Origin of the sequence: Micromonospora sp. R77, assembly GCF_022747945.1 — a bacterium.
In the GTDB taxonomy this organism is placed as follows: Bacteria; Actinomycetota; Actinomycetes; order Mycobacteriales; family Micromonosporaceae; genus Micromonospora.
Window position 1 is genome coordinate 4,331,385 of record NZ_JALDST010000001.1, and the last position, 229,457, is coordinate 4,560,841.

At 74.1% G+C, this 229,457-nt stretch carries 193 protein-coding genes, 17 pseudogenes and 1 riboswitch (1 of these 211 only partly in view); of the genes and pseudogenes, 130 read left to right on the forward strand and 80 right to left on the reverse strand.

All coding sequences use genetic code 11. The features are described 5' to 3' along the window. Positions 1-293: 293 nt before the first annotated feature. The 5 genes and pseudogenes from MRQ36_RS20490 to MRQ36_RS20510 form a co-directional block, all read right to left on the reverse strand. Entirely contained in the window at positions 294-1,595 is a 1,302-nt protein-coding gene (locus MRQ36_RS20490; RefSeq protein WP_242797772.1) for an FtsX-like permease family protein, read from the reverse strand. Beyond that, positions 1,592-2,311, reverse strand: coding sequence for an ABC transporter ATP-binding protein (locus MRQ36_RS20495; protein ID WP_242797774.1), 720 nt, complete (start codon positions 2,309-2,311; stop codon positions 1,592-1,594). Before MRQ36_RS20495 ends, MRQ36_RS20490 begins: the two co-directional genes overlap by 4 nt. A gap of 36 nt (positions 2,312-2,347) precedes the next feature. After that, positions 2,348-2,935 carry a PadR family transcriptional regulator gene (locus tag MRQ36_RS20500; RefSeq protein ID WP_242797776.1) on the reverse strand — a complete coding sequence of 196 codons (588 nt, stop codon included), beginning with the start codon at positions 2,933-2,935 and terminating at the stop codon, positions 2,348-2,350. A gap of 93 nt (positions 2,936-3,028) precedes the next feature. Next, positions 3,029-3,406, reverse strand: a complete 378-nt coding sequence (locus tag MRQ36_RS20505; protein ID WP_374251163.1) for a ferritin-like domain-containing protein — start codon at positions 3,404-3,406, stop codon at positions 3,029-3,031. Between the two features lie 67 nt (positions 3,407-3,473). Continuing rightward, positions 3,474-3,924 (reverse strand): annotated as a pseudogene (locus MRQ36_RS20510) (hypothetical protein). Between the two features lie 294 nt (positions 3,925-4,218). Here MRQ36_RS20510 and rimP point away from each other — a divergent pair. From rimP to MRQ36_RS20555, 9 genes and pseudogenes are all read left to right on the forward strand, one after another. Continuing rightward, positions 4,219-4,905 (forward strand): ribosome maturation factor RimP, encoded by a 687-nt coding sequence (gene rimP / locus MRQ36_RS20515; protein ID WP_242797780.1) that lies wholly within the window; start codon positions 4,219-4,221, stop codon positions 4,903-4,905. Next, the gene (nusA, locus tag MRQ36_RS20520) at positions 4,902-5,945 is read left to right on the forward strand and encodes a transcription termination factor NusA (RefSeq protein WP_242797782.1); all 1,044 of its coding nucleotides are present in this window, start codon (positions 4,902-4,904) and stop codon (positions 5,943-5,945) included. Before rimP ends, nusA begins: the two co-directional genes overlap by 4 nt. A 16-nt stretch (positions 5,946-5,961) precedes the next feature. After that, positions 5,962-6,294 carry a YlxR family protein gene (locus MRQ36_RS20525; RefSeq protein WP_242797784.1) on the forward strand — a complete coding sequence of 111 codons (333 nt, stop codon included), beginning with the start codon at positions 5,962-5,964 and terminating at the stop codon, positions 6,292-6,294. 93 nt (positions 6,295-6,387) lie between these two features. After that, positions 6,388-9,384: pseudogene (infB, locus tag MRQ36_RS20530) on the forward strand (translation initiation factor IF-2). Between the two features lie 88 nt (positions 9,385-9,472). Beyond that, a complete protein-coding gene (locus tag MRQ36_RS20535; RefSeq protein WP_242797786.1) occupies positions 9,473-9,766 on the forward strand; it encodes a DUF503 domain-containing protein in 294 nt (97 codons plus the stop codon). A 228-nt stretch (positions 9,767-9,994) separates the two neighbouring features. Further along, the gene (gene rbfA / locus MRQ36_RS20540; RefSeq protein ID WP_242797788.1) at positions 9,995-10,483 is read left to right on the forward strand and encodes a 30S ribosome-binding factor RbfA; all 489 of its coding nucleotides are present in this window, start codon (positions 9,995-9,997) and stop codon (positions 10,481-10,483) included. Next, positions 10,480-11,508 (forward strand): bifunctional oligoribonuclease/PAP phosphatase NrnA, encoded by a 1,029-nt coding sequence (locus MRQ36_RS20545; RefSeq protein WP_242797790.1) that lies wholly within the window; start codon positions 10,480-10,482, stop codon positions 11,506-11,508. Before rbfA ends, MRQ36_RS20545 begins: the two co-directional genes overlap by 4 nt. Before the next feature lie 103 nt (positions 11,509-11,611). Next, positions 11,612-12,019, forward strand: a complete 408-nt coding sequence (locus MRQ36_RS20550; RefSeq protein ID WP_242797792.1) for a hypothetical protein — start codon at positions 11,612-11,614, stop codon at positions 12,017-12,019. Then, positions 12,019-12,228 carry a DUF6186 family protein gene (locus MRQ36_RS20555; RefSeq protein WP_242801244.1) on the forward strand — a complete coding sequence of 70 codons (210 nt, stop codon included), beginning with the start codon at positions 12,019-12,021 and terminating at the stop codon, positions 12,226-12,228. Before MRQ36_RS20550 ends, MRQ36_RS20555 begins: the two co-directional genes overlap by 1 nt. A 475-nt stretch (positions 12,229-12,703) precedes the next feature. On the opposite strand, the gene MRQ36_RS20560 is transcribed toward MRQ36_RS20555, so the two are convergent. Then, the gene (locus MRQ36_RS20560; protein WP_242797794.1) at positions 12,704-13,468 is read right to left on the reverse strand and encodes an MIP/aquaporin family protein; all 765 of its coding nucleotides are present in this window, start codon (positions 13,466-13,468) and stop codon (positions 12,704-12,706) included. 114 nt (positions 13,469-13,582) lie between these two features. Here MRQ36_RS20560 and MRQ36_RS20565 point away from each other — a divergent pair. The 8 genes and pseudogenes from MRQ36_RS20565 (at position 13,583) to MRQ36_RS20600 (ending at position 22,854) form a co-directional block, all read left to right on the forward strand. After that, a pseudogene (locus tag MRQ36_RS20565) lies at positions 13,583-14,910 on the forward strand (MATE family efflux transporter). A 57-nt stretch (positions 14,911-14,967) separates the two neighbouring features. Beyond that, positions 14,968-15,852 carry a tRNA pseudouridine(55) synthase TruB gene (truB, locus tag MRQ36_RS20570; RefSeq protein WP_308194891.1) on the forward strand — a complete coding sequence of 295 codons (885 nt, stop codon included), beginning with the start codon at positions 14,968-14,970 and terminating at the stop codon, positions 15,850-15,852. A 45-nt stretch (positions 15,853-15,897) separates the two neighbouring features. Then, on the forward strand, positions 15,898-16,827 hold the full coding sequence (locus MRQ36_RS20575; RefSeq protein WP_242797796.1) for a bifunctional riboflavin kinase/FAD synthetase: 930 nt from the start codon (positions 15,898-15,900) through the stop codon (positions 16,825-16,827). Positions 16,828-17,032: 205 nt separating this feature from the next. Further along, complete coding sequence (gene rpsO, locus MRQ36_RS20580; protein ID WP_067302624.1) at positions 17,033-17,302, forward strand: 30S ribosomal protein S15; 270 nt, start codon at positions 17,033-17,035, stop codon at positions 17,300-17,302. 226 nt (positions 17,303-17,528) lie between these two features. Then, a complete protein-coding gene (locus MRQ36_RS20585; RefSeq protein WP_242797798.1) occupies positions 17,529-19,910 on the forward strand; it encodes a polyribonucleotide nucleotidyltransferase in 2,382 nt (793 codons plus the stop codon). 171 nt (positions 19,911-20,081) lie between these two features. Further along, a complete protein-coding gene (locus MRQ36_RS20590; RefSeq protein WP_374250483.1) occupies positions 20,082-21,458 on the forward strand; it encodes a M16 family metallopeptidase in 1,377 nt (458 codons plus the stop codon). A 59-nt stretch (positions 21,459-21,517) separates the two neighbouring features. After that, positions 21,518-22,291 carry a 4-hydroxy-tetrahydrodipicolinate reductase gene (dapB, locus tag MRQ36_RS20595; protein ID WP_242797800.1) on the forward strand — a complete coding sequence of 258 codons (774 nt, stop codon included), beginning with the start codon at positions 21,518-21,520 and terminating at the stop codon, positions 22,289-22,291. 80 nt (positions 22,292-22,371) lie between these two features. Next, entirely contained in the window at positions 22,372-22,854 is a 483-nt protein-coding gene (locus MRQ36_RS20600) for a GNAT family N-acetyltransferase (protein ID WP_242797802.1), read from the forward strand. A gap of 71 nt (positions 22,855-22,925) precedes the next feature. On the opposite strand, the gene MRQ36_RS20605 is transcribed toward MRQ36_RS20600, so the two are convergent. Next, positions 22,926-25,049 carry a glycogen debranching N-terminal domain-containing protein gene (locus MRQ36_RS20605; RefSeq protein WP_242797804.1) on the reverse strand — a complete coding sequence of 708 codons (2,124 nt, stop codon included), beginning with the start codon at positions 25,047-25,049 and terminating at the stop codon, positions 22,926-22,928. Between the two features lie 159 nt (positions 25,050-25,208). Between MRQ36_RS20605 and MRQ36_RS20610 the strand changes: the two genes are divergently transcribed. The 4 genes from MRQ36_RS20610 to MRQ36_RS20625 all read left to right on the forward strand — a co-directional run bounded on the left by MRQ36_RS20610 (position 25,209) and on the right by MRQ36_RS20625 (position 29,546). Beyond that, positions 25,209-26,186, forward strand: a complete 978-nt coding sequence (locus MRQ36_RS20610) for a LacI family DNA-binding transcriptional regulator (RefSeq protein ID WP_242797806.1) — start codon at positions 25,209-25,211, stop codon at positions 26,184-26,186. Positions 26,187-26,215: 29 nt separating this feature from the next. Continuing rightward, entirely contained in the window at positions 26,216-27,463 is a 1,248-nt protein-coding gene (locus MRQ36_RS20615) for an extracellular solute-binding protein (protein WP_242797808.1), read from the forward strand. Positions 27,464-27,534: 71 nt separating this feature from the next. Beyond that, positions 27,535-28,662: a carbohydrate ABC transporter permease gene (locus MRQ36_RS20620; protein ID WP_242797810.1), complete on the forward strand. Its 1,128-nt coding sequence runs from the start codon at positions 27,535-27,537 to the stop codon at positions 28,660-28,662. Continuing rightward, positions 28,659-29,546 (forward strand): carbohydrate ABC transporter permease, encoded by an 888-nt coding sequence (locus MRQ36_RS20625; RefSeq protein ID WP_242797812.1) that lies wholly within the window; start codon positions 28,659-28,661, stop codon positions 29,544-29,546. The genes MRQ36_RS20620 and MRQ36_RS20625 overlap by 4 nt, the downstream gene beginning before the upstream one ends. A 40-nt stretch (positions 29,547-29,586) precedes the next feature. On the opposite strand, the gene MRQ36_RS20630 is transcribed toward MRQ36_RS20625, so the two are convergent. Continuing rightward, positions 29,587-30,168: a GNAT family N-acetyltransferase gene (locus MRQ36_RS20630; RefSeq protein WP_242797814.1), complete on the reverse strand. Its 582-nt coding sequence runs from the start codon at positions 30,166-30,168 to the stop codon at positions 29,587-29,589. A 35-nt stretch (positions 30,169-30,203) separates the two neighbouring features. Between MRQ36_RS20630 and MRQ36_RS20635 the strand changes: the two genes are divergently transcribed. After that, a complete protein-coding gene (locus MRQ36_RS20635; RefSeq protein ID WP_242797817.1) occupies positions 30,204-31,559 on the forward strand; it encodes a glycosyltransferase family 87 protein in 1,356 nt (451 codons plus the stop codon). On the opposite strand, the gene MRQ36_RS20640 is transcribed toward MRQ36_RS20635, so the two are convergent. Beyond that, on the reverse strand, positions 31,458-32,009 hold the full coding sequence (locus MRQ36_RS20640) for a GNAT family N-acetyltransferase (protein WP_242797819.1): 552 nt from the start codon (positions 32,007-32,009) through the stop codon (positions 31,458-31,460). The genes MRQ36_RS20635 and MRQ36_RS20640 overlap by 102 nt on opposite strands. Positions 32,010-32,104: 95 nt before the next feature. On the opposite strand from MRQ36_RS20640, the gene MRQ36_RS20645 reads away from it, so the two are divergent. The 7 genes from MRQ36_RS20645 (at position 32,105) to MRQ36_RS20675 (ending at position 41,482) form a co-directional block, all read left to right on the forward strand. Further along, positions 32,105-33,334 carry a winged helix-turn-helix domain-containing protein gene (locus MRQ36_RS20645; RefSeq protein ID WP_242797821.1) on the forward strand — a complete coding sequence of 410 codons (1,230 nt, stop codon included), beginning with the start codon at positions 32,105-32,107 and terminating at the stop codon, positions 33,332-33,334. 4 nt (positions 33,335-33,338) lie between these two features. Continuing rightward, positions 33,339-33,860: a DUF2752 domain-containing protein gene (locus MRQ36_RS20650; protein WP_374250488.1), complete on the forward strand. Its 522-nt coding sequence runs from the start codon at positions 33,339-33,341 to the stop codon at positions 33,858-33,860. A gap of 93 nt (positions 33,861-33,953) precedes the next feature. After that, on the forward strand, positions 33,954-34,691 hold the full coding sequence (gene thyX / locus MRQ36_RS20655; protein ID WP_242801252.1) for an FAD-dependent thymidylate synthase: 738 nt from the start codon (positions 33,954-33,956) through the stop codon (positions 34,689-34,691). 56 nt (positions 34,692-34,747) lie between these two features. Continuing rightward, entirely contained in the window at positions 34,748-35,674 is a 927-nt protein-coding gene (gene dapA / locus MRQ36_RS20660) for a 4-hydroxy-tetrahydrodipicolinate synthase (protein WP_242797823.1), read from the forward strand. Positions 35,675-35,726: 52 nt separating this feature from the next. Next, positions 35,727-37,415, forward strand: a complete 1,689-nt coding sequence (locus MRQ36_RS20665) for a ribonuclease J (RefSeq protein ID WP_242797825.1) — start codon at positions 35,727-35,729, stop codon at positions 37,413-37,415. 471 nt (positions 37,416-37,886) lie between these two features. Beyond that, positions 37,887-40,583, forward strand: a complete 2,697-nt coding sequence (locus MRQ36_RS20670; RefSeq protein ID WP_242797827.1) for a putative Ig domain-containing protein — start codon at positions 37,887-37,889, stop codon at positions 40,581-40,583. Positions 40,584-40,651: 68 nt separating this feature from the next. Continuing rightward, positions 40,652-41,482, forward strand: coding sequence for a hypothetical protein (locus tag MRQ36_RS20675; RefSeq protein WP_242797829.1), 831 nt, complete (start codon positions 40,652-40,654; stop codon positions 41,480-41,482). On the opposite strand, the gene MRQ36_RS20680 is transcribed toward MRQ36_RS20675, so the two are convergent. Both MRQ36_RS20680 and MRQ36_RS20685 read right to left on the reverse strand, forming a co-directional pair. Next, a complete protein-coding gene (locus MRQ36_RS20680; RefSeq protein ID WP_242797831.1) occupies positions 41,394-42,662 on the reverse strand; it encodes an asparagine synthase-related protein in 1,269 nt (422 codons plus the stop codon). The genes MRQ36_RS20675 and MRQ36_RS20680 overlap by 89 nt on opposite strands. Before the next feature lie 139 nt (positions 42,663-42,801). Continuing rightward, a complete protein-coding gene (locus MRQ36_RS20685; RefSeq protein WP_242797833.1) occupies positions 42,802-42,960 on the reverse strand; it encodes a lasso RiPP family leader peptide-containing protein in 159 nt (52 codons plus the stop codon). A 248-nt stretch (positions 42,961-43,208) separates the two neighbouring features. On the opposite strand from MRQ36_RS20685, the gene MRQ36_RS20690 reads away from it, so the two are divergent. Continuing rightward, positions 43,209-44,771, forward strand: coding sequence for a S1 family peptidase (locus tag MRQ36_RS20690; RefSeq protein WP_242797835.1), 1,563 nt, complete (start codon positions 43,209-43,211; stop codon positions 44,769-44,771). 91 nt (positions 44,772-44,862) lie between these two features. On the opposite strand, the gene MRQ36_RS20695 is transcribed toward MRQ36_RS20690, so the two are convergent. Then, positions 44,863-45,327, reverse strand: a complete 465-nt coding sequence (locus MRQ36_RS20695) for a YbjN domain-containing protein (RefSeq protein WP_242797837.1) — start codon at positions 45,325-45,327, stop codon at positions 44,863-44,865. Between the two features lie 114 nt (positions 45,328-45,441). On the opposite strand from MRQ36_RS20695, the gene MRQ36_RS20700 reads away from it, so the two are divergent. Beyond that, positions 45,442-47,904: a DNA translocase FtsK gene (locus tag MRQ36_RS20700; protein ID WP_242797839.1), complete on the forward strand. Its 2,463-nt coding sequence runs from the start codon at positions 45,442-45,444 to the stop codon at positions 47,902-47,904. A gap of 60 nt (positions 47,905-47,964) precedes the next feature. Here the strand turns inward: MRQ36_RS20700 and MRQ36_RS20705 are convergent, their stop codons facing one another. Together MRQ36_RS20705 and MRQ36_RS20710 are read right to left on the reverse strand one after the other, a co-directional pair. Next, positions 47,965-48,210, reverse strand: coding sequence for a hypothetical protein (locus tag MRQ36_RS20705; RefSeq protein ID WP_242797841.1), 246 nt, complete (start codon positions 48,208-48,210; stop codon positions 47,965-47,967). A 93-nt stretch (positions 48,211-48,303) separates the two neighbouring features. Next, positions 48,304-48,618 (reverse strand): multidrug efflux SMR transporter, encoded by a 315-nt coding sequence (locus MRQ36_RS20710; protein WP_242797843.1) that lies wholly within the window; start codon positions 48,616-48,618, stop codon positions 48,304-48,306. 55 nt (positions 48,619-48,673) lie between these two features. Further along, positions 48,674-48,738, reverse strand: a riboswitch (guanidine-III (ykkC-III) riboswitch). Positions 48,739-48,884: 146 nt separating this feature from the next. On the opposite strand from MRQ36_RS20710, the gene MRQ36_RS20715 reads away from it, so the two are divergent. From MRQ36_RS20715 to MRQ36_RS34000, 7 genes and pseudogenes are all read left to right on the forward strand, one after another. Further along, positions 48,885-49,814: an ornithine cyclodeaminase family protein gene (locus MRQ36_RS20715; RefSeq protein WP_242797845.1), complete on the forward strand. Its 930-nt coding sequence runs from the start codon at positions 48,885-48,887 to the stop codon at positions 49,812-49,814. A gap of 69 nt (positions 49,815-49,883) precedes the next feature. After that, the gene (rimO, locus tag MRQ36_RS20720) at positions 49,884-51,398 is read left to right on the forward strand and encodes a 30S ribosomal protein S12 methylthiotransferase RimO (RefSeq protein WP_242797847.1); all 1,515 of its coding nucleotides are present in this window, start codon (positions 49,884-49,886) and stop codon (positions 51,396-51,398) included. A gap of 64 nt (positions 51,399-51,462) precedes the next feature. Further along, positions 51,463-52,053 carry a CDP-diacylglycerol--glycerol-3-phosphate 3-phosphatidyltransferase gene (gene pgsA / locus MRQ36_RS20725; protein ID WP_242797849.1) on the forward strand — a complete coding sequence of 197 codons (591 nt, stop codon included), beginning with the start codon at positions 51,463-51,465 and terminating at the stop codon, positions 52,051-52,053. Between the two features lie 166 nt (positions 52,054-52,219). Then, positions 52,220-52,771 (forward strand): CinA family protein, encoded by a 552-nt coding sequence (locus MRQ36_RS20730; RefSeq protein ID WP_242797851.1) that lies wholly within the window; start codon positions 52,220-52,222, stop codon positions 52,769-52,771. A gap of 164 nt (positions 52,772-52,935) precedes the next feature. Further along, the gene (locus MRQ36_RS20735) at positions 52,936-53,373 is read left to right on the forward strand and encodes a helix-turn-helix domain-containing protein (RefSeq protein WP_242797853.1); all 438 of its coding nucleotides are present in this window, start codon (positions 52,936-52,938) and stop codon (positions 53,371-53,373) included. 186 nt (positions 53,374-53,559) lie between these two features. Next, positions 53,560-54,423 carry a PspA/IM30 family protein gene (locus MRQ36_RS20740; RefSeq protein WP_242797855.1) on the forward strand — a complete coding sequence of 288 codons (864 nt, stop codon included), beginning with the start codon at positions 53,560-53,562 and terminating at the stop codon, positions 54,421-54,423. Positions 54,424-54,439: 16 nt separating this feature from the next. Beyond that, positions 54,440-55,205 (forward strand): annotated as a pseudogene (locus tag MRQ36_RS34000) (hypothetical protein). A 103-nt stretch (positions 55,206-55,308) separates the two neighbouring features. Here the strand turns inward: MRQ36_RS34000 and MRQ36_RS20755 are convergent. The 6 genes and pseudogenes from MRQ36_RS20755 to MRQ36_RS34005 form a co-directional block, all read right to left on the reverse strand. Then, positions 55,309-58,938 carry a fibronectin type III domain-containing protein gene (locus MRQ36_RS20755; RefSeq protein ID WP_242797859.1) on the reverse strand — a complete coding sequence of 1,210 codons (3,630 nt, stop codon included), beginning with the start codon at positions 58,936-58,938 and terminating at the stop codon, positions 55,309-55,311. 181 nt (positions 58,939-59,119) lie between these two features. Further along, positions 59,120-59,926, reverse strand: coding sequence for a DNA-formamidopyrimidine glycosylase family protein (locus MRQ36_RS20760; protein ID WP_242797860.1), 807 nt, complete (start codon positions 59,924-59,926; stop codon positions 59,120-59,122). 284 nt (positions 59,927-60,210) lie between these two features. Continuing rightward, positions 60,211-60,456: a CPCC family cysteine-rich protein gene (locus MRQ36_RS20765; protein ID WP_242797861.1), complete on the reverse strand. Its 246-nt coding sequence runs from the start codon at positions 60,454-60,456 to the stop codon at positions 60,211-60,213. A gap of 44 nt (positions 60,457-60,500) precedes the next feature. Then, complete coding sequence (locus tag MRQ36_RS20770) at positions 60,501-61,286, reverse strand: S-adenosyl-l-methionine hydroxide adenosyltransferase family protein (protein ID WP_242797862.1); 786 nt, start codon at positions 61,284-61,286, stop codon at positions 60,501-60,503. Positions 61,287-61,609: 323 nt separating this feature from the next. After that, positions 61,610-65,229 (reverse strand): annotated as a pseudogene (locus MRQ36_RS20775) (helicase-related protein); the annotation flags it as partial. A 328-nt stretch (positions 65,230-65,557) separates the two neighbouring features. Beyond that, positions 65,558-66,514, reverse strand: a pseudogene (locus MRQ36_RS34005) (DEAD/DEAH box helicase); the annotation flags it as partial. 177 nt (positions 66,515-66,691) lie between these two features. On the opposite strand from MRQ36_RS34005, the gene MRQ36_RS20780 reads away from it, so the two are divergent. The 10 genes from MRQ36_RS20780 (at position 66,692) to MRQ36_RS20825 (ending at position 77,146) form a co-directional block, all read left to right on the forward strand. Next, positions 66,692-67,078: a hypothetical protein gene (locus MRQ36_RS20780; protein WP_242797863.1), complete on the forward strand. Its 387-nt coding sequence runs from the start codon at positions 66,692-66,694 to the stop codon at positions 67,076-67,078. A 255-nt stretch (positions 67,079-67,333) separates the two neighbouring features. Continuing rightward, positions 67,334-70,168 carry a Na+/H+ antiporter subunit A gene (locus MRQ36_RS20785; RefSeq protein ID WP_242797865.1) on the forward strand — a complete coding sequence of 945 codons (2,835 nt, stop codon included), beginning with the start codon at positions 67,334-67,336 and terminating at the stop codon, positions 70,166-70,168. A gap of 118 nt (positions 70,169-70,286) precedes the next feature. Further along, positions 70,287-70,781, forward strand: coding sequence for a Na(+)/H(+) antiporter subunit C (locus tag MRQ36_RS20790; protein ID WP_242797867.1), 495 nt, complete (start codon positions 70,287-70,289; stop codon positions 70,779-70,781). Next, positions 70,781-72,286 carry a Na+/H+ antiporter subunit D gene (locus tag MRQ36_RS20795; protein WP_308194978.1) on the forward strand — a complete coding sequence of 502 codons (1,506 nt, stop codon included), beginning with the start codon at positions 70,781-70,783 and terminating at the stop codon, positions 72,284-72,286. The genes MRQ36_RS20790 and MRQ36_RS20795 overlap by 1 nt, the downstream gene beginning before the upstream one ends. Then, positions 72,283-72,900 carry a Na+/H+ antiporter subunit E gene (locus tag MRQ36_RS20800; RefSeq protein WP_308194892.1) on the forward strand — a complete coding sequence of 206 codons (618 nt, stop codon included), beginning with the start codon at positions 72,283-72,285 and terminating at the stop codon, positions 72,898-72,900. The genes MRQ36_RS20795 and MRQ36_RS20800 overlap by 4 nt, the downstream gene beginning before the upstream one ends. Continuing rightward, positions 72,897-73,160, forward strand: coding sequence for a monovalent cation/H+ antiporter complex subunit F (locus tag MRQ36_RS20805; RefSeq protein ID WP_242797871.1), 264 nt, complete (start codon positions 72,897-72,899; stop codon positions 73,158-73,160). The genes MRQ36_RS20800 and MRQ36_RS20805 overlap by 4 nt, the downstream gene beginning before the upstream one ends. Then, positions 73,160-73,489, forward strand: coding sequence for a monovalent cation/H(+) antiporter subunit G (mnhG, locus tag MRQ36_RS20810; RefSeq protein WP_242797873.1), 330 nt, complete (start codon positions 73,160-73,162; stop codon positions 73,487-73,489). Before MRQ36_RS20805 ends, mnhG begins: the two co-directional genes overlap by 1 nt. Positions 73,490-73,624: 135 nt before the next feature. Then, positions 73,625-74,977, forward strand: a complete 1,353-nt coding sequence (locus MRQ36_RS20815; protein WP_242797874.1) for a hemolysin family protein — start codon at positions 73,625-73,627, stop codon at positions 74,975-74,977. Then, positions 74,974-76,038 carry a hemolysin family protein gene (locus MRQ36_RS20820; protein WP_242797876.1) on the forward strand — a complete coding sequence of 355 codons (1,065 nt, stop codon included), beginning with the start codon at positions 74,974-74,976 and terminating at the stop codon, positions 76,036-76,038. The genes MRQ36_RS20815 and MRQ36_RS20820 overlap by 4 nt, the downstream gene beginning before the upstream one ends. 181 nt (positions 76,039-76,219) lie before the next feature. After that, positions 76,220-77,146, forward strand: coding sequence for a sporulation protein (locus tag MRQ36_RS20825; RefSeq protein WP_242797878.1), 927 nt, complete (start codon positions 76,220-76,222; stop codon positions 77,144-77,146). 52 nt (positions 77,147-77,198) lie between these two features. Here the strand turns inward: MRQ36_RS20825 and leuE are convergent, their stop codons facing one another. Continuing rightward, on the reverse strand, positions 77,199-77,867 hold the full coding sequence (gene leuE / locus MRQ36_RS20830; protein ID WP_242797879.1) for a leucine efflux protein LeuE: 669 nt from the start codon (positions 77,865-77,867) through the stop codon (positions 77,199-77,201). Beyond that, positions 77,864-79,111, reverse strand: coding sequence for a bifunctional pyridoxamine 5'-phosphate oxidase family protein/GNAT family N-acetyltransferase (locus tag MRQ36_RS20835; protein ID WP_242797880.1), 1,248 nt, complete (start codon positions 79,109-79,111; stop codon positions 77,864-77,866). Before MRQ36_RS20835 ends, leuE begins: the two co-directional genes overlap by 4 nt. Positions 79,112-79,203: 92 nt before the next feature. Between MRQ36_RS20835 and MRQ36_RS20840 the strand changes: the two are divergent. The 8 genes and pseudogenes from MRQ36_RS20840 to rny all read left to right on the forward strand — a co-directional run. After that, a pseudogene (locus MRQ36_RS20840) lies at positions 79,204-80,244 on the forward strand (aminotransferase class I/II-fold pyridoxal phosphate-dependent enzyme); the annotation flags it as partial. Positions 80,245-80,580: 336 nt separating this feature from the next. After that, positions 80,581-81,285: a UdgX family uracil-DNA binding protein gene (locus tag MRQ36_RS20845; RefSeq protein WP_242797881.1), complete on the forward strand. Its 705-nt coding sequence runs from the start codon at positions 80,581-80,583 to the stop codon at positions 81,283-81,285. A 53-nt stretch (positions 81,286-81,338) separates the two neighbouring features. Further along, positions 81,339-82,481 carry an acyl-CoA dehydrogenase family protein gene (locus tag MRQ36_RS20850; RefSeq protein ID WP_242797882.1) on the forward strand — a complete coding sequence of 381 codons (1,143 nt, stop codon included), beginning with the start codon at positions 81,339-81,341 and terminating at the stop codon, positions 82,479-82,481. A 66-nt stretch (positions 82,482-82,547) separates the two neighbouring features. Continuing rightward, complete coding sequence (locus MRQ36_RS20855; RefSeq protein ID WP_242797883.1) at positions 82,548-83,846, forward strand: MFS transporter; 1,299 nt, start codon at positions 82,548-82,550, stop codon at positions 83,844-83,846. Positions 83,847-83,850: 4 nt separating this feature from the next. Next, positions 83,851-84,051 (forward strand): DUF3046 domain-containing protein, encoded by a 201-nt coding sequence (locus tag MRQ36_RS20860; RefSeq protein WP_242797884.1) that lies wholly within the window; start codon positions 83,851-83,853, stop codon positions 84,049-84,051. Between the two features lie 185 nt (positions 84,052-84,236). Continuing rightward, positions 84,237-85,283 (forward strand): recombinase RecA, encoded by a 1,047-nt coding sequence (gene recA, locus MRQ36_RS20865; protein WP_242797885.1) that lies wholly within the window; start codon positions 84,237-84,239, stop codon positions 85,281-85,283. A 16-nt stretch (positions 85,284-85,299) separates the two neighbouring features. Further along, positions 85,300-85,986, forward strand: coding sequence for a regulatory protein RecX (locus MRQ36_RS20870; protein ID WP_242797886.1), 687 nt, complete (start codon positions 85,300-85,302; stop codon positions 85,984-85,986). An 808-nt stretch (positions 85,987-86,794) separates the two neighbouring features. Next, entirely contained in the window at positions 86,795-88,561 is a 1,767-nt protein-coding gene (rny, locus tag MRQ36_RS20875) for a ribonuclease Y (RefSeq protein WP_242797887.1), read from the forward strand. A gap of 76 nt (positions 88,562-88,637) precedes the next feature. Here rny and MRQ36_RS20880 read toward each other — a convergent pair whose 3' ends face one another. From MRQ36_RS20880 to MRQ36_RS20895, 4 genes are all read right to left on the reverse strand, one after another. Beyond that, positions 88,638-89,522: an amino acid ABC transporter permease gene (locus tag MRQ36_RS20880; RefSeq protein WP_242797890.1), complete on the reverse strand. Its 885-nt coding sequence runs from the start codon at positions 89,520-89,522 to the stop codon at positions 88,638-88,640. Next, positions 89,522-90,196, reverse strand: a complete 675-nt coding sequence (locus tag MRQ36_RS20885) for an amino acid ABC transporter permease (RefSeq protein ID WP_242797892.1) — start codon at positions 90,194-90,196, stop codon at positions 89,522-89,524. The genes MRQ36_RS20880 and MRQ36_RS20885 overlap by 1 nt, the downstream gene beginning before the upstream one ends. A 78-nt stretch (positions 90,197-90,274) precedes the next feature. Continuing rightward, positions 90,275-91,141 (reverse strand): glutamate ABC transporter substrate-binding protein, encoded by an 867-nt coding sequence (locus MRQ36_RS20890; RefSeq protein WP_242797894.1) that lies wholly within the window; start codon positions 91,139-91,141, stop codon positions 90,275-90,277. A gap of 57 nt (positions 91,142-91,198) precedes the next feature. Then, on the reverse strand, positions 91,199-91,969 hold the full coding sequence (locus MRQ36_RS20895; RefSeq protein WP_242797896.1) for an amino acid ABC transporter ATP-binding protein: 771 nt from the start codon (positions 91,967-91,969) through the stop codon (positions 91,199-91,201). 187 nt (positions 91,970-92,156) lie between these two features. Between MRQ36_RS20895 and selD the strand changes: the two genes are divergently transcribed. The 3 genes from selD to miaB all read left to right on the forward strand — a co-directional run bounded on the left by selD (position 92,157) and on the right by miaB (position 95,523). Continuing rightward, on the forward strand, positions 92,157-93,146 hold the full coding sequence (selD, locus tag MRQ36_RS20900) for a selenide, water dikinase SelD (protein WP_242797898.1): 990 nt from the start codon (positions 92,157-92,159) through the stop codon (positions 93,144-93,146). Positions 93,147-93,394: 248 nt separating this feature from the next. Next, positions 93,395-93,874 carry a hypothetical protein gene (locus tag MRQ36_RS20905; RefSeq protein ID WP_242797900.1) on the forward strand — a complete coding sequence of 160 codons (480 nt, stop codon included), beginning with the start codon at positions 93,395-93,397 and terminating at the stop codon, positions 93,872-93,874. A 149-nt stretch (positions 93,875-94,023) separates the two neighbouring features. Beyond that, complete coding sequence (gene miaB, locus MRQ36_RS20910; protein WP_242797902.1) at positions 94,024-95,523, forward strand: tRNA (N6-isopentenyl adenosine(37)-C2)-methylthiotransferase MiaB; 1,500 nt, start codon at positions 94,024-94,026, stop codon at positions 95,521-95,523. Between the two features lie 48 nt (positions 95,524-95,571). Here miaB and MRQ36_RS20915 read toward each other — a convergent pair whose 3' ends face one another. Next, positions 95,572-97,218, reverse strand: coding sequence for a cellulase family glycosylhydrolase (locus MRQ36_RS20915; protein WP_242797905.1), 1,647 nt, complete (start codon positions 97,216-97,218; stop codon positions 95,572-95,574). A 463-nt stretch (positions 97,219-97,681) separates the two neighbouring features. Beyond that, positions 97,682-98,890 (reverse strand): DUF349 domain-containing protein, encoded by a 1,209-nt coding sequence (locus MRQ36_RS20920; RefSeq protein ID WP_242797907.1) that lies wholly within the window; start codon positions 98,888-98,890, stop codon positions 97,682-97,684. A gap of 151 nt (positions 98,891-99,041) precedes the next feature. Between MRQ36_RS20920 and MRQ36_RS20925 the strand changes: the two genes are divergently transcribed. The 3 genes from MRQ36_RS20925 to dapF are packed head-to-tail and all read left to right on the forward strand — an operon-like array spanning position 99,042 to position 101,627. Then, positions 99,042-99,872 (forward strand): class III extradiol dioxygenase subunit B-like domain-containing protein, encoded by an 831-nt coding sequence (locus MRQ36_RS20925; protein ID WP_242797909.1) that lies wholly within the window; start codon positions 99,042-99,044, stop codon positions 99,870-99,872. Then, positions 99,869-100,774: a tRNA (adenosine(37)-N6)-dimethylallyltransferase MiaA gene (gene miaA, locus MRQ36_RS20930; protein WP_242797911.1), complete on the forward strand. Its 906-nt coding sequence runs from the start codon at positions 99,869-99,871 to the stop codon at positions 100,772-100,774. The genes MRQ36_RS20925 and miaA overlap by 4 nt, the downstream gene beginning before the upstream one ends. Positions 100,775-100,781: 7 nt before the next feature. Next, complete coding sequence (dapF, locus tag MRQ36_RS20935) at positions 100,782-101,627, forward strand: diaminopimelate epimerase (protein WP_242797913.1); 846 nt, start codon at positions 100,782-100,784, stop codon at positions 101,625-101,627. On the opposite strand, the gene MRQ36_RS20940 is transcribed toward dapF, so the two are convergent. After that, the gene (locus MRQ36_RS20940) at positions 101,602-102,216 is read right to left on the reverse strand and encodes a TetR/AcrR family transcriptional regulator (protein WP_242797915.1); all 615 of its coding nucleotides are present in this window, start codon (positions 102,214-102,216) and stop codon (positions 101,602-101,604) included. The genes dapF and MRQ36_RS20940 overlap by 26 nt on opposite strands. Before the next feature lie 58 nt (positions 102,217-102,274). Here MRQ36_RS20940 and MRQ36_RS20945 point away from each other — a divergent pair, with 58 nt between their 5' ends. Next, positions 102,275-103,156 (forward strand): alpha/beta fold hydrolase, encoded by an 882-nt coding sequence (locus MRQ36_RS20945; RefSeq protein ID WP_242797918.1) that lies wholly within the window; start codon positions 102,275-102,277, stop codon positions 103,154-103,156. Between the two features lie 218 nt (positions 103,157-103,374). Here the strand turns inward: MRQ36_RS20945 and MRQ36_RS20950 are convergent, their stop codons facing one another. Next, positions 103,375-104,847: an NAD-dependent malic enzyme gene (locus MRQ36_RS20950; protein ID WP_242797921.1), complete on the reverse strand. Its 1,473-nt coding sequence runs from the start codon at positions 104,845-104,847 to the stop codon at positions 103,375-103,377. A gap of 199 nt (positions 104,848-105,046) precedes the next feature. Between MRQ36_RS20950 and hflX the strand changes: the two genes are divergently transcribed. Together hflX and MRQ36_RS20960 are read left to right on the forward strand one after the other, a co-directional pair. Further along, entirely contained in the window at positions 105,047-106,510 is a 1,464-nt protein-coding gene (gene hflX / locus MRQ36_RS20955; protein ID WP_374250504.1) for a GTPase HflX, read from the forward strand. A 50-nt stretch (positions 106,511-106,560) separates the two neighbouring features. After that, positions 106,561-108,122: pseudogene (locus MRQ36_RS20960) on the forward strand (hypothetical protein). Positions 108,123-108,174: 52 nt separating this feature from the next. Here the strand turns inward: MRQ36_RS20960 and lexA are convergent. Continuing rightward, a complete protein-coding gene (lexA, locus tag MRQ36_RS20965) occupies positions 108,175-108,960 on the reverse strand; it encodes a transcriptional repressor LexA (RefSeq protein WP_242797925.1) in 786 nt (261 codons plus the stop codon). A gap of 546 nt (positions 108,961-109,506) precedes the next feature. Between lexA and nrdR the strand changes: the two genes are divergently transcribed. The 5 genes from nrdR to MRQ36_RS20990 all read left to right on the forward strand — a co-directional run bounded on the left by nrdR (position 109,507) and on the right by MRQ36_RS20990 (position 114,421). Next, a complete protein-coding gene (nrdR, locus tag MRQ36_RS20970) occupies positions 109,507-110,007 on the forward strand; it encodes a transcriptional regulator NrdR (RefSeq protein WP_242797927.1) in 501 nt (166 codons plus the stop codon). A gap of 66 nt (positions 110,008-110,073) precedes the next feature. Further along, positions 110,074-112,953, forward strand: a complete 2,880-nt coding sequence (locus MRQ36_RS20975; RefSeq protein ID WP_242801256.1) for a vitamin B12-dependent ribonucleotide reductase — start codon at positions 110,074-110,076, stop codon at positions 112,951-112,953. Between the two features lie 289 nt (positions 112,954-113,242). Further along, the gene (locus MRQ36_RS20980; RefSeq protein WP_242797929.1) at positions 113,243-113,452 is read left to right on the forward strand and encodes a hypothetical protein; all 210 of its coding nucleotides are present in this window, start codon (positions 113,243-113,245) and stop codon (positions 113,450-113,452) included. Further along, complete coding sequence (locus MRQ36_RS20985; RefSeq protein WP_242797931.1) at positions 113,449-113,634, forward strand: hypothetical protein; 186 nt, start codon at positions 113,449-113,451, stop codon at positions 113,632-113,634. The genes MRQ36_RS20980 and MRQ36_RS20985 overlap by 4 nt, the downstream gene beginning before the upstream one ends. A gap of 166 nt (positions 113,635-113,800) precedes the next feature. Next, positions 113,801-114,421 carry a class I SAM-dependent methyltransferase gene (locus tag MRQ36_RS20990; protein ID WP_242797933.1) on the forward strand — a complete coding sequence of 207 codons (621 nt, stop codon included), beginning with the start codon at positions 113,801-113,803 and terminating at the stop codon, positions 114,419-114,421. 48 nt (positions 114,422-114,469) lie between these two features. On the opposite strand, the gene MRQ36_RS20995 is transcribed toward MRQ36_RS20990, so the two are convergent. Together MRQ36_RS20995 and MRQ36_RS21000 are read right to left on the reverse strand one after the other, a co-directional pair. Beyond that, a complete protein-coding gene (locus MRQ36_RS20995) occupies positions 114,470-115,432 on the reverse strand; it encodes a hypothetical protein (RefSeq protein WP_242797935.1) in 963 nt (320 codons plus the stop codon). Beyond that, positions 115,429-116,049, reverse strand: a complete 621-nt coding sequence (locus MRQ36_RS21000; RefSeq protein WP_242797937.1) for an RNA polymerase sigma factor — start codon at positions 116,047-116,049, stop codon at positions 115,429-115,431. The genes MRQ36_RS20995 and MRQ36_RS21000 overlap by 4 nt, the downstream gene beginning before the upstream one ends. 106 nt (positions 116,050-116,155) lie before the next feature. On the opposite strand from MRQ36_RS21000, the gene MRQ36_RS21005 reads away from it, so the two are divergent. The 3 genes from MRQ36_RS21005 (at position 116,156) to MRQ36_RS21015 (ending at position 118,075) form a co-directional block, all read left to right on the forward strand. Further along, the gene (locus MRQ36_RS21005; protein ID WP_308194893.1) at positions 116,156-117,130 is read left to right on the forward strand and encodes an asparaginase; all 975 of its coding nucleotides are present in this window, start codon (positions 116,156-116,158) and stop codon (positions 117,128-117,130) included. Between the two features lie 71 nt (positions 117,131-117,201). Beyond that, positions 117,202-117,444, forward strand: coding sequence for a DUF5522 domain-containing protein (locus MRQ36_RS21010; RefSeq protein WP_242797939.1), 243 nt, complete (start codon positions 117,202-117,204; stop codon positions 117,442-117,444). A gap of 31 nt (positions 117,445-117,475) precedes the next feature. After that, positions 117,476-118,075, forward strand: coding sequence for a hypothetical protein (locus MRQ36_RS21015; RefSeq protein WP_242797940.1), 600 nt, complete (start codon positions 117,476-117,478; stop codon positions 118,073-118,075). Positions 118,076-118,113: 38 nt separating this feature from the next. Here MRQ36_RS21015 and MRQ36_RS21020 read toward each other — a convergent pair whose 3' ends face one another. Next, on the reverse strand, positions 118,114-118,800 hold the full coding sequence (locus MRQ36_RS21020) for a metal-dependent transcriptional regulator (RefSeq protein WP_308194894.1): 687 nt from the start codon (positions 118,798-118,800) through the stop codon (positions 118,114-118,116). A 98-nt stretch (positions 118,801-118,898) separates the two neighbouring features. On the opposite strand from MRQ36_RS21020, the pseudogene MRQ36_RS21025 reads away from it, so the two are divergent. The 4 genes and pseudogenes from MRQ36_RS21025 to MRQ36_RS34505 form a co-directional block, all read left to right on the forward strand. Beyond that, positions 118,899-119,755, forward strand: a pseudogene (locus tag MRQ36_RS21025) (sulfurtransferase). A 49-nt stretch (positions 119,756-119,804) separates the two neighbouring features. Continuing rightward, on the forward strand, positions 119,805-120,986 hold the full coding sequence (locus MRQ36_RS21030; RefSeq protein WP_242797941.1) for an acetoin utilization protein AcuC: 1,182 nt from the start codon (positions 119,805-119,807) through the stop codon (positions 120,984-120,986). A 25-nt stretch (positions 120,987-121,011) separates the two neighbouring features. Continuing rightward, on the forward strand, positions 121,012-123,039 hold the full coding sequence (locus MRQ36_RS21035) for a GNAT family N-acetyltransferase (RefSeq protein WP_374250509.1): 2,028 nt from the start codon (positions 121,012-121,014) through the stop codon (positions 123,037-123,039). Then, a pseudogene (locus MRQ36_RS34505) lies at positions 122,963-123,313 on the forward strand (hypothetical protein); the annotation flags it as partial. The gene MRQ36_RS21035 and the pseudogene MRQ36_RS34505, both read left to right, overlap by 77 nt. A gap of 277 nt (positions 123,314-123,590) precedes the next feature. Here the strand turns inward: MRQ36_RS34505 and MRQ36_RS21040 are convergent. Next, complete coding sequence (locus tag MRQ36_RS21040) at positions 123,591-125,762, reverse strand: UvrD-helicase domain-containing protein (RefSeq protein WP_242797942.1); 2,172 nt, start codon at positions 125,760-125,762, stop codon at positions 123,591-123,593. A 224-nt stretch (positions 125,763-125,986) separates the two neighbouring features. After that, a complete protein-coding gene (gene sigB, locus MRQ36_RS21045; RefSeq protein ID WP_242797943.1) occupies positions 125,987-127,024 on the reverse strand; it encodes an RNA polymerase sigma factor SigB in 1,038 nt (345 codons plus the stop codon). 224 nt (positions 127,025-127,248) lie between these two features. Here sigB and MRQ36_RS21050 point away from each other — a divergent pair, with 224 nt between their 5' ends. Then, positions 127,249-128,037: a sporulation protein gene (locus MRQ36_RS21050; RefSeq protein ID WP_242801262.1), complete on the forward strand. Its 789-nt coding sequence runs from the start codon at positions 127,249-127,251 to the stop codon at positions 128,035-128,037. A 120-nt stretch (positions 128,038-128,157) separates the two neighbouring features. Here MRQ36_RS21050 and dtd read toward each other — a convergent pair whose 3' ends face one another. From dtd to MRQ36_RS21060, 3 genes are read right to left on the reverse strand one after another with little or no spacing between them, the layout of a single operon-like run. Then, positions 128,158-128,580: a D-aminoacyl-tRNA deacylase gene (dtd, locus tag MRQ36_RS21055; RefSeq protein WP_242797944.1), complete on the reverse strand. Its 423-nt coding sequence runs from the start codon at positions 128,578-128,580 to the stop codon at positions 128,158-128,160. Beyond that, on the reverse strand, positions 128,580-128,708 hold the full coding sequence (locus MRQ36_RS33385; RefSeq protein ID WP_278187563.1) for a hypothetical protein: 129 nt from the start codon (positions 128,706-128,708) through the stop codon (positions 128,580-128,582). Before MRQ36_RS33385 ends, dtd begins: the two co-directional genes overlap by 1 nt. Next, a complete protein-coding gene (locus MRQ36_RS21060) occupies positions 128,708-130,177 on the reverse strand; it encodes a methyltransferase (protein WP_242801264.1) in 1,470 nt (489 codons plus the stop codon). Before MRQ36_RS21060 ends, MRQ36_RS33385 begins: the two co-directional genes overlap by 1 nt. Positions 130,178-130,379: 202 nt before the next feature. On the opposite strand from MRQ36_RS21060, the gene MRQ36_RS21065 reads away from it, so the two are divergent. The 3 genes from MRQ36_RS21065 (at position 130,380) to MRQ36_RS21075 (ending at position 133,601) form a co-directional block, all read left to right on the forward strand. Beyond that, the gene (locus tag MRQ36_RS21065) at positions 130,380-131,597 is read left to right on the forward strand and encodes a S8 family peptidase (RefSeq protein WP_242797945.1); all 1,218 of its coding nucleotides are present in this window, start codon (positions 130,380-130,382) and stop codon (positions 131,595-131,597) included. A gap of 171 nt (positions 131,598-131,768) precedes the next feature. After that, positions 131,769-132,344 (forward strand): HhH-GPD-type base excision DNA repair protein, encoded by a 576-nt coding sequence (locus tag MRQ36_RS21070; protein ID WP_242797947.1) that lies wholly within the window; start codon positions 131,769-131,771, stop codon positions 132,342-132,344. Positions 132,345-132,407: 63 nt separating this feature from the next. Further along, complete coding sequence (locus MRQ36_RS21075; protein ID WP_242797949.1) at positions 132,408-133,601, forward strand: low temperature requirement protein A; 1,194 nt, start codon at positions 132,408-132,410, stop codon at positions 133,599-133,601. A 3-nt stretch (positions 133,602-133,604) separates the two neighbouring features. Here MRQ36_RS21075 and MRQ36_RS21080 read toward each other — a convergent pair whose 3' ends face one another. Beyond that, entirely contained in the window at positions 133,605-133,913 is a 309-nt protein-coding gene (locus tag MRQ36_RS21080) for a BrnA antitoxin family protein (RefSeq protein ID WP_242797951.1), read from the reverse strand. A 13-nt stretch (positions 133,914-133,926) separates the two neighbouring features. After that, complete coding sequence (locus tag MRQ36_RS21085; protein ID WP_242797953.1) at positions 133,927-134,214, reverse strand: hypothetical protein; 288 nt, start codon at positions 134,212-134,214, stop codon at positions 133,927-133,929. A gap of 107 nt (positions 134,215-134,321) precedes the next feature. Between MRQ36_RS21085 and MRQ36_RS21090 the strand changes: the two genes are divergently transcribed. Then, entirely contained in the window at positions 134,322-134,678 is a 357-nt protein-coding gene (locus MRQ36_RS21090; RefSeq protein ID WP_242801266.1) for a DUF3099 domain-containing protein, read from the forward strand. On the opposite strand, the gene MRQ36_RS21095 is transcribed toward MRQ36_RS21090, so the two are convergent. Beyond that, positions 134,675-135,523 (reverse strand): helix-turn-helix transcriptional regulator, encoded by an 849-nt coding sequence (locus MRQ36_RS21095; RefSeq protein WP_242797955.1) that lies wholly within the window; start codon positions 135,521-135,523, stop codon positions 134,675-134,677. The genes MRQ36_RS21090 and MRQ36_RS21095 overlap by 4 nt on opposite strands. Positions 135,524-135,626: 103 nt before the next feature. Between MRQ36_RS21095 and MRQ36_RS21100 the strand changes: the two genes are divergently transcribed. Then, a complete protein-coding gene (locus MRQ36_RS21100) occupies positions 135,627-136,058 on the forward strand; it encodes a VOC family protein (RefSeq protein ID WP_242797957.1) in 432 nt (143 codons plus the stop codon). A gap of 84 nt (positions 136,059-136,142) precedes the next feature. Here MRQ36_RS21100 and MRQ36_RS21105 read toward each other — a convergent pair. Together MRQ36_RS21105 and MRQ36_RS21110 are read right to left on the reverse strand one after the other, a co-directional pair. Then, positions 136,143-137,037: pseudogene (locus tag MRQ36_RS21105) on the reverse strand (carbohydrate kinase family protein). Then, positions 137,034-137,963, reverse strand: a complete 930-nt coding sequence (locus MRQ36_RS21110; RefSeq protein WP_242797959.1) for a pseudouridine-5'-phosphate glycosidase — start codon at positions 137,961-137,963, stop codon at positions 137,034-137,036. The pseudogene MRQ36_RS21105 and the gene MRQ36_RS21110 overlap by 4 nt, the downstream one beginning before the upstream one ends. Positions 137,964-138,050: 87 nt before the next feature. Here MRQ36_RS21110 and MRQ36_RS21115 point away from each other — a divergent pair, with 87 nt between their 5' ends. The 3 genes from MRQ36_RS21115 to MRQ36_RS21125 all read left to right on the forward strand — a co-directional run bounded on the left by MRQ36_RS21115 (position 138,051) and on the right by MRQ36_RS21125 (position 140,923). Further along, complete coding sequence (locus MRQ36_RS21115; RefSeq protein WP_210834337.1) at positions 138,051-138,269, forward strand: DUF3039 domain-containing protein; 219 nt, start codon at positions 138,051-138,053, stop codon at positions 138,267-138,269. A 40-nt stretch (positions 138,270-138,309) separates the two neighbouring features. Next, positions 138,310-138,960, forward strand: coding sequence for a trimeric intracellular cation channel family protein (locus MRQ36_RS21120; RefSeq protein WP_242797961.1), 651 nt, complete (start codon positions 138,310-138,312; stop codon positions 138,958-138,960). A 229-nt stretch (positions 138,961-139,189) separates the two neighbouring features. Then, complete coding sequence (locus MRQ36_RS21125) at positions 139,190-140,923, forward strand: DEAD/DEAH box helicase (RefSeq protein WP_242797963.1); 1,734 nt, start codon at positions 139,190-139,192, stop codon at positions 140,921-140,923. Positions 140,924-141,098: 175 nt separating this feature from the next. Here MRQ36_RS21125 and MRQ36_RS21130 read toward each other — a convergent pair whose 3' ends face one another. Further along, positions 141,099-141,332 (reverse strand): hypothetical protein, encoded by a 234-nt coding sequence (locus MRQ36_RS21130; RefSeq protein ID WP_242797965.1) that lies wholly within the window; start codon positions 141,330-141,332, stop codon positions 141,099-141,101. A gap of 247 nt (positions 141,333-141,579) precedes the next feature. Then, the gene (locus MRQ36_RS21135; RefSeq protein ID WP_242797967.1) at positions 141,580-143,172 is read right to left on the reverse strand and encodes an RNA polymerase sigma factor; all 1,593 of its coding nucleotides are present in this window, start codon (positions 143,170-143,172) and stop codon (positions 141,580-141,582) included. Between the two features lie 287 nt (positions 143,173-143,459). Here MRQ36_RS21135 and MRQ36_RS21140 point away from each other — a divergent pair, with 287 nt between their 5' ends. Then, complete coding sequence (locus MRQ36_RS21140) at positions 143,460-144,281, forward strand: inositol monophosphatase family protein (RefSeq protein ID WP_242797969.1); 822 nt, start codon at positions 143,460-143,462, stop codon at positions 144,279-144,281. 24 nt (positions 144,282-144,305) lie between these two features. Here the strand turns inward: MRQ36_RS21140 and MRQ36_RS21145 are convergent, their stop codons facing one another. After that, positions 144,306-144,821 carry a LytR C-terminal domain-containing protein gene (locus MRQ36_RS21145; protein ID WP_242801268.1) on the reverse strand — a complete coding sequence of 172 codons (516 nt, stop codon included), beginning with the start codon at positions 144,819-144,821 and terminating at the stop codon, positions 144,306-144,308. A 434-nt stretch (positions 144,822-145,255) separates the two neighbouring features. On the opposite strand from MRQ36_RS21145, the gene MRQ36_RS21150 reads away from it, so the two are divergent. Both MRQ36_RS21150 and MRQ36_RS21155 read left to right on the forward strand, forming a co-directional pair. After that, positions 145,256-145,552: a DUF4193 domain-containing protein gene (locus MRQ36_RS21150; RefSeq protein ID WP_007075406.1), complete on the forward strand. Its 297-nt coding sequence runs from the start codon at positions 145,256-145,258 to the stop codon at positions 145,550-145,552. A gap of 127 nt (positions 145,553-145,679) precedes the next feature. Then, positions 145,680-146,540 carry a hypothetical protein gene (locus tag MRQ36_RS21155; protein WP_242797971.1) on the forward strand — a complete coding sequence of 287 codons (861 nt, stop codon included), beginning with the start codon at positions 145,680-145,682 and terminating at the stop codon, positions 146,538-146,540. 12 nt (positions 146,541-146,552) lie between these two features. Here the strand turns inward: MRQ36_RS21155 and MRQ36_RS21160 are convergent, their stop codons facing one another. After that, positions 146,553-147,050 carry a DUF3093 domain-containing protein gene (locus tag MRQ36_RS21160; RefSeq protein ID WP_242797973.1) on the reverse strand — a complete coding sequence of 166 codons (498 nt, stop codon included), beginning with the start codon at positions 147,048-147,050 and terminating at the stop codon, positions 146,553-146,555. 85 nt (positions 147,051-147,135) lie between these two features. Here MRQ36_RS21160 and dut point away from each other — a divergent pair, with 85 nt between their 5' ends. From dut to MRQ36_RS21180, 4 genes are all read left to right on the forward strand, one after another. Continuing rightward, on the forward strand, positions 147,136-147,684 hold the full coding sequence (gene dut / locus MRQ36_RS21165; RefSeq protein ID WP_242797976.1) for a dUTP diphosphatase: 549 nt from the start codon (positions 147,136-147,138) through the stop codon (positions 147,682-147,684). 25 nt (positions 147,685-147,709) lie between these two features. Beyond that, positions 147,710-148,363, forward strand: coding sequence for a DUF3710 domain-containing protein (locus MRQ36_RS21170; RefSeq protein ID WP_242797978.1), 654 nt, complete (start codon positions 147,710-147,712; stop codon positions 148,361-148,363). A 204-nt stretch (positions 148,364-148,567) separates the two neighbouring features. Continuing rightward, complete coding sequence (locus MRQ36_RS21175) at positions 148,568-148,948, forward strand: OB-fold nucleic acid binding domain-containing protein (RefSeq protein WP_242797980.1); 381 nt, start codon at positions 148,568-148,570, stop codon at positions 148,946-148,948. Continuing rightward, positions 148,945-149,628 carry a DUF3159 domain-containing protein gene (locus MRQ36_RS21180; protein ID WP_242797982.1) on the forward strand — a complete coding sequence of 228 codons (684 nt, stop codon included), beginning with the start codon at positions 148,945-148,947 and terminating at the stop codon, positions 149,626-149,628. The genes MRQ36_RS21175 and MRQ36_RS21180 overlap by 4 nt, the downstream gene beginning before the upstream one ends. 46 nt (positions 149,629-149,674) lie before the next feature. Here MRQ36_RS21180 and MRQ36_RS21185 read toward each other — a convergent pair whose 3' ends face one another. Beyond that, positions 149,675-150,364: a TrkA family potassium uptake protein gene (locus MRQ36_RS21185; protein WP_242797984.1), complete on the reverse strand. Its 690-nt coding sequence runs from the start codon at positions 150,362-150,364 to the stop codon at positions 149,675-149,677. 2 nt (positions 150,365-150,366) lie between these two features. Further along, on the reverse strand, positions 150,367-151,032 hold the full coding sequence (locus tag MRQ36_RS21190; RefSeq protein WP_242797986.1) for a TrkA family potassium uptake protein: 666 nt from the start codon (positions 151,030-151,032) through the stop codon (positions 150,367-150,369). Positions 151,033-151,192: 160 nt separating this feature from the next. Here MRQ36_RS21190 and MRQ36_RS21195 point away from each other — a divergent pair, with 160 nt between their 5' ends. The 4 genes from MRQ36_RS21195 to dxs all read left to right on the forward strand — a co-directional run bounded on the left by MRQ36_RS21195 (position 151,193) and on the right by dxs (position 157,708). Next, positions 151,193-153,262: an APC family permease gene (locus tag MRQ36_RS21195; protein ID WP_242797988.1), complete on the forward strand. Its 2,070-nt coding sequence runs from the start codon at positions 151,193-151,195 to the stop codon at positions 153,260-153,262. Beyond that, positions 153,259-154,509: a class I SAM-dependent RNA methyltransferase gene (locus MRQ36_RS21200; protein ID WP_242797990.1), complete on the forward strand. Its 1,251-nt coding sequence runs from the start codon at positions 153,259-153,261 to the stop codon at positions 154,507-154,509. Before MRQ36_RS21195 ends, MRQ36_RS21200 begins: the two co-directional genes overlap by 4 nt. Positions 154,510-154,518: 9 nt before the next feature. Then, positions 154,519-155,688 (forward strand): anhydro-N-acetylmuramic acid kinase, encoded by a 1,170-nt coding sequence (locus MRQ36_RS21205; RefSeq protein WP_242797992.1) that lies wholly within the window; start codon positions 154,519-154,521, stop codon positions 155,686-155,688. Positions 155,689-155,758: 70 nt separating this feature from the next. Beyond that, entirely contained in the window at positions 155,759-157,708 is a 1,950-nt protein-coding gene (gene dxs, locus MRQ36_RS21210) for a 1-deoxy-D-xylulose-5-phosphate synthase (RefSeq protein WP_242797994.1), read from the forward strand. A gap of 61 nt (positions 157,709-157,769) precedes the next feature. Here dxs and MRQ36_RS21215 read toward each other — a convergent pair whose 3' ends face one another. Next, complete coding sequence (locus MRQ36_RS21215; RefSeq protein ID WP_242797996.1) at positions 157,770-158,963, reverse strand: hypothetical protein; 1,194 nt, start codon at positions 158,961-158,963, stop codon at positions 157,770-157,772. A gap of 240 nt (positions 158,964-159,203) precedes the next feature. On the opposite strand from MRQ36_RS21215, the gene MRQ36_RS21220 reads away from it, so the two are divergent. Beyond that, positions 159,204-160,991: a hypothetical protein gene (locus MRQ36_RS21220; RefSeq protein ID WP_374251167.1), complete on the forward strand. Its 1,788-nt coding sequence runs from the start codon at positions 159,204-159,206 to the stop codon at positions 160,989-160,991. Then, the gene (locus MRQ36_RS21225; protein WP_242798000.1) at positions 160,955-162,751 is read left to right on the forward strand and encodes a hypothetical protein; all 1,797 of its coding nucleotides are present in this window, start codon (positions 160,955-160,957) and stop codon (positions 162,749-162,751) included. The genes MRQ36_RS21220 and MRQ36_RS21225 overlap by 37 nt, the downstream gene beginning before the upstream one ends. A 66-nt stretch (positions 162,752-162,817) precedes the next feature. Here MRQ36_RS21225 and MRQ36_RS21230 read toward each other — a convergent pair whose 3' ends face one another. Then, positions 162,818-164,674, reverse strand: a complete 1,857-nt coding sequence (locus MRQ36_RS21230; protein WP_242801270.1) for a hypothetical protein — start codon at positions 164,672-164,674, stop codon at positions 162,818-162,820. Positions 164,675-164,792: 118 nt separating this feature from the next. On the opposite strand from MRQ36_RS21230, the gene MRQ36_RS21235 reads away from it, so the two are divergent. Continuing rightward, positions 164,793-166,082, forward strand: coding sequence for a PQQ-binding-like beta-propeller repeat protein (locus tag MRQ36_RS21235; protein WP_242798002.1), 1,290 nt, complete (start codon positions 164,793-164,795; stop codon positions 166,080-166,082). Between the two features lie 323 nt (positions 166,083-166,405). Next, positions 166,406-166,954, forward strand: a pseudogene (locus MRQ36_RS21240) (PQQ-binding-like beta-propeller repeat protein); the annotation flags it as partial. A 399-nt stretch (positions 166,955-167,353) separates the two neighbouring features. Here the strand turns inward: MRQ36_RS21240 and MRQ36_RS21245 are convergent. Further along, positions 167,354-168,547, reverse strand: coding sequence for a C39 family peptidase (locus MRQ36_RS21245; RefSeq protein ID WP_242798004.1), 1,194 nt, complete (start codon positions 168,545-168,547; stop codon positions 167,354-167,356). A gap of 166 nt (positions 168,548-168,713) precedes the next feature. Between MRQ36_RS21245 and MRQ36_RS21250 the strand changes: the two genes are divergently transcribed. From MRQ36_RS21250 to MRQ36_RS21270, 5 genes are all read left to right on the forward strand, one after another. Beyond that, positions 168,714-169,376 (forward strand): response regulator transcription factor, encoded by a 663-nt coding sequence (locus MRQ36_RS21250; RefSeq protein WP_242798005.1) that lies wholly within the window; start codon positions 168,714-168,716, stop codon positions 169,374-169,376. Further along, complete coding sequence (locus tag MRQ36_RS21255) at positions 169,373-170,527, forward strand: cell wall metabolism sensor histidine kinase WalK (RefSeq protein ID WP_242798006.1); 1,155 nt, start codon at positions 169,373-169,375, stop codon at positions 170,525-170,527. Before MRQ36_RS21250 ends, MRQ36_RS21255 begins: the two co-directional genes overlap by 4 nt. A gap of 289 nt (positions 170,528-170,816) precedes the next feature. Continuing rightward, a complete protein-coding gene (locus MRQ36_RS21260) occupies positions 170,817-173,357 on the forward strand; it encodes a malectin domain-containing carbohydrate-binding protein (RefSeq protein ID WP_242798007.1) in 2,541 nt (846 codons plus the stop codon). Between the two features lie 73 nt (positions 173,358-173,430). Continuing rightward, positions 173,431-174,330, forward strand: a complete 900-nt coding sequence (locus MRQ36_RS34010) for an AEC family transporter (RefSeq protein WP_242798008.1) — start codon at positions 173,431-173,433, stop codon at positions 174,328-174,330. A 162-nt stretch (positions 174,331-174,492) separates the two neighbouring features. Continuing rightward, on the forward strand, positions 174,493-174,873 hold the full coding sequence (locus MRQ36_RS21270) for a VOC family protein (protein WP_242798009.1): 381 nt from the start codon (positions 174,493-174,495) through the stop codon (positions 174,871-174,873). A gap of 56 nt (positions 174,874-174,929) precedes the next feature. Here MRQ36_RS21270 and MRQ36_RS21275 read toward each other — a convergent pair whose 3' ends face one another. The 4 genes and pseudogenes from MRQ36_RS21275 to MRQ36_RS21290 all read right to left on the reverse strand — a co-directional run bounded on the left by MRQ36_RS21275 (position 174,930) and on the right by MRQ36_RS21290 (position 180,804). Beyond that, on the reverse strand, positions 174,930-175,751 hold the full coding sequence (locus MRQ36_RS21275) for a hypothetical protein (protein WP_242801546.1): 822 nt from the start codon (positions 175,749-175,751) through the stop codon (positions 174,930-174,932). A 265-nt stretch (positions 175,752-176,016) separates the two neighbouring features. Then, positions 176,017-178,083, reverse strand: coding sequence for a 3-hydroxyacyl-CoA dehydrogenase NAD-binding domain-containing protein (locus tag MRQ36_RS21280; protein WP_242798010.1), 2,067 nt, complete (start codon positions 178,081-178,083; stop codon positions 176,017-176,019). Next, entirely contained in the window at positions 178,080-179,273 is a 1,194-nt protein-coding gene (locus tag MRQ36_RS21285) for an acetyl-CoA C-acyltransferase (RefSeq protein ID WP_242798012.1), read from the reverse strand. Before MRQ36_RS21285 ends, MRQ36_RS21280 begins: the two co-directional genes overlap by 4 nt. Before the next feature lie 212 nt (positions 179,274-179,485). Beyond that, a pseudogene (locus MRQ36_RS21290) lies at positions 179,486-180,804 on the reverse strand (ribonuclease D). Positions 180,805-181,829: 1,025 nt separating this feature from the next. Here MRQ36_RS21290 and MRQ36_RS34510 point away from each other — a divergent pair. Both MRQ36_RS34510 and MRQ36_RS21300 read left to right on the forward strand, forming a co-directional pair. Further along, on the forward strand, positions 181,830-182,564 hold the full coding sequence (locus tag MRQ36_RS34510) for a S1C family serine protease (protein ID WP_374250521.1): 735 nt from the start codon (positions 181,830-181,832) through the stop codon (positions 182,562-182,564). 118 nt (positions 182,565-182,682) lie between these two features. After that, the gene (locus MRQ36_RS21300; RefSeq protein WP_242798014.1) at positions 182,683-183,462 is read left to right on the forward strand and encodes a hypothetical protein; all 780 of its coding nucleotides are present in this window, start codon (positions 182,683-182,685) and stop codon (positions 183,460-183,462) included. 84 nt (positions 183,463-183,546) lie between these two features. On the opposite strand, the gene MRQ36_RS21305 is transcribed toward MRQ36_RS21300, so the two are convergent. Continuing rightward, entirely contained in the window at positions 183,547-184,119 is a 573-nt protein-coding gene (locus tag MRQ36_RS21305) for a DUF3000 domain-containing protein (protein ID WP_242798016.1), read from the reverse strand. 105 nt (positions 184,120-184,224) lie between these two features. Here MRQ36_RS21305 and hemE point away from each other — a divergent pair, with 105 nt between their 5' ends. The 3 genes from hemE to hemQ are packed head-to-tail and all read left to right on the forward strand — an operon-like array spanning position 184,225 to position 187,446. After that, positions 184,225-185,325: a uroporphyrinogen decarboxylase gene (gene hemE / locus MRQ36_RS21310; RefSeq protein WP_374250524.1), complete on the forward strand. Its 1,101-nt coding sequence runs from the start codon at positions 184,225-184,227 to the stop codon at positions 185,323-185,325. Positions 185,326-185,335: 10 nt separating this feature from the next. Beyond that, positions 185,336-186,748 (forward strand): protoporphyrinogen oxidase, encoded by a 1,413-nt coding sequence (gene hemG / locus MRQ36_RS21315; RefSeq protein ID WP_242798020.1) that lies wholly within the window; start codon positions 185,336-185,338, stop codon positions 186,746-186,748. Further along, positions 186,745-187,446, forward strand: a complete 702-nt coding sequence (gene hemQ / locus MRQ36_RS21320) for a hydrogen peroxide-dependent heme synthase (protein WP_242798022.1) — start codon at positions 186,745-186,747, stop codon at positions 187,444-187,446. Before hemG ends, hemQ begins: the two co-directional genes overlap by 4 nt. Before the next feature lie 148 nt (positions 187,447-187,594). On the opposite strand, the gene MRQ36_RS21325 is transcribed toward hemQ, so the two are convergent. From MRQ36_RS21325 to MRQ36_RS21335, 3 genes are all read right to left on the reverse strand, one after another. Next, positions 187,595-188,731, reverse strand: coding sequence for a lytic polysaccharide monooxygenase (locus tag MRQ36_RS21325; protein ID WP_242798025.1), 1,137 nt, complete (start codon positions 188,729-188,731; stop codon positions 187,595-187,597). Positions 188,732-188,865: 134 nt separating this feature from the next. After that, a complete protein-coding gene (locus MRQ36_RS21330) occupies positions 188,866-189,309 on the reverse strand; it encodes a GNAT family N-acetyltransferase (RefSeq protein ID WP_242798027.1) in 444 nt (147 codons plus the stop codon). A 30-nt stretch (positions 189,310-189,339) separates the two neighbouring features. Beyond that, entirely contained in the window at positions 189,340-189,600 is a 261-nt protein-coding gene (locus MRQ36_RS21335) for a Prokaryotic metallothionein (RefSeq protein WP_242798029.1), read from the reverse strand. A 153-nt stretch (positions 189,601-189,753) separates the two neighbouring features. On the opposite strand from MRQ36_RS21335, the gene MRQ36_RS21340 reads away from it, so the two are divergent. After that, a complete protein-coding gene (locus MRQ36_RS21340) occupies positions 189,754-190,029 on the forward strand; it encodes an isoamylase early set domain-containing protein (protein ID WP_242801272.1) in 276 nt (91 codons plus the stop codon). A 43-nt stretch (positions 190,030-190,072) separates the two neighbouring features. Here MRQ36_RS21340 and msrB read toward each other — a convergent pair whose 3' ends face one another. Beyond that, on the reverse strand, positions 190,073-190,483 hold the full coding sequence (gene msrB, locus MRQ36_RS21345; RefSeq protein WP_242798031.1) for a peptide-methionine (R)-S-oxide reductase MsrB: 411 nt from the start codon (positions 190,481-190,483) through the stop codon (positions 190,073-190,075). 47 nt (positions 190,484-190,530) lie between these two features. Here msrB and ligD point away from each other — a divergent pair, with 47 nt between their 5' ends. After that, complete coding sequence (gene ligD, locus MRQ36_RS21350; protein ID WP_242798033.1) at positions 190,531-191,556, forward strand: non-homologous end-joining DNA ligase; 1,026 nt, start codon at positions 190,531-190,533, stop codon at positions 191,554-191,556. A gap of 234 nt (positions 191,557-191,790) precedes the next feature. On the opposite strand, the gene MRQ36_RS21355 is transcribed toward ligD, so the two are convergent. Continuing rightward, on the reverse strand, positions 191,791-192,078 hold the full coding sequence (locus MRQ36_RS21355) for a hypothetical protein (RefSeq protein WP_242798035.1): 288 nt from the start codon (positions 192,076-192,078) through the stop codon (positions 191,791-191,793). Between the two features lie 128 nt (positions 192,079-192,206). On the opposite strand from MRQ36_RS21355, the gene MRQ36_RS21360 reads away from it, so the two are divergent. Genes MRQ36_RS21360 through MRQ36_RS21385 form a run of 6 tightly spaced genes read left to right on the forward strand, consistent with a single transcriptional unit; the run spans position 192,207 to position 199,817 of the window. Next, positions 192,207-194,375 (forward strand): hypothetical protein, encoded by a 2,169-nt coding sequence (locus MRQ36_RS21360; RefSeq protein WP_242798037.1) that lies wholly within the window; start codon positions 192,207-192,209, stop codon positions 194,373-194,375. After that, positions 194,261-195,346 (forward strand): FtsX-like permease family protein, encoded by a 1,086-nt coding sequence (locus MRQ36_RS21365; RefSeq protein WP_242798039.1) that lies wholly within the window; start codon positions 194,261-194,263, stop codon positions 195,344-195,346. The genes MRQ36_RS21360 and MRQ36_RS21365 overlap by 115 nt, the downstream gene beginning before the upstream one ends. Then, positions 195,343-197,451, forward strand: coding sequence for a hypothetical protein (locus MRQ36_RS21370; RefSeq protein WP_242798041.1), 2,109 nt, complete (start codon positions 195,343-195,345; stop codon positions 197,449-197,451). The genes MRQ36_RS21365 and MRQ36_RS21370 overlap by 4 nt, the downstream gene beginning before the upstream one ends. Next, positions 197,349-198,062, forward strand: coding sequence for an FtsX-like permease family protein (locus MRQ36_RS34015; RefSeq protein WP_242798043.1), 714 nt, complete (start codon positions 197,349-197,351; stop codon positions 198,060-198,062). The genes MRQ36_RS21370 and MRQ36_RS34015 overlap by 103 nt, the downstream gene beginning before the upstream one ends. 1 nt (position 198,063) lies before the next feature. Further along, positions 198,064-199,056, forward strand: coding sequence for an ABC transporter ATP-binding protein (locus tag MRQ36_RS21380; protein WP_242798045.1), 993 nt, complete (start codon positions 198,064-198,066; stop codon positions 199,054-199,056). Then, a complete protein-coding gene (locus MRQ36_RS21385) occupies positions 199,053-199,817 on the forward strand; it encodes an ABC transporter ATP-binding protein (protein ID WP_242798047.1) in 765 nt (254 codons plus the stop codon). The genes MRQ36_RS21380 and MRQ36_RS21385 overlap by 4 nt, the downstream gene beginning before the upstream one ends. A 684-nt stretch (positions 199,818-200,501) precedes the next feature. On the opposite strand, the gene MRQ36_RS21390 is transcribed toward MRQ36_RS21385, so the two are convergent. After that, positions 200,502-201,041, reverse strand: a complete 540-nt coding sequence (locus MRQ36_RS21390; RefSeq protein WP_242798050.1) for a hypothetical protein — start codon at positions 201,039-201,041, stop codon at positions 200,502-200,504. Positions 201,042-201,157: 116 nt separating this feature from the next. Then, entirely contained in the window at positions 201,158-201,610 is a 453-nt protein-coding gene (locus tag MRQ36_RS21395; RefSeq protein ID WP_242798052.1) for a GNAT family N-acetyltransferase, read from the reverse strand. Positions 201,611-201,682: 72 nt separating this feature from the next. Between MRQ36_RS21395 and MRQ36_RS21400 the strand changes: the two genes are divergently transcribed. Continuing rightward, complete coding sequence (locus MRQ36_RS21400; RefSeq protein ID WP_242798054.1) at positions 201,683-202,195, forward strand: potassium channel family protein; 513 nt, start codon at positions 201,683-201,685, stop codon at positions 202,193-202,195. Here MRQ36_RS21400 and MRQ36_RS21405 read toward each other — a convergent pair. Both MRQ36_RS21405 and MRQ36_RS21410 read right to left on the reverse strand, forming a co-directional pair. Next, positions 202,122-203,669, reverse strand: coding sequence for an alpha/beta hydrolase (locus tag MRQ36_RS21405; protein WP_242801274.1), 1,548 nt, complete (start codon positions 203,667-203,669; stop codon positions 202,122-202,124). The two genes, MRQ36_RS21400 and MRQ36_RS21405, sit on opposite strands and share 74 nt — an antisense overlap. Before the next feature lie 75 nt (positions 203,670-203,744). Continuing rightward, positions 203,745-204,857: an ATP-dependent DNA ligase gene (locus tag MRQ36_RS21410; protein ID WP_242798056.1), complete on the reverse strand. Its 1,113-nt coding sequence runs from the start codon at positions 204,855-204,857 to the stop codon at positions 203,745-203,747. A gap of 136 nt (positions 204,858-204,993) precedes the next feature. On the opposite strand from MRQ36_RS21410, the gene MRQ36_RS21415 reads away from it, so the two are divergent. Together MRQ36_RS21415 and MRQ36_RS21420 are read left to right on the forward strand one after the other, a co-directional pair. Continuing rightward, a complete protein-coding gene (locus MRQ36_RS21415; protein WP_242798058.1) occupies positions 204,994-205,206 on the forward strand; it encodes a hypothetical protein in 213 nt (70 codons plus the stop codon). A 79-nt stretch (positions 205,207-205,285) separates the two neighbouring features. Then, positions 205,286-205,708, forward strand: a complete 423-nt coding sequence (locus MRQ36_RS21420) for an SRPBCC family protein (RefSeq protein ID WP_242798060.1) — start codon at positions 205,286-205,288, stop codon at positions 205,706-205,708. On the opposite strand, the gene MRQ36_RS21425 is transcribed toward MRQ36_RS21420, so the two are convergent. Next, positions 205,683-206,225 (reverse strand): GNAT family N-acetyltransferase, encoded by a 543-nt coding sequence (locus MRQ36_RS21425; RefSeq protein WP_278187567.1) that lies wholly within the window; start codon positions 206,223-206,225, stop codon positions 205,683-205,685. The genes MRQ36_RS21420 and MRQ36_RS21425 overlap by 26 nt on opposite strands. Positions 206,226-206,370: 145 nt before the next feature. On the opposite strand from MRQ36_RS21425, the pseudogene MRQ36_RS21430 reads away from it, so the two are divergent. Continuing rightward, positions 206,371-206,804: pseudogene (locus tag MRQ36_RS21430) on the forward strand (DUF1990 family protein). On the opposite strand, the pseudogene MRQ36_RS21435 reads toward MRQ36_RS21430, so the two are convergent. From MRQ36_RS21435 to MRQ36_RS21475, 9 genes and pseudogenes are all read right to left on the reverse strand, one after another. Then, positions 206,798-207,726 (reverse strand): annotated as a pseudogene (locus MRQ36_RS21435) (DNA-3-methyladenine glycosylase). The pseudogenes MRQ36_RS21430 and MRQ36_RS21435 overlap by 7 nt on opposite strands. A gap of 150 nt (positions 207,727-207,876) precedes the next feature. After that, entirely contained in the window at positions 207,877-208,542 is a 666-nt protein-coding gene (locus MRQ36_RS21440) for a hypothetical protein (RefSeq protein WP_242798064.1), read from the reverse strand. Positions 208,543-208,748: 206 nt separating this feature from the next. After that, the gene (locus tag MRQ36_RS21445; protein ID WP_242798066.1) at positions 208,749-209,534 is read right to left on the reverse strand and encodes an anti-sigma factor; all 786 of its coding nucleotides are present in this window, start codon (positions 209,532-209,534) and stop codon (positions 208,749-208,751) included. Then, positions 209,531-210,226, reverse strand: a complete 696-nt coding sequence (locus tag MRQ36_RS21450) for a sigma-70 family RNA polymerase sigma factor (protein WP_278187568.1) — start codon at positions 210,224-210,226, stop codon at positions 209,531-209,533. The genes MRQ36_RS21445 and MRQ36_RS21450 overlap by 4 nt, the downstream gene beginning before the upstream one ends. A gap of 83 nt (positions 210,227-210,309) precedes the next feature. Beyond that, the gene (locus tag MRQ36_RS21455) at positions 210,310-211,167 is read right to left on the reverse strand and encodes a spermidine synthase (RefSeq protein WP_242798068.1); all 858 of its coding nucleotides are present in this window, start codon (positions 211,165-211,167) and stop codon (positions 210,310-210,312) included. Then, on the reverse strand, positions 211,167-212,159 hold the full coding sequence (locus MRQ36_RS21460; protein ID WP_242798070.1) for a hypothetical protein: 993 nt from the start codon (positions 212,157-212,159) through the stop codon (positions 211,167-211,169). The genes MRQ36_RS21455 and MRQ36_RS21460 overlap by 1 nt, the downstream gene beginning before the upstream one ends. Then, a pseudogene (locus MRQ36_RS21465) lies at positions 212,156-214,629 on the reverse strand (AAA family ATPase). The gene MRQ36_RS21460 and the pseudogene MRQ36_RS21465 overlap by 4 nt, the downstream one beginning before the upstream one ends. Further along, a complete protein-coding gene (locus MRQ36_RS21470; protein ID WP_242798072.1) occupies positions 214,629-215,777 on the reverse strand; it encodes an exonuclease SbcCD subunit D in 1,149 nt (382 codons plus the stop codon). Before MRQ36_RS21470 ends, MRQ36_RS21465 begins: the two are co-directional and overlap by 1 nt. Positions 215,778-215,790: 13 nt before the next feature. Then, complete coding sequence (locus tag MRQ36_RS21475) at positions 215,791-217,539, reverse strand: ATP-binding protein (protein WP_242798076.1); 1,749 nt, start codon at positions 217,537-217,539, stop codon at positions 215,791-215,793. 363 nt (positions 217,540-217,902) lie between these two features. Here MRQ36_RS21475 and MRQ36_RS21480 point away from each other — a divergent pair, with 363 nt between their 5' ends. Both MRQ36_RS21480 and MRQ36_RS21485 read left to right on the forward strand, forming a co-directional pair. After that, on the forward strand, positions 217,903-219,435 hold the full coding sequence (locus MRQ36_RS21480; protein WP_242798078.1) for a M4 family metallopeptidase: 1,533 nt from the start codon (positions 217,903-217,905) through the stop codon (positions 219,433-219,435). Positions 219,436-219,663: 228 nt separating this feature from the next. Then, a complete protein-coding gene (locus MRQ36_RS21485) occupies positions 219,664-221,298 on the forward strand; it encodes a hypothetical protein (RefSeq protein WP_242798080.1) in 1,635 nt (544 codons plus the stop codon). On the opposite strand, the gene MRQ36_RS21490 is transcribed toward MRQ36_RS21485, so the two are convergent. The 3 genes and pseudogenes from MRQ36_RS21490 to MRQ36_RS21500 form a co-directional block, all read right to left on the reverse strand. Continuing rightward, the gene (locus MRQ36_RS21490) at positions 221,270-221,728 is read right to left on the reverse strand and encodes a hypothetical protein (RefSeq protein WP_242798082.1); all 459 of its coding nucleotides are present in this window, start codon (positions 221,726-221,728) and stop codon (positions 221,270-221,272) included. The genes MRQ36_RS21485 and MRQ36_RS21490 overlap by 29 nt on opposite strands. A gap of 307 nt (positions 221,729-222,035) precedes the next feature. Continuing rightward, a complete protein-coding gene (locus MRQ36_RS21495; RefSeq protein ID WP_242798084.1) occupies positions 222,036-222,917 on the reverse strand; it encodes an alpha/beta fold hydrolase in 882 nt (293 codons plus the stop codon). 196 nt (positions 222,918-223,113) lie between these two features. Beyond that, positions 223,114-223,896: pseudogene (locus tag MRQ36_RS21500) on the reverse strand (pyrimidine reductase family protein). A 150-nt stretch (positions 223,897-224,046) separates the two neighbouring features. Between MRQ36_RS21500 and MRQ36_RS21505 the strand changes: the two are divergent. The 5 genes from MRQ36_RS21505 to MRQ36_RS21525 all read left to right on the forward strand — a co-directional run. Next, positions 224,047-224,592: a plasmid pRiA4b ORF-3 family protein gene (locus MRQ36_RS21505; protein ID WP_242798086.1), complete on the forward strand. Its 546-nt coding sequence runs from the start codon at positions 224,047-224,049 to the stop codon at positions 224,590-224,592. A gap of 246 nt (positions 224,593-224,838) precedes the next feature. Beyond that, the gene (locus tag MRQ36_RS21510; protein WP_242798088.1) at positions 224,839-226,155 is read left to right on the forward strand and encodes an ABC transporter substrate-binding protein; all 1,317 of its coding nucleotides are present in this window, start codon (positions 224,839-224,841) and stop codon (positions 226,153-226,155) included. 115 nt (positions 226,156-226,270) lie between these two features. After that, positions 226,271-227,251: a carbohydrate ABC transporter permease gene (locus MRQ36_RS21515; protein WP_242798090.1), complete on the forward strand. Its 981-nt coding sequence runs from the start codon at positions 226,271-226,273 to the stop codon at positions 227,249-227,251. A gap of 9 nt (positions 227,252-227,260) precedes the next feature. Then, positions 227,261-228,160, forward strand: coding sequence for a carbohydrate ABC transporter permease (locus MRQ36_RS21520; RefSeq protein WP_242798092.1), 900 nt, complete (start codon positions 227,261-227,263; stop codon positions 228,158-228,160). Then, a protein-coding gene (locus tag MRQ36_RS21525; RefSeq protein WP_242798094.1) for a GH1 family beta-glucosidase crosses the window boundary here: on the forward strand, positions 228,157-229,457 show its 5' portion. The gene runs 133 nt beyond the window's last position; the window shows 1,301 of its 1,434 coding nt (coding positions 1-1,301); it begins with the start codon at positions 228,157-228,159; the stop codon falls past the right edge of the window. Before MRQ36_RS21520 ends, MRQ36_RS21525 begins: the two co-directional genes overlap by 4 nt.

The window sequence follows — 229,457 nt, forward strand, 5'->3', positions numbered from 1 at the left end:
GGCGGGATCCCGGGCTGCCACTGGGCCCGGGTGCGGGCCTCGTCGCTGGCCAGCCAGATGCCGACGGCCACACTGCCGGCGACCGCGGCCATCACGGCGGAGATGGCCGGCGCGGCGGAGGACCGGTTCCGGCTGGCCTCCCGCAGCGCCAGCCGGGGCGCCAGCGGCAGCAGCCGACCGGTCCGGGCCAGCAGGCCGATCAGTGCCGGCGTGCCGAACACCAGGCCCAGCTCGCCGAGAATCAGCCCGATCAGGATCACCGTCGCGTCGGTCCGGGGCGCCGACCGCGGCGGTCAGGCTGCCACCGACGGCGAGCAGCACGCCGAGGACCAGCCAACGCCGCCGGTGGCGGGGGCCTCGCGCCGGCCCGCCAGCCCCGCCACCGGGTCCTGCCGGGCGGCGGACCAGGCGGGCGCCAGGGCGGCGAGCACCCCGGCCAGCACCGCGACCGTGGCGATGGCCGCCAGCGCCGCCGGGAAGACGCGGTACCCGCCGAGCCGGGCGTGCGTCACGTACTGCTCCACCAGCGGCCGGCCGGCGAACGCGGCGGCGACGCCGAGCAGCAGCCCGAGCACCGCCCCGCCCGCCCCGAGCACCACCCCGTCGGCCAGCACCACGCGGCGCAGGTGCACGTGGTCGCCGCCGGCGACCGCGACCAGCGCGAGGTCGCGCCGCCGTCGGCGTACGCCGACCGCGAAGGCGGGCCCGACCAGCAGCACCACCTCCAACAGGCCGAGACCGCCGACCAGCACGGCGTTGCCGGCCTCGGCGGGGTCCGGCAGCGCGGTGGCCCCGGTGCCCATGTCGTCCCGCCCCGGCGCCGGGGTACGCGCGGTGACCACCACCCCCCGCGCGTTGAGCCGGTAGACGAACGTCCCGTCCGGCCGGCCCGGCAGGTCGACCAGCCAGCTCGGTACGGCCTGCCCCGGTCCGGTCGGTGTCGTGGACGGTAGCGCCACCACCTCGCCCAGGTTGTCCGGGAATTCCACCACCCCGACCACCGTGTACGTCCGGGCCCCGTCCGCCGTGGTCACCCGGTCGCCGACGCGTACCCCGAGGCGGCGCAGGGCCGGCGGGCTCATCGCGATCTCGCCGGGCCCGGTCGGCGGCCGGCCCGCGCGGAGCCGGGCCAGCGGCCGGGCCAGCGGATCGGTCAGGTCGAGCGCCAATGCCTCGAAGCCCACCAGCCGGCCGTCCAGGCGGACCTCGAACGGCATCCACCAGCGGACCGGGGTGACCCGGCTGCCCGCCGGGAGCAGCGCGGTCACCTCGGCCGCGGTGGCCGGGCGGGCCGGTGGCACCACCTCGGTGCGCTCGCCCCACCAGTCCTCGCCCCACGCGGTCTGGGTGATCGCGTTCCGGGCCACCCAGCGCAGCTCCACGTCGGCGGCGCCGAGCCGCCGGTCCATCCGTTCCGCCCGGCTCAGCTCGGACATGTCGAAGGTGACCGCGGTGAAGGTCAGCGCCAGCACCGGCAGCATGATCAGCGCCAGCACCAGGGCGGTCCGTCCGCGCGCCCGGCGGGTCTCCCGGCGCGCGATCCGCAGCGCGGTACGCCAGGAGCCGACGGTCCCGGCGAGCCGGCCCCGGCTCACCGACCGCTGCCGGTGAGCAACTGCTCGACGCCGGGCAGCGGCGCCGTCGAGTCGACCAGCACGCCGTCGCGGAGGAAGACCACCCGGTCGGCCCAGCCGGCGTGCCGCGCCTCGTGGGTGACCAGCACCCCGGCCGCGCCAGCGTCCACCCGACGGCGCAGCAGGTGCAGCACCGCCTCCCCGGCCTGCGAGTCCAGCGCGCCGGTCGGCTCGTCGGCGAGGACCAGCCGGCGCTCACCGACCAGCGCCCGGGCGATCGCCACCCGCTGCTGCTGGCCGCCGGAGAGCTGGTCCGGGAAGCGCCCGCCCAGCCCGGCGAGATCCACCTCGGCGAGCGCCGCCAGGGCCAGCCGGCGGGCCTGCCGGACACCGATGCCGTCGAGTTCGAGGGGGAGGGCGACGTTCTCCGCGGCGGTGAGGCTGCCGAGCAGGTTGAGGTGCTGGAAGACGTAGCCGATCCGGCGGCGGCGCAGGCGGGCCAGCGCCCGCGGGGCCAGCCCGCCGAGCGGTTCGCCCGCCACCAGCACCTCGCCGGCCGTGGGTCGGTCCAGTCCGCCGGCGAGCGCCAGCAGGGTCGACTTCCCGGAGCCGGAGGGACCCATCACGGCGACCAGTTCGCCCGGCCGGACCGTCAGGCTCACCCCGCGCAGCGCGGCCACGGCAGCCTCGCCGACGCCGTGCGTCCGGTGTACGCCCCGCAGCTCCAACACACTCACCGGGCGGTCTCCGTTCTCGATGTCACCGGCGCGACGTCACCGGCGGGACTGCTGGTCGGTGCGGTCCACCACCTCGGGGTGGTCGTGGCCGGTCGGTCGGGCGGGCGCGGGCCGGTGCCGCACCAGGCTGGTCTCGCAGTGGTCCAGCCAGCGGATCTCCGCCTCGGCCTGGAAGACCATCGCGTCCAGCACCAGCCGCCACGGCAGGTCCTCCGGCTTGTCGCTGGCGTACTTCAGCCGGGTCAACTCCTGCAACGCCCGCATGGTCGCGCTGCGCTGGGTCTGCACCACGGCCCGCACGTCCACGCCCGGGGTGGTCAGCGCCAGGGCCAGCTTGATCGCCAGCTCGTCCCGGGGACGGTCGGTGCGGCTGATCGGCGTGGCGAACCAGAGCGTCAGGTCCGCGCGCCCGGCGTCGGTGATCTCGTACGGCCGCTGCCCGCCCTCGTTCTCCGGCAGCGGGCGGACCAGGCCGTCCCGTTCCAGCCGGGCGAGCGTGGTGTAGACCTGCCCGATGTTCAGCGGCCACGTCGCGCCGGTCGACTCCTCGAAGGCGGCGCGCAGCTGGTAGCCGTACATCTGGCCGCGTTCCAGGAGGGCGAGCAGCCCGTGACGGATGGACATGGCACCGGAGTATGCATACCTGGTATGCCGTCCGCAACCGGAACGACGACCGCCGTAACCAGGCACGCGGTCGCCGCCAGCGGTCCGCCCGGGTCAGGCGGGCCGGCCCGGGAAGGCGACCGTGAGCGGAGTCACCCCGGCGGTGCGCCGCCAGCGGGTGGCCCGCAGCGCGCAGTCGGTCAGCGCGGCCAGGGCCCGGTCGCGGTCGGCGCCGGTGGTGTGCGGCAGCGCGGCCCGCCAGAACCCCGCCGTCCGCTCCTCGACCTCGACCGCGAGCCGCAGCGCGCTCGCCCGGTCGGTCACCGGATAGGGCAGGGCATAGCCGGCGTGGTCGGCGGGGACCTGCTCGCCACCGGAACTGAGCTGCAGGATCAGCGCGTCCCGACGAGCTCGGTGGGCCGCCTCGGCGGCGCGGGCGGCGCTGCGCGCGGCGTCGGCGAGGTGCACCCCGATCACGCCGTACGCCCAGATGGCCGCGTACTCGGCGGTGAGCGCGGCGGAGAGCGCCCCGGCGGCCCGGTGGGTGTGGTACGCGGGATCACTTCAACGCCTCCACGTGGGTCGCCCGGGCGGCGGCGATCGAGCCGAGCAGCGCGGCCTGCTCGGCCGGCGCGGCCGCACACGCCTTCGCCGCGCTCTCCCGGCCGGCCTGTTCCGCCTGTCGCAGCCCGGCCAGCAGACCGGCGGGGTCCGGCGCGGCCGACGCCGTCGGGCTGCCCGTCGGCCCGCCGGAGGGCCGGGCGGCCGATCACCCGGCGCAGTTCGTCGGCGTGCGCCCGGTGCGCGTCGGCGATCGGGGTGAGCCGGTCGGCCAGGCTCGGGTCGGCGGCGATCGCGGCCCGGTACCGGGCCTCCAGCGCGCCGGACTCGGCCGCCAGGGGTTCCAGCGGGTCGGGGGTCGGTTTCCTGTCGTTGCGGTCGAAAAGATCACAGCCGGTCAGCGGCCCGGTGGCACCGCCGAGCGCCACCAGCGCGCCCACGCGCAGCAGGTTCCGCCGGGAATGTCCGGGTGCTCCGTCGCGCTGTGTCGTTCTGCCCGTCGCCACCGGACAAGTCAACACCATCCGCGCCGCCGGGTGGGGCACCGGCGTCGGTGCGCCGCCGGCTCCGCCGACCGGCCCGCGCGTTACGCTCTGCGCAACCACCGGACGCGACCGCCCCGGTGGCGTACCGGCATGGCGAGCCGACGGCCCGTGTCCACCAGGACCGTGGGGCCCGCCGACCCCGGGTGGGCAGCCAGCACGGGCCGAACGCCCGGTCGATCAGGAGAAGGGTGCGCCGACATGACGCAGCGTGGCCGAGCCACCAGGCCGACGGGGCCGTCGGGGCGACCCCGGCGGACCGAGGGCCCGCGTGGCGGCGAGCGGGTCGGCGCCCCGCGCGGCGGTGACCTCGGTGCCCGCCGGGCGCGGCTGCGCGAGGTGATCGAGCCGGTGGTCACGGCGGCCGGCTACGACCTCGAAGACCTCTCCGTCTCCCGGGCCGGCCGGCGGCACGTCGTACGCGTGATCGTGGACGCCGACGGCGGGATCAACCTGGACGGCGTCGCGGACGTCTCCCGGGCGGTCTCCGCGGCGCTGGACGCCGCCGAGGAGTCCGGTGCCGACCTGGTCGCGGGGGAGTACCAGCTGGAGGTCAGCTCCCCGGGCGTGGACCGACCGCTCACCCTGCCCCGGCACTGGCGGCGCAACGTCGGCCGGCTGGTCAAGGTGACCGTGCGCGGCGCGGCGGCCCTGCCCGAGCAGCGGGCCGCCGGGGACCGGCAGCTCACCGGCCGGGTGGTCGAGGCCGACGACGAGCGCGTGGTGCTGGAGACCGACGCCGGCCGTGCGGAACACGGTTACGCCGAGCTGGGCCCCGGCCGGGTCCAGGTCGAGTTCCACCGCCTCGACGAGATCGACGAGGCGGACGAGGCCGACGACATTGACGACATCGACGACGAAGATGATGTGGAGGACGAGGAGAGGTGAACATCGACCTCGCGGCGCTGCGCGCACTCGAGCGCGAGCGGGAGATCCCGTTCGACACGATCCTCGCGGCGATCGAGACCGCGTTGCTGACCGCCTACCGGCACACCGACGGCGCGGAGCCGCACGCCCGGGTAGAGATCGACCGCAGGACGGGTGCGGCCCTGGTCTACGCCCAGGAGTTGGACGACGACGGCACCGTGGTGCGGGAGTGGGACGACACCCCGCACGACTTCGGCCGGATCGCGGCGATGACCGCCAAGCAGGTGATCCTCCAGCGGCTGCGGGAGGCCACCGACGAGGTGCACTTCGGCGAGTACGTGGGCCGCGACGGTGACCTGGTCACCGGTGTGGTGCAGGCGCACGAGACCCGTCGGGAGAAGGGCATCGTCAGCGTCGACCTGGGCAAGCTGGAGGGCGTGCTGCCGCAGTCCGAGCAGGTCCCCGGCGAGCGGTACGAGCACGGTGAGCGGATCCGCTGCGTGGTGGTGCACGTGGCCAAGGGCATGCGCGGCCCGCAGATCACCCTCTCCCGCTCCCACCCGGCGCTGGTGAAGAAGCTCTTCGCCCTCGAGGTGCCGGAGATCGCCGACGGCACGGTCGAGATCGGCGCGATCGCCCGTGAGGCCGGTCACCGGACGAAGATCGCGGTGCGGTCCACCGCCTCCGGCGTGAACGCCAAGGGCGCCTGCATCGGCCCGATGGGTCAGCGGGTCCGGGCGGTGATGAGCGAGCTGCACGGCGAGAAGATCGACATCATCGACTGGTCGGACGACCCGGCGACCTTCGTCGGCAACGCCCTCTCGCCGGCCAAGGCGCTGCGGGTCGAGGTGGTCGACCTGGCCACCCGGACGGCCCGGGTGACCGTGCCGGACTTCCAGCTCTCCCTGGCGATCGGGCGGGAAGGGCAGAACGCCCGCCTGGCCGCCCGGTTGACCGGTTGGCGGATCGACATCCGGTCCGACGCCGAGCAGGCCGGTACGCCCGCCCGGGGCGGTGCTGATCACGTACGGGAACCGGGCGGCGCGATCTCGAGCAGCTAGGGGTAGACTTCTTCCAGTGGTACGACGCGCGCAACCGGAGCGCACCTGTGTGGGCTGCCGGAAACGAGCGCCGGCCAGCGAATTGTTGCGGATCGTCGCGATCGGCGACGGGGCGGGACATCGCCTTCGACCCGATCCGACCCGCACGTTGCCGGGTCGGGGAGCGAACATGCACCCGGATCCGGCCTGCTTCGCGCAGGCGGTGCGGCGCCGAGCCTTCGGGCGGGCGCTGCGCGTCACCGGGATCGTCGATCACGGTGAGCTGGCGGAGCACGTCGACGCGCCAACCACTACGACCGGTCAACCCGATCGGTCGAGGGTCGCTAGCAAGGTAGGACGACCGACATGAGCACACGATGAAGTCCCTGAAATGACCAGGCTTCAAGTGCACGATTGAGGTCGCTGCGGGTGCTGCCCGCACGACCTCGAAGTGAGGAGTGCAGTGGCAGGAAAGGCCCGCGTACACGAGCTCGCCAAGGAGCTCGGGGTCGAGAGCAAGACCGTTCTCGCCAAGCTCAAGGAGATGGGCGAGTTCGTCAAGTCCGCGTCGAGCACCGTCGAGGCGCCCGTCGCCCGTCGGCTGCGGGGCGCTTTCGTCGCGTCCGCCGGTGGTTCCGCGGCACCGTCCGCTCCGGCGGCGGCCGCCCCGAGCCCGGCACCGACCCCGACGCCGACCCCGACCCCGGGTGCCCCCGGGTCTCGGCCAAGCCGATGCCGCCCCGGCGGCCGGCCGCGCCGACCCTGGACCGAAGCCCAAGGGCCCGGTCCCCGGCCCGCCGCAGCCGGCGACCCCGGTCGCCAAGCCGGCGAGCGCGCACGACATCGAAGTGGCGGCCGCCGAGGCGCGTGCCGCCGCCCTCAAGGCTGAGCAGGAGGCCGCGGTCAAGGCCGCGCAGGCCGCCCGCCAGCAGCAGCGCGAGAACGTCCGACGGGAGCCCCCGACCGAGGGTGGTCCCCGTCCGGGCCCGCGTCCCGCCCGAACGCCGTGCCGCCGCGTCCGGGTACCCCGGCCGCCGGTCGTCCCGGCGCGCCGACCCCGGGTGCCCCGGTGCCCGTCCGGGCGGTCGTCCGCCGGCGCGCGCGCCGGTAACAACCCGTTCGGTATCCAGGGCGGTCAGCAGCAGCGGCCCCCGGCCGCCGGTGGTCCGCGGCCCAGCCCGGCGGGCATGCCGCCGCGGCCGAGCCCGGCCTCCATGCCGCCCCGGCCCAGCCCGGCCTCCATGCCGAGCCAGCGGCCGACCACGGGTCGCCCCGGCGGTCCCGGTGGCGGGCGTGGTGGCCCCGGTGGCGGCGCGGGTCGTCCCGGTGGCGGCGGCGGTTTCCGTGGCGGCCCCGGTGGCGGTGGCGGCGGCGGTTTCCGTGGCGGTCCCGGTGGCGGTGGCGGCCCGGCGGCGGTGGCTACCGCGGTGGCCCCGGCGGCGGCGGTGGTGCTCCGGGCGGCGGTTTCCGTCCGGGTGCTCCGGCCGGTGGCGGTGGTCGTCCCGGTGGTGGCGGTCGTGGCCGTGGCGGCGGCGCCGCGGGTGCCTTCGGGCGTCCGGGTGGTCGGCCGACGCGTGGTCGCAAGTCCAAGAAGCAGCGCAGACAGGAGTTCGACAACCTGTCGGCCCCGACCATGAGCTCGGGTGCTCCCCGGGGTCAGGGTCAGGTCGTCCGGCTCTCCCGTGGCGCCTCGCTGTCGGACTTCGCCGACAAGATCAACGCCAACCCGGGTTCGCTGGTCCAGGAGATGTTCAACCTGGGCGAGATGGTCACCGCGACCCAGTCCTGCTCCGACGAGACCCTGCTGCTGCTGGGTGAGCACCTCGGTTTCGACGTGCAGATCGTCAGCCCGGAGGACGAGGACCGCGAGCTGCTCGCGCAGTTCAACATCGACCTCGACGCCGAGGTCGCGGAGGACCGCCTGGTCAGCCGTGCGCCGGTGGTGACCGTCATGGGTCACGTCGACCACGGTAAGACCAAGCTGCTCGACGCGATCCGCAAGGCGAACGTGGTGGCCGGCGAGGCGGGTGGCATCACCCAGCACATCGGCGCCTACCAGGTCCACGTCCCGCACGAGGGCGAGGACCGGGCGGTCACCTTCATCGACACCCCGGGTCACGAGGCGTTCACCGCCATGCGTGCCCGTGGTGCCCAGGTCACGGACATCGTGATCCTGGTGGTGGCGGCCGACGACGGTGTGATGCCGCAGACCATCGAGGCGCTCAACCACGCCAAGGCGGCCGACGTGCCGATCGTGGTCGCGGTCAACAAGGTCGACAAGCCGGACGCCAACCCGGACAAGGTCCGCCAGCAGCTGACCGAGTACGGGCTGGTCGCCGAGGAGTACGGCGGCGACACCATGTTCGTCAACGTGGCCGCGAAGCCGGGCATCGGTATCGAGGAACTGCTCGAGGCCGTCCTGCTGACCGCCGACGCGTCGCTGGAGCTGACCGCTCCGATCGACGGGCCGGCGCAGGGTGTCGCGATCGAGGCGCACCTGGACAAGGGTCGCGGCGCGGTGGCGACGGTGCTGGTGCAGAAGGGCACCCTGCGGGCGGGCGACTCGATCGTCGCCGGCGGGGCCCACGGCCGGGTCCGGGCCATGCTCGACGAGAACGGCAAGCCGGTGGACGAGGCCGGGCCGGCGCGTCCGGTCATGGTGCTCGGTCTGACCGCGGTCCCGGGTGCGGGTGACACCTTCCTGGCGGCCGAGGACGACCGCACGGTGCGTCAGATCGCCGAGCAGCGGCAGGCACGGCGGCGGGCGGCGTCCTTCGCCAACTCCCGCGGCCGGGCGACCCTCGAGACGCTCATGGAGCAGCTCAAGGAGGGCGAGAAGACCTCGCTCAACCTGGTGCTCAAGGGCGACGTCTCCGGTTCCGTGGAGGCGCTCGAGGACGCGCTGTTCAACCTGGACATCCCGGAGGAGGTCCAGCTGCGGATCATCCACCGGGGCGTGGGTGCGATCACCGAGAGCGACGTCATGCTCGCGAGCGCCTCGTCCGAGGCGGTCACGATCATCGGCTTCAACGTGCGGGCCGCCAACAAGGTCCGCGAGATCGCCGACCGCGAGGGCGTGGAGATCCGGTACTACACCGTGATCTACCAGGCCATCGAGGAGATCGACGCCGCGCTCAAGGGGCTGCTCAAGCCGGAGTACGAGGAGGTCGAGCTGGGCTCCGCGGAGATCCGCGACGTGTTCCGCTCGTCCAAGGTCGGCAACATCTCCGGCTGTATCGTCCGGTCCGGCATCATCCGCCGCAACGCCAAGGCGCGGCTGCTGCGGGACGGGTCGGTCGTGGCGGACAACCTCACGATCAGCTCCCTCAAGCGGTTCAAGGACGACGCGACGGAGGTCCGCGAGGGCTTCGAGTGTGGTCTGACGCTGGGCGGTTACAACAACGTCCAGGTCGGCGACATCATCGAGACCTTCGAGATGCGGGAGAAGCCGCGCGCCTGATCCGGTGCTGACACAGTGATCAAGGGGTTTACGCCGTCCGGCGTAAACCCCTTGATCATGTCAGGGGGTGACCGTAATGTCCGGGGCGATGTTCACGGGAACCGCGGTCTTCGACCTGCTGCTGCCGGGTGACTCCCGGTCGCTCAAGACCAAGAGATCATATGTACGGCCCATCGTGGCGGCGCTGCGCCGCTTCGAGGTGTCGGCCGCCGAGGTGGGTGCGCTCGACCTGCACGGTCGGGCCGAGATCGGGGTGGCCGTGGTGGCCGCCGAGGCGGCGCACGTCCGCGAGGTGCTGGACTCGTGCGAGCGGCTGGTGGCCGGCCGCCCCGAGGTCGAGTTGCTGTCGGTCCGCCGCCGACTGCACGGCACGGACGACTGACCCCCGGCCGTGCCGCTCACCGGAGGGACCGGTGCGCCGGGCGTGTCCCGCGCGGACCGCCGGCCGGGCGGGGCGGAGTCGGTGGGTCGGCGGGCGTGTCCTGCGCCACCGGCGGCGACGCGCGGCGGAAACCGCCGCACGGGTAGTGTTCGAGATGTTGGGCGGTCGGACCCGGCGCCCCGCGCCCCGGGTTCCGGCCGGGAGCAGGAAGCCCTGGAGGTGGGGGACATGTCGGATCCGGCCAAGGTACGCCGGCACGCGGAGCGCATCCGCGAACTGGTCGCGTCGGTGGTGCGGAGCCAGATCAAGGACCCCCGGCTCGGGATGATCACCATCACCGATGCCCGGATCACCGCCGACCTGCGCGACGCCACGGTGTTCTACACCGTGCTCGGTGACGCGGCGGCCCAGTCCAGCACCGCCGCCGCGCTGGAGAGCGCCAAGGGGCTGCTGCGCAGCACCGTCGGCAAGGCGCTCGGGCTGCGGCACTCGCCGACCCTGACCTTCGTCCTCGACGACGTGCAGGACCAGGTCAAGCACATCGACGACCTGCTGACGGCGGCCCGTAACGCCGACGCCGAGGTGCAGCGCCTCGCCGCCCAGGCGAAGTACGCGGGCGAGGCCCAGCCGTACCGGCTGGACGAGGACGACGACGCCGAGGTCGACGCGGCGGAGACCGCGGACGCGGTGGAGCCACGCGGCGGCGACCAGCGGTGACCGAGCCGGCCGCCGGGGCGCCCACCGGCGAGGAGTGGGCCGCCGCGGTCGCCGCGGTACGCGGACTGCCCGCCGACGCGCGGGTGCTGCTGATCTGCCACGTCAACCCGGACGGGGACGCGCTGGGCAGCATGCTCGGCTTCGGGCTGGGACTGCGCCGGCTGGGCGTACGGCACCTGCAGGCGACCTTCCCCGGGCCGCCGGAGGTGCCGGAGCCGTTCCGCTGGCTGCCCGGACTCGACCTGCTGGTGCCGCAGGACGAGGCGTACCCCGATCCGGAGCTGGTGATCTGCTTCGACGCGGCGAGCGAGTCCCGGCTGGGTGACCTGGTCGACCGGCTGGACTCGGCCGGCACGGCGCTGGTGCTGGACCACCACGCCTCGAACACCCGCTTCGGTGGCCTGCACCTGGTCGACCCGCACGCCGCGGCGACCTCGGTGGTCGTCCTGGGGCTGCTCGACCGGCTCGGGGTGTCGCTGGACGCCGACATCGCGGCCTGCCTCTACGTGGCGTTGAGCACGGACACCGGCTCGTTCCGGTTCGAGGCGACCACGCCGGCGGTGCACGAGCTGGCGGCCCGGCTGCTGGCCACCGGGATCCGACCGGGGGACATCTCCCGGCGGATCTTCGACACCCGCCCGTTCGGGGCGGTACGACTCTTCGGCGAGGTGCTGGGCCGGGCCCGCCTGGAGCCGGCGGCGGCGGCCGGCCGGGGCCTGGTGTGGACGTACGCCACCCTGGACGACCTGGCCCGGCACGAGCAGCCGCCGTACGTGCTGGAAGCCCTGATCGACTCCGTACGCTGCACCGCCGAGGCGGACGTGAGCCTGGTGGTCAAGCAGGTCACGCCCGGCGAGTGGGCGGTCTCGATGCGCAGCAAGGGCGCGGTGGACGTGAGCCGGGTGGCGGTGGCCCTGGGCGGTGGCGGGCACCGCTTCGCGGCCGGCTTCACCGGGCGGGGCACCGCCGACGAGGTGGTGGACCGGATCCGCGCCGAGCTGGCCGGGGCGCTGCTGCCGGGCTGAGGCCGGGTGCAGCCGGCCGGGCTCTGCCGGCCGGCTGAGACCGGGATCGACTCCGGGGCGTGCCGGACTTCCCGCGCTCCGTGACGGTGCGGACAATCGGGTGATGGAGCATCCCCGTGACCACGCCGCCGAGGCGCCGCGCGGGTGGGACCGGCGGGCCGTCTCCGTGCCGGTGCTGCTCTGCCTCTCGCTGGTCGGTGGGCAGCTGCCGTCCTTCTCCACGGGTGCGAACCTGTGGACCGTCGGCACCGGGGCGCTGCTGCTCTGTCTCGGGCTGAGCCGTCGCGTACCGCGCCGTCCCGGCCCGCGCCGGCTGCCGCCCGGGGCGCTCTGGTGGTTGCTGCCGATCACCGTCTTCCTCGGGTTCGAGGCGGTGACCTTCGCGTTCGAGCGGGGGCAGGACTTCCCGACCTTCTCCCGGCTGGCCGATCCGCTGCTGGAGGCCCGCCTGTTCCGGTCCGCCGCGTGGTTCGCCTGGCTGGCGGGGTTCTGGGCGCTGGTGCGGCGATGATGCGCGCGCTGGCGATCGGCGGGTTCCTGACCGCGCTGCTGCTCTTCGCCGCCGTCGGGTGGGCCGCCCGGCGGGACGGCGCCCGTATACCGCCGCTCGGTGACGTCTGCGCCGTCCTGATGCGCGCCGAGATCGGTCCCGTGCCGGTGGGGCGGATCGTGCTGCTCGGGTTCTGGTGGTGGCTCGGCTGGCACTTCCTGGCCCGCTGACCGTGCTGTCCAGATGGCGGGAAACGTGGACAGCATGTGGAAAGTAAACGTTAACTTGGGTGCAGGGCCGGTGCTTCGGCGCAGGTCCTGGGCGGTGGCGCACCACCCCGCGCCGCCTCCCTCCAGGGTCGATCGACCCGGGCTCACGCCGCCAGGCGGGCCGCTCCGGCAACCCCGGACCGCTCCCCGGCGTTCAGCACGACCGCCCGTAGGGCCACCGTGCGGTGGTCCCACCCTGGAAGGGAACTCTCATGGCGACCAAGACCAAGACCGAGACCAAGGCCTCCGACGAGGCGCGCGAGCAGATGCGCCGCGCGCTGCAGACCTCGATGGACACCCGTCAGTGACGCACCCGGCCCGGCGGTGATGCTGCCGCTCCGCCGCCAGCATCACCGCCCGACCGCGTCGCCGCCCACCCCGGCCGGGTGCGGGCCGGCGACCACCCACCCGGCAGCCCGCCGTCCGGACCACGGGTTCAGCGCCACCGGCGCCCGCGGCGCCCGGCACTGCCCTGCGCGACGCGCCGGCTGACCGGCCCGCCGCCGGGTCCGCGTAACAGCAGCGCGATCCCGACCGCCACGGGCACCGCCAGCAGCGGGCCGAGCAGGTACGCCCACCAGCCCCGGGGCTGCCCGTACACCAGGGCGGGGCCGAGCGAGCGGAACACGTTCATTGACGCGCCGGTGAGCGGGGACGCCCAGAGGCCGGCGAGAGCCAGATAGCCGCCGACCGCGACGGCGGCGAGCGGTCCCACGCTCTGCGCGCCGGAGGCGGTGCCCAGGATGGTGCTCAGCAGGCCGACGGTGAGCACCAGCTCCCAGACCAGGGCGAGCGGCGTGCCGACGGTCGGGCCGGGAACGGTCAGGCCGGCGGTCCCGTGCCCGCCGAGCAGCCCGGCGAGCAGTCCGGCCGCCGCGACCGCCCCGACGAACTGCGCGGCGAGATAGCCCGGCACGCGCCGCCACGGGAAGTCCGCCCGCAGGGCGAAGGCGAGCGTCACCGAGGGGTTCAGGTGGGCGCCGGAGACCGCCCCCATGAACAGGATGATCGACGACACCATCAGCCCGGGGGCGACCACCGCGGCGGTCCGGCTGACCGGTTCACCGCCGACGCGCTGGTTCACCACGCCCGGGCCGACCGACACCAGCACCAGCAGGAAGGTGCCGAGCAGTTCGCCGAAGAGCCGGCGCCACCAGATCGGGTCGGCGCCGTCGAGGAGCGGGTCGCCGTTGACCGCCATGACGTCACGGTACGGCGCTCGGTGGCCCCGCCGGCCCGGGTCGGGGGAACCGCCCGGAGGTAAGTGACGCGCGGGGTTGTGTCCCTTACCGGGGTCGTGCCAGGATCGGCGGCGATGAGTCAGACCGCCCGCACCCCGCCCGCGTCCACCGTCGCCTCGCCGCGGCGGATCGCCGGGCTCGCCCTGCCGGCGCTGGTCGTGCTCGCCGCCGAACCGCTCTACGTCCTGGTCGACACCGCCGTCGTCGGGCACCTGGGCCGGGTCCCGCTCGCCGCGCTGGCCGTCGGCGGCACGGTGATGACGCTGACCGCCTGGCTCGGCACCGTCGTCGCGTACGGCACCACGGGGCGGTCGGCTCGGCGGTTCGGGTCGAGCGACCGGGCCGCGGCGGTGGCCGAGGGCGTCCAGGCGTCCTGGCTCGCCCTGGCGGTCGGCGTGCTGGTGGCGGTCGGCATGCAGCTCGGCGGCGGGGCGCTGGCGCGTACCCTCGTCGGCGCGAGCGGCGCGTGGCCGACGCCGCCGCGCAGTGGCTGCGGATCGCGGCGCTCGGCGCCCCTGGCCTGCTGCCGCCGCCGCCGGCAACGGCCGGCTGCGCGGCATCCAGGACACCCGGCGCCCGCTGCTGTTCGTGCTCGCCCCCAACCTGCTCTCCGCGCTGCTCTGCCCGCTGCTGGTCTATCCCGCCGGGCTCGGCCTGGTCGGCTCGGCCGTGGCGAACGCGGTCGCGCAGGCCCTCTCCGGCGGCCTCTTCGCGGCGGCGCTGGTGCGCGAGCGGGTCCCGCTGCGGCCCCGGCCCCGACTGATCCGCCAGCAGCTCGTGCTCAGCCGGGACCTGCTGATCCGCGGGGTCGCCTTCCAGGCGAGTTTCCTCTCCGCCACCGCGGTCGCCGCCCGGTTCGGGGCCGCCGCCGTGGGCGCCCACCAGATCGCCCTGCAACTCTGGTTCTTCACCGCCCTGGTGCTGGACGCCCTGGCCATCGCCGCCCAGTCGCTGGTGGGCGCGGCGCTCGCGCTGGCGACGCCGCCGGCGCCGCGCGCTCGCCCGCCGGCTCGCGCTGGTCGGCGGCGTCTGCGGGGTGGCGTTCGCGGTGCTGATCGCCGCCGGGGCCGGCGTCGTCCCCGGCTGGTTCAGCGCCGATCCCCAGGTACGCGAGCAGGCGATGGTGGCCTGGCCGTGGTTCGTGGCGTTGCAGCCGATCGGCGGGGTCGTCTTCGCCCTCGACGGGGTGCTGATCGGCGCGGGCGACGTCCGCTACCTGCGCAACCTGACCATCGTGGCGGCGCTCGGCGGGTTCCTCCCGGCGATCTGGCTCGCCCACGGGCTCGACCTCGGGCTGGGTGGCATCTGGGCCGGGCTGCTGCTCTTCGTGGTGCTGCGGCTGGCCGCCCTGCTGCTGCGCCTGCGCTCCGGCGGCTGGGCGGTGGTCGGCGCGGTCCGCTGAGCGGCCGACCGGGGTCCCCTCCGGGCCGGTGACCCGTTTCTGGCAGGCTTGGCGGTCGTGAGCACAGACGGCCTGATCGTGGTGGACAAGCCCGCCTGCATGACGTCGCACGACGTGGTGGCGCGGATCCGGCGGTTGGCGCGTACCCGGCGGGTGGGGCACGGTGGCACGCTCGACCCGATGGCCACCGGGGTGCTGGTGATCGGGGTGGGCCGGGCGACCCGGCTGCTCACCTACGTGATCGGCGCCGGCAAGAGCTACCTCGCGACGATCCGGCTCGGGCAGGCCACCGTCACCGACGACGCCGAGGGCGACGTGATCGCCACCACCCCGGCCGGCGCGGTGACCGACGAGGCGGTGCACGCCGCGCTCGCCGCGCTGACCGGTGAGATCGACCAGGTGCCCAGCGCGGTCAGCGCGATCAAAGTCAACGGGGAGCGGGCGTACAAGCGGGTCCGCGAGGGGGAGACCGTCGAGCTGCCGGCCCGCCGTGTCACCATCTCCCGCCTCGACGTCCTCGCGATCCGCCGGGACGGCCCCGACGTGGTGGACGTGGACGTGGACGTGACCTGCTCGTCCGGGACGTACATCCGGGCGATCGCGCGCGACGCGGGCCTGGCCCTCGGGGTCGGTGGCCACCTGACCGCGCTGCGCCGGACCGCCGTCGGCGGGTTCGCCCTGGCCGAGGCGGCCACCCTCGACGAGCTGGAACAACGCGCGCCCGAGGTGGTCAACCTGCCGCTGGACGCCGCCGCCGACCGGTTCTTCCCGCGCCGGGACGCCACGCCGGACGAGGCGAAGGTGCTCTCCCACGGCGGGCCGCTGGACCCGGCCGGCATCACCGGGCCGTACGCCGTCTTCGGTCCGGACGGCGGCCTGATCGCTATCGTCAGCGAGCGGGACGGTCGGGCCCGCGCGGAGATCGTGCTCGCCCCCGCCTGACGGCGGGGCTCGGACGGACCGGCGGGACAGCAGGGGAGGAGCGGCATGCAGCGGTGGCGGGGGTACGAGGCGGCACCCGGTGGCTGGGGGCGCTCGGTGGTCACCATCGGCGTCTTCGACGGCGTGCACAAGGGGCACCAGGCCACCATCGGCCACACCGTGGCGCGCGCCCGTGAGCTGGGGGTCCGGTCGGTGGTGGTGACCTTCGACCCGCACCCGGCCGAGGTGGTCCGCCCCGGCTCGCACCCCGCCGTGCTCACCGAGCCGGCCCGCAAGGCGGAGCTGATCGAGGCGCTCGGCGTGGATGTGCTCTGCGTGGTGCCGTTCACCCCGGAGTTCTCCCGGCTGACCGCCGAGGAGTTCGTGCACGACATCCTGGTCGCGCACCTGCACGCCGCGCTGGTGGTGGTGGGCGACAACTTCCGCTTCGGGCACCGGGCGGCGGGCGACGTGGCGCTGCTGGAGCGGCTCGGCCGCACCTTCGGCTTCGGGGTGGAGGACGCCCCGCTGGTCGCCGAGGCCGGCACCGTCTTCTCCTCCACCTACATCCGGTCCTGCGTCGACGCCGGCGACGTGACGGCGGCGACCGCCGCGCTGGGCCGCCCGCACCGGGTCGAGGGGGTGGTGGTCCGCGGCGACCAGCGCGGGCGGGAGCTGGGCTTTCCCACCGCCAACCTGCTCACCCACCGGTACGCGGCGGTCCCCGCCGACGGCGTGTACGCCGCCCGGCTGGTGCGCCGGGGACACCGGGAACCGCTGGCCGCGGCTGTGTCGATCGGCACCAACCCGACCTTCTCCGGCCGGGAGCGGCGGGTGGAGGCGTACGCGCTGGACTTCACCGGTGACCTGTACGGCGAACGGCTGGCCCTGGACTTCGTCGCGCACCTGCGGGAGCAGATCCGGTACGACGCGATCGAGCCGCTGGTCGCCCAGATCGCCGAGGACGTCGAGCGGACCCGGCGGGCGGTCGGCTGACCGGGGCCGACGCGGCGCCGGACCCGGCTCGCGGCCCTTCACCGGGCGCCACCGGCGTGGGCTGGTAGGCTGGCGGGGACGTCGGCTGACCGACGTGGGGCCTCGCGTGCCTGCACGACGCCGCGGGTGCGAGGTTCGTCCGTCTCCGGTCCCTCCGGACCCCGACGACGGACATCAGTGATCAACCCATCGAAACAGGGAGAACATGGCGCTCGACCAGGAAGCCAAGGCCAAGATCCGCTCGGAGTACGCGACCGCCGAGGGCGACACCGGTTCGCCGGAGGTCCAGGTCGCGGTCCTCACCAAGCGGATCGCCGAGCTCACCGAGCACCTGAAGGTGCACAAGCACGACCACCACAGCCGCCGTGGGCTGCTGCTGCTGGTCGGCCGTCGCCGTCGGCTGCTCAACTACGTCCAGAAGAAGGACATCAACCGCTACCGGTCGCTCATCGAGCGGCTCGGCCTGCGCCGATGACGTGACGGGGGAGTGGCCGCACCGGCCGCTCCCCCGCTCCGGTACCACCAGAAGAACCGGGCCGCGCGACCACCCGAGCGGGAGCCGGTCAGCGTACCGGTCTCCGGTAGTGGCCTCCGGGCACGCCGGCTTTCCGCCGGCCACCCGGGCGCTTCGATCGAAGACCGGCCGTCTGAGCAGCTCCGGCATGTCGTGGGCCCCACGACGCGAAGGAGCACCGCCGCACATGACCGAGACCAACCTCGGCACCGAATCCCGTACCGCCGTGATCGACAACGGGTCCTTCGGCACCCGTGAGATCACCTTCTCCACCGGTCGGCTGGCCCGCCAGGCCGCCGGTTCCGTCGTCGCCCAGCTGGGCGAGACGGTCGTCCTCTCCGCCACCACCGCCGGCAAGCAGCCGAAGGAGCAGTTCGACTTCTTCCCGCTGACCGTCGACGTCGAGGAGCGGATGTACGCCGCGGGCCGGATCCCCGGCTCGTTCTTCCGCCGCGAGGGCCGGCCCAGCGAGGACGCCATCCTCACCTGCCGGCTGATCGACCGGCCGCTGCGCCCGTCCTTCGTCAAGGGCCTGCGCAACGAGGTCCAGGTCGTCGAGACCGTCCTCGCGCTCGACCCGCAGCACCCGTACGACGTGGTGGCGATCAACGCCGCCTCGATGTCGACCAAGCTCTCCGGCCTGCCGTTCTCCGGCCCGATCGGGGCCACCCGGGTCGCGCACGTCGACGGCCAGTGGGTCGCCTTCCCGACCCTGGAGGAGCTGGCCCGGGCCACCTTCGACATGGTCGTGGCCGGCCGTACCCTCCCGGACGGCGACGTCGCGATCATGATGGTCGAGGCCGAGGCCACGCCGAACGCCGTCGCCCTGATCGCCGGTGGCGCGACCGCGCCGACCGAGGAGATCGTGGCCAGCGGCCTGGAGGCCGCCAAGCCGGCGATCCGCGAGCTGTGCCGCGCGCAGAGCGAGCTGGCGGAGGTGGCCGCCAAGCCGGTCACCGAGTTCCCGGTCTTCCTGGACTACCAGGACGACGTCTACCAGGCGGTGTCCGACCTGGCCCGCGGCGAGGTCGCCGAGGCGCTCCAGATCGCCGGCAAGGCGGACCGCGAGGAGGCCCTGGACCGGGTCAAGGCGAAGGTCGCCGAGGAGCTCGGCGGTCGCTTCGAGGGCCGGGAGAAGGAGCTCTCCGCTGCCTTCCGGTCGCTGACCAAGTCCGAGGTGCGCAACCGGGTGCTGCGCGAGCAGGTCCGCATCGACGGCCGCGGCCCGCGCGACATCCGCCCGCTGACCGCCGAGGTCGGCGTGCTGCCGCGGGTGCACGGCTCGGCGCTGTTCGAGCGGGGCGAGACCCAGATCCTGGGCGTCACCACGCTGAACATGCTCCGCATGGAGCAGATGGTGGACACCCTGTCCCCGGAGAACCGCAAGCGCTACATGCACAACTACAACTTCCCGCCGTACTCGACCGGTGAGACCGGCCGGGTCGGTTCGCCGAAGCGGCGCGAGATCGGCCACGGCGCGCTCGCCGAGCGGGCGCTGATCCCGGTGCTGCCGTCGCGCGAGGAGTTCCCGTACGCCATCCGGCAGGTCTCCGAGGCGCTCGGCTCCAACGGCTCCACCTCGATGGGCTCGGTCTGCGCCTCGACGCTGGGCCTGCTCTCGGCCGGTGTGCCGCTGAAGGCGCCGGTCGCCGGCATCGCGATGGGCCTCATCTCCGACGAGGTCGACGGCAAGACCCAGTACGTGACGCTGACCGACATCCTCGGTGCCGAGGACGCGTTCGGTGACATGGACTTCAAGGTCGCCGGCACGCCGGAGTTCGTCACCGCGCTGCAGCTCGACACCAAGCTCAACGGCATCCCGTCGGACGTGCTGGCCGCCGCGCTGCAGCAGGCGAACGAGGCCCGCCAGACCATCCTGGGCGTGATGCAGGCCGCGATCGAGGGGCCGGCCGAGATGTCGGACCACGCGCCTCGGGTCACCACCGTGAAGATCCCGGTCGACAAGATCGGCATGGTGATCGGCCCGAAGGGCCAGACCATCAACGCGATCCAGGACGAGACCGGCGCCGAGATCTCCATCGAGGACGACGGCACGATCTACGTCGGCGCGACCAACGGCCCGTCGGCCCAGGCCGCGGTCGAGCGGATCAACGCGATCGCCAACCCGACGCTGCCGAAGGTCGGCGACCGGTTCCTCGGCACCGTGGTGAAGACCGCCGCGTTCGGCGCCTTCGTCTCGCTGCTGCCGGGCCGCGACGGCCTGCTGCACATCTCGAAGGTCGGCGACGGCAAGCGGGTCGAGAAGGTCGAGGACTTCCTCAACGTCGGCGACCGGGTCGAGGTGGAGATCGCGGACATCGACGCCCGCGGCAAGATCTACCTGGACAAGGTCCGCCCGGAGGGCGCCGAGGCGCCGGCCGCCGGTGAGGCCGCCGAGGGCGGCGAGCGTCCGGCCGGCCGGGGCGGCGACCGGGGCCCGCGGGACCGGGGTGACCGGGACCGTGAGCGCGGCAGCCGGGGCCCGGAGCGTGGCGAGCGCGGTCAGGGCGGCGGCGAGGGTGGTGGCGAGGGCGGCGAGCGCCCGCGTCGGCGGACCCGCCACAGCTGAGCAGTGACGGCCGGGCGGGGGACGACGTTCCCCGCCCGGCCCTTCCGACGGCTCCGGCTCGCGCCCGCGTGACCTGGAGCCGTCGCCGTGACACCCCACCCCTCGTCGAAGTGAGAGCAGGTTTCCGTGCGCCGGAGCGAGCGTTCGTCCGTCCCTGCAGGTCGACGGGGGGTGGCGCCGTCCGGGAACGTCCGGCACGCCGCGGGGTCGGAGCCGGCCCGGGGCGGTGCGCCGGCCCGGGCGGTGACCCGCACGCTGAGTGACGACCCGCTGGGCGGCACGGTGCGCCGTACCGTCCTGCCGAGCGGCCTGCGGGTGCTCACCGAGGCGATCCCGGCGATGCGCAGCGTCTCGTTCGGCATCTGGGTGGCGGTCGGCTCGCGGGACGAGACGGGTCCGCAGGCGGGTGCCGCGCACTTCCTGGAGCACCTGCTGTTCAAGGGCACCAAGAAGCGCAGCGCGCTGGACATCTCCGCCGAGATCGAGGCGGTGGGCGGCGAGACCAACGCGTTCACCACCAAGGAATACACCTGCTACTACGCCCGCGTGCTGGACGAGGACCTGCCGCTGGCCATCGACGTGATGTGCGACGCGGTCGCCGACTCGGTGCTGGAACCGGCCGACGTGGAGACCGAGCGGGGCGTCATCCTCGAAGAGATCGCCATGCACGACGACGAGCCCGGCGACGAGGTGCACGACCTCTTCGCCCGCGCCGTCTACGGCGACCACCCGCTCGGCCGGCTGATCTCCGGCACCGAGGAGACGGTCACCCCGATGAGCCGTCGGCAGATCCAGAGCTTCTACCGGCGGCGCTACACACCGCCGCAGATCGTCATCGCCGCGGCCGGCAACCTCGACCACGCCGTCGTGGTGAAGCTGGTCCGGCAGGCGCTGCGCGGCACCCCGCTGGACGCCGACCCGGCCGCGCCGGCTCCGCACCGGGCGGCCACCCCGGCGGTACGCACCAAGCCGGCCGCCACCGTGGTCGAGCCGAAGGAGACCGAGCAGGCGCACGTCATCCTCGGCTGCCCCGGCATCGACCGCACCGACGAGCGGCGGTTCGCCCTCGGGGTGCTGAACAACGTGCTCGGCGGTGGCATGTCCAGCCGTTTGTTCCAGGAGATCCGGGAGCGGCGCGGCCTGGCCTACTCGGTCTACTCCTACGCCAGCCAGTACGCCGACAGCGGCCTGTTCGCCGTCTACGCGGGCTGCGCGCCGGGCAAGGTGGACGAGGTGCTGGAGCTGACCCGCGCCGAGCTGGCCCGGGTGGCCGCCGAGGGGATCACCGAGGCGGAGCTGGCCCGGGGCAAGGGGATGAGCAAGGGCTCGTTCGTGCTGGGCCTGGAGGACACCGGGTCGCGGATGAGCCGGCTGGCCAAGGGCGAGCTGCTCTACGGCGACCTGATGCCGGTCGACGAGTTGCTCACCCGGGTCGACGCGGTCACCCTGGACGACGTCAACGCGCTCGCCGCCGAGCTGCTCGGCCGGCCGATGTCCCTCGCCGTGGTCGGTCCGTTCGACGAAGGCGCCTTCTCCGTCTCCCGCTGAGCGGACGGTCCTCGAGTCCCGGCAGGGACGCGCGTCCCGATTGGGATAGGTTGTGCCCCGTGACTGACGCGCAGGAGAAGAGCACGGTCGAGCCGATCCGGGTCGGTGTGCTGGGTGCCCGGGGGCGGATGGGCGCCGAGGTGTGCCGGGCGGTCGACGCCGCCGGCGACATGGAGCTGGTGGCCATGGTCGACCAGGGCGACTGGCTGTTCAACGCCGCCGACGCGGGTGCCGAGGTGGTGGTGGACTTCACCACGCCCGACGTCGTCATGGACAACCTGCACTGGTGCATCGACCAGGGCATCAGCGTGGTGGTGGGCACCACCGGCTTCACCGAGCAACGGCTGGACCGGGTCCGCGGCTGGCTGGAGCGCAAGCCCGGCGTCGGGGTGGTGATCGCGCCGAACTTCGGCATCGGCGCGGTGCTGATGATGCAGTTCGCCGCCCGCGCGGCCCGGCACTTCGAGTCGGTCGAGATCATCGAGCAGCACCACCCGCGCAAGCTGGACGCCCCGAGCGGCACCGCCACGCACACCGCCCGGCTGATCGCGGCGGCCCGGGCCGAGGCCGGTCTCGGCCCCACGCCGGACGCCACCAAGGACGAGGTGGCGGGCGCGCGGGGCGCCGACATCGACGGGGTACGCGTGCACGCCGTCCGTGCCACCGGACTGGTCGCCCATCAGGAGGTGCTCTTCGGCACCCTCGGGGAGACGCTGACCATCCGGCACGACTCGTACGACCGGGCCTCGTTCATGCCCGGCGTGCTGCTGGCCGTCCGCGCGGTGCGCAACCGCCCCGGTCTGACCCTCGGCCTGGACCCCCTCCTCGACTGACCCGCGGCACCGCCCGGCCGACCCGCGGACCGGGCGGAACCCGGTCGTCGCCGGGTGGGTCGCCGCCTAGGCTCGCTCCCATGATCGATTCAGGGCTGCGCGACCGGGCGGGCCGTCACGTGACACTGCGCCCGGTGGACGACGACAACTGGCGGGCGGTGGCCGACGTGGCTCCCCGCGACGACCAGCGGGTCTGGGTAGCCGCCCTGGCGGCCCGTTACCTGCTGCTCTCGATGCGTTCCGACGTCTGGACGTCGCTCGCCGTGTACGCGGACGACGTGGTGGTCGGGCACGTCATGTGGGGCGTGGACGACGACGGTTCGCGCTGGCTGGGCGGCATGGTGGTCGACGCCGCCGAGCAGGGCCGGGGGGTCGGCCGCGCCGCCGTCCGTACCCTCACGGGCTGGCTGGCCACCCAGCACGGCGACCACCCGATCCGTCTCTCCTACCACCCGGACAACGTCTCCGCCGCCGCCCTCTACCGCTCTCTCGGCTTCACCCCCACCGGTGCCCTCGAGGACGACGAGCTGATAGCCGAACTCACCCGCCCCACCTCGCCGTGATCATGGAGTTGGCGGCGGTGTGGATCTCCGTTACTGCCGCCAACTCCATGATCGACGCTGCCGGGAGTGGGTCAGCGGGGTGCGGGCGCGGGGTGGGGGGTGCGGGGGAGGGGGAGGTGAGGGTGAGGGTGGGGGTGGGGGTTTGGGGGCGGGGTGACGGTTAGGGGGGTGGGGAGGCCGGTGATGGTGGGGTGGCCGGTGGCGTCGACGGTGACGCCGACCGGGGTGCCGGCGATCCGCAGGCCGTCCACGGCCAGGGCGCCGAGGCGCGGGCCGGCCAGCGGGCGCAGCTCGACGCGGCCGGCCGGGACGTCGGGATAGAGGCCGACGCCGGCCTGGAGCAGCAGCACCGCCGCCGCGGCCGACCATGCCTGCGGATGGCAGGCCGCCGGGTACGGCACCGGCCGGCCGAGCAGGGCGCGGTCGTCGCCGCCGTACAGCTCCGGCAGCCGGTAGGCGAACGCCTCGGCGGCACCCAGCAGGCCGTCGGCGAGCTGCAGTGCGGCGTCGGTGAACCCGGCGCGGGCCAGCCCGCCGAGCACGATCGCGGTGTCGTGCGTCCACACCGACCCGCAGTGGTAGGACAGCGGGCTGAACCCGGCGTCGTCGGTGGACATGGTGCGCAGCCCGAAGCCGCCGGCCAGCGTCTCGGTGCCGAGCAGGGCCGCCACCTGGGCGGACTCGTCGTCCGAGAGCAGGCCGGTGCCGAGCAGGTGGCCGATGTTGCTGGTCAGCGAGTCCACCGGGCGCTTGTCCCGGTCGAGGGCGAGCGCGGGCTGGGGGCCGTACCGGCCGTCGACCCAGAACGCGGCGCGGAACCGGTGGGCCAGCCGGTCGGCGTACCCGCGCCAGCGGTCGGCGCCCGGCCGGTCGAACGCGTCGAGCAGGTCGGCGCCGTGCCTCGCCGCCTGGTACGCGTACCCCTGCACCTCGGCCAGCACGATGGGCGGCTGGGCCAGCCGGCCGTCGCGGAAGCGGACCGCGTCGCCGGAGTCCTTCCAGCCCTGGTTGGCCAGGCCGTGGCCGGTGGTGTCGACGTACTCGACGAGGCCGTCGCCGTCGGCGTCGGCGTGCTCGCCGAGCCAGCCCAGCGCGGCCTCGAGGTGCGGCAGCAGCGGTTCGACCTGGTCGGCGGGCAGCCCCCAGCGCCACGCGTCGTGCAGCAGGCCGATCCAGAGCATGGTGGCGTCGACGGTGCCGAAGTAGGCGGGTGGCAGGCTCAGCCCGCCGCCGGGGGCGAACTCGTGCCGGCGCAGCTCGTGCAGGATCTTGCCGGGTGCCTCGCCGGTCGCCGGGTCGACCCGGGTGCCCTGCCGGCGGGCGAGCACCCGCAGCGTGCCGGCGGCCAGCTCGGTGCCGAGCGGCAGCATCATCCGGGCGGCCCAGAGGCTGTCCCGGCCGAACAGGGTGAGGAACCAGGGCACGCCGGCGCCGAGGAAGACGTCCGCCGGGTGGGCGGGGTCGGCGAGCCGCAGCCCGCGCAGGTCGGCCAGGGACCGGTCGAGCAGCCGGACGATGCGGCGGTCGTCGGCCCGGACCTCGGGCTGCGACCAGGTCGGTGCGGCGGGCGGGGCGACCACCACGGCCTGCGGGTCGGTCACCGTGAGGGTCCAGCGCAGTGTCACCTCGCTGCGGGGTGCGAGGTCGACCGGCCAGCTGACCCGGGGCGTGGTGGCGTCGACGGCGGCGGTCGGCGCGGTCACCGTCACGGTGATGCCGTCCCCGGTCCAGCTCAGCCGGCCGGGCCCGGCGGTGCGGGCCGCCAGCGGCGTGCCCATCGCACCGGACTTGACCAGCTCGATCGGGGCGAGGTCGCAGCCGAGCTCGACGCTGACGGTGGCCCGGACCGGCGCCGCCGCGGTGGAGACGACCCGCAGTTCCTCGGTGAGGCCGTGCGCGGTGGCGTGCCGGGTCCGTTCGATCCGGACGGTCGGGTCGGGGCCGGGGTCACCGAGCCAGCGGGCGAGCGCGACGAACCGGGTGCCGTGGGGGCCGACCGCGCCCCGGGTGAGCGCCTCCGGTTCCCGCTCGTCGACGCGCAGCTCGGCCCGGGACAGCACCCGGGCGTCGGCGTGGAAGACGCCCTGGACGCCGGCCGGGCGGATCTGCCCGGCCGCGTCACCCAGCGCGCTGGTGGGGGCGTGGACCACGCCGACCAGGTCGTGCAGCAGGGGTTGCAGGTGGCGTTCGGACACGGGGGACTCCAGGGGGTGTTCGACGTCGGCCGGCTCTCTTGACAGATCGATCCGGCGGGTGCAAAGTGCGAAACATTCCAGAAACTTTGAACGATCCAATCCTGCCTCATCCGAGTTGGATCGTTCAAGGCGTTGAGAGGGTACAAGTTGTCAGAAAAGGTGACCATCGCGACGGTGGCCCGGCACGCCCAGGTGAGCCGGCAGACGGTCTCCAACGTGCTCAACGCGCCGCACATCGTCCGCGAGGACACCCGGCGCCGGGTGCAGGAGGCGATCAACGCCCTCGGCTACCGCGCCAACCAGGCCGCCCGGCAGATGCGGACCGGCCGCAGCCGGCTGATCGCCGTCCGGATCGAGCCCACCCGGGACGGGATCAACGGCTCGGTGCTGGACCGCTTCCTGCACGGGCTCACCGAGACCGCCGACGCCGCGGGCTACCGGGTCATGCTCTACACCGCCGCCGACGACGAGCGGGAGATCGCCACCTACGACGACCTGCTCGGCGCGTACGACCTGGACGCCTTCGTGCTCACCGGCACCAAGCACGGCGACCCCCGGACGGCATGGCTGACCGGGCGGGACGTGCCCTTCGTGACCTTCGGTCGGCCCTGGGACGCCCCGGACTCCCACCCCTGGGTCGACGTGGACAACGCCGACGGGACGGCCCAGGCCACCCGTCGACTGCTCGACACCGGCCACCGCCGGATCGCCTTCATCGGCTGGCCGGCCGGCTCCGGCGTCGGCGACGACCGGCACGCCGGCTGGCACACCACGATGGCGGCGGCCGGCCTCGACGGGGCCGACCTGCGTCGTTCCACCGAGGACGGCATCGCCGCGGGCGAGCGCGAGATGCGCGACCTGCTCGCCACGGCCGAGCCGCCGACCGCGGTGGTCTGCGCCAGCGACTCGCTCGCCCTCGGTGCCCTCCAGGCCGTCCGGGACACCGCGTCCCGGGTGGCGGTCATCGGCTTCGACGACACCCCGGTCGCCGCGGCCGTCGGGCTGACCAGCGTCAGCCAGCCGCTCGCGGCGGCCGCCGCCCGCTGCGTCGACCTGCTCACCGGCGTGCTCGACGGCCAACCCACCAACCCCCAGGTGCTGCTCCAGCCCGCGCTGGTGCTGCGGCACACCGCGTGATCCCCCGTTTCCCCCACCAGGAGAATCAGATGGCACCTCGATCCCTCACCCGGGTGGCGGTGGCCGGCCTCGCCGCCGTCGCCCTGCTCGGCTCCGCCGCCTGCGGCAACGGCTTCGACGACTCGTCCGGCGACGCCAAGCAGTCCAGCGGCCCGGCCAACCTCCAGATCCTGATCGGCTCCTCCGGCGACGCGGAGACCAAGGCCGTCCAGGACGCCGCCGCCAAGTGGGCCGCTTCCTCCGGCAACCAGGCCACCGTCACGCCGGCCCAGGACCTCACCCAGCAGCTCGGTCAGGCGCTCGCCGGCGGCACCCCGCCGGACGTGTTCTACGTCGACGCGAGCCGCTTCGCCGACTATGCCAGCGTGGGCGCGCTGGAGCCGTACGGCGACAAGATCAGCAAGCCGGACGACTTCTACGAGAGCCTGCGCACCGCCTTCACCTACGACGGCAAGCTCTACTGCGCGCCGAAGGACTTCTCCACCCTCGCCCTGCAGATCAACACGGACCTGTGGACGAAGGCCGGGCTGACCGACGCGGACGTGCCGACCACCTGGGACCAGCTGACCGCCACCGCCCGGAAGATCAAGGCCAAGGGTCAGGTGCCGCTGGCGCTCGGCGACACCCGGGACCGGATCGGCGCGTTCCTGGTACAGAACGGCGGCTGGCTGATCAGCAAGGACGGTAAGCAGCCGACCGGGGACACCCCGGAGAACGAGGCCGCGCTGGCGTACGTCAAGACGCTGCTCACCGAGGGGCTGGCCCGTTACCCCAAGCAGCTCGACGCCGGCTGGTCCGGTGAGGCGTTCGGCAAGGGGAAGGCCGTCATGACCATCGAGGGCAACTGGATCAAGGGTGCCCTGCAGAACGACTTCCCGAACGTGAAGTACAAGGTCGTCGAGCTGCCGGCCGGGCCGAAGGGCAAGGGCACGCTCTCCTTCACCCAGTGCTGGGGCGTCGCCGCCAAGTCCAAGTTCAAGGACCAGGCGATCAAGTTCGTCGAGGCGATGACCGCCGGCGACCAGCAGATGACCTTCGCCAAGGCGTTCGGCGTGATGCCGTCCCGGCAGTCCGTCCGCGACCAGTACAGCCAGCAGTTCCCGGCGGACAAGCCGTTCATCGACGGCGCCGAGTACGCCCAGGGCCCGGTGAACGCCCCCAAGATGGACAGCGTCCTCGCCGACCTGGACACCGGCCTGCAGAAGCTGAGCACCGGCAACCCGAAGACCATCCTCGGTGACTTCGACAAGAACGCCAAGGCCGCGCTCGGCGGCTGACCCGGTCCACGGGGCGTCGCCGGCACCGGCGGCGCCCCGCACCGGCTCCGCGCGAGTCGAAGGAGAGGGAGATGGCAACCGACGCACTGACGGCACCGGCCACCGAGACAGGTGGTCCCCGGCGCCGCCCCGGACGCGGCATCCGGAGCAACGAGAACATCGCCGGCTGGCTCTTCGTGGCCCCGGTGATCGTGATCCTCGGGCTGTTCCTGCTGCTGCCGATCCTGATGGCGCTCTGGGTGAGCCTCACCGACTGGAACGGCCAGGGCAGCCCGTTCACCGGCAAGGTGCCGTTCGTCGGCGCCGACAACTACACCCGGCTGTTCACCGAGGACGGGCTCGCCCGCCGCGACTTCATGACCAGCATCCGCAATAACATCTACTACGTGGCGCTCGTGGTGCCGGCGCAGACCGTCCTGGCACTCGGCCTCGCCCTGGTGGTCAACAACCGGATGCTGAAGGGTAAGAGCTTCTTCCGCAGCGCCTTCTACTTCCCCTCGGTCACCAGCTCGGTGGCGATCAGCGTGGTCTTCCTCTTCCTGTTCGCCAACACCGGCGCGGTCAACCAGCTGCTCGGCTTCTTCGGTGTCGACGGGCCCCAGTGGTTCGCCGACTCCCGAGGGGTGCTGCACCTGCTGCTCGGCGCCGTCGGGGTGGACGATCCGCCGGCCGCGCTCGCCGACGGCGGCCCGTTCGGGCTGAGCTGGTGGGACTGGCTCTCCGGACCGAGCGTCGCGATGATCTCGATCATCACACTGGTCGTCTGGACCACGTCCGGCACCTTCATGCTGATGTACCTCGCCGCGCTGCAGAACGTCCCGGAGGCGTTGGACGAGGCGAGCATCCTGGACGGCGCGAGCCGCTGGCAGCGGTTCCGGTACGTCACCCTGCCGATGATCAAGCCGACCACCTTCCTGGTGCTCACCCTGGGCCTGATCGGTTCCTGGCAGGTCTTCGACCAGGTGTACGTGATGAGCCAGGGTCAGCCTGCCAAGACCACTCTTACCCCCGCCTACCTGTCGTACCGGACCGCGTTCCGGGAGTTCGACTACGGCTCCGGGGCGGCCATCTCGTTCGTGTTGTTCCTCATCATCATCGTGCTCACGCTGGTGCAACGGCGGGTGATGGCCGACCGGGACAGCGCGGCACCCGGACGCCGCCGGTGGCGTCGGCGCGTACCGGAAGGGTCGAAGCCATGACCACGCTCACCGGCCGCCCGGCGGCGGCGCCCGCCCGCCGCGACCGCCGCCCCACCCGCACCCTGGTCAACCGCTTCCTCGGGTACGCCATCCTGATCTTCTTCGGGCTGGTGTTCCTCTACCCGTTCGTCATCCAGCTGACCAACTCGCTCAAGACCGAGCCGGGCGCGGCGGCGAACCCGCTGTCGCCGTTCCCCGACCCGATCAGCACCGCAGGCTTCGAGCGGATCTTCGCCGGTACCAACTTCCCGCTCTGGCTCGGCAACTCGCTGCTGGTCACCGTGCTGGTCACGCTCGGCCGGGTGTTCTTCGACTCGCTCGCCGGGTACGCGCTGGCCCGCTTGCGGTTCAAGGGGCGGGCCGGGCTCTTCGCCGCGGTCATCGCGGTGATGGCCGTCCCCGGCGTGGTGCTGCTGATCCCGAAGTTCCTGGTGCTCAACCAGCTCGGCATCTACAACAGCTACGCCGGGCTGGTGGTACCGCTGCTCGCCGACGCTGCCGGGGTCTTCATCATGAAGCAGTTCTTCGAGTCCATCCCGGTGAGCGTGGAGGAGGCGGCCCGGATCGACGGTGCCGGCGTCTTCCGCACCTTCTGGTCGGTGGTGCTGCCGATGGCCCGGCCGGCGCTGATCACCCTGACCATCCTGTCGTTCCAGGGTTCCTGGAACGAGTTCCCGCACAGCCTGGTCGCGGTGCAGGACCCGGGGTTGTTCACCCTGCCGCGAGGCCTGGCCGACCTGGTGAGCGGCTCGCTCGGCTCGGGCACCCAGTATCCGCTGAAGCTCGGCGCGGCGCTGCTGGCCACCATCCCGGTGGCGCTGCTGTTCGTGGTCTTCCAGCGGTACTTCGTCCGGGGCGCCAACGAGGGCGCCGACAAGGGCTGACCGGTCGTCGTCGGTGCCCCGCCGGGCACCGACGACGACCTCAGTCGCTCGGGTCCGCTTCGGTGGGGACCGCGACGTGCAGGCGGAGCTGGGGGACGAGCAGGTCGTCCACGTCCAGCGCCCGGGCCGCGCCGTCCGGCTCCCAGCCGGTGCTGGTGAGGAACTTCCGGGTCGCCTCGTCGCCGTCGAACGTCCAGGCCACCGCCCGGGCGAAACCGTCTTCCCGCCAGCGGTCGACGGCGGCGGAGAGCAGCCGGCTGCCGTGCCCGCGCCGGCCCCAGCGCGGCTCGACCAGCAGGTCGGTCACCGCCACCACGCCGTCGGCGAGCGCGTCGGCCGGCTCGCCCGGGGCGAGCGCCTCGGCGTCGGCCGGACCGGCCGCGACGAACCCCACCAGATAGGATTGCTCGGCCTGTTCGACGGCGACCAGCACCTGGTGCGCGGCCGACGGCGGCTCCTGCACCGCCGCGCTCCACCGCCGGGCGAGGTACGCCTCGTCCAGGTTGTCCAGCACGTGCCGGGGCAGGATCCGGCGATAGGCGACCCGCCAGGTCGCGAGCTGGATGCGGGCGATCTCGGCGGCGTCCTCGGGACGCGCCGGGCGGACGTACCCCAGGGCCATGGCACAGGAGCCTACGCAGGGCGAGGGAGACGACGGTGGCGCAGGGTGCCAGGCGCACGTTCGGACAGGTCGTCGTCGTGGTGGTGCTCGCCGCCGCCACGGCCGCCTTCCTCTCGGTCGCGGCCGTGCGGCACGGCTTCTTCGACCTGAAGGTCTACTACGGCGCGTTGACCTGGTGGACGCACGACGGCGGGGAGATCTACGACTTCCTCAAGCCGGGCACCCAGTACGGCTTCACCTACCCGCCGTTCGCCGCCCTGGTGATGCTGCCGATGGCGTACCTGCCGTGGTCGGCGGCGATCACGGTGAGCGTGGTCGCCACCGTCGTGGTCAGCGCGGTGCTGATCTGGTGGCTGCTCGACCCCGTCGCCCGCCGGGTCGGCTGGACCCGCTGGTTCGCGCTGGCCGTGGCGCTCTGCCTGGCCGCCGCGTACGAGCCGATGCGCGAGACGGTCAACTTCGGCCAGGTCAACATGCTGCTGCTCTTCCTGGTGGCGGTCGACCTGCTGCGGCTGCTGCCGGCCGGCAACCGGTGGGCCGGAGTGGGCATCGGGCTGGCCACCGCGATCAAGCTGACCCCCGGCGTCTTCATCGTCTATATGCTGGTCACCGGCCGGTGGCGGGCCGCGGTCACCGCGCTGGGCGCGACGGCCGGGGCCAGCCTGCTCGCCGCCGCGCTCTTCCCGGACGCCTCCCGGGAGTTCTGGACCGCGGCGCTGTGGAACACCGACCGGGTCGGTGAGCTGGCCTTCGTCTCCAACCAGTCGCTGCGCGGGGTGGTCGCGCGGCTGCACCCGGAACACCCGAGCACGCTGGCCTGGCTGGCGCTGGTGCTGGTCACCCTGGTGGTCTGGGGGTGGCGCTCCCGGGCGGCGGTGGCCGCCGGCGACGAGGCCACCGGGCTGGCGCTGACCGGCGCGATGATGTGCCTGGTCAGCCCGGTCACCTGGGTGCACCACCTGGTCTGGCTGATCCCGGCGCTGATCCTGCTGGTCGACAACGGCCTGGCGGCGCCCGCCGGCAGCCGCCGGCGCCGCGTCCTGCTCGGCGCCGCGATCGTCGGGTACGGCCTGCTCATCAGCCGGATCGTCTGGGCCTGGGAGAAGGACTTCACCGGCGTGGGCGGCTTCCTGGGCAGCAACACCTACGTCTGGATCAGCCTGGCGCTCCTGCTCGGCCTGCCGATCCGCCGCTGGGCCACGCCGCAGCCGGCCGGGCCGGGACCGGAGCCGACGCCGACCGGAACGGACGGTGTGGAGCCGACGGCCGGGCGGCCGGCGCCGGTCGGGTCAGCCGTCGAGCCGGGCGGTGTAGCGCAGCTCGACCAGCCCGACCGGGTCCCGCCCGCCGTGCAGCGGCACCCGGTAGACGGACTCCACGCCGTCGGGTGACAGGCCGGCCCGCTCGTAGAAGTGGCGGGCCCGGACGTTGTCGGCCAGCACCCAGAGCCGGTACTCGGTCCAGCCCCGCCCGGCCAGCCCGTCCCGGGCCGCCGCCAGCAGCGCCCGGCCGAGGCCGGTGCCCCAGCGGGCCGGCTCCACGTACATGGTGACGATCTCGCCGCAGGTCGGGTCGAGGTCGGCCCGGTCCTGGTCGTTGCGGTACGGCCCGAAGGTGGCGAAGCCGGCGACCGCCCCGTCGACCTCGCCGACCAGGGTGGTGAACGGGTGCTCCGGGTCGGCGGTGCCGACGTCCCGGCGGCGTTGCGCCCAGGCCACCGGGTTGAGCCGGGTCAGCACCTCGCCGGGCATGATCCCCGCGTAGCCGGCCTGCCAGCCGCGTACGTGCACCCGGGCGATCGCGTCGGCGTCGTCCGGCTCCTCCCGACGGATGGTCACCATCCGTCCGTTCTATGCCCCGACGGGCGATCGGTCCAGTCTCCGCTCCGTACGACGGTGCAGCCCGCCGTCGTACCCGTGGATTAGGGTGCCCGACGATGGCCGCACCGGAATCGCTCTCGCTCGCCCAGGCCCGCCGCGTCGCCCTCGCCGCGCAGGGCTTCGCCGACCCGGCGCCCACCGGCGTGCCCACCCGCCGGCACCTGCGCCGGGTGCTCGACCGGGTCGGGCTGATCCAGATGGACTCGGTCAACGTCCTGCAACGCGCCCACTACCTGCCGCTCTACAGCCGGCTCGGGCCCTACCCGACGGCCCTGCTCGACTCGGCCGCCTACCGCCGGCCCCGGGAGCTCTTCGAGTACTGGGGCCACGAGGCGTCGCTGGTGCCGGTCGGGCTGCACGCCGCGCTGCGCTGGCGGATGGCGAAGGCCCACGACGACGCCTGGGGCAACATGCGGCGGATCGCCCGCGAGCAGCCGGAGCTGGTCGCCTGGGTGCGCGACGAGGTGGCTGCCCGAGGGCCGCTGACCGCCGCCGAGATCGAGCACGACGCGCCCCGGCAGACCGGCAACTGGGGGTGGAACTGGTCGGCGGTCAAACAGGCCCTGGAGTTCCTCTTCTGGGCCGGCGAGGTGACCGCCGCCGAGCGGACCACCTCCTTCGCCCGCCGCTACGACCTGCCCGAGCGGGTCCTGCCGCCCGCCGTGCTGGACACCCCCACGCCCACCGACGCCGACGCGTTCCGCGCGCTGGTCGCGGTCGCCGCCCGCAGTCTCGGGGTGGCCGCCGAGCCGGAGCTGCGGGACTACTTCCGGCTGCCGCTGGCCGGCGCCCGACAGGCGATCGCCGAGCTGGTCGAGGCGGGGGAGCTGCGGCCGGTGGCCGTGCAGGGCTGGCGGCAGCCGGCCTGGCTGCACGCCGACGCCCGGTTGCCCCGCTGGGTCCGGGGCAACAGCCTGGTCAGCCCCTTCGACCCGCTGGTCTGGGAGCGGGCCCGCACCGAGCGGCTCTTCGACCTCAGCTACCGCATCGAGATCTACGTGCCCGCGCCGCAACGGGTGTACGGCTACTATGTGCTGCCGTTCCGACAGGGGGAGCGGTTCACCGCCCGGGTCGACCTGAAGGCCGACCGGAAGGCCGGCGTGCTCCTCGTCCCGGCGGCCTGGGTGGAGCCGGGCGCCGACCCGGGGGAGACCGCGGTGGCGCTCGCCGCCGAGCTGTACCGGCTCGCCGGTTGGCTCGGGCTGGACGCGGTGGCCCCGCCGGTCGCCGGTGACCTCGCGGTTCCGTTGGCCGCCGCGCTGGCGGGTGTGGCCGGTGTACGGTGAGGCCGTGACGAGCGTCGACCAGTCGGCCACCCCGCCGGGCCAGCAGGAGTGGCCGCCGTACCAGTACCAGCCCGTCGAGCCGGACCGGTTCACCCGGTTCGTGATCCGGCTGCACGCCCGCGCCCCGCGCTGGGCCGCCCCGCTGGCCGCCCTCGGCTGCGTCGGCATGGGCATGGCGTACGCGCTGGTCAGTGACCCGACGCAGAGCGAGCCGGACGCCCGGCCGACCTGCCTGCTGAAGCTCACCACCGGCCTGGACTGTCCGGGCTGCGGCGGCACCCGCGCCCTGTGGTACGTGCTGCACGCCGACCTGCCGGCGGCTGCCCGGCACCACTTCCTCTTCGTCTTCTCGCTGCCGTTCCTGGCCTATCTCTTCGTCGCCTGGGCGGGCAACCAGGCGTTCGGCTGGCGGCTGCCGCAGCTGCGGATCAGCTCCAAGGTGCTCGGCGGTTTCCTGGCGGCCTGGCTGGCGTTCTCGGTGCTGCGCAACCTGCCCTGGGCCCCCTTCACCTCGCTCTACGTCTGACCGCCGCCGCGCCCTGAGTGACCGTGGTTGCACCGGGCGAGCCTGGCTTGGGCCCCGGCCCCACCGGCCACTACAGTCCCAGGCATGCCGGAGATGGTGCAGCCCCAGGTCAAGCTGATCGCGTGGACCCAGTTCCAGGCCCCGGACGACGTGCCGTGGTCGACCGACGCCGACGGCGGTCAGGCCCTGGCGGAGTTCGCCGGCCGGGCCTGCTACCAGAGCTGGAAGAAGCCGAACCCGGCCACCGCCACCAACGCCGGCTATCTGGCGCACATCCTGGAGGTGGGTCACCTCTCCGTGCTGGAGCACGGCTCGGTGAGCTTCTACTTCACCGGGGTGTCCCGCTCCTTCACCCACGAGCTGATCCGGCACCGGCACTTCTCGTACTCCCAGCTCTCCCAGCGGTACGTCCCGGAGCGGGACGCCGCCATGGTGGAGCCCTCGGTGATCGCCGACGACCCGGAGCTGCACAAGAAGTTCGTCGAGGCGGCCGAGGCGAGCGTCCGGGCGTACACCGAGCTGCTGGAGGGGCTGGAGCAGCGCTTCTCCGACGAGCCCAACCCGACGCTGCGCCGCAAGCAGGCCCGGCAGGCCGCCCGCGCGGTGCTGCCGAACGCCACCGAGACCCGGATCGTGGTCACCGGCAACTACCGGGCGTGGCGGCACTTCATCGGGATGCGCGCCACCGAGCACGCCGACGTGGAGATCCGCGAGCTGGCGGTGGAGTGCCTGCGTCAGCTCCAGCGGGTCGCGCCGAACGTCTTCGCCGACTTCGTGATCTCGACGCTGCCCGACGGCTCCGAGGTGGCGGCCACCCCGCACGCCGAGTGAGAGCCCGTGCACCCTTCCCCGCCGGAGCGCCGGTGGTCGTCCGCTAGGTTGTGAACATGACGCACGACCACCCTGCCGCCCCCGACCGGGGCGGGTCCCGCCCGTTCGGGCGACTGCTCACGGCCATGGTGACCCCGTTCACCCCGGCCGGCGACCTCGACCTGGCCGGCGCCGTACGCCTCGCCCAGCACCTCGTGGACGAGCAGGGCAACGACGCGCTGGTGCTCAACGGCACCACCGGTGAGTCGCCGACCACCACGGAGGCGGAGAAGGAGACCCTGATCCGGGCCGTCGTGGAGGCGGTCGGCGACCGGGCCCGGATCGTCGCCGGGGTCGGCACCAACGACACCCGGCACACCATCGAGCTGGCCGCGTCGGCCGAGAAGGCCGGCGCGCACGGCCTGCTGGTGGTCACCCCGTACTACAACAAGCCGCCGCAGAGCGGGCTGCTGCGGCACTTCACCATGGTCGCCGACGCCACCGGGCTGCCGATCATGCTCTATGACATCCCGCACCGCTCAGGGGTACCGATCGCCACCGACACCCTGGTCCGGCTCGCCGAGCACGACCGGATCGTCGCGGTCAAGGACGCCAAGGGCGACCTGACCGCCACCTCCTGGGTGCTCAGCCGCAGCGACCTGGCCTTCTACAGCGGCGAGGACGCGCTGACGCTGCCCGCGCTCGCGGTCGGCTGCGTCGGCGTGGTCGGCACCTCGACCCACTTCACCGGCGTGCAGACCAAGCAGCTGATCGAGGCGTACGAGGCCGGCGACGTCGGCACCGCGCTGAGCCTGCACCGGCGGCTGCTGCCGCTGTTCACCGGCATCTTCCGTACCCAGGGCACCATCCTGGTGAAGGCGGGCCTGGCGGCCAAGGGGCTGCCCGCCGGCCCGGTACGCCCCCCGCTGGTGGACGCCACCGACGACGAGATCGCCCAGCTGCGCGCCGACTGCGCCGCAGCGGGCCTGGAGCTGCCCGAATGAACGAACGACACGATGGACGCCGAGTGACGGCGTCGCAGAATGAGGTGGACGCGTGACCGAGGCGCACTTCGAGGGTGAAGCCCCCCCGCCGCTGCCGGAGGGTGGCCTGCGGATCATCCCGCTCGGCGGACTCGGTGCCATCGGCCGGAACATGACCGTCTTCGAGTACGGCGGCAAGCTGCTGATCGTCGACTGCGGGGTGCTCTTCCCCGACGTGGAACAGCCGGGCGTGGACCTGATCCTGCCCGACTTCGCCCCGATCCTGGACCGGCTGGCCGACGTGCAGGCGATCGTGCTGACCCACGGTCACGAGGACCACATCGGCGCGGTGCCGTACCTGCTCGCCCACAAGCCGGACATCCCGCTGGTCGGCTCCCAGTTCACCCTGGCCCTGGTCGAGGCGAAGCTGGCCGAGCGGCGGATCCAGCCGTACACGTTGACCGTGCGGGAGGGCGGCCGGGAGCGGCTCGGTCCGTTCGAGTGCGAGTTCTTCGCGGTCAACCACTCCATCCCGGACGCCCTCGCGGTGGCCATCCGCACGCCGGCCGGGCTGGTCCTGCACACCGGCGACTTCAAGATGGACCAGCTCCCGCTGGACGGCCGGATCACCGACCTGGCCGGCTTCGCCCGGCTCGGCGCCGAGGGCGTCGACCTGCTGCTGTCGGACTCCACGAACGCGGAGATCCCCGGCTTCGTCACCCCGGAGCGGGAGATCGGGCCGGTCCTCGACTCGATCTTCGCGAAGGCCAAGGGGCGGATCATCGTCGCCTCGTTCGCCTCGCACGTGCACCGGGTGCAGCAGGTCTTCGACTCGGCGGTCGAGCACGGCCGCAAGGTCGCGCTGATCGGCCGCTCGATGGTCCGCAACATGGGCATCGCCCGCGACCTGGGCCTGCTCAACATCCCGGCCGGTCTGGTCATCGGGATCGAGGAGGCGACCACCCTTCCGCCCGAGCAGATCGTGCTGATGTCCACCGGCTCCCAGGGCGAGCCGATGAGCGCCCTGGGCCGGATGGCCAGCGGCGACCACCGGCACATCACCATCGCCCCCGGCGACACGGTGGTGCTGGCCTCCTCGCTGGTGCCCGGCAACGAGACCTCGGTCTACCGGGTGATCAACCGGCTGGCCCGGGCCGGCGCGGTGGTGGTGCACAAGGACGTCGCGAAGGTGCACGTCTCCGGCCACGCCCCCGCCGGTGAGCTGCTCTATCTGCTCAACGTCACCCGGCCGAGCAACCTGATGCCGGTGCACGGCGAGTGGCGGCACCTGCGGGCGCACGCCCGGCTCGGCATCGAGTCCGGGGTCGCCCCGGACCGGGTGGTGCTCTGCGAGGACGGCGACGTCGTCGACCTGGTCGAGGGCCGCGCCAGCCTGGTCGGCCACGTCAAGAGCCGGTACGTCTACGTCGACGGTCTCGCCGTCGGCGACGTCAGCGAGTCGCTGCTCACCGAGCGGCGGATCCTCGGCGACGGCGGCTTCATCGCCACCACCGTGGTGGTCGACTCGGTCACCGGCAAGGTGGTCGCCGGTCCGACCCTCTCGGCGAAGGGCTTCTCCGAGGACCCGGAGGCGTTCAACCCGGTGATCCCGCTGGTCACCGAGGCGCTGAACCGGGCCGCCGCGGACGGTATCACCGACCCGCACCAGCTCCAGCAGATCGTCCGGCGCACCGTCGGGCGCTGGGTGAACGACGCGTACCGGCGGCGGCCGATGATCGTCCCGACGGTGGTCGAGGTCTGACCCGCTGACGCTCCGGACGCCGGCCCGCTCCCGAGTGCGGGCCGGCGTCGTCGTATCCGGATACGGATGCCGACCCCGAGCGGTTCAACGGTTTCCCCGAGGGTCCCGCAGCGCCGGAGGGTGCCGCGCGGGACCCTTCGGCGTACGACCGGCGGACCGGATCCGGCGGTCGGGCGGAGAGCTGGAATTCTTTCACCGTTTCGGTGCGGGGCTTTTGGGTCGATGGCGGGGCGGAATTTGCTGCTCCGAGAGGCGGGGAAGAACTGTTCAGGTGATGCCGTCACGGTCTCGTCAAAGGCTGTTGAGCTGCGGAAACGTCGGCAATTGTGCTGTCGCCGGAGGGTGTGTGCGTGATAAGAAGAAACAGCGCAGTCGATTTACGATGGCGAATGTTTATCTTCTTCGCGTACCAGCCCGCTCCCGGTGCGCTTCCGGCGTGCCTGTCGATCCCCGCAGAAAGGTAGGGGTCCGATGTCCTCATCGTCCCGCCTGCGCACCTGGGCGGCACCTGCCGTCGCCGGCGCGCTCGTCCTGTCGGTGCTGTCACCGCCCGCATCCGCCTCGGCGACGCCGGCCGCCGCCGCGGCGAAGCCGGCATCCGCCGCGGCGAAACCGGCCGCCCAGACCACCTCCGCGTCGTCGCGGCCCACCGCACGGACGGCCAAGCCCGCCGCGCCGGCCGCGCCGAAGCAGCCGCGCGCCGGCCACCGCGGCACCCTGGCCGTCGTCACCTGGCAGGCACCGGCCGACCACGGCAGCGCCATCACCGGCTACGTGGTGACCCCGTACCGGGGCAAGAAGGCGGCCAAGCCGGTGTCGTTCGACGCCGAGGCCACCACGCAGACCCTGCGGCTGGCCTCCGCCAGCGGGTCGTGGACGTTCACCGTGGCCGCCCGGAACGCCGTCGGCACCGGCCCGGCCAGCCCGAGGTCCGCGCCCGCCCGACTGCTCGCGCTGCCGGCCGCGCCGACCATCATCGCGGTCAGCGCGACCAGCACCACCGCGCTGCTGAGCTGGACCCCCGGCTCCGACGGCGGCTCGCCGGTGACCAACTGGGTGATCACCCCGTACGTCGGGGGAGTGCGGCAGGCGAGTCAGACGGTCGGACCCGCCACCACGGCGGAGATCACCGGTCTGATCTCCGGCACCACCTACCGGTTCACCGTGGCCGCCCGGACCGCGGCCGGCACCGGACCCGAGTCACCGCTGTCGTTCGCGGTGACCGCGAACGTGTCGCCGACCCTGGCGTTCGCCACCCCGCCGGCGGGTGCGGTGGGGGTGGCGTACTCGGTGGGCCTCGACGCCACCCGCGGTGTGCCACCGTTCGTCTGGTCGATCGCCTCCGGGACGCTGCCGCCGGGGATCACGTTGAACCCCAACACCGGCGCCCTGAGCGGGCTGCCCACCACCGCCGGCGTGTACCCGTTCGTGGTGCGGGTGGTGGATGCTGCCGCGCAGCAGGGCAGCCGGCTGGTCACCCTGGAGATCCGCCAGGCGCCCAGGCTGGAGAACGCCGCCCCGCCGCTCGCCGAGGTGGGGGCGATCTATTCCGACCAGCTCACGGTGATCGGCGGCACCGCCCCGTTCAGCTGGTCGATCGCCGCCGGGACACTGCCGCCGGGACTCACGCTCGACCCGGCGACCGGGCTGCTCTCCGGACGTCCCACCGCAGCCGGGGCCTACCCGTTCACGGTGCGGGTCACCGACGCGTTCGGCCTCACCGACACCCAGCAGTTCCGGCTGATCGTCCAGGCGGCCAGCGTGGTCACCCTGACCGTCGACAGCGCCCTGACCAACTTCGGCACGCCGAGCTCCTTCCACGTGCGGATCGGGCCCGGGGTCGCCGAAGGTAACGTCACCGCGATCGACGTGCTGCCCAACGGCACCGACCGGCCGCTCGGCACGTTCCCGGTGACGTTCAACGCCGCCGACTTCCAGATCATCCTGCCGGCGTACGGGCTCAACCGGTTCCGGGTGCAGTTCGACGCGTCCAACACCAACGCGGTGGCCAACTCCAACACGGTCACCGTGGACATCCGGGCCGTCCCCGGCCAGGTCATCATCGGCCAGTTCGCCCAGTCCGGCACCGCGGGCGACAAGGACCAGTTCGTGGGCCTGCGCAGCAACCTGGCGATCGACGTGCCGATCGCCGGCTTCCGAATCGAGGCCCCGGGCGGGTTCAGCCTCACCATCCCGGCCAGCGCCCGCCCGCTGCCGGCCCGGCGGGGCTACCTCGTCGCCGGCTCCGACTATTCGCTGGTCAACATCCTGCCCGACCTGGTGGTGGACGATCTCGGCCCGCCCGGTGGTGGATTCCGCCTGGTGGCACCGGACGTGCCCGGCACCGTGACGGACGCCGCCGGCTCCGCGCCCGGCTTCTACGAAGGCACCCCGTTGCCGGGGTTCAACAACCCACCACACGTCGCGCACGCCTGGGGCCGGATCCGGGAGAACGGCCAACTGGTCGACACCGGCAACACCCGCAACGACTTCCGGCTGGTCAGCGTGCTGCTCGGCCCGACCGAGGGGGTGCCGTCCGCGCTCGGCAGCCCGAGCCCTCGCAACACGCTCGGCGTCTACCAGCAGAACGACATCGCGCAGTCCACCCGGCTTGACCCGAACGTGTCCAGCGCGGCTGCGCCGAACCGGGTGGTGAGTGGCAACACCATCATCCTCCGGTTCACCGTCACCAACCGGTCGTCCACCACCCCGCTGACCCAGGCGCGGCTGCAGATCACCGCGCTGAGCCAGCTCAACGGCGCACCGAAACCCAACGGCCCCACCCCGTCGCCACACGGCAACCTGCACGTGGTCAACCCGCCCACCACGACCAGCCCGGTCACGTTGAGCAACGGGGACGTGGTCACCGTGAACAACCTCCGGATGGACGCGCCGGCCACCGACCCACCCGGTGGTGGCCTGTTCACCACGCTGACCGTCCCGCTCGACCTCGGCGGTCTCGGCCCGGGCGTCTCCGTCCGGCTGGCCCTCTGGCTGCACATCGACACGCCGGGACCGTTCTGGGTCGGCTGGGACGTCGACGCCCTCGGCCCCCAGGCACCCGCGCTCGCAGTGGCGATGTCCGCCAACGGCAAGGGGCACCGGCTGAAGAAGGTCAAGCCGGCGAAGCTGCCGCCGTCCTACGTGGTCAGCGGCACCGTCCGCTGACCGGACCGTCCAGTGCGGGTGACGCCTCGGCGTCACCCGCACCGGCACGCCCGCGACAGGAGGAGCAGATGACCGGACGGTTCGCCTACGGGCTGCGCGTCCACGGGCTCGACCGGGTCACCGACCTCATGCCGGCTCCACCCGGCGACGACCTGCCCGAGGTGACGATCCGCCAGCACACCGGCCCCCGCCCCGTCCCCGAGCCGCTGGACCGGTGGCGGCAGGTGCGGCTGCTCGCCGACGGACGGCACCTCGCCGTCGACCGGCGCAGCGGCACGGCGACCTTCCACGGGCCGCCGTTGACGCCCGACCTGCTCGCCCACCCCTACCTGGCGGCGCCGGCCGTCGTGGTCAACCGCTGGACGGGCCGGGAGACGTTCCACGCCGGCACCTTCGTCCGGCACGGGCGCGCCTTCGCGGTGCTCGGCTCGCGTACCGCCGGGAAGAGCAGCCTGCTCGCGGCGCTCGCCGCCCGCGACGTGCCGGTGCTCGCCGACGACGTGGCGGTGGTGCACGACGGGGGAGTCTTCGCCGGGCCGCGCTGCATCGACCTGCGCCAGCCGGTTCCCGGGTTGGCCCTGCCGGGGCGGACCGCCCGGGAGGGCAGCCGGACCCGGGTGTCTCTGCCGCCGGTCGCCACCCACGTGCCGCTGGCCGGCTGGATCTTCCTGAGCTGGGGTCCCGGGCCGGCGCTGGCCCGACTCCCCGCGGCCGACGCGTTGGGCCGGCTCGCCGCCGAGCGGTCCTGGCCGCAGTTGCCCTCCGACCCGGCGGTGCTGCTCACCCTGGCCGCGCTGCCGGCCTGGGAGCTCACCCGGCCCCGCGAGTGGGGTGCCCTCGAGGCGACCTGCCGGTTGGTGGAATCCGCCGCCGAGGCCGCCGCCGGGCAGCCGGCCTGATCACCGGCCGCGGCACGTCCCGGTGGCGGTAGTCGCGCGGCGTCGACCCGTGCTGCCGCAACCACAGGTGCTGCACCAGGCCCGCGGTGCACTCCGGGATCGGCCACCGCGCCCAGGCGGCGCGCAGGGCGGCCGGATCCACCACCGACTCGTCGACGCCGCCGCCGTCCCAGCCCCGGACGAACTCGCGGGTCGGGGCGCGCAGGAAGACGTCCAGGAAGTGTGCCTTGCCCTGCCGCTGGAACAGCAGCGGCGGCAGGTGGCCGTCCGCCAGCTCGGCGAGCAGCTCACGACGGCTCACCCCACGGCGGCCACCGGCGGTGGCGGCGAGCGTCGCCACGAACCCCGGGTCGAGGAACGGATGCCGGACCAGCACGGCGTGATCCGCGCCCATCCGGTCGAACGAGGCCACGGTGAGCCGCAGGTCGCGGCGGCGCAGGTGCCAGGCCATCCGCCGGTCCAGCCGGTCCGGTTCGGCGCGCCGCTCGGCCCGGTGCCGGCGCAGCACGTCCCGCGCCGCCGCCGGCCGGAGCCAGGGGAACAGGTCGATGCCGGACGGCGCCCGGCGCAGCCGGGCCCGGAGCCGGGACGCCCGAAGACGCAGTCGACGGTACGGCGAGGCCGGCGGCGGCGGTCGCCACCCGGCGAGGATCTGGTCACCACCGACACCGGTCAGCAGCGACCCGCCGGCCGCGAGTTCGACGATCGGCAGGTGCAGGTGCGTGTTCAGCGGGTGGCACACGCCGTACCGGCGCAGGAACCGTTGCGCCACCGGTCCCACCAGGTCCAGATCGTCGGCCGCGGGCAGGATCTGCCAGCGGTCCCGCAACCGGAGCTCGTCGACGACGCGGTCCTGCCAGTCCGACTCGTCGGCCGCCGGCGCGTCGGTGAACCGCCAGGTCACCGGCACCGGAGCGGGCAGTCCGTGGCGGGCGGCGACCCGGGCCGCCACGGCGAGCACCATCGACGAGTCGAGTCCGCCGGAGAAGCTGACCAGGCACGGCGGGCGGCGCAGCGCCGGCAGCACCGCCGCTTCCAGCGCCGCCAGTGGGGACGCGGCGACCGGAGCCGGCGGCCCGGTGCGGTCCGCCGGCTCGACACCGGTCACCAGGCCGGTGGCCAACTCGTACGGCGACGGCCACGGCGCGGCGACCCGCGTGTCGACGGTCGGGTCGGTCATGTCAGCTCCCGGTGAGCCCGCGGCGGGGGACGGACGCCGACGCCGCGCGCCCGGCCGGCGCTACGCGGTCGGTGACCGCAGCACCCGCGCCGGTCCGAGCCCCCGGCGGCCCGGGCCGGCGCGGACCGTGGTCGTCGGTTCAGATGGACGCGCCGGTGCCACCCGTCCCGTCACCGATGGGCAGGTCGCCGCCCTGCGTCAGTTCGGCCAGGGTGCCGAGCCGGTTCAGCCGTGGCGGCTGGTAGCCCCGGGGCGGAGTCGGCTGCTCGTCGGCCCGGCGTGTTTCCTGCGTGGTCATGTCTCAGTCCTTCGTGCAGATCACGGTCACGGTGGAGTCACTCTGCACTGCCTATCGACCGCGGGTCCGCCGGGATACGGGCGCGCTCGGAAGATCCTCGAAGGCGTGACGCGATCCCGGTCGCCGTCGCGGTCCGGGTACGCCCCGACACGCTCCGCCGAAACCCGACCGTCGCCCTCAACCGATCGGCGTCCGTCTCCGTACCTCATCCGTCGGCGCACCGGCGCCGGCCGGGAGGAGCGTGGCGGATGGATCGCAGACGGATGACAGCCATCGGCGTACTGGTGGCGGCGGCGGGAGCGGCGGCGGCGGTGACCCTGCCGTCGTTCGCGGGGGAGAACGCGGCGCCGCGCACCGGTTCCCCCGCCGCGCGCGGTGGCGTCGCCCCGGAGCTGGTCGGTGCGCTGGCCCGGGACCTGTCGCTGACCCCCGACCAGGCGGTCGCGCGACTGAGGACGGAACGCCGGGCCGCCGGCACGGTCGCGAAGCTCCGCACCGAACTGGGGGAGGACTACGGCGGCAGCTGGCTGAGCGCCGACGGCGCGACGCTGACCGTGGCGGTCGCCGACCCGGCCGGGGCCGCCCGGGTGACCGCCGCCGGCGCGGTGCCGAAGCAGGTGGACCGGGGCGTCCGGGAGCTGGACGCCGTCAAGAGCCGGCTCGACTCCGCCGGCCGGCAGGCCACCCCGGACATCGCCGGCTGGTACGTCGACGTCACCACCAACAGCGTGGTGGTGCTCGCCCAGCCGGGCGCGGAGCCGGCCGGCCGCCGGTTCGCCGAGGCCAGCGGGGTGCCCGCCGGGTCGGTCCGGGTGAAGACCGCCAGCGAGGCGCCCCGCCCGCTCTTCGACGTCCGGGGCGGGGACGCGTTCTTCATCAACAACGCCGGCCGCTGCTCGGTCGGCTTCCCGGTGGTCGGCGGCTTCGTCACCGCCGGGCACTGCGGCCGGCCGGGGGACCGGACCACCGGGTCGAACCGGGTCGCCCAGGGCACCTTCAAAGCCTCGTCCTTCCCGGGCGACGACTGGGCGGTCGTCGAGGTCAACGGCGACTGGACGCCGCAGGGCGTGGTGAACGACTTCAACGGCGGCACGGTGCCGGTGAACGGCGCCACCGAGGCCCCGGTCGGTGCGTCGGTCTGCCGCTCCGGCTCCACCACCGGCACCCACTGCGGGGTCATCCAGGCCAAGAACGCCACGGTGAACTATCCGGAGGGGACGGTCACCGGGCTCACCCGGACGAACGTCTGCGCCGAGCCGGGCGACTCCGGCGGCGCGTGGCTCTCCGGCGACCAGGCGCAGGGCGTCACCTCCGGCGGATCCGGCGACTGCACGCAGGGTGGGGTGACCTTCTTCCAGCCGGTCACCGAGATCCTCCAGCGCAACAACCTGACCCTGGTGACCGCGAACGGCCAGTCGGCCCCCTCCGCGCCGCCCGCGGATGCCACCGCACCGCCCGCCACCGCCGCGCCGAGCGGTGAACCCAGCGCCCCGCCCGCCGGTGAGGCGTGCGCCGGCCAGGTGAGCCGGACCGGTCAGGTCGCCGCCGGGCGGGCGCAGAACCAGCCGGACGGCCGCTGGTTCCGGGCGGACGCCGGCACCCAGGAGGCCTGCCTCCAGGCGTCCGACGGGGTGCGGGCGACGCTGGAGCTCCAGCGCTTCACCGGGGCCGGGTTCCACACCGTGGCCGGCGCCGACACCGCCGACGGGATGGCCCGGCTGACCGCCGACACCCCGGCCGGCGTCTACCGCTACCGGGTGGTCGGCCGGGCCGGCTCCGGTGACTACACGCTGGCGTTCTCCGCCCGCTGACCGACGCCGGCCCGTCCGGCGTCCACCGACCGCGGCCCCCGTCCACCACCGCCCGGTGGTCGGGGGCCGCGCCACGCCACGGGTACGCCGCTCAGGGCAGCGCCGCCACCGCCTCGGCGTACGCGACGCCGGTGCTGACGGTCGCGGTGAGCAGCACCACGAGCTGGGCCGGGGCCACCCCGAGCGCCAGGTCGGTGGTGACGTCCCCGGCCAGCACCAGCGTGCCGTCCCCCGGTTCGTGCACGTACGCCTTGGGCAGCAGCCGGTCGTGGTTCCAGGCGTTGCAGAAGGCGTAGAGGGCGGGGACCTGCTCGATGCCGAAGCGCGGCCCGGTGACCACCCGGACCTGGAGCAGCTCACCGGCGGCGCCCCGCCGGTAGAACCAGATGAGGCTGTCCTCCCACCGGCCCACCAGGTCACCGTCGTCGTCCACGGCGATCGCGTACCCCCGGTTGGCCAGCACCGCGGCGATCAGCTGGTGGGTCAGCGGACGCAACGCCTGCGGGTGTCCGGCCAGGGGGCCGTCCGGACCGTCCGCGATCTCCGGCGACGCCATCGGGGCATCCCTTCTGAGGCGAATAACACACCGACGGCGCGGTCCGCTGGTGCGACGCGCGGACACGACCCGGAAAAGCGGCGTTCTGCCGGGTGACGCCGTTACGGTGACTCTATGGCGGGCCGTACCTCTCAGGCGAGCCGGCGGCGCGGCGCGTCGCCGCGCGGCACCACGAACAGTCGTGCCCGCCAACCGGCGAAGAAGACCACCCGGGCCCCGGCCCGGCGGCGACCCGCGGCCCGACCCGGCCCCGCCGTCTACGTCGGACGCGCGGTCGGCGCGGTCTGGATGGGCCTGGCCCACGGCGTCGGCTGGGCGGTACGCGGTGCCGGCCGGCAGGTCGCCTCGGCCCGTGGCCTCGACCCGGAGCACCGCCGCGACGGCGGCGGGCTGCTCCTGTTCGGCCTCGCCATCCTCAGCGCGGTGGCGATCTGGTTCGGCGGCGCCGGCCCGGTCGGCGCCCGGCTGGCCGACACCGTCCGGCTCTTCCTCGGCGCGATCGCGATCGTGGTCCCGGTGCTGCTGATGATCGGCGCCTGGCGGCTGATGCGGACCCCGGCCGATCCCGAGCACCGCGGCCGTGGCCTGGTCGGCTGGGGGTCCATGCTGGTCGCCACCGCGGCGATGCTGCACATCGGACAGGATCCGGTCGACTCGGTCCAGCGCGACTACGCCGGCGGTCTGATCGGCGCGGGCCTCGGCGACCTGCTGGAGGCGGGGTTGACCGCCTGGGTGGCCGTGCCGCTGCTGATCCTGCTGCTGGTCTTCGGCCTGCTGGTGGTGACCGCCACCCCGATCAACAAGATCCCCGAGCGGCTGGGGTTGCTCGCCGGCACGCTGGTCGCGCCGCCTGAGGTCGCCGACGACGAGACCGAGATCGTGGTGGTGGAGAAGCCGGCCCGCAAGCGGCCGGCCAAACGGCTGCCGCCACCGCTGGACCCGGACGACCCGGACGCCGACCTGGACGGCGTCGACCTCCAGGACACCCTGGTCATCCCGCGCAAGCCGCCGTCGAAGGTGCCCGCCAGCCGCAAGCCGGTCGAGCCGCCGGAGCACTCGCCGCTGCCCACCCGGGCCGAGCAGCTCGAACTCAACGGGCTGGCCGGCGACTACACCCTGCCGCCGGCCAACATGCTCAGCGGCGGCGCCGCGCCGAAGACCCGGAGCAAGGCCAACGACGAGGTGATCGCCGCGCTGACCGGGGTCTTCGACCAGTTCGGGGTGGACGCTGCGGTCACCGGCTTCACCCGGGGCCCGACGGTCACCCGCTACGAGGTCGAGCTCGGCCCGGCCGTCAAGGTCGAGCGGATCACCCAGCTCTCCCGCAACATCGCGTACGCGGTGAAGTCGCCGGACGTGCGGATCCTCAGCCCGATCCCGGGCAAGAGCGCGGTCGGCGTGGAGATCCCGAACACCGACCCGGAGAACGTGGCGCTCGGCGACGTGCTGCGCTCCCGGGCGGCCACCAGCGATCACCACCCGATGGTGGTGGCGCTCGGCAAGGACATCGAGGGCGGCTTCGTGGTGGCCAACCTCGCGAAGATGCCGCACATCCTGATCGCCGGCGCGACCGGCGCCGGCAAGTCGTCCTGCCTGAACTCGCTGCTGGTGTCGATCCTCACCCGGGCCACCCCGGACGAGGTGCGGCTGCTGCTGATCGACCCGAAGCGGGTCGAGATGACCGGCTACGAGGGCATCCCGCACCTGGTCACCCCGATCGTGACCAACGCGAAGAAGGCGGCCGACTCGCTGGACTGGGTGGTCCGCGAGATGGACATGCGCTATGACGACCTCGCCGCCAACGGGGTCCGGCACATCGACGACTTCAACCGCAAGGTGCGCAACGGCGAGATCAAGGCCCCGCCGGGCAGCGAGCGGGAGATGCGCCCCTATCCCTATCTGCTGGTGATCGTGGACGAGCTGGCCGACCTGATGATGGTCGCCCCGCGCGACGTGGAGGACTCGGTCGTCCGGATCACCCAGCTCGCCCGGGCCGCCGGCATCCACCTGGTGCTGGCCACCCAGCGGCCGTCGGTCGACGTGGTCACCGGCCTGATCAAGGCGAACGTGCCGTCCCGGCTGGCGTTCGCCACCTCCAGCCTCGCCGACTCGCGGGTCATCCTCGACCAGCCCGGCGCGGAGAAGCTGCTCGGCCGCGGTGACGGGCTCTTCCTGCCGATGGGCGCGTCCAAGCCGGTCCGGATCCAGGGCGCCTGGGTGACCGAGCGCGAGATCGCCGACGTGGTGAAGTTCTGCAAGGACCAGCGCGAGCCGGAGTTCCGCCCGGACGTGCTCGCCCCGGCGCAGGAGAACAAGAAGAAGATCGACGAGGACATCGGCGACGACCTGGACCTGCTGGTGCAGGCGGTGGAGCTGGTGGTCACCTCCCAGTTCGGCTCCACCTCGATGCTCCAGCGCAAGCTGCGGGTCGGCTTCGCCAAGGCCGGCCGGCTGATGGACCTGATGGAGACCCGGGGCGTGGTCGGCCCCTCCGAGGGCTCCAAGGCGCGCGACGTGCTGGTCAAGCCCGACGAGCTGGAAGAGGTGCTGGTCGGGCTGCGCGGCGCCGAGGACTAGGACCACGACGCACGACAGGGCCCGCCGGACGATCCGGCGGGCCCTGTCGGCGTACGGGGGTCAGGAGTTCAGCAGGGCGGCGGCGAGCACCATGCCGAGGAGCGCACCGACCACGCTCGCCGCGGCGGCGTACCAGCCCAGCGGCTTGTCACCGAGCACCGCGCCGACGATGCCGAGGACCAGACCGGCGAGGCCGAACAGCGGCGGCAGGAAGAGGACCGCGATGACGGCGAAGACGAAACCCAGGATGGTGCAGATCCGCGCGGCGTTGCTGCGCGGGCGGGCGGTGGCGTGGATGTCGGCCATGGTGTCCTCCGTGAGTGGGCCCGTGGGTGGGTGGCCCGCTCTCTACCCAGACGGCGCGTGCGGTACGCATCGATGCGATCGGGGCGATACCGGTCAGTGGAAGACCTTCAGCCCGACCACGCCCGCGACGACCAGGAACAGGCAGCCGATCCGGGGCAGGCTGGTCGACTCCCCGAGCGCCAGCATGCCGACCAGCGCGGTGCCCACCGCGCCGATGCCCACCCAGACGGCGTAGCCGGTGCCGACCGGGATGTCGCGCAGCGCGTACGCCAGGCCGGCCATGCTCAGCACCAGCGAGACGGCGAAGACGGCGGAGGGGAGGGGGCGGCTGAAGCCGGCGCTGCGGTCGAGGGCGATCGCCCACGCCGTCTCCAGCAGTCCGGAGAGCACCAGCACGATCCAGGCCATGGGGTCACCTCGGGGCGCGGGCCCGGCCGCCGGGGCCGGGACGAGTCGGTCGTGGTCCGGGGCGTCTTGGCCTGACCGGGTACGCCCACGACTCGTCCGGGACGGCGGCCGGTCGGATGCCGGCGGGTGCCGCCACGCTCGACGCTAGCACCGGTGCCGTGGCTTCCCGCGCGTGCGACGGCCTGACCGGGGGAGCGACCGCCGGTGCGGTGACCTTCCCCACCGACGGTGGAGATGAACCTCACTTCAGGTTGCAGGATGGATCCATGAGCCTGCTCCTCACCGACGATGACGTCGCCGCGCTGGACGCCCCCACCACGGTCGCCGCGATGCGGGACGCGCTGCTCGCCGCCCATGCCGGCCGACTGGTCGCCCCGCCCCGGGCGTCCGCGTCGCTCGACGGCGGCCGGCTGGTGCTCACCGCCGGCCACCTCACCGGCGAGTGGTACGGCTTCCGCTCCTACGACACGTTCGGGCACCCGGAGAGCGAGCAGCTGGTGGTGCTGCACGACGCGGTGACCGGGGCGGTGCGGGCCATCGCCGTCGGCGAGGAGCTGGGCTCCCGACGGACCGGGGGACTCGGCGGGGTCGCGGTGGACGCCCTCGCCCGCCCCGACGCGGCCACCGTCGGCGTGATCGGCTCCGGCCGGCAGGCCTGGACCCAGCTCTGGGCCACCGCCGCGGTACGCCCGCTGCGCGAGGTGACCGTGCACAGCCGGTCGGCCGCCCGACGGGAGGCGTTCGCCGCCCGGGTCCGGGCCGAGCTGGGCGTACCGGCCCGGGCCGTCGGGACCGCCCGCGAGGCGGTGGCCGACCGGGACGTCGTGGTGCTCGCCACCACCAGCACCACGCCGGTGCTCGACGCGGCCGACCTGGCCCCGGGCACCCACGTCAACGCCGTCGGCTTCAAGCAGGCCGACCGGCGGGAGTTCGGCACCGACCTGCTGGACGTCGCCGAGGTGCTGGTCACCGACTCACCGGCGCAGGCCGCCGCGTACGCCCCGCCGATGCTCGCCGCCGTCGAGCCGTACGCCGGAAGGCTGCGTGACCTGGGCGCGGTGCTGGCGGGGGCGGTCCCGGGCCGGACCGGCGCGGACCAGATCTCGGTCTTCTGCTCCACCGGCCTGGCCGGCACCGAGGTCTTCCTGCTCGACCGCCTCACCCGCACCCGCGCCGCGCTGCACCCCCTCCGGTGAGCTGCACCGCACCGGACCCGGCACCCGGGCGGGCGGCGCGGGGGTCGCCGCGCGGCCCGGTACCCTCGGATGGTGTCTGCCAACCCCAACCCCCCTGCTCCCGCCGAGAGCCGTCGCGTCGCCCTGCTGACCCTGGGCTGCGCCCGTAACGAGGTCGACTCGGAGGAGCTGGCTGCCCGGCTGCACGCCGACGGCTGGCAGGTGACCACCGACGGCGAGGGCGCCGACGTGGTGGTCGTCAACACCTGCGGTTTCGTGGAGAAGGCCAAGCAGGACTCCATCCAGACGCTGCTCGCCGCCGCCGACACCGGCGCCAAGGTGGTCGCGGCCGGCTGCATGGCCGAGCGGTACGGCCGCGAGCTGGCCGACAGCCTGCCCGAGGCGCAGGCGGTGCTGAGCTTCGACGACTACCCGGACATCGCCGCCCGGCTGGACGCGGTGGTGGCCGGCGAGTCGTTCGCCGCGCACACCCCGCGCGACCGGCGCGAGCTGCTGCCGCTCACCCCGGTCCAGCGCCAGTCGTCGGCGGTGTCGCTGCCCGGCCACGGCACCCCGACCCGGGTCGCCCCGCAGACCGACGAGCACACCCCGGCCCACCTGCGGCAGGTGCTGCGGCACCGGCTCGACACCGGTCCGGTCGCCTCGCTCAAGCTGGCCAGCGGGTGCGACCGACGCTGCGCGTTCTGCGCCATCCCCGCCTTCCGCGGCGCCTTCGTCTCGCGTACGCCGGACGAGCTGCTCGCCGAGGCGGAGTGGCTGGCCGGCACGGGCGTCCGGGAGCTGGTGCTGGTCAGCGAGAACTCGACGTCGTACGGCAAGGACCTGGGCGACCCGCGGGCGCTGGAGAAGCTGCTGCCGCAGCTCGCCGCGATCGACGGCATCGTCCGGGTGCGGGCCAGCTATCTCCAGCCCGCCGAGACCCGGCCCGGCCTGGTCGAGGTGATCGCCACCACGCCCGGCGTCGCGCCCTACTTCGACCTGTCGTTCCAGCACTCCAGCGAGCCGGTGCTGCGCCGGATGCGCCGCTTCGGCTCCACCGACCGGTTCCTGGAGCTGTTGGCCTCCGCCCGCGCCCTCGCCCCGACGGCCGGCGCGCGGAGCAACTTCATCGTCGGTTTCCCCGGCGAGACCCGGGCCGACGTCGACGAGCTGGTCCGGTTCCTGACCGAGGCGCGGCTCGACGCGATCGGCATGTTCGACTACAGCGACGAGGACGGCACGGAGGCCGCCGGGCTGTCCGGCAAGGTCTCCGCCGCCACCGTCAAGCGCCGCTACGACCGGCTCAGCGCGCTCGCCGACGAGCTCTGCTCGCAGCGGGCCGAGGAGCGGCTCGGTTCGACCGTCGAGGTGCTGGTGGACTCGGTCGACGACGGCGTGGTCGAGGGGCGGGCGGCCCACCAGGCCCCTGAGGTCGACGGCTCGACCACCCTGGTCGCGCCCGCCGCCGGTGGGGTCGACCTGGCCGCGCTGCGCCCCGGCGACCTGGTCCGGGCCACGGTCACCGCGACCGAGGGCGTCGACCTGGTGGCCGTACCGGATGAGATGATCTCGGCAGCGTCCCGCGCGGCACACGTCGGGTCCTGACGGAGTGGGGGAGCCACGTGGTGGGGTGCCGGGAACGCCACGGCGGCCGGAGCGGGGTGCGGAGATGACCGGAGCGGAGTCGGCGGCGACCCCGGTGGTCGCCCGGGTGCCCGTGCTCAACGCGGCGAATGCGCTGACCGCGCTGCGGCTGATGCTGGTGCCGGTCTTCGGCGCGTCGGTGATCCTGTCGGGGATGACCCACGCCGGCTGGCGGATCGCCGCCTGTCTGATCTTCGCGGTGGCCTCGGCGACCGACCTGGTGGACGGCTGGATCGCCCGCCGCTTCGGGCTGGTCACCTCGGTCGGCAAGGTGGCCGACCCGATCGCCGACAAGGCGCTCACCGGCGCGGCCCTGCTGCTGCTCTCCTGGTACGACCACCTGCCCTGGTGGGTGACCGTGGTGATCCTGACCCGTGAGCTGGGCATCACCGCGCTGCGCTTCTGGGTGATCCGGCACGGCGTGATCGCGGCCAGCCGCGGCGGCAAGATCAAGACTGCGCTGCAGATCCTCGCCATCGCCTGGTACCTCTGGCCGATGCCCGCCGCCCTGGCCGCCGTCGGCCCCTGGATCATGGGCGCCGCCGTGCTCGTCACGGTCCTCACCGGCTTCGACTACATCGCCCAGGCCCTCCGCCTCCGCCGCCCCACCCCCTGACCCCCGCCTCGCCCCCGCCCCCGCCCCCGCCCCGTTGATCATGGGGTTGGCGGCGGTTACGGAGATCCACCACGCCGCCAACCCATGATCGACGGGGAACGGGCGGGTGTGGGGGGTTCGGCTGGGAGGATGAGTAGGGGTGGTCGGTGAGGGAAGGAGTTCCGGCATGGGGACGGATGCGAACCACGAACGGCCCGCCGGGAGTCCGGCGGCGGCCGTCGTGCACAGCCTGCACGAGCGCCACGAGACCCTCGCGACCGTCGAGTCACTCACCGGCGGGCTGCTGTCCGCCTCGATCGTCGAGATCGCCGGGGTGAGCGGCATCTACCGGGGCGGCCTGGTGGTCTACGCCACCGAGCTGAAGTCGGAGCTGGCCGGCGTACCGGAGGACCTGCTCGCCGCGCGCGGACCGGTCGACCCGGACGTGGCGGTCGCGCTGGCCGAGGGCGGGCGGCGCCGGTGCGGGGCCGACTGGGGCCTCGCCACCACCGGCGTGGCCGGCCCGGAACCGCAGGACGGCAAGCCGGTCGGCCTGGTCTACGTGGCGGTGGCCGGTCCGACCGGCACCGACGTGCGGCGGCTCGACCTGGACGGCGGGCGCGACCACATCCGCTCGGCGGCGGTGATCGAGGCGCTGCGGCTGCTGGCCGAGCGGATCCAGTCCGACACGCCCGACGACGTGGTCGGTGCCGAGCAGGCCGGGGCCGGTTCCCGGTGACCGCCGGACCAATTCCAGGGGCGGGGTGGGATGTCGCCGGGCCGGCCAACGGGTACGGTTGCGGGAAGGCTCCGACGGTTCGGCGTCGGCGCCGGGGGCGGTCCACCGCGCCCGGCGCGTCGCGGCCGACCGCGGAGCGGGTGGTCCCGTCAGGGGGAGGTGCGATGGTCCTGCTACGCCGGGTGATCGGTGACGCGCTGCGGGCGCGCCGACAGGGTCAGCACCGCACGCTGCGGGAGGTCTCCTCCGCCGCCAACGTCAGCCTCGGCTATCTCTCCGAGATCGAGCGCGGTCAGAAGGAGCCCTCCAGCGAGCTGCTGGCCGCCATCTGCGACGCCCTCGGTGCCCGCCTCTCCGAGTTGCTGCGCGAGGTCAGCGACACCGTCGCCCTGGCCGAGCAGCTGCCCGGGGTGCTCGTCCCGGTCGCCGACGAGCCGACGCCGGTCACCACGACCGCCGTCCGCAAGCCCACCAACCGCGGTGTCCGCCACGTCACCTCCGACGGTGCGGTGGCCGTCCAGGTCCGCCAGGACTCGCCGCTGAAGGCCACCCTGCGCAGCACCCGGGTCCGCCCCGAGCGGGACGTGGTCTGCGCCGCCTGACCCGGCCACCGCGCTCCGTGGCCGGGCTGGCGTCCGCCGCGTAGGGTTGATCAGGGTCGCGCCGCACGTCTCGACCGGCGGTACGGATGCCGGGCTGGCGTCCGGCTGGGACGATGGAGACGCGCCGCGGGGCCCGCCGGTCGGCCCCCGCCCGGCACGCGACGCTACTGAGGGGACAAGGCGGAGATGGCGAACCCGTTCGTCAAGGGTTGGAAGTACCTGATGGCGCTTTTCGGCGCGAAGCTCGACGAGCACGCCGACCCGAAGGTGCAGATCCAGCAGGCCATCGAGGAGGCCCAGCGGCAGCACCAGGCCCTGGTCCAGCAGGCAGCCGCGGTGATCGGCAACCAGCGTCAGCTGGAGATGAAGCTGTCCCGGCAGATGTCCGAGGTCGAGACGCTCCAGGCGAACGCCCGGCAGGCGCTGGCGCTGGCCGACCAGGCCCGGGCCCGGGGCGACGAGACCGAGGCCGGCCGCTACGAACAGTCCGCCCAGCTGCTGGCCACCCAGCTGGTCTCCGCCGAGCAGGCCACCGAGGACCTGAAGACCCTGCACGACCAGGCGCTCGGTGCCGCCGCGCAGGCCCGCAAGGCGGTCGAGAACAACTCGATGATCCTCCAGCAGAAGCTGGCCGAGCGCACCAAGCTGCTCAGCCAGCTGGAGCAGGCCAAGATGCAGGAGAGCGTGGCCCGCTCGCTGGAGTCGATGTCCTCGATGACCGCGCCCGGCACCACCCCGTCGCTGGACGAGGTGCGGGACCGCATCGAGCGCCGCTACGCCACCGCGATGGGCCGCGCCGAGCTGGCCGGCAACTCCGTCGAGGGCCGGATGCTGGAGATCCAGAAGGCCACCCTCGACTCCGCCGGATCGGCGAGACTGGAGCAGATCCGGTCGAGCATGGCCGGCGAGCAGCTCGCCGGCCGGCCGGAACGGCCCGCGGTGTCGCAGGCCGGCCCCGCCGCCGACCCGGCGGCTGCCGCCCGCCTCGACGAGATCCGGGCCAGCATGAGCCGGGAACGCGGCACCGGAGACAGCACCGCCACGGGCTGAACGCGAGGAGACACCGATGGCCGACGAGCGGGCCCGACACTTCCGACGACTGCGCCGGCTGCGGCGCTCCGCCCGACGGTGGAGCGTCCTGGCCGGTGGACTCGGCGGGGCCGCCGCCGTGCTGACCCCGTACGCCGGGATCGGCCTGCCGGACGCCGTCTGGGCCGGAGCCGCCGGCAGCGCGATCGCCGTCACCGCGTGGCGCTGGCTCGACCTGCGCGCGCTGGCCGCCGTGCCCGCGCCGCCCGCCCTCGAACCCGCCGAGGCCGCGGCCCGCCCCGGGCCCGGCTGGTCGCCGCCGTCGAGCGGCTGCTCGTCGGCCCCGGCGTCCTCGCCGAGGTACGCCGGGTCCGCGCCCGGCTCGCCCTGCGCGGCACCACCGCCGCCGACGCGTGGGCCCGGCTGGACCGGGCCGCGCTCACCCTGGCCGGGATGGCCGGCCGGCTGACCGGGCTGGCCGAGCCGGCGGTCCGGGAGGCCGCCGACGCCGACCGCTCGCTGCGGGACCTGGCCGGCCGGGGGCCAGTGCGGAACGCGCCTCGCGCCGCCCTCGCCGAGGCCCGACCCCGCTGGTCGAGGCGCACGGCACCGGTCGCCCAGCGCCGGACGCCGGGGTGGCGGCGTACGAGCGGCTGGTGGTCGCGGCGGCCGGCTACGTCGCCGAGGACGCCCGGCCGGCCGGCCCGCACCCGGCCGCCTCCCGCCTCACCGAGGCCACCGACCTGCTGCACGGCGTCGCCGCCGCCCTCGCCGAACTCCGCACCCCCCTCCGCACCCCCTGACCCCTCACCCCTCCGCGCCGCGACCGTCGCGCACTTTCTCTGAATGAGGGCTTGTTCGGCGCCGAATGAACCCTCATTCAGAGAAAGTGCGGTCCGGGATGGGTCAGGGCGGGGTGGTGACGGCGGCGGGGGTGGTCCAGGGGGACGTGCCGACGACGTTGAAGGCGCGGACCCGGTAGTGGTAGGTGACGCCCCGGGCCAGGCCGGTGTTGGTGAAGCCCCGGCCGGTGACGGTGAAGGCGGCCAACTCCCGGCGGAACGTCGAATCGGTCGCGCGTTCCACCACGAAGCCCGCGCCCGGACCCGATGCCGAACCGGCCGACCAGCTCAGGATCACCGTGGCGGTGTCCGGGCCGGGCACCGCCACGACGGTCCCCAGACCGCTCGGCGCCGCCGGCCGGGGCGGCGTGGTCACCGTGGCGACCGTCGACCAGGGGGACGCCGCGCCGAGGTACGTGGTCCGGACCCGGTAGTAGTACGTGGTGTCCGGGGCGACCGCCGGATCCACATGGGCCTCCCCGACGCCGATCGCGGTGGTGCCCGGCCCGCTGGTGAACGTCGGGTTCGTCGCCCGTTGCACGTCGACGCCGGTGGCGAAGGAGCGGTTCGCCCAGCGCAGCGCCACCCGCAGCGGCGCGGCCGGCGGGACCGCGGCGGTGACCTTCGCGGGCGCGGTGAGCCGTACCGACGCCGGGACGCTGTTCGACCAGGCCGAGCAGCTCACCGCGTTCTCGGCGCGGATCCGGTAGTGGTAGGTCACCCCCGGCGTCACCGTCGCGTCGGTGTACCGGGTCGCGCCGGCGGCCACGGTGAGGGCGGTCACCCCGGCGGTGAAACCCGCATCGGTGGCCCGTTGCAGCAGGTGACAGCTCGCCGGGGGAGCGCCGCCGTTGCCGGTCCAGGCCAGCGCGATCGCCGGCAGCGCGGTCGCCGAGCCGGGCGCCGGGGTGGCGGTCAGCCCGGTCGGCGCCCGGGGCGAGACGCGCAGCACCAACGGACGGCTCATGCCCTGGTCCCGCCGCCCGGCCGCCTGGCTCTGCCAACGATATTCCCAACCCAGGTTGACCAGGTGGTTCACCACCGTCGCCGGTTGCCCGTCGATCGGGCTGACCGGGGTGGCGTCCAGCCGTACGCCGGCCGGGCGGGTCGGGTCCAGCAGTCGTACGCTGTCGCCGATCTTGAACGGCAGCGGGGGCGGGACGGGGCGCAGCGCCACGATCACGTCCTCCCGGGGGTTCACCCGGAACGTCTCCTTCCAGCCCAGTTCGCCGCCGTCCGGCGGGCGGACCGCGCCGTCCCAGCCCACCCGGTTGACCAGCTGCACGTCGCAGCCGCTCACGTGCACCACCTGGGTCTGCGGGGCGTCGCCGACGATCCGCCAGAGCTGGGTGCCATCGCCCGGGGCACCCACCGGCGTGGTGGGATCGGTGACCGACAGCACCTCGGTGGGCGGATCGGCCGGCCCGAGCGGCAGGGTGGCCGAGGTGAGCGGGCCGGCCTGCGGATGCCCGACGCCCAGCCGGCCGACCGCCCGGCCGTGCCGGGGCTCGAAGACCTGCCCGACCGTCTTCACCACGACCGGCAGGGTCACCGGGGCGACCGCGCCGGTGGGCGTGAAGCTGACCGTGGTGGCGTGCACCGGCACCACCGTCTCCCGGGGCGTCCGGGTGCCGAAGGCCCGGTCGTAGGCGGGCTGCGGCACGATCGGCGGCCGCTGGCTGGCCGCGTACGCGCCGGGGAGGCGGTCGGCGAGCCGGGTCAGGTCGTACCGGTCCGCCGGGGTGCCGGCCACCCGGAACTGGAGCAGGGTACGGGTGTTCGGGCCGTACCCGGGGCGGGTCGGCGGGAGCCCGCCGGAGGCGGTGCGGTCCGGGGCGTCGGTGTGGTGGTCGTACCGGGGGTCGAAGCGGGGCAACGGGGCCGGGCAGTCGTTGTAGAGGATCAGCGTCGCGCCCGGCGGCACGGCGGAGAAGTCCACCACCACGTCGGCCCGCTCGCCGGGGGCGAGCAGCAGGGTGTGCCCGTCCACGTTGAGCACCGCCGGGTCCTGCCGGTCCACCCGGAACCCGACCGGACGGTTCGGCAGCACCACCGGGGCGGGGAGCAGACCGCACTCGTTGCCGAGCCGGACGAACTCCGGGCCGGCCGCCTGGGGGTCGGGCACCCCGCCGTCGCGCCCGTCCGTCGGCCAGTACGGCGGCCGGTCCGCCGCCCGTACCGCCGCCACCATCGGGACCTCGCCCGCGTCCGGGTCGGCCGGACCGTCGCCCGCGTCCGCGCGGGCCCGGTAGAGCTGGAGGTTGAGGCTGCGGTCCGCGCAGGCGTTGAGGACCCGGAACCGGTACGCCTTCGGCTCGACCACCAGGTACGGGTAGGCGACCCCGTTGACCAGCGGAGTGTCCCCGTACGCCTCGGGCACCGCCGACGGGTGCGGCACGCCCGGGGCCAGCGGCGGCTCGTCGGGTGCGGCGACTGGGTCGTGGTGCGGGTTCGGCACCGGGGCGACCCACGGACTGCCGCCGCCGTCCGGGTCGTGCGTCCACGGCCCGTAGTCCCACCGCCCGGTCGGGTTCGCCCCGTCCACCCGGTACGGATTCTGCCGGGGCTGGTAGACGTGCGGGTTCCAGAGACTGCCCCGGGCCCCCCACCGGTCCCGGTCCCAGGTCGGGTCCTGGGCGGCGAGCTGGGCGTCGTCCGGCACGAAGGTCTTGTCCTGGATCACCAGCGGCACCTCCTCGGCGGGGAGCACGCCGTCGGCGACGAGGCGCTCCTCGGCCGGGTCGGTGAGCACGTAGAGCGCGAGCTGTCCGGAATAGACGGTGAGCCGGGACAGCCCGAGGGTGTTGTCGTGCAGCCACATCAGCCGGCCGCTCTGCTCGTTCGGGAAATAGAGCGTGGTGGCGCCCGCGCCGGGCGGCGGCATGTCCGGCACCGGGGTCGTCCCCACCCCGGTCGGGTACGGGGTGATCTCGCCGGCCGGAGTGATCCACTGTCCCGGGTTGCCGGCGCTGATCCAGCCCGTCTGCGCGCCGGCCAGGTGCGGCACCGCCCGGTTCTGCGGGTACGGCGCCGGCCCGTCCAGCGGACCGGTGCCCGCCCCGTCCACGGTCTCGTCCACCGGGAGGAAGAGCTCGCCGGCCCGGCCGGTGGGCAACTGGTTGATGAACTTGATCCGGACCGGGCGGCCCCGCCGCGCCCGGATCAGCGGCCCGAGGTGCCAGGGCCGGTCCGGCGGCCGGACCGTGTTGTGCCCGGTCGGGTCGGTACCCAGGTTGAGCTGACGGTAGCCGCGCAGCCGGGTGGCCGGCAGGTCCCGGTGCAGGCGTTGGGCGTACTCCTGCAGGCCGATCTCGTAGTAGTCGCAGCCCGGCCAGCTGATGGTGTCCGGCACCGCCACCGGCAGCCGCGCGCCACCGGCACGTTCGCCGCTCCCGTCGCCGACGGGAATGGCCGCCGCGCCCGGCCCGTCGGGCAGCGGTAGCGGGTCGACGAACTTGCGGATGCCGGTGCCCGGCACCACCCGCCCGTCCGGACCCGGCACCGGCAGCGGGCTGGCGGCGAAGTTCGGCACCGGACCGAAGCAGCGCGGTACGGCGGCCGGGTCCAGGCTGGCCGGAGCGGGCCCGGTCTCCTCCTCGGCGACGCGGGCGGCCGGTACGGTCGGCGGAAGGTCCTCGGTCGTCCGGGCGGTACGGTCCACCCGGCCCGGCCGGAGTCTGCGGAACAGGGCCATGGCTCTCCCCGGGGCCGGGGCGCGTCGGCCGCCACCACGACGTGGCGAGCCGCGCGCTGCTGACATTCGGTGAGCAGTCCACCGCAGCATGCGACGCCGGACGTGGGGGAGGGAAGTACCCAATCGTCCGTATCTTGGGGGATCTTGCCGATTCGTGGAACTTCCACGCCCTGCCGGCGGGTCAGCCGCGTTCCGGCTGGCAGACCGGGCACCAGTAGGTGACCCGCTCGCCCAGCTCCTCCTTGCGGATCGCGGTGCCGCAGCGGCGGCACGGCTGCGCCCGGCGGCCGTACACATAGCTGGTCTGCCCGCGGTGCAGCGACCCGGTGGTGCTCTGCGTCCACCGGCCCCGGTTCGCGGCGAGCAACCGCTGCGCGAGCGTGACCGTGCCGGTCAGGTCGGGCACCGCGCCGACCGGTGTCCACGGCGAGACGCCGCGCAGGAAGAGCACCTCACACTTGTAGAGGTTGCCGACGCCGGCCAGGTTGCGCTGATCCAGCAGCGCCTCGCCGATGGTGGCGTCCGGATGCGCGGCGAGCCGGCGGACCGCCTCGGCCGGATCCCAGTCCGCGCCCAGCAGGTCCGGCCCCAGGTGACCGACCAGCGACCCCTCCTCGGCCGTCGGGACCAGGGCCAGCTCGTGCAGGTGGTAGCCGACCGCGACCGCGCCCGCCGAGCGGAGCACCACCCGGATCAGGTGCGCCGGCCGGGCCGCCCACCGCTCACCCGGCGCGTACGCCCGCCACGCGCCGTCCATCCGCAGGTGCGAGTGCAGCGTCCAGTCGCGCGGGCGTTCGGTGGCGTCGGCCGGGGCGGTCAGGCGGAGCAGCAGGTGCTTGCCCCGGCTGGCCGACTCGCGCACGGTCCAGCCGGTCAGGTCGGTGGCGGCCAGCTGCGGCACCCGGAAGTCGGAGCCGGTCAGCCGCGCACCGGCCAACGCCCGCTGCAGGACGCGGGCGGTGTTCCAGACGGTGTCGCCTTCGGGCACCCCTTCATCCTCCCCCGCCCGAGCCGCCGACGCCCGCGCTGGGCAGGGAATCCCGGCCACGGCTACGAGTTCGATGACGAATATGAATCAGGGGTGTCGAGGGTGGCCCGATCCGGTCGTGCTGCCTGGTCCGGTCGTGCTGACCCGGCCTGGGGGCGCTGACCCGGCCTGGCGGCGCTGACCCGGCCGGCGGCGCCGGCCTGGGCAGGTCGCGCGGCCCGGGCCGGCCACCGGCCCGGACAGGGGGCTCGGCCGGCAGGGCCGGTCCGGCCGGGGCGGGGTGGTCAGGGGCGCTCGTCCGGCCGGGCCGGGCGGACCGGCGCGTCCTGGTAGCGCGGGTGGCTGGCGCCGTAGACGGCGAAGTTGAGCCGGGCGTGGGAGAGGCTCAGGTCACCGTTCGGGCCGCCCCGCACCACGTCGGCGTCCGCATCGGACTGCCCGTCGTCCGTCCAGAAACAGACCGGACAGGTGCCGCCACCGGTCCGGGCGGCGCAGCAGGGACAGGCGGCAGCAACACTGTGATCACCCACCGGAGCAGCATTCCACAGTCAACGCTCCCCGGGGACGGCCGATCTCAGGTGCCGGTCACCGCCACCAGCTCACCGGGACGCACCCCGAGCAGGTCGGCCGCGCGGCCGGTGTTCACCGCGACCGCCACCAATCCGGCCGAGTCGACGTACACCACCAGGTCACCGGCGGGGGCGTCGCCGAAGGTACGGCCGTGGGCCGCCGCCCGTCCCGCCACCCGCACGCGGGGAGGCAGCGGCGCCAGCAGGGCACCCGGCGCGGCGAGCTGCACGTTGCCGAAGTGGTCCACGGTCAGCACCTCGGCCTCGAACCCACCGGCGGTCGGCCGTACCACCGGGTCGGGCAGCCGGACCAGTGTCGCCGGCTCGACCGCCGGACCCGCCCCGGCCAGCGGCGCGCCGAGCGCCAGCCGGGCCGCTACCGGGGCGAACACGTCCCGGCCGTGGAAGGTGCGGGACACCACCGGCCCCAGCCACTCCGGATTGGTCAGCTCGACCGCCGCGGTGACCCCGCCGAGCGCCGTGGCGGCGTCGGGCAGCAGCCCGTTGTCCGGCCCGACCAGCAGCCCGCCGGGCGTCGCCAGGGCCACCCCGCGCCGGTTCGTCCCGACACCCGGGTCCACCACCGCCACGTGCACCCCGACCGGCAGGTACGGCACCGTCTGAGCGAGGACCGCCGCGCCCCGGCGGACGTCGGCCGGGGGAATCAGGTGGGTCACGTCGAGCACCCGGGCCGCCGGAGCGAGCCGGGCGATCACCCCGTGGCAGGCCGCCACGAACCCGTCGGCGAGGCCGTAGTCGGTGGTCAGCGAGATCCACGGTACGTCGGTCACGTGCGGCTCCCGGTCGGCGGGCGCCCGGGCTCGGCGTACGCCACGGGGGTGCCGTTGCCGCCGTCCGGGCCGCCCCGCCCACCTGTGTGCGGGGCCGTCACCTCGTCGCGGTCGCGCGCCGGCCCGGGTCGGACTTCGATCGTGCCCATCACACCGTCCCGTGCTCCATGTCCGGCTGCGGCCACCCTACCCGCCCGCCTCGCCCCGTCCGCCGCTCACCCGCCGCGGCTGCCGCTGCCGCAGGATCGCGCTCGATCCTGGATGTCGTGGCCTCCGGCGCCATCCGACACCACTCGGTCCAGGATTGAGCGCGGGGTGCGGGGTCAGCTGCGGAGGCGTAGCCCGCGGGGGGTGGCCCGGAAGCCGGCGGCGGTCAGCGCGTCCCGCAGCGGCGAGGAGTGCACCGCCTCGCCGTCGGCCCGTTCGACGGACATCGCCCCGAGCGCCCCGGAGTGCACCGCGTCGGCGAGGGCCTTGCCCGCCGCGGCGAGCGCGTCGGTGTCGTCGGTGAACGAGAGGATCGTCCGCCCGCCCCGTTCGACGTAGAGCACCAGGTCGCCGTCGACCAGCACGACCAGCGCGCCGGCCTTCCGCCCGGCCCGGTGGCCGGTGGTCGGGGCGGTGCCGTCGCCGGAGTCGACCACCCGCTCCGGCCAGGGCAGTGCCGCGCCGTACGGGTTGGCCGGGTCGGTCGCGGCGAGCACCAGGGTGGGGCCGCCACGACTCCGACCTCCGTCGGCCGGGTCGGCGAGGGCGCGGATCCGGTCCACCGCCCCGGGCACGGCGAACTGCGCGGCGCCCAGCCCTTCGACGAAGTAGCCGCGCCGGGCGGCCCCTCGTTCCTCCAGTGCCGACAGCACCGGGTAGACCGCGGCGAAGCCGCCGACCACCTGCTCGGCCATGACAGCGCCCCGAGTGACCACGCCGTGCCGTTCCAGCAGCAGGTCGGCGAGGGCGGCGGCGCGGCGGGTGGCCGAGGTCCCGCTCGGGCAGTCGGGACCAGCGACCGGCCATGGTGGGCGGCCGCTACGGCTGGGCAGGGCCACCCGGCCCGGCCGGCGGTAGCGGGTACGCGGCGCGGACGGGCGGGACCGGGGGCGCCCCGCCGCCGAGCGCCGCCCGCAGCGGGGCGAGGGTGTCGTTGGTGAGGTGTCCGGCCCAGACCAGGTCCCAGACGGCGGCGCTCAGCGCGGCGTCGTCGGTGGCGCCGGCCCGGTCGGACAGCGAGCGGAAGAAGAGCGCCTGCCCGTCGGCGAGCGCGTCGAGCACCGCCTCGTGCAACGGGGTCAGGGTCAGCGCCTCGTCCGGTGGGGGAAGCAGCAGCGGCGCGGCGTCCGCGTACGCGAGGGTGACCCAGCCGTCGCCCCCGGAGATCGCGCCGGAGCCGGCCCACAGCACCTCACCGCTGGCGCAGAGCTCGTCGAGTTGGGCGGGGGAGTAGTCGGCGACCCGGGCGGGCAGGACCAGCCGTTCCAGCGCGGACGCGGGCACCGTCGCGCCCTGGAGCTGTTCGACGGTGGCGGCGAGGGCCTCCACGCCCCGGGCCGACGAGCCGACCTGCTGCCAGCGGGGCAGGAACGCGGCCAGCGCCCGGGGCGGCACCGGTTCGATCTCCCGGCGCAGCGCGGCCAGGGAGCGGCGGCGCAGCAGGCGCAGCACCTCGGCGTCGCACCACTGGGTGCCGACGCTGTCCGGGGCGAACTCGCCGGAGACGACCCGCCCGGTGGCGGCGAGCCGGCGCAGCGCCTGCTCCACCACGAAGACGCCCAGCCCGAACCGGGCGGCGCAGCTGGCGGCGGCGAACGGGCCGTGGGTGCGGGCGTACCGGGCGACCAGGTCGCCGAGCGGGTCGGCCACCGGTGCGAGGTACGCCTCGGCGACCCCGACCGGCAGCGCCACGCCGAGCGCGTCGCGCAGCCGGGCCGCGTCCTCCACGCCGACCCAGCGCTCCTCGCCGGCGATCCGCACCCGCAGCACCCGGCGGGCGGACTCCAGCTCGGTGAGCCACCCGACGGGTGCGCCCCGCTCGACCAGCTCGGCCTCGGACAGGTCACCGACCACCCGGAGCAGCTCCACCACGTCCTCGGCGTCGCGGGGGCGCCGCTGCTCGGTCAGCCAGCGCAGCTGCCGCTCGGTCTCGGCGAGCACCGCCGGGTCGAGCAGTTCCCGCAGGTCGACCCGGCCGAGCAGCTCACCGAGGAGCCCGGAGTCGAGGGCGAGCGCGGCGGCCCGCCGCTCGGCCAGCGGCGCGTCGCCCTCGTAGAGGAAGGCGCCGACGTACCCGAAGAGCAGCGAGCGGGCGAACGGCGACGGCCGTTCGGACTCCACCTCGACCAGCCGCACCTTGCGGGCCGCGAGGTCGCGCATCAGCCCGGCCAGGGCGGGCTGGTCGAAGACGTCCTGGAGGCATTCCCGGGCGGCTTCCAGGGTGACCGGGAAGTCGGCGTACTCCCGGGCGACGTCGAGGAGTTGGGCGGCGCGTTGGCGCTGTTGCCAGAGCGGCTGGCGGCGGCGCGGGTCGCGGCGGGGCAGCAGCAGCGAGCGGGCCGCGCACTCGCGGAACCGGGACGCGAAGAGCGCGGACGTGCCGACGGACTCCTCGACGAGCTGGGCGATCTCGTCGGGCTCGAAGACCACCACGTCGGCGCCGGGCGGCTCGTCGGCGGTGTCCGGCAGCCGGACCACGATCCCGTCGTCGGAGGGCATCACCTGGGCGTCCACGCCGTAGCGCTCGGCGAGCCGGCGGCCGATGGCGAGCGCCCACGGCCCGTTGACCCGGGCGCCGAGCACCGAGTGCACGGCGAGCCGCCAGTCGCCCAACTCGTCACGGAACCGTTCGACCACCACCGTCCGATCGTCGGGCAGCGAGCGGGTGGCCTCCTTCTGCTCCCGCAGGTAGGCCAGCAGGTTGCCGGCGGCCCAGTCGTCCAGCCCACCGGCGCGCAGCGCGGCGGTCGCGTCGGTGTCGCCCTGCCGCAGCAGGGCCCGGACCCGGGCGCCGATGGCACGGCCCAGCTCGACCGGGCGGCCGAGCTGGTCGCCCTTCCAGAACGGCATCCGGGCGGCCTGGCCGGGGGCGGGGGAGACCAGCACCCGGTCGGGGGTGATCTCCTCGATCCGCCAGGACGAGGAGCCGAGCAGGAACACGTCACCGACCCGGGACTCGTAGACCATCTCCTCGTCCAGCTCGCCGACCCGGGCGGCGCGTTCCGCGCCGGCCAGGAAGACGCCGAAGAGCCCCCGGTCGGGGATGGTGCCGCCGCTGGTCACCGCGAGCCGCTGCGCGCCGGGCCGCCCGGTGAGCACGTCGGCGGCCCGGTCCCAGACCAGCCGCGGTCGCAGCTCGGCGAAGGCGGTCGACGGGTAGCGCCCGGAGAGCATGTCGAGCACCGCGTGCAGCGCCGAGTCGGGCAGCTCGGCGAAGGGCGCCGCCCGGCGGACCAGCACGGCCAGGTCGCCGAGCCGCCACGGTTCCAGGGCCACCATCGCCACGATCTGCTGGGCGAGCACGTCGAGCGGGTTGCGCGGGTAGTGCAGCTCCTCGATCGCCCCCTCGGTCATCCGCTCGGCGACCACCGTGCAGGAGAGCAGGTCACCGCGGTGCTTCGGGAAGACCACGCCGCGGGAGACCGCGCCGACCTGGTGCCCGGCCCGGCCGACCCGTTGCAGGCCGGCGGCGACGCTCGGCGGCGCCCGATCTGCCCCACCAGGTCGACCGCGCCCATGTCGATGCCCAGCTCCAGGCTGGAGGTGGCGACCACGGCCGGGAGCTGCCCGGACTTGAGCGCCTCCTTCGATGTGCTTGCGCTCCTCCCGGGAGACGCTGCCGTGGTGCGCCCGGGCGATCACGGGCGGCGCCGGCCGCCCCGCCGGCCTGCGCCATCACCTCGGCCTGGCGCGGCGCCCGCACCGGTCCCACCGGCCCACCCCAGGCGTCCGCACCCCGCCGGGGAACCCCTCGCCCGCCGTCCGGCCGCTCCGGTGCGCGTCGTCCGGTGGCCCGGCCTCCGCCCTGCCGGTCCGATGTCCACCCGTCGTCCGTCGGACCGGCCGCGGACGGGACATCCGTCGGCCCGGACGCGCCCTCGGCCGTCCGCCGTCCGTCCACCGCCTGCCCGCCGCTCGCTGCCCGTCGTCCGTCCGCCGGCCGGGCCGTCCCCGGGGAGGCCGTTGCCGGCCGCCGGCCTGTCGTCCCACGCCGACCCTTCGGATACGACCACCCGGTCGCCCCCGTCGGCGGTGCGGCTGTCGCCCGGGGTGCCGGCCGCCTCCAACTCCTCGGCGGCCAGTTCGTTAAGGCGGGCGCAGAGCCGTTCCGCGCTGCGCCGCGAGTTGGTGAAGACGATGGTCGACCGGTGCGACCGGATCAGCGCGAGGACCCGTTCTTCCACGGCGGGCCAGATCGACGCCCGACGCGGGCCGCCGGGGCCGCCCAGGTCGTCCACCGGCTGCTCCTGCTCGTCGAGGCGGGTCATGTCCTCCACCGGGACCTGGACGCTGACCTCGATGGTCTTGGCGGTGGGCGGCTGGACCACGTCGACCGGGCGGGCCCCGCCGAGGAACCGCGCGGTGGTGTCGATCGGCCGGACGGTGGCGGAGAGACCGATCCGCTGGGCGGGCTGCTCCAGCAGGGCGTCGAGGCGTTCCAGGGAGAGCGCCAGGTGGGCGCCGCGCTTGGTGCCGGCCACCGCGTGCACCTCGTCGACGATCACCGTCTCGACGCCGCGCAGGGAGTCCCGGGCGGCGGAGGTGAGCAGGAGGAACAGCGACTCGGGCGTGGTGATGAGGATGTCCGGCGGGGTACGGGCGAAGGCCCGCCGCTCGTCGGCGGGGGTGTCGCCGGTCCGCATGCCGACCGTGATGTCGGGCGGGGCGACGCCGAGCCGGGTGGCGGCCTGCCGGATCCCGGCGAGCGGGGCGCGCAGGTTGCGCTCCACGTCGACGGCGAGGGCCTTGAGCGGGCTGACGTAGAGCACCCGGCAGCGCCGTCGCGGGTCGGCCGGCGGGGTTTCCTTGGCGAGCCGGTCGAGCGACCAGAGGAATGCCGCGAGGGTCTTGCCCGAGCCGGTGGGGGCGACCACGAGGGCGTTGCGGCCGGCGGCCACGGACCGCCACGCCCCGGCCTGGGCGGCGGTCGGCGCGGCGAAGGCCGCGGTGAACCACTCCCGGGTCGCCGCGCCGAAATCCGCCAGCACCGCCGCGTGCCCGCCGGCCGCCTCGTCCGTCACGCCACCATCCTGCCCCGCGGGTCCGACATCCAGTCCCGTCCGGTTGCTGTTCTGTCCGGGTCGGAGCCATACGCGACGGATGCGACGTTGAAGCGTTAAGTCTTACTTAACTGCTTGCTTGTGCAGCGCAACATAAAGTAACTTCACTCGCAATGTAGCGTGGGTGGAGGACCTTGGATGATCGTCGAGGAGCGAGGCTCCGGACCCGGCAGCGACGTGCTCATCCGCAAGGTCGACAGTCACCTCGCCACGCTCCGCACCGGTCTGCACGGCCCCGAGCTGGAGCTCGCCGAGCAACTCGCCCGCTGCCTGCGTGAGCTGGTGGTGGCGACCGCCCAGGCCAGTGCCGCCGACCGGGCGCTGGTCCGCGCCGCGGTGCACTACTTCGTGCTCCGCCGGGAGAGCCGGGGCCGGCTGCTCTCCGTACGCTCGCTCGCCGCCGCCCAGCGGGTGGTCAACAAGGCCGTCCGCCAGCTCGGCCGCCCCGACCTCCTGGTGGAGACCCGCCGCGAGCGCGCCACCCGTGAGCCCACCATCCCCACCCCCGACCCCGCCCTCCGCTGACCCTCCCCACCCCCTCCGCCCCGCCCACCTTCGTTGGGTTGATCAAGAGCTTTGCATCGGCCTGCTCCCGGATTCCCGACCAGAACCTCTTGATCAACTTCGGCGGGCGCAGGCGTAGGCGCAGGGGTGGGTGGGAATGGGTGGCTGTGGGTGGGTTTGGGGAAAGTGGCCCGGCGGGGTGGGGATCTGGCGTGTGATCGGTCGTGTTCGGGGTGTGCCGGCGGCGGCGTGCGCCCCACTCGACCGGGAGCGCGCGTGCTCGTACTGCTGATCCTGCACCTGGTGGCGGCCCTGTTGGCGCCGCTGCTGGTCCGCTGGTGGGGTCCGCGCGCCTGCTACCCGCTCGCCCTCGCCCCGGCCGCCGCGTTCGGTTGGGCGGTGAGCCGGACCGGGGCGGTCCGCGACGGCGGCGCGGTCGTCGAGACGTACCCGTGGATCGCCCAGCTGAAGTTGGACCTGGCGCTGCGGCTGACCACCCTGTCCTGGCTGATGGTGCTGCTCATCGGTGGCGTCGGGGCGCTGGTGCTGGTCTACAGCGCTCGCTACTTCGCCGCCGGGTCGGTCGGGCTGGCCCGGTTCGCGGGCGTGCTGGTCGCCTTCGCCGGCGCGATGCTCGGCCTGGTGGTCTCCGACGACCTGCTGCTGCTCTACGTCTTCTGGGAGCTGACCACCGTCTTCTCCTACCTGCTCATCGGGCACAGCACCGAACGCCGGTCCAGCCGCTGGGCGGCGGCCCAGGCGCTGACCGTCACCACCCTCGGCGGGCTGGCCATGCTGGTCGGCTTCCTGCTGCTGGGCCGGCACGCCGGTGGCTACCGCTGGTCGGCGATCGCCGCCGCGCCGCTGCCCGGCGGGCGCTACCTGGCCGTCGCGGTGCTGCTGATCCTGACCGGGGCGCTGGCGAAGTCGGCCGTGCTGCCGTTCAGCTCCTGGCTGCCGGTGGCGATGGCGGCGCCCACCCCGGTCAGCGCCTACCTGCACGCGGCGGCGATGGTGAAGGCCGGGGTCTATCTGGTCGGGCTGCTCGCCCCGGCGCTCGCCGTCGCCGGCCCGTGGCGGCCGGTCACCGTGGTCGCCGGGCTGGCCACCATGGTCGCCGGGGGCTGGGCGGCGCTGCGGCAGACCGACCTCAAGCTGCTGCTGGCGTACGGCACGGTCAGCCAGCTCGGGCTGCTGACCGTGGTGATCGGCGCGGGCACCTCGAAGGCCGCGCTGGCCGGCACCGCGATGCTGCTGGCGCACGCGTTGTTCAAGGCCGCGCTCTTCCTGGTCGTCGGCATCATCGACCACATCGCCGGCGGTCGGGACCTGCGCGAACTCTCCGGCATCGGGCGTACGACACCGCTGCTGGCGGGCGTCGCCACGCTGGCCGCCGCCTCGATGGCCGGGCTGCCGCCGCTGCTCGGGTTCGTCGCCAAGGAGGCGGTCCTCACCGCCTTCACCGACCGGCCGCTGGTGCTCGCGACGCTGGTCGGCGGCACCGCGCTCACCGTGGCGTACAGCATCCGGTTCCTGTGGGGCGCGTTCGCCGGCCGGCCCGGCGTGCCGGACACCGACGCCGGACCGGTCCCGGCCGCGATGCTCGCGCCACCGGCCTTGCTCGCGGTCGCCGGGCTGGCCGCCGGTCCCGCCGCCGGCTGGCTGGGCGGCCTGCTCCGCCCGTACGCCGAGCTGTTCGGCCCGGCGCCGGAGCCGCTCGCGCTCTGGCACGGACCCAACCTGGCGCTGGGGCTCTCCGCGGTCGCGATCGCCGGCGGCGTCGCGCTGCACCTGCTGCGCGGCCCGCTGGCGCCCGCGCTGGCCCGGCTCCGCTTCCCGGTCGGCGGCAACCAGGGGTACGAGTGGGTCACCCACGGGTTCGACCGGGTCGCCATCGAGGTCACCAGCGTCACCCAGCGGGGCTCCCTGCCGCAGTACCTGGGCGCCGTCCTGCTCACCCTGGTGCTGGTGCCCGGCACGGCGATGCTCGCCGCCCGACCGTGGCGGACCGGGGTGGTGCTCTGGGACAACCCCGCCCAACCGACGATCTGCGTGGTGATCGCCGTGGCGGCGGTGCTCGCCGTGCGCGCCCGCCGTCGGCTCACCGCGATGCTGCTGGTCGGGGTGACCGGCTACGGCACCGCGATGCTGTTCGTCCTCTACGGCGCACCGGACCTGGCGCTCACCCAGTTCCTGGTGGAGACCGCCACCATCGTGCTCTTCGTGCTGGTGCTGCGCCGGCTGCCGGAACGCTTCTCGGCCCGCCCGCTGCGCCGCAGCCGCTGGGTGCGGCGGGGGATCGGGGTGGCCGCCGGGCTGGTGCTCGCCGGTCTCGCCCTCGACGCGGCCGGTGCCCGCCGCGTGCCGTCGATCTCCCGGGACTTCCCGGCGCTGGCGGTGGCCCAGGGGTACGGCCGCAACGTGGTCAACGTGACCCTGGTCGACATCCGGGCCTGGGACACCATGGGCGAGATCGCGGTGCTGGTGGTGGCGGCGACCGGGGTGGCCAGCCTGATCTTCGAGCGCTCCCGCACCGGGCCCCGGCCGCGCCGGCCCCGCGCCACCCCGTCCGGCCCGGACCGGCGTACGGTCTGGCTGCGCGGCGGGGCGACGCTGCACGAGCGACGTCGGTCGATCGTGTTCGAGGTGGTCACCCGGCTGATCTTCCACACCGTGCTGCTCTTCTCGATCTTCCTGCTCTTCTCCGGTCACAACGCCCCCGGTGGCGGCTTCTCCGGCGGCCTCGTCGCCGGCCTCGCCCTCGCCGTCCGCTACCTGGCCGGCGGCCGGTACGAGCTGGCCGAGGCCGCCCCCGTCGGGGCCGGGACGGTGCTCGGCACCGGGCTCGCCGTCTCGGTGGGCAGTGGCGTGGTCGGGCTGATCTTCACCGGGTCGGTGCTGCAGAGCGTCAAGGTCGACCTCTGGCTGCCCCTGCTCGGGCACTGCTACGTGGTGACGTCGATCTTCTTCGACATCGGCGTCTATCTGATCGTGGTCGGGCTGGTCCTGGACATCCTGCGCAGCCTCGGCGCCGAGGTGGACCGGCACATCGAGGCGACCGGCGAGTCCGAACGGGGCCTCGTCGTCGACCGCGAGGGGGACCGGACGTGAGCGCGAGGAGTGAGCCGGGTCTGCGAGCCCCGCAGTCGCGAACAGAGGTCGGTCGGGTGAGCGCGAGGAGTGAGCCGGGTCTGCGAGCCCCGCAGTCGCGAACAGCGGGGGATCGGACGTGAGCGCGGGGCCGGCGCTGGTCGTGGTGGTCGCCGTCGGGGTGCTCGTGGCGACCGGCGTCACCCTGCTGCTGGAGCGGAGCCTGAGCCGGATCCTGCTCGGCGTGATCCTGCTCGGCAACGGGGTGAACCTGCTGATCCTGCTCGGCGGGCGGGCCGGCAGCGCCCCGCTGGTGGGTACCGCGCCGACGGACCGGATGAGCGACGCGCTGCCGCAGGCGATGGTGCTCACCGCCATCGTGATCACCTTCGGGCTGACCGCGTTCCTGCTCGCCGTGGCGTACCGGAGCTGGTATCTCAGCGGCGACGACGAGGTGCAGGACGACCTGGAGGACCGGCAGGTCGTCCGGCTCGCCGAGCGCAACGAGGTGTCCGCCGCGGACCTCGGCGGGGAGGGCCCGGACGGCGACCCGGAGCAGGTCGACCCGGGCCCGGCGCTGCGCCGGCTGCGCCGCCGGGGTGACCAGCAACCGGGAACGGGGGCGGGCGGGTGATCCACGGGCTCGTGCCGCTGCCGGTGGTGGTGCCGCTGCTGGGGGCGGCGCTGACGCTGATCCTGGCGAACCGGCCCCGGCTGCAACGGTCGGTCAGCGTGGTCGGGCTCGCCACCACGCTGGTCGTCGCCGTGCTGCTGTTGGTCGAGGCGTACCGGCACGGGCCGGTGGTGGTGCAGGTGGGCGGGTGGCCGGCGCCGGTCGGCATCGTGCTCGTGGCGGACCAGCTCGCCGCGCTGATGCTGGTGGTCTCGTCGGCGGTGACGCTCTGCGTGCTGCTCTACTCGATCGGCCAGGGGCGCGGGGAGACCAGCGAGACCGCGCCGGTGAGCATCTACCACCCCACCTATCTGGTGTTGACCGCCGGCGTGACGAACGCCTTCCTGGCCGGGGACCTGTTCAACCTCTTCGTGGGCTTCGAGATCCTGCTCGCCGCGAGCTTCGTGCTGATCACCCTCGGCGGCACGGAGACCCGGATCCGGACCGGCTCCACGTACGTGATGGTCAGCATCCTCTCCTCGATGATCTTCCTGACCGCGGTGGGACTCGTGTACGCGGCCACCGGCACCCTGAACATGGCGCAGCTCGCCGGGCGGCTGGACGACCTGCCGGACGGCGTACGCCTGGGTCTGCAGTTGATGCTGCTGCTGGCCTTCGGCATCAAGGCGGCGGTCTTCCCGGTCTCCGCCTGGCTGCCGGACAGCTATCCGACGGCCCCGGCCCCGGTGACCGCGGTCTTCGCCGGCCTGCTCACCAAGGTCGGCGTGTACGCGATCATCCGCACCGAGACGCTGCTCTTCCCCGGCCCGCAGGTCGACCGGCTGCTCATGGTGGTGGCCGGGGCGACCATGCTGGTCGGCATCCTCGGCGCGGTGGCCCAGTCCGACATGAAGCGGCTCTTCTCGTTCACCCTGGTCAGCCACATCGGTTACATGATCTTCGGGGTGGCGCTGGGCAGCGTCGCCGGCCTCTCCGGGGCGATCTTCTACGTGGTGCACCACATCACCATCCAGACCACCCTCTTCCTGGTCGCCGGCCTGGTCGAGGAGCGGGCCGGCAGCACCGACCTGCGCCGGCTCGGCGGGCTGGCCCGGGTCGCCCCGCTGCTCGCGGTGCTCTTCTTCGTCCCGGCGATGAACCTCGCCGGCATCCCGCCCTTCTCCGGCTTCCTCGGCAAGGTCGGCCTGCTCCAGGCCGGCGTGGCGGCCGGCGGGGTGCTGCCCGCCGTGCTCGTCGCGGCGGGGACGGTGACCAGCCTGCTCACCCTCTACGCCGCCTCCCGGGTGTGGAACATCGCCTTCTGGCGGGCGCCCCGGCTGGCCACCGCCGAGCCGACGGTCCGGCTGCCGAGGCTGATGATCGGTGCCACCGCCGCCCTGGTGGTGCTGGGGGTGGCGTTGACCGTCGTCGCCGGACCGCTGTTCCGGGTCACCGCCGACGCCGCCACCGACCTGCGCCAGCGCACCCCGTACGTCCGGGCCGTCCTGCCGGGCGGCGTGCGGTGACCGCCGGCGGACCTCCGGGCCGGGCCGCGGCGAGCCCGGGCCGCCCCGGCGCGGAGCCGCCGCCCCGGGGACGGCGCCGGGACCAGGCGATCGCGCTCGGCTGGCTGGTCACCATCTGGGTGCTGCTCTGGGGTGACCTGTCCTGGGGCAACCTGCTCGGCGGCCTGGTCGTCGGCGGTGCCGTGCTGCTGTTCTTTCCGCTCCCACCGGTCACCTTCGGCGGCCGGCTCCGGCCCGGGCCGCTGCTCGTCCTGCTGGTCACCTTCCTCGCGGATCTGGTCAGCGCCAGCGCGCACGTCGCCGCGATCGCCGTCCGGCCCGGCTACCGGCCGCGCGGCGCGATCGTCGCCGTCCCGCTGCGGATCCGGACCGACCTCAACCTGGCGCTCACCGCCGAAGTGATCTCCCTGGTGCCGGGCACCCTGATCCTGGAGGTGGACCGCGACGCCGGCGTGCTCTACGTGCACGTGCTCGACGTCCGCGGCCCCGAGGACATGACCGGGGCCCGCGACCGCATCCGCGCCGTCGAACAGCGCGTCGTCCGTGCCATCGGCTCGCCCGCCGAGGTACGCCGACTCTCCGCACCGGACCCGACCGGAGGTAGCCGCCCGTGACCACGTTCCTCGCCGTCGTGCTGACCGTGCTGCTCTCGGTCACCGCCCTGCTCGCCCTGGCCCGGATCTACCGGGGGCCGTCCCTGCTGGACCGGGTCGTCGCCGCCGACCTGCTGCTGTCGACCATGCTGGGGGCGGTCGGCGCGGAGGCCGCCGTCCACCGGCACGCCACCACGCTGCCCGTCCTGGTGGTGCTCTCCCTGCTCGGGTTCGTCGGCTCGGTGGCGCTGGTCCGCTTCGCCGTCCGGCAGGAGGCGTGATGGGGGTCGTGGCGGACTGGCTGGGCGCGGCCTGCCTGATCGCCGGTGCGCTGCTCAGCCTCGCCGCCGCCATCGGGGTGCTGCGCTTCCCGGACGTGCTGGACCGGATGCACGCCGCCACCAAACCGCAGGTGCTCGGCGTGCTCTTCCTGCTCGCCGGGGTGGCCCTGCGCCTGCGTACCCCGGCGGACCTGGGGATGATCGGGCTGGTGGCGGTCTTCCAGCTGGCCACCGCGCCGGTCGCCGCCCAGATGATCGGTCGGGCCGCGTACCGCTCCGGGCGGGTCGACCGCAGTCTCCTCGACCGCGACGACCTCACGTCCCGCTGACCTTCAGCGGGCGTCCAGCCAGCGCCGATAAAATGGCCGCATGATCGACTCTTCTGCCCAGGAGGGCAGCAGTAGCCAGCCGGGTCGTGCCCGGCAGTCCCTCGCCCCGACGGCCCCGGGAGCCCTGAGCGTCCCGTGTTGATCGTCGTCGGTCTCGTCCTCATCATCGTGCTCACCGCCGCCACCGGTTACTTCGTGGCCCAGGAGTTCGGTTACGTCGCCGTGGACCGGGGCAGGCTCAAGCAGCTCGCCGACGGTGGCGACCAGGCCGCCGCCCGCGCCCTGGCGGTCACCGGCCGGCTGTCCTTCATGCTCTCCGGCGCCCAGCTCGGCATCACCGTGACCGCCCTGCTGGTCGGTTACGCCGCCGAGCCCTACCTGGGCGCGGGGCTCGCCGAGCTGCTCGGCGTCGCCGGGGTCTCCAGCGGTGTCGCGCTGCCGCTCTCCGTACTGCTCGCCCTGATCATCGCCACCGTGGTGCAGATGGTGCTCGGTGAGCTCGCCCCGAAGAACCTGGCCATCGCCCGCGCCGTGCCGCTGGCCCGGGCGCTGAGCCGGTCCACCCTGATCTACCTGAAGATCGCCGGCCCGGTGATCACCCTCTTCGACCGGGCCGCCGTGCGGTTGCTGCGCCGGGTCGGCATCGAGCCGATCGAGGAGCTGCCCAGCGGCGCCACCCCGGAGGACCTGGAGCAGATCATCGCCGAGTCCCGGGAGGAAGGTCACCTCGATGCCGAGATGTCCGACCTGCTCGACCGGGGACTGGACTTCCGGGAGCTGACCGCCGGTGAGGCGATGGTGCCCCGGGTCGACGTGCACACCGTACGGGCCGACGAGCCGGTCAGCCGGGTCGTCGAACTGCTCGACACCGGCCACTCCCGGTTCCCCGTCCGGGGCGCCGAGGGCGTCGACGACCTGATCGGCGTGGTCGGCATCGCCGACGTGCTCGGGGTGCCGCCGGCCGAGCGGGCCACCACCCGGGTCGCGGCGGTGGCCGTACCCCCGTTGCTGGTGCCGGAGACGCTGCCGCTGCCCACGGTCCTGGACCGGCTGCGGGTCGGCCACCGGCAGCTGGCCTGCGTGGTCGACGAGTACGGCGGCTTCGCCGGCGTGGTCACCCTGGAGGACATCGCCGAGGAGCTGGTCGGCCCGATCCGCGACGAGGACGACCCGCCGGAACGCGCGGCGGCCCGCCAGGAGGACGGCTCCTGGGTGGTGCCGGCCCGCTGGCGGATCGACGAGGTCGCCGACAGCACCGGCATCGCGCTGCCCGAGCGGCCCGAGTACGACACCCTCTCCGGTTTGGTCATGCGGGAACTGGGCCGGGTGCCGGAGGTGGGCGACCGGCTGGAGATCAGCCTGGCCGGTGACGGCGAGGAGACCGACACCGAGCCGCGCGCCCAGGTCGAGGTGCTGGCCGTGGACCGGCACGTCGCGGACTCCGTCCGGCTGCGGATGACCGGTGAGCGTGGGGAGCGGGCGGCATGAGCCCCGGCTTCGCGCTCTTCTTCTCCGTGCTGCTGCTCGCGCTCAACGGGTTCTTCGTGGCCGCCGAGTTCGCCCTGGTGGCCGCCAAGAGCTATCGCCTGGAGCAGGCGGCGGCGGGCGGCGGCCGGGCCGCCCGGGCCGCGCTGGCCGGCGTACGCGAGCTGTCCCTGATGCTGGCCGGCGCGCAGCTCGGCATCACGCTCTGCACGCTGGGCCTCGGTGCGCTCGCCGAGCCGGCGCTGGAGCGGCTGCTCAGCCCGCTGCTGCACGCGGTCGGCCTGCCCGACGCGGTCAGTCACCTGGTGGCGCTGCTGATCGCGCTCGGCCTGGTGACCTTCCTGCACCTGGTGGTCGGCGAGATGGCGCCGAAGTCGTGGGCGATCACCGACGCGGAGCGCTCGGCGATGCTGCTGGCCCTGCCGTTCCGGGCCTTCGCCCGGGTGGCCCGGCCGGTGCTGTCGGCGCTCAACGCGCTGGCCAACGGCGTGCTGCGGCTGTTCGGCGTGCAGCAGCAGGACCAGCTCGCCCAGGTGCACGGCCCGGACGAGCTGCGCATCCTGCTGGAGCAGTCCCGCGAGCACGGCCTGCTCGGCGCGGAGCAGCACCAGATGCTGACCAGCATGCTGGAGCTCCAGGGCACCACCGTGGCGCAGGTGATGGAGCCGTTCGACCGGATCGTCACGGTCCGCCGGGACGACACCGCCGAGCGGATCGAACACGTGTCCCGGGACAGCGGCCGGTCCCGGCTGGCCGTGCTCGACCCCGGCGGCGAGGTCTGCGGCCTGGTCCACGTACGCGAGGCGGTCCGCGCGGTCACCACCGGTCGCCCGGCCACCGCCGGCGAGCTGATGACCCCCGCGTTCACCCTGCCCGGGGAGGCGTCGGTGACCGAGGCCGTGGCGGCGATGCGGGGCCGGCAGGCGCAGCTCGCGCTGGTCCGCAACGGCGGCGGCCCGACCCGGCCGATCGGTTTCGTCGCGCTGGAGGACCTCCTCGAGGAGGTCATCGGCGAGTTCGACGACGAGACCGACCCCGTCCCCCGGGGTCGCCGGCTGCGCTGACGACCGTCGTACCCCTGACCGGCCGCCGGGTCCCACGACCCGGCGGCCGGCCTCTTCCCCGGTCCGCGTGCGGGTGCGTCCGTGGTCGTTCCGGCGACCACGGACGCACCCGGACGCCGGGTGGCAGGCGTGGCCCCGCCGCGGCGGGGAATGCGGGCGGGTCGAGGGGAGGGAGCGCGGGATGCGGCTGACCGGGGTGTCGGCGGAGTCGGTCTGGACCGGGCTCTCGGTGACCACCACGCTGACCAATCCGAGCACCCGGCCGGGCCTGCGGCTGCCGGGGCGGGTGACGCTGGCCGCCGGGGGCGGGGACGTGCCGGTGCGGCACATCCGGCTGGGCCTGGTCGCCCAGGTGGAGCCGGCGGACCCGGGCGGCCCGCGCCGGCTGGTGCAGTACCACCAGGTGCCGATCGCCGGCCGGTTCGTGGTGCCGGCCGGGCGGCGGCGGGCGGTGGACTTCGCGGTGCCGCTGCCCTGGGAGACCCCGGTGACGATCTTCGGCGGGGTGCCGTTGCTGAGCCTGCGTACCGGCCTGCGGACCGAGGTGTCGGTGGACCCGGACCTGGACCAGGGCGCGATGGTGCCGGTCTTCGTCCACCCGCTCCCCACCCAGCAGCACGTGCTCGCCGCGCTGGAGACCCTGGGTTTCGTGATGCGCCAGGCCGGGCTGCAACAGGGCCGGTTGCCCGGGGTGGAGCAGAGCCTGCCGTTCCACGAGCGGCTCGGTTACTGGGTGGCGCCGCTCTACGCCGGCCCGATCACCGAACTGGAGGTGATCTTCGTGACGAACCCGGCGGGGCTGGAGGTGCTGCTCTGGATGGACCGCCGGTTGTCGCTGGCCGGGGTCACCCACCAGAGCATCAGCCGGTTCCGGGTCTGGCATGCCGACGCCGACCGGCGGGACTGGATCGCCACGGTCGACGGGTGGCTCCGGCACGCCATCAACCGGCACGCGGCGGCCGCCGCGCACGCCGACTGGTCCGCGACGATCAACGAGTCCGCCCACGTGAGCCGCCACCCCGACGTGCCGGTCGCGCCCGGCTACGGCCTCGGCGGCACGGCCGGCGGCGGTGGCATCGGCGGCGGTGGTGGGGGCGACGGCACGTGAGGTGTGAGAGGGGGCCCCTTCTCTACCGGAGGCGTTAAGAAGGGGCCCCTCCTTACACCGAGGCGGTGGCGAGCTTGATGCTGAAGCCGAGGAAGAGCGCGGCGATCGCGGTGGTGCCGCCCACGGCGAGTCGCCGCCGGCGGTGGAACTGCGCCGCCAGGAACGTCCCCGCGAGGATCAACGCACTGAGGTAGAGCGCGCTGGTCACCTGGGCGATCAGGCCGAGCAGCAGGAACGACAGCGCCGGCCAGGCGTACCCGGGGTCGACGAACTGGATGAAGAACGAGATGAAGAAGAGGATCGCCTTCGGGTTGAGCAGGCTGATCACCAGCGCCTTGCGGAACGGGCTGCGCACCGCCGCCGGCTCCGCCGCGTCGATCAGCCGCGGCGCGGCGGGGTCGTTGCGGTCGCGCCAGCGCCGCCACGCGCCGCGCAGCATCATCAACCCCACATACCCGAGGTACGCCGCGCCGGCGTACTTGATCACCAGGAAGAGCGGGGGGTACGCCTTCAGCAGCGACGCCACCCCGGCGGCGGAGAGGATCATCAGCACCGAGTCGCCGACGAAGACCCCGCTCGCGGCCCGGTAGCCGGCCCCCACCCCGCGCCGGGCGGCGGTGGAGAGCACGAAGAGCGAGTTGGGCCCGGGCAGCAGGATGATCGCCAAGGTTCCCAGCAGGTACGTCCAGATGTCGGTGATGCCCAGCACGCCGGTCATCATGACGCCGCCGGTGCCGTCGGGCGAAGCCTTTCCCGCAGTCTCTTCTGTGCTTCCGGCCACTCGTCGACCAGCATCGAATAGAGCGCCGAGTCCCGCCAGCCGCCGTCCGCGCGGCGGCGGTTGGCCCGCAGGGTGCCCTCCCGGGTGGCGCCGAGCCGTTCGATGGCCCGCTGGGAGCGTTCGTTGCGGGTGCTGGTCTGCCAGGTGACCCGGAGCGCGTCGAGTTCGGTGAAGGCCCGGGTGAGCAGCAGCAGCTTCGCCTCGGTGTTGATCCCGGTACGCCACCAGGCCCGGCCGAGCTGGGTGTAGCCGATCTCCAGCGTCCGCAGGTCCTCGTCCGGCTGGTAGTACGAGGTGGTGCCCACCACCGCCCCCGTAACCGCGCAGCGTTGTGCCCAGGGCACCCGTGCGCCGCGGTGGTGGGCCGCCAGGGCGGACCGGATGTAACCGGCCATCTCGTCCGCCGACCGGGGGCGGGGACTGCCGACGTACCGCCAGACCTCCTCGTCGTCGAGGGCGGCGTACAACTCCTCGGTGTGGGCGAGGTCGAGGGGTTCCAGCACGACGTGCTCGCCGCGCAGCACCACCGGCTCCAGCCAGGCCGACCCGACCGGCCGCAGGTACGCCGGCACCGGCCCGGCCACCCCGGCGTCCGGTTCCGGCGTACCCGCTGTCAGCCGCAGCGGCAGCACCCCGGCCCAGTACGGCAGGGCCAGGTCGGTGGGTTCGTCGATCACCCCGGCGGCGCGGATCCGGACCGACACCTCGCGCAGCGGGAGGGCCAGCACCGCCGTCTCGGCCAGTTCCCGCCGGGTCGGCGGCCGGCTGTCGGCGCTGCGGCCGGTGGCGAGCTTCTCCACCAGGGCGGTGAGCACCCGGGCCTTCTCCGCCTCGTCGGCGACCAGCCGGGCGGTGCCGTGGGCGACCACCGAGCGGTAGTTGGCGCTGTGGTGGAACTGGGACCGGCCGAAGACCAGACCGTCGAGGTGGGTCACCGCCACGCTGACCGGCAGCCCGGCGTCGCCCCGGGCGGCGAGCAGCGGCCGGCTGCCGGTGGAACCGTGCACGTAGAGGGTGTCGTCGACGCGGACGTGCAGGGTGGGCAGCACCCGTGGCTCGTCGTCGACGAGGAACGCCAGCGCGCAGTGGTATCCCTCGTCGAGCAGGGCGTGCACGGTGGCCCGGTCGTAGTGCATCCGGTCGCGGGTGCGGGTGGCGGTGGTCCGTTCGGTGCGGGGGTACATGCGACATCCCACCTTTGTTCTAGTACAATCTTCGAACTGTGGCAGAACAATATCAGGTCGAGGGCGCGACGTCCGCCGCCATTTCGGCCAGCGTGGAGAGCGGCATCCGCACCGGCGCGCTCGCCCCGGGGGCGACCCTGCCCGCCGTCCGCGCCCTCGCCGCCGAGCTGGCCGTCAGCCCGGCCACCGTCGCGAAGGCGTACCAGGAACTGCGGCAACGCGGCCTGGTGGTGACCGCCGGCCGGCACGGCACCCGGGTCCGGCCCCGCCCGCCGGTCGCCGGCCGCCGCGCCGGGCTGCTGCCGCCGCCGCTCCCCGGCGCCCGCGACCTCTCCGCCGGGCAGCCCGACCACCGGCTGCTGCCGCCGCTCGGCCCGCACCTGGCCGCGCTCGCCGCCGAGATCGGCCCACCCACCGGGTACGCGACCACCGCCGTCGTCCCCGCGCTCGCCGCCGCCGCCCGGGAACGGCTCGCCGCCGACGGCGTGCCGGCCACCGACCTCACCGTCACCGGCGGCGCGCTCGACGGCATCGAGCGCCTGCTCGCCGCCCACCTGCGGCCCGGTGACGCGGTGGCCGTCGAGGACCCCGGCTGGGCCAACCTGTTCGACCTGGTCGCCGCCCTCGGGCTGCGCGCGATCGGCGTACCCGTCGACGACGACGGTCCCACCGGGCCGGGCGTCCGGGCCGCCCTCGCCGCCGGGGCACGGGCGCTGATCGTCACCAGCCGGGCCCAGAACCCCACCGGGGCGGCACTCTCCGCCGACCGCGCCGCCGACCTGCGTACGCTGCTGGCCGGCCGGCGCGACCTGCTGCTCATCGAGGACGACCACGCCGCCGAACTGGCCCGCGTACCCCTGCAGCCGCTGGCCGGGGCGACCCCGACCTGGGCCTTCGTCCGGTCGGTGAGCAAGCCCTACGGTCCGGACCTGCGGCTCGCGGTCCTCGCCGGCGACGAGGCGACCGTGGCCCGGGTGGCCGGCCGGGCCCGGGTCGGCGCCGGCTGGGTCTCCACCGTGCTGCAACGCCTCGTGCTGGCGCTCTGGCGCGACCCGGCCACCGCCGACCTGGTCGACCGGGCCGGGGAGAGCTACGAGCGACGGCGGAACGGGCTGGCGACCGCCCTGCGCGAACGCGGCGTGACCGCGCACGGGCGGACCGGGATCAACGTCTGGGTGCCGGTGCCCGACGAGACGGTCGCGGTCACCGCGCTGCGCGACGCCGGCTGGTCGGTCGCCCCGGCGCGTCGCACCGGATCGCCGGCCCACCGGGCGTCCGGATCACGGTCAGCCCCCTCGACGAGGCCGACCTCGCCCGCTCGCCGGCGCGGTGGCCGGCGCGGTCCGCCCCACCGCCCACCGCTTCACCGCCTGACCCCCGGCCCGCCGCCCTCGCCCGACGCCGGTGAGCGCGGCGCGTCGGGCGGGTCGGGCCGCGTGGGCGTCGCCGCGCGGGGTAGAACGGTCGGCATGGCCGAGCAGAGCGAGGGCGCCCCCGGCGCCCAGGAGTTCATCCCGCCGCAGGCGGACACCATCGACCAGTTGCGGGCCGCGGCGGCCGGCTGCCAGGGCTGCGAGCTCTATCGGGACGCCTCGCAGACCGTCTTCGGCCGGGGCGACGAGAGCGCCCGGGTGGTCCTCGTCGGCGAGCAGCCCGGCGACATGGAGGACCAGAAGGGACTGCCCTTCGTCGGCCCCGCCGGCCGGCTGCTCCGCAAGGCGGTGGACGACGCCGGCCTCGACCCCGGTCACATCTATCTGACCAACGCGGTGAAGCACTTCCGCTTCGAGCTGCGCGGCAAGCGGCGCATCCACCAGACCCCCGACCGGGTGCACATCACCGCGTGCCGCCCCTGGCTGGTCGCCGAGTTCGCCCGGCTGCACCCCGAGATCGTGGTGGTGCTCGGCGCCACCGCCGCCAAGGCGCTGCTCGGCCCGACCTTCCGGGTGACGAAGCAGCGCGGCGAGCTGCTGCCCTGGCCCGCCGCCGCGCAGCACCCGGAGGACTTCGTCCGGGTGCCGGTGGACAACACCGGCAAGGTCGCCGACGCCCCGGCGGCCCGGCTGCTGGCCACCATCCACCCGTCGGCGGTGCTCCGCGCCGACAACCAGGACGTCGCGTACGAGGGACTGGTCAAGGACCTCACCGTCGCCGCCCGCGCTCTCGCCTCCTGACCCGTCCCGCTCGGCTCTGGGCAGGGCGGGTGAGCGGTGCCACACTGGCCGGCATGGAGCAGCATCTCTACGAGCCCGTCCACGAAGAGTTCCGCGACCTGTGCCGGGAGTTCCTGGCCCGGGAGGCCGTCCCGCACCACGAGCGCTGGGAGGCCGACGGGATCGTCGACCGCGAGGTGTGGCGCAAGGCGGGCGCGGCGGGACTGCTCGGCATGGACGTCGACGGCGAGTACGGCGGCGGCGGGCAGCCGGACTTCCGGTTCAACGCGGTGCTGGACGAGGAGATCGTCGCGTCCGGCTGCTCCGGCCTCGGCTTCGGCCTGCACAACGACGTGGTCGCCCCGTACCTCACCGAGTTGACCACGGACGACCAGCGCAAGCGCTGGCTGCCGGGCTTCTGCTCCGGCGACCTGGTGACCGCGATCGCGATGAGCGAGCCGGGCGCGGGCAGCGACCTGGCCGGCATCCGCACGAGCGCGGTCCGCGACGGCGACTCGTTCGTGCTCAACGGGCAGAAGACGTTCATCACCAACGGGGAGATGGCCGACCTGGTGGTGGTGGTCGTACGGACCGCGCCGGACCAGGGGGCGCACGGGGTGAGCCTGGTCGCGGTGGAGACCGGCACCCCCGGCTTCACCCGGGGGCGGCGGCTGGCCAAGGTGGGCCTGAAGGCCAACGACACCGCGGAGCTCTTCTTCGACGACTGCCGGGTGCCGGCGGAGAACCTGATCGGCACCGAGAACCACGGCTTCTACCACCTGATGGGCAACCTGCCCCGGGAGCGGCTGAGCATCGCGGTGGCCGCCGTGGCGGCGTGCGAGAAGCTGCTCGCGCTCACCCTCGACCACGCCCGGTCGCGGGAGGCGTTCGGCCGGCCGATCGGGGCGTTCCAGCACAACCGGTTCCTCCTGGCGGAGCTGGACACCGAGGTCACCATCGCCCGGACCTTCGTCAACCACTGCGTGGCGGAGTTCAACGCCGGCCGGTTGTCGGTGACCGACGCGGCGAAGGCGAAGTGGTGGACCACCGAGCTGCAGAACAAGGTGGCCGACCGCTGCCTGCAGCTGCACGGCGGCTACGGCTTCATGCTGGAGTACCCGGTGGCGAAGGCCTGGCTGGACGGGCGGGTGCAGACCATCTACGGCGGCACCACCGAGATCATGAAGGAGATCATCGGCCGGGGCCTCGGCCTGTAGCGAAACCGGGTGCCGGCGGTCCGGTCGGGTGCGGGAGGATGGGTCACCCCTTACCGAGGAGCTCCGATGGCCACCGACCTCACCGCGCCGGCCCCGCCCCGGCCCGACGTCGCCCCGATCCAGCGCCGGACGGTGCGGCTGCTCTTCGCGACGCAGACCATCGGCGGCATCGGGGTGACCATCGGCATCTCGGTGGGCGCGCTGCTCGCCGCCCGGATCGCGGGCACCGCCGTGGCGGGGCTGGCGCAGAGCGCGGGAGTGGTCGGCGGGGCGCTGCTCGCGGTGCCGGTCACCCGGCTCATGATCGCCCGGGGGCGGCGGCCCGGTCTGGTGCTGGCGTACCTGGTCGGCGCGGTCGGTGGGGTGCTGGTGGTGCTCGCGGCGGCCCACCGGTCGGTGCCGCTGCTCTTCCTCGGCATGCTGCTCTTCGGCGGCGGCACGGCGGCCAACCTGCAGGCCCGCTACACCGCCGTGGACCTGGCCGAGCCGGCCCGGCGCGGGCGGCAGCTCTCGCTGATCGTCTGGGCCACCACGATCGGCGCGGTGGCCGCGCCGAACTTCGCCGCGCTCGCCGACCGGACCACCCGGGGTTGGGGGCTGCCCACCCTGGCCGGCCCGTTCGCCTTCAGCGCGGTCGCGTTCAGCACGGCCGCGGTCGTACTCTTCGCCCTGCTGCGGCCCGACCCGCTGCTCACCGCCCGCCGGCTGGCGGCGGCCGGGCCGGTCGCCGCGCCGGCCGGGACTGCCCGGCGCGCCGCCGGGATGCGCGCGGCCTGGCAGGTGGTACGCGCCCGGCCGGCGGCCTGCCTCGGCATCGCCGCGGTGGCGATGGGCCACCTGGTGATGGTGGCGGTGATGTCGATGACCCCGGTACGCCTCGGCGAGTCGCACTCCGACGCGGACGTGCTGCGGGTGGTCGGCCTGGTGCTGAGCCTGCACATCGCCGGCATGTACGCGCTCTCCCCGGTGGTCGGGTGGCTCACCGACCGGCTGGGCCGGCGCGCGGTGATCCTGGGCGGCCTGGCGCTGCTGCTGGCCGCCTGCGCGGTCGCCGGTACCGCGGGGCACCACACGCCGCTGCTCTCGGTCGGCCTGGTCCTGCTGGGGCTGGGCTGGTCGGGGACCATGGTGGCCGGCTCGACGCTGCTGTCCGAGTCGGTCCCCACCGCCGAGCGGCCCGGCGTGCAGGGCCTCTCCGACCTGGTCATGGGTCTGGCCGGTGCCGGTGCGGGCGCGTTGGCCGGGGTGGTGATGCAGCTCGCCGGCTATCCGACGCTGACTCTGCTCGCGGCGATCGCCACCGTGCCCCTGGTGGCGCTAGCGTTGCGTCCGGTGCCCGGACGGGGGCCCGACGAGGAGGACTGATCACGTGCGGCTGACCGACTTCTGGGCACGGCTGGAGGAGGCGTTCGGGCCGGGGTACGCGGCCAGCATCGCCAGCGACCAGGTGCTGTCCCAGCTCGGCGGGCGGACCGTCGAGCAGGCGCTGCGGGCGGGTGAGCAGACCCACGTCGTCTGGCGTGCGGTCTGCGCCGCCTACCCCGACCGGGTCCCGGCCCGGCTGCGCTGAGCAGCCCTTTCGCTGCTTCCGCGTGTCGGTTGCCGAGTCGTACACCTGTTCGGCTATTGTCCACAGCGGGGTGCTCGTCCACAGCTCACGGCCCGTCGGCTGGTTTTCTGTCGGACCCAGCGCCTAGCGTGTCCCGCGTGACGCGAAGCTCAGGAAAGACGCCGGCGAAGGCAGGGGTGGCAAACATGGCCGCAGGGCCCGACCGGGAGAAGGCACTCGACCTTGCTCTCGCTCAGATCGACAAGCAGTTCGGCAAGGGTTCGGTGATGCGGCTGGGGGAGCGTCCGGTCGTCCAGACCTCCGTCATCCCCACCGGCTCCATCGCCCTCGACGTGGCGCTCGGCGTGGGCGGTCTGCCCCGGGGCCGGGTCGTCGAGGTCTACGGTCCCGAGTCCAGCGGTAAGACCACGGTCGCCCTCCACGCGGTGGCCAACGCCCAGCGGGCCGGCGGCATCGCCGCCTTCGTCGACGCCGAGCACGCGCTCGACCCGGAGTACGCCAAGGCTCTCGGCGTCGACACCGACGCCCTGCTGGTCTCCCAGCCGGACACCGGCGAGCAGGCGCTGGAGATCGTCGACATGCTGGTCCGCTCCGGCGCGCTCGACATCATCGTGATCGACTCGGTCGCCGCGCTGGTGCCGCGCGCCGAGATCGAGGGCGAGATGGGCGACAGCCACGTGGGTCTCCAGGCCCGGCTGATGAGCCAGGCGCTGCGGAAGATCACCGGTGTGCTCAACAACACCGGCACCACGGCGATCTTCATCAACCAGCTCCGCGAGAAGATCGGCGTGATGTTCGGCAGCCCGGAGACCACCACCGGTGGTCGGGCCCTGAAGTTCTACGCCTCGGTCCGGCTCGACGTGCGTCGCATCGAGAGCCTCAAGGACGGCACCGACGTGGTCGGTAACCGCACCCGGGTCAAGGTCGTGAAGAACAAGGTCGCCGCGCCGTTCAAGCAGGCCGAGTTCGACATCATGTACGGCAAGGGCATCTCCCGCGAGGGCTCGCTGATCGACGTCGGTGTGGAGCAGGCGATCATCCGCAAGTCCGGTGCCTGGTACACGTACGACGGCGACCAGCTCGGCCAGGGCAAGGAGAAGGCCCGGGAGTTCCTCAAGGAGAATCCGGACGTGGCCGCCGAGATCGAGAAGAAGATCCTGGAGAAGCTCGGCGTCGGCACCGGCGCGGGCGACGCCGCCGGTGGCCCGGAGCTGCCGCCGGTCGACTTCTGACCGGTCCGGCTGATCAGTGGCAGGACGACGCGCCCGCACGGGGCGGGGCTGGGACGCCAGTCCGCCCCGGGCGGGTGACGACAACACCACCCCCCGCCCCCGTCGTGGGCGCCGGGGGCGGTCCGACGAGCCCGACGCGCAGGCGCCACCGGCACCGCCCCGGGACGAGGGCGAGCTGGCCCGGGAGATCTGCCTGCGGCAGCTCGCGGTCCGGCCGCGTACCCGGGCCGAACTGGCCGGCGCGCTCGCCAAGCGGGGCATCTCCGACGAGGTCTCGGCCGAGGTGCTCGACCGCTACGACGAGGTCGGCATCATCGACGACGCCGCCTTCGCCCGCGCCTGGGTCGCCAGCCGGCACTCCGGCCGTGGGCTGGCCCGGCGGGCGCTCGCCAACGAGCTGCGCCAGCGCGGCGTGGACGGCGAGGTGGCCAGCGAGGCCCTCGACGAGTTGGACGAGGAGACCGAGGCGGAGACCGCCCGCGCCCTGGTGGAGCGGAAGCTGCGCTCGGCCCGGGGTGAACCCGACGCGGTGTTCCGCCGGCTGGTCGCCATGCTCGCCCGCAAGGGCTACCCGCCGGGCGTGGCGATCCGTGCGGTGAAGGACGTCCTGGCCGCGCAGAGCGCCGAGGCGGCCGAGTTCGCCGAGCAGATCGACGCCGACGCCCTCGCCGACGCCGAAACCGACCCCCACCCCCGCCCCTGACCCACCCCCTCCCGCGCCGCCCGCCCGCCTGCGGCGCTCCGCGCCGCCCCGCTCCCACAGTGATCGTCTGCAGGGGAGTGCATCGACACGCCGGTGAGAAGTGCGGTGGTGTGCAGAGGATCATGGCGGCGGTTCGGGCCGGCCCGCTCGAACGGGAGCGGGGGAGACGAGGGGCACGCCGGAGGGGACTGACCAGGTCGGGGAGTCGATCCGGTGACGGAGGTGCGGCCCCTTTGTCTACTGGTGTCCGGCATGCCATCACCTACGGGTGACGACTCAACTTCTCTCCGTCCGGGTGGTTTGATCATGAGTCCTTGACCGAACCGCCTCCGGCGACCTAGCCTCGCCATACAGGCTCACATTGCCCGACCAACGCAGGCTAAGCGCACAACATAGATCGCGTAACAGAACAGCATCACTTTGGCCAGCTGCACCGGCCCTTGACGGCAGCTCCGGACCGGCCGGTCCGGGGTCGGCCGACAACTGCACCCGGTCGTCGACGATGCCCGCAACGGCACCGTCGGTGAAAAGCTGTCCACGGCCACCGCTCCGGTCGGGCGACCAGAGCCGCAGGTGCCTGCCGCTCGGCGGTGCTCCTGCGGCGTCGACGTTCAGGGGAGGCGGCCATGGCGGGGCGGCACAGGTTCACCGGCGGTCTTCCACCCGCGGCCGGCCGGTCGTCGCCGCCCCGGTCCGCTGGCATGACCAGCCCCGTCGTCGGCAGCGCGAGCAGCCTCGCTGCGGCTGGCGCGAGCAGGCTCGCCCACCGCCTCGGGCTGCCGGTGCGTACCGCTGTCGGAGCGGCGGCATGAACGCCTTCGACGTGCTGATCCTCGTGGTGGTGCTGATCCTGGCCGTGGTGGTGGTCGGCGCCGTCCTGGTGGGCGTCCGGACGCTGCGCCGGATCAGCGTCGCGCCGGCCCCCGAGGATCCAGCCTTCATCGCCGAGAAGGACCGGCAGGAGCAGTCCCTGGCCGCCCTGCGCAGTGCGGCCGACGAGGCGAACAGCACCATCGACGTGGCGAAGTCGGCCGCCGCGGCGGCGCGTACCGAGGCGGCTGCCGCCAAGGCGGAGGCGAAGGCGGCCCGGGCGGAGGCCCGGCGGGTCCTCGACGACGCGCGCGCCGAGGCCGACACCATCCTGGAACGGGCCCACAAGCAGGCCGAGGCCGACGCCGAGCAGCTGCGTACCACCGCCCGGCGCAGCGGCGAGCGGGAGGTGGCCGTGCTGGCGGCGACGACCCGCGAGCAGGCCGCGGAGGTGGAGCGGCGGGCCGCCAGGATGGACGAGCGGGAGCGGCTGCACACCGAGGAGGTCGAGCGGTTCGCCGAGCGGGAACGGCAGCTCACCGCCGCCCGCGCCGCGCTGGCCGCCCGGGAGAGTGCCCTCGCCCAGCGGGAGCGGGAGCTGTCCGAGGCCGAGGAGCAGCGCCGGCGCGAGCTGGAGCGGGTGGCCGGGCTGACCGCCGAGGCGGCCCGGTCCGAGCTGATCGAGGCGATCGAGGGCCAGGCCAAGCGGGAGGCCGCGCTGCTGGTGCGGGACATCGAGTCCGACGCCCGCAGCACCGCCGAGCAGCGGGCCCGGCACATCGTGGTCGACGCCATCCAGCGGGTGGCCAGCGAGCAGACCGCGGAGAGCGTGGTCAGCGTCCTGCACCTGCCGGGCGACGAGATGAAGGGGCGGATCATCGGCCGGGAGGGGCGCAACATCCGCGCCTTCGAGTCGGTCACCGGGGTCAACCTGATCATCGACGACACGCCCGAGGCGGTGCTGCTGTCCTGCTTCGACCCGGTCCGCCGCGAGGTCGGCCGGCTCACCCTGGAGAAGCTGGTCCTCGACGGGCGGATCCACCCGCACCGGATCGAGGAGGTCTATGACCTGGCGCGGCACGAGGTGGACCAGCTGTGCCACCGGGCCGCCGAGGACGCACTGGTCGAGGTGGGCATCACCGAGATCCACCCCGAGCTGGTCACCCTGCTCGGTCGGCTGCGCTACCGGACGTCGTACGGGCAGAACGTGCTCAAGCACCTGGTGGAGACCGCGCACATCGCGGGCACCATGGCCGCCGAGCTGCGGCTGGACGTGGCAACGATCAAGCGGTGCGCGTTCCTGCACGACATCGGCAAGGCGCTCACCCACGAGGTGGAGGGGAGCCACGCCATCATCGGCGCCGACCTCGCCCGCAAGTACGGCGAGAGCGAGGACGTCGTGCACGCCATCGAGGCGCACCACAACGAGGTGCCGCCGCAGACCGTCGAGGCGGTCCTCACCCAGGCGTCCGACGCCTGTTCCGGCGGGCGGCCGGGGGCGCGGCGGGAGAGCCTCGAGGCGTACGTGAAGCGCCTGGAGCGGATCGAGGAGATCGCCGCCGGCAAGCTCGGGGTGGAGAAGGTCTTCGCCATGCAGGCGGGCCGCGAGATCCGGGTGATGGTCAAGCCGGACGACGTCGACGACATCGGCGCGGCGGTCCTGGCCCGGGACGTGGCCAAGCAGATCGAGGAGGAGCTGACCTATCCCGGTCAGATCCGGGTCACCGTGGTCCGCGAGTCCCGCGTCACCGAGATCGCCCGCTGAGCCCCACCCCCGCCACTACGCCGACATGGCGGTATCCCGGTGACCGGGGTACCGCCATGTCGCGTAACGGGGTGGGTCAGCCCTGCGGCTCGGCGACGGTGGACCCGCCGGCCGGGGTCGAGTCCGGGGCGGTCTGCCGGGGGATCCGGAACGCCCGCCGGCGGGTACGCCCGTCGAGCCAGTTCGCCAGGGCGGTGAGCAGCGAGTTCAGCAGGATGTAGATCAGCGCCACCACGATCGCGGCGGCCACCACGTTGCCGTAGTTCGCGGAGAGGTCGTTGACGCCGCGGGCGAGCAACTCGGGGAAGGCCACGATGTAGCCGAGCGCGGTGTCCTTGAGCAGTACGACGAGCTGGCTGACGATCACCGGGAGCATCGCCCGGGCGGCCTGCGGCACCAGGATCAGCCGCATCACCTGGCTCTTGCGCATGCCCACCGCGTAGGCGGCCTCGGACTGGCCGCGCGGGATCGACCGGATGCCGGCGCGGAACGCCTCGGCCAGCACCGACCCGTTGTAGAGGGTCAGGCCGGCGACCACGGCGGTGAACGCGGTCACCGGTCCCTGGATGAGGAACGGCACGCCGTAGAAGATGAAGAAGATCATCAGCAGGAGCGGCACGGCCCGGAAGAACTCCACCACCACGCCGGCCGGTACCCGGATCCACCAGTGGTCGGAGAGCCGTCCGACGGCGAAGACGATGCCGAAGGCGAGCGACAGCACCATGCCGGTGCCCGCAGCCAACAGGGTCTGCCAGAGGGCGGGCAGGATGAACTCGGTCCAGGTGGTGACGCGGGTGAAGGGCTCCCAGAGCCGGCCCTCCCACTGGCCGGCCTGGTCGAACTTGGTGTAGACCCACCACAGCAGCGCGACCAGGCCGAGGCCGAAGAGGACGCTGAGCACCGCGTTGCGGACGCGGGCGCGCGGCCCCGGGTGGTCGTAGAGGACGTTGCTGGTGCTCATCAGCGCTTCACCGCCAGACGGTTGGCCAGCCAGCCGAAGAAGTAGCCGGTGGGGATGAGGATCGCGGCGAAGGTGCCGGCGAAGACCGCGAAGATCGGGATGACCGCGTCACCGTTGCTGTTGAGCAGGTCCTTCATCACGCTGGACGCCTCGATCAGCCCGATCGTGCCGACGATCGTGGCGTTCTTGCAGAGCGCGATGAGCACGCTGCCCAGCGGCGCCACCACGGCACGGCCGGCCTGCGGCAGGATCACGATGCGCAGGGTCTGGAAGAAGGTCAGTCCGATCGCCCGGGCCGCCTCGGCCTGGCCGGCGGGGACGGTGTTGACGCCGGAGCGGACCGCCTCGCAGACGAACGCGGCGGTGTACACGGACAGACCGATGACGCCGAGCCAGTAGTTGTTCCGGTCCAGGTCGTCGGAGAGTCGCAGCCCCAGCGTGGAGTAGAGGCCGAAGAAGCAGAAGAAGACGATCAGCGTCAGCGGGGTGTTACGGAAGATGTTCACCCAGGCGGCACCGAAGCCGCGCAGCACCGGCACCGGGGAGACCCGGAACGCGGCGAGTAGCACGCCGAGCACCAGCGCGAAAACCGCCGACGCACCGGTCAGCTTGAGGATCCAGAGAAAACCCGACACGTACGCGTCGAAGTTGGTCGGATCAGCGAATACGTGCATGCGTCGACTCCCGGGGCGCGTCGTCGGCGTCGTGACAGACCGGGGCCGGCACCCGGACGGGTGCCGGCCCCGGAACGGTCAGACGCTGCCGCAGTTGGTCAGCTTGGTGGTGTCCAGCTCGGGCGCGGCCTTGCCGCTCTTGCCCAGGGTGGTGTCCCAGGCGGTCTTGTAGGAGCCGTCCGACGCGGCGGCCTTGAGGATCTCGTTGACCTTCTCGCAGCCGGCCTTGTCGTCCTTCTTCAGGCCGATGCCGTACGGCTCGGTGGAGAAGGGCTTGCCGACCACCTTGAACTTGCCGGCGTACTGGGACTGCGCGGCGTAGCCGGCAAGGATGATGTCGTCGGTGGTGACCGCGTCGACCTGGCCGTTCTCCAGCAGCGGCAGGCACTTGGAGTACGAGTCGAACTGCTGGAGCTTGGCCTTCGGGTGCTCGGTCTGGATCCGCTTGGCGGGGGTGGAGCCGGTCACCGAGCAGACCGTCTTGCCGTCGAGCGCCTCCGGACCGGCCAGCGTGGAGTCCGCCTTGACCAGCAGGTCCTGGCCGGCGATGAAGTACGGACCGGCAAAGTTGATCTTCTGCTTGCGCTCGTCGTTGATCGTGTACGTCGCCACGACCAGGTCGACGGTGCCCTGCTGGATGAAGGGCTCACGGTTGGCGGAGACGGTCGTCTTCCACTCGATGTTGTTCGCGTCGACGCCCAGGCCCTTGGCCACGATCTTGGCGATCTCGACGTCGAAGCCCTCGTAGTTGCTGCCGGTCTGCAGACCCAGACCCGGCTGGTCGGCCTTGACGCCGATGACGAGCTTCTTCTGGCTCTGCGCCTTACCGACGATGCCCTTGCCGCCCCCGCTGCCGGAACCGCTGTCCCCGTCGCCCCCGCAGGCGCTCATGCCGAGGGCCAGGGTGGCCGCCGCGGCAACCGCCGCCACGCGCTTCATACGCATACTCTTCTCCTTCTTCGACGGAGTCCGTCGGGGGACGACGGTCTCCACTACGGACGACTAGTGCGTCAGGATCTTCGAGAGGAAGTCGCGGGCCCGCTCGCTGCGCGGGTTGGCGAAGAACTCCTCCGGCGCCGCGTCCTCGACGAGCTTCCCGTCGGCCATGAAGATGACCCGGTTGGCGGCGTGCCGGGCGAAGCCCATCTCGTGGGTGACCACGACCATGGTCATGCCCTCGCGGGCCAGTGAGGTCATCACGTCGAGCACCTCGCCGACCATCTCCGGGTCCAGCGCGCTGGTCGGCTCGTCGAAGAGCATCGCCTTGGGCTGCATGGCCAGCGCGCGGGCGATCGCGGCCCGCTGCTGCTGGCCGCCGGAGAGCTGCGCCGGGTACTTGTCGGCCTGGTTGGCGATGCCGACCCGGTCCAGCAGGGCCAGGCCGCGCTCGCGGGCGGCGGCCGGCTTCTCCTTGCGGACCTTGATCGGGCCGATGGTGACGTTCTCCAGGATGGTCTTGTGCGCGAAGAGGTTGAACGACTGGAAGACCATGCCGACCTCGCTGCGCAGCGCGGCGAGGCGCTTCCCCTCGGCCGGCAGCGGGGTGCCGTCGAAGGTGATCGTGCCGGAGTCGATCGGCTCCAGCCGGTTGATCGCCCGGCAGAGCGTCGACTTGCCGGAGCCGGACGGGCCGATCACCACGACCACCTCACCCCGGCCCACGGACAGCGAGACGTCCTGGAGCACGTGCAGCGGCCCGAAGTGCTTGTTCACCGAGTCCAGCACGATGAGCGGTTCGCCCGTCGTCACGTCGTACACCGTCCCTGTCGTCATCTGCGCCGGTGGGGAGCCGCCGTGACGGCCCCCGGTTCGGCAACTGTAGGCGGGGCCACGTGCCCGGACGCAACCGAGACGGTCACGGTGCGGTAACACCGGCGACGATCGTCGCCGGTAGTCCGGATTCGACAGCGTGCCGGCCGCCCGAGTGGCACTGACCACGTCCGCCGGAGATCATGAGGGGATGACGGACCCGGTTCGGCTGACCGATCACGCCCGCGGTGGCGGCTGCGCCTGCAAGATCCCGCCCGGGGAGCTCGAGGCGATGGTGGCCGGTCTGGGCCCCGCCACCGGCACCGCCGACCTGCTGGTCGGGCTGGACCACGGCGACGACGCCGCGGTGGTCCGGCTGGACGAGCGGACCGGGCTGGTCACCACCGCCGACTTCTTCACCCCGGTCGTCGACGACGCGTACGACTGGGGCCGGATCGCCGCGGCCAACGCGCTCTCCGACGTGTACGCGATGGGCGGCACCCCGCTGGTCGCGCTGAACCTGCTCTGCTGGCCGCGCGAGAAGCTGCCGCTGGAGCTGGCCCGGGAGGTGCTGCGCGGCGGCCAGGACGTGGCCCGGGAGGCCGGCTGCCACCTGGCCGGCGGGCACAGCGTCGACGACGACGGACCCAAGTACGGCCTGGCCGTCACCGGCATCGTCCGCCCCGAGGAGCTGATCACCCTGGACGCCGGCCGGGCCGGTCTGCCGCTCTCGCTGACCAAGCCGCTCGGCGTCGGGGTGCTGAACACCCGGCACAAGGCGACCGGGGAGCGGTTCGCCGAGGCGGTCGCCTCGATGGCCGCGCTGAACCGGGACGCCGCCCGGGCGGCGGTGGCGGCGGGCATCCGCTGCGGCACCGACGTCACCGGCTTCGGCCTGCTGGGGCACGCCTCGAAGCTGGCCCGGGCGAGCCGGCTCACGGTCGCGATCGACGCGGCCCGGGTGCCCTACCTGCCGGGCGCGCGGGAGGCGCTGCGGGACGGGTACGTCAGCGGCGGCACCCGCCGCAACCTGGAGTGGGTGACCCCGTGGACCGACTTCGGCGGCGTGGACGAGGCGGAGCGGCTGCTGCTGGCCGACGCGCAGACCTCCGGTGGGCTGCTGGTCGCCGGTGAGGTGCCCGGCGGGACGGTGATCGGCGAGCTGCTGCCCGCGAGCGACCGGCTGATCCGGGTCCGCTGACCCCCGCGATCCGTGCCGCTGCCCCCCAACGATCCGTGCCGCTGACCCCCGCGATCCGTGCCGCGGATTCGGCACCATACCCGATAAACTGTCATCTTCCCGCTACTCGGAGCAACGGCGCTCTGGGAAATTTTGCCCGGAATGGTCACAGACCGGTAACTTGCCCCCGGCTGAGGTCATATGCCCCCCACCATCGTGAGTAAGGCCCGATCCGGAGGCCGGTGGGACGAGCACAGCGAGGAGGCGGCATGACCGAGCTGTGGAACTGGAGAATCGACGGGGCGGCACCGGTGGAGGTGTACCCCGCGCTGGCCGAGGCGCTCGGCCGGGTGGTGATGCCCCTCGCCGTCGCCGATCCGGCCCGGCTGCCCACGTACGCGGTGATCTGCGACGTGTGGGAGACGCCGGGCGAGTTCGGCACGGTGGTCGACTGCTACGGGGTGCCCGAGCGGCTGCCCGAACTGCCCGGCATCGCGGCGCTGGCCCGGCTGCTGGACCGCAACTGCCTGATGCGGGACGACACCCTCGACGCCGGCCGGCACCTGCTGGTGGCCCCGGACGGCACGATCCGCCCGGTGCACTTCGACGTCACCGAGACCGACGACGGTGAGGTGCTCACCGGCCAGCGGCTGTGCAGCGTGGCGCAGCCCGGCTGCCGGGGCTGGTCGCAGTGCCACCGCTCGCGATGGGCGCCCGACTCGGTCCGGCCCGCGCTCGCTGCGGCCTGACCCGTCCGGGCCCGGCCGACCCGCTCCCGCCGGCCGGCCGCCCGGACCGACCCGCCGCGCGGACGGCTCGTCCGCCGTCCGCCGGCCGGGGTCGACCCGCTCATCCTCGTGCGGTCCGACCGGTCCGGCCCGGATACGCTGTGCACGTCATGACTACCGCAGCCGCGGGCAGCCCGCGCACCTACCAGGTGCGCACGTACGGCTGCCAGATGAACGTGCACGACTCCGAGCGCATCTCCGGCCTGCTCGAACAGGCCGGTTACGTGCGCGCCGCCGAGGTCGACGAGAACCCCGACGTGGTGGTGTTCAACACCTGCGCCGTCCGGGAGAACGCCGACAACCGGCTCTACGGCAACCTGGGTCACCTGCGTCCCGTCAAGGACAAGCACCCCGGGATGCAGATCGCGGTCGGCGGCTGCCTGGCCCAGAAGGACCGCGGCGACATCGTCCGCAAGGCCCCCTGGGTGGACGTGGTCTTCGGCACCCACAACATCGGCTCGCTGCCGGTGCTGCTGGAACGGGCCCGGCACAACACCGCCGCCGAGGTGGAGATCCTCGAATCCCTCGACGTCTTCCCCTCCACGCTGCCCACCCGCCGCGAGTCCACCTACGCCGGCTGGGTGTCGATCTCCGTCGGCTGCAACAACACCTGCACGTTCTGCATCGTGCCGTCGCTGCGCGGCAAGGAGAAGGACCGCCGCCCCGGCGACATCCTCTCCGAGGTGCGCGCCCTGGTCGACGAGGGCGTGCTGGAGGTGACCCTGCTCGGGCAGAACGTCAACTCCTACGGCGTCGAGTTCGGTGACCGGTACGCCTTCGGCAAGCTGTTGCGCGCCTGCGGCGACATCGACGGGCTGGAGCGGGTCCGGTTCACCAGCCCGCACCCGAAGGACTTCACCGACGACGTGATCGCGGCGATGGCCGAGACGCCGAACGTCTGCCACTCGTTGCACATGCCGTTGCAGTCCGGCTCGGACGACGTGCTGAAGGCGATGCGCCGGTCGTACCGGTCGGAGAAGTATCTGGGGATCATCGAGAAGGTGCGGGCGGCGATGCCCGACGCGGCGATCACCACCGACATCATCGTCGGCTTCCCCGGCGAGACCGACGCCGACTTCGAGAAGACCCTCGACGTGGTCCGGGCGGCCCGCTTCTCGTCGGCGTTCACCTTCCAGTACTCCAAGCGCCCCGGCACGCCCGCCGCCACCATGGACGGCCAGCTGCCCAAGCAGGTCGTGCAGGAACGCTACGAGCGGCTGATCGCCTGCGTCGAGGAGATCACCTGGGCGGAGAACAGGAAGCTGGTGGGGGAGACCGTCGAGGTGCTGGTCGCCGTCGGCGAGGGCCGCAAGGACGAGCGCACCGGCCGGATGTCCGGCCGCGCCCGCGACGGCCGCCTCGTCCACTTCGACGCGGGTTCCCTGGCGGGGACGATCCGCCCCGGCGACATCGTGCACACCGTCGTCACCTACGCCGCCCCGCACCACCTCAACGCCGACGGCGAGCCGCTGTCGCACCGGCGTACCCGGGCCGGCGACGCGGCCGAGGCGGGACGCTCCCCGCGTACCCCCGGGGTGTTGCTCGGGTTGCCGACGGTCGGTGCGCCGGCCGCGGCACCCGCGCCGACCACCGGCTGCGCCGCGCACTGACCGGCCGGCGACGGCCGGGACCCCGTGGGGCCCCGGCCGTCGTCGTGCTCAGCAGGAGGTGCCGTTGAGCTTCACCGTGGCGGGTGCCGAGGCGGCGCCGTTGGCGGTGAAGCCGATGGTCACCGAGGCGCCCGCGGCCAGGGACTTCGCCCAGTCGGGAGCGGCGGCGGTGACCGTGCTGCCGGACTGCGTCACGGTGGCGTTCCAGCCACTGGCCAGGGTCACCCCGGACGGCCAGGCCCAGGTCACCGACCACGGGTTGACCGCGCCGGTGCCGGTGTTCTTCACGGTCAGCTCGCCCTGGAAGCCACCGGCCCAGGCGTTGACCTGCTTGTAGCTGGCGGTGCAGGCGCCGGACGGAACCGGCGGGGTCGGCGTCGGCGAGGACGAGCCGGTCGGCGTCGGGGTCGGCGTCGGCGAGCCGGTCGGGCCGGTCGTCGGCGACGGGTTGGTGCCGCCACCGACCGGCGGGATCAGGTACGGCGAGATGATGTCCTGCTTCGCCTGGTTGATCGTGGTCCAGTCGTCGTTGGCGATGCCACCGGTGTCACCCGAGTTCGGGTTCCACGACCAGTAGGTGAAGGACATCCCGTTCACCCCGCTGCCGGTGTACGCCAGCAGGTTCTGCAGCCAGACCTTGTCCTTCGGGTCCTGGAGCGTGGTGCCGAACTCGCCCATCATGATCGGCGCGATGTTCTGCTTGTAGAGGTAGCCCCAGTACCTGTCCCAGATCGCCGGCATGTTCGCCGGGTAGGTCGGGTCGTCGAACCAGGCCTGGTGGTAGACCGAGGTGGCGTACTCGTGCGGGGAGTAGACCAGCCGGTTCGCCACGTTCAGCCGGACCGGGAACTGGCCCGCCTTCGACAGGTTGCCGCCCCACCAGCCGCAGTCCTCGTCGTTGCTGGTGTCGCCGTCCCAGACGTTCGACAGGCCGCCGCTGGGGCAGCTCACCCCCTCCACGAAGATCAGCCAGTTCGGCTGCACCCCGAGGATCGCGTTGCCGGCCCGCTCGGCGGCGAGCCGCCAGTCCCGGGCGGTGTCGCCGCAGCCCCAGCAGGCGCCGGTGGCGGCCGGGTTGGTGCCCTCGGCGTGCGGCTCGTTGTGCAGGTCCGCGCCGATCACCGTCGGATTGTTCGCGTACCGCTGTGCCATCATCTTCCAGTCGGCGATCCAGGTCGCCTCGGAGACCGTCGAGGTGTACCAGAGCGGCGACTGCCCGGCCGAGGTGGGCCGGTGCCGGTCCAGGATGATCCGCATCCCCTTGCTGCCGGCGTAGTCGACGACCTTGTCGAGGATCTGCAGCGGGGAGAGCCCGACCAGGTCCGGGTTGACGAAGTCGTTGATCCCGCTGGCCGTCGCGCCCGGCTTCACCGCGTCGTCCGACCACGGGACGCGCAGCGTGTTGTAGCCCAGCCGGGCCATCGTGTCGAGCTGGCCGCGCCACGGGTTGCTCGACCACAGACCGTGGAAGGTCTTGTTGTCGGTCTCCATGCCGAACCAGTTGATCCCGGTGAGCCGGACGGTGGCCCCGGTGCTGTCGACGATCTTGTTGCCGTTGGTGTGCAGGTAGCCGGTGCCGGTGCCGCCGACAGCGGCGGCGGCCGGGGTGGTGCTGACGGCCGCGGCGACGAGGACGCCGGCCGCGGCGGTGGCGAGCGCGGTGAACGCGCCGCCGAGGGCGGTGGGTCGGTGCATGCGAGCTCCACTTCGGATGCCCGCGCCGCGCAGGCGCCGCGGGCGGTGAGACCAGGGGGAGACGGCCCGCTCGTCATCGAGTACGCGGACAGCGCGCACCGGGCCGTGTCACGTGGACGGCCACTCGCGGCGATCACCGGCGCGTCCCGCGGCGGCACTGCGCGCCGCCGGTGCCCTCGCGTCGGTGGGTGAACCTGGCTCTGCCGCCATTCTGATCAGCCCACCCCCGCCCGTCAACAGACCCCCGCGAACCTCCCCGGGACCGCGCTTTCCCACCCCCCACCCCACCGCCCCCACCCTGGTTCCCACTGATTCACGGAAAGAGTGGTCACCGAACGATGGATAGCCACTCTTTCCGTGAATCAGCGGCTCGGGGGTGGGGTGGGGCGGGATGGGGTGGGGTGGACGGGCGGAAGCCCCGGTCCTCCTGAGGGGGGACCGGGGCTTCCGGGGTGGATCAGGGTCAGCCGGCCTGCTCGGCGAGCTGGAGGAACTGCCGCTTCGAGGCGAGGGCCTGCTCGGCCTCCTTGACCCGGCGGGCGTCGCCGGCGGCCTGCGCCCGGGCCAGCCGCTCCTCGGCCTCGGCGACCTGTGCCCGCATCTGCGCCAGCAGCGGGTTGTCCTGCGGGGTGGTACGCCGCCACGCCGAGTCCATCACCTCGCGGACCTTGTCGTCGACGGCGCGCAGCCGGCGCTCCAGCCCGGCGGCGGCCTCCCGGGGCACCCGGCCGGCCTCGTGCCACTGCGCCTGGATGTCCCGCAGCTTCGCCTGGGCACCCTTCGGGTCGCCCTCGACGTCGAGCGCCTCGGCCTCGGCGAGCAGGGCCTGCTTGCGCTCCAGGTTGGCGCGCTGCTCGTTGTCGCGGGCGGAGAAGACCTCGCTGCGCCGGGTGAAGAAGTCGTCCTGCGCGGCGCGGAACCGTTCCCAGAGCTTCTGCTCGGCCTCCTTGGAGGCGCGCGGGGCGGCCTTCCACTGGGCCATCAGGTCCTTGAGCTGGTTGGCGGTGACCGCCCAGTCGGTGGACTCCTTCAGCTTCTCGGCCTCGGCGACCAGTTCCTCCTTGACCGTCTGCGCCTGCTTGCGCTGCTGGTCGAGGGAGGCGAAGTGGGCACCGCGCCGGCGGGTGAAGCCGTCCCGGGCGGCGGCGAACCGCTTCCACAGCTCACCGTCGGTCTTCTTGTCGACGCCGCGGATGGTCTTCCACTCGTCGAGGATCTCCTTGAGCCGGTCCCCGGCGGTCTTCCAGCCGGTCGACTCGGCGGCCAGCTTCTCGGCCTCCTCCACCAGGGCGGTCTTGCGCGCGAGGGCCTCGCCCCGGGCGGCCTCCTTGGCGGCCTTCGCCTCGCCGGCCTTGGTCTCGGCCACCTCGGTGAGCTTGTCCAGCCGCGCGGCCAGTCCGTCGATGTCGCCGACGACGTGCGCCTCGGCCAGGGAGGCCCGGATCCGCTTGATCGTGGTCAGGGAGTGCCCGGCGTCCGCCGCGCCCGAGTTGAGCCGGGCCTCGGTCAGGTCCACCTCGGTCACCAGGTCGGCGAAGCGGCGGGCGAAGTGGGCCAGCCCTTCCTCCGGGGCCCCCGCCTGCCAGGATCCGACCACCCGCTCGCCTTCGGCCGTCTTGACGTACACGGTGCCGTCCGCGTCCACCCGTCCGAAGGCAGTCCAGTCGCTCATGTGCCCATCCTCGTTCTCCCGGCGTCGACGGGGTGTCCCCGGCGCGCGCCGCCACGGCGCAGCAAAGTTACTCCCGGCATTGTCACAGGTCCGCCCCCGTCGCCGTCGAGCGCCTGTCGCCGACCGTGACCATACGGTGTCCTAGACCCGGATGACCGGATCGGCGCGGGGACGCACCGGGGGATGCGGATACGGTGAACGGGTGCCCCTGGTCGCCGCCGCCGTCTGCCCCCATCCGCCCCTGATCGTGCCCGAGCTGGCCGGCGCCGCCGCGCCCGAGCTGGACGAGCTCCGCGCCGCCGCCGACGCCGCCGTCGCCGGTCTGTACGCCACGGGCGCGCGCACCGTCGTCGTGATCGGCGGGGGCGACCGCACCGCCGACCTGTCCCGGCCGTTCCGGGGCAGCTTCGCGCCGTGGGGACTGCCGCTGACGGTCGAGCTGGGCGCGTCGCCGGGCCAGGACCCCCGCGACGAACACCCGCCGGAGCGGGTCCCCGGCGTGGACCGTCCGCCGGCCGGCACCGACGAACTGCCGTTGAGCCTGCTCGTCGGCGCCTGGCTGCTGCGTCGGACGCCACCCGGGCGTCCGACGACGTGGCGGATGGCCACCGTGGCGGCGGACGCCCCGACCTTGGACTGCGCCGCCCGGGGAGCCCGGATGGGGTCCGCGCAGCAACCGTGGGCGCTGCTGGTGATGGGGGACGGGTCGGCCTGCCTGGGGTCGAAGTCGCCCGGCTACGACGACCCACGCGCCGAGGCGTACGACGAGGGGGTCGCCCGGGCCCTGGCCGGCGCGGACGCCGAGGCCCTGCTCGGCCTGGACCCGGTGGAGTCGGCGGAGCTGAAGGTCGCCGGCCGGGCGGCCTGGCAGGTGCTGGCGGGCGCGGTCCGCGCGGCGGGCGGCGACTGGCGCGGCGAGCTGAGCCACCACTCGGCCCCCTACGGCGTTGCCTACTTCGTGGCGAACTGGGCGCGGGCATGACGGTGATCGCGGTGGTCGGGCCGACCGCCGCCGGCAAGTCGGCGTTGAGCATCGCCCTGGCGCACGCGCTGGACGGTGAGGTGGTCAACGCCGACTCGATGCAGCTCTACCGGGGCATGGACATCGGCACCGCGAAGCTGACCCCGGCGGAGCGGGAGGGCGTGCCGCACCACCTGCTGGACATCTGGCCGGTGACCGAGCCGGCGAGCGTCGCGGAATACCAGAAGCTGGCCCGGGCGGCGATCGACGACATCCTGGCCCGGGGTCGGGTGCCGCTGCTGGTCGGCGGCTCGGGTCTCTACGTTCGGGCGGTGCTGGAGCAGTTCGAGTTCCCCGGCACCGACCCGGCGGTGCGCGAGCGGCTGGAGGCGGAGCTGGCCGCCGTCGGTCCCGCCCCGCTGTACGCCCGTCTGGCCGACGCCGACCCGACGGCGGCGGCCGGCATCCTGCCCGGCAACGGCCGGCGGATCGTCCGGGCCCTGGAGGTGATCGAGCTGACCGGGGCGCCGTTCACCGCCTCCCTGCCGGAGCCGACGCCGTACTACCCGTCGGTGCAGGTCGGCGTCGACCTGGACACCGCGCAGCTGGACGAGCGGATCGCGCTGCGGGTGGACCGGATGTGGGCGGACGGCCTGATCGCGGAGACCCGCGAGCTGGTCGGGCAGGGTCTGCCGGCGGGGCGGACGGCCAGCCGGGCGCTCGGCTACCAGCAGGTGCTGCGGTTCCTGGCGGGGGAGCTGTCGGAGGCGCAGGCGCACGACGAGACGGTCCGGGCGACCCGCCGTTTCGTCCGCCGGCAGCGGTCCTGGTTCCGCCGGGACCGGCGGATCCACTGGCTGGACTCGGCTGCGCCGGAGCTCGTCGGGACTGCGCTGCGGGTGGTGGCCGACCATCGGGAATGATGGGGGCGTGGAGTTCACCAAGGGCCACGGCACCGGCAACGACTTCGTGATCCTGCCCGATCCGGACGGGCAGCTCGACCTGACCCCGGGGCTGGTCGCGGCGATCTGCGACCGGCGCCGCGGGATCGGCGGCGACGGCGTGCTGCGCGTCGTCCGGGCCGCGAAGCACCCCGACGGCGCCGCCCTGGCCGGCGACGCCGAGTGGTTCATGGACTACTGGAACTCGGACGGCTCGTTCGCCGAGATGTGCGGCAACGGCGCCCGGGTCTTCGTCCGCTACCTGCTGGCGACCGGGCTGGCCGCGCCGTCCGGCGCGACCCTGCCGGTGGCCACCCGCGCCGGCCTGGTCCGGGCCCGGCTCGACGGCGAGGCCATCGCCGTCGAGATGCGCCGCCCCCGGGTGTACGACGCGTCGACCGCCACCCTGGGCCACCTGACCCTGCCCGGCGCGGCGGTGGACGTCGGCAACCCGCACCTGGTCTGCGCACTGCCGGCCGGGCTCGACCTGGCCGGCCTGGACCTGACCCGGGCACCGGACTTCGACGCCGGGGTCTTCCCGGCCGGGGTGAACGTCGAGTTCACCGCGCCGGGTGAGCCGGTGGACGGCACCGACTCCCACGTGCTGATGCGGGTCTACGAGCGGGGCTCGGCGGAGACGCTCTCCTGCGGCACCGGCGCCTGCGCGGTCGCCGCGGTGGCCCTGCGCGACGCCGCCCGGGACACCGGCACGGTGGCGGTGGACGTCCCCGGTGGCCGGCTCACGGTGACCGTCACCGACGACTCCTGCTGGTTGTCCGGCCCGGCCGTGCTGGTCGCCACCGGCGAGATCACGCTGCCCGCGCCGGGGGCGTGAACACCCGGTCGAGGTGGTAGGTCAGGACCGCGAGCGCCGCAGGTCCGTCGCGCTGCCCGCCGAGCACGCTGGAGCCGAGCCCGTTGGTGAGGGCGAGCAGCCCCGCCGCGGTGAGTTCCGGGTCCAGGCGCGGGTCGACCTCGCCGTTCTGCTGTGCCTGCCGCAACTGCCCGCCGAGCAGCCGTTCGATCTTGTCGGGATACGTCGCGCCGTGCCGCTCGGCGAGGTCGGGCTCGCTGAACACCAGGGTGTAGTAGCCGGTGTACGCCCGGGTCAGGCGTCGGCTCTCGTCGTCGGTGGGCAGGACGGCGATGAGCGTGCCGTACACGACGCTGCGCGGGGTGACCGGCCCGAGCGCGCGGATCCGGTCCTCGACCCGGGCGGCCAGTTGCTCGCCGAGATAGCCGAGTGCGGTCAGCAGCAGCTCCTCCTTGGTGTGGAAGTAGTACTGCACCAGCCGTAGCGAGACGCCCGCCTCGGCGGCCACCTCGCGCATGCTCGCCGACTGCAGGCCCCGGCTGCTGGCGATGCGCAGCAGCGCGTCACCGATCTGCCGGCGCCGCTGCTCGTGGTCGACCCGTTTCGGCATGACACCCCCTTCGGTTTTGATGATACGGTCGTATCATCAAACGGCGGACGGAGTCATCGTGACAGTCGCGGCGATCAGCGGGTTCACCAGTGACCGAGCGCGGGAGCGGTTTCTCGACGCGTACGAGCGGGTGCGGCTGCGGGTGTGGCCCGCCGAGGCGGTCGCCGTCGACCTGCCGACCAGCTTCGGGACCACCCGCGTCTACCGGTACGGCGACGGCGACGCGGTGCCGTTCGTGCTGCTGCCCGGTGCCGGGGGCAACGCGCTGAGCTGGCACCCGTACGTCCGCCGCCTGGGCCGCGACCGGCCGGTGATCGCCGTCGAGCCGGTGGGCGAACCGGGCCGTTCCGTGCAGTCGCGCCCGCTCGACGGGGCCGGGGACTGGGCGCGCTGGCTCGACGAGGTCCTCGCCGGCCTGTCCGTCGACCGGGTCCACCTCGTCGGCTGCTCCTTCGGCGGCTGGGTGGCGCTGCGGCACGCGCTGCACGCCCCCGACCGGCTGGCCGGCCTGGTCCTGCTGGACCCGGCGGGCTTCGGTCGGGTCGGCGGCCGCTTCCTCGCCTGGGTGCTGCTCTCCGGCGTGGCCGGGCTGGCCCCCGCGCCGGTACGCCGGGCCGCCGCCCGGCTGCTGCGCAACGCGACCCTCCGCGACGACGAACTGATGGCACTCATGCGCGCCACCTTCGGCTTCCGTCGTCGGCACCCGGTGCCCCCGCCGGTCACCGACGACGAGCTGCGCCGCCTCGCCGTACCGGCCCTGGTGCTGCTCGGCGCACGCAGCCAGCTCTACGACGCCCCCGCCCTCGCCGCCCACCTGACCGCCCGGAACCGGTCCATCCGGGTGGAGGTCATCCCCGGCGCCGGTCACGACCTCCCGCTGACCCACCCCGACCTGATCACCACCCACACCACCCACTTCGCCGCCCAGCCCCACCCCTGACCCCCGCCCCCGCCCTCCTCGCGGTGATCATGGACTTGGCTGGTCGTTCTGTCCCGATTCGACCCGGCCAACCCCATGATCAACGCAGCGCGGGCGTGTACGGGCCGGGTGGGCCGGTTGAGCAGGAAGGTTGGGTCGGATTCCGGGTCGGTTCCCGACGGAAACCTCTTGATCAACGCCGAGAAGGGGGCCGGGGGGTGAGGGGGTGGGCCGGAGGGTCAGGGGGTGGCGCTGGCGGTGGCGGCGATCTCGGGGAGGTCGGCGGGGCCGGGGTCGGCGGCCGGCGGCGGGGTGGTGGCGGGGTTCTGGGCGGCGGCGCGGACGGCGGCGGCGACCGCGGGGGCGACCCGGGAGTCGAAGACGCTCGGAACGATCACCGTCGGGTTGATCTTGTCCTCGCCGACCACGTCGGCGATGGCCCGGGCCGCGGCGATCGCCATCTCCTCGGTGAACTCCTCGGCGTGCGCGTCGAGCATGCCGCGGAAGACGCCCGGGAAGGCGAGCACGTTGTTGATCTGGTTGGGCTGGTCGGAGCGGCCGGTGGCGACCACCGCGGCGTGCTTGCGCGCCTCCCGCGGGTCGACCTCCGGGTCGGGGTTGGCCAGCGCGAAGACGATCGCGTCCTTGGCCATCGTGGCGACGTCGTCGCCGGTGAGCAGGTTCGGTGCGCTGACCCCGATGAAGACGTCCGCGCCGCGTACCGCGCCGGGCAGGTCGCCGGAGTAGTTCTCCTTGTTGGTGTTCTCGGCCAGCCACTGCCAGGCCGGGTTGAGGTCCGGCAGGCCGCGGTGCAGGGCGCCCTGCCGGTCGTACGCGATGATGTCGCCGACGCCCTGGCGCAGCAGCAGCTTCATGATCGCGGTGCCGGCCGCGCCCGCGCCGGAGACGACCACCCGGACGTCCGCGAGCTGCTTGCCCACCACGCGCAGCGCGTTGGTCAGCGCGGCCAGTACGCAGATCGCGGTGCCGTGCTGGTCGTCGTGGAAGACCGGGATGTCCAGCGCCTCGCGCAGCCGGGCCTCGATCTCGAAGCAGCGCGGCGCGGCGATGTCCTCCAGGTTGATCCCGCCGTACGCGGGTGCGATCGCCTTCACGATGGCCACGATCTCGTCGGTGTCCTGGGTGTCCAGCACCACCGGCCAGGCGTCCACCCCGCCGAAGCGCTTGAACAGGGCGGCCTTGCCCTCCATCACCGGCAGGGAGGCCGCCGGCCCGAGGTTGCCCAGGCCCAGCACCGCCGAGCCGTCGCTGACCACCGCGACGGTGTTGCGCTTGATGGTCAGCCGGCGGGCGTCGGCCGGGTTCTCCGCGATCGCCATGCAGACCCGGGCCACCCCCGGGGTGTACGCGCGGGACAGCTCGTCGCGGGTGCGCAGGCCGACCTTCGAGTGCACCTCGATCTTGCCGCCGAGGTGCAGCAGGAAGGTGCGGTCGGAGACCTTGCGGACGTCCACGCCGTCCAACGCGGTCAGCGCGTCGACCACCTGGTCGGCGTGGCCCGCGTCGGCGGTGTCGCAGGTGAGGTCGACGATCACGCTGGTCGGGTCGGAGTCGACGACGTCCAGCGCGGTGACGATCGCCCCGGCCTCGCCGACCGCGGTGGTCAGGCGGCCGATCGAGGAGGCGTCCGCGGTCACCGCGATCCGGATCGTGATCGAGAACCCGGCACTCGGCAGGCGGGTGATGGCCACGGAAAATCCCTCCGTCGACGCTGAACGGCTCGCCCCGCATTTCTACCCGCCCGCCGAGGTCGCCCGGCATCCGGCCCCGCTTTTGGGGCCGTGTGTCACGGGCATATAGCGGGTGCGTCCCGCGTTGACACATGTCAGGATGTCTGACACGTACGCGAAACCCCTCGCCAGCGGACAGAACGGACAAGGGAGACTCAGTTTGCGAGACCAGGAGACCTACGTTCCCTTCGAGGACGACGAGCTCGACGCCACCACCGGTGAGTTCGAGCTGTCGGAGCGGCAGGCGTTGCGGCGGGTCCCCGGCCTCTCGACCGAGCTCACCGACATCACCGAGGTCGAGTACCGCCAGCTGCGGCTGGAGCGGGTCGTCCTGGTGGGCGTCTGGACCGAGGGCACCCAGGACGACGCCGACAACTCCCTCACCGAGCTCGCGGCGCTGGCCGAGACCGCCGGCTCGCAGGTGCTCGAAGGGCTGATCCAGCGCCGTAACCGTCCCGACCCGGCCACGTACATCGGTCGCGGCAAGGTCGACGACCTCGGCGCGGTGGTGCTCTCCACCGGCGCCGACACGGTGATCTGCGACGGTGAACTCTCCCCGTCCCAGCTGCGGAACCTGGAGCAGCGCACCAAGGTCAAGGTCGTCGACCGGACCGCGCTGATCCTCGACATCTTCGCCCAGCACGCCAAGAGCAAGGAAGGTAAGGCGCAGGTCGAGCTGGCCCAGCTCGAATACCTGCTCCCGCGCCTGCGCGGTTGGGGTGAGTCGCTGTCCCGACAGACCGGTGGTTCCGGTCGCGGCGGCGGCGCCGGCGGCGGCGTGGGTCTGCGCGGTCCCGGTGAGACCAAGCTGGAGACCGACCGGCGGCGGATCCGCCACCGCATCGCCCGGCTGCGCCGGGAGATCAAGGGCATGAAGACGGTACGCCAGACCAAGCGTGCCCGCCGTTCCCGCAACGCTGTGCCCGCGGTGGCCATCGCCGGCTACACCAACGCCGGCAAGTCCAGCCTGCTCAACCGCCTAACCGGGGCGGGTGTGCTGGTGGAGAACGCGCTCTTCGCCACGCTGGACCCGACCACCCGCAAGGCCACCACCGCCGACGGCCGGCTCTACACGCTCTCCGACACGGTCGGGTTCGTCCGGCACCTGCCGCACCAGATCGTCGAGGCGTTCCGCTCGACCCTGGAGGAGGTCGCCGAGTCCGACCTGGTGGTGCACGTCGTCGACGGCACCCACCCGGACCCGGAGGAGCAGGTCCGCGCGGTCCACGAGGTGCTGGCCGAGGTCGGCGCCGACCGGCTGCCCGAGCTGTTGGTGGTCAACAAGACCGACGCCACCGACGAGGAGACGCTGCTGCGGCTCAAGCGGCTCTGGCCGGAGGCGGTCTTCGTCTCCGCGCACAGCGGACGCGGCGTCGACGGGCTGCGGGCGGCGATCGAGGAGCGACTGCCCCGCCCGGCGGTCGAGGTCCGCGCGGTGCTGCCGTACGACCGGGGTGACCTGGTGGCCCGGCTGCACCGGCAGGGCGAGGTGCTGAGCACCTCCCACCTGCCGGAGGGGACGCTGGTGCACGTCCGGGTGGGCGAGGCGCTCGCCGCGGAGCTGGCGCCGTTCCGGGCCGGTGACCGGCTGGTCGACCAGGAGCGGGTGGGCGCCGGCCGCTGAGCCGTCCGGGGTCACCCGCCCGGCCGACCGGGCATGCGACACTTGGCGCCATGCGCCGTGCTGTTTCCTCGGTCACGGTTGCCCTCGGCCTGCTGGGGGCGACCGTGGCGCTGCCCGTCCTGGCCGCGCCCGCCCCGGCCGCCCTGGCGGCGGCGCCGGCCGGCAAGAAGAAGTGCACCGTCGAGGACGAACGGCTGCGCGAGCTGTCCGGTCTGGTCGCCACCAGCACCGGCTATGTCGTCATCAACGACGGCAGCGACCTGGAGAGCCGCAAGCGGGTCTTCTATCTGGACGCCAAGTGCCGGATCGCCCGGGAGCCGGTGCGCTACACCGACCCCGGGCCCCGTGACACCGAGGACCTGGCGCTCGGGCCGGACAAGAAGACCCTCTGGATCGCCGACACCGGCGACAACCTGACCAACAAGGAACGCCGGACCCGGGTCGCCGTCTGGACCATGCCGCTGAACGGGTCGAAGCAGCCGGTGCTGCACCGCTTGTCCTACCCGGAGCAGCAGGCGCGCGACGCCGAGGCGCTGGTGGTCGGCGACGACGGCAAGCCGCTGATCATCACCAAGTCGCTCTCCGGCAAGTCCGAGATCTTCACGCCGACGGCGGCGTTCAAGGCGTCGGGTGACCCCGAGGCGATACCGATGCGCAAGGTCGGCGAGGTCACCGTCCCGAGGACCAGCACCGAGGTGCGGATGGGTGCCCCGGGCAAGCTCCTGGTCACCGGTGCCGCCCGCTCGCCCGACGGCAGCAAGGTGGTGCTGCGCACCTACGGCGACGCCTTCGAGTACGACGTCAAGGGCGGCAACATCGTCGCCGCCCTGACCACCGGCAAGCCCCGGGTCACCCCGCTGGCCGACCCGTTCGGCGAGGCCATCTCCTACACTCCCGACGGCCGTTCCTTCGTCACCGTCTCCGACGGCGGGCAGATGGGCGAGGACGAGCCGATCGACATCCTGAGCTACGCCCCGTCGACCCAGGGCGTCGAGGCGCTGCCCGCGGCGGGCGGGGCGGCGGCCAAGCCGTCGGCGCAGAAGTCCTGGATGGAGGGGCTCAGCCTCGACGAGATCACCTACCTGATCGCCGCCGTCGGGGTGCTCGGCGCGCTGATGGTCGGCGCCGGCATCTTCGGCATCCTCCGGGCCCGTCGTAAGCCGGCCCCCGCCGACCCGACCCCGGAGCGGGAGGACGACGACTTCCCGCCGAACGGCGGCTTCGACGCACCCCGGGGCGGTCGCCCGGAGAGCCCTCCGCCGGGCGTGTACGGCGGTGCCCCGGCCGGCGGCGCACCGGCCCGCCCCGCCGGCGGCGGGGTGTACGGCGGTGGTGCCGGTCGTCCCCAGGGCGGTGGCGTCTACGGCGGCGGACGTGCCCAGGGTGGTGGCGGACGTCCCTCGGGCGGTGGCCGGCCGCAGGGCGGTGGCGTGTACGGCGGCGCCCGCACGGCGGTGGTGGCGTGTACGGCGGCGGGCGCGCGGAACCGCCCCGCCGGGAGCCGGGCCACCAGGATCCACGCGGTGGCCGCCGCGCCAACGGTTACGACGGTCGCGGCCAGTACGGCCAGGTGCCCGGCGGGCGCGAGTATCGCGGCGGCGACCGCTACTGACCGGCGTGGCCCGGGTGACCACCGCTCGGGGCGGTCACCCGGGGGTCGAGCGTCAGATCCGGCGCAGCACGGCCACCACGCGACCCATGATGGTGGCGTCGTCACCGGGGATCGGGTCGAAGGCCGGGTTCTGCGGCATCAGCCAGACGTGTCCGTCGCGCCGGCGGTAGGTCTTCACGGTCGCCTCGCCGTCGAGCATGGCGGCCACGATGTCGCCGGCCTCGGCGTTGGGCTGCTGCCTGACCACTACCCAGTCGCCGTCGCAGATCGCCGCGTCGAGCATCGAGTCGCCCTTGACCTGGAGCATGAAGACCTCGCCCTCGCCCACCAGCTCGCGGGGGAGCGGGAAGACGTCCTCGACGGCCTGCTCGGCCAGGATCGGGCCACCGGCGGCGATCCGGCCCAGCATCGGCACGTACGCCGGGGTGGGGCGCTGCGAGCGGGTCAGCTCGTCGTCGACCGCGTCGCTCGGCGCGCGTACGTCGACCGCCCGGGGGCGGTTGGGGTCGCGCCGCAGGAAGCCCTTCTTCTCCAGCTCCTTGAGCTGGTAGGCGACGCTGGACGGGGAGACCAGGCCGACCGCCTCGCCGATCTCGCGGACGCTCGGCGGGTAGCCGTGCCGCTCGACCCAGGTGCGGATGAACTCCAGGATGCGCCGCTGCCGGGCGGTCAGGTCGACCGTCGCCGGGTCGGGGAAGCTGCTGACCACCGGGGTGACGGGGCGTACGGTGGGCTGGCCCGTCCGGCTGCGCGCGGCGCGGGGGCGGCGGGTCGCCGGCGGACCCGCTCCGTCGATCGGCTGCGGGTTCTTCGGCCGGCTGGCCCGGTCCTCGGTCACGTCCGTCCCTCCCTGGTCGGCGCTGGGGTGCCTCGGCGGCTCGTGGTGCATGCGGTGGTGCTGGTGACCCGGTGCGACGCGACACGCCGTCCGGTCGTGTGGTTGACCGTATAGGTGGGATGGGCCATTTTCAAACATCTGTACGACCTGTTGTCGGCGTGTCGGGCCGAATTCCTGGAATTCCGTACGCCTGTTCTGATAAATGGTACGTCGTCTCGTACGGGTGTTCGAGCGGCGACCCGCCGTGACCCCACCCGTCCGCCGAGCGTTGGGCTTTCGGCACCCAGGGTGGAGGAGGGCGGGGGAGTGATTCTGCCGACGCGCCGGACACGCCGGTCAACTTGACCTCGGTTGGGCGACGACATACGGTCAACCCCTAGATGTAGTAGTCACACGGGCGTAAGTCGCCTACAGGTTGGGTTCGACTACCGACCGCACTCCCGTACCGTCGACCCGGCGGCGACCATCGGAACGATGGCGCCGTCGCGCTGACGCGTGCCCGGGAGCGCACCGGTGCGCCCGCGACGCGATGAAGGAGGTCAGGCGATGCGGTGTCCGTACTGCCGGCACGCCGACTCCCGGGTCGTCGACTCGCGGGAGGCCGACGACGGTCAGCTCATCCGGCGGCGGCGATCCTGCCCCGAGTGCGGCAAGCGGTTCACCACCGTCGAGGAGGCGGTGCTCGCGGTGGTCAAGCGCAGTGGGGTGACCGAGCCGTTCAGCCGTACGAAGATCATCGGCGGGGTGCGCAAGGCGTGCCAGGGGCGGCCGGTCGACGACGACTCGATCGCGCTGCTCGCCCAGAAGGTCGAGGAGACCGTCCGGGCCAAGGGGGCCGCCGAGATCCCGAGCCACGAGGTCGGGCTCGCCATCCTGGGGCCGCTGCGGGACCTGGACGAGGTCGCCTACCTGCGCTTCGCCAGCGTCTACCGGTCGTTCGACTCGCTCGCCGACTTCGAGCGCGAGATCGAGACGCTGCGGGACGCCGCGCGGGCCCGGGAGGCCGCGGTGGCGGGGGCCGCCGAGGCTGCCGGCCGTACCAGTTGATTTTTCTTGATTTCTGACAGTGACGAACGCGCGGTGGGTGACCGCGCAGACGAGGGGGCGGATGAGATGGCGGGGGAGAGCGTGACAGCAAGCAAGTCGCGGACCCGGGCCGGCGCGAACGCGGGGCTCAAGGTCGACCGGGTGTGGACCACCGAGGGGGTACACCCCTACGACGAGGTCGCCTGGGAGCGCCGGGACGTCGTGATGACGAACTGGCGGGACGGCTCGATCAACTTCGAGCAGCGCGGGGTGGAGTTCCCCGAGTCCTGGAGCGTCAACGCGGCCAACATCGTGACCACCAAGTACTTCCGGGGCGCGGTGGGGACCGAGCAGCGGGAGTGGTCGCTCAAGCAGCTGATCGACCGGGTGGTCAGCACCTACCGCAAGGCCGGTGAGGAGTACGGCTACTTCGCCACCGCCGCCGACGCGGAGGTCTTCGCCCACGAGCTGACCTGGATGCTGCTGCACCAGGTGTTCAGCTTCAACTCGCCGGTCTGGTTCAACGTGGGCACGCCGTCGCCGCAGCAGGTCAGCGCGTGCTTCATCCTGGCCGTCGACGACTCGATGGACTCCATCCTGGACTGGTACAAGGAGGAGGGGCGGATCTTCCAGGGCGGCTCGGGCGCCGGGGTCAACCTCTCCCGCATCCGGTCCTCCAAGGAGCTGCTCTCCTCCGGCGGCACCGCCTCCGGCCCGGTCAGTTTCATGCGCGGCGCGGACGCCTCGGCCGGCACCATCAAGTCCGGTGGCGCCACCCGGCGGGCCGCCAAGATGGTCATCCTCGACGTGGACCACCCGGACATCGAGGAGTTCGTGGCGACCAAGGCGCGCGAGGAGGACAAGATCCGCGCGCTGCGGGACGCCGGCTTCGACATGGACCTGGGCGGCGCCGACATCGTCAGCGTGCAGTACCAGAACGCCAACAACTCGGTCCGCGTCTCCGACGAGTTCATGACCGCGGTGGAGAACGGCGGCGGCTTCGACCTGCGCGGCCGGCTCGACGGGCAGACCATCGAGACGATCGACGCCAAGAAGCTCTTCCACACCATCTCCCAGGCCGCCTGGGAGTGCGCCGACCCCGGCCTGCAGTACGACGACACCATCAACGACTGGCACACCTGCCCGGAGACCGGGCGGATCACCGCGTCGAACCCGTGCTCGGAATACCTGCACCTGGACAACTCCTCGTGCAACCTGGCCTCGCTCAACCTGATGAAGTTCCTCCGCGCCGACGGTGGCTTCGAGGTGGAGAAGTTCGTCAAGAGCGTCGAGTTCGTCATCACCGCGATGGACATCTCGATCTGCTTCGCCGACTTCCCGACCGAGAAGATCGGCGAGACCACCCGCGCCTACCGGCAGCTCGGCATCGGCTACGCCAACCTCGGCGCGCTGCTGATGGCCTCCGGCCTGCCGTACGACTCGGAGCAGGGGCGCTCGGTCGCCGCGGCGATCACCTCGCTGATGACCGGCACCGCCTACCGCCGCTCGGCCGAGCTGGCCGGCATCGTCGGCGCGTACGACGGCTACGCCCGCAACGCCGAGCCGCACAAGCGGGTCATGCGCAAGCACGCCGCCGCCAACGACGAGATCAAGCCGTCGGGCACCGTGGCCACCGCCATCCAGCGGGAGGCCACCCGGCAGTGGACCCAGGGCAACAAGGTCGGTGACAAGTTCGGCTGGCGGAACTCGCAGGCCAGCGTGCTCGCCCCGACCGGCACCATCGGCCTGATGATGGACTGCGACACCACCGGCGTCGAGCCGGACCTGGCGCTGGTCAAGTTCAAGAAGCTGGTCGGCGGCGGCTCGATGCAGATCGTCAACCAGACCGTCCCGCGCGCCCTGCGCAGCCTCGGCTACCCCGAGGAGCAGGTCGAGGCGATCGTCGAGCACATCGCCGACCACGGCCACGTGGTGGACGCCCCCGGCCTCAAGCCGGAGCACTACCCGGTCTTCGACTGCGCCATGGGCGAGCGGTCCATCGCGCCGATGGGGCACGTCCGGATGATGGCGGCGGTCCAGCCGTTCATCTCCGGCGCCATCTCCAAGACGGTCAACATGCCGGAGCAGGCCACCGTCGCCGACGTCGAGAAGATCTACTTCGAGGGCTGGAAGCTCGGCCTGAAGGCCCTGGCGATCTACCGGGACAACTGCAAGGTCGGCCAGCCGCTGTCGGTGGCGAAGCCGAACAAGGCCGCCGCCGAGGCGCCGGCCGCGGTCGCCGAGCCGGTCGTCGAGAAGGTCGTGGAGTACCGGCCGGTGCGCAAGCGGCTGCCGAAGAAGCGCCCGTCCCAGACGGTCTCCTTCTCGGTCGGCGGCGCCGAGGGCTACCTCACCGCCTCGTCCTACCCGGACGACGGCCTCGGCGAGGTCTTCCTCAAGATGTCGAAGCAGGGCTCGACCCTGGCCGGCGTGATGGACGCCTTCTCGGTGGCCATCTCCATCGGTCTCCAGTACGGCGTCCCGCTGGAGACGTACGTCAGCAAGTTCACCAACATGCGCTTCGAGCCGGCCGGCATGACCGACGACCCGGACGTGCGGATGGCCGCCTCGGTGATGGACTACATCTTCCGTCGCCTGGCCCTGGACTTCCTGCCGTACGAGCGCCGCGCGGAGCTGGGCATCTTCACCGCCAAGGAGCGGGCCGCCCAGCTGCGGGCCGAGGCGGAGGCGGAGGCGAGCGGTGCGGACCTCACCGCGATGGCCTCCTCCGCCCCGGTCGAGGCGCCCGAGACCAAGAGCGGTCCGGTCGCCCAGCCGGCGCAGGAGCTGGCGGACGTCGCCGCCGTCAAGCCGGCGCCGGCGGTTGGTTCCAGCACCGAACTGCTGGAGGCCGTGATCGGCAAGGCCGCCGACGCGCCGCTCTGCTTCACCTGCGGCACCAAGATGCGGCCGGCCGGCAGCTGCTACGTCTGCGAGGGCTGCGGCTCCACCAGCGGCTGCAGCTGACGTCCGTACCGTCCCGCGAGCGCGGCAGGGGATTCCCTGCCGCGCTCGCGGCGTTCTCGCGCTTCCCGGGCTGTGCCGGACGTGCGGCATCCGCGCGCGAGCTGTGCCGATCGGCCGGCCAGGGCCGGCAGGAACTGCCCATGGGGTACGCGCGCTACGAACTTGATTACATAAATGAATCACCCGATCGGGTGTCGAGCGCGACTCCGCCCGATTCATCGACGGCCGCACCGAGGGATCGATCATCCCGGCGGTACGCCAGCCGCAGAAGAACGGCTCCCGGTCTGCCGTGACCACCCACGGTCCGGTGCTGCCGATGTGGAGCTGCGGCGGTCCGTGGCCCTGTGCCACCCGGCGTGGTGAGCTGCGGGCCGAGTTCGAGGACGCTCCCGTGTCACTGGCCCTCTACCTGGGGTCCTGCCTGGTGTCGGCGACCGAGGACCTGACCTGGGTGCCGACGGGGTTGCTGCACCGGCGCTTCCTGGGGTGGGTGCGGTGAGTGCGCTCGGGCGCGGGGACGAGCGCTTTCACTACAGCGACAACTCACACCGGTGGATCCCACCGGATCCCGACCAGGATCAGGAGGTCTGGGAGGCGATGGTCCGCCAGCACCAGCAGCGGCACCTGGACGAGGTGCGCAGCCGAAGGAAGGAGCGTCGGACGATTCCGCCGGACCGGTGAGGGTGGCGGTGCGCCTCGGCTCCCATGATCGTCTGATGCTGAGCGCACTTGTCGACGGCGTGTCGGCGCCGTGAAGTGCAGACGATCTTGACGCGCCCGGCCCGGGTGCCCCCTTCGTGGGGGGTGGGGCGGGCTAGGGTTCCCGATCGTGAGTGAACCAGGGTGGATGACCGAGACGCGGAACGCGTACGACACCGTTGCCGAGGACTATGCCCGGCTGCTGCCCGGCGTGCTGGAGGGGACGCTGGACCAGGCGATGCTGGCCGCGTTCGCCGAGCAGGTCGGCGCGGCCGGGCGGGTGGTCGAGGTGGGCTGCGGGACCGGGCGGATCACCACCCACCTGCGTGACCTCGGGCTGGACGTCTCGGGGGTGGACCTGTCGGCGGGCATGGTGGCGGTGGCCCGCCGGGAGCACCCGGAGCTGCGCTTCGCGGTCGGCTCGATGACCCACCTGCCGCTCCCGGACGCCGCCCTCGCCGGCCTGGTCGCCTGGTACTCGATCATCCACATCCCGCCCGCCCTGCTGCCCGGCGTCCTCGACGAGTTCCACCGGGTCCTCGCCCCGGGCGGTCGGCTGCTGCTGGCGTTCAAGGCCGGCGACTGCCTGGACCGGCTGACGGCGGCGTACGGCCACACGGTCTCGTACGACGTGCACTGGCTGTCGGCGGACCGGGTCGCCGACCAGCTCACGGCGGCCGGGTTCAGCCTGCACGCCCGGCTGGACCGGGAGGCCGAGGGTTTCGACCGGGGCCCGCAGTCGCTGATGCTGGCGGTCCGGCCGGGCTGACGATGCAATCGGTGGCCGGGAACGGGATTTCCCGGCCACCGTCGACGGTCAACGCGTACGCACCACCGACACCTGCTCGGCGATCGTGATCACCTGCTCCGGCGTGAGCACCCGGGAAGCCTGGATGTCGACCACTGCGCCGCCGGGCACCTCAGTCTCCAGGAACCAGCCGTTGTCCGTCCGGATCAGGGTGGCTTCCCGCCCACCGACGGCAACCGACCGTTCCTCCTGGGCCCCCATGACGTCATGCAGGAGATCCGGGGTCCGCTTCTCGACGATCTCGAGGCTGAGGGTCTGCTCGGGGGTGGAACCGCGCAGGGTGAGGAAGCGGTCGTCCTTGAAGGCCTCCACCGTCCAGCCGGCCGGGGCGAGCCGGACCCGCAGCGGCACCGGCTGGGGCTGGTCCACCACCGTCGCGGCGAGCCCGAAGACCGCCGTCTCGGTGGCGAGGCTGCCGTTGCCGACCAGAGTGACCCACTGGTCGGGTGACCGTTCCCAGCTCAGCGCCACCGACCGCGGATCGGTCGTGCTGGAGCTCAGGTCGAGCAGGCCGGGTCGACCGTCGACCGTCGTGGTCCGGACCGGACCGACACCTCCGCCCTGGCGGCGGTCGCTGACCTTGAGGTACACGTCGCTGACGCCGTCCGCCGCCAGATAGACGGCGAGGAAGCCCGCCTCGTCGAGGCTGAACATGGGCGCGGCCAGTCCGGCCGGCCGGGGCTCCAGCCCGAGCGGGAACTCGGGGATCCGGAACGCCACCAGGGAGAGGGATCCGGGCGTCACGGTGGCGGGTGGATCGTCGCGGAGCACGACCGTCCCGACGCCGGCCGTCACGACCAGGGCAGCGGCCGCCGCGAGCAGGGTCCGTCGGCGGGTCATGAGACGAACCCGTCCGACCGGGGAGGCATCGGCCCATTCGGCGGTCAGCCTGGCTCGGGCGGCGGCAAGCACCTGCGGGTCCGCAGGCGGCGCGTCCGGGCCGTACGCCCGCAGTGCGGTGATCTCATTCATGACGACTCCTCGGTGATCAGGGCGGGGTCGAGGGCGAGCCGGGTCAGCCGCCGGGCCCGGTGCAGCCGGGAGCGGACGGTGCCGACCGGAATGTCGAGCACGGCGGCGATCTCCTCGTACGACAGGTCACCCCAGGCGGTCAGCAACAGCACGTCGCGGTCGCCGCGGTGCAGCGTGGCCAGCGCGGCGGCGAGGTCGCGTCGCAGTGCGCAGGCGTCGATCCGCTCGACGGCGTCGTCGACCGGCGCCGGGGGCACCTCGGTGGCCGCGATCCGAGCCAACGCCCGGTATCGTCGCTCCTCCTGCCGGACGTGGTGCCGCAGCAGGTTGGTGGCGATGCCGAACAGCCAGGGACGCACTCCGACGCCGGTCGACCGGTAGTCGCCGCGCCGCCGGAACGCCACCAGGAAGGTCTCGCCGAGCAGGTCGTCGGCGGGTGGACCGATCCGGCGGGCCAGGTATCGGTGCACGGCGGCGGAGTGCCGGTCGAACAGGGGCGCGAAGCGTTCCGGAACGGTGACGGAGGCCCGGATAAGCTCGACGTCGGACGGTTCACTGTGGTGGAGCGGGGGCGGCCCGAGGGCGGCCGGGTCGGGCTGCGGGTGTGCCTGCTGCATGTTGGTCACATCCGTTCATGCCCGACGGGTGGCTACGGGTTCACGGTGGCACGGGTGGCCGGCGATAGGGTCCATCCGATCCGGACCCGGCGGAAGGAACCAGGACGTGACCGTCTGCGTACTCACCCTCGGCGGCACCATCGCGATGGCCGGCAGCGCCGGGGGAGTGGTCGCCCGGCTGACCGGGGCGGAACTCGCCGCCGCCGTGCCGGGGCTGGCCGAGATCCCGATCCAGGTGCGCGACGTCGAGGCGGTGCCGAGCGCCGCGCTGACGTACCAGCAGGTGCTGGACCTGGTCGAGGCCGCGGGGGCGGCGGTGGCCGACGGGGCGAGCGGCGTGGTGGTCACCCAGGGCACCGACAGCCTGGAGGAGACCGCGTACCTGGCCGACCTGGTGTGGTCGCACGCCGCGCCGCTGGTCCTCACCGGCGCGATGCGCAACCCGACCCTGGCCGGGCCGGACGGCCCGGCGAACCTGCTCGCCGCCGTCCGGGTCGCCGCCGCGCCGGCCGCCCGTGACCTCGGCGTCCTGGTCGCGTTCAACGACGAGATCCACGCCGCGCGGTTCGTCCGCAAGACCCACAGCACGAGTACGGCCACCTTCGCCTCGCCCAACGCCGGCCCGCTCGGCCACGTCATCGAGGGGGAGGTACGCCTGCTCACCCGGCCGCCCCGGCACGCCCCGCTGCCCCCGCCTGCCCCGGACCGGCTGGCCGCCACCCGGGTCGCCCTGCACACCGTCACGCTCGACGACGACGTGACGCTGCTCGACGCGCTGGCGCACGGGCGGGACGGGTTGGTGGTGGCCGGCTTCGGGGTCGGGCACGTGCCCCCGGGTCTCGCCCCGGCGCTCGGTGCGCTCGCCGAACGGATGCCGGTGGTGCTGACCTCGCGGACCGGGGCCGGGTCGGTGCTGCGCCACACGTACGGGGCGGTCGGCTCGGAGCGGGACCTGCTCCGGCGCGGGCTGGTCAACGGCGGGCTGCTCGACCCGTACAAGGCGAAGGTGCTGCTGCGGCTCCTGCTGGCCACCGGCGCCGACCACGCGGCGGTGGCGGACGCCTTCGCCCGGCACGCCTGAGCAGAGGTGTTAACAAGGGGCCCCTGCTATACCGCAGGCGTTAACAGGGGGCCCCTCCTTACACTCGCCGGGTGGGTGCAGAGCGACGACCGTTGGCGGACCGGCCATTGACGCAGCCGCATCCGTCCCGGCTGCCGCCGGAGCATCCGGGCCGGGCGCGGATCCTGGCCGCGCACGCCGCCGCCCTGGCCGCCGGGGAGGCCGGCTACCTCGACCCGGCGACCGGGCTCTTCGTGCTCACCGCCGGCTTCCTGGCCCGGCGGGGCACCTGCTGTGGGCGAGGCTGCCGGCACTGTCCGTACCTGACCGATTGAGGACTTCCGTCCGCCCCGGGCAGCCCGTACGGTGTCCGACGGACAGCCGGCGGTGCCCCGCCGGTCGGGGGCGGAGGTGAGTGTGCACGGGCGGACCTGGCTCGCCGTGGCGGCCGTACTGCTGACCACCGGCTGCGCCACCGAGAACCCGCCGGTCGCGGTCCCCGCCGCGGGGCCGGTGACGGTGGAGGCGGCGGCGGCCTCCTCCGGCGGCGCCTGCCGGCTGCTCGACTTCACGGTGATCGCCAGGCAGACCGGGGCGCGCTTCGACGTGGCGGCGGCCAGCGACAGTGGCGACACCCACACCTGCGTGGTCCGCAGTGAGCGGAGCCTGCTGCCGGAGCTGACCCTCACGGTCACCGACACGTCGATCGACAAGTCGACCTTCACCCTGGACGTGCTGCCCAAGGGGGCGAAGAAGGTCACCCGGCTGGGTCAGGTCGCCTACCGTCGTACGCTGCCGAAGACCGGCAAGCTCGGGCCGGCCGCCGAGGTGGGCTGGCTGGCCACCGAGGGGCGGCTCACCACGCTGCGCTGGACCTCCCCCCGCGCCGCCGACACTGCACAGGCGGAGGAGATGGCGGGTCGGTTGATCGCCCTGGCGAAGACCCTGGACACCCGGGCGCTCTGACCCGCCCGCCCGGCCGGGCGGACGGCCGGGTGGTGGGTTCAGCCGGCCGCGACGAAGACCCGGGAGGCGACCTCGCGGGGCAGCCGGACCCGGTCGCCGGAGCGGTCGATCGAGACGCCGTCGCGCTCCTGCGCCACGGTCACCGTCGCGCCCGGGTCGACGCCCGCCGCGTGCAGCTGCCGGAGCACGTCCGCGTCGGTCTGCACGCTCTCGCAGATCCGCCGGACCACCACCGGGCCGGAGAGCCCAGGAAAGGCCAGGTTGCGCTCGCCCTCGATGGTGTCGGTGGTCGCCGGCTCGGGGGTGCCCAGCTCCTCCAGACCCGGGATCGGGTTGCCGTACGGCGAGCGGGTCGGGCGGTTGAGCAGGTCGTAGACCCGCTTCTCCACCGCGTCGCTCATCACGTGCTCCCAGCGGCAGGCCTCCTCGTGGGCCTCCTCGTAGGGCATCCCGATCACGTTGACCAGCAGCAGCTCGGCCAGGCGGTGCTTGCGCATCACGGCGACGGCCGTGCTGCGGCCCGCCGCGGTGAGCGACAGGTGCCGGTCGCCCTCGACGGTGAGCAGGCCGTCCCGCTCCATCCGGGCGACGGTCTGGCTGACGGTGGGGCCGCTCTGGCGCAGCCGCTCGGCGATCCGGGCACGCAGCGGCGGCACCCCCTCCTCCTCCAGTTCGAGGATGGTGCGCAGGTACATCTCGGTCGTGTCGACCAGGTCATGCTTCACGTCAGCGGCCTCCCGGTGGTCGATGCTACCCCGGCGCCCCGACGATCCCCCGCCGCCGAACCGGGAGGTCCCGACCCGGATGGTGTTGACTGGAGCGCATGTCCGGAACCGAGGAGCTGCTGGTCGAGCCCGACGCGCTCGCCGCCGAGCTCGACCGCGCCGACCCGCCCACCCTGCTCGACGTGCGGTGGCGGCTGGTCGGTCCGCCCGGCCGCGACGACTACCGGGCCGGCCACCTGCCCGGCGCGGTCTTCGTCGACCTGGACACCGCGCTCTGCGGCCCGCCCGGCCCGGCCGGCCGGCACCCGCTGCCCGACCCGGCCACCCTCCAGGCGGCGCTGCGGGCCGCCGGGGTCCGCGCCGGTCACCCTGTCGTCGTGTACGACGGCGGCGACGGGATGTCCGCCGCCCGCGCCTGGTGGACGCTGCGCTGGGCGGGGCACCGGCCGGTCCGGGTGCTGCCCGGCGGCTTCCCGGCCTGGGTCGCCGCCGGCCTGCCGGTCGCCACCGACGCCCCGGCGCCGGCTCGGGTGACGTCACCGTGACGCCGGGCGCGCTGCCGGTCCTCGACGCGGCCGGGGCCGCCCGGCTGGCCGCCGCCGACGCAGGTGTCCTGCTCGACGTGCGGGCCGCGCCCCGCTACCGGGGCGAGACCGAGCCGATCGACCCGGTCGCCGGGCACGTCCCGGGCGCGGTGAACCTGCCCGCCCCGGAGTACGTCACCGACGGCCGCTTCCCGACCGTCGACGCGCTGCGCGGGCGGTTCGCCGCAGCGGGCGTGACGGACGCCGGGCCGGTCGGCGCGTACTGCGGCTCCGGGGTGACCGCCGCGCAGGCGGTCCTCGCGCTGCACCTCGCCGGCCGGCCGGACGCCGCCCTCTATGTCGGCTCGTGGAGCAACTGGGTGGCCGACCCGGCCCGCCCGGTGGCCACCGGGGAGACACCCGGCCGCTGACCTGGTGCGTGTGGTGGGTGCCCGCCGGGCGTCGTGCGACGATGGCCTCATGGCCGACGACACGGTGGTGGTCTGGGACGAGGCCCTGCTCGCGTACGACATGGGTGACCATCCCCTCGATCCGGTCCGGGTCGAGCTGACCATGGCGCTCGCCCGCGAACTCGGTGTGCTGGACCGCCCCGGGGTCCGCCTGGTCCGGCCGGCACCGGCCGACGACGCGCTGCTCACCCGGGTGCACGATCCCCGCTACCTGGACGCGGTGCGGGTCGCCCCGCGGGACCCGCTCTTCGCCGGCTTCGGCCTGGGCACCTCGGACAATCCGGTCTTCGACGGGATGCACGAGTCCAGTGCCCTGATCGCCGGGGCCAGTGTGGCCGCCGCCGAGGCGGTGTGGCGCGGCGACGCCCGCCGGGCGGTCAACGTGGCCGGCGGCCTGCACCACGCCATGCCCGCCCGGGCCTCGGGTTTCTGCGTCTACAACGACCCGGCGGTCGCCATCGCCCGCCTGCTCGACCTCGGCGCGGAGCGGATCGCGTACGTGGACGTGGACGTGCACCACGGCGACGGCGTGCAGCAGATCTTCTGGGACGACCCACGGGTGCTCACCGTCAGCCTGCACGAGACGCCGCTGGCGCTCTTCCCCGGCACCGGGTTCCCGGACGAGACCGGCGGTCCGGGCGCGCAGGGCAGCGCGGTCAACGTGCCGCTGCCGCCGGGGGTCGGCGACGCCGGTTGGCAGCGTGCCTTCCACGCGATCGTCCCGTCGGTGCTGCGCGCGTTCCGGCCGCAGCTGCTGGTCACCCAGTGCGGGGCGGACGGCCACCGGCTGGACCCGCTGGCCGACCTGCACCTCTCCGTCGACGGGCAGCGGGCCACCTACCTGGCCCTGCGGGCGCTCGCCGACGAGCTCTGCGACGGCCGCTGGGTGGCCACCGGCGGCGGCGGGTACGCCCTGGTCGAGGTGGTGCCCCGGGCCTGGACCCACCTGCTGGCGGTGGCCACCGGCGACCCGGTCGACCCGGCCACGCTGACCCCGCCGGCCTGGCGGGAGCTGGCCGCCGCGCGGGGACCGGGCCGCGAGATCCCGCTGCGGATGACCGACGACGTCGACCCGGCGTACGAGCCGTGGCAGCCGAGCGGGGAGCCGAACGCGGTGGACCGGGCCGTCGCGGCCACCCGCAAGGCGGTCTTCCCGCTGCTCGGGCTCGACCCGCACGACCCCCGGGACTGATCCGGCGGTGGGGGAGGACCGGCCGGTGAGCACCGTCGAACAACCCGTGGACGTGCTGCTCAGCGACGGCACGACCGTCCAGCTGCGACAGATCCGGGTGGACGACGCGGCGGCGATCGTGGCGATGCACTCGCGGTTCTCGGAGCGCACCCGCTACCTGCGCTACTTCTCGCCGTACCCGCGCATCCCGGAACGCGACCTGCAGCGGTTCGTCACCGTCGACCACCGCGACCGGGAGGCGTTCGTCATCCTGGCCGGCGACCGGATCGTCGCCGTCGGCCGCTACGAGCGGCTGGGCCCGGAGTCGCCGGAGGCCGAGGTGGCCTTCGTGGTGGAGGACGCCTACCAGGGCCGGGGCATCGGCTCGGTGCTGCTGGAGCACCTGGCCGACACGGCCCGCCGGTACGGCATCGTGCACTTCGTCGCCGAGGTGCTCCCGGCCAACGGGGCGATGCTGCGGGTCTTCTCCGACTTCGGCTACCAGGTCCAGCGCCAGTTCGCCGACGGCGTGGTGCACCTGAGCTTTCCGATCGCCCCCACCGAGGCGACCCTGGAGGTGCAGCGCGGCCGGGAGCACCGCACCGAGGCCCGCTCCATCGCCCGGCTGCTCGCCCCGCGCGGCATCGCCGTCTACGGGGCCAGCGCCACCGGGCAGGGCGTCGGCGCGGCGGTGCTCGGGCACCTGCGCGACGGCGGCTTCACCGGGGCGGTCGTCCCCGTGCACCGGACCGCGTCGACGGTGGCGGGGCTGCCCGCGTACCTGTCGGCGGTCGACGCCGGCGTCGACATCGACCTGGCGGTCGTCGCGGTGGCCCCGGAGGCGGTGACCGAGGTGGTCGCCGACGCCGCGCAGGCCGGCGCGCACGGCCTGGTGGTGATCTCCGCGGGTTTCGCCGAGTCCGGTCCGGCGGGGGCGGCGGCGCAGCGGGCCCTGGTCCGCGCCGCGCACCTGGCCGGCATGCGGGTGGTCGGCCCGAACTGTCTCGGCATCGCCAACACCGACCCGGCGGTACGCCTCAACGCCACCCTCGCCCCGGTGCTGCCGGCCGCCGGACGGGTCGGCGTCTTCAGCCAGTCCGGCGCGTTCGGGGTGGCGCTGCTGGCCGAGGCGTCCCGGCGCGGGCTCGGCCTGTCCAGCTTCGTGTCAGCCGGCAACCGGGCCGACGTCTCCGGCAACGACCTGCTGCAATATTGGCAGGACGACCCGGGCACCGACGTCATCACGCTCTATCTGGAGACCTTCGGCAACCCGCGCAAGTTCGCCCGGCTGGCCCGGCGGATCGGCCGGAGCAAGCCGGTGGTGGCGCTCGCCTCGCTGGCCCGCCCGCCGGGCGTCGGCGACGCGCCGGCCCTGGACCCGGCGGCGGTGAGCGCGCTCTTCGCCCAGTCCGGGGTGATCCGGGTGGACACCGTCTCCGAGCTGCTCGACGTCGGCGTCCTGCTGGCCCATCAGCCGCTGCCGGCCGGCCGCCGGGTCGCGGTGGTCGGCAACTCCTCGGCGCTGACCGGGCTGGCCGCCACCGCCTGCGCGGCCCAGGGCCTCACCGTCGCCGACGGCTACCTGCACGACGTCGGCCCCCGCGCCGGCGCCGCCGAGTACGCCGCCGCGCTGGCCGGCTCCGCCGCCGACGAGGGCGTGGACGCGGTGGTGGCGGTTCGCCCCGCCGCTGCCCGGCCAGCTCGCCGACCCGGACGCCGACTTCACCGCCGCCCTGCCCGCCGCGCTCGCCGCCGGCAAGCCGGTGGTGGCGACGTTCCTGGCCGGCCGGCTGCCCGCCGGGGTGCCGGCGTACCCGAGCGTGGAGGAGGCCGTCCGGCGCTGGCCCGGGTCAGCCGGTACGCGGACTGGCTGCGCCGCCCTCCGGGCATGCGCTGCCCGAGCTGGACCGGGTCGACTGGCACGCCGGGCAAGGCCGCGCTGCGTCCCGGAGACGGCCGATCCGGCGGCGCTGCTGGCTGCGTACGGGATCGACGTGGTGGCGTCGAGCGCTGGCGCGTACCGCCGACGAGGCGGTCGAGGCCGCCGGTCGGCTGGGCTGGCCGGTCGCGTTGAAGGCCGCCGACTCGGGCTGCGGCACCGGCTCGACCTCGGCGCGGTCCGCCTCGACCTGGCCGACCCGGTCGCACTGCGCCGCGCGTACGCGGAGATGGCTCCGCTCTTCGGCGCGGACGTCCTGGTCCAGCCGATGGTCGCCCCGGGGTGGCCTGTGTGGTGGAGCTGGTGGAGGACCCGGCGTTCGGGCCGGTGGTCGGCTTCGGCCCTCGGCGGGGTCGCCACCGAGCTGCTCGGCGACCGGGCCCGGCGGGCGGTGCCGCCGACCGACCGGGACGCCGCCGAGCTGGTGGACGAGCCGCGGGCCGCGCCGCTGCTGCGCGGTCACCGGGCGCCGCTCCGGTGGACCGGGCCGCCCTGGCGACCTGCTGCTGCGGGTCGGCCGGCTGGCCGACGAGCAGCCCCGGGTCCGCTCGCTCACCCTCAACCCGGTGCTGGCCCGCCCGGACGGCATCTCGGTGCTGCACGCCACCGTCAACACCGGCGTCGCCACCGACCGCCCCGACACCGGCCCCCGTCGCCTGTGAGGGACGGCCGGGGTGTGGCGACCGCTAGCTGAGCACCAGCTGTCCGAGTTCCTGGGTGCATCGGGTGAGCGCGACGTAGAGGCCGTTCCAGCCGCGCGGTTCGGTGGTGATCCCCTGGGGGTCGACGAGCAGCGTCGCGTCCCATTCCAGCCCCTTGGCCTGGGTCGCGGTGAGCACCGGCACGTCGCTCAGCACGGCCCGGAGTTCGGCGAGGCGGTCGGCCGGGGCGACGACGCCGACCGTGCCGCCGTGCCACCGTTGCTGCAGCTGTCGCACGGCTCCGGCGGCGGCGTCGGCGAGCTCGGCGGGCGGGACCGTGCGCATCCACGGGGCGATGCCGCAGGAGCGCACCGCCCGTGGCGGCGCGTTCTGGCTGCCGGCCTCTCTCAGCACGGGTTCGGTGAGCTCCATGACCTCGCGCGGGGTCCGGTAGCAGATGGTCAGTTCCGCAGCGGTCCAGCGGTCTCCGAGAACCGCCTGCACCGCTTCCGCCCAGCTGGTGTGCCGGTGTGCTGCCGCCGCCTGGTCGATGTCCCCGACCGCCGTGACGGAGCGACCGGGGCAGCGCCGGAGGACCATGTGCCACTGCATCTCGGACAGTTCCTGCGCCTCGTCGACGACGACGTGCCCGTACACCCAGTCGCGCTGCCGGCGGGCGTGGTCGGCGACGGACCCGCCCGGTGGTCGCGGGGCCTCGCCCTCGCCCAGCAGGTCGGCGAGGGCGTCGAGCAGGGGGATGTCGCTGGACGCCCACGGTGCGGGCTCGGCCGAGACGGCGGTGATCTCCGCCGGTGACAGCTGCGGCGCGAACCGGGCCAGCAGGGTGCCGTCGGTCAGCAGCCCACGCAGGAGGGTCCCGGCGTCGAGGGTGGGCCACCACGCCTCGACGAAGCGGGCGAGGGCGGCGTTCCCGGCGATCCGGGAACGGAGGCTCTCCACTTCCTCCTCGGAGAGCAGTCCGTCGACGTCACTGCCGGTGGACCTCCGGCTGACCTGTGGCTCGTGCTGCATCGCCCGGTCGACGCGGGCGAGGATGTCCTCGAAGCCCTCCTCCATCTCGTTCATCAGCGCCTCGCGCTGCGCGACGACGGCCTCGGCGAGGATGTGGTGCAGGTGCGCGGCGAACGCCGTGCGGGCGCGATGGTACGGGCGTCCCTGCACCGCCGAGGCGAGTGCCTGGGCCACCGTCGCGGCGGGGATGACGTAGGACTCGCCCTCCCAGCGCAGCTTCAGCGCGCGGGGCCGGGGGAGCAGCGACGTGACGTAGTTCTCGAGCGCGGGCTGCCAGAGGGCGCGGCCCTTGATCTCGGCGAGCAGCCGGCTCTCGTCGCGGCCCACGCGGATCCCGGGCAGCAGGGTGTCGCAGGTCGCCGCGACGACGGCGGTCTCACCGAGCGCGGGCAGCACCTGGGCGATGTACCGGAGGAACCGGGGCGAGGGGCCGAGCACCAGGACCGCCTGGTCGGCCATCGCCGGGTGGGCGAACAGCAGGTAGGCGACGCGGTGCAGGGCGACGACGGTCTTGCCGGTGCCGGGACCGCCCTGGACGATCAGCGGGCCGGTCGCCTCAGCCCGGATGATGTCGTCCTGTTCGCGTTGCAGCGTGGCGATCGCCGTCGACATGCGGCCGGTGCGCCGTTGGTCCAGGGCGGCCAGCAGGGCGCCTTCACCGACGAGTTCGGCGTTCGTGCTGCCGTCCAGTGGCTCGTCGTCCACGCCGACGACGGTCGATCCCGTCGTGCGAATGTGCCGGCGCCGGGCCTGACCCTGCGGATCGACAGCCGTCGCGGTATAGAACGGCCGGGCGGCGGGAGCACGCCAGTCCAGCAGCAGCGGCTCGCGCTCCTCGTGGTCGTCGCGGAGACCGACCCGGCCGATGTGTCGCACGGTGCCGTCGACGCCGTCGAGGCGGCCGAAGACCAGCCCGTCCCGTGCTCGCCCCAGCTCCTCGTACTGCTGGCGGAGCAGGCGTCGTCGCGCCCGTTCCACCGTGTCCTGGGTGTCTGCCGAGAGCTCGGCCCGGAGATGGTCGGCACGTCTGTCGCGCCGGGCCGTGGCCAGGTCGAGAAATTCCTGTTCCTCGGCGACCGCGGACCGGCGCGCGACGCCCGCTGCGGTAAAGGTCGGCGGTTCGCCGTTCGGTGCTGTTTCGCTGGCGCCGGCAGCGCCGTTGTTCAGGGCATGATCCTGGCGCATTCGCAAATCCCCGTATTGGTGCTTTCCCCCGGCCCTGATGAGCCGCTGGTATTCCGGCGGGAAGCATAGAGCTGGTTTTTCCTGATCGGCCAGCAATTCCTTCGGCGGAGATGGGAATCTCGATGTCTTGCCGTCCGGTGTCCCTTGTGGCCTCGGCCGGGCCGGTCGCCGCGACAGACGCGATCGGCCCCGGCGAACCGCCGGGGCCGGTCGCGGGCGTCGGGTCAGCAGGCGTACGCCTCCAGCCGCTGCGCCCGCTCCGGGGCGCGCAGCTTCAGCAGGGTGACCTTCTCGATCTGCCGGATCCGCTCCCGGGACAGGCCGAACTCGCGGCCCACCTCGTCCAGGGTGCGCTGCCGGCCGTCGTCCAGGCCGAACCGGAGCCGGATCACCGCCTGCTCCCGCTGGGAGAGGGTGGCCAGCACGATCCGTACCTCGTTGCGCAGTTCGCCGTCGGCGGCGGTCTCGTCCGGCGTGGCCGACGGGTCCACCGCCGCGACGAAGTCGCCGAGCGCGCTCTCGCCGTCCTCGCCGACGGTCTGGTCCAGGCTGACCGGCTCCCGGTCGTACGAGATCAGCTCGATCACCTGGAACTCGGGGACGTCCAGCGCCGTGGCCACCTCGGCGACGGTGGGCTCCCGGCCCAGCGTGACCGACAGTTCGCGGCGGGCCCGGACCATCCGGTTGACCTGCTCGACCATGTGCACCGGGATGCGGATGGTGCGGGCCTGGTCGGCCATGGCGCGGGTGATGGCCTGGCGGATCCACCAGGTGGCGTAGGTGGAGAACTTGTAGCCCTTGGTGTAGTCGAACTTCTCGACGGCACGGATGAGGCCGAGGTTGCCTTCCTGGATCAGGTCGAGGAAGGCCATCCCGCGCCCGGTGTACCGCTTGGCGATGCTGACCACCAGCCGCAGGTTCGCCTCCAGCAGGTGGTCCTTGGCGGCGCGGCCCTCGGCCACGATCAGCGCCAGGTCGGCGCGCAGCTCGGCGGAGACCGGGGTGCAGGTGGAGAGCTTCTCCTCGGCGAAGAGCCCGGCCTCGATCCGCTTGCTGAGTTCGACCTCCTGCGCGGCGGTGAGCAGCTTGGTGCGGCCGATCCCGTTCAGGTAGGCCCGCACCAGGTCGGTGGAGACGCCGCGCTCGTCGGTGGCGTCCAGGTCGGCCAGGGGGGCGTCGAGTTCCGTCGAAGTGTCGGTGCCGACCTCGGCGTCGATGGTGGCAGCCGGGCGGGTCTGGTGCTCGATCATCTGCAGGACCATCTCTGTTCTCCCCGTGTCCTTCGTGCCGCGTACCGGGTTCCGTGCCGCGTGCCGGCGCGGTGGTGCCGGTGAGGAACAGCTTGGCGGTCGGGGCGTGAAACGGGAGTGAGGCGATCGGGGAACCGACACGAATCCCAGGGGAAACCCTGGTACGGGTTGTCCCGCCCGGTTACCGTGCCAGCGGCCGGCCATCCGGACCGGCCGGACAGGTGATCGGAGGACGTGTGGTCTTCAAGCGGCTCATGCAGGCGATGGGTGTGGGCGGTCCGTCGGTGGAGACGGTGCTGGCGAACCCGAACTGCCGTCCCGGCGGATACCTGGAGGGCCGGATCCAGGTGGCCGGCGGTGACCACCCGGTGGACGTCTCGTACGTGGCCCTCGGCCTGGTCACCCGGGTCGAGGTGGAGAGCGGCGACTCGGAGTACGACACCAACCAGGAGTTCGGCCGCCGGCAGATGACCGGCGCGTTCCGGCTGGACCCGGGGCAGCGGCACGACATCCCGTTCCGCTTCGACGTGCCGTGGGAGACGCCGCTGACCGACCTGTACGGCCAGCACCTGCACGGCATGACGATGGGGCTGCGGACCGAGCTGGAGGTGGCCCGGGCGGTCGACTCCGGTGACCTGGACCCGGTGGCGGTGCATCCGCTGCCGGCCCAGGAGCGGCTGCTGGAGGCGTTGCTGCGGCTGGGCTTCCGGTTCGCGCGGGCCGACGTGGAGCGCGGGCACATCTACGGCGTACGGCAGCACCTGCCGTTCTACCAGGAGATCGAGTTCCACCCGGCGCCGCAGTACGCCCGCGCGATCAACCAGCTGGAGGTCACCTTCGTGACCGACCCGCAGCAGGTGCAGGTGGTGCTGGAGATCGACAAGCGGGGCGGTGTCTTCACCGAGGGCCGCGACGCCTTCGGCCGCTTCACCGTCGACCACGCCACCGCCGACCGCACCGACTGGGCCGCCCAACTGGACGCCTGGCTCCGCCAGTCGATCCAACGCCGAGGCCTCTTCTTCTGACCCCCACCCGCCCTCAGCCCCTGGTGATCATGAGGTTGGCGGCGATGTCGATCTCAATCGGTGCCGCCAACCTCATGATCAACGCGGTTTCAGTAGCGGGGTGGGGGAGAGGGGTGGGGGTTAGAGGTCCAGGAGGAGGGTGCGGGGGCCGGTGTTGGTGCTCTCGACGAGCATGTGGGTGCGGAAGCGGCCGGTTTCCACCTTGGCACCGCGGGCACGGAGTTGGTCCACCACGGCGGTGACCAGGGGTTCGGCCTGTTCGGCGGGGGCGGCGGCGGTCCAGCTGGGCCGCCGGCCCTTGCGGGCGTCGCCGTAGAGGGTGAACTGGCTGACCACCAGGATCGGGGCGCCGGTGTCGGCCGCGCTCCGCTCCTCGTCGAGGATGCGCAGCTCGTGGATCTTGCGGGCCATGGTGGCCGCCACCTGCGGCGTGTCCGCGTGGGTGACCCCGAGCAGCACCAGCAGGCCGTCGGCGATCTCGCCGACCACCTCGCCGTCGACGGTCACCCTGGCCCGGCTCACCGTCTGCACCACGGCGCGCATCAGGCCACCTCGCCGTCGACGGTCAGGCCGGCCCGGTTCACCGTCCGCACCGGCGCGCGCATCGGGCCGTCACCTCCGCCCGGGTACCGGGCCGGCGCAGGTGCTACCGCCCCCGTCGCCGCCGGCATCAGTCCTCCACCGGTTCGATGATGCCGCGCTCGACCAGGTGCGCCACGATCGGGCCGGCCGCCTCGGCCAGCTCGTCGGGGGCCACGTCGTGGGCGGCGGCGAGCAGGGCGAGCTGGTCGCGCAGGGCCAGCCGGCCGTCCGCGCCGCCGACCAGGGCGAGCACCAACGGGTCGACCTCCTCCGACCAGCGCAGCCCGTGCGGCATGGCGAGCACCTGCCGGTCCACCGCCCAGCCCTCGTCGCCCATGGTGGCCTCCTGCCGCAGCTGGAGCCCCTCGGCGGCCCGGTAGCGCGCGGCGAGCAGCGCGTCGGTGTCACGTACCCGGAGCCAGTCCCGGCGGTCGAACCAGGCGGCGATCCGGTCGCCCATCGGCGGTTCCACCCGCTGCCGCAGGTCCTCCACCCGGACGATCGGCTCGGCGTGGCCGGAGCGGCGCAGCGAGACGATGCCGAACCCGATCGCCTCCACCTTGTGCGCGTCGAACCAGTCCAGCCAGGCCGCCATCCGCTGCGGGTCGTGGGCGTGGCCGACGTCGGTGAGCCAGAGGTTCACGTACGCCATCGGGTCGGCCACCTCGCGCTGGACCACCCAGGCGTCCAGCCCGGTGCCGGCGAACCAGCCGGCCACCCGCTCGCCCCAGTCCTCGCCGGTGACGTGCACCCAGTTGGCCAGGTACTGCATGGTGCCGCCCTCGGTGAGCAGGTGCGGGGCGGCGGCGGCCAGCTCGGCGCCGATCGCGTCGCCGACCCGGCCGGAGTCCCGGTAGACGTGCGTGGTGGTGCCGGGACCGACCACGAACGGCGGGTTGCTGACCACCAGGTCGAAGCGGCGGCCGGCGACCGGGGCGACCAGGTCACCGCGGAGCAGCTCCCAGTCCTGGCCGTTGAGGGCGGCGGTGGTGGCGGCGAAGCGCAGCGCCCGCTCGGAGACGTCGGTGGCGGTGACCCGGCGGGCGTGGGTGGACAGGTGCAGCGCCTGCACGCCGGAGCCGGTGCCGAGGTCCAGCGCGGTCCCCACCGGGCGGCGGACGGTCGCGCCGATCAGCGTCTGGGTGGCCCCACCGATGCCGAGCACGTGCTCGCTGTGCAGGGGCCGGCCGGGTCGGGCGCTGGCCGGCACGTCGGCGAGCACCCACCAGTCGTCCCCGTACGGCTCCAGGTCGACGCCGGCCCGCAGGCCGTCGCCGTGCCGCTCGACGATCCCGCCGGCCAGGGCCTCCTCGATCGACAGCGGGGCGAGCGCGGCGGCCACCACGGCCTCCGGCTCGGTCTGGTCGCAGATGAAGACCCGGATCAGCGTGGCGAGGGGGTCCCGGTCCTCGGTGGCCCGCAGCGCGGCCCGGAAGTCGTTGCGGGCCGCCCCGCCGGTCGCCTGCGGGCCCAGCCGGTTGGCGATGCCGTTCGAGGTGAACTCCGCCCGGGTCAGCGCGGTGCGCAGCGCCTCGACGCCGGCGGGGGAGAGCAGCATGTCGTGTTCCACGTCGTCATCCTGCCTCGCCGGCCGTCCGGGGTGGCCGTCACCCGGCACTTCCATACCGTCAACTGCATACATCGGTTGTTATCTCTTTAACGTTCATCGATGGATGGCTAGCATCTCGGGCAACATCCGTCGATGGGGACGCCCGGTGGCCACTGCCGGAGTCCGGGCGTACCCGGTAGGGAGTCAGACGATGTCCGACGTGTCCGTTCCCCGGCGTCGCGTGCTGCGCGCGCTCGCCGTCACGGCCGCCGCCGCGGCCCTCACCGCCGCCGCCACCCCCGCCGTCGCCGCCCCGACCGGTCAGATCCGCTACGCCGGCACCGCCGGCGCGATCAGCGGCAGCTACCTCGTGGTGCTCAAGGGCGACGCCGTCGGCGCCGCCAACAGCCTCGCCGCCCGGACCGCCGTCCCGGACCGCGCCGCCACCCTCAGCAAGCGGTACGGCGGCACCGTCGGCGCGGTGTGGAGCGCCGCGCTGACCGGCTACAGCGCGAAGATGAGCGTCGGGCAGGCACGCCGCCTCGCCGCCGACCCCTCCGTCGCGTACGTCGAGCAGGACCGGACCGTCACCGCCCAGGGCACCCAGACCGGGGCGACCTGGGGGCTGGACCGGATCGACCAGCGCAGCCTGCCGCTCAACGGCAGCTACACCTACCCGAACACGGCCACCAACGTGCGGGCGTACATCATCGACACCGGCATCCGGATCACGCACAGCGACTTCGGCGGCCGGGCCAGCTGGGGCACCAACACGGTGGACACCAACAACACCGACTGCAACGGCCATGGCACGCACGTCGCCGGCACCGTCGGCGGCGCGAAGTACGGCGTCGCCAAGGGCGTCCGCCTGATCGCGGTGAAGGTGCTCAACTGCTCCGGCAGCGGCAGCACCTCCGGCGTGGTCAGCGGCGTCAACTGGGTCACCTCGAACGCGGTCAAGCCGGCCGTGGCCAACATGAGCCTCGGCGGTGGCGCCAGCACCACCCTGGACAACGCGGTGGCCAACTCGATCAGCTCCGGCGTCACCTACGGCATCGCCGCCGGCAACTCCAACGCCAACGCCTGCAACTCCTCGCCGGCCCGGGTCGCCTCGGCCATCACCGTCGGCGCCACCACCAGCACCGACGCCCGCGCCTCCTACTCCAACTACGGCTCCTGCCTGGACATCTTCGCGCCGGGCTCGTCGATCACGTCGGACTGGAACAGCAGCGACACCGGCACCAACACGATCAGCGGCACCTCGATGGCCACCCCGCACGTGGTCGGCGCAGCGGCGCTCGTGCTGGGCGCCAACCCCGGCTACACCCCGGCCCAGGTGGCCAGCTGGCTGACCACCAACGCCACCACCGGCAAGGTGACCAGCCCAGGCACCGGATCGCCGAACCGGCTGCTCTTCGTCGTCAACTGACGACCCGCCCGCACCGCGGCCCGGTGGACCCCACCCCTGTCCACCGGGCCGCGTCGCGTCGTTGCCCGGTCGCCGACCCGGGGCTGTTCCCCGGGCCGGCGGCGACGCCCTTTCACCCCCGTCGCGGGGAGTCGGCACCGCCCCGGGCGGCCGGAGCGGCAGGATGGGGCCATGACGCTCTCCCTGCCCATCGAGCCGGCCGCGAACGACCTGCTCACCCGCAGCCCGCTCGCGCTGCTGCTCGGCATGGTGCTGGACCAGCAGGTGCCGATGGAGAAGGCGTTCTCCTCGCCGTACGTGCTGGCCACCCGGCTCGGCCACGAGCCGGACTCCCGGGAACTGGCCGGGTACGACCCGGAGGCCCTGGTCGCGCTCTTCGCCCGCCCCCCGGCCCTGCACCGGTTCCCCAAGGCGATGGCGGCCCGGGTGCAGGAGGTCTGCCAGGTCCTCGTCGACCGGTACGACGGCGACCCGGCCCGGCTCTGGTCCGAGGCCGCCGACGGGGCGGAACTGCTGCGCCGGGTCGGCGAGCTGCCCGGGTTCGGGAAGCAGAAGGCGCAGATCTTCGTGGCCCTGCTCGGCAAGCGGTTCGGGGTGACCCCGACGGGCTGGCGGGAGGCGGCCGGCGGGTACGGCGACGCGGACGCGTACCGGTCGGTGGCCGACGTCACCGACACCGAGTCGCTGCGTCGGGTGCGCGAGTACAAGCAGCAGGCGAAGGCGGCGGCGAAGGCCGCGAAGGGCTGACGCAACCGGCGCGTACCCCCGCTCGTTGTGATCTCCGACGGCGGCGACGGGTGGGTGTGACCGGTGGCGGAGCGGAGCGCGGCGCTGCTGCGCGGCGGCATCAGTGCGACCCGGGCCACGTTCCTGGAGCTCTTCTTCGACCTGGTCTTCGTCTTCGCCCTGACCCGGGTGTCGCAGCGGCTCATCGACGACGTGTCGACGCACTCCCGCGACCCGTTGCGGGAGACGGCGCAGACCGTGCTGCTCTTCCTCGCGCTGTGGATGGTCTGGACGCTGACCGCCTGGGTGACCAGCCGGTACGAGCCGGAGCAGGCGGCCATCCAGTTCGTGGTGGTCGCCTCGATGTTCGGCAGCCTGGTGATGTCGGTCGCCGCGCCGCGCGCGTTCGCCGAGCGGGCGGTCCCGTTCGCGGCGGCGTACGTGGTGATCCAGGTCGGCCGCCCGCTCTTCCTCACGCTGGCCCTGCGCGGCCACCCGCGCCGGGCGGTCACCGCGCGGATCCTGCTCTGGGCCGGGCTCGGCGCGGTGCCGTGGCTGCTCGGCGCCCTGCTGCCGGCGGCGCAGGAGGTGCTCTGGACGCTCGCGCTCGCCTGGGACTACATCGGCCTGGCGCTGGGCTGGCCGCTGCCCGGCCGGGGTTCGGCGCGGGCCTCCGGCTGGGCCGTGGCCGGCGAGCACCTGGCCGAGCGCTACCAGCAGATCTTCCTGATCGCGCTGGGCGAGACCATCCTCATCATCGGGCTGACCTACAGCGGCACCGCCTTCTCGGCCGACCGGGCGCTCGCCTTCACGTGGTCGTTCCTCACCACGGCCCTGCTGTGGCGGATCTACTTCCACCGGGCCGGTCGGGTGCTGGCCGAGGCCATCCTGGCGGCCCGCCGCCCGGGAGTGCTGGGCGAGTCGGCGAGCTGGACGCACCTGGTCATCGTGGCCGGGGTGCTGCTCACCGGCGTCGGCTACGAGCTGGTCATCGCCCACCCGTACGCGGCCGCCCCGCCCGGCTGGCCGGTCTTCGTGGCCGGCGGTCCGGCGCTCTTCCTGGCCGCCCGGGCCCGCTTCGAGTACGAGATCTTCGGGCGGATCTCCCGGACCCGGGTCGCCGGGGTGCTGGTGCTGCTGGCGCTGGCCCCGGTGGCGCGCTGGCTGCCGCCGGTCGGCGCGCTCGGGCTGAGCGCGCTGGTGCTGGCCGGGATCGCGGGCGGCGACGCGTTGCGGGCCCGGGGACGGCCGCTGGAGGAGCCGGCGTCGCCGCTGTAGGGCTCAGGCGGCGGTGGGGCGGGAGAGCGCGGCGAGGGCCCGGCGGACGTCGGCCAGGGAGACGGTCGCCGAGTCGTCCAGCTCGGCCAGACCCGCCTCGATCCACTGGCGCATCAGGGTGGTCACCCCGATGCCCCGGGCGTCGGCGGCGGCCCGGACCCGCTCGTACGTCTCCAGGGGCAGGCGTACCGAGCGGCTGACCATGGGCACGTCGGTGTCGGGGGTGGGCAGCTCCACCGGCTGGCTCTCGTCGATCAGGTCGGCGAGCGCGTCGTCGCCGTGGAACCGCTTGGTCGCCTCGTTCCGGTTCATCGTGACCGCCTCCTCATCGGCGAGTTCTCCGCACGGCCTCGTCGTAGCGCTTCGCCTCGACGTCGCTCAGTTCGCGGGCGGAGAGGACGTCCCAGTCGTGGTCGGCGCCGTCGGCCTCGGCGAGCAGCACGGCGAGCCGGCGTCCCCGGTGGGAGACCGCGTAGACGACCATCACGTCGTCGCCGAGGTGCCGGATGACCCGCCGCGTGCTGTGCAGGGCCTCCCAGACCTCGCCCGGCGTGACGTCGTAGACCCGCAGGTTGGCCAACGCCTCGTCGGTGAAGCTGAACCGGCTGCCCACGAGCGGAGCGTACCACGGACGTAACACGCCAACGGGATGAGTCGATTTTCGCTGATCAGCCCCGAGGAGTGACAGGATGGGTCGTAATCCCCTCGAGGAGGTCCGTGGTGAAGCGTCAGGCCTACCAGCCGATCCTGATCACCGACGCCTCGCGCAGCCAGGACGACCAGCTCACCAGCCGGCAGAAGCGCTACGTGCTGATGATGGGCATCCGGGTCGCCTGCCTGGTGGCCGGTGCGATCCTGGTCGGCGCGAAGGCCCCCCTGCTCTGGCTCTGGCTACCGCTGTGCGCCCTCGGCATGGCGATCATCCCGTGGCTGGCGGTGCTGCTGGCCAACGACCGCCCGCCGAAGGAGGAGCACCGGCTCGCCAACCGGTTCCAGGCTCGTGGGCGGGACGAGGCCCCGCCGATGAGCCTCACCGCCGAGGAGCGCCCCCACAAGATCATCGACGCCGAGCCCTAGGCGGAGACCCCGGACAGCAGCGCCAGCCGGAACCGGGTCTCGTCCGCGGTGTCCGGCGCCGCCGTCAGCACGACGATCCTCCGTTCCGCGTCGCCGTCGGTGATCACGTCGCAGTCCACCGCGATCGGGCCGACCGCGGGGTGATGGACGATCTTGTGGTCCTCGCGGTGGGCGCCGACCGCACCGGCGGCCCACAGCTCGGCGAAGCGGGCGTTGCCCGTGGTGAGCAGCCGGATCAGGCCGGTCAGGCGGTTGCTGGCCGGAAAACGTCCGGTTGCCCGGCGCAGGTCGGACACGACGGCCGACTCGACCGTGTCCTGGGCGAGCGAGGTGACCGGCCAGTGCGACAGGCGTGGCCCCGCGCCGTCGACCGGGAAGGTGTCGCGAGCGAAGTTGCGCAGCGGCGGCGGTGTCGACGACGGGTCGCCCAGGAGCGCCGCCCAACCGCGGTTCCACCAGATCAGCTGCCAGTCGGCCGCGAAGACCGCGGCGGCGGTGTCGTCCAGCCGGTTGAGGATGCGGTGGAGACCCGGCGGGAGGTGGTCGGAGAGCTCCGCGTGGGACGGCGCGACGAGACCGGCCAGCCGATGGAGATGGTCCCGTTCGGCGTCGGTGAGCTGCAGGGCGCGCGCGAGTGCGGCGACGACCTGCGCCGACGGGGTGGTGGAGCGCCCCTGCTCCAGGCGTACGACGTAGTCGACCGAGACCCCGGCGAGTTCCGCGAGCTCCTCCCGGCGCAGGCCCTTCGCCCGGCGGGCGCGTCGACCCGGCAGCCCCGCTGCCGCCGGGGAGAGCCGGTCGCGCCAGGTGCGCAGTGTCGCACCCAGCGTCTGGTCCGTGGTCATGCCGTTGATTCTTGCTCCTGCTCCCCGGTCGAGGGTGGTACCCGTCTTCCTACCGTCGATCCGTCCCTGGTCGGGGCCCCGGCCCGGGGGGAGCCTCGGTCGCATGAGCATCCCCTTCTCCCACGACCATGTCGGCGTCAGCGTGACCCCCGAGGAGCTCGACGCCACCGTCGACTGGTACTCCAGCAAGCTCGGCTTCACGGTCGACCAGCGGTTCGACTCGCACGGCACGACGTTCGTCTTCCTGGTCAGCGGCCCTGTCAAGATCGAGCTCCTGGCCGGCGCGTCGAACCGTCAGGCACCGACCCGGGACGTCCTGACCAGCATGGACCCGGCGCGACTGCACCACTTCTGCCTCGCCGTCGAGGATCTCGACGCGACCGTCGCCGCGCTGCGCGACCTCGACGTGCCGCTGATCGGCGGCCCCATGCAGGTGGCCGCGATCGGTCAGCGCATCGCCTTCGTCACCGACAACCTCGGCAACATCATCGAGTTCGCCGAGCCCGGCACCGGGCCCGCCGCGCGCCGGAACTGATCACTGCGGGCGGCCCGGGCCGGTGGGGCGGGTGCCCCGTCGACCCGGTCGCCGGGCCCGGTGCGCCCGCCGGGTCCCGGCGCGTCAGACAGCCGGGCGGGCGCCGACGGTGGAGACGGCCAGCGCGCCGAGGTCACCGGCCCGGGCCAGCGCCGCCTCCGGCGAGCCGCCGGCCAGCCAGCTGGTGAGCAGGCCGGCGGCGAAGGCGTCGCCGGCGCCAGTGACGTCGGCCACGGGCACCCGCCGGGCGGGTGCGGCGATGAAGGCGCCGTCGCGGTCCACCCAGACCGCCCCGGCCGCGCCCCGCTTCACCACCACCCGGCGGGCCGCCGCCGACAGCGCCCGCGCCTGCGCCGCCGGGTCCAGCCCACCGGCCAGCACCGTCGCCTCGTCCGTGTTCACCAGCAGCAGGTCGACGCCGCGTACCCAGGTCAGGAAGGCCGCGCGCCGACCCGCCGCAGCGGCGCCGCGGAGGCCGCGTCGACGCTGGTGGTCAGCCGCGCTCGCGGGCGGCGGCCAGCGCCCGCAGCCCCGCGCCGCGCGACGCGGCGTCCAGCAGGGTGTACGCGGACAGGTGCAGGTGGCCGGCGTCGGGTGCCGCGCTCAGCGCGCGGTCGACGTGCCCGGCGGTCAGCCGCAGGTTCGCCCCGCGCTGGCTGACCATGGTCCGCTCCCCGTCGTGGGTGAGCACCAGCACCGTCCCGGTCGGATAGCCCTCGTGCCGGCCCACCGCGCAGTCCACCCCGGCCCGGGTCAGCTCGGCCACCCGGTCGCGCCCCGCCTCGTCGTCGCCGACCGCGCCCACCAGGGTCACCGGTGCCGCCTGCGCGGCGATCCAGGCCGCCGTGTTGGCCGCCTGCCCGCCACCGCTGAAGCGGATCTCGGCGGCGGTGTCCGAGCCGGTGGCGAGCGGCCCGCCGAGCACCGCGACCACGTCGGTGATCACGTCGCCGACGACGACGATGCGGCTCCGGCTCATGCCGCGGTACGCCGGGCCGCCGAGGCGACCGCGATCCGGGCGGCCAGGTCGGCGTTGCGCAGGATGATCCGGACGTTCACCGCCAGGCTGGCACCCTCGGTGGCGGCGTGGAAGTGGGCCAGCAGGAACGGCGTCACCGCCTTGCCGGTCATCCCGTGCCGGGCCAGCAGGGCCAGGCCCTCGGTCAGGGTCCGGTCGTGCAGCGCCGGGTCGAGCTGCTCGTCGACCGGCAGCGGGTTGGCCACGATCAGCCCGCCGTGGTGCACGGCCTGGGCGTCCCGGGCCGCCAGCACGTCGGCCACCTGCTCCGGGGAGTCCACCGACCAGTCCAGGTCGAAGCCGGCGTCGGTGAGATAGAAGCCGGGGAAGCGGCGGGTCCGGTAGCCGACCACCCCGACGCCGAGGGTTTCCAGGCGTTCCAGGGTGGCGCCCACGTCGAGGATCGACTTCACCCCGGCGCAGACCACCGCGATCGGGGTGCGGGCCAGGGTGACCAGGTCGGCGGACTCGTCGAAGGTCTGCGCGGCCTCCCGGTGCACGCCGCCCAGGCCGCCGGTGGCGAAGACGCCGATCCCGGCGGCGGCGGCCACCGCGCTGGTCGCGGCCACCGTGGTGGCACCGTCCGCGCCGGTGGCGGCGGCCACGGCCAGATCGCGTACGGAGAGTTTGCTCACCCCGTCGACGGTGGCGAGCCGGGTCAGCTGCGCGTCGTCCAGGCCCACCACCAGCTCGCCGCCGACCATGCCGATCGTGGCCGGGACCGCGCCGGCGTCCCGGACGGCCTGCTCGATCTGCCGGGCGACCAGCAGGTTGTCGGGTCGGGGGAGCCCGTGCGAGACGATGGTGCTCTCCAGGGCGACGACGGGGCGCCCGTCGCGCAGGGCGTCGGCCACCTCGGTGCCGTAACGGATGTGAAAGTTGGTCACTTCCGTTACGGTACGGCCCGCTCCCGGTCCGGGCCCAGCTGGACCGGTCCCGACCGACCTGCAAAACTGGACCGTTGGAGGTGTGACGTGAGCACAGAGGTTCTCGAGCGTCCCGAGCTGAAGGACGCCGACACCGGCCCGGAGATGTTCCACTACGTCCGCAAGGAGAAGATCGCGGAGAGTGCCGTCATGGGCACGTACGTGGTGGCGCTCTGCGGCGAGACGTTCCCGGTGACCAAGGCCGCCAAGCCCGGATCACCGGTCTGCCCCAAGTGCAAGGAGATCTACGACTCCTGGGGCGAGTGAACCGGGGAGGCCGCCCCGGCGGCCCACGTAACCTGCGGCGGTGACCACCTCCACCGCCCTGCTGCTGGCCGACCTGACCGGCGTGGCCGTCTTCGCCGCCTCGGGCGCCTCCGCGGCGGTGGCGAAGCGGCTGGACCTCTTCGGGGTCGTCTTCGTCGGCGTCGTCGCCGCGCTCGGCGGTGGGATCTTCCGCGACCTGGCGATCGACGAGGTGCCGCCGCTCGCCTTCGCCGACTGGCGCTACGCGGTGGCCGCGGCGGTCACCGCCGCCGCCGTCTTCCGGCTGCACCCCCAGCTCGCCCGGCTGCGCACCACCGTGCTGGTGCTGGACGCCGCCGGTCTCGGGCTGTTCACCGTCACCGGCACCCTCAAGGCCCTCGACGCCCACGTGCCGGCGGTCGGCGCCTGCATGATCGGCATGATCACCGCGATCGGCGGCGGGCTCGGCCGGGACCTGCTGACCGGCGAGATCCCGGTGGTGCTGCGCCGGGAGATCTACGCGGTGGCGGCGCTCGCCGGGTCGATCGTGGTGGCCCTGCTCTCGGCCTCCGGGCACGCCACGGCGGCGACGCTCACCGGGGCGGCGGTCTTCGTCTTCGCGCTGCGCCTGATCTCGCTGCGCCGCCGCTGGTCCGCCCCGGTGCCCACGATGCGCCCACCGCGCACCGGCACCCGCGGCCCGCAGGGCTGAACCGTCGGGCACCGGCACCGTCGTCGCGGTGCCGGATCCGGCACCCGGGGCGGTCGGCCCGGGGTGCCGCGATGTGACCAGCGTGGCGTCGGCTGGGGCGAACCGGCCCCGCTGGTTATGCTGAGTCGGCCTTCGCGGCATCCACTGCGCGGAGGCGTTTTCATGGGCGGCGGTACCCGTGGCCCTCGGCCGGGGTCCGCCATGGTGCGGTCGGAGAGGAGCCTTCGCGGTGGCAGCCCGGACGCCGGTGCTCGAGACGTTCCCGCCCCTGCGGGCCTGGCAGCGCAAGGCGATGGTGGAATACCTGCGCCGGCGCAGCGAGGACTTCACCGCGGTCGCCACGCCCGGCGCGGGCAAGACCACCTTCGCCCTGCGGATCGCCGCCGAGCTGCTCGCCGACGGCACCGTCGAGGCGGTCACCGTGGTCGCCCCGACCGAGCACCTGAAGACCCAGTGGGCACAGGCCGCCGCCCGGGTCGGCATCCAGCTCGACGCCGCGTTCCGCAACGCCGACCTGCACTCCTCCGCCGACTTCCACGGCGCGGTCGTCACGTACGCCCAGGTCGGCATGGCCCCGCAGGTCCACCGTCGACGGACGATGACCCGGCGCACCCTGGTCATCCTCGACGAGATCCACCACGCCGGCGACTCCCGCTCCTGGGGCGACGGGGTCAAGAACGCCTTCGAGCCCGCCGTACGCCGGCTGATGCTCACCGGTACGCCGTTCCGCTCCGACGACAACCCGATCCCGTTCGTCAGCTACGAGCGGGGCGGCGACGGCCTGCTGCGGTCCCGCGCCGACTCGGTCTACGGCTACTCCGACGCGCTGCGCGACGGCGTGGTCCGGCCGGTGCTCTTCCTGGCGTACTCGGGGGAGACCCGGTGGCGCACCAACGCGGGCGAGGAACTGGCCGCCCGGCTGGGCGAGCCGATGACCCAGGACCTCATCGCGCAGGCCTGGCGGACCGCGCTCGACCCGGCCGGCGACTGGATGCCGCAGGTGCTGCGCGCCGCCGACGCCCGGCTGACCGTGCTGCGCAACGCCGGCATGGCCGACGCCGGTGGCCTGATCATCGCCAGCGACCAGCAGACCGCCCGCTCGTACGCGAAGCTGATCGAGCAGGTGACCGGCGAGAAGGCCGCGGTGGTGCTCTCCGACGACCAGGGCGCCTCCGCGCGGATCGCGACGTTCGCGGCGTCCGAGCAGCGGTGGCTGGTCGCGGTCCGGATGGTCTCCGAGGGCGTCGACATCCCCCGCCTGGCCGTCGGCGTCTATGCCACCAGTGCCAGCACCCCGCTCTATTTCGCGCAGGCGATCGGCCGGTTCGTCCGGGCCCGCCGCTCCGGCGAGACCGCCTCGGTCTTCCTGCCCAGCGTGCCGCATCTGCTCGGGCTGGCCAGCGAGATGGAGGCCGAGCGGGACCACGTGCTCGGCAAGCCGAAGGAGAAAGAGGGCTTCGACGACGACCTGCTGGAGCGGGCCCAGCGGGACGACCAGGCCAGCGGCGAACTGGAGAAGCGCTTCGCGGCGCTCTCCGCCACGGCCGAGCTGGACCAGGTGATCTTCGACGGCACCTCGTTCGGCACCGCCGCCCAGTCGGGCACCCCCGAGGAGGAGGAATATCTCGGTCTGCCCGGTCTGCTCACCGCCGACCAGGTCTCCCTGCTGCTCACCAAGCGGCAGGCCGAGCAGCTCGCCGCCCAGCGCCGCCGGGCGGCCGTCCGGACCGCTGAGCCGGCCGCTGACGCCCCGTCGGCCCCGCCCGCACCCTTGAGCGCCGCCCAGCGCCGGGTGGCGCTCCGGCGGCAACTGAACGCCCTGGTGGCCGCCCGGCACCACCGTACCGGCCTGCCCCACGGCAAGATCCACGCCGAGCTGCGCCGACTCTGCGGCGGCCCGCCCAGCGCCCAGGCCACCATCGAGCAACTCGAAGAGCGCATAGCCACCCTGCAAACCCTCTGACCGCCCCCGCCCGACCGACCGCCCCCTTTGCCGGCGGTCGATCATGGGGTTGGCGGCGATGTCGATCTCGAGAAGTGCCGCCAACCCCATGATCGACCCGTGGGTACGGAAAAGCCGACCGGAGGCTCCCTGAGGGGCCTCCGGTCGGCTTTGTCGCGGTTATCCGGGTACGGGTTCAGTTCGCCATCAGATCGGCGCCACGCCAGCTGAACTCCGGGTCCGTCGCGTACTTGACCGTGATCTTCACGAGATCCTCGGCGTACTTGTTCGCGTGGTGCCCACAGAACACCAACTCGCTCCCACCCGACAGCGTGATCCGGAGCTTGCCGGCAGCATTGCAGCGGTCGCACCGTTCATCGGCGGCTGGGGGAGCCACCGTTTCGGGCGGCGGCGTGAGGGTCGGGGTCATCGCCTTCCTCCTCTGGTCGTCACCGATGAACAATCTCTTCGGTCGTTGCTCACCTATCGTGCAACACCCATCCCGGGTCCTGCCTTCCCTGTGTGCCCGCGGGGGACCGAGGTCACACCTGACGGGAAGACAGTGTGCCGTGCACCAAGGGTGCCACGTCAACGATCACAAACGGGTATCCGACCGATCGCCATCGAGTGTTCTACGGCTGGTGATCAAACCGACACGACCGGTTGACGAACACCGGTCAGTCCAGGTAGTCGCGGAGCACCTGCGAACGCGAGGGGTGCCGCAACTTGGACATGGTCTTGGACTCGATCTGGCGGATCCGTTCCCGGGTCACGCCATAGACCTGCCCGATCTCGTCCAGCGTACGCGGCTGGCCGTCGGTCAGGCCGAAGCGCAGGCGCACCACGCCGGCCTCCCGCTCGGAGAGCGTCTGCAGCACCTGCTGGAGCTGGTCCTGCAGCAGCGAGAACGAGACGGCGTCGACCGCGACCACGGCCTCCGAGTCCTCGATGAAGTCACCGAGCTGGCTGTCGCCCTCGTCACCGATGGTCTGGTCGAGCGAGATGGGCTCCCGAGCGTACTGCTGGATCTCCAGCACCTTCTCGGGTGTGATGTCCATCTCCTTGGCCAGCTCCTCCGGGGTGGGCTCGCGGCCCAGGTCCTGGAGCAGCTCGCGCTGGATCCGGCCGAGCTTGTTGATCACCTCGACCATGTGCACCGGGATGCGGATGGTGCGGGCCTGGTCGGCCATGGCGCGGGTGATGGCCTGGCGGATCCACCAGGTGGCGTAGGTGGAGAACTTGTAGCCCTTGGTGTAGTCGAACTTCTCGACGGCGCGGATGAGGCCGAGGTTGCCTTCCTGGATCAGGTCGAGGAAGGCCATCCCGCGCCCGGTGTACCGCTTGGCCAGCGAGACCACCAGTCGGAGGTTCGCCTCCAGCAGGTGGTTCTTCGCCCGCTCGCCGTCGCGCGAGATCCACAGCAGGTCCCGCTGCATCTCGCGGGTGAGCTTCTCCTCGCCCTCCTCGGCGGCGCGCAGCCGCTCGGCGGCGTAGAGGCCCGCCTCGATCCGCTTGGCGAGCTCGACCTCCTGCTCCGCGTTGAGCAGCGGGACCTTGCCGATCTGCTTGAGGTAGGCCCGGACGGAGTCCGCGGAGGCGGTCAGCTCGGCGTCGCGACGCGCCTGCTTGAGCGCCTCGGACTCCTCGTCGTCCCACTCGAAGTCGTTGTCCGTGGCGGACGCGGCGGCGTCGGTCTCGGCGGCCTTGGTCAGCTCGACCGGCTCCTCGACCACCACGTCCTCGATCTCGGCGGCCAGCTCCTCCGGATCGATGTCGCCGTCGGCGCCCTCGCCCTTGGCCGGCTTCGCCCCGGCGGTCTTCGCCGCCACCGTGGCCTTGGTGGCCCGGGTGCTCTTGGTCGCCTTGGCCGGTACGGCGGCCTTCGCGGCCACGCCGGCGGTGGTGGCCTTGCGCGCGGTCGCCTTGCGCGGGGCGGGCGCCGGGGCCTCGTCGGCGGCGGGGGCCTGCTTCGGGGCGGGGGCGGCGGCCTTCTTGGTGGTCTTCGCGGTGGTGGCCCGGGAGGCCGGAGTGGCCGAGCGGGCGGCGGCGACCCGACGACGGGTGCTCGCGGAGCCGTCCACCACCACGGTCACCCCCGCCTCGGAGAGCGCGCGGAGGATCTTCTTGGCCTGGGCCGGGGTCACCTCGGCGGACTCGACGGTGCGCGCGAGCTGGGCCGACGTGAGCTGGCCGCCGGCGCTCTGCGCATGGGCGATCAGCGTGTCGGTGAGCGAGCGAACGTCGGCGCCGGTCTGGCGTGGTTCTGTCACGAATGACCTTCCGGAGGCGAAGAGCGAGCACGGCCGGGGCGTCCCGCGCAGCAGGGAACGCCGTGCCGGACGCTGTCGTTGAGGGACCCCCGTGTCCCGGGCCGGCCGGTCGCTGGCGGTCCGTGGCGCGTGGGCAGGGTGAATTGTAACGCCGTCTGCGGCGATCATCCTGCGCCGCACGGCGTACCGGCGGTGTGGACCGCCGATTCGGCGCAGATGTGGACTTTGTAAGGATGATACCCGCGCACCGGCCGGGAGGTCCCGGACGTGCGGGAAGGGGACGAACCATGAGTCGCTCGGCACCGGGGCCGCAGGAACTGCTGGAGATCGCGATCGAGGTCGCGCGGGAGGCGGCGGCCACGGCGTACCGGATGCGGGTCGAGGGGGTGTCGGTCGCCGCGACGAAGAGCACGGCGACCGACGTGGTGACCGCCGCCGACCGGGCGGTGGAGCGCCAGGTGCTCGACGCGCTGGGCCGGCGGCGACCGGACGACGGGGTCCTCGGCGAGGAGTACGGCGCGGGACAGGGCGGCCCCGTCGGGGCCGGTGGCGTGCGCTGGATCGTCGACCCGATCGACGGCACGGTCAACTACCTGTACGGCCTGCCGTACTGCGCGGTCTCCCTCGCCGCCGAGGTGGACGGGCAGGTGGTGGCCGGGGTGGTCCGCAACATCCACACCGGTGAGGAGTGGACCGCCACCGTCGGCGGCGGGGCCTGGCGGGACGGCGTCCGGCTGCGCTGCTCGGGCGAGACGGACCTGGGCCAGGCCCTGGTGGCCACCGGCTTCGGCTACGACGCCGGCCGTCGTGGTCACCAGGCCCGGGTGGTCGCCGAACTGATCCCGCACGTCCGGGACATCCGCCGGCTGGGTGCCGCCGCGCTCGACCTGTGCCTGGCCGCGGAGGGGCGGCTCGACGCCTACTACGAGAAGGGGCTGGCCGCCTGGGACCTGGCCGCGGGCGGTCTGGTGGCCGCCGAGGCCGGGCTGCGGGTGACCGGACTGGCGGGTCGACCGCCCGGGCCGGACCTGGTCATCGCCGCCCCGCCGGCGCTGTACGAGCCGCTGCACGACCGGCTCGCCGCGCTCGACGCCTCCGGCGGCCCCTGACCCGGCCACCTGCCGGGCCGGCGGCTACTTGTCGATCGGCATCGGGCAGGAGCCCTCCGGCGCGACCGGCGCGCCGAGGTCGCCGAGGGACTGGTTCACCTCGGTGGTGGTGGCCAGCTGCTGGAACCGGTCGCCGAGCACCACGTCCACGACGTCGTCCTTGCGCTTCGCGTCGTACGCCTGGTCGGCCTGGTCGAGGAAGTACGCCCGCAGCAGGTGGGCGGAGCCGGCGCCCTTGGGGCCGTAGCGCAGCACCGCCACGCCGGCGACCCCCTTGCGCTCGTTGCCCTCCTTCTTGACCTGGAACTTCCGGTTGCGGAAGTCGTCGGCCACGCTGCTGGCGAGCCCCGGCTCGTCGGTCGCGTTGTAGACGTTGATCTTGACGTCCTTCTGCTCGCGGAGCCGGACGTCGGCCAGCGGCCAGCCGTCGGGGCAGCCCGCGGCGGTGCCCACCGCGCTCTGCGAGTCGCGGACCACGGCGACGACCACGAAGACCAGGGCGAGGGCCGCCAGCAGACCGACGACAACGAGTGCTCGCACTCGCGCAAAACTCATCTGGGCGCTCCCCGTACTGTGGGTGGGTGGTGGTGGGCGCCGGCGGTCGGGCCGCCCCGCCGGCCGTCGAGTACGCCGCTGAGGTTAACCGGTGTCCGGCCGTCGCGTGGAAACAGTCCGACATGCCGGCGCGCCACCGGGGAACCGGGTAGTACTACCCCTATCTTCGTGTCGCCTGAGTCACATTGGGAACAACTTCGCGTGCAGGGGCGTACATCTCTGCCGCAAGGGCGGTATACATGCCTCGCCCAAAGGGGGGGTAGGTTCCGCGCTCGCGGGGGGAGTTCCTCCGGCGATCCCGGCCCACCGGTCTGCGGGTCGGGTGACCGACACAAATGGTGGCCGGCCGGCGGAACCGAAACAGCGTCGTCCGGCGTTACAACCGGCAGCGACCATATCGATATGGGAGAGTGAAACCGATGGCCACCGACTACGACGCCCCGCGTCGCGACGAGGTCGACCTCGGCGAGGACAGCCTGGAAGAGCTCAAGGCACGGCGGGTCGACTCACAGTCGGGCGCCGTGGACGTCGACGAGGCCGAGGTGGCCGAGAGCTTCGAGCTGCCCGGCGCTGACCTGGCCGACGAGGAGCTCACGGTCAAGGTGCTACCGATGCAGCAGGACGAGTTCCGGTGCGCCCGCTGCTTCCTGGTCCACCACCGCAGCCAGCTGGCGGTCGAGCGGAACGGCGAGCTGATCTGCCGCGAGTGCGTCTGATCCGGACGCAAGTCACCGGCGGCGGCCTCCTCGACGAGGCCGCCGCTGTTCGAGCCGCCGTGCGCCGGTGGCCGGTTGCTGCTTGACTCGTAGCGAGCGGATTCCACGTCGGCGGGAGGGCGGACGGGTGAGCGAGCGCAGCGAGCGGGTCGGCGGACCCGGTGCCGACGGCACGGACGCCCGTACCGGGCCGGACCCGGCGGCGGGCGTCGAGTCGCGCCCGGACGGCGACGGGCGACCGGCCGACGACCTCGGTGCGACCGTCGCCGCGCTGACCGCGGACGACATCGAGCCGGCCCGGCGCCGGCAACTGCTCACCCGGCTGGTCGGGCAGGCCCGGTCCCGGGGCGTCGCCGACCTGTTCAAGCCGCGCTCCGCCGTCCGGTGGCTGGTCGACACCGTCGCCGAGGTGGCCCCGCACGTGCCGGTCCGCGACCTGGCCACGCTGCGCCGCCACTTCCCCGGCCTGGACGACGAGGCGATCGCCGAGCGGCTGGTCCGCAACGCCGCCCGGACCACCGCCGGGATCGGCGCCGCCGGGGGCGGGGTCGCCGCGGTCGAGTGGACGGTCGCCCCCACCCTGCTCTCCGCGCCCGTGCTGCTGGCCGCCGAGACGGTGGCCGTGGTGGCGGTCGAGCTGAAACTCATCGGCGAGCTGCACGAGGTGCACCGGGTGCCGCTGCCCACCGGCGGGACCCAGCGCGCCGTCGCCCTGGTGCAGTCCTGGGCGAGCCAACGGGGCATCAACCCGATGATGCCGGGGGTGGGGGTGAGCGCGGTGCTCGGCACCGCCGCCCGCAAGGAGCTGCGCGACACCCTGCTCAAGCGCTTCGGTCGCAACCTCACCACGCTCGGGCCGTTCCTCACCGGTGCCGCGGTCGCCAGCTATCTCAACCGCCGGGCCACCCGGACGCTCGCCGACCAGCTCCGCCGGGACCTGCGCCGCACGGGCCGGGACCTGCCCGGGTCGCGCCGCGAGCTGCGCTGACGGGTCGACCGGTCAGCCGGCGTCCCGGGCCGCGCCGAGCGCGGCGGCCAGCTCGACCGGGTGCCGGGTGCTGACCACCCAGAACGGGGTCGGGTCGGCCGGGTCGTCGAGCACCACCTGGACCGCGCCGCCGATCCACGGCCGCTGCACCACGAAGGCGAGCGGATCCCCGCCGACCCCCAGCACCTCGCGCCGGCCGGCCGCGTCCAGCGGGACCACGTCGGCGACGTACCGCACCGGGAGGCGGGCGTCGTCCACCCGCAGCTCGCCGTCGGCGACGGCGACCCGGATCCGGCCCAGCCAGGCCAGGGCGACCACGGTCGCCGGCAGCAGCACCACGAAGGGCAGCCAGGCCCGCGCCCCCGTCGCGCCGAGCCACAGCTCGGCCGCGAGCAGCCCGGCGACCGCCAGCCCGGCCGGCCACCACCACCAGGGCACGGTGAGCCGCTCCGCGTACGCCCGGGGGACGGCCGGGGCCGGGGCGGGGGTCGGGGACGGCGACTGGCTCACAGTCCGAGGGTACGGCGCACGACCGGCCCGCCAACCGGCAGGATGGCAGGGTCACCCCGCGAGGACCGGACGGAAGAGGAAGAGCGTGACGAACGTACCCGTGCCCGTACGCCGGCTCGATCCGGAGCTGCCGCTGCCGGCGTACGCCCATCCCGGCGACGCCGGCGCGGACCTGGTGGCCGCCGCGGACGTCGAGCTGCCCCCGGGCGGGCGGGCCCTGGTCCCCACCGGTGTGGCGATCGCCCTCCCCGAGGGTTACGTGGGCCTGGTCCATCCCCGCTCCGGGCTGGCGGCCAGGCTCGGCGTGACGGTCCTCAACGCGCCCGGTACGGTCGACGCCGGCTACCGGGGTGAGATCCTGGTCAACCTGATCAATCATGATCGGGACGTGCCGGCGAAGATCAGCCGGGGCGACCGGATCGCGCAGCTCGTCGTCCAACGGGTGGAACGGGCCGAGTTCCAGCCGGTGACCGAGCTGCCCGCGTCCCGGCGGGGCGCCGGCGGCCACGGGTCGACCGGCGGGCACGCCGGGCTCGTCCCGTCCCCCGGCGCGGCGGACGGACGGCGGGACGCGCCGGTCGGGCGCGAATCGCCGGACCGGGCGGACGAGCGTACGGAAGAGGTGGCAGGGTGAGTGCGAACAGCGGAGGGTGGGCACAGTGATCTTCTCCCGAAAGCGGGCCGAGACCGGTCGGCACGCGCGTGACGAGCGGGCCACGGAGGTCCTCGACTCCCCGGCGGAGTCGGTGCCGTCCCGCGGTCCGTACGACGTCTCCGAGGCGCCGGGCGACGTGCCCCGGCTCGACCTGGGCAGCCTCCAGATCCCGGCGGTGCCGGAGGTCGAGGTGCGCGTCCAGGCCGACCCGCAGGGCGTGATCCAGCAGGTGGTCCTGGTGCACGGCGAGAACGCGCTCCAGCTCGGCGTCTTCGCCGCACCCCGCTCCGAGGGCATCTGGGACGAGGTGCGCGAGGAGATCCGGCAGTCGCTGTTCACCGACGGCGCCGCCGCCCAGGAGGTCGAGGGGGAGTACGGCACCGAGCTGCACGCCCGGGTGCGGACCCCCGACGGCATCACCGACCTGCGCTTCGTCGGCATCGACGGGCCGCGCTGGATGGTCCGGGGCGTCTACCAGGGCGCCGCCGCCACCGACCCGGCCGCCGCCGGGCCGCTGGCGATCTGCCTCGACGGCCTGGTGGTCGACCGGGGGCAGGAGGCGAAGCCGGTCCGTGAGCCGCTGCCGCTGCGGCTGCCCCGCGACATGGCCGACCAGGCCAACCCGGAGAACCCGGCACCCGGCCAGCGCGAGGCCTGAGTTTCCGACCCGTCGGGCCCGGAACCGTCGGCGCAGGCCGGCGGGCTCCGGGCCCGACGTGCGTCCACCGGCCGGCCCGGTCCGCGGCGACGCCGGCTCCGCCCGGCGGCCGGATCGGCGTACGCTGGCGGGACGGTTCCGGCATCCCGGGGCCGCAGCGGTGCCGGTGCGACCGGCCGGCGTGGAGAGGGTGACGCGGAGGTCATGACGACCGACGAGGGCCGGGTGTCGCTGCGGCGGCTGTTGAAGCGGCTCACCGCGAGCGAGGCCGAGATCGAGGCGCAGGAGCTGCGCCGGGAGAGCGCCCAGTCCGGCGGCACCCCCGCCCACGACTGCTGCCGGGGTCAGGTGGTCTCGGTGGCCGGGCGGCTGCGCACGGTGGTCTACACGCCCCGGACCAACCTGCCGACCCTGGAGGCGGACCTCTACGACGGCAGTGACGTGGTGACGCTGGTCTGGCTGGGCCGGCGACACATCGCCGGGATCGAGCCCGGCCGGCACCTGACCGCCCACGGCCGGGTGGCCGTGCGGGACGACCGCAAGGTGATCTACAACCCGTACTACGAGCTGGAGTCGCCGAAGTGACGACCGGACAGCACCGGGCGGCCGGGCCCGAGGCGGACCCGCAGGAGGACGAGCGGCTGCCCAGCCTCACCGAACAGATGGCCGACCAGCTCGGCGGCTGGCGGGGCCTGGTCGAGTCGAGCATCCCCGTGGTGGTCTTCGTGATCGCCAACGTCCTCGGCGAGCTGCGCCCCGCGGTGATCGCCTCGGTGGTGGTGGCGCTGCTCATCGCCGGGCTGCGGCTGGTCCAGCGCCGCCCGGTGCGGCACGCCGTCAACGGGCTGGTCGGCATCGCCTTCGGCGCGGCCATCGCCTGGCGGACCGGCGACGAGCGGGACTTCTACCTCCCCGGCATCCTCTACGGCATCGGCTACGGCCTGGCCCTGCTGGTCTCGGCCGCGATCCGGCAGCCGCTGGTGGGCTGGATCTGGTCGGTGCTGGTGGCCAAGGGCCGCTCCGAGTGGCGGGACGATCCGCGCCTGGTGCGTACCTTCACCCAGCTCACCGTGCTCTGGGGGGTGGTGTGGCTGGCCAAGGTGGGCGTGCAGGCCGGGCTTTACCTGGCCCACCAGGACACCGCGCTGGGCGTGGCCCGGCTCGCACTGGGCTACCCGCCGTACGCGCTGCTGCTGCTGATCACCGTCTGGACGGTGCGCCGGGTGACCCGGGAGACTGCGCCGGCGCCGCTGCCCGGCGCCTGAGACCGGGACCGCCGGCCGCCCGAGCGGCCGGCGGCGGTCGTTCCGCTCAGCCGGTGCCGCGGGTCCGCTCGACGCTGTCCGCGCCGAGGATCACCGCCCGCACCTCGTCCTCCACCGCGGCGGTGCACACGAAGATCAGCTCGTCGGCGGCCTCGATCGGGTCGTCCGGGCTGGGCACCAGGACCCGCTTGCCGCGCAGGATCGCCACCAGGGCGGCGTCCCGGGGGATCGGCACCGCGTGGATCGGTTGGCCGACGTAGGGCGCGGTGGGCGGCAGGGTGATCTCGACCAGGTTCGCCTCGCCCTGCCGGAAGGTCATCAACCGGACCAGGTCGCCGACGGTCACCGCCTCCTCGACCAGGGCGGCCATCACCCGCGGCTTGCTGACCGCCACGTCGACGCCCCACTGGTCGGTGAAGAGCCACTCGTTCTCGGCGCGGTTGACCCGGGCCACCACCCGGGGCACCGCGAACTCGGTCTTGGCCAGCAGCGACACCACCAGGTTGACCTTGTCGTCGCCGGTGGCGGCGACCACCACGTCGCAGCCCGCGACGTTGGCCTCCTCCAGGCTGGCCAGCTCACAGGCGTCGGCGAGCACCCATTCGGCGGCCGGCACCCGGTCCGGGCGGAGCATCCGGGGCTGCCGCTCGATCAGCATCACCTGGTGGCCGTTGTCGATCAGCTCCTGGGCGATCGACCGGCCCACGTTGCCGGCGCCGGCGATGGCGATCCGCATGCTCAGTGCCCTCCTTCCGGCGGCGTCGCCGCCACCGACGTGACCGAGGCGACGATGTCGTCGGTCACCAGCATGAAGACCTGGTCGCCCTCCTGCACCACCGTGGAGGCGGTGGGCAGTGTGCCGATCCCGAACCGGATCAGGTACGCCACCCGGGCCCCGGCCGACTCCTCCAGCTGCCGCAGCGGCCGGCCGATCCAGTCCTTGTGCACCGGCACCTCGAGGATCGACACGGTGCTGGTCGGGTCGCGGAAGATCTCCACGTTGCCCTCGGGGACCAGGTGCCGCAGCATCCGGTCGGCGGTCCACCGGACGGTGGCCACGGTGGGGATGCCGAGCCGTTCGTAGACCTGGGCGCGGCGCTGGTCGTAGATCCGGGCGGCGACCCGGGACACGCCGAACGTCTCGCGGGCCAGCCGGGCCGAGATGATGTTCGAGTTGTCGCCGCTGGAGACCGCGGCGAAGGCGTCCGCCCGCTCGATGCCGGCCTGGCGCAGCACCTCACCGTCGAAGCCGGCCCCGGTGACGGTGATGCCGGCGAAGTCGGGACTGAGGCGGCGGAACGCGTCGGAGTCCTGGTCGATCACCGCCACCGAGTGTCCCCGGGCCTCCAGGCTGTGCGCGAGGGTCGACCCGACCCGGCCGCAGCCCATGATCACGACATGCACGGTGTGTCCGCTCCTCCCACGGTGCCGCCCGGCGGGCCCGTCGTCTGCGAGCCTGCCACGTTCCCGCCGCCGACGGCGACCGACCGTACCGCGTGCGTGCCCGCGAGGGTGATCAGGCTCCCCCGCCGGAGTGGGGCGGGTGGTCGTACCCTTAGCGCTTGTGGCCAGTCCCACCTCGCTGCTGAAGCGACTCCTCGTCGGTCGACCGTTCCGGTCCGACCGGCTCCAACACACCCTCCTGCCCAAGCGCATCGCGCTGCCGGTGTTCGCCTCCGACGCCCTGTCCAGCGTCGCGTACGCGCCCGACGAGATCCTGCTGACGCTCTCCATCGCGGGTGCCTCGGCGTTCCTCTTCTCGCCGTGGATCGCCCTCGCGGTCGTGGTGGTCATGCTCACCGTGGTGGCCAGCTACCGGCAGAACGTGCACGCCTACCCCTCCGGCGGCGGTGACTACGAAGTGGCGACGGTCAACCTCGGGCCGCGGGCCGGCCTCGCGGTCGGCAGCGCGCTGCTGGTCGACTACGTGCTGACGGTCGCCGTGTCGACCGCCTCGGGGGTGGCCAACCTCGGCTCGGTGGTGCCCTTCGTGGCCACCCACAAGGTGCTGATCGCGGTCGGCGCGGTGGTGCTGCTGACCGCGATGAACCTGCGCGGCCTGCGCGAGTCGGGCACCGCCTTCGCGATCCCCACGTACGGCTTCGTGATCGTGATCGGCGGGATGATCCTCACCGGGCTGTTCCGGGTGTTCATCCTCGGCGACGAGCTGCGCGCGCCCAGCGCGGGGCTGGAGATCCGGCCCGAACACAGCGTCGCCGGGTTCGCCCTGATCTTCCTGCTGCTGCGCACCTTCTCCTCGGGCTGCGCGGCGCTCACCGGCGTGGAGGCCATCTCCAACGGCGTGCCCGCGTTCAAGGCCCCCAAGTCGAAGAACGCCGCGACCACCCTGCTGCTGCTCGGCGTCATCGCGGTGAGCATGCTGGTCGGCATCATCTGGCTGGCCCGGCTCACCGGTCTCCAGTTCGTCGAGGACCCGTCGCAGATCATCTCCGGCCCCGACGGGTACGTGCAGAAGACGGTCACCACCCAGCTCGGCGAGACGGTCTTCGGCAACGGCTCGGTGCTGCTGTACGTGGTCGCCGGGATGACCGCGCTGATCCTCTTCCTCGCCGCGAACACCGCCTTCAACGGCTTCCCGGTGCTCGGCTCGATCCTCGCCCAGGACCGCTACCTGCCCCGACAGCTGCACACCCGGGGCGACCGGCTGGCCTTCTCCAACGGCATCGTCTTCCTGGCCATCTCGGCGATCGTGCTGATCGTCGGTTTCCAGGCCGAGGTGACCCGGCTGATCCAGCTCTACATCGTCGGGGTGTTCGTCTCGTTCACCCTCTCCCAGGCCGGCATGATCCGGCACTGGAACCGGCACCTGCGGACCGAGCGGGACCCGGCGGCGCGCAACCGGATGATCCGCTCCCGGGCGATCAACGGGTTCGGCATGGCGCTGACCGGCATCGTGCTGGTCATCGTGCTGATCACCAAGTTCCTGCTCGGCGCGTGGATCGCGATCGCCGCGATGGCGGTGATCTATGTGCTGATGCTGGCCATCCGCCGGCACTACGACCGGGTCGCCGCCGAGCTGGAACCCACCGAGGCGCGGGGCGTGCTGCCCGCCCGCAACCACGCGATCGTGCTGGTCAGCAAGCTGCACCAGCCGACCCTGCGGGCCATCGCGTACGCCCGGGCGACCCGGCCGGACACGCTGACCGCGGTGACGGTGAACGTGGACGAGAAGGACACCCGGGCCCTCCAGGAGGACTGGGAGCGCCGGGAGCTGCCGGTGCCGCTGACCGTGGTCGACTCGCCGTACCGGGAGATCACCCGGCCGATCCTCAACTTCGTCGCCTCCGTCCGCCGGGAGTCGCCCCGCGACGTGGTCACCGTCTTCATCCCGGAGTACGTGGTGGGCCGCTGGTGGGAGAACCTGCTGCACAACCAGAGCGCGCTGCGGCTCAAGGGGCGGCTGCTGTTCGAACCGGGCGTGATGGTGACCAGCGTGCCGTGGCAGCTCGCCTCGACGGCCAGCAAGAACCTGGAGCGCATGGACGCCACCCTCACCCGGGGGCCGGCGCGCGGGCCCCGGGTCGCCCCGCGCAGCACCCTGCCGCCCGCCGTCCCGCCGGTGGTCTCCGCCCCGCCGGGGGAGAGCGGCCCGACGACCGGAGGCCACGCATGAGGATCGGGAACGCCGACGCGGCGAACGGGGAGCGACCCGGGCTGGAGGAGGCCGAGCGGGTCGAGCTGACCGTCGACGCCGTCGCTCCCGGTGGGCACTGCGTGGCCCGGCACGACGGCCAGGTGGTCTTCGTCCGGCACGCGCTGCCCGGCGAGCGGGTGGTGGCCGAGGTGACCGAGCTGCACCGGGGCTTCGCCCGGGCCGACGCGGTCGAGGTGCTGACCGCGTCGGCGGACCGGGTCGAGCCGCCCTGCCCGTACGCGAAGCCGGGCCGCTGCGGCGGCTGCGACCTGCAGCACGTGGCGCCCGCCGCGCAGCTGGCCTGGAAGACCGACGTGGTGCGGGAGCAGCTCACCCGGCTGGGCGGGCTGACCGACGCCGAGCTGGACGCCCTCGCGGTCCGGGTCGAGCCGCTGCCCGGTGGTCCGCTCGGCTGGCGGTCCCGGGTCCGGTACGCGGTCGACGCCGCCGGCCGGGCCGGCCTGCTCAAGCACCGCTCGCACGAGGTGGTGCCGATCGACCGTTGCCTGATCGCCCACCCGGCGATCCAGGAGCTGCCGGTGCTCGGCCCGGCCCGGTGGCCGGACGCGGAGGCCGTCGAGACGGTCGCGTCCACCGGCGGCGACGTCCACGTGGCCACCGTCACCGAGGGGGTGCCGACCGGCGTCAGCGGGCCCCGGACGGTCCGCGAGGTGGCGGCCGGCCGGAACTGGCAGGTGCCCGCCGCCGGCTTCTGGCAGGTCCACCCGGCCGCGGCGGACACCCTGGTCGGCGCGGTCGTCGACCTGCTCGACCCGCAGCCGGGCGAGTCGGCCTGGGACCTCTACGGCGGTGCCGGGCTCTTCGCCGCCGCGCTCGCCGGCCGGGTCGGCGACGCCCGGGTCACCCTGGTCGAGGCGTCCGAGCAGGGCGTCACCGCGGCCCGGGAGAACCTGGCCGACCTGCCCCGGGTGGAGGTGGTGGCCGCCCGGGTGGAGACGGCGCTGGCCCGGCGCCGGGTCACCGGTCCGGTCGACCTGGTGGTGCTGGACCCGCCGCGCTCCGGCGCGGGCGCCCCGGTGGTGCGGGACATCGCCGCCGCCCGGCCGCGTGCCGTGGCGTACGTGGCCTGTGACCCGGCCGCCTTCGCCCGGGACGTACGCACCTTCGCCGGACTGGGCTGGCGGCTGGCCGCACTGCGCGGGTTCGACCTGTTCCCGATGACCCAGCACGTCGAGCTGGTCGGCCTCCTGCTGCCGTCGGGCTAGCCTGGCCGGATGAAGATCGTCGGGCTGATGTCGGGCACCTCCTACGACGGGGTGGACGTGGTGGCCGCCGAGTTCACCGCGGACGGGGAGACGCTCACGCTGCGCCCGCTCGGGCACCGCGGCCTCGACTACGACGACGGGCTGCGGACGCAGATCGCCGCGCTGCTGCCGCCCGCCGCCACCACGATCGACGCCGTCTGCCGGCTCGACAACCGGCTCGGGGAGGTCTTCGCCGAGGCGGCGGCGGTCGGCGTCGAGCTCGCCGGGGGTGCGGCCGACATGGTCGTGTCGCCGGGGCAGACCGTCTTCCACTGGGTGGAGGCGGGTCGGGTCCACGGCACCCTCCAGCTCGGCGCGCCGGCCCGGGTGGCCGCCCGGGTGGGCGTACCGGTGCTCAGTGACCTGCGCTCGGCGGACGTGGCGGCCGGCGGGCAGGGCGCGCCGCTGGTCCCGGCCTTCGACGCGCTGCTGCTCGGCGCGGACCCGGAGGGCGTCGGGCCGCGGGCGGCGCTCAACCTCGGCGGCATCGCGAACCTCACCGTGGTCGCGCCCGGCGCTCCCGTCCTCGGGTACGACGTCGGCCCCGCCAACGCGCTGCTCGACGCCGCCGCCCGGCGCTTCCTCGACCGGCCCTGCGACCTCGACGGCGCCCGGGCGGCGGCCGGCCGGGTGCACCCCGGCCTGCTCGACCTGCTGCTGGCCGAGCCCTACTATGCCGCCGCCCCGCCCAAGTCGACCGGGAAGGAGCTGTTCCACGGCGGCTACCTGGACGGGAAGCTGGCCGCGTTGGGTGAGCCGGTGTCCGCCGACGACGTGCTCGCCACGCTCACCGAGCTGACCGCCCGCACGGTGGCCGACGCCTGCGACCGGCACCGGGTCACCGAGGTGGTCGCCGCCGGCGGCGGGGTGCGCAATCCCACACTCCTGGGCCGGCTGGCCGCCCTCGGCGCGGGTCGCCGGCGGTTGCGGACCAGCGACGAGCTGGGCATGCCGGCGCAGGCCAAGGAGGCGTACGCCTTCGCCCTGCTCGGCTGGCTCTCCTGGCACGGTCTGCCAGGGGCGATCCCGTCGGTGACCGGGGCCCGGCGGGCCGCGGTGCTCGGCTCCTGGACCCCGGCCGGGCCGGCCCGGGACGCCACCGGGACGCCGGCGCCGCGCCGGCTGCTGATCGAGCCCTGACCACCGCGCCGGCCTGCGGTGATCCACGGCCGAGCTGCGCGTTGGGGGACGGCCGATAGACTCTTCCGTCATGAGTGTTGAAGAGGGCACGGCCAACCACGGTCGGCTGCTGGGCACCGTCCGCGGTCCGCAGGACGTCAAGCGGATGACCGTCGAGCAGCTGGACATCCTCGCCGCCGAGATCCGTGACTTCCTGATCGCCAAGGTCTCCCGCACCGGCGGGCACGTCGGCCCCAACCTGGGCGTGGTGGAGCTGACCCTCGCCATGCACCGGGTCTTCGACTCCCCGCGGGACCGGCTGCTGTTCGACACCGGCCACCAGTCGTACGTGCACAAGATCCTCACCGGCCGGCAGGACGGCTTCGACAAGCTCCGCCAGCGCGGTGGCCTCTCCGGCTACCCGAGCCAGGCCGAGAGCGAGCACGACCTGATCGAGAACTCGCACGCCTCCACCGCCCTGTCCTACGCCGACGGGCTGGCCAAGGCGTACGCCCTGCGCGGCGAGCCGCGCAGCGTGGTCGCCGTGGTCGGTGACGGCGCGCTGACCGGCGGCATGTGCTGGGAGGCGCTGAACAACATCGCCACCGCCGGGAACCCGCTGGTGATAGTGGTCAACGACAACGGCCGCTCCTACTCGCCGACCATCGGCGGCCTCGCCGACCACCTCTCCTCGCTGCGGCTCAACCCCGGCTACGAGAAGGTGCTCGACACCGTCAAGGACGCCCTCGGCAACACGCCCTTCGTCGGCAAGCCGATGTACGAGGTGCTGCACGCGGTCAAGAAGGGCATCAAGGACGCGGTCGCCCCGCAGGCGATGTTCGAGGACCTCGGCATCAAGTACGTCGGCCCGGTCGACGGCCACGACATCGCCGCCGTCGAGTCGGCGCTGCGCGCCGCGAAGAACTTCGGCGGCCCGGTGATCGTGCACGCGGTCACCCGCAAGGGCTACGGCTACCGCGCCGCCGAGGAGGACGAGGCGGACCGCCTGCACGGCCCGGGCGGCGCGTTCGACATCGAGACCGGCAAGCTGCTCGCCGCCCCGTCGGTGAAGTGGACCCACGTCTTCGCCGACGAGCTGGTGAAGGTCGCCGACGAGCGGCCCGACGTGGTGGGCATCACCGCCGCGATGGCCGAGCCGACCGGCATCGCCACCCTCGCCCGCAAGTACCCGGAGCGGGTCTACGACGTGGGCATCGCCGAGCAGCACGCCGCCACCTCGGCGGCCGGCCTGGCGCTCGGTGGCCTGCACCCGGTGGTGGCGGTCTACGCGACCTTCCTCAACCGGGCCTTCGACCAGGTCCTGCTCGACGTGGCGATGCACAAGCTGCCGGTGACCTTCGTGCTGGACCGGGCCGGCATCACCGGCCCCGACGGGCCCAGCCACTACGGCATCTGGGACATGTCGGTCTTCGGCGTGGTGCCGGGCCTGCGGATCGCCGCGCCCCGCGACGCCGGCACGCTCCGCGAGGAGTTGCGCGAGGCGGTCGCCGTGGACGACGGCCCGACCATCCTGCGCTTCCCGACCGGCACCGTCGCCGCCGACCTGCCGGCCGTGCGCCGGGTCGGCCCGGTCGACGTGCTGGCCGAGTCGGCGCGTACCGACGTGCTGCTGGTCGCGGTCGGCTCCTTCGCCGGCCTGGGCATGGAGGTCGCCGCCCGGGTCGCCGAGCACGGCTACGGGGTCACCGTGGTCGACCCGCGCTGGGTCCGCCCGGTCCCGGCCGAACTGGTCGAGCTGGCCGCCGGCCACCGGCTCGTGGTCACCGTCGAGGACGGCGTCCGGGTCGGCGGTGTCGGCGACGCGCTCGCCCAGGCGATGCGGGACGCCGACGTCCGGGTGCCGCTGCGCGACCTCGGCGTACCGGCCGACTGGCACCCGCACGGCACCCGCGCGCAGATCCTGGCCGACCTCGGCCTCACCGCGCAGGACGTGGCCCGGGACGTGACCGGCTGGATCTCCCGCCTGGACGCCCAGCCCGTCGAGTCGGTGCCGCGCGACCAGGCCGGCGCCACCAACTGACGACAGCGCACGGACGGGCGGCCCTCGGATCTCCGGGGGCCGCCCGCCCGTCGTCTCCGCCTCAGCGGCCGCCCACGGACCGGTACCAGGTCTTGTCCTCGCCGGCCAGGCTGAACGTCTGCGTCGTCGCCCCCTGCGGCACCACCACCAGGCCCGGCCGGTCCACCAGGCGGGTGGTGCCCGGCGGCACGGCCAGGGAGGCGGACCGGCTGGCCCGCCAACTCAGCACCACCAGCGGTTGCCCCGGCACCGGCAGCAGATAGGTCTGGAGCGTGGTGGCCCGCTCGGCGGGGGAGAACACCGGGGCCCCGCCACCGGCCGGACGGTAGACCGCCGCGGTCATCGTGCCGGTGGCGCTCTCCCAGCTGAGCTGCTCCAGCTCGCCCGGCTCGCCGCTGCTCAGGGCGACCTCGCCCAGCGAGCGGACGGTCAACTCCGCCATCGGCCAGGACTCCGGCACGGCTCCGGGGGCGTCCCGGTCCCCGATCCGGCGCGGCAGGCTGCCGAACGGACCCCGCTCGCCGGCCAGCAGGCAGGTGTCCAGCCCGGTCAGCGCCCGCCGGCCGGTGCCCGCCTCGTCCCGGACCAGCGGATAGCGCGGATCCGCGATGCCCGTACCCAGGTCGAGCAGGCGGTCCGCGGCCCGGCCGCGCGGCAGCGACCAGGTGGCCCGCAGCGTCGCGGTGACCGGCACGGCCCGGCAGGCGGGCACCGCGACCGGCTCGGTGAGCCCGTCGGTGCCGGTCAGGACCCGGCCGTCCGGCCCGAGCAGCCGCTCGACCCGGTTCGAGGTGAGATAGCGCCGGCCCTCGGCGAGCTGCACCGGCAGCACGTCGGAATAGACCAGGTAGCCGGGGTCGGTGTACTCGGTGGCCCGGCTGACCCGCCAGCCGTCGCCGTCGCCGGCCAGTTGCAGCAGCCAGGAGGCGCTCTCGCCGGGCACGTCGGCGGCGACCAGGGCCAGTTTCGCGCCGCCGGCCCGACCCGACCAGAGGATGCCCGAGGAGGGCAGGTGCGCGCGGTCGTCGACCGGTGAGCGCCAGTCGCGGACCGCCCGGGTCAGCGCGGCCGTCGCCGCCGCGTCACCGGCCAGGTCGCCGCGCGGCGGCCACACCTTCAGGGTGCCGTCCAGGCTGTCGTAGCCGACCGGCAGCACCGCGGCCTGCCGGTCGGCGACCGGCCCGCAGGCCGGCAGCGCCAGCGCCACGGCGAGCAGGGTGGTGGCCGTCGTGCCGCGCCGGCGGGCTGAAGCCACCTGTCCGCCCCCGATCGCGTCGCCGGTCGTGTTTTCGAAGCCACATGGTACGAGATGTCCGGTCGGTCGACCGCGCCCACCTCGCCCGTCTCGGCCCTCCACAACGGACGGTCGGTGCGTTTCGTACCTGATCACCGGCTCGGGTAGACTCCGCCGACTGTGACCTCTGCCGAGCCCCGTGTCGAGTCCCGGCCCGACGCCCGCGCCGGCTCCGAGCCCGTCACCACCCCGGACCCCCCGGTGCCGCCGGCCGCCGACGCGCAGCCGGTCGCGGTGCCCCGCCGGTGGCGGTGGACCCCCCGCCGGCAGGACCTCGCCGCGTACGCCGCCTTCCTGCTCGCCGCGCTCTGGGTGACCAGCCGCATCTGGGCCGACCCGGCCGGCCGGGTGGCGTCGCTCTACAGCAGCGACCCGGCCCAGGTGCAGTTCTTCCTCGCCCACTCGGTCCGGGTCGTGCTGCACGGCGAGTTCCCGTTCTATACCGACCGGTTCAACTATCCGGACGGCGTGAACCTGATGGCGAACACCGCCATCCTCGCGCTCGGCATCCCGATGGTGCCGGTCACCCTCCTGTTCGGACCGGCGGTCTCCTTCGTGACGCTGGTGACCCTGGGCCTCGCCGGCACCGCCGCCGCCTGGTACCGGGTGCTCTCCCGGCGCGTCGTCCGGACCCGGCTGGCCGCCGCCGTGGGCGCCTGGTTCTGCGGGTTCTCCCCGGCGATGCTGTCGCACGCCAACTGGCACCCCAACATCATCAGCCAGTTCCTGCTGCCGTTCATCGTCTGGCGGGTGATCGTGCTCACCCGCAGCAGCCGGCCGGTACGCGACGGCGCGCTGCTCGCCCTGCTGGTCACCGGGCAGGCGTTCATCAACGAGGAGATCCTGCTCTTCACCGCGCTGGCCTGCGGCGTCTTCCTGCTCGCCGTACTGGCCCAGCGGCACCGGCTGTGGGCCGCCGGGTGGCGTCCGCTCGGCACCGGGCTGGCCGTCTGCGCGGTGCTCGCCGGGGCGCTGCTGGCGTACCCGCTGTGGGTGCAGTTCGCCGGGCCGATGGCGTACCACGGGCTCAGCGACACGGTCCGCGACTACGGCAACGACATCGCCGCCTTCTTCGCCCCCGGCTCGCCCACCCTCGGCGGCAACGAGCGGGCCAACGTCAACCTGGCCCCGAACTACTCCGAGGAGAACGCCTTCTTCGGCTGGAGCCTCTCCCTGCTGACCGTCGGCATCGTGCTCTGGCTGCGGCGGGAGGTCGTCGTCCGGGCGCTGGCGGTGACCGGGGTGCTCTTCGCCGTGCTCTCCCTCGGCGAGCGGATCTCCTGGTGGGACCGGGACCTCGGCGTCGGACCGTGGGAGCTGCTGGTCCGGCTGCCGCTGCTCGACGCGGTGGTGCCCACCCGGTTCGGCCTGATCACCGGGGTGGTGATCGCCGTGCTGCTGGCCCTCGCGGTGGACCGGGCCTGGACGCTGCGCGGCGCCGAGCGGCGTACCGTGCGGACCCTCACGGTCGCCGGTCTGGTCCTCGCGCTGCTGCCGATCGCCCCGCTGCCGCTGCGGGTCACCGACCGCCCGCCGGTGCCTCGCTTCATCACCGCCGACCGCTGGCGGGAGTACGTCGGCCCGGACCAGACCCTGGTCCCGGTGCCCGTGCCGAGCATGGGCAACACGCACGGGATGCGCTGGGCGGCCAGCACCGACCTGGACTTCCGGATCCCCGGCGGGTATTTCCTCGCCCCGCGCAACGGGGTGACCGGCGACCCGGGGCGCTTCGGCGGCCGACCCAGCGGGATCGGTGAGCTGCTGGCGGAGGTGGCCACCACCGGCCGTACCCCCAGACTGGACGACCGGCAGCGCCGCCGCTGCCTGGACGAGTTGCGCCACTGGCGGGCCGCGGTCGTGGTGCTGCCACTGGCGCAGCAGAACGCCGAACCGCTGCGCCGTACGGTCGAGCAGTTGGTCGGGCCCGCCCGGCAGGAGCTGGACGTGTGGGTGTGGGACGTCCGGACACCGACCTCGCCGTCGGCCTGAGCGACGCCGCGCCCGCGCCGGCCGCCGGGCCGTCGCGGGACCGCCCGCCGCGCCGACTGCCGCGCCCCGTCGACGCCCTCGTGGTCGCCGGCTACCTCGCGCTGGCCGTGCTGCTCACCGCCGGCCAGTGGCGTCGCCCCGACCGCCTCTTCCACCAGGCCGGCGACCAGATGCTCTTCGAGTGGATGCTGGCCCGGGCGGCGCGGGCGGTGACCGGCGCGGAGAACCCGCTGCACAGCGGCGCGCTCAACGCCCCGCACGGGGTGAACCTGATGGCCAACACCTCGGTGCTCGGCCTCGGCGTGCCGCTGGCCCCGGTGACGTGGCTCTTCGGCTCCCAGGTCACCTTCCTGGTGGCCGTGGTGCTCTGCCTCGCCGGCACCGCCACCGCCTGGTACGCGCTGCTGGCCCGCCGGCTGGTCCGCTCCCGGGTCGCCGCGGCGGTCGGCGGCCTCTGCTGCGGCTTCGCCCCCGGCATGGTCGCCCAGGCCGGAGCGCACCTGCACATGGCCGCCCAGTTCCTCGTCCCGGTGATCCTCGGGCTGCTCTTCCGGCCCGGGACGGACCGGGTCCGCCGGCACGGCGTGCTGCTCGGGCTGGCCGTGGCGTACCAGGTCTTCCTCGGTGAGGAGGTGCTGGTCTTCCTCACGTTGGCGGCAGCGGTGTTCGCCGGGGCGTACGCGCTGGCCGACCGGGCGGCGGCCCGCCGGGCGGCACCGGTGGTGGCCCGCCGGCTGGGGGTGGCCGCGCTGGTGGCGGCGGTGCTGCTGGCGTACCCGCTCTGGTTCCAGTTCTTCGGGCCCGGCCACTACCAGGGCATGCCGTTCTTCACCCGGGGCTACCGGCTGGACGGCGCCTCGTTCGTCGCGAGCGCGCGGCAGACCGTCGTGGGCGACGGGCACCGGGCCGGCCTGCTGGCACCGAACGCGACCGAGGAGAACTCCTTCTTCGGCCCGCTGCTGCCGCTGCTCGCCGTGCTGGTGGTGGTCCGGCTGTGGCGGCGCCCGCTGGTCCGCGCGCTGGCCGCCTGCGGTCTGCTCTTCGCCCTGCTGGCCCTCGGCACCCCGATCCGGCTGGACCGCTCCGAGACCGGGCTGCCCGGGCCGTACCGGCTGGTGGCCGGGCTGCCGCTGCTCGACCTGGTGGTGCCGGCCCGGTTCGCGCTGGTCTGCGTGCCGGTGCTGGGGGTGCTGCTGGCCCTCGCGGTGGACCGGCTGCCGGGCCGGCCGGCGCGCGGCTGGCTGCCGTGGGCCGGCGCGGTCACCGCCGCGCTGATCCCGCTGGTGCCCACCCCGATCCGCGCCGTGCCGGCCCCGCCGGTGCCGGCCTTCGTCACCGGTGCCGGCTGGCGGGAGTACGTGCCGCCGGGGCGGACCCTGGTGCCGGTGCCCCCGGTCACCGGGGCGGCGGCCAGCCCGGCCACGTTCTGGCAGGCGCGCACCCGGCTGGCCTTCGACGCCCCGGGCGGGTTCTTCATCGGCCCCAGCTCGGCCGACGACCCGACGGCCCGCTGGGGTGCGCCGGACCGGCCCACCTCGCTGCTGTTGCGCCGGGTGGCGGAGACCGGTCAGGTGCCCGTGGTCACCGACGCCGACCGGCGGCGGGCGGTCGAGGACCTGCGGCACTGGCGGGCGGCCGTGCTGGTGCAGGCCGACTCGGCGCCGACCGACCCGGTCCGGTCCACCGTGGACGCGCTGGTCGGCCCCGGCCGCGACGTGTCCGGCGCGCACATCTGGGACGTCCGTCCGCTCGTCGGCTGACCCGCGCGGCGGGGTTGTCAACAGGGGGCCCCTGCTCTACCGGAGGCGTTAACAGGGGGCCCGGCCTTACACCTCGGCGCGGACGTCCCAGAGCCAGACGTCGTCGACGCGGCGGGGCGGGCCGAGCAGGGCGGTCATCAGCTCCCGCAGCACCGCCTCGCGCGGGTTGGCGCCGAGCACCACCACCGACGCCTTCCAGAAGCGCAGGTCCTCGAGCGCCTGGCGGCGGTTCTCGTCGGTCACCGGCGCGACCCGGTTCGCGTCCATGGTGGCGTAGATCAGGGTGCTGGTCGGCCGGTTCGGTGCCCCGAAGACGCCCTCGCCGGCCTCGTTCGGGCCGATGAAGTAGCCGCCCGGGATCGGGAACTCCTGCCCGGTCAGCGCGCTCCAGCGCAGCGTGGGCAGGCCGTGCACGTTGCTCGGGATCGGCACCGGCACCAGGGTCCGGCCGGCCGGGACGTAACCGCGCCACCCGCCGGCCGTGATGAAGTGCGGCGGCGGGTCGATCCGCTGGGCGGGCAGCGGCCGGGGGACCAGCGGCAGCAGCGCGAGGACGATGGCGGCGTACCCGACGGGCCGCAGCCAGCGCCGCGCCGTCCGCGTGGTCGGCGGGGCGCTCTCCGGCGCGGCGCTCTCGGTTGCCGGGGCGGGGCGGGGCGTGGGCACCGGGGGGCGACGGTTGCCGGCCAGGGCGTCCCAGGCCAGCGCCAGCAGCACGCCGATCGCGCCGGCCACCACCAGGGTGAGCCGGGTCGGCATCATCATCTCGACCAGCGGCAGGTCGTCCGGTACGTACGCCCACGGGCCGTCGACGGCGGTCTCCACGCCGTTCAGCCGCACCTTCGGGCCGATCGCGGCGACGCTGAAGACCACCACCAGCACCGCGACGATCCGGGCGGGCAGCGAGCGGCGGACCAGCAGCACCAGGGCGACCAGCGCGACCAGCACCAGCGGCCAGCCGAACCAGGTGTTCTGCTCGGTCAGCCCGATGGTCTTCTCCACCGCCTCGTCGCCGGCCACGGTGTCCCGGGCGAAGGTGACGAAAGCGGCCAGGTCCTCGCCCCAGCTGTGGAACACCCCGCCCTGCAGCCCCCGGTAGGACTGCGGGCCGTTGAACTGGAACCAGATCGGGTAGGCGGTCAGCAGCAGGGTCAGCGCGCCGCCCACACCCCCGGCGGCGAGGAAGGTGCCGGCCCGCGCCCACGCCGCCCGCGGCCGCTGCACCGCGTACGCGACCACGACGACCAGGCAGGCCAGCGCGGTGAGCAGCAGCATCTCCTCGTTGATGAAGATCTGGTACGCCACCAGCAGCCCGAGCGCGATCCCGTTGCGCCGCCACCGGCCCGGCTCGCCCAGCCGCAGCACCCGGGACACGATCAGCGGCAGCAGGAAGTTGCTGGCGAAGTTGGGCTGCCCGTTGGCGTGGTGCACGACGCCGGGGGCGAAGCCGAGGAACGCGCCGCCCACGAAGGCCGCCCCGCGCGAGCGCACCAGGTGCCGCGACAGCGTCCAGTAGCCGGTGGCCGCCGTCGCCGACAGGGCCGCGCCCAGATAGAGGGCGTACACGACCTGGGGGCCCAGCAGCATGGTCAGCGGCGCGAGCGGCAGGGTCACCCCGAGCAGGGAGGTGTTCGCCATCATGTTCACCCCGTCCGGCGCGTTCTGCCGGGCGGTGAAGAGCGGGTTCTCCAGGTGGCGCACCGAGTAGGCGCCGTGCGCGAAGAGCCACTCGAACCAGCTGTGGTCGGTCGGCAGGTGCGACGAGACCCGGTGCTGGACGTCCACCCAGTAGTTGAGGCAGACGAGAACGCCGAGCACCGCATAGGCTCCGATGGCGAGCACGTCGGCGCGGGCCGGCCGGCGTCGGGCCCGGCGCGGCGGGTCCGTCACGTCGGGTTCGGCCGCGACGGGCGCGGAGTTCAGCGAGGGGTCTACCACCGGCACAGCCACGACGGGCCATCGTACAGGCGGGCCGGGGCGGCTCCGGTCGCAGCGGTGCGTCCCGGGTCGCCGTCCGGCCGGTCGGCGGGAAGGGGTGACCGTGACCGTCATCGATCTGGGTGAGCTCCGGGACGACCCGGTGCCGGAACCGGCGCGCCGGCGGTCCCGGCCCACCGGGCGGCCGTACCGGCTGCTGGGGGTGTTGGCGGTCGCGCTCCTGACGCTCGCCGGGGGCGTCCCACTGGTCGGCTGGCCGGCCGTCGCGGTGCCGGCCCGCCCCGGCGCGAACGTCTTCCTCTCCGGTGACCGGCTCTACCTGATCGAGCCGCCGGACCTGGACCGGAACGAGGGGCGGCGGTTGACCGCGTACCGGATCCCGGCCGCCGGTCCGCCCACGCTGCTGTGGCGCAGCCGGCTCCCCGAGGGGGGCGGTGCGGAGATCGGGCTGCTGGACCGGGGCGGGACGGTAGTGCTGACCGGCCTCTCCGGCGTCGGCGACGACGCGCACCGGACCTTCACCGTGGACGCCCGCACCGGCCGGCCCGGCTGGCAGCAGCCCGGCTTCGCGTTCGAGGCGGTGGACGGCGTGCTGCTGCAGACCTCCGACGCGGACGGGGCGGTCACCGTCCGTCGGGTCGAGCTGCCCTCCGGGCGGGCACTGTGGTCGGTGTCGTCCCCACCGGGCGGCCTCGACTTCGGCTTCGGTCCGGCCGGGATCGACCGGATCGTGCTGTCGTCGTCCGCCGGCGAGGTCGAGGTGCGCGACGCCCGCACCGGCACCCGGCTGGTCGCCCGCGACCTCAGCGCCGGCGGGCCGCGCAGCTGGGAAGGCATCCAACTCGTCGACGGTCTGCTGCTGACGTTCGCGGACAAGGGGGCCACCGTCACCGGCTACGACCTGGACCGGCTGGAGCGACGCTGGACGGCCCGGCTGGACCGGGGTGGCTACCTCTCGCCCTGCGGCACCCTGCTCTGCACTTCTTCGGACACCGGCGGGATGTCGGTGCTCGACCCGGCGACCGGCGCCGTCCGGTGGAGTGATCCGCACTGGCACCAGGTGATGCGGGAGCACGCCGGCCGGTTCCTGGTGACCGCGGCCGACGCCGGCCGGGCGTCCCGGTACGCGGTGGTCGAGTCGGCCACCGGCCGGCCGTTGGCCGAGCTGGGCGGCGACTGGGAGCTGGTGAACCGAGCGGGCCCGGACGATCCGTTGATCGGACTGCGCCGGGGCGCGGACGGCCGGCTGCGGGTGGCGGAGCTGGACCTGACGGCTGCCCGGGCCCAGGTGTTCGCCGCGCCGCCCGGCCTGATCGGTGACTGCCAGGTCGGCGCGGGTGTGCTGGTCTGCCGCCGGATCGACGGCGGCTTCGTGCTGTGGCGGCTGCGGTGACCGTGATCGAGCTGGGCGAGCTGCGGCACGGTGACGAGCCCGAGCCGCCGCCCCGGCCGGGCGGCCGGTCGGCCCGCTGGCCGCGCGGGGCGGCGCTGCTCGCGGTCGTGCTGCTCACCCTGGCCGGTGCCGCCCCCGCCCCGGCCCGGGCCCGGCCGGTGTCGGTGCCCGCCCCGCAGGGGGCCATCTTCCTGCTGCTCGGTGACCGGCTGGTGGTCGCCGACGGGCCGGGCAACGTCGGGAACGGCGGCCGGCTGGTGACCGGGCACCGGCTGCCCGGCGGCGAGCCGCTGTGGCGGTTCACCCTGCCGGCCGGCGACCACGTGCTGGGCCTCACCGACGTGGCCGGTGGGCTGCTGGTGTCGAGCAGCCCGGCCGGTGCCGGCGATCCGGCCGCCACCCTGCTGGACGTCGACTCCGGCGCGGTGCGCTGGCGGCAGGCCGGCTATCTGGTCCGCACCCGGTCCGGCGGCGTGCTCCTGGAGACGCCCAGGGCGGACGGCACCGGAACGGTCCGGGCGGTCGACCCCGCCTCCGGGGCCACCCGCTGGTCGCTACCGATGCCCGACGCCGGGGTCGCCTACCGGGCCGACGGCCGGGGGGCGGCGCAGCTCGTGCTGATCACCGCGGCGGGACGGGTGGCGGTGCACGACGTCGACTCCGGCGCGCTGCTGCGGGCCGGCCGGGTGCCGGCGGCCCCGGACCGGGTGGGCTACCGGTTCGCCCAGGTGGTCGGCGACCTGCTGCTCGTGGACGACGCGCCCGGCGTGGTCACCGCGTACGGGCTGGACGGGTTGGACCGGCGCTGGAGCGTCCCGGTGCGGCCCGAGACGCAGGGCTTCGAGGACTGCGGGGCGGCGGTGTGCCTGCGCGAACAGGTGATCGGTCTGCGCGCGCTCGACCCGGCCACCGGGCGTCCACTCTGGGCGGACGAGGGCCTGGTCGGCGCGATCCCGGCCGGTGGTCGGCTGCTCGCCGCCGAGCTGGTGGCCGGGGCGGAGCTGGAGCTGGTGGTGCGGGACCCGGTGACCGGGCGGGTGGTGGGGCGGCTCGGCCGGTGGCGGGTCCCCCGGGCGCTGCGGGCGGGCGAGCCGCTGCTCGGGTTGCGCCGGATCCCCACCGACCGGGTGCTCGTCGCCGAGCTGGACGTGCCGGCCGGGCGGGCCGGATCCGGACCGTGCTGCCCGGCTCGTGGGACGACTGCGCCGCCGGCCCGGCCGTGCTGGTCTGCCTGCGCGCCTCCGGTGGGCTCGCCGTCTGGCCGGGCTGAGTCACCAGTTGGGCTGGGCGGGGGCCGGCGGCAGCGGCACCGACGGCGGCCGGATGACGTACGTGATCCCGCCGCTGCCGCCCTGCCAGGCCGCCTCGAACCGGTCCCGGTCCACGGTCCGGCGGACCCCCTCGTCGTCCGGCGCGTACGGGTCGTTGAGCACCGGGTCGCCGGTCGCCGTGAAACCGACCAGCACCAGCAGGTGGCCCCGGGTGTCGTAGTCGAGACCGGGCACCTCGCCGCGTCGGAACGCCGCCGAGACGACCAGTGGCACCCCCGCGGCGACGAACTGCTCCGCCTCGGCGAGCCCGCGCAGCCGGGTGACGAAGGCGTCCACCCCGTGCAGCCCGGCCCAGGCGGTGTTGAACGGCCAGTTCCCGGCGCCGGCGTAGGCGTGGTCGTAGCAGCCCCGGGCGGTGTGCACCACCACCGGCCGGGGGCCGGGCGGGCGCACCCAGGCGTACCGGTCCGGGGCGGGGCCGGCGGCCCAGAAGTCCAGCACCATCGCCACGCAGGTGGGGCTGCACCAGGAGTCCCCGCCGCCGCCCCAGCGGGTCTCCCCGCCGGCGTGCAGTCGCTGCGCGTAGCGGGGCACGTCCAGGATCCGCCCCCGGGCCGCCCCGGCGTCCGCGCCGGCGGCCGGCCGGTCGGCCGCGGCGGCGTCTCCGGCGGAGGCCACCACCCCGACGGTACGCAGCACCGGGCCGGCCGCCACGTCGGTGCGGCGGAACAGCGTGACCCGGGTCTGCCAGCCGGTGATCGCGGACCGGTGCGCGCCCATCGTGTCGACCTTCACCCAGGCCGCGTCGTGGGCCTGGCCGGGTACCGAGGTGCGGTGGATCGCCGAGTCGTCGGCGGCCCAGTGGCCCAGCACGTACCAGCCGGTGGAGGGGGTGTCCCCGTGCCAGCCGCGCAGTTCGACCTGTAGCCAGCCGCCCGGCGGGGTGTCGGCGGTCCAGGAGGGGACGAGTTCGTCCACCCCGAAGCCCGCCCACACCACCGGCGAGGTCCAGCTCGCCAGGTCGTAGCGCGCGGAACGGCCGGTGTGCGGGTCGAGATGGTCGCGTTGCCCGGCCGGTACGCCGATCGTCACCCCGTCCGGGACGGCGACCATCCCCTCGGCGGTGCCCCGGTCCAGGTCGGCCGGCAGCCGGAAGCAGCGGTACGCGACGTCCCGCGGGTGCGTTCCGGTCATGGCAGCAGCTCCGTCCGCTCGTCGCCGGCCACCGCGCCCGGCGGGTTGTGGCGGTCGGTGCCGGGAAGCATCGCGTACCCGAAGATTTTTTGCAACGGTGCCGGCCGGCCTCCGGTTTGGCGGCCGGCACTAGGTTGTCGGGAGGTCACGAGGCGAGGAGGCCGGGATGCGGGTGCTGGTGGTGGAGGACGAGCGCAACCTCGCCGACGCGATCGCGCGGGGGCTGCGCAAGCGCGGCATGGCGGTGGACGTCGCCTACGACGGCACCACCGGGCACGAGGCCGCCTTCGTCACCCGGTACGACGTGGTGATCCTGGACCGGGACCTGCCGGGCGTGCACGGCGACCGGATCTGCGCGGACCTGGTCGCCTCCGGCACCCTCACCCGGGTGCTGATGCTCACCGCCAGCGGCACCGTCGCGGACAAGGTGGAGGGCTTGCAGCTCGGCGCGGACGACTACCTGCCCAAGCCGTTCGCCTTCGACGAGCTGGTGGCCCGGGTGCTGGCGCTGGGCCGGCGGGCCACCCCGGCCGCCCCGCCGGTGCTCCAGATCGCCGACCTGGTGCTCGACCCGGCCCGCCGGGTGGTCACCCGGGCCGGGCTGCCGGTGGAGCTGACCAACAAGGAGTTCGGCGTCCTGGCCGAACTGGTCAAGGCGCGCGGCGCGGTGGTCTCCAGCGAGGAACTGCTGGAACGGGTCTGGGACGCGAACACCGACCCGTTCACCACCATCGTCCGGGTCACCGTGATGACGTTGCGCAAGAAGCTCGGTGATCCGCCGCTGATCGAGACGGTGGTCGGCGCCGGCTATCGCACGGTGCCGGCGTGACCCGCCGGCTGCGGCCCACCCTGCGGCTGCGGCTCACCCTGCTCAACGGGGTGCTGCTGGTGGGCGCCGGGGCGATCCTGGTGCTGCTGGCCTGGCTGCTGGTGCGGGACGCGCTGCGCCCCACCGACGAGCTGCTGCCCGGCACCACCGTGCTGCTCGCCGACGGCCGCACCCTGGACGCCGGCCAGTGGCAGCGCGAGCTGGTCGACGCCGCCTCCCGGGAGCTGCTGGTCAAGGGACTGGCCGCGCTGCTGGCGATCAGCGTCGTCGGGGTGGCCGGGGCGTGGCTGGTGGCCGGCCGGGCGCTGCGCCCGCTGCACCAGGTCACCGCCACCGCCCAGCGGCTCGGCGAAGCCACCCTCGACCAGCGGATCGGCTGGTCCGGGGCGGACGACGAGGTGGCCGAGCTGGCCAAGACGTTCGACGCGATGCTGGACCGGATCGCCGCCGCCTTCGAGGCGCAGAAACGCTTCGTCGCGAACGCCTCGCACGAGCTGCGTACCCCCCTCGCGGTGATGCGGACCGAGATCGACGTGACGCTCAGCGACGACGAGGCGGACGCCGCCGAGTACCGCCGGATGGCCACCGTGGTCCGGGACGCCTCCGAGCGGGCCAACGGTCTGGTCGACGCCCTCCTGGTGCTGGCCCGCAGCGAGGCCCAGGCCGGCCGCGCGCTCGGCCGCCGGGCCGAGTGCGACCTGGCGGTCGGCACCGCCAACGCGCTCTCCGCCGTCGCCCGTGAGGTGGAACGGATCGGGCTGCGGGTGCAGACCTCGCTGCGGCCGGCGCCGGTGATCGGCGACCCCGGGCTGCTCGACCGGCTGGCCGGCAACCTGATCGAGAACGCGGTCCGCTACAACCACCTGCACGGCCGGATCTGGGTGCGGACCGGCTCGGACGGGCAGCGCTCCTGGCTGGTGGTGCGGAACACCGGCTTCGAGGTCAACCAGGCCGACGTGCCGGGGCTGTTCGAACCGTTCCGCCGGGGCGGCCAGGAACGGACCGGGGCACGCGGTTCCGGGCTGGGCCTGTCCATCGTGCGCGCGGTCTGCGACGCGCACGGCGGCACGGTGGCCGTGGTCGCCCAGCCGGGCGGCGGACTGGAGGTCACCGTCACCCTGCCGTCGGCCGACGCACCCTGCCCGAACTGACCGGGCCTCCGTTCGGCGTCGGCCGGACCGGCGGACGGCGCGTCGGCGGCACCTTTCGGTGCGGCCGGTCCGGCTGTCCCGGCCGGTCAGCTCGGGTGGTCGGCCGGGCCGGCCCGAGGGTCGGATACAAAAGCCGACTCACCCTGGACCGGGGGCATTCCCGTGCCGCAGGGTAGGGATTGCGCTTCGCCTCACCCGGTCCTCTCCCGGCGGCCGGACGGGTGCCTCACGCCCCCGCCGCGCCGGGAGCCGGCCGGTCCTGTCCGCGCATGCCCAACCGGAGCTGCCAGTGACTCATCCCTCGGCCCCGACCCGCCGGGTCCTCGCCGCCCTCACCGCGCTCAGCCTCACCGTCGCCGGCCTCGTCGCCGCCGGCCCGGCGACCGCCGCCCCGAACCACGGCACGCTGGTCACGCAGGTGCCCTCCACCGCCTCGCCGGACATCCAGGACGGCACCGTCGACGCCATCTACGACGCCGGCACGAAGATCATCGCGGTGGGTGACTTCACCCGCGTCCAGAACCGCAACAGCGACGTCGACATCAGCCGCAACTACGTCCTCGCCTTCGACAAGGCCACCGGGACGGTGGACACCGCCTTCGCGCCGACCGTCGACAACGAGGTCTACGCCGTGGTCGCCGGGCCCACCGCCGGCACCGTCTTCATCGCCGGCAAGTTCAACACCGTCAACGGCGTCACCCGCCGCAAGGTGGCCCTGCTGAACGTCGCCACCGGCGCGCTGGTCACCAGCTTCGCCGGCCCCGCGTTCAACGGGCTGGTCAACGACGTCGCCCTGGTCGGTGGCCGGCTGCTCGTCGGCGGCATCTTCACCACCGCCGGCAACACCAACCCGCGCGGCGGCCTCGCCTCGCTCAACGCCGCCACCGGGGCGGTGGACGGCTACCTCACCACCGCGCTCACCGAGCACCACAACTACGACGGGGTCAGCGGCGCCAACTCCGGCGTCGGCGCGAGCAAGCTCGCCGTCTCCCCGGACGGCACCCAGCTCGTGGTGGTCGGCAACTTCAAGAAGGCCGACGGGGTGCTGCACGACCAGATCGTCAAGTTCGACCTGGGCGCCACCACGGCCACCGTGGCCGACTGGAACACCAGCCGGTACACCCCGCGCTGCGCCTGGTGGGCGTTCGACACGTACGTGCGGGACGTGGCGTACGCGCCGGACGGCAGCTACTTCGTGGTGGTGACCACCGGCGCGCCCAACGGCGGCACGCTCTGCGACGCCGCCGCCCGCTGGGAGGCGAACGCCACCGGCGCCGACCTCCAGCCCACCTGGGTCGACTACTCCGGCGGTGACACCTTCCTCGCCGTCGCGATCAGCGAGCAGGCCGTCTACGTCGGCGGGCACTTCCGCTGGCTGAACAACAGCTACGGCGGGGACACCGCCCAGGCCGGGGCGGTCGGCCGACCCAGCGTCGCCGCCCTGGACCCGCGTACCGGCCTGCCGCTGTCCTGGAACCCGGGCCGGCACCCGCGCGGCGTCGGCGTCTCCGAACTGCTGGTCACCCCCACCGGACTCTGGGTCGGCTCGGACACCTCGTGGATCGGCAACTTCCAGTACCGCCGGGAGCGGATCGCGTTCTTCCCGCTGGCCGGCGGCGCGGCCCCGCACCCGACCACCACGGCGACGCTGCCCGGCAACGTCTACCGGGCCGGGGTGCCCGCCCCGACCAACGTGCTGTACCGGGTCAACGCCGGTGGTCCGGCGCTCGCCGCCACCGACAGCGGACCGGACTGGGCGGAGGACTCCGGTGGCAACCCCAGCCCCTTCCACAACGCGGGCAGCAGCACCGCCGGCTTCGCGCCGGTCGGTGGCGTCGACGCCACCGTGCCCGCCGGCACGCCGGCGGCCCTCTACAGCGACGAACGCTACGACTCCGGCTCCGCGCCGGAGATGAGCTGGCAGTTCCCGGTGCCCGCCGGCACCGAGGTCCAGGTGCGGCTCTACCTGGCCAACCGGTACGACGGCACCGCCGCCGCCGGTTCCCGGGTCTTCGACGTCTCCCTGGACGGCACCGTCGTCCTCGACGACCTCGACCTCTCCGGCACCGTCGGGCACAACGTCGGCACCATGCGCTCGTTCACCGTGGTCAGCGACGGGTCGGTCGACGTCGACTTCGGACACGTGGTGGAGAACCCGCTGATCGACGGGATCGAGATCGTCAAGACCGGCCCGCCGCCGACCGGCACCGGCGACGAGGTGCAGGTCCGGGCGTACGACGGGACGACCACGGTCGGCGCGACCAGCCCGGTGGCCAACCCGGACGGCACCGCCTGGTCGACCGCCCGGGGCGGTTTCTGGGTGGGCGGCACGTTCTTCTACGGCATGACCGGCTCGCTCTGGCGGCGCAGTTTCGACGGTGCCACCTTCGGTGCCCCGACCAAGGTCGACCCCTACCACGACGCCTACTGGGACACGGTGGAGACCGACTCCGGGCCGGCCGGCCAGACGTACGTCGGGGTGGCGTCGAACTTCACCGCCGAGATCCCGAACGTCACCGCGATGTTCTTCTCGGCGGGTCGGCTCTACTACACGCTCTCCGGGCAGGGCGGCCTCTACTGGCGCTGGTTCACCCCGGACAGCGGCACGGTCGGCGCGGAGAAGTTCACCGTCGCCGGGGTGGGCGGCCTCGCCGACGCCGGTGGCCTCTTCCTCGCCGGCACCACCCTCTACAAGGTCAACCGGAGCACCGGGGAGCTCTCCGCGACCGACTGGGCGGGCGGCGCGCCGACCGGCGCGTTCACCGTGCGCAGCGGTCCGGCCCTGGACGGCACCGACTGGCGGGCCAAGGCGGTCTTCGTCGGCCCGTGACCGACCCGTACGGCGTCCGGCCCGGTCCCGTGGGACCGGGCCGGTCCCGTCCCGGCCGCCGTACGCTGCAGCCGTGCTCGCCGCGTTCGTGCCCATCTGGACGTTGACCGCACTGGGCTGGCTGGCCGGTCGACGCCGGCTGCTCGGCGACGACGCCGAGGCGGTGCTCGGCGGCTTCGTCTTCCACCTGGCGATGCCGGCGGCGCTGTTCACCGCGCTGTCGCGTACCCCGTTGCAGTTCCACGCCCGGGCGCTGGCGGCCTTCGCGGCCGGCACCGCCGTGACCACGACGGTGGCCTTCGTGCTCGCCGCCCGGGCCGGCCGGACCACCGGCGAGGCGACCATCGGCGCGATGGCCGCCGGCTATGTGAACTCCGCGAACCTGGGCATCCCGGTTGCGCTCCAGGTGGTGGGTGACGCCGCGTTCCTCACCGAGGTGCTGCTCTTCCAGGTGCTGGTGGTCACCCCGGCGCTGCTGGTGCTGCTCGACCGGGGCGCCGGGCGACGGCTGCGCCCCGGGCGGCTGCTCACCCTGCCGCTGCGCAACCCGGTGATCGCCGGGCCGGCGCTCGGCGCCCTCTGCTCCGGGCTGGACTGGCACCCGCCCGCGGCGGTGGCCGGCCCGCTGGCCCTGCTCGGCGCGGCGGCGGTGCCGAGCGCCCTGGTGACGCTCGGGCTGTCGCTGACCGGCGGCGGACCGCCACCGACCGGCGCGGGCGGCGAGGTGGCCCTGCTCAGCGGACTGAAGTTGGTCGTCCAGCCGCTGGTCGCCTGGCTGGTCGGCCTGGCCGCCGGGGTCGGCCCGGGCCCGCTGCTGGCCCTGGTGGTCTGCGCCGCGCTGCCCACCGCCCAGAACACCTACCTCTTCGCCCGCGAGTACGCCAGCGGCACCGCGGTGGCCCGGTGGACGGTGCTGGTCACCACCGCGCTCTCCATGGTCACCCTGGCCCTGGTCGGCTGGCTGCTGAGCTGACCGCGGTTGTCCGCGCCGGCACCGGGTGGCATGATCCGGCGGGTCAGCCCGACACATGGAGAGGGGGTGCGGTCGATGTCCACCGTGAACTGTCCCGCGCCCCGCCCTCACCGCTGACCGCAGACACGTCCGCGGGGCGCACTCCCTTCAGGAGGAAATCCCGTGAGTGCACTGATCCACTGCGTCACCGTCGAATCCGCCGACCCGTACGTCCTGGCCGGCTGGTGGGCGACGGTGCTCGACCGCCGGCTGCACGACGACGACCACCCGGGTGACCCGGAGGCCGTCCTGGTCGCGCCCGACGGCCACGGCCCCGACCTGCTCTTCGTCACCGTCGACGAGCGGCACGGCAAGGGCGCCTTCCACCTCGACCTGCACCCGGCCGACGGCACCCGCGACGCGGAGGTCGACCGGCTGCTCGGGCTCGGGGCCACCCTGGTCGCCGACCGCCGCCGGCCGGACGGCACCGGCTGGGTGGTGCTCGCCGACCCGGAGGGCAACGAGTTCTGCGTCTGCCGGGGGCCGGCGGAACGCGCCGCCTGACGAGCGGGCCCCCGCCACCCTCAGGTGGCGGGGGCCCGGTCACCGGTCCGGGCGGCTCAGCCCTTCTGCTCGATCTGGCCCCGGATGGTGGCCAGCTCGGACTGCGCCTGGGCGCCGCTCTTGAAGTAGATCAGGACCATGCCGACGCTGCCCCGGTCACTCCACACGCAGACACCCATCGGCACCTCGGCGGCCTTGGCGTCGCCGCACTTCGCCTGGCCGCCGAGCGGGCCCGCGTCGACGGTCTTCATCTCACCGACCTCGACGTCGGTGGACTTCATACCGCTGATGGTGTCCTCGAGGGTCTTGCCCGGGTCCGCGTTCAGGCCGGAGGCCGCCGCGATCATGATCAGGTCCTTCTTGGCGGGTTCGCCGTAGAAGGCGCCGACCGTGCTGGTCGCGTCCGGCAGGGACTTCTTCAGCTCGGTCTCGAGCTGCTGGGCGCCCTGCAGGAGGGTCGGGTCGGTGGCCTTCGCCCGACCGGCCAGGGTCGCCGGCGCGACGACCCGGGTCTTGGTGGCGTCGACGACCTCGCCGACCTTGTCCTTGGCGGTGAAGAAGAGGACCGCGGCGCCGCCCAGGCAGAGCACCACCACGACGGCGAGGGTGGTCAGCAGGATCCGGGTCACGTTGGACTTCTTCGGCGGCGGACCGGCCGGCGTGACCGGACCGCCGTACGGCTGGCCCGAGGTGGGGTAGCCGCCCGGCTGCTCGGTGGGGTAGCCGCCGTACTGCGGCTGCTGCGGCGCCGGGTAGCCCCCGGACTGCTCGGGATGACCACCGGACTGCTGCGGCGGCGGGTAGCCGCCGGGCTGCTGCGGCGCCGGGTAGCCCTCCGGCTGGTGCGGCGGGTAGGAACCGGAATTGGGGTGGGACATGCGTCAGCTCCAGGTGAGGATCGGGACGCGTGATCGTAGCCAGACCGGGCGACACCCCGGTGTCCACCCGGCTCGGACGTGACCAAACCGCCGCCGGCCCGTGACGGTCCCGGCCGCGGCCCGGCCGGCTCTCGTCGCGGTCCGGCCGGCTCCGGTCGCGGTCCGGCCGGCTCCGGTCGCGGCCCGGCCGGGAAACGACGATCGCGGTGGCCGTCCGTCCGGAGGGGACGGTCGACCACCGCGATCGCGGGGGAGCGGGGAACGACTACCGCAGGCTGGCCACCCCGCGCGGCAGGAACCGCTTGCCGGCGACCCGCTCGGAGGTGCCGGTCCGGTCCAGGTACGGCGTGACGCCGCCCAGGTGGAACGGCCAGCCGGCACCGAGGATCATGCACAGGTCGATGTCCTGCGCCTCGGCGACGACGCCCTCGTCGAGCATCAGCCGGATCTCCTGCGCCAGCGCGTCGAGCGCGTTCTGGCGTACCTGCTCGCCGGTGAGCGGCTGGTCGCCGACCACGAGCAGCTTGGCGACCTCGTCGTTGATCTGGTCGTCGACCACGATCGGCTGGCCCGAGTCGGCGATCCGCTTGAGGTTCTCGCTGACGGCGAACCGGTCCGGGAACGCCTCGTGCAGCGTGCCGCCCACGTGGTACGCCACGGCCGGGCCGACCAGCTGGAGCAGGGCCAGCGGACGCATCGGCAGGCCCAGCGGGTCCAGCGCGCTGTTCGCCACGTCCAGCGGGGTGCCGGCGTCCACGGCGGCGAAGACGGTGCCGAGGAAGCGGGTGAGCAGCCGGTTCACCACGAACGCCGGGGCGTCGGAGACCAGCACGCTCGACTTCTTCAGCTGCTTGCCGACCGCGAAGGCGGTGGCGAGGGTGGCGTCGTCGGTGCGCTCGCCCCGGACGATCTCCAGCAGCGGCAGCACGGCCACCGGGTTGAAGAAGTGGAAGCCGACCACCCGCTCCGGGTGCTCCAGCTCGGCGGCCATCGCGGTGATGGAGAGCGACGAGGTGTTCGTCGCCAGCACCGCCTCCGGCTTGACGATCTTCTCCAGCTCGGCCCAGACCTGCTTCTTGACGTTCAGGTCCTCGAAGACGGCCTCGATGACGAAGTCGGCGTCGGCGAAGACGGACTTGTCGACCGAGCCGGAGACCAGGCCGTACAGCTTGGCGGCGGTGCCCTTGTCCATCCGGCCCTTGCTGACGGCCTTCTCGATCTGGGTGTGCACGTAGCCGACACCCTTGTCCACCCGCGCCTGGTCCAGGTCGGTCATGACGACCGGCACCTGGAGCCGGCGGGCGAAGAGCAGGGCGAGCTGGCTGGCCATCAGGCCGGCGCCGACGATGCCCACCTTGGTCACCGGCCGGGCCAGGCCCTTGTCCGGTGCGCCGGCCGGCCGCTTGGCCCGCCGCTGCACCAGGTCGAAGGCGTACAGGCCGCTGCGCAGCTCCTCGGAGAAGACCAGGTCGGCCAGGGCCTCGTCCTCGGCGGCGGTGCCGGTCGCGAAGTCGGCGTCCTTCGCCGTCTCCAGCAGGTCCAGCGCCTTGTAGGCGGCCGGGACCGCGCCGTGCAGCCGCTGGTCGAGGGTCTGCCGGGCGAAGTAGAGCACGCCCGCCCACATGTCCTTGTCGACCTCGGGCCGGGTCACGGTGACCTCGCCCCGGACCACGCCGGCCGCCCACTCCAGGGACCGCTCGAGGAAGTCCGCCGGCTCCAGCAGCACGTCCGCGATGCCCATCTCGGCAGCCTGCTTCGGCTTGAGCATCTTGTTCTGCATCAGCGGGTTCTGGATGATCACCTGGGTGGCGGCGGGGATGCCGATCAGGTTCGGCAGCAGCTGGGTGCCGCCCCAGCCGGGCACCAGGCCGAGCGAGACCTCGGGCAGGGCGAGGGCCGCCGCGCCACCGGAGAGCGTCCGGTAGTGGCAGTGCAGGGCCAGTTCCAGGCCGCCGCCCATCGCCGCGCCGTTGACGAAGGCGAAGGTGGGGACCGCGCTGTCCTTGAGCCGGGCGAACACCCGGTGGCCGAGCCGGCCGACCTCGAGGGCCTGGTCCCGGTCGGCGAGCGCCGGCAGGCCGACGATGTCCGCGCCCACGCAGAAGATGTACGGCTTGCCGGTGACCGCGATGAACGCCGGCTCGGCCGCGAGGGCCGCGGTGATCGCCTCGTCGAGGCTGGTCAGTCCGGCCGGGCCGAAGGTGTTCGGCTTGGTGTGGTCGAACCCGTTGTCCAGGGTGATCAGGGCGGCGGGCCGGTCCAGGCCGGGCACCTTCACCGACCGCAGCAGCGCCTTGGTGACGACCTCGTTCGGGGCCGAGAGCGTGCTCACTTGTTGCCCTCCCAGTGGGGGTTCTCCCAGATCACGGTGCCGCCCATGCCGATGCCGATGCACATGGCGGTGAGGCCGTAGCGGACCTCGGGGTGCTCGGCGAACTGCCGGGCCAGCTGGGTCATCAGCCGTACGCCGGAGGAGGCGAGCGGGTGGCCGATGGCGATCGCGCCGCCCCACGGGTTGACCCGCGGGTCGTCGTCGGCGATGCCGAAGTGGTCGAGGAAGGCGAGCACCTGCACGGCGAACGCCTCGTTGAGCTCGAACAGGCCGATGTCGTCGATGGTCAGGCCGGCGATACGCAGCGCCTTCTCCGTCGACGGGATCGGGCCGACGCCCATCACCTCGGGCTCGACGCCGACGAAGCCGAAGGACACCAGCCGCATGGCGACCGGGAGGCCCAGCTCGCGGGCGGTGGCCTCGTCGGCGAGGAGGCTGGCGGTGGCGCCGTCGTTCAGGCCGGCCGCGTTGCCCGCGGTCACCCGGCCGTGCGGGCGGAACGGGGTCTTCAGGGTGGCCAGCTTCTCCAGCGAGGTCTCCCGGGGGGCCTCGTCGGTGGTGGCCAGGCCCCAGGCGTTCTCCTCGTCGCGGATCGCGACCGGCACCAGGTCGTCCTGGAGCTTGCCGTTGGCGTACGCCTTCGCGGTCTTCTCCTGCGAGGCGAGCGCGAACGCGTCGGTGCGCTCCTTGGTGATGTGCGGGACCCGGTCGTGCAGGTTCTCCGCGGTGGCCCCCATGACCAGGGCGGACGGGTCGACCAGCTTCTCCGCGATGATCCGCGGGTTGGGGTCGACGCCCTCACCCATCGGGTGGCGTCCCATGTGCTCCACGCCGCCGGCGATGGCGATGTCGTACGCCCCCATGGCGATGCCGCTGGCGACGGTGGTGACGGCGGTCATCGCGCCGGCGCACATCCGGTCGATCGAGAAGCCGGGGACCGTCTTGGGCAGGCCGGACAGCAGGGCGGCGGTGCGGCCGATGGTCAGGCCCTGGTCGCCGATCTGGGTGGTGGCGGCGATGGCGACCTCCTCGACCCGCTCCGGCGGCAGCTGCGGGTTACGACGCAGCAGCTCGCGGATGCAGCGGATGACCAGGTCGTCGGCGCGGGTGTTGGCGTACATGCCACCCGCCTTGCCGAACGGGGTGCGGACGCCGTCGACGAAAACGACATCCCTAACTTCACGGGGCACTGGAGCCTCCTAGCCGGCACTGGCATTTCCCACGGATGCTACTCGCCAGTAACCAACCCCGACACCACCCCCCATGTGTCCCACCCCACACCCCCCAGCTCGCCCCAGCCCGGTTCCCGCCGGATTGATCATGAGGTTGACGGCGGTGTGGATCTCCGAAAGTGCCGCCAACCTCATGATCAACGGGGCCGGGAGGGTGAGCGGGAGGGGGGTCAGGGGGTGGGAAGGGTCAGGGCGGTGGTGAGGGCGGGGAGGAGGAGGGTGAGCTGCCATTCGCGGGCGCCGAAGCCGCGCAGCACCTCCGCCACGGTGTCGTCGGTGATCTCCTCCGGGGGCTGCCAGGCCAGCCGGCGGATCGAGTCCGGGGCGATCAGGTTCTCCGGCGGGAGGGTGTGCGCGCCGGCGATCCGGACCACCACCTCCCGGCAGCGGGCCAGCCGGCCGGCGGCCACCGGGTCCCGCTCCGCCCATCGGTGCGGCGGGGGCGGCCCCTCGACCGTCGGGGTGACCGGCAGGGCGTCCTCCGGCAGCTGCCGGGCGTCGTCCAGGGCCGCCAGCCAGGTACGCGCCAGCCGGCGTACCGACCGGCCACCGAAACCGGGGAGGGTGAGCAGGGTCTTCTCGTCCTTCGGGTCCAGCTCGGCGGCGGCCACGATGGCCGAGTCGGGCAGCACCCGCCCGGGGGCGGCGTCCCGGCGGGCGGCGATCTGGTCCCGGGCGTACCAGAGCGACCGGACCCGGGCCTGGGCGCGCCCGCGCACCCGGTGGATGCCGGAGGTGCGCCGCCACGGCTCGGCGCGGACCCGGGGCGGGCGCGCGCCGGAGCGGACCAGCGCGGCGAACTCCTCCGCGGCCCACTCCGACTTGCCCTGCCGGTCCAGCTCCTCGGCGAGGGCGTCCCGCAGGTCGACCAGCATCTCCACGTCCAGCGCCGCATAGGTCAGCCACGACTCCGGCAGCGGGCGGCTGGACCAGTCCGCGGCCGAGTGGTGCTTCTCCAGCGTGTAGCCGAGCAGCTGTTCGGTCAGCGCGGCCAGGCCGACCCGCTCGAACCCGGCCAGCCGGGCGGCCAGTTCGGTGTCGAAGAGCCGGCGCGGTCGCAGCCCCACCTCGGCCAGGCAGGCCAGGTCCTGGCTGGCGGCGTGCAGCACCCACTCGGTGTCGGCGATCGCCGCGTCGAGGGTGGAGAGATCCGGCAGCGGCAGCGGGTCGACCAGCGCGGTGCCGGAGCCGGCCCGGCGCAGCTGCACCAGGTAGGCCCGCTGGCTGTAGCGGTAGCCCGAGGCGCGTTCGGCGTCCAGCGCCACCGGGCCGGTGCCGGCCGCGAAGCGGGCCACCACCTCGGCCAACTCGCTCGGGGTGGCCACCGGCGCGGGCGTGCCGTCGCGCGGGGCGGTCAGCGGCACGGGTCCGCCGGCGATGGGTTCGGTCCCCGCGTCCGCCGGCTCCGGCGCTGCCGACGGCGGATGCGCGGGGGCGTCTTCCGTGCGGCTCTCGGCGGGCCGACGGCGCAGGGTGGTTCGTCGGTCACCTGACAACCCTAGTGCGCGACCGGATCCGGTGTGCGCAGCCGGTCCGGTGCGTGTCGGGCGGGTGGCCGCCGGATGTCGCCCCGGATCGGTGTGGCGTCGGTGTGGCAGGGTCGGACAACGGGGGAGACAAACCCCTTTCGCGCAGGTACGGTCCATCGGGCCGCGCGCCGGGCTCAGCACGACCCGGGGCGGCGGCGACGGGCGTCTACGGGGAGGGCGTGGCAAGCATGACGGCCAGTTACGGGTCGGGTGACGGGACGTCGGGGCAGTACCCCGGACAGGACGCCGACGGGGGCCGCGCGGAGCACGCCGGCTCGGCCCGCCCGGGCCCCCTGCCGCCCCGCATCGAGCCGCACCGCCCGGCGGTGCCGCCCCAGCCGGGCGCCCCGCCTTCCCGCCGGCGCAGCCCTCCGCCGCCTACGGGTCCGCCACCCCGCCCGGCTACGGCTCGGCCACCCCGCCCGGCTACGGCTCGGCCACCCCGCCCGGCTACGGCTCGGCCACCCCGCCCGGCTACGGCTCGGCCACCCCGCCCGGCTACGGGTCGGCCACCCCGTCTCCCGCGGCCTACGGTTCGACCCCGCAGCCCGCCGGTTCCGGTGCGGCCACGCCCGCTGTCACCGGCCACGGTGCGGCCCCGGCCGGTTCGGCCACGCCCACCACGGGCCACGGGTCGACCCCGGCCGGGTTCGCCGCCGCGCCGGCCACCGGATTCCCGCCGTCGGCCCTGGGTCAGCCTCAGTCCGCCCCGCCGGGAGCACCCTGGGGCGGCTACCCGGAGCCCCGCTCCGGGTCGGACGCGCCGGCCGCGGACCCGTACGCCGCCGGGGCCCGGGCCACCTGGTCCCCGGCGCCCGCCCCGCAGACCCCGTTCCCCGGTGCGCCCGCGTCGGCTCCGGCGTACCCCGGGAACCCGGTTTCCGGGCCGGCCGGGCAGCCGGGCTGGCCCGGTGCGGCGACCGGCGGTCCGGCCGGGCCCGCGCGACGCGGCTGGCTGCCGGTCACGGCGCTCGCCCTCGCCGCCGTGCTGGCCCTGGTCGCGGGCGTGCAGGCGTACCAGATCCACCGGCTGGGCGACCGGCTGGCGGCCACCGACCGGCGGCTGGCCGACGCGCAGGGTGCCGACGGCACCCGCTTCGACGGCGTGGAGAAGCGGACGTCGGCGCTGGAGAAGCAGGCCGGCTCGGCCTTCAACCCGGAGGCGGTGGCCAGCGCGGTGCTGCCCAGCGTGTTCCGGGTCCGGGCGGGCCAGTTCACCGGCACCGCGTTCGCCATCGGCAAGCCGGCCGCGGGCGGCGGCGCGACCATGCTCACCAACTTCCACGTGGTGGAGTCGGTCTGGGAGTCCGGCGGCCGGCAGGTCTTCCTGGAGCGCACCGACCAGCGTTTCCCGGCCACCATCGTCAAGATCGACAAGGCCAAGGACATCGCTCAGCTCCGCACCACCGGCACCTTCACCGGGTTGGTCGCCGCCGTCGCGCCGGTCAAGTCCGGGCAGCAGATCGTGGTGGTCGGTGCCCCCCTCGGCCTCCAGGACAGCGTCACCACCGGCGTGGTGAGCGCCTTCCGCAAGGACGAGGGCGGTTCCGGGCCGGTCATCCAGTTCGACGCCCCGATCAACCCCGGCAACTCCGGCGGGCCGGTGATCAACGGCTCCAAGGAGGTCGTCGGCATCGCCACCGCCAAGGCCCGGGACGCCGAGGGCATCGGCCTCGCGGTGCCGATCAAGACCGCCTGCGACACGTTCAAGGTCTGCTGACCGGTCCACCCGACCGCCACCGCCACCCCACCGTCTGGGTCGACCTCGTCGGCCGTCGATCCCGAGCATCCCGGCCCCGCCGGAGCACCCCCACGGGGCCCAGCAACCTGGAGGAACCATGTCCCAGCCACCGACCGGACCGGAGGGCTACCCGCCGAGCTACCCGCCGCAGCCGCCGCCCGGTCCGCAGCCGGCCGGCGGCACCACGTACGGCAACCCGTACGGCGTCGGCCAGCCCGCGCCCCAGCAGTACGGGGCCGCTCCCCAGCAGTACGGGCAGCCGCAGACCGACCCGACCCAGGTCCAGCCTGCGGTCCCCGGTCAGTACGCCCCGGGGTCGGCCCCGCCGGTCTCCGGCCCGGCGTACCCGATGTCGGCGCCGCCGATGTCCGCCCCGCCGGTCTCCGGACCCGGGTTCGGGCCGCAGATGTCCGCCCCGCCCGGCTCCGTGCCCCCCTACGGCGCACCCGCCGCCGCAGGCGCCGGCAAGGGCCGCACCACGCTGATCCTGGCCGTGGTCGCCGGGCTGCTCTTCGTCCTGGGCGGCGTGATGACCGGGCTGTACATCACCAAGAGCAGCGAGCTGAACCGCACCGAGAAGAAGCTCACCGCCCAGGTCAGCGAGCGGGACGGCACCATCTCCGCCAACAAGCAGGAGATCGACAAGCTCAAGACCGACCTGCAGACGGTCCAGGACAAGCTCGCCGACACCGAGCAGGACCTGACCGGCACCAAGAACGACCGGGACGAGCAGGCCCGGCAGAAGAAGGTCATCGCCTCCTGCCTGGACAAGCTGACCACCGCGATCAAGGCGGCGGCGGCCGGCAACAAGGCCGCCTTCGACCAGGCCAACAAGGGCCTCGACAAGGTCTGCAACGAGGCCGAGAACTACCTCTGACCCGTACCGGGTCCGCGCGGCGGGCCGCTCCGGTTCCCCCGGGGCGGCCCGTCGGCGTACCGGGACCGGCCGGCGGCGTGCGGGTCAGGCCAGGCCGGTGGAGCGGCGGGACGACAGCGCGGTCACCCCGGGCGGCGGGAGGCCGGCCGTCGAGGCGAGCAGGGCGCACCAGCCGAGCAGGTGCGGGGCGAGGTTGTCGCCGAGCGGCGTCCACGAGGCGCGGATCTCGATGTCGCCGGCGGCGGGCGGGCCGGCCAGCTCGCCGAAGCGGGTGGAGAGGGTCTGGGTGACCGTCCCGCCGATCGCCCGGTGGTGGGCGTCCTGGGCGTCCAGCGCGTCCACCAGCCAGGTCCAGCCGACCCCGGGCAGCAGCGGGTCGCTGGCCAGGTCGACCTCCAGCTCGGCGGTCACGTAGGTGACCAGTCGCAGGGTGCCCTGCCAGGCCTCGTGCCCCGCCGGGTCGTGCAGCAGGATGAGCCGGCCGCCGGCCACCTCGTCACCGTCGCGCAGCACCGCGGCGGAGAGCGCGAACGCGTACGGGGCCAGGCGCTGCGGGGCGCCGACCTCCTCCAGCACGATCTCCGCGCGGGGACTGACCGACCGCAGCCCGGCGACCGCGCGGGCAAAGGTTTCCGGGGGCGCGATCGGAGGGGGCATGTGGGCAGCCTATGCCGCCCCGGGTCCGGTCGCCGTCACGGCGCGCCGAGCGAGCGTCACGTTGCGCCCTCCCCGCACCCGTCCGGTGCCGGAGGGCGTGGGACGATGGCCGCGATGAGCACCGAGAACGCGGGCGTCGCCGCCCGAGACGGAGAACCCCGCCGCGGCGGACCGGCCGACTCGCCCTTCGTCCGGGCCTGCCGCCGCGAACCCGCCGGCCACACCCCGGTCTGGTTCATGCGCCAGGCCGGCCGGTCACTGCCGGAATACCGCGAGATCCGGGCCAACGTCGGGATGCTGGACTCCTGCCGCCGACCCGAACTGGTGGCCGAGATCACCCTCCAGCCGGTCCGCCGGCACGGGGTCGACGCGGCGATCCTGTTCAGCGACATCGTGGTGCCGGTCGCCGCCGCCGGGGTGGACCTGGACATCGTCCCGGGCACCGGACCGGTGGTGGCCGAACCGGTGCGGGCCGCCGAGGACGTCGAGCGGATCCGCCCGATCACCCGGGACGACGTCTCCTTCGTGGACGAGGCGGTCCGGCTGCTCGTCGCCGAGCTGGGCGACACCCCGCTGATCGGCTTCGCCGGCGCCCCGTTCACCCTGGCCAGCTACCTGGTCGAGGGCGGTCCGTCGCGCACCCACGCGAGGACCAAGGCCCTGATGTACGGCCAGCCGGAGCTGTGGCACGCGCTCTGCGCCCGGCTCGCCGAGGTCACCCTGGCCTTCCTCCGGGTGCAGGTCGACGCGGGTGTCTCCGCGGTGCAGCTCTTCGACTCCTGGGCGGGCGCGCTGTCGGAGGCCGACTACCGCCGCTACGTGCTGCCGCACTCGGCGTACGTGCTGTCCGGGCTGGAGAGCGCCGGGGTGCCGCGGATCCACTTCGGGGTGGGCACCGGTGAGCTGCTGACCGCCATGGGCGAGGCCGGCGCGGACGTGGTGGGCGTGGACTGGCGTACCCCGCTGGACGTGGCGACCCGCCGGATCGGCCGGGACAAGGCGGTGCAGGGCAACCTCGACCCGACCGTGCTGCTCGCCCCCTGGTCGGTGGTGGAGACCGAGGTCCGGCGGATCGTCGAGCAGGGCCGGGCCGCCCCCGGCCACGTGTTCAACCTCGGCCACGGCGTGCTGCCGGAGACCGACCCCGACGTGCTGACCCGGGTGGTCGCGCTGGTGCACGAGGTGTCCGCGCGCCACGCCGGCTAGGGAGGCGACCATGCGGGCACCGTGGCGGGTGGCGATCGTCGGTGGCGGGATCACCGGGCTGGCCGCCGCCGTCCGGTTGCGCGACCGGGCACCGGCCGGCACCGAGATCACCGTGTACGAGCAGTCCGGCCGGCTCGGCGGCAAGCTGCGCACCGGCGAGATCGCCGGGCAGTCCGTCGAGTTCGGGGCCGAGTCGTTCCTGATGCGCGACTCGGCCACCGGCGCGGACTCCGCGGTGGTGGCCCTGGTCCGCCGGCTCGGCCTGGCCGACGCGATCGTGCACCCCACCGTCGGGCAGGCCGCCCTCGCCGTCGACGGCGGGCTGCGCCCGATCCCCGGCGGCACGCTGGTGGGCGTACCCGGGGATCTGGACCGGGTGGCGACGGTGGCGACACCGACTGCGGACGCCGACCCCGACGGCGGTCGGCCGCTGCTCGGCGCGGACGAGGACGTGGCCGTCGGCGCGCTGGTCCGGGACCGGTTCGGCGACCAGGTGGTGGACCGGCTGGTCGACCCGATGCTCGGCGGCGTCTACGCCGGCCGGGCCGACGACCTGTCGCTGGCCACCACGATGCCGGCGCTGGCCCGCGCGGCCCGGGTGGAGCACACCCTGGTCGGCGCGGTCCGGGCGGCGCAGGCCGCCGCGCCGCGCCGCCCCGGCGCCCCGGTCTTCGGCACCCTGGCCGGCGGGCTGAGCGCCCTGGTCGAGGCCGCGGCCCGGGCCGGCGGCGCGACCGTCCGCACCGACGCGGCGGTACGCGAACTGCACCCGACGGCCACCGGCTGGCGGCTCACCGTCGGCCCGACCCGGGACCCCGAACTGGTCGACGTCGACGCGGTGCTGTTGACCGTGCCGGCCCGCCCGGCCGCCCGGCTGCTCGCCGGTCCCGCCCCCGAGGTGGCCGCCGCCGTCGGTGGCCTGGACTACGCCAGCGTGGCGTTGGTCACCCTGGCGCTGCCCGAGCCGGAGCTGCCGGAACTCTCCGGGTTCCTGGTGCCGGCCACCGAGGGGCTGCTGGTCAAGGCGTCCACCTTCTTCACCACCAAGTGGGGGCACCTGCGCCGCCCGGACGGGATCGCGCTGGTCCGGGCCTCCGTCGGCCGGTACGGCGACGAGACGTCGCTCCAGCTCACCGACGACGACCTGGTGGCCACCGTGCACCGCGAGCTGTCGAAGGTGCTCGGCACCCCGCTGCCCGCCCCGGTCGCCCGGCACGTGCAACGCTGGGGTGGGGCGCTGCCGCAGTACACCCCCGGTCACCTCGACCGGGTGGCGGCGGCCCGGACGACGCTGCGCGCCGCCCACCCGACGCTGGCCCTGGCCGGCGCGGGCTACGACGGCGTCGGCATCCCGGTCTGCGTCCGCTCCGGCGAGACGGCGGCCGAGGAGATCATCACGGCACTGGGAGGATCGGGATCATGACCGAGCAGACCAACGCGGCCCGGCTCAAGGAGCTGAACGCCACCGTCCGCTACACCATGTGGTCGGTGTACCGGGCGACCAGCCCGCTGCCGTCGCTGCGCGAGAACGTCGTCGACGAGGTCGAGTCCCTCTTCGAGGAGCTGGCCGGCAAGGACGTCACGATCCGTGGCACGTACGACGTGGCGGGCCTGCGCGCCGACGCGGACCTGATGATCTGGTGGCACTCCTCCTCCAGCGACGCCCTCCAGGACGCCTACCTGCGGTTCCGGCGGACCACGTTGGGCCGGGCGCTCACCCCGGTCTGGTCGCAGATGGCGCTGCACCGGCCGGCCGAGTTCAACAAGAGCCACATCCCGGCGTTCCTGGCCGGCGAGGAGGCCCGCCCCTACCTCTGCGTCTACCCCTTCGTCCGCTCGTACGAGTGGTACCTGCTGCCGGACGCCGAGCGGCGGGAACTGCTCGCCGAGCACGGCCGGCTGGCCCGTGGCTACCCGGACGTACGGGCCAACACGGTCGCCTCGTTCGCCCTCGGCGACTACGAGTGGATGCTCGCCTTCGAGGCCGACGAGCTGCACCGGATCGTCGACCTGATGCGCGACCTGCGCGCCTCCGGCGCCCGCCGGCACGTCCGCGAGGAGATCCCCTTCTACACCGGCCGCCGCCGCTCCGTCGCCGACATCGTCACCTGCCTGGTCTGACCCGGCGTCCCGCGCGGGCTGCGCCGCGCAGCCCGGGCCGGGCCGCCCCCGAGCCGGGCCGTCCCGCGCAAGTGCTCGATCCTGGAAGTAGTGGCCTCCCGAAGCCGGGGAGGCCACTACTTCCGTGTTCGAGGGTGATCTCGGAAGGTCAGAGGGTGGCGGTGCAGGTGGGGGTCGGGGCGGGACCCGTGCCGGAGGCGAGGAAGCCGAAGGTGGTCTTCGCCCCGGCGGCCAGTGCCCCGTTCCAGCCCGCGTTCTTCGCGGTCACCGTCGCCCCGCTGCTGGTCACGGTCGCGTTCCAGGACTGGGTGACCTGCTGACCGCCCGCGTACGTCCAGGAGACCGTCCAGCCCTTGATCGCGGTGGCACCGGCGGTCACCTCCACCTCACCCTGGAACCCGCCCTGCCACTGGCTGGTCACCCGGTAGCTCGCCGAACAGCCACCGGCCGGCGGCCAGGTCGAGGTCGGCGGAGGCGTGCCCGGCGGCGTGCTGGTCGGGGGAGTGGTGGTCGGCGGGGTGCTGGTGGGCGGTGGAGTGGTCGGGGGCGTGGTGGTGGGTGGGGTGGTCGTCGGCGGGGTGGTCGGGCCGCCGCCGAAGTCGACGTCGCTGCACAGGTAGTACGACTGGTCCAGGTGACTGGCCTGCCAGATGGTGTAGACGATGTGCCGGCCGGTGCGACCGGGCGCGTTCGCCGGCACCTGGATCGACACCCCCTGCGTCTCCGGGGTCCACTGGGAGGCCGGGGTGTTGCCGATCTGGCCGACCAGTTCCAGGTCACTCCAGCGCAGCGGCTGGTGCAGGGCGTCGAAGCCCTGCTTCGTCACGTACACCCGGATGTAGTCGGCGCCGTGGCTGGCCTGGTCGTACAGCTTGATCCGGAAGTTGGCGGAGACCGGGACGGTCTTCCAGGCGCCGACCGCGTCGAGCGCGTTGTAGCGTCCGCTGGCGGTGTGGCCGGCGCTGCAGAGTTGGCCGTCCGGGATGGCGCCCTGGTGGTTGCCGGCGACGCCCTCGCGGAACAGGCCGTTCCAGTTCCACATGGCGTTCGGGTCGGCCTGCCAGGCCTGCCAGCACATCGGGTCCTCGGTCGCCATCTTCGGGTTCTGGAAGTCGCTGCCCCAGCGCTGCCAGCAGCCGTAGTTGCGCGACGCCGGGTCGACGACGTTGCCGTGCGCGGACGCCGGGTTGGACAGGGCGGTGGCGAGCAGCAGCGAGACGACCGCGCCGAGGGCGAGCAGCGTCGCCACCAGGGGCGTGCGGCGGCCGCGGATCAGGGTGGACATGGAGCCTCCGTGGTGGGGAGTCGTTCGACGACGCCCGGACGGCCGGGAGTTGCCCCCTCCCGTGCCCCGCTGGGGTGGCTCGGCTCTGCTCCGCAGGCTTCCACAACAAAGTGGTGTCCGTCAATGTCTTCCGGTCAGCCGGCGCGGCGCATCGGGGTGTGCGGGATGCCGTCCTCGACGTAGTCGGCGCCGCTGACGGCGAAGCCGTGCCCGGCGTAGAAACCGACCAGGTGCGTCTGCGCCTCCAGCACGCAGGTCCCGTCACCGACCAGGGCGAGGGCCTCGGTCATCAGCCGGCCGGCCAGGCCCGCGCCGCGGGCCGCCGCCGCCACCACGACCCGGCCGATCCGCGCCACGCCGTCCGGGTCGGCCAAAATCCTCAGGTACGCCACGACGTCGCCGTCCCGGGTCAGCCAGAGGTGCCGGGTCCCCGCTTCGACGTCCCGCCCGTCGAGTTCCGGGTACGCACACGCCTGCTCCACGACGAACACGTCGATCCGCAACCGGAGCAGGTCGTGGAAGGTCCGCACGTCCAACTCGGCGAACCGGGCCACGTGCACCTCGATCAACGGCAGCATCCCGCGATGCTATGCCGCCCGCCGTACGCCTCAGGCGGGGCGGGCGCCGACGGCGTCGCGGATCTCGGCGCCCCGGTCGCCCTCGGTGGCGCGGGCGCAGTGCGCGCAGCAGAAGAAGCGGCCGGAGACCTCCACGCCGTGCCCGACGATCCTGGTCTCGCAGTGCTCGCAGATCGGCGCCATCCTGTGGATGGCGCACTCGAAGCAGTCGAAGGTGTGCACGTCCCCGCTGACCGTGTGCACCTCGAACGCCATCCAGTAGTCGTTACCGCATACCTCGCAGGTAGCCATCGCGAAACCCCCCGAAATCGGACCGTCATCCCAGGGTCGGGGAACGGACACACCGGGGCAACCGAAACGGGCGAACCTGATCCGGCTCGACGGCGAGTCGCCCCGGCGTGTCACGCGTTGGGCCTGGTGACCGCCTCGACCCTGGAGGATCCCGTGATCAAGCGCAACCGACTCTTCGGCAACCAGACCCGCGTCACCTTCTGCCTGCCCCGGGACACCCCGCCCGGCCCGGTCAGCGTGGTCGGCTGCTTCAACGACTGGGAGCCCGGCCGGCACGAGCTGGTGTCCCGGCGCGACGGCACCCGGACGGTGACCGTCCGCCTCGGCCCCGGCGAGTACCGCTTCCGCTACCTCGCCAGCGGCGGGGTCTGGCTGGACGACGACTCCGCCGACGCGGTGGACGAGCAGGGCAGCCGGCTCCGCCTCTGAGCGCCCGGCGCCACCACCCACGGTGACGCCGGGGTCCGCCCGGTCAGCCCTGGTCCGGCTCCAGCCGGATCGACACCGAGTTCACGCAGTGCCGGGTGTCCTTCGGGGTGAAACCCTCACCGGAGAAGACGTGCCCCAGGTGGCTGTCGCACCGGGCGCAGCGGATCTCCGTACGGCGCATGCCGAGGGTGTTGTCCGGGATCTCCTTGACCGCACCGGGGATGGCGTCGTCGAAGCTCGGCCAGCCGCAGTGCGAGTCGAACTTGGCGTCACTGCGGAACAGCTCCAGCCCGCAGGCCCGGCAGTGGTAGACGCCGGGGGTCTTGGTGTCGACGTACTCGCCGGTCCACGGGCGCTCGGTGCCGGCCTCGCGGAGCACCCGGAACTCCTCGGGGCTCAACCGGACCCGCCACTCGTCCTCGGTACGGGGCAGCTCACTCTCGGAAAGACTCACCGGTCAACGGTACGTCGGCTGTCGGTGCCGTCGCATAGGGTCGCGCCATGGGTGCCAGGGCCACGGCCGAGGAGTTCGAGATCGCCGGACACACCGTCCGGCTGAGCAGCCCGGATCGGGTGATCTTCCCCGAGCGCGGGTTCACCAAGGCCGACGTCTTCCACTACTACGTGGCGGTCGGCGAGGGCATCATGCGGGCGTTGAGGGAGCGCCCGACGACGCTGCAACGCTTCCCCGAGGGCATCGGCGGGGAGATGTTCTTCCAGAAGCGGGTGCCCGCCCGGGGCGTACCCCCGTGGGTGCGGACGGCCGAGATCAGCTTCCCCAGCGGCCGGACCGCCGCGGAGCTCTGCCCGGCCGACCTGGCGCACGTCGCGTGGGCCGCCCAGATGGGCACGGTCGTGTTCCACCCCTGGCCGGTGCGCGCCGCCGACCCCGACCGCCCCGACGAGCTGCGGATCGACCTGGACCCGCAGCCCGGCACCGACTTCGCCGACGCGGCCACCGCCGCCGGTGAGCTGCGCGGGCTGCTGGACGAGCTGGGCGCGACCGGCTGGCCGAAGACCTCCGGCGGCCGGGGCGTGCACGTCTATCTGCGGATCCACCCCCGGTGGACGTTCGTCGAGGTGCGCCGGGCCACCATCGCGCTGGCCCGGGAGCTGGAACGCCGCCGCCCCGAGCTGGTCACCACCGCCTGGTGGAAGGAGGAGCGGGGCCGGCGGGTCTTCGTCGACTACAACCAGATGGCCCGGGACCGGACGATCGCCTGCGCCTGGTCGCTGCGGGCCAACGCGCGGGCCACCGTCTCCACCCCGGTCGACTGGGCCGAGCTGCCCGACGTCGACCCGGACGACTTCCACCTGGGCAGCGTGCCCGCCCGACTGGCCGAACGGGGCGACCCGCACGCCGGGATCGACGACACCCCGTGGGACATCACGCCGCTGCTGGAGTGGGCCGAGCGGGACGCCGCCGCCGGCCAGGGCGACCTGCCCTACCCGCCGGACCACCCGAAGATGCCGGGCGAGCCCAAGCGGGTGCAGCCCTCCAAGGACCGCGACCGGCCCCGGAGCTGACCGCCCGCTGCCTCGCCCGTGCCGCCGCGCGGTGCCGGCCTGTGCCGCCAAGGTGCGACGGGCGGTGCCGGCCTGTCCTCCGGGGCGCGCCGGCGGTGCCGGCCTGTCCTCCGGGGCGCGCCGGGCGGTGCCGGCCTGTCCTCCGGGGTGCGCCGGGCGGGTGCCGGCCTGCGCCGCCAGGGTGCGCCGGGCGGTGCCGGCCTGCGCCGCCAGGTGCGGCAGGCCCGGCGCCGGTCAGCGTCGGCCCGCCAGCGCCTCCACCGCGGCCTTCGCCGTGCGCAGGTCGGCCCCGGTCGCCCGCCGGTAGGCTGCGATCGCCTTGATCTTGTCGCCCCGGCCCAGGTGCTCCCACACCTCCGGCAGTTCCGGGCCGGGATCCACCACGCCCAGGTGGTCCATCACCAGACGCAACCGCCGCTCCACCTCCACCAGCCGGAAGTCGGCGGGCGGACGACGCCGACCGTCGGCGAGCTGCGCGAGCAACAGCAGCAGGACAGCGAGAAGCAGAAGCGTGATCACCATGGCCGCCATCGAAACAGGCCGACGCCACCCCACCCCTGGGTAACGATCAAGTAACGGGCGCGAACCATTCCCGCCCCCCGACGGGTCTTGTGGTCGACGGCCCGACGGGGGCCAGGGGAGGCGCCGGGATGAAGCTGGTGTGGAGGCGGGCCGTGGAGGCGCGCGGGCTGCTGCTCGCCGCCGCGGTCGCGGCGCTGGTCGCGGTCGCGCTGGTCACCGGGCTGGCCGACTACAACCGGCAACGCCGCCGCCGGCAGCGGCTGCTCGACGCCGCGCCCGCCGAGGAGCGCAGCCTGCTGGTCAGTGGCTTCCGGCGTGCCGACGTCGACGCGCATGCCGACCGGGACCGGGCGGTCCGCGCCGAGTTCGCCGCCGGGCTGGGCGGGCTGCCGACCACCGTCGCCGCCGCGCGCTACGGCACCGGTCGGGAGCTGACCGGTGACCTGGGACCGGCCCGGGTCGACGACGACCCGATCTTCGCCACCCTCGCCACCCTGGCCGACCTGCCCGCGCACGCCGAACTCACCGCCGGGGCCTGGCCGACCGCGGGGGCGACGCCGATGCAGGTGACCCTGCCGGAGAAGATCGCCGGCCGGTTGGGGCTGCACACCGGTGACCGGGTGCCGCTGCGCGACCGGAGCGCCGAACGGGCCGACACGGTGGTGGTCGCCGGCACCTGGCGGCCCCGCGAGCCGACCGAGGCGTACTGGCGGCTCGCCCCCGGACTGAGTGACAACGACCCCTCCTCGTACGGGCCGTTCACCGTGGACCCCGCCGACTTCGTGCGTACCTTCCCCGGCTCCGTCTCGGCGGCCTGGCTGGTCGCACCCGACCTGGCCGCGGTCGAGCCGAGCCGGCTGGGCGGGGTGAAGCAGGTGGTCGCCGCCGTCGCCGCGAAGATCCCCGACACCACCGGGCTCGGCTCGTCCGCGCAGACCGCCACCGCCATGGACCGGCTGATCGACCGGCTGAGCCGCGCCGACCTGGTCGGCCGGTCCGCGCTGCTCACCCCGCTGCTGCTGATCGTGGTCCTCGGCGGGTACGCGCTGGTGCTGGTCGCCGCCCTGCTGACCGAGGACCGGCGGGCCCAGACCGCGCTGCTGCGCGCCCGGGCTGCCCGCCCGTGGTCAGCTCGCCGGACTTGCCGTACGCGAAGCAACGCTGGTGGTGGCGCTGGCGGTGCTGGGCCCCGCCGCTGGCCCAGGAGGCGCTGCGGCGGTTCGGCAGCGACCTGCGCCTGGCCGGCGGCGGCCTCGGTCCGCTCTGGCGGTCGCCGCCGCCGTCGGCTGTCTGCTCCTCGCCATGGTGCTGCCGGCGCTGCGCCGGGCCGGCACCTACGTCGCCGACATGGCCGCCTCGGTCCCGCCCCCACCCGGGTGCGGCCGTGCAGCGGGGCCACGGCCGACCTGGCCCTCGTCGCGCTCGCCGTGCTCGCCTGGACCCAGCTGCGGCAGTACTCGTCGCCTCGGCGGGGGCCGGTGGGCCGACCGGCATCGACCCGCTGTTGGCCGCCGCGCCCACTCGGGGTGCTCGCCGGGGCGGTCGTCGCGTTGCGGCTGCTGCCGCCGGCGACCCGCTTCGCCGAACGGTTCGTCGACCGGCGACCCTGGACGGCCACCATGTTCGGCATGGGCAGGCGGGTCGCCGCCCGCACGCCGGCCCGGTGCCGTTGCTCGCCCTCGCCGTCGGGGCAGCATCGCCTGCCTGGTCCCTGGTCGCCTCCTGGAACGCTCGCAGCGGACCAGGCCCGGCACAGGTCGGCGCCGACGTGCGGGTGGTCGAGCGGAACGGGGTGGCGGCCCCGGCCGGCCGGTACGCGGGGCTGGTCGCCGTACCGGGGTGGACCGGGTGCTGCCGGTCTCGCGGACGACATCCGGCTCGGCCGGGACGACCACGGCCACCGTGGTCGGCCTCGACGCGGCCGGTGGCGCCGCCGGGCTGCTGCGGCTCGACGACGCCACCGGCGACGCGTCCACTGCCGCACTGCTGGACCGGCTGGTCCGGGATCGCGCCGCGCCCGCTGGGACGCCCTCCCGGCCGGGGCGCGGCGGCCGCTGCCACCCTGCGGACGTCGCCGACGGGTCCGGGGCACCCGATGTGTCGGTGAACGCGCTGCTCACCGGCGATCGCGGTGCCGCCTGGCGGCTGCTGCTGGCGCATCGGCCTGGGCGACGGCCGGCTGGTGCTTGCCGCGCCGCTGCCCGACACCGGGCCGCTGCGGCTCGCCGGCTTCGAGGCCGACGGAGGGCCGGCCGCCGGCACCAGCTACCGGTTGCGGATCGACGGGCTGGCAGTGACCGATGCCGGTGGGGCGGCGCTGCCGTTCACGCCGGCCGGGGACTGGCGGATCGCGGACACCGGGCAGGGGCCGATCGGACCGGCCGATGTCAGCAGTGGCGTGGTGGACGCCACGTACCGGGTGGAACTGATCGCGGGCGGCCAGTACGCGTACCAGCCGCCCTCGCGGTTCGCCGTGGTGCCGGCCGGGGACGACCGGCCGGTGCCGGCCCTGCTGACCCCGGCCGCCCGGGCCGCGCTGAACGTGCACACCGGTGACACCGTCACGCTCGCGCTCTCCGGGGTCTCCCTGCCCGTCCGGGTGGTCGGCGAGGTCGAGTCGGTCCCCGCCACCACCGACGCCGAGGCGGGGGTGCTGCTGGACCTGCCCGCCGCGACCGACTGGCTGCTGCGCCGGCAGGGCAGCGTCCGGCCGGTGCCGGAGTGGTGGCTGGCCGGGGACGGTGCGGTGGCGGCCACCGCGCTGGCCGAGCTGCCCGGGGTGACCGTGCTGGACCGGCAGCAGGTCGCGGCGCAGGCCGCCCGCGACCCGTACTGGCTGGGGGCCCGGACCGGCCTGCTCGCGGCGGCCCTCGGCTCGGTGCTGCTCGCCCTGGTCGGCCTCGCCGTCGACGTGTGGGCCACCACCCGGCACCGGTTGACCGAGTTCGCGGTGCTGCACACGCTGGGCGCCAACACCCGCCTGCTGGCCCGCGCACTCCTGGCCGAGCAGGCATTCCTGGCCGGTGTCGGGGTCGGCGTCGGCCTGCTGGTCGGGGCCGGGGTCGCGGCGACCATGGTGCCGCTGGTGATCCTCACCCCGGCCGCCGGCCGACCGGTGCCCGACGCGGTGTTCACGCTGCCCTGGACACCGATCGGGCTGACCGCGCTCGGGCTGCTGCTGGTCGCCCTGGCGTTCAGCGCCGTCATCACCACCGGCATCCGCCGGCGGGTGGCGGCCGTGCAGCTACGGATCGGGGGAGAGCGATGAGGGTCGGCGGAGCCGCGCGGCGGGTGCGGGCGTACGGGGGGCACTTCCTGCTCCTCGCGGTGCTGACCACGGTGACCGCGCTGCTCGTCACGGCGGTCCCCCGGGTCGCCGAGCGGCTCACCGGGCAGGGGCTGCGCGACTACCTGGCCGCCCAGCCGGTGGCGCTGCACGACCTGACGTACAGCACGCAGGGGGAGCTGATGCCGGGGGCCGGCGTCGAGGTCCTCGCCGGCCGGGCCGGCCAGCTGACGAGCCTCGAGAACGCGATGCCACCCGCCGTCCGCGCGACCGTCGGCGAGCGCTGGTACGCCGCGCAGACCGCCTTCACCCGACTGCGCGGCCCACGGCTGACCGGCGACAAGGGGCTGGTCGATCTGAGCCTGCGCGCGATGAGCGGCATCCGGGAGGCGGCCACCCTGGCGGAGGGGCGCTGGCCGACGGCGGGCGCCGCCGCCGACGGGGTGATCGAGGTGGCCCTCGCCGACACCGTCGCCGGCCCGCTCACGCTGCACGCCGGTGACCGGTTCAGCCTCACCCTGCCCGACCCCGACGGGCAGGTCCGGGTCAGGAAGGCGCTGCTCCTCGTCGGGGTGTTCCGGCCCGCCGACCGCACCGACGGGATCTGGGACGCGTTGCCGTCGATGCTGCGGGCCACCCCGCCCGCGGGCGAGGGCGAGCCGTTCCAGATCGTCGGGTTCACCGCCGACGACGGCCTCGCCGCGGCGGTGGCCGCCGGCTGGCCGGTCAGCTTCGGCTGGCGCTACCGGATCTCCCCGGACCGGATCACCCCGGCCCGGCTCGGCGCGCTGATCGACGGGCTGGCCGCCCTCGACCGGGCCCGGCCCGCCGGGGTCAGCCTCACCCAGGGGGTGGACGTCCCGCTGCGGCGGTTCGCCGCGTCGCTGTCGGCGGCCCGTACCCTGCTCGCCGTCATCGCCGCCGGGCTGCTCGCCACGCTGGCCGGCCTGACCGTGCTGGCCGCCGGCCTGGCGCGCGCCGCCGCCGCACCGAGTACGCTGCTGCGGGCCCGGGGCGGCTCGACGAGCGCCGTGCTCCGCGCGCGCGTTCGCCGAGTCGGCGCTGGTGCTGCCGGCCGCCGCCGGGGTGGGCTGGCTGCTCGGCGGCCTGTTCCCCGGGTCCGGCGCGCCACTGCGGTACGTCCTGCTGGCGGCGCTGCTCGCCACCGTGGCGCCGCCCCTCGCGGCGCTGGCCGGGCAGCGGTCGGCCGGCGGACGGAGCGACCTGCTTGCCCGCCGGTCGGGCACCGTGCGGCTCACCGTCGAGGTGACCGTGCTCGCCGTCGCCGTGCTGGCCGCGTTCCTGCTGCGCCGTCGGGGTCTGGTGCCCGGCGCGGTCGACCCGCTGCTGGTGTCGGTGCCGGTGCTGCTCGCGGTCGCCGTGGCGCTGCTGGCGGTGCGCGCGTACCCGTGGCCGTTGCGGTTGCTGAGTCGCGCGGCGGCCCGCGCCCGGGGGAGTGTGGCGTTCCTCGGCACCGCCCGGGCGGGCCGGGCCACCACCACCGGTCCGCTGGTGGTGGTCGTGCTGGCGGTCGCCACCGCCGCGTTCTGCGGGGTGGTGGCGACCGGCATCGAGGCCGGCCGGGACCGGGCCGCTCCCGGGCCGTGCCGGCGGACGCACTGGTCACCGGCGAGCGGTTCGCCCCGGACACCGCGACCGAGCTGGCCGCCCTGCCCGGGGTGCGGGCCGTCGCGCCGCTGCTGGTCCAGTCGGCCGGCCGCCCGTACGCCGATTCCGTCGGCCGGCCCAGCGCGGTCGCCCAGACGCAGGTGCTGCTGGTCGACGGCGACAGGTTCGCCGAGGTGGCCCGCCGCTCCGGTGCCCGGGTGCGGCTGCCGGACGGCCTGCGGCCGGGCGGCGACGGCTCGACGCCGCTGCCGGCGCTGGCCTCCCGGCGCTCGCCGCCGACCTGGCCGCCGCCGGGTTGGCCGACGGGCGGCGACCGGCCTGGTTCGACGTGCAGGGCAACCGGCTCCCGGTGCGGGTGGCCGCGACGATCGGTGAGTTCCCGACGATCGACCCGGCCACCGACCGGTTCCTGGTGCTGCCCTGGCCGGAGCTGCCTGCGGACGGCCCGCATCCGCTGACCCCCACGGGTTTCGTGCTGGCCACCGACGGCCGCGCGGTCGACGCCGCCACGGTACGCCAGGTGGCGGAGGAGGGGCAGCGCCGCTATCAGCGGGCCGGCGCGGTCACCGGCCGGGAGGCGCTGCCCCCGCAGGTGCGTACCTGGGCCGAGGCCCGCGCGGAACTCGGCGGCAGCGGGGTGAACGGACTGCTGGTCTTCGGCTTCATCATGGGCGCGGCCGGCGGCGGGGTGCTGGGTCTGCTCGCCCTCGCGTTCGCGGTGCTCGCCGGGGCCCGGGGCCGGGGTCAGGTGCTGTCCCGGCTGCGGACCATGGGCCTGTCCCGCCGGCAGTGGCGGGGCCTGCTGCTGGTCGAGCTGACCCCGCTGGTGCTGGTCTCGGTGCTCACCGGCGCGCTGGTCGGCGCGGTGCTGCCGGTGCTGTTGACGCCGGTGCTCGGGCTGGCCGCGTTCACCGGTGGGGCGGCGGTACGGGTGCGTTTCGAACCGGGCCTGGTGGCCGGCGTGCTCGGGCTGGCCGTGCTGGCCCTCGGCTTCGCGGTCGCCGTGGAGGCCCTGAACAACCGCCGGATGCGCCTCGGCGAGGTGCTCCGGCTCGGAGAGGAGAGCTGAGATGACAGCCACCGCCGAGGCGCTTCCGGACCTCGCCGACCTGCAGCGCAGGGCCGCGCAGCGCGCGGCCGAGCGGGCCGGCGGGCAGGACCGGCTGCGCGGGCACATCGTCTGCGACGGGCTGGTCCGCATCTTCAAGACCGAGGGGGTGGAGGTGGTCGCCCTGCAGGGGCTCGACCTGGTCATCGACCGGGGGGAGCTGGTGGCCATCGTCGGTGCGTCCGGTTCCGGCAAGTCCACCCTGCTCAACATCCTCTCCGGGCTGGACACCCCCACCGCCGGCATCGCCCGGGTCGCCGAGTACGACCTGCTGTCCCTGTCGAACCGGCGTCGGCTCAGCTACCGGCGCGAGGTGGTCGGCTTCGTCTGGCAGCAGACCGGCCGCAACCTGTTGCCGTACCTGACGGCGCGGGAGAACGTCGAGCTGCCGATGAAGCTGGCCGGTGGCCGGGGTCGGGGTCGACGGGCCCGCCGGGAACGGGCCCGCGAACTGCTCGACCTGGTCGGCGTCGGCTACTGCGCGGACCGGCGACCGGGCCAGTTGAGCGGCGGCGAGCAGCAGCGCTGCGCGGTGGCCGTCGCAGTCGCCAACGACCCGGAGGTGCTCTTCGCCGACGAGCCGACCGGCGAGCTGGACGAGGCGACCGGCGCGGAGGTCTTCGCCGCGTTGCGCACCATCAACGCCGAGCTGGGGGTCACCATCGTGGTGGTCACTCACGACCACGCCGTGGCCGGCCAGGTCCGCCGCACCGTCGCGATCCGCGACGGCCGGACCTCCTCCGAGGTACGTCGCACCGCGCGGATCGGCGCCGACGGCAGCACCGAGCTGGTCAGCGAGGAGTACGCGGTGCTGGACCGCACCGGCCGGATGCAGCTGCCGGCGTCCTTCGTCGACGCCCTGTCGCTGCGCGACCGGGTCCGGCTCGACCTGGCACCCGACCACGTCGAGGTGCGGCCCGGCGACCGGGCGCACGAGGATCGGAGCGAGGCATGAGCGCACAGGTGTCGGGCCCGCCGGCCGGCCCCACCGGCACCGACGGGGTGGCCCGGGTGGACGGGTTGGACGAGGCGGCCCGGCTGGACGAGGTGGTCCGGGTCGACGGGGTGAGCCGCACCTTCGGCCGGGGCGAGCACGCCGTGCACGCCGTCCGGGACGTCTCCTTCACCGCCGGCCGGGGCGAGCTGGTCGCGGTCCGGGGCCGGTCGGGCGCCGGCAAGACCACCCTGCTCAACCTGGTCGGCGGGCTGGACCGGCCGGACAGCGGCCGGGTGCGGGTGGCCGGCCGGGAGGTGACCGGCGCGAGCGAGCGGCACCTGCTGGAGCTACGCCGGGGGACCATCGGCTTCGTCTTCCAGACCTTCGGGCTGGTGCCGATCCTCAGCGCGGCGGAGAACGTCGGGGTGCCGCTGCGGCTGGCCCGGGTGCCCGCCGCCGAGCGGGAGCAGCGGGTGGCGGTGCTGCTGGAGCTGGTCGGGCTGGGCGGCCACGCCGCGCAGCGCCCGTACGAGCTGTCGGGCGGGCAGCAGCAGCGGGTGGCGGTGGCCCGGGCCCTGGCCAACGAGCCGGACCTGCTGATCGCTGACGAGCCGACCGGCCAGCTCGACTCGGAGACCGGCCGATCCATCATGGACCTGCTCCGCGCGGTGGTGCACGCCCGTGGCATGACCGCGCTGGTGGCGACCCACGACCCGGCCCTGATCGAGCTGGCCGACCGCACCCTCACCCTGCGCGACGGTCGCCTCGCCGCCGACTGACCGGTTCAGCACGCCCGGACCGGCAGTGCTGGTCCCGGCAGTCGCGGGGCCGGCAGCGGCGGCTTCGGCAGTGGCGGGTCAGGCCGGCGGCGCCTGACTCGATGACGGGCCAGCAGAGGGGCCGGTCATGATCCGCGGCCAGGCCCGGCTGGCCATGCCCGGCTGGCAACGCCGCTCCAGAGCGGATGGGTCTGCTCGCCTCCGTACGAGTTTGATGACGTAAATGAATCGCCCGGCACGCACGACAGGTCGGCGCGGCGCATCTCGCCGACCGCGCCCACGACGGGTTCACTCCGTCGTCTCGCGTCGCTGCTCGCCGCACGTCGGGCAACTGCTCGGCGGTCTGGTGCCGGTTGGACGACGGCCGTCGCTCCGCTCGGGGGGCGCGGAGACCTTTCCCGTCGGCCGTCGCTGGTGATTCATCTACGTCATCAAACTCGTAGCCTCTTCAGGAGACTCCGCACCAAGGAGGACGGACAGGGCCGACAGGAACGGACCGACCGGAGCGGTCGAACCGCGGGCATCGGTCGAACCGCCGGCACCGGCGGAACCAGCTGGGCCGGCCGAACCGCCGCGATCGGCCGAACCGCCCGGACCGGGGGACCGGCTAGGTCGACTGGCCGGGCCGGACCCCAGTCGGCGGAGCCATGCCTGGGCGGACGCTCGACGAGGGCTCCGGCGGGATCAGTCGCGACAGCGGCGGCGGTGGTAGGCGGCGGTGACGGCGAGCAGCAGCGGGCCCCAGAGCAGCAGGGGGGCGTAGCAGGCCACCAGCAGCGCGAAGCCGGCCGGCGAGAAGTCCAGGTCGTTGCCCTTGACGACCACGCCCCAGGCGGCGTACCCCCAGATGAGGGTGACCCCGACGGCGCCGGCGGCGGCGGTCGTCACGGCGAACGCCGGCGGCACCCGGCGGCCGCCGAGCAGCGGCAGCCAGCGGGGGAGCACCTCGCCCCAGGGCTGGACCAGGCCGAGCGAGAGCAGCGCGAGCAACTCGGAGACCAGGCTCAGCGAGACGATGTAGACACTCTCGCCGGCACCCAGCCGGACCGGCTCCCCGAACGCCGAGGCACCGATGGGCACGCCGGCGACCAGGGCGATCCGCCACAGGCCGGACGGCAGGGTGACCAGCGGGATCAGGTGGGCGGCACGGACCGCCCAGGTGGGCGCGAGTCGGCCGTCCCGCGGGTGGGCGAGCCGGCCGGCCGGTGCGGTGTCGACGTGCATGACTGGTCCCCGTTCCTCGGTTACCCGTCCAGCATCGGTGGGGCCGGACCGGGGCCCATCCCGCGCGGCGGGGAGCCGGCTCCCCGCCGCGGGGGAGCAGTCGGTGGGTGCCGGCGTCACAGGGCCAGCTTCATCCCCTCGTGGCTGGCCACGAAGCCGAGGTCGCGATAGAAGCGGTGCGCGTCGGCGCGGGACTTGTCGGTGGTGAGCTGCACCAGCGCGCAGCCCCGCCGCCGGGCCTGGTCGACGGCCCAGCCCATCAGCTCCCGGCCGAGCCCTCGGCCGCGCAGGTCCGACCGGACCCGCACCGACTCGATCAGCGACCGTTCCGCGCCGTGCCGGCCCAACCCCGGGATGTACGTGACCTGCAGACAGCCGACCACCTCACCCGCCGACTCGGCGACGATCAACTGGTTGCGCGGGTCGGCGTCGATGTCCGCGAACGCCCGCTCGTACGCGGCGTCGACCTCGGTGAAGTCGCGCGCCTTGCCCAGCACGTCGTCGGCGAGCAGGGCGATGACGGCCGGCAGGTCGGCCCGGACGGCCTCCCGGAAGATCAGATCGGTCATTCCCGCAGCCTGACACAGGGACACCGGGCGATGTACGGGCGTCGGTTGCGGCCGGCGGGCAGCATGTGCGCCATGGATCTCCTGCTGCTGCCGTTCCGGTGGATCTACCGGGGTCTCGTCTGGTTCGCGAACTCACCCCGCACGCTGATCACGTCGTACCTGCTGATGATCGTGGTGGCCGGGATCCTCTACAGCCACGCCGAGCACAAGAGCGCCGCCGACTCCGTCTGGTGGGCGGTGGTCACCGCCTCCACCGTCGGGTACGGCGACATCTCACCCACCACCTGGGCGGGGCGCACCCTCGCCGCGCTGCTCATCTCCACCATGGTGCTGCTGGTCATCCCGCTGATCACCGCGCACTTCGCCAGCCGGCTGATCGTCGACGACGACGCCTTCGAGCACGACGAGCAGGAGGAGCTGAAGGCCGACGTCCGGCGGCTGCGGGCCCTGCTGGAGGAGATGGCCGCCCGGCAGGGCATCGACGTGCCGGAGCCCGAGCGCCGCGCCCCGGTCAACGCGCCGGACAGCGAAGCCCCGCTCTGGGAACGGTCAGCGAGATCAGGTAGGCGTCGACGGCGTCGGTGACGCAGGCCGTCTGCGGGTAGGCGGTGTGCCCCTCACCCTCCCAGGTCAGCACCCGTCCCACCCCGAGCATCGAGGCCAGCGCCGCGGTCTGCTCGTAGGGCGTGGCCGGGTCGCCGGTGGTGCCGACCACCACGATCGGCGGTGCGCCCACCGCCCGGCCGGTCGGGTACGGGTCCCGCTGGCCCGGCCACTCCACACAGCCCAGCATGCCCACCGCCAGGGCCGGACCGAAGAGCGGGTATTTCTGCCGCCACTGCGACTGGAGCTGCCGGATCTGCTCCCGGGTCGGCTTCTCCGTCTCGTCGGCGCAGTTCACCGCCAGGTTGGCGTCGAAGAGGTTGGAGTAGTGACCGTCGTCCTCCCGGCCCGCGTACGCGTCGGCGAGGCGGAACACCTCCGCCGGGTCGCCGCCGTCCAGCCGATCGATCGCCCGGGCCAGCTCCTGCCACCCCGACTCGGTGTAGAGCGAGGAGATGACGGCGTAGAAGACCCAGCCGGCGGTGGCCTCCCGGCCACCCCTGCCGCGTACCGGGGAGGTCTTCGCCTTGTCGATCGCCGAGGTGACCGCAGCCCGGGCGTCGGGCGCGATCGGGCAGCGACCGGCGTTCGCCGCGCACCAGCGGGCGAAGTTGTCGAAGGCCCGCTCGAACCCCTTGGCCTGGCTCTCCGAGCCGGCGACCAGCTTCTGCTGCGGGTCCACCGCGCCGTCGAGCACCAGGGCCCGGACCCGCTGCGGGTAGAGCTGGGCGTACGTCGCGCCGAGCAGGGTGCCGTAGGAGTAGCCCAGGTAGGTGAGCTTGTCGTCGCCGACCGCCGCCCGGACCGCGTCAATGTCCCGGGCCGCCTGCTCGGTGCCGTACAGGGGGAGCTGGTCGCCGTACTTGTCGCCGCAGCGCTGCCCGATGCGCCGGTTCAGGTCGGCGAAGCCGTCGAACGAAGCCTGGCTCGCCGGGTCGGGGTCGTAGCCGAAGCTGGCGTCGAGGTCGGCGTCGGAGATGCACTTGACCGGGCTGGACCGGGCCACCCCGCGCGGGTCGAAACCGACGATGTCGAAGCGGTCGGTCACCGCGGCCGGCAGCCCGCCGAACGACGGCCCGAAGGAGAGGTAGACGGCGGTGTCCACACCGGAGGCCCCCGGACCGCCCGGGTTGATCACCAACGAGCCGATCCGGTCGTGCTGCCGGTTGGACCGGGCCCGCAGCAGCGAGATCTCGAACGTCTCCCCGGTGCCCGGACCGGCGGTCGCGCCGGTCGTCGCCCCGCCGCCCCAGTTGCGGGGCACGGCGACCCGCGCGCACTCGTAGCGCATCCCCGGTGCCCCCCGACCGACCAACTGCTCGGCCACCTCGGGACACGCGTGCCAGGTCGGCGTGGTGCCCGGTGCGGCGGCCTCACCCACGGCGTCGGTGGTCGGCGCGAACGCGGGCAGCGTGCAGCCGGCGGTCAGCACCACCGCCGCGGCGAACCCGGCCAGTGCGAGCCGGGTCCGGCGGGGCCGGTCGGAGAAGCGGGTCACGTGGGAGCCTTCCGTGATCGGTCGACGGCCAGGCTACGCCGGGGCCGGCCGGTCGCCGACGGTCGCCGCCGGGTCGCCGCCGAGCACCTGGTCCACGTCGTAGCGGATCGGCCGGTCGAGCTGGTCGTAGCGGCAGGAACGCGGATCCCGGTCGGGCCGCCAGCGGACGAACCGGGCGGTGTGCCGCAGCCGGTCGCCCTCCATCGCGTCGTAGGCCACCTCGACCACCAGCTCCGGACGCAGCGGCTCCCACTCGAGGTTCTTCGTCCCGGTCCACCGGCTGACCCCGCCGGGGATCCGCTGGCCCCGCTCGTGGTCGCCGTGCACCCACGGGTGGTCGGCGCCGACGTCCCGGTAGGGCTCCAGCTCGTCCAGCAGCTCCTTGCGCCGGGCCGCGGTGAACGAGGAGCTGACCCCGATGTGGTGCAGCACGCCCGCGTCGTCATAGAGGCCGAGCAGCAGCGAGCCGACCACCGGGCCCGACTTGTGCCAGCGGAAGCCGGCCACCACCACGTCCGCGGTACGGGCGTGCTTGACCTTGAACATCAGCCGCTTGCCCGGCTCGTACGGCAGGTCGGCCGGCTTGGCGATCAGGCCGTCCAACCCGGCGCCCTCGAAGACCTCGAACCAGCGCCGGGCGGTGTCCGGGTCGGTGGTGACCTGGGTGACGTGCACCGGCGGGCGGACGTCGGCCAGGGCCTGCTCCAGCCGGGCCCGGCGCTGCGGGTAGGGCTGGTCGGTGAGCAGCTCGTCGTCGATGGCGAGCAGGTCGAAGGCGACGAAGTCGGCCGGGGTGGTCTCGGCGAGCAGCTTCACCCGGGACGCGGCCGGATGGATCCGCTGGGCGAGCAGCTCGAAGTCGAGCCGGGGCTGGCCACCGGGACCGTCCCGGCGGATCACGATCAGCTCACCGTCCACCGCGCAGCGCGGCGGCAGCTGCTTGCGGGCCTGCTCGATCACCTCGGGGAAGTAGCGGGTCATCGTCTTGCCGCCCCGGCTGGCCAGCTCGACGTCGTCGCCGTCCCGGAAGATGATCAGGCGGAACCCGTCCCACTTGGGCTCGTAGGTCATGCCGGGCGCGGTGGGCAGCTCCGGCACGCTCTTGGCCAGCATCGGCTCGACCGGGGGATTGATCGGCAGGTCCACGGCGACCAGTCAATCAGACCGCACCGACAGTCGTGAGCCAGATCACCGGGGGTGTCGGTCCGGCGTGTCCCGCCCGGCCCCCCTTCGTCCCGTCCGGCCGGATGGCGAAACCGCAGGTCAGAGCTAGTTTCGCCGGGTGGCGGAGTGGGTGTGCGGCTGCTGCGGGCGGTGGCGGGTCAGCGTCGAGCTGATCCGCGGCCGGTACCGCTACCGGCTGGTGCACCGCTATCCGCCCCGGTTCGGCGGCGGCGCCAACGTGCTCGGCGAGGCCGGGTCGGTCCCCGAGCTGGAGGCGTTGCTGCGCCGGTACGCCCCGGTCGGCCTCGCCGACCTGCGCGAGGCCGCCTGACCCCCGCGCCACGTCACACTCGGGACCTCCGCGCCGTCGATCCGGTCGTAACCTGACCGGAGGAACGGGGAGGAGCGACATGCGATACGTCGAGTCCGTCGAGATCACCGCCGACGTCGACCGGGTCTGGGCGGTGCAGACCGACGTGGAGCGCTGGCCCGAGTGGACGCCCACGATCACCGCCGCCCGTCGACTGGAACCGGGGCCGTTCACCGTCGGCTCGTCGGCCCGGCTGGAGCAGCCCCGGCTGCGGCCGGCCGTCTGGCGGGTCACCGAGATCGACCCGCCGCGCGTCTTCGTCTGGGAGTCCGACAGCCCGGGCGTGCACAGCCGGGGCGAGCACCGGGTGGTCCCGCTGCCCGACGGCCGGGTCCGGGCCGAGCTGGTGATGGTGCAGACCGGCCCACTGGCCGGGCTGTTCGGGCTGCTCGGTGGCCGGGTCGTGCGGAGCTATCTGCGGCAGGAGGCCGAAGGGCTCAAGCGCCGCTGCGAGCAGGGCTGACCGCTCCGGCGTCCGGGAGCACCGGCGCCGTCGGCGTCTTCTCCAGCACCGCGAGGCGGATCCCGTTCGGGTCCGGCCGGTGGGCGACCAGCCGGTAACCGCGCCGGGCGTACAGGCGCAGGTTGTCGGTGCTCTCCGCGCCGGTGAAGAGGGCGAATCGGGACACCCGGCCGGCGCAGGCCGCCTCGATCGCGGCCAGCAGCCGCCCGCCGACGCCCCGTCCCTGCTGGTCGGGGGCGACGGAGAGCCGGCCGACGTGTGCGGTGTCGCCCTCGACCGTGGCGCGTACCGAGCCGACCAGCCGGGCCCCGAGTCGGGCGGCCAGCACGACCGTCGGGCCGGCCAGCGCGGCGCGTACCTCGTCCAGGGTCTCGGTCAGCGGCGGCAGGAACGGGTCGCCGTACCGCTGCGCCTCCACCAGGTAGGCGGCGCGCTGCACGGTGAGGATCTCGCCCGCGTCCCCGACCCCGGCCGGGGCGATGGTCACCTGATCGGTCACCGGGCAAGCCCACCACATCCCGTCCTCCGGGAACCGGGCGGCCCGCCGGCTGCGGCCGTACCCTGGCGGTGTCGTCGTCGAGGGGGTGCGGACCGTGCCGGAGCTGACCTACCCGGACGTCGGCGCGACCCGCGCGGGTGCGCTGCCGGCCGGCTGGCGGCACGTGCGGCACCGGGTCCGGCTGCCGGACGGCAGTTTCCGGCGCGCCGGCGACGCGGTGCTGGGCTGGCGGCTGCACCGGGCGGCCGGCATCCGGATGACCGCCGACGCGCCGCGCGCCGCCCCGGCGTGCGGGTGGTCTCCGGCCTCGGCGTCGGGCCGCTGCGGCTCCCCGCGCCCTGCCGGGTGGTCTGGGCCGTCGACGACGCGCGGCAGGCCGGCTTCGGGTACGGCACGCTGCCCGGTCACCCGGCGCGCGGCGAGGAGGCCTTCGTGGTCACCCGCGACGACGCCGGCGCGGTCTGGTTCGAGGTACGCGCGTTCAGCCGGCCGGACCGCTGGTTCATGCGCGCCGCCGGCCCGGTCGGCCGCGCCTTCCAGCAGGGGTACGCCTGGTGGCTGGGGCGCACCCTGCGGCGCCTCTGCGCCGGTCAGTAACCGGCGAAGGAGCGGATCGGGGCACGCGGGCCGTACTTCGGGGCCTGGATGCCGGCCGCCTCCAGCAGCACGCAGACCCGCCCCCGGTGGCCGCGGAACGGCTCCAGCAGGGCCAGCATCCGGGCGTCGTCGCCGCGGGGTTCGCCGGCCAGCGCCCAGGCGACCGTGTTGGGGACGTGGTAGTCGCCGACGCTGACCGCGTCCGGGTCGCCGTACGCGATCCGCACCACCTCGGCGGCGGTCCACGGGCCGATGCCGGGCACGGCGGTCAACCGCCGGGTGGCCTCGACCGCGTCGACGCAGCGTTCCAGCCGGTCCGCGACGGCGGCGGCGCGGCGCAGCGTGTCGGCCCGCCGCTGCTCCACCCCGAACGGGTGGAAGACCCAGTACGGCGTGGCGGCCACCGCCGCCGGCTCGGGCGGCAGCAGCAGTGGCTGCAACGGCCCCGGCGCCACCGACCGGAAGTGCCGCACGGTCGCCGCGTACGCCCGGTACGCCTCCTTGCCGGTGACCTTCTGCTCGAAGACCGCCCGCAGCAGCCGGGGGAAGACCTGACCGGTGGCCGGCATCCGCAGTCCCCGGTGCTCGTGGGCCAGCCGGGCGACCAGCGGGTGCGCGGCGGCCAGCTCGGCGAAGCCGGTCAGGTCGTCGCGGAGCCCGGCGATCGCGTCGGCCCGCTCGACGACCCACTGCGCGCCCGGCCCGTACCCCTCGGCGACCAGGTCGCCGGCGCTCGGCCGCAACGCCAGGGTGGCCGGCCCGACGGGGGTGCGGGTGGCCCACCAGAAGCTGCCGGCGGCGATCCGGGCGCAGGGGTCGTGCGGGCTGAAGGTCAGGCCCGCACCGAGGCGGCCAGCCGGTAGCCGGCCGGTGGGCGCAGCGTCCGGGTGGCGGCGGAAGGGTCACGCCGCCACTCTGCCACGGCGGGCAGGAGTCGCGGCGATCGGCCCGTGGGGGCCGGCGCCGCGCCGGGACGCCGGGCGCTGCCGGTACGCCGGTGTCCAGGTTCCCGACGGTGGCCGGCCGCGCCCTCCCCGGCTGCGACCGGCCACCGGGTCGGTGGGGTTGCCGATCAGTACGAGTAGCCGGAGCCGCCACTGTCCGAGCTGCCGCCGTCGGAGCTGCCCGACGCGGGCGGGGCGACCGGCTTCGGGGTGCCGGTGGGCAGGCAGGTCTTGTTCCGCTTGCCGTTCGGGTCGACCACGAACCAGGTGCCGCCGACGCCCTGGCCCTTCCACTGGCCCGGCTTCTTGTCGCCGATGTAGCGGTAGACCGGCCAGCCGCCAATGGTGATCTGCCGGGTGCCGTCCTGGCGGGTGACGGTGCCGACCTTGTCGTCGGAGACGCCCTGCAGCTGCGGGTTGCCGTCGGTCAGCGCCGGCGGCCAGACCTGGGCGCACTTGTCGACGCAGTTGGACGACGGCGGGTCGGCCGAGTCCTTGTCGAAGCGGTACAGCACCCAGCCGTCCTGGTCGGTGACGACCGCGCCCATCCGGGGCAGCTTCTTGCCGACCAGCTGGTCGGTGAGCTGGACGTCGGCCGGGGGCGCGGCCTGTTCGGTGGCGGGGGCGTCCGCGCTGGCGGAGGCCTCCGGTTCGGCCGCCGCGGTGGGTTCGGCCGCGGCCACGGCGACCGGCTCGGCCGCGCTCGAGTTCGCCCCGTCGTAACCCGCGGGAGCGCAGGCCGTTAGTGCGACCATCGCGCTCGCGGCGATGACGGTTCGCTTCAGCTGTGCCACGTGCCCTCCTCATTCTTGGCAGTTCACCGAGTAGTACGGGTGGGTCGCTGTCAAGGTTGAAGAGGAAAGGGTGGTCCATTTCACATTGGATCCGTTGAACCGTTCGCGGCGCGGACGCGTAGGGGGAGGCGTCGGGCCGGACCCGTCCGGACACGCCGAAGCGGCGCCGGGGGTGTCGCTGCCCGGCGCCGGCAATCGGGGCGGAACTAGAGGTCGGCCACCGTCACCAACGGGCTGGCCACCCCGTTGACGTCCACCGACTGCACCTGGATCTTCTGGATGTCGTCCATCCCGGCCGAGGTGGTGGCGGTCAGCTCCAGCGGCAACTGGTTGGTGTTCGTCCCGTAACCGCCACCCGGCACCGACCAGGTGGAGATGACCTCGGTGGTGGCGTTCTTGCGGACCACCACCAGCCGGCAGGTACGCGGCCCCGGCAGCTTGGTCAACTGGAAGTCGATCCGGGTGCCGTACTGCTTGGCCGCCAGCCACATGGTGGTCTTCACGCCGGTGCCCGGGTCGGTGGCGTTGTGCTGCTCGCCCTCCTGCTCGTTGCCGCCAGTGCCCGGGTCGCCCGGGTTCGACGGCTTGCTGCTGGCCGGCGGGTCGACCGGTGCCGAACGGGTCGGCTCGGCCTGCGGCAGCGGTTCGTCGCCGCTGCCGGCGAAGGTGGCGAACCCGACGCCGCTCAGCCCACCGAAGACCACCACCGCCGCCGCGGTCGCCAGGAGCTGCCGCACCCGGCTGCGCCGGCGATGCTGGCGTACCGCCACCAGGGTCCGGTCCAGCAGGGCCGGGTCGGTCTGGGTCTGCTCCAGGGCGGTCATCGACTCGCCGTCGATGCCGGAGAGCAACCCCACCACCGGGACCATCGTCTCCAGCTCCGCGGCGCACGCCCAGCAGGTCGCCAGGTGCTCCTCGAACCGCTCGGTGTCCGCCTGGTCCAGCACGCCCAGCGCGTACGCCGCGACGTCCATATGGTCGGCCCGGCTCATTCCGTCACCCCCCGTTCCTGCAGAGCCGTGCGCAGCGCACGCAGCGCGTAGTAGACGCGCGACTTGGCGGTGCCGAGCGGAAGGCCCAGCTCCTCGGCCGCCTCCGGCACCGTCCGGCCCCGGAAGTACGTCGCCACCAGGATCTCCCGGTGCGACTGGCTCAGCGTACGCAGCGCGTCCGCCACCGTCATGGTGCGCAGCACCCGGTCGGTGCTGTCCGCCTCGGCGAACGCGGTCAGGTCCCGGTCGTACGTCTCCGCCGGCCGGGCCTGCTCGCTGCGGTGCTCGTCGATCGCGATCCGCCGGGCCACCGTCACCAGCCAGGGTCGCAGCGAGCCCTGCCCCTGCACGCCCAGCCGGTGCGCGTTGCGCCAGGCCCGCAGCAGGGTCTCCTGCACGATGTCCTCGGCGCGCTGCCGGTCCCCACCGGTCAGCCGCATCACGAACATCAGCAGCGGTCCCGCGTGCTCGGCGTAGAGCAGCCGGATCAGCTGATCGGAGTGCGTGCCCTCAGTGGACACCGCCTGGTGCCGCCCGGGGGTCGGTCGCGGCGTCACCGGGTCATTCTGGCGATCGGCGGGCCGCACGTCGACCCCCCGCCCCGACCTCGACGCACGGGGCTGCGGCTGGGCCCGGGACATCCACTCGGGCCTCACCATGTCGCCGTGCCAGCCGGCCGCCACCGCATGCATGCAGACCTCCGGGTGTCCAATGACATCAGCCGGCCCCCACCGGGCATGGCCGCCCGGTGATACGGGCCCACCGGCCCAGCGGATCAACGACGGACGGAAAAAATTCCGGGCGGCGGCGGAGTGGAGTCGGTGGCGTTCGCGTCGCGGACCACCGGGGCGCCGGAGCAGAACCGGTCCAGCTCCTCGCCGGCCAGCACCCGGCCCGGGAACCAGTCACCGGCCGCCCGCCGGGTCAGCTGCGGCACCGGCGGCTCGACCCGCCCCGCCACCAGCACCAGGTTGCCGTACCGCCGGCCGCGCAGCACCGCCGCGTCACCGACCAGGCAGGCCCGGGGCAGCACCGAGCGGACCGTGGCGACCTGGGCGCGGACGTGCCGCAGCGGCGGGCCGTCCGCGACGTTCGCCAGGTACCACCCGCCGGTGTGCAGCACCCGGGCCACCTCGGCGACGTACTCCGCCGAGGTCAGGTGGGCCGGGGTGCGGGCACCGGCGAAGACGTCGGCGACCACCACGTCCCAGCTGGCGTCCCGGCCGGCGGCGAGGGTGGCCCGGGCGTCGGCGACCCGGACCCGCAACCGCGGGTCGGTACGCCAGGGCAGCGCGCGCCGGACCAGTTCCACCAGGGCACCGTCCAGCTCGGACACCCGCTGGGTGGAGCCGGGCCGGGTGGCCGACACGTACCGGGGGAGGGTGAGCGCGCCGCCGCCCAGGTGCAGCACCCGCAGCGGCTCGCCGGCCGGGGCGACCAGGTCGATCGCGGCGGCCAGCCGGCGGACGTACTCGAACTCCAGGTGGGTCGGGTCGGTCAGGTCCACGTGGGACTGTGGGGCGCCGTCGAGCAGCAGCGTCCACGAACCCGGCCGGTCCGGGTCCGGCACCAGTTCGGCCTGCCCCGTGTCGACCTGCTCGACCACCCGGTCGTCGCCGCGCCGCCGCCCCATCAGCGGTGGACTCCCCGGGCCGCCGCGGTGAGCACCCGGTGCAGCAGCCGGGCGTCGCCGAGCAGGCCCCGCAGCCGCCGTTCCAGGCCGGCGATCGGGATGAGGTTCTGCGGGGCGCGCGGGTCCTTGTACGGGTTGGAGGCGAACCGGGGCAGCGTGACCAGGGAGAGGTCGGCCAGTTCGATCGCCTCGGTCGGGGTCAGCTCGGCGGAGCACTCCATCCGGACGATGCCCGCCCACGGCGCCCCCGCCGCCACCGGCAGCCGCAGATACCACGAGTAACCGCCCCAGGCGGTGCCCAGCCGGAACACCGGCGACCGCTCGCCCGGACCCAGCCCGGTCACCACCGCGGTCAGCCGGGCGTCCAGGTACTGGCTGTGCTGCGTCTTGATGTAGCCCAGGGTGCGCGGCAGCTGCCGTCGGGCCCGCAGCGGGCCGTCCACCACCAGCAGGTCGCCGTCGGTGCGGGCGGCGTCGGAGACCGCCACCTCCAACGCGGTCAGCGGGCCCTGCACGGCCGCCGGCAGTTTGCTCAGCTCACCGGTGCCGCCCACCCGGTGCACCGGATAGCGCACCTGCCCGGCCACCACGTCCTGCGCGGACGGGCTGGCGGTGAAGAGACCCCGGGCCACCCGGGCGCCGGCCAGCTCCGCCACCCCGCGTTCCAGGTCGCACCGGACCACCCCCGCCGCGTACGAGGCGGCCAGGCCGGGGAAGGACCCGCCGTCCTCCTCGGCGGTCCAGACGCTGGCGTCGATCCGGCGTACCCCGTCGACCAGGAGCACCACGTCCGGGGCCAGCACCCCGCGCCGCACCCCGATCGCCCGCCAGTCCACCGCCGGCAACTCCACGTCGGCGTCGACCTGGGCGCTGCTCGGCGCCGCCGGCCCACCCCCGCCCGCCTCGAACGACGCCCCGTACGCCGGATCCCACGCGTCGACGAAGAAACGCGCCTGTCCGGCCGGACCGTCCACGGGCCGGCTCGCGCTCACAGGCCGGTCCGTTCGATGCGGGCGCTGCGGGCGTCCTTGCGGACCTCGAAGCGGACCGGGATCCGCTCGGCGAGCGCCGGCACGTGGGTGACCACCCCGACCATCCGGTCACCCCGGGCGGCCAGGTTCTCCAGGGTGGCCGCGACCGTGTCCAGGGTGGCCGCGTCCAGGGTGCCGAAGCCCTCGTCCAGCACGATCGACTCCAGGCTGGCGGCGGTGGTGGACATCCCGGCGAGCTGCTCGGACAGCGCCAGCGCGAGCGCCAGCGACGCCTGGAACGTCTCCCCGCCGGAGAGGGTCCGCACCCCGCGCCGCAGCCCGGCGTCGTGGTGGTCGACCACGAAGAACTCGCCCTTGTCGTGGACCAGGTCGTACTGGCCGCCGGAGAGGTCGCGCAGGATCCGCGACGCGCCGTCGACCAGCAGGTCCAACGCCTCCGCCAGCAGCCACCGCTCGAAGTTGTTGGCCCGCAGGTGCCCCGCGAGGGCCCGGGCCACCTGGGCCTCCCGCTCGTGGCCGGCCCGCTGCTCGCGCAGCTCGGCGGCCTGCTCGCGCCGCTCGACCAGCCGGCGCAGCTCGGCCTCGGCGCGTTCGGCCGCCACCGCCGCCGCCCGGCCCGGGTCGTCGGCGACGTCCAGGCCGGCGGCGGTGAAGAGCGCACCGATCCGCTGCTCGACCTCGGTCGCCGCCGCCTGGGCCGCGCCGACCGAGGTGACCAGCCCGGTGCGGTCGGCCCGCCGCCGGTCGGCCTCGCCGCCGGCCCAGTCGGCCAGGGTGGACCAGGCGGCGGCCACGTCGTCCCGGTCGGCGGCGGGCGGCCCGAACCGGGCCAGCCGGTCGCGGGCGGTGTCGAAGTCCCGCCAGGCCCGGCGCAGCCGCTCCTCGGCGGTGTCCAGCGCGCCCGGGCCCGCCGGGCGCCGTCCCGGCCGGCCCGTACGGCACCGGCCGCCTCCTCCAGCACCCGGCGCAGCCGGGCGTGCTCGTCCAGCGCCGCCCGCAACGCGGCCGGGGCGGCGGCATCGGCGAGCTGGTCGTCCAGCTCGGTCAGCCGGGCCCGCAGCTGGTCGTGCTGGGCGCGGGCCCGCACCAGCACCCGTTCCAGGTCGCGGGCGGCGGCGTCCCGCTCCTGCACCGCCCGCTTCGCCGCCTCGCTGGCCGCCCGCGCCGCCTTGCCGGCCGCGAGGGCCGCAGCCACCGCCGACCCGGCCGGCACCGCCGGCACCCGGGTCACCGGCTGCTCGCAGACCGGGCAGGGCGCGCCGTCGACCAGGTGCGCCCGCAGCGCCACCGCCTGGTCCGTGGCCTTCGCCTCGTCGTGCGCGCGGAACGCCGCCTCCAGCTCCACGTCGGCCCGCTCGGCCGCCGCCCGGGCCGCCGCCAGGGCGGCGGCCGCCGCGTCGTGCTCGACCTGCGCCGCGCTCACCGCCGCGCGGACCGTCTCCGCCTCGCCGGTCAGCCGGTCCCGGTCGGCGTACGCCTTCAGGTGCAGGCGCAGCGCGCTCTCGTCGCCCGCCGCGGCCAGCTCGCCGCGCAGCTTCTCCTCCCGCTCCTCGGCCAGCGCCACCGTCGCGGCGGCCTCGTCGGCGGCGGTCCGGGCGGCGGTGACCGCCCGGGCCAGCTCGGCGATGCCGTCCGGAGCGCGCACCCCGGCCAGGACCGCCAGCTCGGCGTCGAGTTCGGCCAGCGCTGCCGTCGCCTCCCGCGCCGTGACCCGGGCCCGCTCCAGCTCCGGTACGGCCGACGCCACCGCCGCGCCCAGCTCGCGCATCCGGTCGACCTGCGCCTGCGCCCCGGTCACCGCCTCGTCGTCGACGTCGGCGAGCCCGCCGAGCATCCGGTCCACGGCGGTCAGCTTCGCCTCGGCCTGCCCGGCGCGTTCGGTGGCCCGCTTCTGCACCTGCTCGTAGACACCGAGGTCGAGCAGGTTGACCAGGATCTGCTGGCGGGTGGCCGGCTTGGCGTGCAGGAAGTCGGCGAACTGCCCCTGCGGCAGCACCACGCAGCTGGTGAACTGCTCGTACGGCAGCCCGACCGCCGCCAGCACCGCCTGCTCCATCTCGGCGGGGGTGCCGGCCACCACCTCGCCGAGGTCGTCCGGGCTGAGCCCGGTGTCCAGCTTGGTCACGTCGAACCCGGCGGGCATGAGCTGCAGGCCGGCGTTGGCGGTCTTGACGGTGCCCCGCCCGTCCCGGCGGACCACCCGGGTCGCGACGTACCGGTCGCCGGCGGACTCGAAGACCAGCCGCACCCGGGCCTCGGTGGACGACGGGGCGAGCGCGTTGGTCAGCCCTCGGGTGCCACCCCAGCGGGGCACCGTGCCGTAGAGGGCGAAGCAGATCGCGTCGAGCACCGTCGACTTGCCGGAGCCGGTCGGCCCGACCAGCGCGAAGAAGTCGGCGTCGGTGAAGTCCACGGTGGTCTCGTCGCGGAAGACGGTGAAGCCCGCCATGTCCAGCCGGATCGGGCGCATCAGCGGTCCACCTCCTCGAACAACTCGTCGAAGAGTTCCCGGACGCCGTCGTCGGCATGCCCCCGGCTGCCCAGGTAGTCGGCGAAGAGGTCGCGGGGCGAGCGGCCGGCCCGCTGGGCGGTGCGGGTGCCGCTGCCCGGCACGGCGGTCAGCTCCGGATCGATCCGGATCTCCACCGCCCCGGGGAGCAGCTCCTGCACCTCCTCGCGGAGCCCGGCGCGGGGCTGCTCGCGGACGTAGACCCGCAGCCAGCCCTCGGGCGCCTCGATCTCGGCGAGCTGGGCCAGGGTGCCCCGGACGGTACGCAGCGGGACCGCCCCCGGCACCGGGACCTCGCGGATCTGGGCGGCGGTCCGCGCGGTCACCTCGACCAGCGTCACCGAGCCGACGTTCTCCTCCTCGCCGAAGTCGATCGCGAGCGGGCTGCCGCTGTAGCGCACCGGGCAGGGCCCGATCACCCGCTGCGAGCGGTGCAGGTGCCCGAGCGCGACGTAGTGCGCGGTGCCGGGGAAGACGGTGGCCGGTACGGCGTAGCCGAGCACGGTGTGCGCGTCCCGCTCGCCGCCGCCGGTGGCCGCCCCGACCACGGTCAGGTGGGCGGTGACCAGGTGCACCCGGTCCGGCTCGGTGAAGCCCTCGGTGAGCCGGGCGAGGACCCGACCGAGGTGGTCGGCGTACGTCTGGTTGGCCTCGGCGGCGGTCAGCTCGTACATCTCGACGGCGCGGACGGCGTACCGCTGGGAGAGGAACGGCAGCGCGGCGAGCCGCCAGCGTTCCCCGTCGCGGGTGACGCCGTCGATGACGTGCTCGGCCGGGTTGTCCCGGACGCTGCCGCGCAGGGTGATGCCGGCGGCCTCGGCCCAGGGTCGCAGCGCGTCGAGGGCCTGCCCGTTGTCGTGGTTGCCGCCGATCGCCACCACGTCCGCGCCGGTGCGCCGCAGCGCGGTCAGCGCCCGGGTGACCAGCCGGGTGGCCTCCGGGCTCGGGGCTGCGGTGTCGTAGAGGTCGCCGGCCACGATGACCAGGTCGGGCCGCTCGGCGTTGGCGATCTCGATGACCTGGGCCAGCACCTGCTTGTGCTCCTCGGCCCGGGACCGGCCCTTGAGCACCTTGCCGACGTGCCAGTCGGACGTGTGCAGGATCTTCATGCTGGTGGACCCCCTAGAACGGGATGTCGTCGTCGGTGGTGCCGGAGCCGACCACGGCGAACGGGTCGGCCGACTGGGTGATCGAGCGGAGCGTCTCCGACGGCGCGCGGCCGGCCTCGGAGACCCGGGTGGCCCAGGCGGGGAAGGGGAACTCCAGGCAGAGCGGGACCGGGATGTCCGGCTGGTTGACGAACATGGTGCCCGGCTTGGCCAGCAGGGCGCGCTGCCGCTGGGCGGGCGGGAGGAAACCGTATTCCGGGCGGGACGCCTCGGCCGGGTCGAGTCGGCCGACGACCCGGATCGCCGAGTTGGTCACGATCCGCCGTTCCACCTCGCTCGCCGTCTGCTGCGCACCGACCAGGATCACCCCGAGCGAGCGGCCCCGCTCGGCGATGTCCAGCAGCACCTCCTTGATCGGCGACGAGCCCTCGCGGGGGGCGTACTTGTTGAGCTCGTCCAGGACGACGAAGAGCAGCGGCTTGGCGGTGCCGGACTTCTCCTTGCGCTCGAACTCGCTCTTGAGGGTCACGCCGACCACGAAGCGCTGCGCCCGGTCGGGGAGGTTGTGCAGGTCGACGACGGTGACCTGGGCGCTCTCCGCGGTGTTGATCGAATGCGGGCGGCGGGTGGCCAGGTCGCCGCGGATCAGCCGGCCCAGGTCCTTCTTGCTGCCGATCAGCCGGCGGGCGAACGCGTTGACGGTGCCGAGCCCGACCGCGCTGCCGGCCCACTCGGACCGGGTCTCGTCGTCGTTGAGCTGCTCGACGACGTGGTCGACCAGGTCGGCGTAGGAGCCGAGCCGGACGCCGTCGATGCTGACCCCGCCGTCGGCGGGCTGGGCGTACCGGGCCAGGTGGGCGGCGACCGAGTGGACCACCATCGTGTACTGCTGGCGCTCGTCGTCGGCGTCGGCGAAGACGTAGGGCAGGAGGCGGTCGGCGCAGAACTCGGTCAGCGTCCAGTAGAAGCTGTCCACCCCGGTGAGCCGGCTGCTCACGTCCGGGGTGCCGGAGGAGTCGCCGACCCGGGGCGGGGCGTAGACCCGCACGTCGGGGAAGGCGCCGGCGGCCAGCCCGAGCTTCGCGTAACCGGCGCGGGTGGCGTCGTCGAGGCGGGTGTTGGGGTGGTCGAGGAAGAGCAGGTCCTCGCCCTTGACGTTGAAGATCAGCGCCTTGGCGTTGACCGCGTCACCGCCGAGCACCCCGGAGCGGAAGACCGAGTAGAGCAGGAAGGTGGCGAAGCTGGTCTTGGTGGCCACCCCGGAGATGCCGGAGATCGAGACGTGCGCGCCCCGGCTGCCGTCGAGGAAGTCGGCGTTGAGGTAGACCGGCACGCCGTCGCGGCCCATGCCCATCGGGATGCGTCGTTCCATCCGGTCGAAGTGCAGCGCCCGCGCCCGGGCGTCGCCCTCGGCCCGGTGCACCACCGCGCCGGGGGTGGGCGGCACGTAGAGCTCGGGGTCGACCCGGGTGGTGGTGACCTCGGCGGCCTCCTGTACCTGGGCCGGCAGGGTGCCGTCGGCGATGGCGAAGACGTCGGAGTCGAACTGCGCGCCCTCGTGCCGGGCCCGGACCTGGGTGACCACGCCGGCGATGGTGACCGGCTCGCGGTCGGGCAGCTCGCGGCGGGTCACCACGACGTCGTCGAGCTGGAGGTAGCTGCCGGGAGCGACGGCGGTCCAGAAGGTGAGCGGGGTGGCGTCGGCGGTGCCGAGCACCCGGCCGACGACCTCGCCGGGGCCGTCGAGCAGGTCGTCGGTCATCGGCGGGCTCCGGTCGGCTGGTCGTTCCGGTGGTGGCGCACGAGGAGCATCCTGCCCGAGGGATGCGACAGGTTGCCACGCGACGCGGCGGACGCCACGCGCGGAGCTGGGCACCGTTTCACAGCGTGGTGAACGGAACACGAAAAGTCACGGAAAAAATCTTGGCCTCAAGTCGTGACAGACAAGGGTCGCATGGCGCAAAAATATGCAACAACGCATCGAGGATCTTTTGCTCATCGATCCTGTGTGCGCCGTCACGCCCTGTCACCTGCGGGGACGTGACCGGTCCGCCGCCCATCACCGACGGACCACCCGTCGGTCGGCACCCCCCCGACCGGCAGTCCTAGTGAAGGTAGGAACTTCATGCGTCGTAGCACTCTCCTGGGCGGACTGGCCACGGCCGCGCTGCTGGCCACCGCCGGCACCGTGCCGGCCTCCGCCGCGCCCGTCTCCGGTGACGCGTTCACCCGCGCGGTCGCCCAGCTCAAGGCCCACTCGGGCAGCGCCCTGGTCGCCGACGGGTCCAGCTTCACCCTGAAGAACGTGTCGACCGACGCCGACGGCACCGAGCACGTCCGGCTCAACCGCTACGCCGACGGCCTGCCGGTCCTCGGCGGCGACACCGTCGTCCACCTGGGCAAGGGCAACTCCTGGAAGGGCGCCAGCCAGAGCCTGGCCGCGGCCCCCACCCGGGGCGCGAAGGCCAAGGTCAGCGCCGCCGCGGCCGGCCGTGCCGCCCTGGCCGCCTCCACCGCCGCCACCCGCCGCGTCGACGGCAGCCAGCTCGTGTACGACGCCGCCGCCACCGGCACCACCCTGGCGTACGAGGTCGTCGTGGGCGGCGCGTACGCCGACGGCACCCCCAGCGAGCTGCACGTGCTGGTCGACGCCACCACCGGCAAGGTCCGCGACTCGTGGGAGGGTGTGCAGCGCGACGGCACCGGCAACACCTTCCACTCCGGCTCGGTGACCGTGGGCAGCACCGCCGCCAGCGGCACCTACCAGCTCGCCGACGCCACCCGGGGCGGTCACAAGACCTACGACCTGAACGGTGGCACCAGCGGCACCGGCACCCTGGTCACCAACGCCTCGAACGTCTTCGGGGACGGCACCCTGGCCAACCGGCAGACCGCCGCCGCGGACGCCGCCTTCGGCGCGCAGGAGACCTGGGACTACTACAAGACCACGTTCGGCCGTAACGGAATCCGCAACGACGGGGTCGGCGCGTACAGCCGGGTGCACTACAGCTCCAACTACGCCAACGCGTTCTGGAGCGACTCCTGCTTCTGCATGACCTACGGCGACGGCGGCTCCGGCTGGTACCCGCTGACCTCGCTGGACGTCGCCGGGCACGAGATGAGCCACGGCGTCACCAGCAACACCGCCGGCCTGCGCTACAGCGGCGAGTCCGGCGGCCTCAACGAGGCCACCAGCGACATCTTCGGCACCCTGGTCGAGTTCTACGCGAACAACGCCAAGGACCCGGGCGACTACCTGATCGGCGAGAAGCTGCGCTCCAGCGGCGTGCCGCTGCGCTACATGGACAAGCCCTCCAAGGATGGTTCCTCGGCCGACTGCTACAGCAGCCGGGTGGGCCGGCTGGACGTGCACTACTCGTCCGGCGTGGCGAACCACTTCTTCTACCTGCTCGCCGTCGGCAGCGGCTCGTCGTCCTACGGCAACAGCCCGACCTGCAACGGCAGCACCGTGACCGGCATCGGCAACGCCAAGGCCGGCGCGATCTGGTACCGCGCGCTCACCACCTACATGACCTCGCGGACCGACTACGCCGGTGCTCGCACCGCCACCCTGTCCGCCGCCAAGGACCTCTACGGCGCCGGCAGCGTGGAGTACAACACGGTCGCCGCCGCCTGGTCGGCGGTGAGCGTCAACTGACCACCTGACCCGGCGTCGGCGGCCTCCTGGGCTACCGGCGCCGGGCGGCAGCACCCCGGCCGCGGGGCGCGGGCACGGAACTCGTGCCCGCGCCGCGCGGCCGTTCTGCTGTCCGGCGAGACCGTCGTACCGGCCGGCGGGCTTGTCGGGTTTCGCCCGTGCCGGCCGCAGCGGCGCGGGATGCTGCCAGGGAGGACGCCCGTGCGACGAGGTCGGTGAGGAGGTGCGGTGTCCGCCCGGAGCCGCCTGGCCGCGCTGCTCGTGCTGGCCGCCCTGCTGCCGGCGGCGGAGGCGGCCGTCCTGGCGGCCCTGCACTTCCGGGCGGCGCTCGGCCTGGCCCCCCAGATCACCGCCGTCCGCCCGTACGCCACGTACCACGACCTGCGGTGGGTGCTGGTCTACCACGACTCCTGGTTCTGGTTCGTGGTCGAGTTCCTGGGTGTCAGCCTGCTGCGCGGCCTGCTCTCCACCGGGCTGGTCGCCCTGGCCTGGCCGGTCGGCAGGGAACGACCCTCCTGGCGCTGGCTCGCCCGGCGCAACCTGGAGATCGCCACGCTGTCGAGCCTGCTGATCTCGCCGTGGGCGGCCCTCTCGGTGGCCGCCGCCGGCGTGGCCCTCTCCTGGTACCTGTTCGCGTCGCTGCTCCCGCTGATCTTCCTCTCCCCGTTCCTGCAGCGCGCCGGGGTGGTGGAGAAGTGGTGGCGGGGACTGCCCTCGATCGAGCTGGTCGGCTGGTCGATGCTCAACTTCGCCGTGCTGACCGTGGCCGGGTCGATCACGTCGAGCGGCACCGGCTGGCGGGTGGTGGCGGTGGCCGGCCTCACCGGGGCGGCGAACGGGCTGCTGTGGCAGCGCACCGTGCGGGCCGCCCTGCTGCCCGGGCGGGTCCGCTGGGCGCGGGTGCCGGTGACTCCGGTCGCGTTCCTGGTGGCGCTGCTGCTGCCGCTGGTCGCGCAGGGCGTCATCGGTATCACCGCGGGCGGCAAGGGCGAGTGGCGGCCGCCGGTGCTCAGCCAGAACCTGCCCGAGTCGGTCGACCACGCGGTGATCGCGCTGGCCGGCTACGGCTCCCGCTACGACGGCCGTCCGCCCGCCGACCCGGCCGTGGAGCGGTTCTCCTACCGCGGGCTGGACGGTCAGGGCCGTCCGCTGCCCTACCGGAGCGTCGACACCCACCAGTCGCTGGGGCGCAGCGCCGAGCGTCTCGCCGTCCAGGTGGACGCCCTGCACCGGCGTACCGGGCGGCCGGTGGCGCTGGTCGGGCAGAGCGAGGGCGCCATGGTGGCCCGCACCTACCTGGAGCTGCGGCCCCGCTCGCCGGTCGACACCGTGCTGCTGTTCAGCCCGCTGGTCCGGCCGGGACGGGCCTACTATCCGCCCCGGGACGCCGCCAGCGGGTGGGGGGTGGCCACGGGCTGGGAGCTGCGCGGCATCTTCGCCGTGACGAACCTGGCCCGGCGGACCAGGGACGACCCGGACGAGCCGTTCGTCCGGTCGATCCTCGACAACGCGCCCTTCTATCGCAACGGCACCCTGTGCCCGGTGCCCGGCGTGCTCATGGTGGCGTTCCTGCCGACCGTGACCGCGGCCGAGGCCCCGCCCGGCCAGTACAGCGGCATCCCGACCTTCCAGGTGCCGGCCTTCCACGGCGGGGTGATCGGCCAGCAGGTGTCGCAGCAGCGCCTGATCGACGTGCTCGCCACCGGGCAGGCCGTGCGGCTGAGACGAGGCGAGTACGCCCCGCTGCAGCGGCTCTCCGCCGCCTGGCAGGCCCCACCGTTGCTGGTCTCCGTCAACCCGGCCTGGCGGGACCGGCGCGCGCCGGACCCGGCGATCACCGGTCGGGTCTGCCAGGGCCGCTGACCCCGGCTCCGCTCGGCCCGGCCGGGGCGAGGAGGACGCGCCAGTTCCGGACCAGGATCACCGCGGCGGACGCGTGCAGCCCGACCGCCACCAGCCCGTGCCACGGGTCGTACGGCATGAAGAGCACGTCGACGGTGGCGGCGACCGCGACGACACCGAGCCCGACGGAGACCAGCCGGGTACGACCCGTGGCGATCACCAGCGCGGTGAGTACGACCAGCAGCCCGAGGCCCACGTGCAGCCGGGACCACCCGGTCGTGTGCAGGACGCTCACCCGTCCGTCGGTCACGTCGACGAAGGGTTCCGTGCTGCGCAGGCTCAGGTAGGTGAGCACGTCGAGCGTGCCGGCCAGGCCCACCAGCCCACCGGCGAGCAGCGCCGGCCGCCGACGGCCACCCGGCCCGCCGGCCTGTTCGTCGTCCGCAGCCATCCGACCCCCTGCCGTTCGGGCTCTCCGCCGTCCGGCGGCGCGGCCCGTCCGTTCCCGCGACCCGGCGTCACCCGCCCCGCAGGACCTGCCGGCTGCGTACCGCGGCCGGCGCCGCCGGCACTCCGAGGCTAGGGCAGGGCCGCCGGGCGTGGGGCCGGACTGACCGAGGTCGGTGCCGTCCGGCCGACGCCACCCCGCACGCCCGGACCGGTGCGCGGCCCGGGGACCACGCCGGCCGCCCACCGCGCGGGCGGTCCGCCTACGCCGGGGGACGCCGCCGGCGGCGCGGACCGCGACCGCGCGGTGCTCAGTCGTGGGCGAGCACCTCGCGCAGCCGGGTGGCGAAGGCCGGCGGGTCCTCGACGAAGCCGATGTGCCCACCGGGGAACATCGTGGGGGCGCCGCCCAGCGCCGCGGCGAGCGCCCGCGAGGTGCGGTCGCAGACCTGCCCGGTCGACGTCGCACCGAGGCCGACCACGACCCGGGTGGGGCCGGCGCGCAACGCGGCGACGTCGGGCCGGAACCGGGTCGTGCCGCGGATCATGTGCACGTACTGGAAGTGCTCGTCGGCGGCGGCCTGCGGCTCGGGTTCGCCACCGAACATGCCCTGGACCAGCTCCTCGGGCAGGTGGATGTCGGCGTTCGCGAGGAACTTGCGGCCGGCGCCCAGCCGGTCCCCGGCCAGATAGGTGGCGATCATGTCGTCCTCGCGGGCGAGGAGTTCCGCGCGGTCGTCCAGCAGGCCGAGCAGCGGCGGCTCGTGCGCGACGACCGTGTGGACCTGCTCCGGATGGGCCTCGGCGAGGGCGAGCACGGTCACCGCGCCGCCGCTGGAGCCGAACACGGCGGCCGGGCCGGCGTCGAGGTGGGCCAGCAGCCGGGACACGTCCTCGGCGCGCAGCTGCGGGGTGGAGTCCTGGTGCGGGTCGTGCAGCACGCTGCGGCCGATGCCCCGCGGGTCGGTGGTCAGCACGGTGTGCTCCGCGGCCAGCAGGTCGGCCAGCGGGGCGAACGCGCCGGCGTCCATCGGGGCGGCGACCAGGGCCACCAGCGGGCCCCGCCCGCGTACCTCGTAGTGCAGCCGTCCGTCGGGGATCTCCAGGGTGTCGGTGGTGACGTGCGCGGTGGAACTGCTCATCCGGTCCTCCGGGTCCAGGTGTGCGGTGGGTTCCTCGTGCAGGCTCTCCACCTGCGGCAGAATCGTCGCCCGTGGGTGTGACGTCTTTCCGGGCCACCGCGGATTCCGGGCCGACGCCGGACGCCACCTTCACCGCGCTCGTCGCACCGCTGCGCCGGGAACTGCCCGCGCACCGCTGGCGCCTGCCCGCCCCGGCCTGTACGCCGTCGGTCCGGAGGGTCCCGTCGACGGGGTCGCCGAGGCCGGATCAGGCCGGCGGGGCCGAGCCGGCCGGTGTCCGGGCGTCGTCGCGGGCGTACCTGGAGCAGGAGCGTGCCGTCCCCGGCGGCCAGGGCGTGCCGCAGCGGCAGCCGGCGCGGCGGGCTCGCGTCGCCCGCGGTGATCCGGCCGGGCCGGCCCCGGCCAGCAGCGGCGCGACGGTGAGGCAGAGCTCGTCGACCAGGTCGGCGGCGGTGAGCGCGCCGAACAGGTGCGGGCCGCCCTCGCAGAGCAGCTGGTCGAGCCCGCGCCGGCGCAGCTCGGCCAGGCCGGCGGCGAGGTCGACCCGGTCCGGGCCGCAGCGCACCAGGTCGGCGACGTCGGTGAGCCCCGGGGGCGGCTCGGCGGCGTCCCGGGTGAGCACGACCGGCCGGACCGGCGCGTCGGCGAAGGCCGCCTGGGCGGGGTCGAGCGCCAGCGAGCCGGAGACCACCACCAGGGTCGGGTAGTCGGTCAGGCCGTTGGCGCGCCGCCAGGCCCGGCGCGGTTCGCTGAGCCGGACCGCCCGGTAGCCCTCGTGCCGGAGCGTGCCGGCGGCCACCACCAGGCCGTCGCAGAGCATCCGCAGCAGGCCGAAGACCCGCTTGTCGGGCTCGCCGGAGAGCCCCTCGGAGTAGCCGTCGAGGGTGACCGCGCCGTCGACGCTGGACACGAAGTTCACCCGCAGGTGGGGCCGGTCGGCGCGGCCGTAGAGCGAGGTCAGCTCGGGGTCGGTCAGCGGCCCGCTGGCGGGCGCCGGCCAGATCCGGGAAATCGGACTTGCGCTGCTCATTCGCCCGCCGGACCGGTGACCGGAGGGGTGGGTTCGGGGGTACGGTGCTGGCAGTCGCACCACTTCGGGCCCGGACAGTCGTCGTGCCGTCGTTCCCGGCACGCTCGGCAGATCATGCTGGCAGCCTATGCCGAGGGAGGACGGGACAGCATGCCGCGTCAGATCTTCGTGCTGAACGTGTCCCTGGCCGGGATCCGGCCGCCGGTCTGGCGGCGGGTGCTCGTCCCCGGCGGCTACACGCTGGACCGGCTGCACCGGGTGGTGCAGCACGCGATGGGGTGGCGGGACTGCCACCTGCACTCCTTCGACATCGACGGCCGCCAGTACGGCGAGCCCGACCCGGACGGTGAGCCGGCCCTGCGGGACGAGCTGGACGTACGACTCGACGCGGTGCTCGGCAAGGGCAGCCGGTTCCGCTACACCTACGACTTCGGTGACTGGTGGGAGCACGACCTGCTGGTGGAGGACGTGTGCGCCGCCGACCCGGACGAGCGCTACCCGCTCTGCCCGCAGGGGGAGCGGGCGTGCCCGCCGGAGGACGTGGGTGGCCTGTTCGGCTATCAGGTGCTGCTCGCCGCGCTGGCCGATCCGGGCCATCCCGAGCACGACGCCCTGCGCGAGTGGGTCGGCCCCGGTTTCGACCCGGGGGCCTTCGACCCGGCGCGGGCCACCACCCTGCTGCGCCGCTTCTGCTGAGCCGCATCCCTTACCCCGTCGAGGCATCCCGGCCACCATCAGCGCGGTAACGAAATGGGAACGCTCCCATAGGCCTATTGACACCCCTGACACCTCCCGGCAATCTCATGGGAGCGCTCCCGGCGTGTGGCGCGGATCTCTCCGCGGCCGCTCCGGTCGCCGTCCGGCCCAGCCTGCGGCGGTGAGCGCCTGCACAGCACCCCCCACCACACAGATATCGCCTCACCACCGAAAGAGGGGTCTGGGATGAGCGTCCCAATCCGCCGCCGCCGGCTCGCGGCCATCGCGCTCGCCTCCGTCACGCTGCTCGCCACCGCAACCGCCTGCGGCGACGACTCGTCGGACAGCAACAGCAGCAGCGACGGCCCGGTCACCCTGGTCGTCGACGTCTTCGGCGACCAGGGCTTCGGCTACGACGAGCTCTACAAGCAGTACGAGGCCGACCACCCGAACGTCAAGATCCAGGAGCGCGGCAAGGGCCTCGGCCTGGGTGACTACAACACCCGGCTGACCCAGCAGATCACCGCCGGCTCCGGCGCGGGCGACGTCGTCGCGCTCGAAGAGGGCACGATCGTGCAGTTCTACGCCCAGGCCGACAAGTTCGTGAACCTGGCCGACCAGGGCGCGAACGACCTCAAGGGCAACTTCCTGCCGTGGAAGTGGGAGCAGGGCACCACCCCCGACGGCAAGGTGCTGGGTCTCGGCACGGACGTCGGCTCGATGGCGCTGTGCTACCGCAGCGACCTGTTCAAGGCCGCCGGCCTGCCCACCGACCGCGAGCAGGTCGGTGCCCTCTGGCCCACCTGGGACCAGTTCATCGCCACCGGCCAGAAGTTCGCCGCCGCCGACAAGAAGCACAAGTTCGTCGACTCGGCGACGAACTTCTACAACGTGGTGCTGATGCAGACCGCGGGCGCGGGCACCGGCTACACGTACTACGACAAGAGCAACAAGTTGGTCATCGACCAGAACCCGGACGTGAAGTCGTCGTACGACCTCACCACCAAGATGATCGCCGCCGGGCTGTCGAACAACCTCCAGTCGTTCTCCAACGAGTGGAACGCCGGCTTCAAGAACGGCAGCTTCGCCACCATCGCCTGCCCGGCCTGGATGACCGGTGTCATCAAGGGCCAGGCCGGTGACTCGGCCGCCGGCAAGTGGGACATCGCCAAGGCCCCGGGCAACGGCGGCAACTGGGGCGGCTCCTTCCTCGGCGTGCCGAAGTCGAGCAAGCACCAGAAGGAGGCCGCCGAGCTGGTCAAGTTCCTGACCAGCACCAAGGGCCAGATCGAGGCGTTCAAGAAGCTGGGCAACCTGCCGTCGTCGCCGCAGGCGCTGGCCGACCCGGCCGTGGTCGACGCGACCAACGACTACTTCAGCAAGGCCCCGATCGGCAAGATCTTCGGCGCCGGTGCGAGCGAGCTGAAGCCGGTCTACCTCGGCCCGAAGAACAACGCGGTCCGGACCGCCGTGGAGAACACCCTCCGTGCGGTGGAGCAGGGCAAGTCCGCCGAGGAGCAGTGGCAGGCGGCGCTGAAGAACGGTGCGGCCGCCGGTAAGTGACCCGGCCCGGCCCAGTGCGGGTGGCGTCGACTTCGACAGTCGGCGCCACCCGCGGTGCCCACCCCCGGCGTCGCCCGTGTGGGCGGGTGACGCCGGCCGAGGAGAAGGACCCGCAATGAGCCTCGACCTGCACGCCCCGGCACCCCCCGAGCGTGGACCGTCCCGCGCCGCCCGTACCACCGCCCGCCGCCCCGCCTCGTTCACCCGGCTGGACCTGAAGTACTCGCCGTACCTCTACGTCCTGCCGTTCTTCGTGATCTTCGCCGTGTTCAGCGCCTACCCGATCGCGTACACCGTCTGGATCGCGCTCACCGACCGGTCGCCGCTGAACAGCACGATCTCCTTCGTCGGCCTGGACAACTTCGTCGAGCTGATCACCGACGACCCGCAGTTCTGGAACGCCGTGGTGAACACCTTCGGCATGTTCCTGCTCTCCACCGTGCCGCAGCTGCTGCTGGCGCTGGTGCTGGCCAACGCCCTGAACCGGCGGCTGCCCGCGCAGACCTTCTTCCGGATGGCCATCGCGATGCCGATCATCACCTCCACCGCGGTGGTCGCGCTGATCTTCTCGATGATCTACGCCAAGGATTTCGGCCTGGTCAACTGGGTGCTCGACACCGTCGGCCTCGGCCCGATCGACTGGCGGGCCAACCGGTACGCCTCCTGGTTCGCCATCTCCACCATGGTCGACTGGCGCTGGGTCGGCTACAACGCCCTGATCTACCTGGCCGCCATGCAGTCCATCAGCAAGGACATGTACGAGGCGGCCTCGCTGGACGGCGCCTCCCGGCGGCGGCAGTTCTGGTCGATCACCGTCCCGCAGCTCCGGCCGACGATCATCTTCACGCTGATCATCTCGACCATCGGTGGGCTCCAGCTCTTCACCGAGCCGCTGATGTTCACCAGCGGCGCCGGCGCCCTCTCCGGCGGCTCCGAGGGGCAGTTCCAGACCATCACCATGTATCTGCTCGACGTGATGAACCAGCGGTTCCGCTGGGGGTACGCCGGCGCGGTCGCGCTCGTGCTCTTCCTGCTCATCGCGCTGATGTCGACGGTGAACTACCTGCTGGCCCGGCGCATCAGCTCCGACAAGTGAGGTGACGAGATGACGACCACCACGCTCCGCCCACCCGTCCGTCCCGGCGCGAAGACGCGCGCCACCGGCCACTCCGCCGAGCGACTCTGGAAGGCCAGCCCGCTGACCTGGTTCGGCCTGGTCCTCGGGGTGATCCTGTCGCTCTTCCCGTTCTACTGGATGATCGTGATCGCCTCGCGGACCAACGACGCGGCCAACTCCTGGCCGCCGCCGTTCCTGCCCGGCGGCAAGCTCGGCGACAACATCCAGCGGGTGCTCAGCAACGGCGACGCCAACATCGTCAAGGGCCTGCTGAACTCGTTCCTGGTCTCCGGCACGATCACCGTGGCGACGGTGTTCTTCGGCTCGCTGGCCGGGTTCGCCTTCGCCAAGCTGCGCTTCCGGGGCAAGAACGCGCTGCTGCTGATCATCCTCGCCTCGATGATGGTGCCGATCCAGCTCGGTGTGCTGCCGCTCTACATCCTGATGGCGAAGCTCGACTGGCTGAACAGCATGCCGTCGGTCACCGTTCCGTTCCTGATCGGCGGCTTCGGCATCTTCATGATGCGCCAGTACGCCGAGCAGGCCGTGCCGAACGAGCTGATCGAGGCCGCCCGGATGGACGGCTGCTCCACCTGGCGGGTGTACTGGCACGTGGTGGCGCCGGCCCTGCGCCCCGCCGCCGCGGTGCTCGGCCTGCTCACCTTCATGGAACAGTGGAACCAGTTCTTCTGGCCCTTCGTGGTGCTGGCCGACCCGGCCAACCCCACCGTCCAGATCTCGCTGCGCAGCCTCAACACCGCGTACTTCGCGGACAACTCCCAGATCTTCGCCGGTACGTTGATCGCCACCCTGCCGCTGTTCGTCGTGTTCGTCCTGTTCGGCCGCCAGATCATCGGCGGAATCATGGAAGGCGCCGTCAAGTCGTGAGCAACCCAGCCAGCCCGCCCGCCGTCGGTCTCCTCGACCAGGGCCCGGAACTCACCTTCCCGCCCGGCTTCCTCTGGGGTGCGGCGACCGCGGCGTACCAGATCGAGGGGGCGGCGGCCGAGGGCGGCCGGACCCCGTCGATCTGGGACACCTTCAGCCACACCGAGGGCCGGACGGTCGCCGGGCACACCGGGGACGTGGCCTGCGACCACTACCACCGGATGCCCGCCGACGTGCGGCTGATGGCGGAGCTGGGCCTCAGGTCGTACCGGTTCTCGGTGTCCTGGTCGCGGGTGCAGCCCGACGGCACGGGCGCGGCGAACCCCGAGGGCCTGGACTTCTACCGTCGGTTGGTCGACGAACTGCTGGGTCAGGGGATCGAGCCGTGGCTCACCCTCTACCACTGGGACCTGCCCCAGCCGCTGGAGGACGCCGGCGGTTGGCCGGCCCGGGACACCGCCGCCCGGTTCGCCGACTACTCCCAGCTCGTCGCGGACGCGCTCGGCGACCGGGTGAAGTACTTCACCACGCTGAACGAGCCGTGGTGCTCGGCGTTCCTCGGCTACGGCTCCGGCGTGCACGCGCCGGGCCGCTCCGACGGCGGGGACGCGGTCCGGGCCGGGCACCACCTGATGCTCGGCCACGGGCTGGCGGTGCAGGCGCTGCGGGCGTCCCGGCCCGACGCCCAGCTCGGCATCACCCTCAACCTCTACCCGGTCACCCCGGCGTCGGACTCGGCGGCGGACGTGGACGCGGCGCGGCGGATCGACGGGCTGGCGAACCGGTTCTTCCTCGACCCGGTGCTGCGCGGGTCCTATCCGGGGGACCTGCAGGCCGACCTGCGCCAGGTCACCGACTTCGGGCACGTCCGGGACGGCGACCTGGCGGTGATCTCGACGCCGCTGGACGTGGTCGGGATCAACTACTACAGCCGGCACGTGGTCGCCGCGCCGGTCGAGGGGGCCGAGCCGGAGGCGTACTGGCGGTCGCCGTCGTGCTGGCCGGGCAGCGAGGACGTCCGCTTTGTCACCCGGGGTGTCCCGGTGACCGACATGGACTGGGAGATCGACGCGCCCGGGCTGGTCGAGACGCTGGAGCGGGTGCACCGCGACTACACTGACCTGCCGCTCTACATCACCGAGAACGGGTCGGCGTTCGTCGACACGGTGGTGGACGGTCGGGTCGACGACACCGACCGGCTGGCGTACTTCGACGCGCACCTGCGCGCCGCGCACGCCGCGATCAGCGCCGGGGTGCCCCTGAAGGGCTACTTCGCCTGGTCACTGATGGACAATTT

Bases quoted from the DNA above. Each gene is read 5' to 3' on its own strand.
- MRQ36_RS20500 (WP_242797776.1), bottom strand. From the start codon at position 2,935: ATGTCCATCCGTCACGGGCTGCTCGCCCTCCTGGAACGCGGCCAGATG.
- rimP (WP_242797780.1), top strand. From the start codon at position 4,219: ATGACGCAGCGTGGCCGAGCCACCAGGCCGACGGGGCCGTCGGGGCGA.
- MRQ36_RS20535 (WP_242797786.1), top strand. From the start codon at position 9,473: ATGTTCACGGGAACCGCGGTCTTCGACCTGCTGCTGCCGGGTGACTCC.
- rbfA (WP_242797788.1), top strand. From the start codon at position 9,995: ATGTCGGATCCGGCCAAGGTACGCCGGCACGCGGAGCGCATCCGCGAA.
- MRQ36_RS20550 (WP_242797792.1), top strand. From the start codon at position 11,612: ATGGAGCATCCCCGTGACCACGCCGCCGAGGCGCCGCGCGGGTGGGAC.
- MRQ36_RS20555 (WP_242801244.1), top strand. From the start codon at position 12,019: ATGCGCGCGCTGGCGATCGGCGGGTTCCTGACCGCGCTGCTGCTCTTC.
- MRQ36_RS20560 (WP_242797794.1), bottom strand. From the start codon at position 13,468: ATGGCGGTCAACGGCGACCCGCTCCTCGACGGCGCCGACCCGATCTGG.
- MRQ36_RS20575 (WP_242797796.1), top strand. From the start codon at position 15,898: ATGCAGCGGTGGCGGGGGTACGAGGCGGCACCCGGTGGCTGGGGGCGC.
- rpsO (WP_067302624.1), top strand. From the start codon at position 17,033: ATGGCGCTCGACCAGGAAGCCAAGGCCAAGATCCGCTCGGAGTACGCG.
- MRQ36_RS20585 (WP_242797798.1), top strand. From the start codon at position 17,529: ATGACCGAGACCAACCTCGGCACCGAATCCCGTACCGCCGTGATCGAC.
- MRQ36_RS20600 (WP_242797802.1), top strand. From the start codon at position 22,372: ATGATCGATTCAGGGCTGCGCGACCGGGCGGGCCGTCACGTGACACTG.
- MRQ36_RS20615 (WP_242797808.1), top strand. From the start codon at position 26,216: ATGGCACCTCGATCCCTCACCCGGGTGGCGGTGGCCGGCCTCGCCGCC.
- MRQ36_RS20620 (WP_242797810.1), top strand. From the start codon at position 27,535: ATGGCAACCGACGCACTGACGGCACCGGCCACCGAGACAGGTGGTCCC.
- MRQ36_RS20625 (WP_242797812.1), top strand. From the start codon at position 28,659: ATGACCACGCTCACCGGCCGCCCGGCGGCGGCGCCCGCCCGCCGCGAC.
- MRQ36_RS20630 (WP_242797814.1), bottom strand. From the start codon at position 30,168: ATGGCCCTGGGGTACGTCCGCCCGGCGCGTCCCGAGGACGCCGCCGAG.
- MRQ36_RS20640 (WP_242797819.1), bottom strand. From the start codon at position 32,009: ATGGTGACCATCCGTCGGGAGGAGCCGGACGACGCCGACGCGATCGCC.
- MRQ36_RS20645 (WP_242797821.1), top strand. From the start codon at position 32,105: ATGGCCGCACCGGAATCGCTCTCGCTCGCCCAGGCCCGCCGCGTCGCC.
- thyX (WP_242801252.1), top strand. From the start codon at position 33,954: ATGGTGCAGCCCCAGGTCAAGCTGATCGCGTGGACCCAGTTCCAGGCC.
- dapA (WP_242797823.1), top strand. From the start codon at position 34,748: ATGACGCACGACCACCCTGCCGCCCCCGACCGGGGCGGGTCCCGCCCG.
- MRQ36_RS20670 (WP_242797827.1), top strand. From the start codon at position 37,887: ATGTCCTCATCGTCCCGCCTGCGCACCTGGGCGGCACCTGCCGTCGCC.
- MRQ36_RS20675 (WP_242797829.1), top strand. From the start codon at position 40,652: ATGACCGGACGGTTCGCCTACGGGCTGCGCGTCCACGGGCTCGACCGG.
- MRQ36_RS20680 (WP_242797831.1), bottom strand. From the start codon at position 42,662: ATGACCGACCCGACCGTCGACACGCGGGTCGCCGCGCCGTGGCCGTCG.
- MRQ36_RS20685 (WP_242797833.1), bottom strand. From the start codon at position 42,960: ATGACCACGCAGGAAACACGCCGGGCCGACGAGCAGCCGACTCCGCCC.
- MRQ36_RS20690 (WP_242797835.1), top strand. From the start codon at position 43,209: ATGGATCGCAGACGGATGACAGCCATCGGCGTACTGGTGGCGGCGGCG.
- MRQ36_RS20695 (WP_242797837.1), bottom strand. From the start codon at position 45,327: ATGGCGTCGCCGGAGATCGCGGACGGTCCGGACGGCCCCCTGGCCGGA.
- MRQ36_RS20700 (WP_242797839.1), top strand. From the start codon at position 45,442: ATGGCGGGCCGTACCTCTCAGGCGAGCCGGCGGCGCGGCGCGTCGCCG.
- MRQ36_RS20705 (WP_242797841.1), bottom strand. From the start codon at position 48,210: ATGGCCGACATCCACGCCACCGCCCGCCCGCGCAGCAACGCCGCGCGG.
- MRQ36_RS20710 (WP_242797843.1), bottom strand. From the start codon at position 48,618: ATGGCCTGGATCGTGCTGGTGCTCTCCGGACTGCTGGAGACGGCGTGG.
- MRQ36_RS20715 (WP_242797845.1), top strand. From the start codon at position 48,885: ATGAGCCTGCTCCTCACCGACGATGACGTCGCCGCGCTGGACGCCCCC.
- rimO (WP_242797847.1), top strand. From the start codon at position 49,884: ATGGTGTCTGCCAACCCCAACCCCCCTGCTCCCGCCGAGAGCCGTCGC.
- pgsA (WP_242797849.1), top strand. From the start codon at position 51,463: ATGACCGGAGCGGAGTCGGCGGCGACCCCGGTGGTCGCCCGGGTGCCC.
- MRQ36_RS20730 (WP_242797851.1), top strand. From the start codon at position 52,220: ATGGGGACGGATGCGAACCACGAACGGCCCGCCGGGAGTCCGGCGGCG.
- MRQ36_RS20735 (WP_242797853.1), top strand. From the start codon at position 52,936: ATGGTCCTGCTACGCCGGGTGATCGGTGACGCGCTGCGGGCGCGCCGA.
- MRQ36_RS20740 (WP_242797855.1), top strand. From the start codon at position 53,560: ATGGCGAACCCGTTCGTCAAGGGTTGGAAGTACCTGATGGCGCTTTTC.
- MRQ36_RS20755 (WP_242797859.1), bottom strand. From the start codon at position 58,938: ATGGCCCTGTTCCGCAGACTCCGGCCGGGCCGGGTGGACCGTACCGCC.
- MRQ36_RS20780 (WP_242797863.1), top strand. From the start codon at position 66,692: ATGATCGTCGAGGAGCGAGGCTCCGGACCCGGCAGCGACGTGCTCATC.
- mnhG (WP_242797873.1), top strand. From the start codon at position 73,160: ATGGGGGTCGTGGCGGACTGGCTGGGCGCGGCCTGCCTGATCGCCGGT.
- MRQ36_RS20820 (WP_242797876.1), top strand. From the start codon at position 74,974: ATGAGCCCCGGCTTCGCGCTCTTCTTCTCCGTGCTGCTGCTCGCGCTC.
- MRQ36_RS20825 (WP_242797878.1), top strand. From the start codon at position 76,220: ATGCGGCTGACCGGGGTGTCGGCGGAGTCGGTCTGGACCGGGCTCTCG.
- leuE (WP_242797879.1), bottom strand. From the start codon at position 77,867: ATGATGACCGGCGTGCTGGGCATCACCGACATCTGGACGTACCTGCTG.
- MRQ36_RS20835 (WP_242797880.1), bottom strand. From the start codon at position 79,111: ATGTACCCCCGCACCGAACGGACCACCGCCACCCGCACCCGCGACCGG.
- MRQ36_RS20845 (WP_242797881.1), top strand. From the start codon at position 80,581: ATGGCCGAGCAGAGCGAGGGCGCCCCCGGCGCCCAGGAGTTCATCCCG.
- MRQ36_RS20850 (WP_242797882.1), top strand. From the start codon at position 81,339: ATGGAGCAGCATCTCTACGAGCCCGTCCACGAAGAGTTCCGCGACCTG.
- MRQ36_RS20855 (WP_242797883.1), top strand. From the start codon at position 82,548: ATGGCCACCGACCTCACCGCGCCGGCCCCGCCCCGGCCCGACGTCGCC.
- recA (WP_242797885.1), top strand. From the start codon at position 84,237: ATGGCCGCAGGGCCCGACCGGGAGAAGGCACTCGACCTTGCTCTCGCT.
- rny (WP_242797887.1), top strand. From the start codon at position 86,795: ATGAACGCCTTCGACGTGCTGATCCTCGTGGTGGTGCTGATCCTGGCC.
- MRQ36_RS20880 (WP_242797890.1), bottom strand. From the start codon at position 89,522: ATGAGCACCAGCAACGTCCTCTACGACCACCCGGGGCCGCGCGCCCGC.
- MRQ36_RS20885 (WP_242797892.1), bottom strand. From the start codon at position 90,196: ATGCACGTATTCGCTGATCCGACCAACTTCGACGCGTACGTGTCGGGT.
- MRQ36_RS20890 (WP_242797894.1), bottom strand. From the start codon at position 91,141: ATGCGTATGAAGCGCGTGGCGGCGGTTGCCGCGGCGGCCACCCTGGCC.
- MRQ36_RS20895 (WP_242797896.1), bottom strand. From the start codon at position 91,969: ATGACGACAGGGACGGTGTACGACGTGACGACGGGCGAACCGCTCATC.
- selD (WP_242797898.1), top strand. From the start codon at position 92,157: ATGACGGACCCGGTTCGGCTGACCGATCACGCCCGCGGTGGCGGCTGC.
- MRQ36_RS20905 (WP_242797900.1), top strand. From the start codon at position 93,395: ATGACCGAGCTGTGGAACTGGAGAATCGACGGGGCGGCACCGGTGGAG.
- miaB (WP_242797902.1), top strand. From the start codon at position 94,024: ATGACTACCGCAGCCGCGGGCAGCCCGCGCACCTACCAGGTGCGCACG.
- MRQ36_RS20915 (WP_242797905.1), bottom strand. From the start codon at position 97,218: ATGCACCGACCCACCGCCCTCGGCGGCGCGTTCACCGCGCTCGCCACC.
- MRQ36_RS20920 (WP_242797907.1), bottom strand. From the start codon at position 98,890: ATGAGCGACTGGACTGCCTTCGGACGGGTGGACGCGGACGGCACCGTG.
- MRQ36_RS20925 (WP_242797909.1), top strand. From the start codon at position 99,042: ATGACCGGATCGGCGCGGGGACGCACCGGGGGATGCGGATACGGTGAA.
- miaA (WP_242797911.1), top strand. From the start codon at position 99,869: ATGACGGTGATCGCGGTGGTCGGGCCGACCGCCGCCGGCAAGTCGGCG.
- MRQ36_RS20940 (WP_242797915.1), bottom strand. From the start codon at position 102,216: ATGCCGAAACGGGTCGACCACGAGCAGCGGCGCCGGCAGATCGGTGAC.
- nrdR (WP_242797927.1), top strand. From the start codon at position 109,507: ATGCGGTGTCCGTACTGCCGGCACGCCGACTCCCGGGTCGTCGACTCG.
- MRQ36_RS20975 (WP_242801256.1), top strand. From the start codon at position 110,074: ATGGCGGGGGAGAGCGTGACAGCAAGCAAGTCGCGGACCCGGGCCGGC.
- MRQ36_RS20990 (WP_242797933.1), top strand. From the start codon at position 113,801: ATGACCGAGACGCGGAACGCGTACGACACCGTTGCCGAGGACTATGCC.
- MRQ36_RS20995 (WP_242797935.1), bottom strand. From the start codon at position 115,432: ATGAATGAGATCACCGCACTGCGGGCGTACGGCCCGGACGCGCCGCCT.
- MRQ36_RS21000 (WP_242797937.1), bottom strand. From the start codon at position 116,049: ATGCAGCAGGCACACCCGCAGCCCGACCCGGCCGCCCTCGGGCCGCCC.
- MRQ36_RS21030 (WP_242797941.1), top strand. From the start codon at position 119,805: ATGGCCGACGACACGGTGGTGGTCTGGGACGAGGCCCTGCTCGCGTAC.
- MRQ36_RS21040 (WP_242797942.1), bottom strand. From the start codon at position 125,762: ATGCGCCAGGATCATGCCCTGAACAACGGCGCTGCCGGCGCCAGCGAA.
- sigB (WP_242797943.1), bottom strand. From the start codon at position 127,024: ATGGTCCTGCAGATGATCGAGCACCAGACCCGCCCGGCTGCCACCATC.
- dtd (WP_242797944.1), bottom strand. From the start codon at position 128,580: ATGCGCGCCGTGGTGCAGACGGTGAGCCGGGCCAGGGTGACCGTCGAC.
- MRQ36_RS33385 (WP_278187563.1), bottom strand. From the start codon at position 128,708: ATGCCGGCGGCGACGGGGGCGGTAGCACCTGCGCCGGCCCGGTACCCG.
- MRQ36_RS21060 (WP_242801264.1), bottom strand. From the start codon at position 130,177: ATGCTGCTCTCCCCCGCCGGCGTCGAGGCGCTGCGCACCGCGCTGACC.
- MRQ36_RS21065 (WP_242797945.1), top strand. From the start codon at position 130,380: ATGTCCGACGTGTCCGTTCCCCGGCGTCGCGTGCTGCGCGCGCTCGCC.
- MRQ36_RS21070 (WP_242797947.1), top strand. From the start codon at position 131,769: ATGACGCTCTCCCTGCCCATCGAGCCGGCCGCGAACGACCTGCTCACC.
- MRQ36_RS21080 (WP_242797951.1), bottom strand. From the start codon at position 133,913: ATGAACCGGAACGAGGCGACCAAGCGGTTCCACGGCGACGACGCGCTC.
- MRQ36_RS21095 (WP_242797955.1), bottom strand. From the start codon at position 135,523: ATGACCACGGACCAGACGCTGGGTGCGACACTGCGCACCTGGCGCGAC.
- MRQ36_RS21100 (WP_242797957.1), top strand. From the start codon at position 135,627: ATGAGCATCCCCTTCTCCCACGACCATGTCGGCGTCAGCGTGACCCCC.
- MRQ36_RS21130 (WP_242797965.1), bottom strand. From the start codon at position 141,332: ATGACCCCGACCCTCACGCCGCCGCCCGAAACGGTGGCTCCCCCAGCC.
- MRQ36_RS21140 (WP_242797969.1), top strand. From the start codon at position 143,460: ATGAGTCGCTCGGCACCGGGGCCGCAGGAACTGCTGGAGATCGCGATC.
- MRQ36_RS21150 (WP_007075406.1), top strand. From the start codon at position 145,256: ATGGCCACCGACTACGACGCCCCGCGTCGCGACGAGGTCGACCTCGGC.
- MRQ36_RS21175 (WP_242797980.1), top strand. From the start codon at position 148,568: ATGACGACCGACGAGGGCCGGGTGTCGCTGCGGCGGCTGTTGAAGCGG.
- MRQ36_RS21185 (WP_242797984.1), bottom strand. From the start codon at position 150,364: ATGCGGATCGCCATCGCCGGCGCCGGCAACGTGGGCCGGTCGATCGCC.
- MRQ36_RS21200 (WP_242797990.1), top strand. From the start codon at position 153,259: ATGAGGATCGGGAACGCCGACGCGGCGAACGGGGAGCGACCCGGGCTG.
- MRQ36_RS21205 (WP_242797992.1), top strand. From the start codon at position 154,519: ATGAAGATCGTCGGGCTGATGTCGGGCACCTCCTACGACGGGGTGGAC.
- dxs (WP_242797994.1), top strand. From the start codon at position 155,759: ATGAGTGTTGAAGAGGGCACGGCCAACCACGGTCGGCTGCTGGGCACC.
- MRQ36_RS21245 (WP_242798004.1), bottom strand. From the start codon at position 168,547: ATGACCGGAACGCACCCGCGGGACGTCGCGTACCGCTGCTTCCGGCTG.
- MRQ36_RS21250 (WP_242798005.1), top strand. From the start codon at position 168,714: ATGCGGGTGCTGGTGGTGGAGGACGAGCGCAACCTCGCCGACGCGATC.
- MRQ36_RS21275 (WP_242801546.1), bottom strand. From the start codon at position 175,751: ATGTCCCACCCCAATTCCGGTTCCTACCCGCCGCACCAGCCGGAGGGC.
- MRQ36_RS21300 (WP_242798014.1), top strand. From the start codon at position 182,683: ATGTCCCAGCCACCGACCGGACCGGAGGGCTACCCGCCGAGCTACCCG.
- MRQ36_RS21305 (WP_242798016.1), bottom strand. From the start codon at position 184,119: ATGCCCCCTCCGATCGCGCCCCCGGAAACCTTTGCCCGCGCGGTCGCC.
- hemE (WP_374250524.1), top strand. From the start codon at position 184,225: ATGGCCGCGATGAGCACCGAGAACGCGGGCGTCGCCGCCCGAGACGGA.
- hemG (WP_242798020.1), top strand. From the start codon at position 185,336: ATGCGGGCACCGTGGCGGGTGGCGATCGTCGGTGGCGGGATCACCGGG.
- hemQ (WP_242798022.1), top strand. From the start codon at position 186,745: ATGACCGAGCAGACCAACGCGGCCCGGCTCAAGGAGCTGAACGCCACC.
- MRQ36_RS21325 (WP_242798025.1), bottom strand. From the start codon at position 188,731: ATGTCCACCCTGATCCGCGGCCGCCGCACGCCCCTGGTGGCGACGCTG.
- MRQ36_RS21330 (WP_242798027.1), bottom strand. From the start codon at position 189,309: ATGCTGCCGTTGATCGAGGTGCACGTGGCCCGGTTCGCCGAGTTGGAC.
- MRQ36_RS21335 (WP_242798029.1), bottom strand. From the start codon at position 189,600: ATGGCTACCTGCGAGGTATGCGGTAACGACTACTGGATGGCGTTCGAG.
- ligD (WP_242798033.1), top strand. From the start codon at position 190,531: ATGGGTGCCAGGGCCACGGCCGAGGAGTTCGAGATCGCCGGACACACC.
- MRQ36_RS21355 (WP_242798035.1), bottom strand. From the start codon at position 192,078: ATGGTGATCACGCTTCTGCTTCTCGCTGTCCTGCTGCTGTTGCTCGCG.
- MRQ36_RS21360 (WP_242798037.1), top strand. From the start codon at position 192,207: ATGAAGCTGGTGTGGAGGCGGGCCGTGGAGGCGCGCGGGCTGCTGCTC.
- MRQ36_RS21370 (WP_242798041.1), top strand. From the start codon at position 195,343: ATGAGGGTCGGCGGAGCCGCGCGGCGGGTGCGGGCGTACGGGGGGCAC.
- MRQ36_RS21380 (WP_242798045.1), top strand. From the start codon at position 198,064: ATGACAGCCACCGCCGAGGCGCTTCCGGACCTCGCCGACCTGCAGCGC.
- MRQ36_RS21385 (WP_242798047.1), top strand. From the start codon at position 199,053: ATGAGCGCACAGGTGTCGGGCCCGCCGGCCGGCCCCACCGGCACCGAC.
- MRQ36_RS21390 (WP_242798050.1), bottom strand. From the start codon at position 201,041: ATGCACGTCGACACCGCACCGGCCGGCCGGCTCGCCCACCCGCGGGAC.
- MRQ36_RS21395 (WP_242798052.1), bottom strand. From the start codon at position 201,610: ATGACCGATCTGATCTTCCGGGAGGCCGTCCGGGCCGACCTGCCGGCC.
- MRQ36_RS21400 (WP_242798054.1), top strand. From the start codon at position 201,683: ATGGATCTCCTGCTGCTGCCGTTCCGGTGGATCTACCGGGGTCTCGTC.
- MRQ36_RS21420 (WP_242798060.1), top strand. From the start codon at position 205,286: ATGCGATACGTCGAGTCCGTCGAGATCACCGCCGACGTCGACCGGGTC.
- MRQ36_RS21425 (WP_278187567.1), bottom strand. From the start codon at position 206,225: ATGTGGTGGGCTTGCCCGGTGACCGATCAGGTGACCATCGCCCCGGCC.
- MRQ36_RS21445 (WP_242798066.1), bottom strand. From the start codon at position 209,534: ATGAGCCGGGCCGACCATATGGACGTCGCGGCGTACGCGCTGGGCGTG.
- MRQ36_RS21450 (WP_278187568.1), bottom strand. From the start codon at position 210,226: ATGCATGCGGTGGCGGCCGGCTGGCACGGCGACATGGTGAGGCCCGAG.
- MRQ36_RS21455 (WP_242798068.1), bottom strand. From the start codon at position 211,167: ATGGGGCGGCGGCGCGGCGACGACCGGGTGGTCGAGCAGGTCGACACG.
- MRQ36_RS21470 (WP_242798072.1), bottom strand. From the start codon at position 215,777: ATGAAGATCCTGCACACGTCCGACTGGCACGTCGGCAAGGTGCTCAAG.
- MRQ36_RS21475 (WP_242798076.1), bottom strand. From the start codon at position 217,539: ATGACCGACGACCTGCTCGACGGCCCCGGCGAGGTCGTCGGCCGGGTG.
- MRQ36_RS21480 (WP_242798078.1), top strand. From the start codon at position 217,903: ATGCGTCGTAGCACTCTCCTGGGCGGACTGGCCACGGCCGCGCTGCTG.
- MRQ36_RS21490 (WP_242798082.1), bottom strand. From the start codon at position 221,728: ATGGCTGCGGACGACGAACAGGCCGGCGGGCCGGGTGGCCGTCGGCGG.
- MRQ36_RS21505 (WP_242798086.1), top strand. From the start codon at position 224,047: ATGCCGCGTCAGATCTTCGTGCTGAACGTGTCCCTGGCCGGGATCCGG.
- MRQ36_RS21510 (WP_242798088.1), top strand. From the start codon at position 224,839: ATGAGCGTCCCAATCCGCCGCCGCCGGCTCGCGGCCATCGCGCTCGCC.
- MRQ36_RS21515 (WP_242798090.1), top strand. From the start codon at position 226,271: ATGAGCCTCGACCTGCACGCCCCGGCACCCCCCGAGCGTGGACCGTCC.
- MRQ36_RS21520 (WP_242798092.1), top strand. From the start codon at position 227,261: ATGACGACCACCACGCTCCGCCCACCCGTCCGTCCCGGCGCGAAGACG.